General features: G+C 64.3%; 161 protein-coding genes and 3 pseudogenes (1 of these 164 running past the window's edge). 91 read left to right on the forward strand and 73 right to left on the reverse strand.

Annotated elements, in window-relative coordinates; translation table 11 throughout:
* The 5 genes in view from BFD71_RS18940 to araH are tightly spaced (at most 56 nt apart) and all read left to right on the forward strand, a layout consistent with a single transcriptional unit that may run on beyond the window.
* Positions 1-845: the 3' portion of a dihydrodipicolinate synthase family protein gene (locus BFD71_RS18940; RefSeq protein ID WP_069265830.1), read on the forward strand. It extends 85 nt beyond the left edge of the window; 845 of the gene's 930 nt are visible here — the last part of the coding sequence; the start codon falls outside the window, past its left edge; the stop codon is at positions 843-845.
* 56 nt (positions 846-901) lie between these two features.
* Positions 902-1,831 carry a Gfo/Idh/MocA family protein gene (locus tag BFD71_RS18945; RefSeq protein WP_069265831.1) on the forward strand — a complete coding sequence of 310 codons (930 nt, stop codon included), beginning with the start codon at positions 902-904 and terminating at the stop codon, positions 1,829-1,831.
* A gap of 56 nt (positions 1,832-1,887) precedes the next feature.
* Complete coding sequence (locus BFD71_RS18950; RefSeq protein ID WP_069265832.1) at positions 1,888-2,892, forward strand: arabinose ABC transporter substrate-binding protein; 1,005 nt, start codon at positions 1,888-1,890, stop codon at positions 2,890-2,892.
* A 55-nt stretch (positions 2,893-2,947) separates the two neighbouring features.
* Positions 2,948-4,486, forward strand: a complete 1,539-nt coding sequence (gene araG, locus BFD71_RS18955; RefSeq protein WP_141710724.1) for an L-arabinose ABC transporter ATP-binding protein AraG — start codon at positions 2,948-2,950, stop codon at positions 4,484-4,486.
* Between the two features lie 27 nt (positions 4,487-4,513).
* Positions 4,514-5,524 (forward strand): L-arabinose ABC transporter permease AraH, encoded by a 1,011-nt coding sequence (araH, locus tag BFD71_RS18960; RefSeq protein WP_069265834.1) that lies wholly within the window; start codon positions 4,514-4,516, stop codon positions 5,522-5,524.
* A 65-nt stretch (positions 5,525-5,589) separates the two neighbouring features.
* On the opposite strand, the gene BFD71_RS18965 is transcribed toward araH, so the two are convergent.
* The 8 genes from BFD71_RS18965 to BFD71_RS19000 all read right to left on the reverse strand — a co-directional run bounded on the left by BFD71_RS18965 (position 5,590) and on the right by BFD71_RS19000 (position 14,333).
* The gene (locus tag BFD71_RS18965) at positions 5,590-6,315 is read right to left on the reverse strand and encodes a FadR/GntR family transcriptional regulator (RefSeq protein ID WP_069265835.1); all 726 of its coding nucleotides are present in this window, start codon (positions 6,313-6,315) and stop codon (positions 5,590-5,592) included.
* Positions 6,316-6,370: 55 nt separating this feature from the next.
* Positions 6,371-7,180, reverse strand: a complete 810-nt coding sequence (locus tag BFD71_RS18970; RefSeq protein WP_069265836.1) for an ATP-binding cassette domain-containing protein — start codon at positions 7,178-7,180, stop codon at positions 6,371-6,373.
* A complete protein-coding gene (locus tag BFD71_RS18975) occupies positions 7,180-8,193 on the reverse strand; it encodes an ABC transporter permease (protein WP_069265837.1) in 1,014 nt (337 codons plus the stop codon). Before BFD71_RS18975 ends, BFD71_RS18970 begins: the two co-directional genes overlap by 1 nt.
* Before the next feature lie 27 nt (positions 8,194-8,220).
* On the reverse strand, positions 8,221-9,324 hold the full coding sequence (locus BFD71_RS18980; RefSeq protein ID WP_069265838.1) for a sugar ABC transporter substrate-binding protein: 1,104 nt from the start codon (positions 9,322-9,324) through the stop codon (positions 8,221-8,223).
* A gap of 233 nt (positions 9,325-9,557) precedes the next feature.
* Positions 9,558-10,697, reverse strand: a complete 1,140-nt coding sequence (yjfF, locus tag BFD71_RS18985; protein WP_083245333.1) for a galactofuranose ABC transporter, permease protein YjfF — start codon at positions 10,695-10,697, stop codon at positions 9,558-9,560.
* Between the two features lie 32 nt (positions 10,698-10,729).
* Positions 10,730-11,767, reverse strand: coding sequence for an ABC transporter permease (locus BFD71_RS18990; RefSeq protein ID WP_069265839.1), 1,038 nt, complete (start codon positions 11,765-11,767; stop codon positions 10,730-10,732).
* The gene (locus BFD71_RS18995) at positions 11,764-13,287 is read right to left on the reverse strand and encodes a sugar ABC transporter ATP-binding protein (RefSeq protein ID WP_069265840.1); all 1,524 of its coding nucleotides are present in this window, start codon (positions 13,285-13,287) and stop codon (positions 11,764-11,766) included. Before BFD71_RS18995 ends, BFD71_RS18990 begins: the two co-directional genes overlap by 4 nt.
* Before the next feature lie 95 nt (positions 13,288-13,382).
* A complete protein-coding gene (locus tag BFD71_RS19000; RefSeq protein ID WP_370684291.1) occupies positions 13,383-14,333 on the reverse strand; it encodes an ABC transporter substrate-binding protein in 951 nt (316 codons plus the stop codon).
* Positions 14,334-14,619: 286 nt separating this feature from the next.
* Here BFD71_RS19000 and BFD71_RS19005 point away from each other — a divergent pair, with 286 nt between their 5' ends.
* Positions 14,620-16,362, forward strand: coding sequence for an IlvD/Edd family dehydratase (locus BFD71_RS19005; protein WP_069265842.1), 1,743 nt, complete (start codon positions 14,620-14,622; stop codon positions 16,360-16,362).
* A gap of 46 nt (positions 16,363-16,408) precedes the next feature.
* On the opposite strand, the gene BFD71_RS19010 is transcribed toward BFD71_RS19005, so the two are convergent.
* The gene (locus tag BFD71_RS19010) at positions 16,409-17,416 is read right to left on the reverse strand and encodes an NAD-dependent epimerase/dehydratase family protein (RefSeq protein ID WP_069265843.1); all 1,008 of its coding nucleotides are present in this window, start codon (positions 17,414-17,416) and stop codon (positions 16,409-16,411) included.
* A 130-nt stretch (positions 17,417-17,546) separates the two neighbouring features.
* Between BFD71_RS19010 and BFD71_RS19015 the strand changes: the two genes are divergently transcribed.
* Entirely contained in the window at positions 17,547-18,443 is an 897-nt protein-coding gene (locus BFD71_RS19015) for a LysR family transcriptional regulator (RefSeq protein WP_069265844.1), read from the forward strand.
* 8 nt (positions 18,444-18,451) lie between these two features.
* Here the strand turns inward: BFD71_RS19015 and BFD71_RS19020 are convergent, their stop codons facing one another.
* Positions 18,452-19,375: a LysR family transcriptional regulator gene (locus tag BFD71_RS19020; RefSeq protein ID WP_069265985.1), complete on the reverse strand. Its 924-nt coding sequence runs from the start codon at positions 19,373-19,375 to the stop codon at positions 18,452-18,454.
* 121 nt (positions 19,376-19,496) lie between these two features.
* On the opposite strand from BFD71_RS19020, the gene BFD71_RS19025 reads away from it, so the two are divergent.
* Positions 19,497-20,267 (forward strand): transporter substrate-binding domain-containing protein, encoded by a 771-nt coding sequence (locus BFD71_RS19025; protein ID WP_069265845.1) that lies wholly within the window; start codon positions 19,497-19,499, stop codon positions 20,265-20,267.
* Between the two features lie 58 nt (positions 20,268-20,325).
* Complete coding sequence (locus tag BFD71_RS19030) at positions 20,326-21,444, forward strand: succinylglutamate desuccinylase/aspartoacylase family protein (RefSeq protein ID WP_069265846.1); 1,119 nt, start codon at positions 20,326-20,328, stop codon at positions 21,442-21,444.
* 15 nt (positions 21,445-21,459) lie between these two features.
* Here the strand turns inward: BFD71_RS19030 and BFD71_RS19035 are convergent, their stop codons facing one another.
* The 6 genes from BFD71_RS19035 to BFD71_RS19060 all read right to left on the reverse strand — a co-directional run bounded on the left by BFD71_RS19035 (position 21,460) and on the right by BFD71_RS19060 (position 26,640).
* Entirely contained in the window at positions 21,460-22,701 is a 1,242-nt protein-coding gene (locus BFD71_RS19035) for a sensor histidine kinase (RefSeq protein WP_141710725.1), read from the reverse strand.
* A 323-nt stretch (positions 22,702-23,024) separates the two neighbouring features.
* Complete coding sequence (locus BFD71_RS19040; protein WP_069265848.1) at positions 23,025-24,359, reverse strand: epoxide hydrolase family protein; 1,335 nt, start codon at positions 24,357-24,359, stop codon at positions 23,025-23,027.
* Between the two features lie 145 nt (positions 24,360-24,504).
* Positions 24,505-24,972 (reverse strand): MarR family winged helix-turn-helix transcriptional regulator, encoded by a 468-nt coding sequence (locus BFD71_RS19045; RefSeq protein WP_028202370.1) that lies wholly within the window; start codon positions 24,970-24,972, stop codon positions 24,505-24,507.
* Between the two features lie 140 nt (positions 24,973-25,112).
* Entirely contained in the window at positions 25,113-25,382 is a 270-nt protein-coding gene (locus tag BFD71_RS19050; protein ID WP_069265849.1) for a hypothetical protein, read from the reverse strand.
* A gap of 68 nt (positions 25,383-25,450) precedes the next feature.
* A complete protein-coding gene (locus BFD71_RS19055; RefSeq protein WP_069265850.1) occupies positions 25,451-25,897 on the reverse strand; it encodes an Ohr family peroxiredoxin in 447 nt (148 codons plus the stop codon).
* Between the two features lie 269 nt (positions 25,898-26,166).
* Positions 26,167-26,640, reverse strand: a complete 474-nt coding sequence (locus BFD71_RS19060; RefSeq protein WP_069265851.1) for an OsmC family protein — start codon at positions 26,638-26,640, stop codon at positions 26,167-26,169.
* 119 nt (positions 26,641-26,759) lie between these two features.
* On the opposite strand from BFD71_RS19060, the gene BFD71_RS19065 reads away from it, so the two are divergent.
* Entirely contained in the window at positions 26,760-27,413 is a 654-nt protein-coding gene (locus BFD71_RS19065; protein WP_176732910.1) for a GntR family transcriptional regulator, read from the forward strand.
* 111 nt (positions 27,414-27,524) lie between these two features.
* Positions 27,525-28,166 (forward strand): GNAT family N-acetyltransferase, encoded by a 642-nt coding sequence (locus BFD71_RS19070; RefSeq protein WP_069265853.1) that lies wholly within the window; start codon positions 27,525-27,527, stop codon positions 28,164-28,166.
* Between the two features lie 13 nt (positions 28,167-28,179).
* Here the strand turns inward: BFD71_RS19070 and BFD71_RS19075 are convergent, their stop codons facing one another.
* The 3 genes from BFD71_RS19075 to BFD71_RS19085 form a co-directional block, all read right to left on the reverse strand.
* Complete coding sequence (locus tag BFD71_RS19075; RefSeq protein ID WP_083245335.1) at positions 28,180-29,751, reverse strand: EAL domain-containing protein; 1,572 nt, start codon at positions 29,749-29,751, stop codon at positions 28,180-28,182.
* Positions 29,752-29,944: 193 nt separating this feature from the next.
* On the reverse strand, positions 29,945-31,675 hold the full coding sequence (locus BFD71_RS19080; protein ID WP_176732911.1) for a diguanylate cyclase: 1,731 nt from the start codon (positions 31,673-31,675) through the stop codon (positions 29,945-29,947).
* A 202-nt stretch (positions 31,676-31,877) separates the two neighbouring features.
* Positions 31,878-32,519, reverse strand: a complete 642-nt coding sequence (locus tag BFD71_RS19085) for an HD domain-containing protein (protein ID WP_069265856.1) — start codon at positions 32,517-32,519, stop codon at positions 31,878-31,880.
* A gap of 337 nt (positions 32,520-32,856) precedes the next feature.
* On the opposite strand from BFD71_RS19085, the gene BFD71_RS19090 reads away from it, so the two are divergent.
* On the forward strand, positions 32,857-34,344 hold the full coding sequence (locus BFD71_RS19090; RefSeq protein ID WP_069265857.1) for a sensor histidine kinase: 1,488 nt from the start codon (positions 32,857-32,859) through the stop codon (positions 34,342-34,344).
* Between the two features lie 24 nt (positions 34,345-34,368).
* Here the strand turns inward: BFD71_RS19090 and BFD71_RS19095 are convergent, their stop codons facing one another.
* On the reverse strand, positions 34,369-34,866 hold the full coding sequence (locus BFD71_RS19095) for an acyl-CoA thioesterase (protein ID WP_069265858.1): 498 nt from the start codon (positions 34,864-34,866) through the stop codon (positions 34,369-34,371).
* A gap of 296 nt (positions 34,867-35,162) precedes the next feature.
* On the opposite strand from BFD71_RS19095, the gene BFD71_RS19100 reads away from it, so the two are divergent.
* Entirely contained in the window at positions 35,163-36,146 is a 984-nt protein-coding gene (locus BFD71_RS19100) for a response regulator (protein WP_069265859.1), read from the forward strand.
* Positions 36,147-36,164: 18 nt separating this feature from the next.
* Here BFD71_RS19100 and BFD71_RS19105 read toward each other — a convergent pair whose 3' ends face one another.
* Entirely contained in the window at positions 36,165-37,931 is a 1,767-nt protein-coding gene (locus BFD71_RS19105; RefSeq protein ID WP_256094803.1) for a methyl-accepting chemotaxis protein, read from the reverse strand.
* Between the two features lie 165 nt (positions 37,932-38,096).
* Positions 38,097-39,128, reverse strand: coding sequence for a LacI family DNA-binding transcriptional regulator (locus BFD71_RS19110; protein ID WP_069265861.1), 1,032 nt, complete (start codon positions 39,126-39,128; stop codon positions 38,097-38,099).
* A gap of 202 nt (positions 39,129-39,330) precedes the next feature.
* Between BFD71_RS19110 and BFD71_RS19115 the strand changes: the two genes are divergently transcribed.
* The 7 genes from BFD71_RS19115 (at position 39,331) to BFD71_RS19145 (ending at position 47,304) form a co-directional block, all read left to right on the forward strand.
* A complete protein-coding gene (locus BFD71_RS19115; RefSeq protein WP_069265862.1) occupies positions 39,331-40,503 on the forward strand; it encodes an ABC transporter ATP-binding protein in 1,173 nt (390 codons plus the stop codon).
* A gap of 23 nt (positions 40,504-40,526) precedes the next feature.
* Complete coding sequence (locus BFD71_RS19120) at positions 40,527-42,527, forward strand: beta-galactosidase (RefSeq protein ID WP_069265863.1); 2,001 nt, start codon at positions 40,527-40,529, stop codon at positions 42,525-42,527.
* Positions 42,528-42,598: 71 nt separating this feature from the next.
* Positions 42,599-43,861: an ABC transporter substrate-binding protein gene (locus BFD71_RS19125; protein WP_069265864.1), complete on the forward strand. Its 1,263-nt coding sequence runs from the start codon at positions 42,599-42,601 to the stop codon at positions 43,859-43,861.
* An 80-nt stretch (positions 43,862-43,941) separates the two neighbouring features.
* Positions 43,942-44,904 (forward strand): carbohydrate ABC transporter permease, encoded by a 963-nt coding sequence (locus BFD71_RS19130; RefSeq protein WP_069265865.1) that lies wholly within the window; start codon positions 43,942-43,944, stop codon positions 44,902-44,904.
* Between the two features lie 20 nt (positions 44,905-44,924).
* Entirely contained in the window at positions 44,925-45,776 is an 852-nt protein-coding gene (locus BFD71_RS19135; RefSeq protein ID WP_069265866.1) for a carbohydrate ABC transporter permease, read from the forward strand.
* Between the two features lie 95 nt (positions 45,777-45,871).
* A complete protein-coding gene (locus tag BFD71_RS19140; protein ID WP_218108662.1) occupies positions 45,872-46,375 on the forward strand; it encodes a pyridoxamine 5'-phosphate oxidase family protein in 504 nt (167 codons plus the stop codon).
* Between the two features lie 125 nt (positions 46,376-46,500).
* The gene (locus tag BFD71_RS19145; protein WP_069265867.1) at positions 46,501-47,304 is read left to right on the forward strand and encodes an FRG domain-containing protein; all 804 of its coding nucleotides are present in this window, start codon (positions 46,501-46,503) and stop codon (positions 47,302-47,304) included.
* 27 nt (positions 47,305-47,331) lie between these two features.
* Here the strand turns inward: BFD71_RS19145 and BFD71_RS19150 are convergent, their stop codons facing one another.
* Positions 47,332-47,628 (reverse strand): YciI family protein, encoded by a 297-nt coding sequence (locus BFD71_RS19150; RefSeq protein ID WP_069265868.1) that lies wholly within the window; start codon positions 47,626-47,628, stop codon positions 47,332-47,334.
* Positions 47,629-47,662: 34 nt separating this feature from the next.
* The gene (locus tag BFD71_RS19155; protein WP_069265987.1) at positions 47,663-48,250 is read right to left on the reverse strand and encodes an NUDIX domain-containing protein; all 588 of its coding nucleotides are present in this window, start codon (positions 48,248-48,250) and stop codon (positions 47,663-47,665) included.
* Positions 48,251-48,353: 103 nt separating this feature from the next.
* On the opposite strand from BFD71_RS19155, the gene BFD71_RS19160 reads away from it, so the two are divergent.
* A complete protein-coding gene (locus BFD71_RS19160; RefSeq protein WP_069265869.1) occupies positions 48,354-49,109 on the forward strand; it encodes a DeoR/GlpR family DNA-binding transcription regulator in 756 nt (251 codons plus the stop codon).
* Between the two features lie 471 nt (positions 49,110-49,580).
* Here the strand turns inward: BFD71_RS19160 and BFD71_RS19165 are convergent, their stop codons facing one another.
* The 7 genes from BFD71_RS19165 to BFD71_RS19195 form a co-directional block, all read right to left on the reverse strand.
* Complete coding sequence (locus BFD71_RS19165) at positions 49,581-50,447, reverse strand: MBL fold metallo-hydrolase (RefSeq protein ID WP_069265870.1); 867 nt, start codon at positions 50,445-50,447, stop codon at positions 49,581-49,583.
* A gap of 24 nt (positions 50,448-50,471) precedes the next feature.
* Positions 50,472-51,161: a class I SAM-dependent methyltransferase gene (locus BFD71_RS19170; RefSeq protein WP_141710726.1), complete on the reverse strand. Its 690-nt coding sequence runs from the start codon at positions 51,159-51,161 to the stop codon at positions 50,472-50,474.
* The gene (mctP, locus tag BFD71_RS19175) at positions 51,145-52,668 is read right to left on the reverse strand and encodes a monocarboxylate uptake permease MctP (protein WP_069265871.1); all 1,524 of its coding nucleotides are present in this window, start codon (positions 52,666-52,668) and stop codon (positions 51,145-51,147) included. The genes BFD71_RS19170 and mctP overlap by 17 nt, the downstream gene beginning before the upstream one ends.
* Positions 52,665-52,889: a DUF3311 domain-containing protein gene (locus BFD71_RS19180; RefSeq protein WP_069265872.1), complete on the reverse strand. Its 225-nt coding sequence runs from the start codon at positions 52,887-52,889 to the stop codon at positions 52,665-52,667. The genes mctP and BFD71_RS19180 overlap by 4 nt, the downstream gene beginning before the upstream one ends.
* Positions 52,886-54,118 (reverse strand): aminotransferase-like domain-containing protein, encoded by a 1,233-nt coding sequence (locus BFD71_RS19185; protein WP_069265873.1) that lies wholly within the window; start codon positions 54,116-54,118, stop codon positions 52,886-52,888. The genes BFD71_RS19180 and BFD71_RS19185 overlap by 4 nt, the downstream gene beginning before the upstream one ends.
* Before the next feature lie 164 nt (positions 54,119-54,282).
* Positions 54,283-55,185: a LysR substrate-binding domain-containing protein gene (locus tag BFD71_RS19190; RefSeq protein ID WP_069265874.1), complete on the reverse strand. Its 903-nt coding sequence runs from the start codon at positions 55,183-55,185 to the stop codon at positions 54,283-54,285.
* 118 nt (positions 55,186-55,303) lie between these two features.
* The gene (locus BFD71_RS19195; protein WP_218108663.1) at positions 55,304-56,098 is read right to left on the reverse strand and encodes an SDR family oxidoreductase; all 795 of its coding nucleotides are present in this window, start codon (positions 56,096-56,098) and stop codon (positions 55,304-55,306) included.
* 128 nt (positions 56,099-56,226) lie between these two features.
* Here BFD71_RS19195 and BFD71_RS19200 point away from each other — a divergent pair, with 128 nt between their 5' ends.
* Entirely contained in the window at positions 56,227-57,144 is a 918-nt protein-coding gene (locus tag BFD71_RS19200; RefSeq protein WP_069265875.1) for a LysR family transcriptional regulator, read from the forward strand.
* Here the strand turns inward: BFD71_RS19200 and BFD71_RS19205 are convergent.
* Positions 57,121-58,101 (reverse strand): LysR family transcriptional regulator, encoded by a 981-nt coding sequence (locus BFD71_RS19205; protein WP_069265876.1) that lies wholly within the window; start codon positions 58,099-58,101, stop codon positions 57,121-57,123. The genes BFD71_RS19200 and BFD71_RS19205 overlap by 24 nt on opposite strands.
* A gap of 294 nt (positions 58,102-58,395) precedes the next feature.
* Between BFD71_RS19205 and BFD71_RS19210 the strand changes: the two genes are divergently transcribed.
* Entirely contained in the window at positions 58,396-59,496 is a 1,101-nt protein-coding gene (locus BFD71_RS19210; RefSeq protein WP_083245336.1) for a YeiH family protein, read from the forward strand.
* A gap of 70 nt (positions 59,497-59,566) precedes the next feature.
* Here the strand turns inward: BFD71_RS19210 and BFD71_RS19215 are convergent, their stop codons facing one another.
* Together BFD71_RS19215 and BFD71_RS19220 are read right to left on the reverse strand one after the other, a co-directional pair.
* Positions 59,567-59,938 carry a DoxX family protein gene (locus BFD71_RS19215; RefSeq protein WP_069265877.1) on the reverse strand — a complete coding sequence of 124 codons (372 nt, stop codon included), beginning with the start codon at positions 59,936-59,938 and terminating at the stop codon, positions 59,567-59,569.
* 79 nt (positions 59,939-60,017) lie between these two features.
* Positions 60,018-60,890: an NmrA family NAD(P)-binding protein gene (locus BFD71_RS19220; RefSeq protein WP_069265878.1), complete on the reverse strand. Its 873-nt coding sequence runs from the start codon at positions 60,888-60,890 to the stop codon at positions 60,018-60,020.
* A 276-nt stretch (positions 60,891-61,166) separates the two neighbouring features.
* On the opposite strand from BFD71_RS19220, the gene BFD71_RS19225 reads away from it, so the two are divergent.
* The 6 genes and pseudogenes from BFD71_RS19225 to BFD71_RS19250 all read left to right on the forward strand — a co-directional run bounded on the left by BFD71_RS19225 (position 61,167) and on the right by BFD71_RS19250 (position 65,461).
* Complete coding sequence (locus BFD71_RS19225) at positions 61,167-61,586, forward strand: winged helix-turn-helix transcriptional regulator (protein ID WP_069265879.1); 420 nt, start codon at positions 61,167-61,169, stop codon at positions 61,584-61,586.
* Between the two features lie 96 nt (positions 61,587-61,682).
* Positions 61,683-62,291, forward strand: coding sequence for a TetR/AcrR family transcriptional regulator (locus BFD71_RS19230; RefSeq protein ID WP_069265991.1), 609 nt, complete (start codon positions 61,683-61,685; stop codon positions 62,289-62,291).
* An 80-nt stretch (positions 62,292-62,371) separates the two neighbouring features.
* Positions 62,372-62,575: pseudogene (locus BFD71_RS42200) on the forward strand (oxidoreductase); the annotation flags it as partial.
* A 43-nt stretch (positions 62,576-62,618) separates the two neighbouring features.
* Positions 62,619-63,620 carry an NADP-dependent oxidoreductase gene (locus BFD71_RS19240; RefSeq protein ID WP_069265992.1) on the forward strand — a complete coding sequence of 334 codons (1,002 nt, stop codon included), beginning with the start codon at positions 62,619-62,621 and terminating at the stop codon, positions 63,618-63,620.
* Positions 63,621-63,972: 352 nt separating this feature from the next.
* Positions 63,973-65,001, forward strand: coding sequence for a helix-turn-helix domain-containing protein (locus BFD71_RS19245; RefSeq protein ID WP_069265881.1), 1,029 nt, complete (start codon positions 63,973-63,975; stop codon positions 64,999-65,001).
* 160 nt (positions 65,002-65,161) lie between these two features.
* A complete protein-coding gene (locus tag BFD71_RS19250) occupies positions 65,162-65,461 on the forward strand; it encodes a hypothetical protein (protein WP_069265882.1) in 300 nt (99 codons plus the stop codon).
* A gap of 12 nt (positions 65,462-65,473) precedes the next feature.
* Here BFD71_RS19250 and BFD71_RS19255 read toward each other — a convergent pair whose 3' ends face one another.
* The 3 genes from BFD71_RS19255 to BFD71_RS19265 form a co-directional block, all read right to left on the reverse strand.
* The gene (locus BFD71_RS19255; protein ID WP_069265883.1) at positions 65,474-67,021 is read right to left on the reverse strand and encodes a methyl-accepting chemotaxis protein; all 1,548 of its coding nucleotides are present in this window, start codon (positions 67,019-67,021) and stop codon (positions 65,474-65,476) included.
* Positions 67,022-67,228: 207 nt separating this feature from the next.
* On the reverse strand, positions 67,229-67,498 hold the full coding sequence (locus BFD71_RS19260; protein ID WP_069265884.1) for a hypothetical protein: 270 nt from the start codon (positions 67,496-67,498) through the stop codon (positions 67,229-67,231).
* A 330-nt stretch (positions 67,499-67,828) separates the two neighbouring features.
* A complete protein-coding gene (locus tag BFD71_RS19265) occupies positions 67,829-68,680 on the reverse strand; it encodes an intradiol ring-cleavage dioxygenase (protein ID WP_069265885.1) in 852 nt (283 codons plus the stop codon).
* Positions 68,681-68,846: 166 nt separating this feature from the next.
* Here BFD71_RS19265 and BFD71_RS19270 point away from each other — a divergent pair, with 166 nt between their 5' ends.
* The gene (locus tag BFD71_RS19270) at positions 68,847-69,203 is read left to right on the forward strand and encodes a hypothetical protein (RefSeq protein ID WP_141710727.1); all 357 of its coding nucleotides are present in this window, start codon (positions 68,847-68,849) and stop codon (positions 69,201-69,203) included.
* Between the two features lie 77 nt (positions 69,204-69,280).
* Here BFD71_RS19270 and BFD71_RS19275 read toward each other — a convergent pair whose 3' ends face one another.
* The 5 genes from BFD71_RS19275 to BFD71_RS40625 all read right to left on the reverse strand — a co-directional run bounded on the left by BFD71_RS19275 (position 69,281) and on the right by BFD71_RS40625 (position 74,183).
* Positions 69,281-69,739 carry a PRC-barrel domain-containing protein gene (locus BFD71_RS19275; RefSeq protein ID WP_256094804.1) on the reverse strand — a complete coding sequence of 153 codons (459 nt, stop codon included), beginning with the start codon at positions 69,737-69,739 and terminating at the stop codon, positions 69,281-69,283.
* Between the two features lie 222 nt (positions 69,740-69,961).
* Positions 69,962-70,900 (reverse strand): flagellar motor protein MotB, encoded by a 939-nt coding sequence (motB, locus tag BFD71_RS19280; protein ID WP_069265887.1) that lies wholly within the window; start codon positions 70,898-70,900, stop codon positions 69,962-69,964.
* A 10-nt stretch (positions 70,901-70,910) separates the two neighbouring features.
* A complete protein-coding gene (gene motA / locus BFD71_RS19285) occupies positions 70,911-71,780 on the reverse strand; it encodes a flagellar motor stator protein MotA (RefSeq protein WP_069265888.1) in 870 nt (289 codons plus the stop codon).
* Positions 71,781-71,823: 43 nt separating this feature from the next.
* Positions 71,824-73,776, reverse strand: a complete 1,953-nt coding sequence (locus BFD71_RS19290) for a putative bifunctional diguanylate cyclase/phosphodiesterase (RefSeq protein ID WP_069265889.1) — start codon at positions 73,774-73,776, stop codon at positions 71,824-71,826.
* Positions 73,777-73,796: 20 nt separating this feature from the next.
* The gene (locus BFD71_RS40625) at positions 73,797-74,183 is read right to left on the reverse strand and encodes a hypothetical protein (RefSeq protein WP_141710728.1); all 387 of its coding nucleotides are present in this window, start codon (positions 74,181-74,183) and stop codon (positions 73,797-73,799) included.
* Positions 74,184-74,468: 285 nt separating this feature from the next.
* Here BFD71_RS40625 and BFD71_RS19300 point away from each other — a divergent pair, with 285 nt between their 5' ends.
* The 9 genes from BFD71_RS19300 to BFD71_RS19340 all read left to right on the forward strand — a co-directional run bounded on the left by BFD71_RS19300 (position 74,469) and on the right by BFD71_RS19340 (position 86,029).
* The gene (locus tag BFD71_RS19300; protein ID WP_069265891.1) at positions 74,469-76,376 is read left to right on the forward strand and encodes a PAS domain S-box protein; all 1,908 of its coding nucleotides are present in this window, start codon (positions 74,469-74,471) and stop codon (positions 76,374-76,376) included.
* 342 nt (positions 76,377-76,718) lie between these two features.
* Positions 76,719-77,660, forward strand: coding sequence for a MurR/RpiR family transcriptional regulator (locus BFD71_RS19305; RefSeq protein ID WP_069265892.1), 942 nt, complete (start codon positions 76,719-76,721; stop codon positions 77,658-77,660).
* Complete coding sequence (locus BFD71_RS19310) at positions 77,657-78,652, forward strand: isoaspartyl peptidase/L-asparaginase family protein (protein ID WP_069265893.1); 996 nt, start codon at positions 77,657-77,659, stop codon at positions 78,650-78,652. Before BFD71_RS19305 ends, BFD71_RS19310 begins: the two co-directional genes overlap by 4 nt.
* Before the next feature lie 49 nt (positions 78,653-78,701).
* Positions 78,702-80,603 carry a dipeptide ABC transporter ATP-binding protein gene (locus BFD71_RS19315; RefSeq protein WP_069265894.1) on the forward strand — a complete coding sequence of 634 codons (1,902 nt, stop codon included), beginning with the start codon at positions 78,702-78,704 and terminating at the stop codon, positions 80,601-80,603.
* A gap of 108 nt (positions 80,604-80,711) precedes the next feature.
* The gene (gene gsiB, locus BFD71_RS19320) at positions 80,712-82,235 is read left to right on the forward strand and encodes a glutathione ABC transporter substrate-binding protein GsiB (protein WP_370684292.1); all 1,524 of its coding nucleotides are present in this window, start codon (positions 80,712-80,714) and stop codon (positions 82,233-82,235) included.
* Positions 82,236-82,304: 69 nt separating this feature from the next.
* Positions 82,305-83,225, forward strand: coding sequence for a glutathione ABC transporter permease GsiC (gene gsiC, locus BFD71_RS19325; protein WP_069265896.1), 921 nt, complete (start codon positions 82,305-82,307; stop codon positions 83,223-83,225).
* A gap of 7 nt (positions 83,226-83,232) precedes the next feature.
* Positions 83,233-84,126 carry a glutathione ABC transporter permease GsiD gene (gsiD, locus tag BFD71_RS19330; RefSeq protein ID WP_069265897.1) on the forward strand — a complete coding sequence of 298 codons (894 nt, stop codon included), beginning with the start codon at positions 83,233-83,235 and terminating at the stop codon, positions 84,124-84,126.
* Complete coding sequence (locus tag BFD71_RS19335; protein WP_069265898.1) at positions 84,123-85,199, forward strand: P1 family peptidase; 1,077 nt, start codon at positions 84,123-84,125, stop codon at positions 85,197-85,199. The genes gsiD and BFD71_RS19335 overlap by 4 nt, the downstream gene beginning before the upstream one ends.
* Positions 85,196-86,029, forward strand: a complete 834-nt coding sequence (locus tag BFD71_RS19340; RefSeq protein ID WP_069265899.1) for a M55 family metallopeptidase — start codon at positions 85,196-85,198, stop codon at positions 86,027-86,029. Before BFD71_RS19335 ends, BFD71_RS19340 begins: the two co-directional genes overlap by 4 nt.
* A 101-nt stretch (positions 86,030-86,130) precedes the next feature.
* Here BFD71_RS19340 and glgX read toward each other — a convergent pair whose 3' ends face one another.
* The 6 genes from glgX to BFD71_RS19370 all read right to left on the reverse strand — a co-directional run bounded on the left by glgX (position 86,131) and on the right by BFD71_RS19370 (position 92,635).
* Positions 86,131-88,308: a glycogen debranching protein GlgX gene (gene glgX / locus BFD71_RS19345; protein WP_069265900.1), complete on the reverse strand. Its 2,178-nt coding sequence runs from the start codon at positions 88,306-88,308 to the stop codon at positions 86,131-86,133.
* 227 nt (positions 88,309-88,535) lie between these two features.
* Positions 88,536-88,859: an antibiotic biosynthesis monooxygenase family protein gene (locus BFD71_RS19350; RefSeq protein WP_069265901.1), complete on the reverse strand. Its 324-nt coding sequence runs from the start codon at positions 88,857-88,859 to the stop codon at positions 88,536-88,538.
* Positions 88,860-89,163: 304 nt separating this feature from the next.
* Entirely contained in the window at positions 89,164-90,333 is a 1,170-nt protein-coding gene (locus tag BFD71_RS19355; protein WP_069265902.1) for an osmoprotectant ABC transporter ATP-binding protein OsmV, read from the reverse strand.
* The gene (locus tag BFD71_RS19360) at positions 90,330-90,983 is read right to left on the reverse strand and encodes an ABC transporter permease (protein WP_069265903.1); all 654 of its coding nucleotides are present in this window, start codon (positions 90,981-90,983) and stop codon (positions 90,330-90,332) included. The genes BFD71_RS19355 and BFD71_RS19360 overlap by 4 nt, the downstream gene beginning before the upstream one ends.
* Positions 90,984-90,998: 15 nt before the next feature.
* Positions 90,999-91,919, reverse strand: coding sequence for a glycine betaine ABC transporter substrate-binding protein (locus BFD71_RS19365; protein WP_083245350.1), 921 nt, complete (start codon positions 91,917-91,919; stop codon positions 90,999-91,001).
* A complete protein-coding gene (locus BFD71_RS19370) occupies positions 91,919-92,635 on the reverse strand; it encodes an ABC transporter permease (protein WP_069265904.1) in 717 nt (238 codons plus the stop codon). The genes BFD71_RS19365 and BFD71_RS19370 overlap by 1 nt, the downstream gene beginning before the upstream one ends.
* On the opposite strand from BFD71_RS19370, the gene BFD71_RS42205 reads away from it, so the two are divergent.
* The 7 genes and pseudogenes from BFD71_RS42205 (at position 92,634) to BFD71_RS19400 (ending at position 100,255) form a co-directional block, all read left to right on the forward strand.
* Positions 92,634-92,762: a hypothetical protein gene (locus BFD71_RS42205; RefSeq protein WP_256094806.1), complete on the forward strand. Its 129-nt coding sequence runs from the start codon at positions 92,634-92,636 to the stop codon at positions 92,760-92,762. The genes BFD71_RS19370 and BFD71_RS42205 overlap by 2 nt on opposite strands.
* A 662-nt stretch (positions 92,763-93,424) precedes the next feature.
* On the forward strand, positions 93,425-94,504 hold the full coding sequence (locus tag BFD71_RS19375) for a M23 family metallopeptidase (RefSeq protein WP_083245339.1): 1,080 nt from the start codon (positions 93,425-93,427) through the stop codon (positions 94,502-94,504).
* Positions 94,505-94,673: 169 nt separating this feature from the next.
* Complete coding sequence (gene eat, locus BFD71_RS19380) at positions 94,674-96,107, forward strand: ethanolamine permease (protein WP_069265906.1); 1,434 nt, start codon at positions 94,674-94,676, stop codon at positions 96,105-96,107.
* A gap of 20 nt (positions 96,108-96,127) precedes the next feature.
* Positions 96,128-97,529 (forward strand): annotated as a pseudogene (locus tag BFD71_RS19385) (ethanolamine ammonia-lyase subunit EutB).
* Positions 97,526-98,326: an ethanolamine ammonia-lyase subunit EutC gene (gene eutC / locus BFD71_RS19390; protein WP_069265907.1), complete on the forward strand. Its 801-nt coding sequence runs from the start codon at positions 97,526-97,528 to the stop codon at positions 98,324-98,326. Before BFD71_RS19385 ends, eutC begins: the two are co-directional and overlap by 4 nt.
* Positions 98,327-98,543: 217 nt before the next feature.
* Entirely contained in the window at positions 98,544-99,455 is a 912-nt protein-coding gene (locus tag BFD71_RS19395; RefSeq protein ID WP_069265908.1) for a helix-turn-helix domain-containing protein, read from the forward strand.
* Between the two features lie 17 nt (positions 99,456-99,472).
* Complete coding sequence (locus tag BFD71_RS19400; RefSeq protein ID WP_083245340.1) at positions 99,473-100,255, forward strand: alpha/beta fold hydrolase; 783 nt, start codon at positions 99,473-99,475, stop codon at positions 100,253-100,255.
* Between the two features lie 15 nt (positions 100,256-100,270).
* Here the strand turns inward: BFD71_RS19400 and BFD71_RS19405 are convergent, their stop codons facing one another.
* Positions 100,271-100,807: a GNAT family N-acetyltransferase gene (locus tag BFD71_RS19405; protein WP_069265910.1), complete on the reverse strand. Its 537-nt coding sequence runs from the start codon at positions 100,805-100,807 to the stop codon at positions 100,271-100,273.
* Between the two features lie 16 nt (positions 100,808-100,823).
* Positions 100,824-101,396 (reverse strand): helix-turn-helix domain-containing protein, encoded by a 573-nt coding sequence (locus BFD71_RS19410; RefSeq protein ID WP_069265911.1) that lies wholly within the window; start codon positions 101,394-101,396, stop codon positions 100,824-100,826.
* A gap of 251 nt (positions 101,397-101,647) precedes the next feature.
* Here BFD71_RS19410 and BFD71_RS19415 point away from each other — a divergent pair, with 251 nt between their 5' ends.
* From BFD71_RS19415 to BFD71_RS19425, 3 genes are read left to right on the forward strand one after another with little or no spacing between them, the layout of a single operon-like run.
* A complete protein-coding gene (locus BFD71_RS19415; protein WP_069265912.1) occupies positions 101,648-104,191 on the forward strand; it encodes an EAL domain-containing protein in 2,544 nt (847 codons plus the stop codon).
* 46 nt (positions 104,192-104,237) lie between these two features.
* Entirely contained in the window at positions 104,238-104,546 is a 309-nt protein-coding gene (locus BFD71_RS19420; protein WP_141710729.1) for a hypothetical protein, read from the forward strand.
* 15 nt (positions 104,547-104,561) lie between these two features.
* Complete coding sequence (locus BFD71_RS19425) at positions 104,562-106,196, forward strand: methyl-accepting chemotaxis protein (protein ID WP_069265914.1); 1,635 nt, start codon at positions 104,562-104,564, stop codon at positions 106,194-106,196.
* Positions 106,197-106,200: 4 nt separating this feature from the next.
* On the opposite strand, the gene BFD71_RS19430 is transcribed toward BFD71_RS19425, so the two are convergent.
* Entirely contained in the window at positions 106,201-106,944 is a 744-nt protein-coding gene (locus BFD71_RS19430; protein WP_069265915.1) for a FadR/GntR family transcriptional regulator, read from the reverse strand.
* 389 nt (positions 106,945-107,333) lie between these two features.
* Here BFD71_RS19430 and BFD71_RS19435 point away from each other — a divergent pair, with 389 nt between their 5' ends.
* The 4 genes from BFD71_RS19435 to BFD71_RS19450 are packed head-to-tail and all read left to right on the forward strand — an operon-like array spanning position 107,334 to position 112,027.
* On the forward strand, positions 107,334-108,461 hold the full coding sequence (locus BFD71_RS19435) for a sugar ABC transporter substrate-binding protein (RefSeq protein WP_069265916.1): 1,128 nt from the start codon (positions 107,334-107,336) through the stop codon (positions 108,459-108,461).
* A 37-nt stretch (positions 108,462-108,498) separates the two neighbouring features.
* Positions 108,499-110,067: a sugar ABC transporter ATP-binding protein gene (locus BFD71_RS19440; RefSeq protein ID WP_069265917.1), complete on the forward strand. Its 1,569-nt coding sequence runs from the start codon at positions 108,499-108,501 to the stop codon at positions 110,065-110,067.
* Positions 110,064-111,044 carry an ABC transporter permease gene (locus BFD71_RS19445; RefSeq protein WP_069265918.1) on the forward strand — a complete coding sequence of 327 codons (981 nt, stop codon included), beginning with the start codon at positions 110,064-110,066 and terminating at the stop codon, positions 111,042-111,044. The genes BFD71_RS19440 and BFD71_RS19445 overlap by 4 nt, the downstream gene beginning before the upstream one ends.
* Positions 111,041-112,027 (forward strand): ABC transporter permease, encoded by a 987-nt coding sequence (locus BFD71_RS19450; protein WP_069265919.1) that lies wholly within the window; start codon positions 111,041-111,043, stop codon positions 112,025-112,027. Before BFD71_RS19445 ends, BFD71_RS19450 begins: the two co-directional genes overlap by 4 nt.
* 54 nt (positions 112,028-112,081) lie before the next feature.
* Here BFD71_RS19450 and BFD71_RS19455 read toward each other — a convergent pair whose 3' ends face one another.
* Positions 112,082-112,885, reverse strand: a complete 804-nt coding sequence (locus tag BFD71_RS19455; protein ID WP_069265920.1) for an SDR family NAD(P)-dependent oxidoreductase — start codon at positions 112,883-112,885, stop codon at positions 112,082-112,084.
* Positions 112,886-113,027: 142 nt separating this feature from the next.
* Between BFD71_RS19455 and BFD71_RS19460 the strand changes: the two genes are divergently transcribed.
* Positions 113,028-113,981: a GlxA family transcriptional regulator gene (locus BFD71_RS19460; RefSeq protein WP_069265994.1), complete on the forward strand. Its 954-nt coding sequence runs from the start codon at positions 113,028-113,030 to the stop codon at positions 113,979-113,981.
* Between the two features lie 14 nt (positions 113,982-113,995).
* Here the strand turns inward: BFD71_RS19460 and BFD71_RS19465 are convergent, their stop codons facing one another.
* Positions 113,996-114,991 carry a GlxA family transcriptional regulator gene (locus BFD71_RS19465; protein ID WP_069265921.1) on the reverse strand — a complete coding sequence of 332 codons (996 nt, stop codon included), beginning with the start codon at positions 114,989-114,991 and terminating at the stop codon, positions 113,996-113,998.
* A gap of 39 nt (positions 114,992-115,030) precedes the next feature.
* Complete coding sequence (locus BFD71_RS19470) at positions 115,031-116,428, reverse strand: MFS transporter (protein WP_069265922.1); 1,398 nt, start codon at positions 116,426-116,428, stop codon at positions 115,031-115,033.
* Positions 116,429-116,590: 162 nt separating this feature from the next.
* On the opposite strand from BFD71_RS19470, the gene BFD71_RS19475 reads away from it, so the two are divergent.
* A complete protein-coding gene (locus BFD71_RS19475) occupies positions 116,591-116,878 on the forward strand; it encodes a hypothetical protein (protein ID WP_069265923.1) in 288 nt (95 codons plus the stop codon).
* Positions 116,879-116,898: 20 nt separating this feature from the next.
* Here BFD71_RS19475 and BFD71_RS19480 read toward each other — a convergent pair whose 3' ends face one another.
* Genes BFD71_RS19480 through BFD71_RS19490 form a run of 3 tightly spaced genes read right to left on the reverse strand, consistent with a single transcriptional unit; the run spans position 116,899 to position 120,952 of the window.
* Positions 116,899-119,193 (reverse strand): xanthine dehydrogenase family protein molybdopterin-binding subunit, encoded by a 2,295-nt coding sequence (locus BFD71_RS19480; protein ID WP_069265924.1) that lies wholly within the window; start codon positions 119,191-119,193, stop codon positions 116,899-116,901.
* A complete protein-coding gene (locus tag BFD71_RS19485) occupies positions 119,190-119,651 on the reverse strand; it encodes a (2Fe-2S)-binding protein (RefSeq protein WP_069265925.1) in 462 nt (153 codons plus the stop codon). Before BFD71_RS19485 ends, BFD71_RS19480 begins: the two co-directional genes overlap by 4 nt.
* A complete protein-coding gene (locus tag BFD71_RS19490) occupies positions 119,648-120,952 on the reverse strand; it encodes a cytochrome c (protein WP_069265995.1) in 1,305 nt (434 codons plus the stop codon). Before BFD71_RS19490 ends, BFD71_RS19485 begins: the two co-directional genes overlap by 4 nt.
* A gap of 138 nt (positions 120,953-121,090) precedes the next feature.
* Here BFD71_RS19490 and BFD71_RS19495 point away from each other — a divergent pair, with 138 nt between their 5' ends.
* The 7 genes from BFD71_RS19495 (at position 121,091) to BFD71_RS41470 (ending at position 127,845) form a co-directional block, all read left to right on the forward strand.
* Entirely contained in the window at positions 121,091-121,990 is a 900-nt protein-coding gene (locus BFD71_RS19495) for a LysR family transcriptional regulator (RefSeq protein ID WP_069265926.1), read from the forward strand.
* A 169-nt stretch (positions 121,991-122,159) separates the two neighbouring features.
* Entirely contained in the window at positions 122,160-123,488 is a 1,329-nt protein-coding gene (locus tag BFD71_RS19500; RefSeq protein ID WP_069265927.1) for an MFS transporter, read from the forward strand.
* Positions 123,489-123,522: 34 nt separating this feature from the next.
* Positions 123,523-124,563 carry an amidohydrolase family protein gene (locus BFD71_RS19505; protein WP_069265928.1) on the forward strand — a complete coding sequence of 347 codons (1,041 nt, stop codon included), beginning with the start codon at positions 123,523-123,525 and terminating at the stop codon, positions 124,561-124,563.
* Positions 124,560-125,231 (forward strand): RraA family protein, encoded by a 672-nt coding sequence (locus BFD71_RS19510; RefSeq protein WP_069265929.1) that lies wholly within the window; start codon positions 124,560-124,562, stop codon positions 125,229-125,231. The genes BFD71_RS19505 and BFD71_RS19510 overlap by 4 nt, the downstream gene beginning before the upstream one ends.
* A gap of 79 nt (positions 125,232-125,310) precedes the next feature.
* Positions 125,311-125,703, forward strand: a complete 393-nt coding sequence (locus BFD71_RS19515; protein WP_069265930.1) for a hypothetical protein — start codon at positions 125,311-125,313, stop codon at positions 125,701-125,703.
* A gap of 627 nt (positions 125,704-126,330) precedes the next feature.
* The gene (locus BFD71_RS19520; RefSeq protein WP_069265931.1) at positions 126,331-127,476 is read left to right on the forward strand and encodes a YncE family protein; all 1,146 of its coding nucleotides are present in this window, start codon (positions 126,331-126,333) and stop codon (positions 127,474-127,476) included.
* Positions 127,477-127,701: 225 nt separating this feature from the next.
* Positions 127,702-127,845 (forward strand): hypothetical protein, encoded by a 144-nt coding sequence (locus BFD71_RS41470; RefSeq protein ID WP_176732912.1) that lies wholly within the window; start codon positions 127,702-127,704, stop codon positions 127,843-127,845.
* 119 nt (positions 127,846-127,964) lie between these two features.
* Here BFD71_RS41470 and BFD71_RS19525 read toward each other — a convergent pair whose 3' ends face one another.
* Both BFD71_RS19525 and BFD71_RS19530 read right to left on the reverse strand, forming a co-directional pair.
* On the reverse strand, positions 127,965-128,231 hold the full coding sequence (locus BFD71_RS19525) for a DUF4148 domain-containing protein (protein ID WP_069265932.1): 267 nt from the start codon (positions 128,229-128,231) through the stop codon (positions 127,965-127,967).
* Positions 128,232-128,422: 191 nt separating this feature from the next.
* Positions 128,423-129,460: a GGDEF domain-containing protein gene (locus tag BFD71_RS19530; RefSeq protein ID WP_256094807.1), complete on the reverse strand. Its 1,038-nt coding sequence runs from the start codon at positions 129,458-129,460 to the stop codon at positions 128,423-128,425.
* Positions 129,461-129,711: 251 nt separating this feature from the next.
* Between BFD71_RS19530 and BFD71_RS19535 the strand changes: the two genes are divergently transcribed.
* Positions 129,712-130,965, forward strand: a complete 1,254-nt coding sequence (locus BFD71_RS19535) for a serine hydrolase domain-containing protein (protein WP_069265996.1) — start codon at positions 129,712-129,714, stop codon at positions 130,963-130,965.
* A gap of 219 nt (positions 130,966-131,184) precedes the next feature.
* Here BFD71_RS19535 and BFD71_RS19540 read toward each other — a convergent pair whose 3' ends face one another.
* The 3 genes from BFD71_RS19540 to BFD71_RS19550 all read right to left on the reverse strand — a co-directional run bounded on the left by BFD71_RS19540 (position 131,185) and on the right by BFD71_RS19550 (position 132,901).
* Positions 131,185-131,418 carry a tautomerase family protein gene (locus BFD71_RS19540; protein ID WP_069265934.1) on the reverse strand — a complete coding sequence of 78 codons (234 nt, stop codon included), beginning with the start codon at positions 131,416-131,418 and terminating at the stop codon, positions 131,185-131,187.
* A 90-nt stretch (positions 131,419-131,508) separates the two neighbouring features.
* Positions 131,509-132,219, reverse strand: a complete 711-nt coding sequence (locus BFD71_RS19545; RefSeq protein WP_069265935.1) for an SDR family NAD(P)-dependent oxidoreductase — start codon at positions 132,217-132,219, stop codon at positions 131,509-131,511.
* A 259-nt stretch (positions 132,220-132,478) separates the two neighbouring features.
* Positions 132,479-132,901, reverse strand: a complete 423-nt coding sequence (locus BFD71_RS19550) for a VOC family protein (RefSeq protein WP_069265936.1) — start codon at positions 132,899-132,901, stop codon at positions 132,479-132,481.
* Positions 132,902-133,159: 258 nt separating this feature from the next.
* Here BFD71_RS19550 and BFD71_RS41475 point away from each other — a divergent pair, with 258 nt between their 5' ends.
* The 5 genes from BFD71_RS41475 (at position 133,160) to BFD71_RS19575 (ending at position 138,701) form a co-directional block, all read left to right on the forward strand.
* Entirely contained in the window at positions 133,160-133,597 is a 438-nt protein-coding gene (locus BFD71_RS41475; protein WP_069265937.1) for a MarR family winged helix-turn-helix transcriptional regulator, read from the forward strand.
* Positions 133,598-133,685: 88 nt separating this feature from the next.
* Positions 133,686-135,248 carry a DHA2 family efflux MFS transporter permease subunit gene (locus BFD71_RS19560; protein WP_069265938.1) on the forward strand — a complete coding sequence of 521 codons (1,563 nt, stop codon included), beginning with the start codon at positions 133,686-133,688 and terminating at the stop codon, positions 135,246-135,248.
* A gap of 105 nt (positions 135,249-135,353) precedes the next feature.
* Complete coding sequence (locus BFD71_RS19565; RefSeq protein WP_069265997.1) at positions 135,354-135,791, forward strand: MarR family winged helix-turn-helix transcriptional regulator; 438 nt, start codon at positions 135,354-135,356, stop codon at positions 135,789-135,791.
* A gap of 56 nt (positions 135,792-135,847) precedes the next feature.
* A complete protein-coding gene (locus BFD71_RS19570) occupies positions 135,848-137,371 on the forward strand; it encodes an efflux transporter outer membrane subunit (RefSeq protein WP_069265998.1) in 1,524 nt (507 codons plus the stop codon).
* A 34-nt stretch (positions 137,372-137,405) separates the two neighbouring features.
* On the forward strand, positions 137,406-138,701 hold the full coding sequence (locus BFD71_RS19575) for an HlyD family efflux transporter periplasmic adaptor subunit (protein ID WP_069265939.1): 1,296 nt from the start codon (positions 137,406-137,408) through the stop codon (positions 138,699-138,701).
* 95 nt (positions 138,702-138,796) lie between these two features.
* Here BFD71_RS19575 and BFD71_RS19580 read toward each other — a convergent pair whose 3' ends face one another.
* Genes BFD71_RS19580 through BFD71_RS19590 form a run of 3 tightly spaced genes read right to left on the reverse strand, consistent with a single transcriptional unit; the run spans position 138,797 to position 142,529 of the window.
* Positions 138,797-139,096: an ArsR/SmtB family transcription factor gene (locus BFD71_RS19580; RefSeq protein ID WP_069265940.1), complete on the reverse strand. Its 300-nt coding sequence runs from the start codon at positions 139,094-139,096 to the stop codon at positions 138,797-138,799.
* Between the two features lie 25 nt (positions 139,097-139,121).
* Positions 139,122-139,688, reverse strand: a complete 567-nt coding sequence (locus tag BFD71_RS19585) for a DJ-1/PfpI family protein (RefSeq protein ID WP_256094808.1) — start codon at positions 139,686-139,688, stop codon at positions 139,122-139,124.
* Between the two features lie 18 nt (positions 139,689-139,706).
* On the reverse strand, positions 139,707-142,529 hold the full coding sequence (locus tag BFD71_RS19590; protein ID WP_069265942.1) for a 2-oxoglutarate dehydrogenase E1 component: 2,823 nt from the start codon (positions 142,527-142,529) through the stop codon (positions 139,707-139,709).
* Positions 142,530-142,840: 311 nt separating this feature from the next.
* Between BFD71_RS19590 and BFD71_RS19595 the strand changes: the two genes are divergently transcribed.
* Together BFD71_RS19595 and mug are read left to right on the forward strand one after the other, a co-directional pair.
* Entirely contained in the window at positions 142,841-143,806 is a 966-nt protein-coding gene (locus BFD71_RS19595; RefSeq protein WP_069265943.1) for a GlxA family transcriptional regulator, read from the forward strand.
* Positions 143,799-144,365, forward strand: coding sequence for a G/U mismatch-specific DNA glycosylase (gene mug / locus BFD71_RS19600; protein WP_069265944.1), 567 nt, complete (start codon positions 143,799-143,801; stop codon positions 144,363-144,365). The genes BFD71_RS19595 and mug overlap by 8 nt, the downstream gene beginning before the upstream one ends.
* Here mug and BFD71_RS19605 read toward each other — a convergent pair.
* Positions 144,351-145,373, reverse strand: a complete 1,023-nt coding sequence (locus tag BFD71_RS19605; protein ID WP_083245342.1) for a LysR family transcriptional regulator — start codon at positions 145,371-145,373, stop codon at positions 144,351-144,353. The genes mug and BFD71_RS19605 overlap by 15 nt on opposite strands.
* A gap of 503 nt (positions 145,374-145,876) precedes the next feature.
* Between BFD71_RS19605 and BFD71_RS19610 the strand changes: the two genes are divergently transcribed.
* From BFD71_RS19610 to BFD71_RS19630, 6 genes are all read left to right on the forward strand, one after another.
* Positions 145,877-147,502 carry an MFS transporter gene (locus tag BFD71_RS19610; RefSeq protein WP_069265999.1) on the forward strand — a complete coding sequence of 542 codons (1,626 nt, stop codon included), beginning with the start codon at positions 145,877-145,879 and terminating at the stop codon, positions 147,500-147,502.
* Positions 147,503-147,514: 12 nt separating this feature from the next.
* Positions 147,515-148,603 (forward strand): HlyD family secretion protein, encoded by a 1,089-nt coding sequence (locus BFD71_RS19615; RefSeq protein ID WP_069265945.1) that lies wholly within the window; start codon positions 147,515-147,517, stop codon positions 148,601-148,603.
* Complete coding sequence (locus BFD71_RS19620) at positions 148,600-150,123, forward strand: efflux transporter outer membrane subunit (protein WP_069265946.1); 1,524 nt, start codon at positions 148,600-148,602, stop codon at positions 150,121-150,123. Before BFD71_RS19615 ends, BFD71_RS19620 begins: the two co-directional genes overlap by 4 nt.
* Positions 150,124-150,187: 64 nt before the next feature.
* On the forward strand, positions 150,188-150,505 hold the full coding sequence (locus tag BFD71_RS42845) for a helix-turn-helix domain-containing protein (protein WP_141710731.1): 318 nt from the start codon (positions 150,188-150,190) through the stop codon (positions 150,503-150,505).
* On the forward strand, positions 150,397-150,702 hold the full coding sequence (locus BFD71_RS19625) for an ATP-binding protein (protein ID WP_176732908.1): 306 nt from the start codon (positions 150,397-150,399) through the stop codon (positions 150,700-150,702). Before BFD71_RS42845 ends, BFD71_RS19625 begins: the two co-directional genes overlap by 109 nt.
* Before the next feature lie 269 nt (positions 150,703-150,971).
* Positions 150,972-152,489, forward strand: coding sequence for a CoA-acylating methylmalonate-semialdehyde dehydrogenase (locus BFD71_RS19630; RefSeq protein WP_069265948.1), 1,518 nt, complete (start codon positions 150,972-150,974; stop codon positions 152,487-152,489).
* Between the two features lie 105 nt (positions 152,490-152,594).
* On the opposite strand, the gene BFD71_RS19635 is transcribed toward BFD71_RS19630, so the two are convergent.
* The 4 genes from BFD71_RS19635 to BFD71_RS19650 form a co-directional block, all read right to left on the reverse strand.
* Positions 152,595-152,984 carry a nuclear transport factor 2 family protein gene (locus BFD71_RS19635; protein WP_069265949.1) on the reverse strand — a complete coding sequence of 130 codons (390 nt, stop codon included), beginning with the start codon at positions 152,982-152,984 and terminating at the stop codon, positions 152,595-152,597.
* A complete protein-coding gene (locus BFD71_RS19640; protein ID WP_069265950.1) occupies positions 152,962-153,996 on the reverse strand; it encodes an LLM class oxidoreductase in 1,035 nt (344 codons plus the stop codon). The genes BFD71_RS19635 and BFD71_RS19640 overlap by 23 nt, the downstream gene beginning before the upstream one ends.
* A gap of 114 nt (positions 153,997-154,110) precedes the next feature.
* On the reverse strand, positions 154,111-155,010 hold the full coding sequence (locus BFD71_RS19645; protein WP_069265951.1) for a LysR family transcriptional regulator: 900 nt from the start codon (positions 155,008-155,010) through the stop codon (positions 154,111-154,113).
* A 92-nt stretch (positions 155,011-155,102) separates the two neighbouring features.
* Complete coding sequence (locus tag BFD71_RS19650; protein ID WP_069265952.1) at positions 155,103-156,023, reverse strand: LysR family transcriptional regulator; 921 nt, start codon at positions 156,021-156,023, stop codon at positions 155,103-155,105.
* Between the two features lie 142 nt (positions 156,024-156,165).
* Between BFD71_RS19650 and BFD71_RS19655 the strand changes: the two genes are divergently transcribed.
* From BFD71_RS19655 to BFD71_RS19695, 9 genes are all read left to right on the forward strand, one after another.
* Entirely contained in the window at positions 156,166-157,395 is a 1,230-nt protein-coding gene (locus BFD71_RS19655) for an MFS transporter (RefSeq protein WP_069265953.1), read from the forward strand.
* Between the two features lie 75 nt (positions 157,396-157,470).
* Positions 157,471-160,659: an efflux RND transporter permease subunit gene (locus BFD71_RS19660; RefSeq protein ID WP_069265954.1), complete on the forward strand. Its 3,189-nt coding sequence runs from the start codon at positions 157,471-157,473 to the stop codon at positions 160,657-160,659.
* Positions 160,649-161,827: an efflux RND transporter periplasmic adaptor subunit gene (locus BFD71_RS19665; RefSeq protein ID WP_069265955.1), complete on the forward strand. Its 1,179-nt coding sequence runs from the start codon at positions 160,649-160,651 to the stop codon at positions 161,825-161,827. The genes BFD71_RS19660 and BFD71_RS19665 overlap by 11 nt, the downstream gene beginning before the upstream one ends.
* A complete protein-coding gene (locus BFD71_RS19670) occupies positions 161,820-163,286 on the forward strand; it encodes an efflux transporter outer membrane subunit (RefSeq protein WP_069265956.1) in 1,467 nt (488 codons plus the stop codon). The genes BFD71_RS19665 and BFD71_RS19670 overlap by 8 nt, the downstream gene beginning before the upstream one ends.
* A complete protein-coding gene (dxs, locus tag BFD71_RS19675; protein WP_069265957.1) occupies positions 163,273-165,066 on the forward strand; it encodes a 1-deoxy-D-xylulose-5-phosphate synthase in 1,794 nt (597 codons plus the stop codon). The genes BFD71_RS19670 and dxs overlap by 14 nt, the downstream gene beginning before the upstream one ends.
* Positions 165,067-165,189: 123 nt before the next feature.
* Positions 165,190-165,390 (forward strand): hypothetical protein, encoded by a 201-nt coding sequence (locus BFD71_RS19680; RefSeq protein WP_069265958.1) that lies wholly within the window; start codon positions 165,190-165,192, stop codon positions 165,388-165,390.
* Between the two features lie 296 nt (positions 165,391-165,686).
* Complete coding sequence (ilvB, locus tag BFD71_RS19685) at positions 165,687-167,552, forward strand: biosynthetic-type acetolactate synthase large subunit (protein ID WP_083245344.1); 1,866 nt, start codon at positions 165,687-165,689, stop codon at positions 167,550-167,552.
* A 129-nt stretch (positions 167,553-167,681) separates the two neighbouring features.
* Positions 167,682-168,380: a DsbA family protein gene (locus BFD71_RS19690; protein ID WP_370684289.1), complete on the forward strand. Its 699-nt coding sequence runs from the start codon at positions 167,682-167,684 to the stop codon at positions 168,378-168,380.
* A 101-nt stretch (positions 168,381-168,481) separates the two neighbouring features.
* Positions 168,482-168,844, forward strand: coding sequence for a nuclear transport factor 2 family protein (locus BFD71_RS19695; protein ID WP_069265961.1), 363 nt, complete (start codon positions 168,482-168,484; stop codon positions 168,842-168,844).
* 65 nt (positions 168,845-168,909) lie between these two features.
* On the opposite strand, the gene BFD71_RS19700 is transcribed toward BFD71_RS19695, so the two are convergent.
* Together BFD71_RS19700 and BFD71_RS19705 are read right to left on the reverse strand one after the other, a co-directional pair.
* On the reverse strand, positions 168,910-169,617 hold the full coding sequence (locus tag BFD71_RS19700) for an SDR family NAD(P)-dependent oxidoreductase (protein ID WP_069265962.1): 708 nt from the start codon (positions 169,615-169,617) through the stop codon (positions 168,910-168,912).
* Positions 169,618-169,791: 174 nt separating this feature from the next.
* Positions 169,792-170,754: a GlxA family transcriptional regulator gene (locus BFD71_RS19705; RefSeq protein ID WP_069265963.1), complete on the reverse strand. Its 963-nt coding sequence runs from the start codon at positions 170,752-170,754 to the stop codon at positions 169,792-169,794.
* Between the two features lie 329 nt (positions 170,755-171,083).
* Here BFD71_RS19705 and BFD71_RS19710 point away from each other — a divergent pair, with 329 nt between their 5' ends.
* The 5 genes and pseudogenes from BFD71_RS19710 to BFD71_RS19725 all read left to right on the forward strand — a co-directional run bounded on the left by BFD71_RS19710 (position 171,084) and on the right by BFD71_RS19725 (position 174,036).
* Positions 171,084-171,743 (forward strand): response regulator transcription factor, encoded by a 660-nt coding sequence (locus tag BFD71_RS19710; protein WP_069265964.1) that lies wholly within the window; start codon positions 171,084-171,086, stop codon positions 171,741-171,743.
* Between the two features lie 206 nt (positions 171,744-171,949).
* Positions 171,950-172,294 carry a response regulator gene (locus tag BFD71_RS19715; protein WP_176732913.1) on the forward strand — a complete coding sequence of 115 codons (345 nt, stop codon included), beginning with the start codon at positions 171,950-171,952 and terminating at the stop codon, positions 172,292-172,294.
* A gap of 216 nt (positions 172,295-172,510) precedes the next feature.
* Positions 172,511-172,624 (forward strand): annotated as a pseudogene (locus BFD71_RS42850) (LysR family transcriptional regulator); the annotation flags it as partial.
* A gap of 177 nt (positions 172,625-172,801) precedes the next feature.
* The gene (locus tag BFD71_RS19720) at positions 172,802-173,470 is read left to right on the forward strand and encodes a substrate binding domain-containing protein (protein ID WP_370684293.1); all 669 of its coding nucleotides are present in this window, start codon (positions 172,802-172,804) and stop codon (positions 173,468-173,470) included.
* Between the two features lie 338 nt (positions 173,471-173,808).
* Positions 173,809-174,036, forward strand: a complete 228-nt coding sequence (locus BFD71_RS19725) for a hypothetical protein (protein WP_069265966.1) — start codon at positions 173,809-173,811, stop codon at positions 174,034-174,036.
* 5 nt (positions 174,037-174,041) lie between these two features.
* On the opposite strand, the gene BFD71_RS19730 is transcribed toward BFD71_RS19725, so the two are convergent.
* Complete coding sequence (locus BFD71_RS19730; protein ID WP_069266000.1) at positions 174,042-175,493, reverse strand: aminotransferase-like domain-containing protein; 1,452 nt, start codon at positions 175,491-175,493, stop codon at positions 174,042-174,044.
* Positions 175,494-175,981: 488 nt separating this feature from the next.
* On the opposite strand from BFD71_RS19730, the gene ltrA reads away from it, so the two are divergent.
* Entirely contained in the window at positions 175,982-177,220 is a 1,239-nt protein-coding gene (ltrA, locus tag BFD71_RS39200) for a group II intron reverse transcriptase/maturase (RefSeq protein ID WP_083245346.1), read from the forward strand.
* The last annotated feature ends 84 nt before the right edge of the window (positions 177,221-177,304 follow it).

A 177,304-nucleotide genomic window follows, 5' to 3' on the forward strand; every position in this document is an offset into this window, starting at 1 on the left:
CAAGCCAGAAGCGCGCCGTCGATTTCATGATCGACGCGGGCTCGGACGGCCTGTGCATTCTCGCGAACTTCTCGGAGCAGTTCTCGCTCTCCGACGACGAGCGCGAAGTCATCACGCGTACCGTACTCGAGCACGTGGCAGGCCGCGTGCCCGTGATCGTGACGACCACGCACTACGGCACGCCGGTTGCCGCCGCACGCAGCAAGCGCGCGCAGGAGCAGGGCGCGGCGATGGTGATGCTCATGCCGCCGTACCACGGCGCGACATTCCGCGTGCCCGAGCAGCAGATTTACGACTTCTACGCGCGCGTGTCCGATGCGATCGACATTCCGATCATGATCCAGGACGCGCCTGCGAGCGGCACGGTGCTCTCCGCCCCGTTCCTCGCGCGCATGGCCCGCGAGATCGAGCAGGTCTCGTACTTCAAGATCGAAACGCCGGGCGCGGCAAACAAGCTGCGCGAGCTGATCAAGCTGGCGGGCGAGGCCGTCGAAGGCCCGTGGGACGGCGAAGAAGCCATTACGTTGCTCGCGGACCTGAACGCCGGCGCGACCGGCTCGATGACGGGCGGCGGCTTCCCGGACGGTATTCGCCCGATTATCGTAGCCCACCGCGAAGGCCGCACCGACGACGCATTCGCGCTCTACCAGAAGTGGCTGCCGCTCATCAATCACGAAAACCGCCAGGCGGGCATGCTCGCCTGCAAGTCGCTGATGAAGGAAGGCGGCGTAATCGAGTGCGAACTGCCGCGCCACCCGCTGCCCGCGATGCATCCCGCGACGCGCGCCGAACTGATCGACATTGCGCGCCGCCTCGATCCGCTCGTGTTGCGCTGGGGTAAATAAATCATTCGTCATGCAGAATAAAAAATCTCCCTGAAAAGAAGGGGCGGAGATACGTCATGAAAGCGTCCTATACGTTGGGTATCGTCGGCGTGGGCAAGATTGCGCGCGACCAGCATCTGCCCGCCATCGCGGGCAATCCCGGCTTCGAACTCGTCGCGAGCGCGAGCCGCAACGCGCAGGTCGAGAACGTGCGCAACTACAAGGACATCGGTGCGCTGCTGGCCGCCGAGTCCGATCTCGACGCGGTGTCGCTGTGCGCGCCGCCGCAGGTGCGCTACGCGCAGGCGCGCGCCGCGCTCGAAGCGGGCAAGCACGTCATGCTCGAAAAGCCGCCTGGCGCGAGCGTGAGCGAAGTCGAGGCGCTGCGCGAACTCGCGCAAAAGCGCGGCCGCACGCTGTTCACCACGTGGCATTCGCGCTGCGCGAGCGCCGTCGAACCCGCGCGCGCGTGGCTCGCCGAGCGCACCATTCGCGCCGTGCACGTGCGCTGGAAGGAAGACGTGCGCCGCTGGCATCCGGGTCAGCAGTGGATCTGGGAACCGGGCGGCCTCGGCGTGTTCGATCCGGGCATCAACGCGCTTTCCATCGTCACGCGCATCCTGCCGCGCGAAGTGCTGCTGCAGGGCGCGACGCTGCATGTGCCGAGCGATTGCTCGACGCCGATCGCAGCCGAACTCGATTGCATCGACACCGATGGCGTGCCCGTGCGCGCCGAGTTCGACTGGCGCCACGGTCCGGTCGAGCAATGGGAAATCGATGTGGAGACCACGGACGGCCTGCTCTCGATCGCGCAAGGCGGCAAGCGCCTCGCGATTGCGGGCGAGCCGGTCGCGCTCGACGCGGAACGGGAATATGCGGCGCTCTATGAGCGTTTTCACTGGTTGATCGCCCACGGCACCGACGACGTGGACGTGCGCCCGCTGCGCCTCGTGGCGGACGCGTTCCTGCTCGGCAGGCACGTCGAAGTCGAGGCCTTCGGGCATTAAAGACGCTTCTTTCAAGCATTACACACGCAGCACACCACACCTGAGGAGACAGGAGCATGACCAGCAAGATCCGCCGTTTGACCCTTCGTGCCGCATTCGCGGCGATGTGCATCGCCCCGCTCGGCATGAACGTGGCGGCGCACGCCGACTCGCCCGTGAAGATCGGCTTCCTCGTGAAGATGCCGGAGCAGGCATGGTTCATCAACGAGCAGAAGGCCGCTACGGCACTCGGCCAGAAAGAGAACTTCTCGGTGGTGAACATCGGCACGCCGGACGGCGAGAAGGTGCTCGCCGCCATCGACAACCTCGGCGCGCAAGGCGCACAAGGCTTCGTGATCTGCGCGCCGGACGTGCGTCTCGGACCGGCCATCCAGGCGCGCGCCAAGCGCTACAACATGAAGTTCGTGACGGTGGACGACCAGCTCGTCGACTCGTCGGGCAAGCCGATCGCCAGCGTGCCGCACCTCGGTATGTCGGCGCTCAAGATCGGCAATCAGGTCGGCCAGGCGATCACCGACGAAATGAAGCGCCGCGGCTGGAAGCCGGAAGAAGTGGGCGCACTGCGTATCACCGACTATGAACTGCCCACGGCGAAGCTGCGCACGGACGGCGCGACGCAATCGCTGCTGGCCGGCGGCTTCAAGAAGGAAAACATCTTCGACGCCCCGCAAAAGACCACCGACGACGAAGGCGGCTTCAATGCGGCGTCGCCGGTGCTCGCCCAGCATCCGAACATCAAGAAGTGGGTGGTGTTCGCGCTCAACGAGGAAAGCGTGCTGGGCGCCGTGCGCGCGACCGAACAGCTGCACATTCCGTCGGCTGACGTGATCGGCGTGGGCATCAACGGCGCGGGCGAAGCGTTCGCCGAGTTCCAGAAGAAGCAGCCTACGGGCTTCTACGGCACGATCGCCGTGAGCTCGACGAACCACGGCAAGGAAAGCGCCGAGAACCTCGTCGAGTGGATCCGCGACGGCAAGCAGCCGGCCGCCGACACGCAGACCACCGGCAAGCTGATGACGCGCGACAACTGGACGGCCGTGCGCAGCGAGCTGGGTATCTAAGGACTGCGTAGAAGACTGAGGCGAAGCAAAGGGCAGGGATGCAATGACTGAAACGATGACTGATGCGAACGCGCAAGCGAACGCGGTGAAGGGCGCTCAACAGGGGAATCGCGCGTACCTGGAGCTCGACGGCATTACCGTGAGCTTCCCGGGCGTGCGCGCGCTCGACCGCGTGGCGCTGGAAGTGCGTGCCGGCGAAGTGCACGGCTTGATGGGCGAGAACGGCGCGGGCAAATCCACGCTGCTCAAGGTGCTCTCGGGCGTGAACCAGCCGCAGGAAGGCACGCTCGAGCTGAATGGCGTGGAGCACCGCTTCACGACCACGAAGGCGGCGCTCGAAGCGGGTATCGCGATCATCTATCAGGAACTGCATCTCGTGCCCGAGCTGACGGTGGCGGAAAACCTGATGCTCGGGCAGTTGCCCAATCGCCTCGGCGTGCTCGACGAAGGCACGCTCGTCAAGCGCGCGATGGATGAACTCAAGCGGCTTGGCGAGCGCATCGATCCGCGCACGCCGGTGAAGAATCTCTCCATCGGCCAGCGCCAGATGATCGAGATCGGCAAGGCGCTCATGCGCGACGCGCGCGTGATCGCCTTCGACGAACCGACCAGCTCGCTCTCGGCGCGCGAGACGGAGAACCTCTTTCGCATCATCAACGCGCTGCGCGCGGATGGCCGCGCGATCATCTACGTCACGCACCGCATGGACGAAGTCTATGAGCTCTGCGACCGCGTGACGGTGTTCCGCGACGGCAAGCGCATCGAGACGTTCGATTCGGTAGCCGATCTCGACCGCAATCGCCTGATCGCGGCGATGGTGGGCCGCTCGATCGAGGACGTGTACGGCTATCGTCCGCGCCAGGCGGGAGACGTGCTGATCGAAGCGAAGGGCCTGCTGGGTCCCGGCCTGGCCGAGCCGGTATCGTTTACGGCGCGGCGCGGCGAGATCGTCGGCTTCTTCGGGCTCGTGGGCGCCGGGCGCTCGGAACTCATGAAGCTGATCTACGGCGCGACGCGCGCCAGCGCGGGGCATGTCGAACTCGACGGCAAGCGCGTCAATTTCGCGAGCCCCCGCGACGCCGTGCGCGCGGGCCTCGCACTATGCCCCGAGGACCGCAAGCAGGAAGGCATCGTCGCGATCGCCTCGGTGGCCGACAACCTCAACATCAGCGCGCGCCGCCACTTCAGCCCCGCGCGCTTCCTCCTCGACGCGCGGCGCGAGCGCGATCTCGCGCAGGACTACATCAAGAAGCTCGCGATCAAGACGCGCAACGGCGACACGGCCATCGGCACGCTCTCGGGCGGCAACCAGCAGAAGGTGATTCTGTCGCGCTGGCTCGCCGAGCGCATCGAGGTGTTCCTGATGGACGAGCCCACGCGCGGCATCGACGTGGGCGCGCGCGCCGAGATCTACAACCTGCTGTACGAGCTCGCCGAAGCGGGCAAGACCGTGATCATGGTGTCGAGCGACCTGGCCGAAGTGATCGGCGTGTCGGACCGCATCATCGTCATGCGCGAAGGCCGGATTGCCGGCAGCCTGCCGAAGGCCGAAGCTTCGCCCGACGAACTGATCAAGATGGCGCTGCCGCGCTGAAATCCTTTTTGTAACGATGAACCAGAAATGAGTGAAGCCATGCAGCCACAGGGCACGCCTACCGTCAACGAAGCCGCCGCGCCGATTACCCCCCAGCGCGCGCGGGCGTGGGACATGATCAACAAATCGGGCATCGTGGTGGTGTTCGTGGTGCTGTTCGCGGTGCTATCCGCCACGGTGCCCGACTTCCTCACGACCCGCAACATTCAGGGCCTGCTGCTCTCCGTCACGCTGATCGGCTCGATTGCCGTCACGATGATGTTCGTGCTCGCGCTGGGCGAGGTCGATCTTTCGGTCGCCTCGATCGTGGCGTTCGCGGGCGTGGTGGCCTCCACGGTCATCACGCAGTCGCATAGCGTGCTGCTCGGCATTACGGCCGGCGTGCTCGCGGGCGGCGCGGTCGGGCTCGTGAACGGCGTGCTGATCGCGCGCTTCAAGATCAACTCGCTGATCGCCACGCTCGCGATGATGGAAGCGGTGCGCGGCCTCGCCTTCCTCACCTCGAACGGCGACGCCGTGATGATCTCCGAAGAGCGCTTCTTCGATCTGGGCGGCGGCTCGTTCCTGGGCATCTCGTACCCGATCTGGAGCAACATCATCGGTTTCGTGGTGTTCGGTTTCCTGCTCAAGAAAACCGTGTTCGGCAAGAACGTGCTCGCGGTGGGCGGCAATAGCGAAGCGGCGCGCCTGGCCGGCCTGCCGGTCACGCGCATCAAGATCACGGTGTTCGTGCTGCAAGGGCTCATTACGGGCTTCGCGGGCGTGATGCTGGCCTCGCGCATGAGCCTCGGCGACCCGAAGACTTCGGTGGGCCTCGAACTCGGCGTGATCTCGGCCTGCGTGCTGGGCGGCGTGTCGCTCACGGGCGGCGTGGCGACGATCTCGGGCGTCCTGGTGGGCGTGCTCATCATGGGCGCGGTGCAGGACGCCATGAGCCTCATGAACGTGCCGACGTTCTATCAGTACCTGATTCGCGGCGGCATCCTGCTGCTCGCGGTGCTGTTCGACCAGTTCCGTCGCAGCAAGCGGGCGGTGTGAGGCAAGCGCACGTCAATGGGCCGCGCAATGCGGCCCAGGTGCGGCGGCGCTTCAGTCTGCAAGCCTCAGGTTTCCAGCCCCGCCCCGCCCAGAATCGACTTGGCGTCGGCGCGCGCATTGTCGAGTTGCACGACGCTCGCCTGCCGCGCCGCAAGCGCGTCGCCGTGCTCGATGGCCGTGAGAATCGCCTTGTGGCGCGGCAACGAAAGGGCGTGTGTGTTGGGATGGCGGCTCGTGAGCTTGATCGACTCGGAAAGCGCGAGCGAGAGCATGTTGCCGATGTACGCCAGCATGTTGTTATGCGTGGCGGCCATGATCGCGCGGTGGAATTCCAGATCGGGTTCGAGCAGGTCGGCGGCAGTCTCCGCCTGCTCCATGCGGGCGTAGGCCGCGGTGATGCGGGCGCGGTCTTCGTCGTTTGCTGAAATCGCGGCAAGTGCCGCGGCGGCGGGTTCGATGATCTGCCGCACGGTCATGAGCGAGCGGAAGAACTCGCCTTCGGGAATGCTGTTGACGGTCCAGTACAGCACGTCGGGGTCGAGCATGTGCCATTCTTCGCGCGGGCGAACGACACTGCCCACGCGCGGCTTCGACACCACGAGACCCTTGGCGACCAGCACGCGCGTGGCCTCGCGCAGCACGGGCCGGCTCACGCCGTAGGTTTCGCACAGCGTGGGTTCGGGCGGCAGGCGCTGCCCGGGGGCGAGCGTGCCGCCTACGATCTGCATGCCGAGCTCCTGCACGATGCGCGCGTGCATGCTCTTGCGTTTCTCTAGATTGCGGTAATCCATGATTGTCCGGCCGGGGGCTACCCGATCGGAGCGTCCCCCCTGTATGTGGGAACCATTACGCGCTGGTGGTGCGCATGGCCCGATATTCCCGCCGCACGATATCCATCAGTTCAGCCACCGATGTATTGGCGCTGTGCTGCTCGTATGTCACGCGGCCTCGCTGCATCAACATGATGCGATCCGCAATATCGAGCGTCTGCGCATAGTTGTGCATGATCATGATAATCGATAGGCCGCCTTTTTCCTTCAAACGCATGATGAGATCGATGATCAGACCCGCTTCGCGCGCTCCCATCGCGGCGAGCGGCTCATCGAGCAACAGGATTTTTGCGTTCGAATGCACGGCGCGCGCCACCGCGATCGCCTGGCGCTGACCACCCGAAAGCCGCTCCACAGGCAGGTCCACGGAGGGTACGTGCACGCCGATGTCGTCGAGCAGTTGCGCCGCGCGCTGGCGCATCTGCTTGTGATCGAGCAATTTGAAGGGCCCGCGCCGCACAATCTCGCGGTTCAGGAACATGTTGTGGTAAATGCTCAGCGAATTCGCCAGCGCGAGGTCCTGATAAACACATTCGATGCCGAGCGAGCGCGCATGGTCCACCGAGCGCAGCAGCGTCTCGCTGCCGTCGATCTGCAGTGTGCCGCTCGTTTGCTGATGAAAACCCGTGAGGATTTTCACGAGCGTGGACTTGCCCGCGCCGTTGTCGCCGAGAATGCCGAGGATTTCGCCGCGGCCGAGCGTGAGCGAAACGCCGTCGAGCGCCGTGACCGCGCCGAAGCGCTTGACGATGTTCTCGCCGCGCACCGCGAGCGGGGCGTTGGCCGTGGCGGTTGCGCCGCCGGGGGAGGCTTGCGATTCGTCCATCATCGGCTCCCTTTGCGGCGCAGGCGCCCAACGTGGATGTTGAAGACCATGGCGGCGAGAATCGCGGCGCCGAGGATGATGTTGAAGGTGAACGCGTTGATGCCGATGAGCGTGAAGCCGTCGTTGAGAATGCCGAGCACCGCTGCGCCGATCAGGCCGCCCACGATCGTGCCCGAGCCGCCCGTGAGCGGCGTGCCGCCGATCACGGCCGAAGCCACGGCGAGGAACATGATCTGGTTGCCGCCCGCCTGCGGGTCGATCGAGGTGATGCGAAAGCCTTCCAGAATGCCGGTGAAGCCCGCGAGCACGGCGGCAATGATGAAATTGCCGAGGCGCAGCCGGTTCACGTGAATACCAGCCTCGCTCGCGCCCAGCGGATTCGCGCCGGCCGCCTGCGTATGCAGGCCCCAGCGCGTGTGGCGCAGCAGCACGTGCATGGCAAACGCGATGACGATAGTCCAGAGGATCTCGCTATAGCCCCACGCGCCCATGAAGGCCGCGAATTCGGGCGAACCCGGCGTCTGCACCGGGGTGCCGCGCGAAACGGTGAGCGTGATGCCGTTGATGAGGAAGAGCGTGCCGAGCGTCGTGACGAACGAGGGCAGACGCAGCCACACGGTCACGGCCCCGTTCACGAAGCCGACGATGCCCGCGGCCACGAGCCCCGCGATCACGGCGAGCCACATGGGCGCGCCCGCGTCGTTGGCGAACACCATCATGAACGGCGCGAAGGCGAACACCATGCCGGCTGAAAGATCGATGTCGCCGCCGATCATCAGCATGATTTCGCCGAACGCGATGATCGCCACCGGCGCGATGAACTGCGAGAGGTTGACGAGACTCGCGTTGGTGAGCAGGAAATCCCGGTTGGAAAACTCGAAGTATGCCGCGAGGATCATCGCCACGAGCAGAATACGCAGCTCGGGCGCCCACGCGGAGAGCCATTGCCCGCGCGGGCGGGCAACAGCCCGCGCGGAGACTTCAGCCTTGCCGGTTTCGTTCACAGAGTTCATCACTCGTAGTTCATTGCACTGGGTTCATTACGACTTGATCGCACCGCTCATCGGCACGATTTGCGGCTTGGTGGTCTTGCCTTCGAAACGCGTCGAGGTATTGAGGTACGGCTCGACGGTTTCCTTCGTCACGAACTTCAGACCCGTGTTCGTGTCGGCCGGCCCGACCAGACCGCCCGAGGCGAGCGTCACGAACGCCTGCATCACCGTATAGAAGCCCTGCACGTACGGCTGCTGGTCGATCGTGAAGTCGAGATAGCCTTCGTGGATGAGCTGGACCGTGGTCGGCAGCAGGTCGAAGCCGCCGCCGTGCACGCCCTTCGAGGGCAGGTTGTTTTCCTTCATCACCTGCGCGACGCCCTGCGTGCTGCCCGCATCGACAGCGAACATGCCCTTCAGGTCCTGGTGGCCCAGGTAGAACGACTTGATCTTCGAGAGCTCCTCGTTGACGGTCGCGCCCGTGGCCACGGTCTGGATGTCGATCTTCTTGCCGGACTTCTTGATGGCGTCGCTCGCTCCGTCCAGACGCGGCTGGATATTGAGCTGGCCAGGCGTGGCGATGAAGAGGCCGACGAGGCCGCTGTCGATCAGGCTCACGATACGCTCGCCCATCTGGTAGCCCGAGAGATACAGGTCCTGGCCGATATAGGCAAGCCGCGGGTTCTTCTTGCCGCGCGGCGCGTCGGCGTTATAGGCGAAGACCGGAATGCCCGCGTCGAGCGCCGCCTGAATGGGCTTGTCGAAAGCGGTGGGGTCGACGATCGGCACCGCGATCGCGTCGGCCTTTGCGGCGATGGCCGAATTCACGGCACGCACCATTTCGCCCGCGTCGGACGTGGCCGAGCCGGTCCACTGGTAGTCCATGTTGAGCAGCGAGCACGCGTCCTGAATGCCGTATTGCGTCGGCACGAAGAACGGATTCGTGGTGACGTGATTGACGAACACGATCTTCCACTTCTTGTGCGAAGGGAAGCCCGATTCGGCGGCCTGCGCCGTGGAAATGAATCCGCCGCCGCCAACCGCACCGAGCAGCGATAGCGCCGCGCCCAGTCCCGCACCCTGCATCAGGCCGCGCCGGCCCGTGTCGATCAAGCCCTTACCGTCTTTTGCGTCATCCCGATCCTGCGCCATGTTTTCCTCCGGTCTTGTCATCGTGGTCGATGTAGGCGACTTTTCGTCGAAAAGCGTGCAGATACTGGCCAGTACCGGGGGAACGCGCTAGACATCCGCAGCGAACATGGGTTCGCCAGGCGCCGACGGTACCGCAAAAATCTTAGTGCAGCGTGATGAGGCCTCCTAATCCATGTATACCCGTAACTACTCCATACGCGCTGCCATGGCGACGATCGTCCATGACAAGCGGCTTACGCACCGCCCTTCGCCTCCTGCATGTGCGGCGGCGGGCTGGCGAGCTTGGCCTGGTCCATCGGCGCGGCGGCTTGCGGCCGCGTGGTGCGCGGGGCGCCGCGTCCTGTGCCGGTGGACTTGCGGCGCGCGGCGTGGCGCTCGGTTGCGCGCTGCATGAGGCAGAACGCGCAGAGCAGCGCGCCGATCACGATGCGCGTCCACCATGAACTGAGCGTGCCGTCGAAGGTAATGAGCGTCTGGATCGTGCCCAGAATGCCCACGCCGAACACCGAGCCGATCACATAGCCCACGCCGCCCGTGAGCAGCGTGCCGCCGATCACGGTCGCGGCGATGGCGTCGAGTTCCATGCCTTGCGCCTGCAGCCCGTAGCCCGACAGCACGTAGAGCGTAAACACCACGCCGCCGAGCGCCGAGCAAAAGCCCGAGAGCGCGTACACGCCGATCTTGGTGCGCGCCACCGGCAGGCCCATGAGCAGCGCGGAGCGCTCGTTGCCGCCGATCGCGTAGACGTTGCGCCCAAAGCGCGTGAAGTGCGCGATGACGATGCCCGCAACGAGCATGGCGATGGCCGTGAGCGAACCGGTGGTGAGCGAGCCGCTGCCCACCGGAATGTTGAATTCGGAGAGCGCGTGAAAACCGGGGTCGTTGATCTGGATGGATTCGGTGGTGATGAGAAAGCAGGTGCCGCGCGCGAGGAACATGCCCGCGAGCGTGATGATGAAGGGCTGCAGCCGGAAGAAGTGGATCAGCGCGCCCATTGCCGCGCCGTACAGCGCGCCGCAGAGCAATACGAGCGGCACGACCACGAGCACGGGCCAGTGCAGTTTTTCGGTGCCCACGGCGCAGAGAATCGTCGTGAGCGCGACCACGGCGCCCACCGAGAGATCGATGCCGCCCGAGATGATCACGAATGTCATGCCGATGGCGACGATCAGCAGGAACGCGTTGTCGACCAGCAGCCCGAAGGCCACCTGAAGCGAGAAGAAACCGGTGTACATGACCGAGCCGAAGCCGAACAGCACGGCAAACAGCACGACGGTCACGACGATGGGCAGCACGCGCGGATCGACGAAGCGGGTGGCGCCGCGCCGGCACGCTGCGAGCGTGTTCGAAAAGGACAGGGCAGGGCGGTTCATGCTCGGCTTCCCCCGAATGGGTGCGCTCGTGCTCAGGCGCGCGCGCGGCGCGCGAGAGCGATGCGTTTGAGTTGTTGAAAAGCGAAGGTGCGCGCGGCGGGCGACTGGATCAGGCACACGAGCAGCACGACCACGGCCTTCACGACGAGCGTGGCCTCGGGCGGCACGCCGATCGAATAGGTGGTGTAGGTGAGCGTCTGGATAATGAGCGCGCCGAGCACCGTGCCCGCGAGACTGAAGCGCCCGCCCAGCAGCGACGTGCCGCCGAGCGTTACGGCGAGAATGGCGTCGAGTTCGAGCAGAAGGCCCGCGTTGTTGCCGTCCGCGCTGCGCACGTTCGAACTGATGAGAATGCCGGCGATCGCGGCGGTCACGCCGCAGAACGCGTACGCGCCGAACACCACGGCTTGCGACGACAGGCCCGCAAGTCGCGCGGCCACCGGATTCACGCCGATCGAGCGGATGAACAGGCCGAGCGCCGTGCGGTTGACGATCAGCGCGGTGAGCGCGGTCACGGCAATCGCGATCCACACGGCGCACGGGATCAGCGCGAAATAGCCGCCGCCCGCGACGAGATAACCGGGCGCGCCGATGGGGATGATCTGGCCGCCCGTGAGCAGCTGCGCCACCCCGCGGCCCGCCACCATCAGGATGAGCGTGGCGATGATCGGCTGCATGCCGACGAACGCGACGAGCAGCCCGTTCCAGATGCCGGCGAGCAGGCCCACCGCGAGCGCCGCGCCGAACGCGAGGCCCACGCGCGAAGGATCGGCGGCGAGCACCGTGGCGGCCGCCGCACCCGCGATCGCCACGACTGCGCCCACGGAAATGTCGATGCCGCGCGTGGCGATCACGAGCGTCATGCCGAGCGACACCACGACGAGCGGCGCGGCGCGCATGAGGATGTCGATGGGCGCGCCGAACAGGTGGCCGCCCAGCATCGTGATCGAGAGGAAGTTGCCGCGATGCACGACGTCGACGACGAAAAGCGCGATGAGCGTTACCGCGGGCCACACCAGCGGATGCCGGATGACGAGCGAAAGCCAGACGGGGAGGGCGGGGCGCGTCATCGACGGTCTCCGGCAATGAGGTCGTAGACTTCGTGCTCCGAGCGCGCCGCGCCCGAAAGCTCGGCCACCTTGCGCCGGTCGCGCAGCACGGCGATGCGGTCGGAGACACGCACCACCTCGCTGATCTCCGACGAAATGAACAGGATGCCGAGGCCCTTTGCGCAAAGCGCGCGCACGCGGTCCATGATTTCGAACTTGGCGGCCACGTCGATGCCGCGTGTGGGTTCGTCGAGTATCAGCAACCGCGGTTTGGTCGCGAGCCAGCGCGCGAGCAGCACCTTCTGCTGGTTGCCGCCCGAAAGCAGGCCAATGGGCTGTTCGGCGTCGCGCGCCTTGATGCCGAGTTGCTCGATATATTCGTTGGCCAGTTCGCGCTGGCGCGAGCGCCGTATCATGCGCCACCAGCCGAGTTGCGCCTGCAGCGCAAGCACGATGTTTTCGCGGATCGACAGATCGGCGACGATGCCTTCCTTCTTGCGGTCTTCGGGACAGTAGGCCATGCCGTGGCGCACGGCGTCTCGCGGCGAAGAAAGCTTCACCGCTTTGCCGTTGATATGCAGCGTTCCCGCATCGGCTTTGTCCGCGCCGAACAGCAGGCGGGCGGTTTCCGTGCGGCCCGAGCCGAGCAGGCCAGCGAGGCCGAGAATCTGGCCCGGCTGCACTTCCAGATCGAGCGGATTGAGCACGCCGCGGCGCGCCACGCCTTGCGCCGCAAGATACGGTTCGGCGTTCGTTGCCGCCGTCTCGCCGTGCACCGTTTCGGCTTGCGTGAGCCGCTCGCCCGCGTTCTGCAGGCCCACCATTTTCGCGACCAGCGTTTGCACCGGCAGGTCGGCGGCGAGATATTCGCCTTCGCGCTCGCCGTTGCGCATCACCGTGATGCGATCGGAGATCGCATAGGTCTGCTCGAGAAAATGCGTGACGAACAGGATCGCAATGCCCGACGCTTTCAGCTTGCGCAGCACGTCGAACAGGCGCGCGACTTCGCCTTCGTCGAGGCTCGAAGTCGGTTCGTCGAGAATCAGAATGCGCGCATCGACGGACACCGCGCGCGCAATCGCCACCATCTGCTGCATCGCAATGGGGTAGGTGTCGAGCGACTGCGTGACGTCGAGAGAGAGATTCAGTTGCGCGAGCGCTTCTTCTGCGCGGCGATGAATCGTTTTCCAGTCGATCAGGCCGAGGCCACGCTTGCGCGGCTGGCGGCCCGCGAAAATGTTCTCCGCAACCGAGAGGTTCGGGCAGAGATTGACCTCCTGGTAGAGCGTCTGGATGCCGGCGGCTTCCGCCATCTGCGGCGTCGGGAAGTGCACCGCCTCGCCCGCGAGGCGTATCTCGCCCGCCTCGGGCTGGTGCACGCCGGTCAGCACGTTGATGAGCGTGGACTTGCCGGCGCCGTTCTGCCCCATCAGCGTATGGATTTCGCCGGGGTACAGACGAAAATCGACCCGGTCGAGCGCACGCACGCCGGGGAAGGTTCGGGTAAGACCGACGGTTTCGAGTATCGGGGCAACGCTCATAAGCAACCGTGAAAGAGGCCAGAGCGCGCGGTATGCTGAGTCAACTCCTTAAATACTAAGGGCAACGAAGCACGCCGCGCCGCTTGCAGCGAAGTTTAGTACTTGCGCGACGGGAGCACCTGTGCCGCCACGTCCTCCGGGAACACCGTTTCGTTCGTCACGATGCGCTTGGGCAACTGCTTGCCCGCCACGACGTCCTTCACGGCGCTCATGAGCTGCGGCCCGAGCAGCGGGCTGCACTCCACGTCGACATTCATCTTGCCGGCGATCATCGCCTGGAAGCCGCCCTTGGTGGCGTCGAACGACACGACGCTGATGTCCTTGCCCGGCTTCATGCCGGCTTCTTCCATGGCCTGGATCGCGCCGAGCGCCATGTCGTCGTTATGCGCGTAGACCACGTTGATCTTGTTTCCATACGTCTTCGCGAATGCTTCCATGACCTGCTTGCCGCCGGCCAGCGTGAAGTCGCCGCTTTGCGACGCGATGATCTTGAACTTCGGATCGTTCTTGATCACTTCCATGAGGCCCGAATGACGGTCGTTGGCCGGTGCGGAACCCACGGTGCCTTGCAGTTCGACGATATTGATCGGGCCGGGGTTGTCCTTGTAGTGATCTTCAAGCCACTTGCCCGCGCGGCGGCCTTCTTCCATGAAGTCCGAGCCGATCATCGTCACGTAGAGCGACTGATCCTTCACGTCGATGTTGCGGTCCGTGAGGATCACGGGAATCTTGGCGCGCCTGGCCTCCTGCAGCACCGGCTCCCAGCCCGATTCGACCACGGGCGAGAACGCGATCACGTCCACCTTCTGGGCGATATACGAGCGGATCGCCTTGATCTGGTTTTCCTGCTTCTGCTGGGCGTCCGAGAACTTGAGGTTGATACCGGCGTCTTTGGCGGCCTGTTTGACCGACACCGTGTTTGCCGTGCGCCAGGCGCTTTCCGCGCCGACCTGCGCAAAACCCAGCGTAATCTGCTTGTCTTCGGCGTGTGCGACACCCGCCGCCAACGAGAAAGCGGCCGCCGCAGCGACCAACCCGCTTACCATGCGTGTTGCCAGTTTCATGCGTGTCTCCGATGTAGCTCTGTGCGTTGTATTTCTTTAATTCATGGCGCTACACCCGCGTCCATCACGGCCGGACAGTATCACGAGAAGTATCGCGCCATCCCTGGCCTTCGGTTATATCCTCTCGGTATACCGTTGGCCGCCCCTGCTGACCACAATAGACAAACTATATGCAACGACCAGAACGGTTTCGATTAGCGTTTTCCCGATAATCGCAGTCCATATAGTCATGCTATTTATAGGACTTTCTCACTAAGTGGGCAAAGCCATGAACACCCGTAAGCCCAAGCTTCGCTCGGCCGCGTGGTTCGGCACCACGGATAAAAACGGCTTCATGTACCGGAGCTGGATGAAGAATCAAGGAATACCGGATCATGAGTTCGCCGGCAAGCCGATTATCGGCATTTGCAATACGTGGTCGGAACTCACGCCGTGTAACGCGCACTTTCGCAAGCTCGCAGAGCACGTCAAGCGCGGCGTCTATGAAGCCGGTGGATTTCCGGTCGAGTTTCCCGTGTTCTCGAACGGTGAGTCGAACCTGCGGCCCACGGCCATGTTCACACGCAACCTCGCTTCGATGGATGTTGAGGAATCCATACGAGGCAATCCAGTCGATGCCGTCGTGCTGCTGGTCGGCTGCGACAAGACCACGCCCGCATTGCTGATGGGCGCGGCCAGTTGCGACGTCCCTGCGATTGCCGTGACCGGCGGCCCGATGCTCAACGGCAAGCACGAAGGGCGCGATATCGGTTCGGGCACGGTGGTGTGGCAACTGAGCGAGCAGGTGAAGGCGGGCAAGATTTCGATCCACGAGTTCATGTCGGCGGAGTCGGGCATGTCGCGCTCGGCGGGCACCTGCAACACCATGGGTACGGCTTCGACGATGGCGTGCATGGCCGAAGCGCTGGGCGTCACGCTGCCGCACAACGCGGCGATTCCGGCCGTGGACGCGCGCCGCTACGTGCTCGCGCACATGTCGGGCATGCGTATCGTGGAGATGGCGCTCGAAGACCTGCGCCTCTCGAAGCTGCTCACGCGCGCGGCGTTCGAAAACGCCATTCGCACGAACGCGGCGATCGGCGGCTCGACCAATGCGGCGATCCACCTGAAAGCGATCGCGGGACGCATCGGCGTGCCGCTCGAACTCGACGACTGGACGCGCATCGGGCAAGGTACGCCGACCCTCGTCGACCTGCAGCCTTCGGGCCGCTTTCTGATGGAGGAGTTCTATTACGCGGGCGGCTTGCCCGCCGTGCTGCGGCGCCTCGGCGAAGCGAATCTGCTGCCGCATCCCGATGCGCTCACGGCGAACGGCAAAACGCTGTGGGAAAACGTGCGCGAAGCGCCCATTCACAATGCCGAAGTGATTCGCCCGCTCGACAATCCGCTCGTCAAAGACGGCGCGCTGTGCGTGCTGCGCGGCAATCTCGCACCGAACGGCGCGGTGTTGAAGCCGTCGGCGGCCACGCAGAAGCTGTTGAAACATCGCGGGCCCGCCGTGGTGTTCGAGAACTTCGACGACTACAAGGCGCGCATCGGCGACCCCGATCTCGACGTCACGGCCGATTCCGTGCTCGTCTTGAAGAACTGCGGGCCCAAGGGTTATCCGGGCATGGCTGAGGTGGGCAACATGGGCCTGCCGCCCAAGCTGCTTGCGCAGGGCGTGACCGACATGGTGCGCGTGTCGGACGCGCGCATGAGTGGCACGGCGTACGGCACGGTGGTGCTGCACGTGGCCCCTGAAGCGCGTGCGGGCGGCCCGCTCGCGATCGTGCGGGACGGCGACTGGATCGAGCTGGACTGCGAGGAGGGCGTATTGCGCGTGGATATCAGCGACGAGGCGATCGTCGCGCGGCTCGACGAGTGGGCTGCGAACCAGCGGCCCATCCCCGCCGATCGCAGCGGTTATCGCAAGCTTTATGTCGAGCACGTGTTGCAGGCCGACGAGGGCTGCGATTTCGACTTCCTGGTGGGTTGCCGCGGCTCGGACGTGCCGAGCCACTCGCATTGACATTCGGAATCCGTATCAAATCGCGCAGCGCCTGAAGGCGTAACCATCAAGCCGCCTTCGGCGCGCGCTCGTCGGCGCCGAGGCAATTCAGACCCATGAGCGTCGCCTCGACGGCTTCGTCGAGCGGCGTATGCGGCTCGCGCCCGAGTTCGCGGACGAGGCGGGCGTTGTCGAGCTGCAACGGCTCGCTCCACAAATAGCGCATCTCCATCAGTTCGCGCAGCGTCGTCACGAAGGGCGAGATGGCGCGCATGAAGGCCCAGGCGAAGGGCTTGCTCTGCGGCTTCAGTCCGTGACGCCGGGCGACGCGGCAGATCGCTTCGACGAACTGCGAGCCATCGGCGTCCCAGTGGCCGGCCATGTGGAACACTGCGAACGCGGGCAGCGTGTCGCGCCGCTCGATCAGTTCGAGCATCGTACGCGCGACATCGGGCACGTACGACCACGCGTGGCCCACGCCGCGCGTCCCCGGCTGGCGTACGACCTGCACCGGCTCGTCACGCTTCACGATCCCTTGCGCAAACCAGCTGTTGCCCACGTGCGGCCCGAAAAAGTCGCCCGCACGCACGACGATCGAGCGCACGCCATGCTCGCTCGCGGCCCGCATGCGCCGCTCCAGTTCCACGCGAATCGCGCCCTTGCGCGTGAGCGGCTGCTGGGGCGAATCTTCACGCAGTACCGGGAAGGTGTCGGGCCCGAAGTTGTAGATGGTGCCCGGCAGCACGACGGTCGCGCCCACGGCGGCCGCGGCGGCGAGCGTGTTGTCGATCATCGGCAGCACGACTTCCGCCCAGCGCCGGTATCCGGGCGGGTTCACGGCGTGCACGATCACCGCGCAACCCTGCGCGGCGCGTACCACCGCTTCGTGCGAGAGCGCGTCGCCGTCGACCCAGTCGATGGCGCCGGCGGCAGCCGTGCCCGGCGCACCGCCGCGCCGCAGCGCGCGGACTTGCCAGCCGGCGTCGAGCAACTGGCGCGCGACTTCGCTGCCGATTCCGCCGCTGGCGCCGAGTACGAGTGCGCGGTTCTGTCGATTGATGGGGGTGGCGTTCATGCGGGTTCTCCTGACGGGTGAGCGGTGATGAGGGGCATTCTGCGCCGCTTGCCGTCAATAGAAAATTGGCGAAAATAGACCATAATCTATACATTTATGTATAGCCTGCGATCTGAATTGGGGACGAAGTATGGCCGACAAGGAACCGAACTGGGAGTGGTACCGGAGCTTTCTGCAGGTCCTGGAAAGCGGCTCGCTCTCGGCGGCCGCCCGCACGTTGGGCATCACGCAGCCGACCGTCGGCCGCCACATCGAAAGTCTGGAGGCGGCGCTTGGACTCACGCTGTTTACGCGCTCGTCCGATGGGTTCTCGCCAACCGAGGCGGCCAATGAACTGCGGCCGTACGCGGTCGGCCTTGCGATGACGACGGCCGCCTTGCGCCGCGCGGCGAGCGGTCACGGCTCGGGCGTGCGCGGGACCGTGCGGCTGACGGCGAGCGAAGTCATCGGCGTCGAGGTCTTGCCGCCGATCCTGGCGGCGCTGCGCCACCAATATCCCGAGCTGAGGATCGAACTCGTGCTGTCAAACAGGGCGGACGACCTCCTGCGTCGTGAAGCGGACATTGCGATACGCATGTTCCGGCCAGTGCAGGAGGCGCTGATCGCCAAACGTGTTGGCGCGATCGACGTCGGGCTGCATGCCCACGAACGATATCTGGCGCTTCATGGCGTGCCGAAGTCGATGAAAGAGCTGACACGCCATTCGGTCATCGGCTTCGATCACGAGAACGCGTTCATTCGTTCGGTTCAGCCCAGGTTCGCAGCCTACAGCCGTCATAACTTTGCATTTCGCGCCGACAGCGATCTTGCCCAGTTGGCCGCGATACGCGCTGGTTTCGGCATCGGCGGGTGCCAGTCGCCGTTGGCGGCAAGAGACCCGAAGCTGGTGCGCGTTCTGCGCGACGAGTTCTCGCTGAGCCTGGATACGTGGGTCGCCATGCATGAGGATCTGCGCACGAGCGCGCGTTGCACGGTAACTTTTGCGGCGCTGGCGTCGGGGCTTAGTGCTTACATAGAAGGCGCGTAACGATCGCCTCAGCGCGGCGCGCGGCCTGCCCGCGCATACGAAGCGAGCATGGTCGCGAGTTCCTGTGCGGCAGGCGTGAGCGGCACGGCCGCGCGCTGCAGCAAACAGACCTGCTGCGCCGCGGGCCGTTCGGCGATCCTGATGCGCGCGAGCCGTTTGGCAAACGGGCCGCGCGTGGCGACCACCGACGACTCCAGCGCGAGGCAATCCGTTTCGCTGACCCAATGCAGCGTTTCGAAGAGCCCCTCCACCGTCGCGACGATGCGCGGCGGCGGCAACCCGTGGTCGGTGAAGAACGTCGTGAGCCGGCTCGAAGCGAAGGCGTCCGCGATATTGGGCGAGCGCGTCGCGAGCCAGTCGCAGTGCGTGAGCGAGCGCAGCGTGCGCGCCCCCGCCTTCGGGTGGTCGCGGCGGCAGACGATCACCGGGTCCGACGGGTAAAGCTCCGTCACCGAGAGATCGGTCGTATCGGTCTGGTCGGAAACGAGTGCGAGCGCGAAATCGAGTGTGCCTTCGCGTATCCACGAGATCATCATGCGCGACGTGCCCGTGCGCAGACGCAGCGCCACGCGTGGAAACCGCGTGTTGTACTGCCCGAGCACGGGCACGAGCGCGTCCATGAGCGGTTCGGTCGTCAGGCCGAACGCCACTTCGCCCGCGTAATCGCCGCGCAGTTGCTGCGCCTCTTCGCTCGCGCGCTCGCACTCGCCGAGAATCGACGCCGCTCGTACCAGCATGCGCTGGCCGAGCACCGTGAGCGTCACGCCGCGATTCGTGCGTGTGAGCAGCGGGCCTCCCAGTTCGACTTCGAGATTCTGCAACTGCTGCGTCACGCCGCTTTGCGCCACGCCGAGCGCGCGCGACGCCGCCCGCACACTGCCACGCTGGGCGACGGCGACGAAGACGCGCAACTGGGAGAGCGTGAGACTCATGGGCGACGACTGGCTGTGATCGGTATGTGTGATCATGATAGACGAATTCGAGCTTTTCCCGAACGCAGCGTCGTCCTACCATCGGTCGGCAGGAGACCCCCACGTTCACTGATCGCTCATCATGAAAAAAATCCCGTCGATCCTTCTTTCGCTCGCGCTGGCCCTGAGCAGCAATGCCTTCGCGCGCGAGGGCGACATCGTGCGCCTCGGCATCGATCCGACCTATCCGCCCATGGACGCCAAGGCACCCGACGGCTCGCTCAAAGGCTTCGACGTCGATCTCGGCAACGAGATCTGCCGCCGGATTCACGCGCATTGCCAGTGGGTCGAGCTGGAGTTCTCGGGCATGATCCCGGCGCTGCAGGCGCGCAAGATCGACGCGATCATGTCGTCGATGGCGATCACCGCGAAGCGCGAGCAGCAAATTCTCTTCACATCGAAGCTGTTCCAGTTCAAGTCGCGGCTCGTCGCACGCAAGGGCGCCCCGTTCGGCGCCACCGTGCCGTCGCTGGCCGGCAAGTCGGTCGGGGTGCAGGCGGGCACGCAGTTCGAGACCTATGCGCTCGCGAACTGGGCGCCGGCGGGCGTGCACGTCGTCACCTACAAGAGCCAGGACGAAGTGTTCGCCGACCTCGTCAACGGGCGGCTCGATGCCGCGCTGCTGGGCTACGTCGAAGCGGATTACGGCTTCCTGCGCACGCCGCAGGGCAACGGTTTCGCGTTTGCCGGCGGCCCGATTTCGATGGGCGACCGCGGCACGGGCATCGGCATGCGCAAGGACGAAACGGTGCTGCAGGCGCAGATGAACGACGCGATCGCGTCCATGCTCAAGGACGGCACCTACGCGCAGATCGCGCATCGCTATTTCGACTTCGATCCGTACGGAAACTGAGCGGGAAACTGAGCGGCAACTGAGCCGCTGCACACATTTTTGAAACCGCATTGACTTCATGAACCAGCAAACGATTCCGCTCCTGAGGGCCACGCCGGGCACGCACCGCGAACTGACCAGCTTCCATTTCGGCCCCGCCGACGCGCCCCAGAAGGTCTATATCCAGGCGTCGCTGCACGCCGACGAAACGCCCGCCATGCTGACGGCCGTGCTGTTGCGCACGCAACTGGCGGAACTCGAGGCGCAAGGCGCGCTCGCCGCGCAGGTAGTGCTCGTGCCGCTCGCCAATCCCGTGGGCCTGAACCAGCACGTGCTCGGCCAGTTCATCGGCCGGTTCGATCTCGCGAGCGGCAAGAACTTCAACCGCCATTTCCACGCGTTTCCCAAGCTGCTCGCGCGCGCGAAAGAGACGCTCGGCGCGGACAGCGACCGCAACCGCGAACTGATCCGGCAACTGATGCGCGAAGCACTGGACGCGCAAGAGCCGCTCACGGAATTCGATTCGCTCCAGTTGGCGCTGCTGCGGCTCTCGCACGACGCCGATCTCATCATCGACCTGCATTGCTCGCTCGAGGCGGTCATGCACGTGTACACGAGCGAGGCCGGCTGGCCCGATGTCGAGCCGCTGGCCCGCTACCTCGGCTCGCGCGCGCAACTGCTCGCCACCGACTCGGGCGCGCAGGCGTTCGACGAGGCGCATAGCCTGCTGTGGTGGCAACTGCGCCAACAGATGCCGGCCACGCAGCCCGTGCCCGCCGGACCCACCGCGGTGACGATCGAGTGCCGCGGTCAGCGCGATGTGTCGTGGGAAACCGCGCAGCAGGACGCCGACGCGCTGATCGACTATCTGCGCTGGCGCGGTGCGCTCACCGGCGGCGACGTGAAGCCGCTGCCGGAGCTGCTGATGCCGGCCACGCCGCTCGCCGGCAGCGCGCAATGCTATGCGCCGTGCAGCGGTATTCTCGTGCACCGCGCGAAAATCGGCGACTGGATCCGCGAAAACGACCCGCTCTTCGATATCGTCGATCCGATGACGGGGGCAACGACGACGGTGAAGAGCACCGCGGAAGGCGTTTTCTATATGCGCAGGGCGATTCGCTTCGTCACGGCCGGCGCGCCGCTCGGTCGCGTGACGGGCACGCGTCCGATACGCAGCGGCGTGCTGCTGGGGGCTTGAGGGAAGGGTGTCGCGTCAGGCGTGCCGCGCTTTGTCCATCGGCACGATCACGCGCACCCAGAGCCCGCCCTCGGGATGATTGCCGATCTTGAGCTTCGCGTTGCACAGGCGCGCGAGGCGCCGGACGATCGACAGGCCCATGCCCCAATGCGAGTCGAGGCGAAGGCTCGCCGCGCGCGAGGCGGGCAACGGCGACGCCGGCGCGCCGCCCTCGGGCAGACTCGCCGCTACGCCTTCGCCGTGGTCCCGCACGCTCAAGGTCCACGAGCGCGGCCCGCGCGCCGTGCAGATCTCGATGGGCGGTTTGCCGTGCGCGTGCGCGTTGCCCACGAGATTGTCGACGAGGCGCACGAGCGCGGAGCGCGGCAGCGCAAACGCCTCGCCGGCGTCCAGTCGCAGCACGATGCTCGCGTCCGCGTTCGCGCCATAGACGAAGCGGTCCTTCAGATACGCGTCCACGTTCACGGGCGCATGATTCACGCCGCCCTGGCCGGCCGTGCCGACGAACTGCCGCGCGAGATCCTGGAAGAGATCGATGTCCTCGACGAGGGCCACGCGCAAGTTCCAGCGCGTGACGTTCATCGCATAGGCGCGCAACCGCGCCACCCGCGATTCAGTCTGCCGCAGGAAAGCGGCGAAGGTAGCCGACTGGTCTTCGACTGCGCCGGTGCGGCGGCACAACAGATCGCCGATCGCGCGGGCAAGCCCATGCAGCTTGCGCGGGCAGTCCACGAGCGCGAGCGCGGGTGCCGGGCCGCTTGCGCTCGTCGCGGCGCGCAGGGTGGCGATCATGGCGAGCAGATCGTGGCGCACCGTCCGCAGCCACCAGGCGCGCAGCGCGAACAGCAACACCCCGAGCGCCAGCATGAGCGCCGCGAATCGCGCATCGAACCAGCGGGCGGCCATCTTCAGGCGCGTGAAGCCAGACGAACAGGCTTCGCGCAGATAGGAGGCGTTCGACGCCGTCCCGGCATGCGGCGCCCAGATGGCATCGCGCAGATGAGGCGTTACCTCGGCGCCGAGATTGACGATGTCCGGTTTGATCGACACTAGCGGCGCGATCCCACGGACGCTCGCACCTTGTGCGGCCAGTTCCAGTTCCAGTTCGGCGTCCTGCTGCTGGGCGACCTGCGTCGCGGAAGCCGGTTCGAATGCCGTGTCGCCGAAATCGAGCAGCGACTCTGCATCGAGATATCGAAAACCGACTTGCACCAGCATCAGCGACGCCATCCACAGCAGGAATATCCGGGCAAACACAACAATCACCTTTCTTTTTTTGACATCGAAGTTTGACTTGCGCCGGTCGGCGCACGTTTGAAATAGCCGCAAATCGGGCTATGACCGGCATTGTCCGCGAGGTGCGCGATCTTCTATTCGTGGAAAAGCACTGGAATTTGCGCCGTTTTTCCGCTTGAGCGATCCTGGTAGCCATGCAGTGCAGTATTTGGGAAGGAGGCGCACCCGTTGTTGCAGTCCATCGGACGGCGCACGGGGCCGTTTGTAGTTGGGGGTGGACGTGAGCCTTCGGAGTCCTTGATAAAATCGTCGGACACCCGAAAGCTCACGTATGCAGCATTTCGTCAGGCCGGGTGACGCAGCGTCCTGAAGGTCGCGCGAACTTCATCCGTGAACGCAGCGGGCTGCTCCCATGCTGCGAAATGACCGCCTTTCGGAAGGCGATTATAGTGAACCAGCCTGGGGTAGGCGTGTTCCGTCCAGCTCTTTGGCGCGGCGTAAATTTCATCCGGGAAGACACTCACGCCAACCGGCAGCTCCACATGTTTGGGCTCGAAAAAGTTGAGCTTGTTTTCCCAATACAGGCGCGCGGAGGAAACCGCGGTCTTCGTCAGCCAATAGAGCGTCACATTGTCGAGCACGTCATCTTTCGTCAGGCCTTCGGGCTGGCCTGCGAACACGCGCGCGATCATCGCCTGCCCGCTCGCGTCGTGGTCGAGCATCCATGCGGCGAGGCCGACTGGCGAATCCTGGATCGCGTAGAGCGTCTGTGGGCGGTTCGCCATTTCGAGGGCGTAGCCCAGACCATGCTTGTAAAAGTAATCGAGCTGGTCGTACGCGTGCTGCTCTTCCGGCGAGAGCCTGGCCGGGGGCGGCGTGCCGTCCTTGAGCGATTTGGCGACAGCGTCGGGCACGGTCGCTGGCATGTTGGTGTGAATGCCCACGAGTCCTGCCGGCTTGAGCAGCGCCAACTGCTCCGTCACGGCATTGCCCCAGTCGCCCCCTTGCGCGGCGTAGCGCTTGTAGCCGAGCCGATCCATCAGCACGACCCAGGCGCGAGCGACACGCTGGGGGTCCCAACCGGTTTTCGTCGGCTTACCCGAGAAACCGTAACCCGGAAGAGAAGGAATGACGACATGGAACGCATCGGATGCGCTCCCGCCATGCGCCGTTGGATTGGTCAACGGTTCGATGATTTTCAGCTGCTCGATGATCGAACCGGGCCAGCCGTGCGTGACGACGATCGGCAGCGCGTTCTCGTGCTTCGAGCGCACATGGATGAAGTGAATATCGAGCCCGTCGATTTCCGTGACGTATTGCGGCAGCGAGTTGAGCCGCGCTTCCACCTTGCGCCAGTCGTAGTCGTTGGCCCAGTAGCTGGCGAGCCGTTGCATGGTCGCGAGCTGCACGCCTTGCGAGGCGTCGTCGACCGTTTCGCGCTCGGGCCACTGCGTCGCGACGATGCGGCGCCGCAGGTCGGTCAGCGCCGCTTCCGGCGCATGCACGCGCAGCGGACGAATCGCAGACGGATCGCCGGCGGCAATCTGCGTGAGTCCGCCGGCCGACGGCTTCGATTCAGCGAAGGCGAAACGGCTCATTGCGGCGCCGGCAAGCGTGACGGCAGCGGCGCCGATGAAACGCCGGCGCGAAAGCGGGGTGGGACGAAGATCGTTTGACATATCAATTCCTGATGGTGACGTTGGATAATGGCGCGCAGGAAGCATTGGACGTGCGCATGCCTTTCCCCAACCGCGATATGGGTTGTAGTCCTAACTATTACTTATCGAAGCCGGCGCGCGGAAACTGTGCACGTCGCTGCGACGGCTATTCGGTGTCGAGTGAACGAATCAGATTGGCACGCAGGTTCACGATCGCCCTTTGCAGTTTCATGAATTCGTCGTGGCCCAGCCCCGTCGCGTCGGTGAGATCCGCGATTTTCAGGCTCTTTTCGCGCAGCTTCCGGCCGCTCGCGGTCAGGCTGACTCGCACCTGACGCTCATCTTCCGGATCGCGCCGCCGCTGCACATACCCCATCGCTTCGAGCTTTTTCAGCATCGGTGTCAGCGTGTTCGATTCGAGAAAGAGCTTCTCGCCCAGGCCGCTCACCGTCTGGTTGTCCTGCTCCCAGAGCGCGATGATCGCGATGTACTGCGGATAGGTCAGCCCGAGTTCGTCCAGGATCGGCTTGTATGCCTTGCCGAATGCCAGATTGGTCGAGTAGACCGCGAAGCAAAGGTAGTCTGCGAGCGGCGCGGGCGTGGCGCCCTGCGCCGGGTGGTCCGTCGATTTCATGGTCATCCTCTTCGGGCAAAGGGCCTCAATGGCTCGCAAACTTGAATAAATCGCTTGCGATTATATCGTAGGCCGAAACCGGTTCCGCCGCACATCGCCATTGCGATGCCCGGCGAAACAGCCACGACGCCGTGGCGCAATCAATGGTGGGCGAAGAGGCTGTTTCGCTCCATCGAGACGCGGCTGCCCGCACCCGAGGTGGCGTCGGCCATGCCGCCGTAAGCCGTCGCTGCGGTGCCGCTTTCGGCGCGCTCGGCCGCGAGCGTTTGCACGCTCTGGCCGCGTTGCGATGCCGGTGCGCCGACTTCGGGCCGATAGGACGGGGCCGGGCCGTAGCCGCTGGCGAATGCGGGGGCGGCTGCGCCGACAGAAAGGGCGATGAGGAGCTTGGCGATGAATTGGGTCTTCATGATGGGATCTCGCTAGGTAAATGTGAATTGCAGTGAATTTGGGTGAAAGCGTGAATTGCGGTTGCCGGTTATGCGGTGACGACAGTGAGGCTCACGTCGATGTTGCCGTGCACGGCCTTCGAGTACGGGCAGATCTGATGGGCGCTGCGCGCGATGGCCTCGGCCACGTTTTGCTCGACGCCCGGCAGCGTGACCGTGAAGTGCGCGCCCAGGAACCAGGCGGCGCCGGTCTGGCCGATATCGACCCGAATGTCCACCGAGGCGTCCGCCGGCAGGGCGACTTTCTTCAGCGAGGCCGCGATGGCGAGCGCGGAGATGTAGCAGGCGGACCATGCGCCGGCGAACAGCTGCTCGGCGCGCGGGTGCGGTTCGCTCGCGACGATGTCGAGGGTTTCGCCGCTCGAAGACGACAGGTGGAGGTCGACCACGCCGAATTCGCCGCGTTGGGCCGCGGGGTCGTGATTGAAGGTGGTGTGGGTGTTGCCCGAGAACAGCACTTTGTCGATCGTTGCCATGTTGCGCTCCTTGATGGAATTCAGGGGTTGGTCATATGCGTCGCGTAAGATCGAATCGCATGCGATGCATAATGGACAAGAAATTTCCCCGTGTCAAGCGCATAAGATTAAATCGCATACGATTTATATGGGGCTGTTTCGGAGGGAGCAGTCAGTCGTGACGACGTTCACGAACGTTGCAGCGGGAATTTGGGATCGAGCCCTTTTGTTTCCGGCACTCGCGGGAGTGCCGGGACGTCGGCCCGAGCCGCCTGGGGCGTTCGCGAGCGTTACGCAGCCAATTCGATGGCCGGCTCGCACACGATGGGGAAGTTCACAGAATTGGCGATATAGCACTGCTCGTGCGCTGCGTGATGCAGCCGCTCGGCGAGGCTGCGGTTGTCGCTCGCGCGGATCGTGACGCGCGGGCGCAGCACGATCTTCGTGAAGGCGCCGCGCTGCGGCGTATCGGCCATCATGCCTTCGGCCTCGTCTTCATAGGCGAGCACGGCGATGCCCGCCTCGGCACACAGGTGCAGATACCAGAGCTTGTGGCACGCGCAAGCCGAGGCCACCAGCAGATCTTCCGGATTCCAGCGCGAAGCGTCGCCGCGAAAGGCCGGATCCGACGAGCCCGGAATGTCCGGCTTGCCGTTCGCGCGGATCACGTGATCGCGGTCGTAGTCGCGATAACCCGAGGTGCCGCTGCCGCGATTGCCCGTCCATTGCACCGAAACTCGGTAGGTGTGTTCGCCATGCGTCATGCTGACTCTCCGTTCGATCGAAAAGGGGATACGCCATTATGACCGCATTCGGCATTTTGGTATACCATTATGCCGAACTGGCCTGAAAGCGAACCGGGCACTAACCGGGCATGACACGCATGGAAACAAAATTCGACTCCACGGCGGACGCGGTTGCGTCCGGGTTGCGCGACCTGATCGTCAGCGGTGAACTGGGCAGCGGCGAGCGCCTTGTCGAGCGCGATCTCGCGGAGCGTTTCGAGGTGAGCCGCATTCCGTTGCGCGAAGCGATCCAGCGGCTCGCGCGCGAGGGGCTCGTCGAGATTTTCCGCAATCGCGGCGCGGTCGTGCGCATGCTCACGGTGCAGGACGTGGAGGAGATCTACGGCCTGCGCGCGCTGCTCGAAGGCGACGCGGTCTTTCGCGGGGTCAAGCGCATCGACGACGAAACGCTTGCACGCGCGGAACTCGTTCACCGGCTGCTGGGCGAAGCAGTCACCACGCAGAAGCAGGGCGAACTCAACCGTGAATTTCACGAACTGATTTACGGCGCCTGCGGCAACGCCAGGCAACTGGCGGCGATACGCGAACTGCGCGCTCAGGTGGAGCGCTATGAGCGGCTGCAAAATACGCTCCTTGCCGATACACCCTCGTTTCAGCACGAACACGAGGCCATCCTGGAAGCGTGCCTCGCGCGCAACGCACGCGGCGCGCGCGCCTTGACCGTGGCGCATATCGACTCGGCACGACGCATCGTGCTCGCCGTGGTGGAGCGTATGGCCGAGCAAGGCTAGCGCGCATACACCACTGCATTCACAACCATCGCGCCGGTTTTTACGAGATTTTTTCTTGTGGCCCTTACCGGGCAACCCTAGACTGGAGGCATCGAAACGACTGGAGACGCCATGTCGATCTCGCGTGCAACCCAGCGCCCGCAAGAGCAGATCAGCTCCGTGCAGCCCGGCCTCGGCCGGCTCGTGCTGAGGCGCTTCGATCCACGCCACGACTCATGGGAAGCGCTGACGGGTCTGCTGCATCGCGCGTTTTCGCGGCTCGCGTCGCTTGGATTGCACTGCTCATGTGCCGATCAGGCGGCGAGCCTCACGCGTGAACGCGCGCTGGCTGGAGATTGTTTCGTCGCTGTCTGCAATGGCAGGATCATCGGCACGCTCACGGTGGAAGGTCACGATAGCCATTCGCAGTGCGAACATTATCGCCAGCGCAGTGTGGCTTCGGTCCATCAGTTCGGCATCGAGCCAAAATGGCAAAGCCGCGGTATCGGCCGCGCGCTGCTTGCTTTCGCGGGGCGTTGGGCGGCTGCGCGCGGCTACACGCAGCTCGCGCTCGACACGCCGTTTCCCGCCGACCACCTCATCGCGTTCTATCGCGCACAAGGCTTCAGTCTCGTCGATGTCGTGCGTTTTGCCGGCCGTGGCTACGACAGCGCCGTGCTCAGCAAGGCGGCTGCGGCACGGTGCGGCGGCGTGGCAGTCCCGCACTCGCCTGGCGGGTTGCCGCACGCCGCGTCGCCGGGTCCGTTCGCCTGAGCGTGCGCCACGCTCACGTCTCGCGCGTGCGCGCCGCTTCACGCTCCAGGTAGCGCAGGAATTCGTCAGCGGGCATGGCCTTCGCATAGAGCCAGCCCTGAGCGAACTGCACGCCGCGCTCGCGCAGATATTGCGCTTGCGCCTCGGTTTCCACCCCCTCGGCGACCATCAGCAGGTCGAGGCTGCGCGCCATTTCGATGATGTGCGGCACGATCTTGTTCATTTCCTCGCCGCTCGCCAGCGAGAGGAGGAACGAGCGGTCGATCTTGATGCCATCCACGGGCAATGCCTGCAGATACGAGAGACTCGAATATCCCGTGCCGAAATCGTCGATGAAGATGCGGTGGCCGGCTGCGCGAAACGCTTCGAGAACGGGTGCGGAGCTGGCCGTATCCATGAGCGTGCGCTCAATCGCTTCGAACCAGATTTGTTCGGGGCGCACGCCATATTTCGCGAGGCTCGCCTTGAGGGTTTGGAGCACGCGTGTGTCGGCGAGATCCTTGCCGGCAAGATTGAGCGAGACGTGCAGATCGCGGCGACGCGCGAGCATCGCGCCTACGCCCTCGAACACGGACCGTATGACCTGATCGGTGATGGGCTCGATGAGATCGAGCGACTCCGCCATCGGAATGAACGTGTCGGGCGCGACAAGGGTGCCGTCTTCGAGCTTCCAGCGCACGAGCGCTTCGGCGCCGACGCAGCGCCCGCTCTCCAGCGAGACGAGCGGCTGCAGCCACGCCACGAACTGGCGCCGACGGATGCCCTGCAGCATCGCGTTGCGCGGCGTGCGCAGCGTGCGGCGCCAGCGCAGGACGAGCCACGTGCCGATGGCGCTCAGGACGAGCGCGGGCGGTAGCAGCGTTCTGAGCTGCGCCGGCACGTCGCGGCGCATGCGGTCCTCGGGCTCGTATGCGACCACCGCAATGGGATAACGGCTCGAGCGCTCGACGACGTAATAGCGGCCTTCGAAATACGGGCTGCCGGTGCGCTGGAGCGCGGCGCGTACGAGGGCGTCGTCCGTGTGCGGCCAGCTTGAAATCACGGCGCCGTGCTGCGTTTCGAGCACGGTGAGCTTGATGGTGTCGTCGAGCGGCACGATGTCGAGGTAGAAGCGCGGATCGATCACCACGACGTGGTTGCCCAGGCGCACGTTGAGCATCTGCCGCTCGTTGCCGCGCTTGCCGACTTCGGTATGCCAGGCGGTGAAGCCGCCTGCATAGGTCCATTCGGGCGGCGGCAACGCGATGTCGACAGCGCCGTGCAGCGAACTGCAGCGCAGCCGCATGTCATGGGTCGAGGCGACTTCGCGAATGTATCGAAACTGCTCCTCGACCTGCCGCAGGCGCTGCATGTGGTCGTTCGTGCACGGCGTGTCGGGGTACGACATGAGCTGGCGCAGCGCGGAGTCGGCTTCGGAGGTGACCAGTTCGGCGCGCAGCAGCGCGCGATTCGAAAAGACGTCCACCTGTTGGCGCTGCTGGCGTTCGTTGACGGCGTCCGACGCATACACTGCCGCCGTGAGCGTTGCCAGGACGGCGAACGCCACGACACAATAGGTCGTCAGGGCGGTGAGTCGGCTGCTCATGGCGTACGGTCGGGCTCCGGCGTCGCGGACGAAGGCGACGCGCGGCCTTCGTCGATCGCCGCTGCCGATGGTAGCGTCTTTCCGCTGGCGGCGACGCGCTGCTGTCCGGCGCGCAAGCGCAATCGCAGTGGCCGACGGGGTTCCGGCTCATGCGTGGCGCATGAATGCGGCCACCGGGATCGGCAAACCCACGTCAGGCACGCGCTGGATCGATCGATCGGGAATCCTCTGCAACGACGCGATTGCGGCCGCCTGTCTTCGCGGTATAGAGCCGCCGGTCGGCGACCTGCATGAGCGCTTCATAGTGGGCGGGGCAGTCGGCGGGACTGGCCGCCACCCCAATCGAGACGGTGAATGCAATCGCATCCGGGTTCACGGCTTCGCCCGGCACACTGGCGCCATGCGCCGAGTCTGCCGCGTGCGCTTCGACCGCCCGGCGGATGCGCTCGGCAACGCTCGCGGCCGTCGTGAGATCGGCGCCGGGAAGCAGCGCCGCGAATTCCTCGCCGCCCACGCGCGCAGGCATTTCCGCGCTGCGCAGGTTGTTGCGCAGGATGTCCGCGAAGATCACCAGCACGCGGTCGCCGGCCGCGTGGCCGAAGCGGTCGTTCACGCGCTTGAAGTAGTCGATATCGAGCATCAGCATCGCCACGGCGGGCGCCGCCGTTTCAGCGCCCTCGCGGGCGGCGCGTTCCAGTGTTTCGTCGAATACTTCCTGGAAGCGCCGGCGGTTCGCGAGGCCGGTGAGCGGATCGCTGCGCGCGAGCGTTTCAAGCCGCGTACTCGCTTCGACGTACTGGCCGAATATGTGCTTGACGATGCGCAGCGTGCCGACGAGCAGCACCGCGATCGCCAGCCAGGCGACGATCAGCGGGCTGTTGAACACGCGGCGCGCTGCTGCGAGCGTGAGTTCTGAGTCGTCCGTGTCCGTGAGCAGGATCCAGTGCGTATCGCCCACGTGCTGGAACAGCAGATACCGGCCCGAGTGCACGGCGTAGCCCTTGCCGCGCTTTAACCAGGCCGCCGCCGACGCTCGCGCGACGTCGAGCAGATACGGATCGAAGCGCGCGGGACGCTGCGCCGTGATCTCGCCATTGACGAAGTAGACAAGGTCGCCGTTACTGTTCAGCAGGCCGAACTCGGCAGGCGCCTCGTCGTCGGTCAGGTTCGAGGTGGCGAGCTGAAGCGCGAGCAGGCGCGAGGGTGCGACGTCCATCACCACGGCGCCGCGAAACTGTCCGTTCGTGTAGACGGGCGCGCTGAGCGTGGCGATCGCCTCGCTCTTTTTCGATTCCGTATAGATCGGAGTCCAGACGATATCGCGTCCCCGATTCTGGCCGGTGGCATGCAGGCGGTAGTAGGGCATGGTGCTGAAGCGCCGCAACAGGTCGGGCGCGTGCGCGTCCGGGCGCTCGGGCGAGAGCACGTACAGGCCGTTGGCCGAGATATACGCGACCGTGCTTTGCACCGCGTCGGCGTGCTGGCTGATCGCGAGGAGCGGGCTGATCGAGCGCGCGAGCACGATGTCGGCGGGCAGTGCGGCGGCGTCGCGGTCAAACCCCTCGATTCCCGCGAGCCCTTGCGCATTGGTGCCGAAAACGCGCGGTCCATCCATCGCGCCGGGAGCCTCCCATTGCGGCCGGCCGCTGTCGCGCAGCGCGGCCTGCACCTTCGGATTCTGCAAGCCGGCGCGCTGCTGGCCCGGCGAAGCGAGCAGATGTTCCGCATAGTCGCGCAGGAACAGCAGGCGCCGGCGCTCTGCGGAAATCAGCGCGTCCACGCCTACGGCGCGCACCTCCAGGTCGCGCTGGCGGCTATGGAGGTCGTAGCGCGTCATCTGGTAGAGCTGGCGCAGGCCGACGCCGCTCACCAGCGCCATGGCCGCAAGAAAGCACACCGTCACCACGAGATGCGGGCGTTTCATGACTATGCTGGAGAAGCCGTGCGGCCGCGTGCGGCCTGGCGTGTGCTGCATGAAGCCCTCGGGGGACTGTGACTGGACGCGCGCGCATCGCATTGCAGCGTGGCCCGGCAGCGCGTTTGCGGACATCGCGATGAGCATAGCATCGCCTGTCAGAACCGCGCCGCATGCCGCCTCAGACGTCCCGGATCGCTCCGGGTGTCACTCAACCGCGCCAGGCCGAATGGCGGATCACGCTGCAGAAGTTGCCGGCATGGAAGTGCGGGTCCTTGTCGGCGAGCACGTCGGCCTTGACGTTGCCGAACGTCGTGGCGGGCTTGTGCTTGATGCCGTCATAGAAGGTCTGGATGATGTCCTCCTTGAAGTGCTCGCTGCGCGGGTGCGCGTGCACCACGGCCTCGCGTTCGGTGTCGCTGAAGCGGTCGTAGGCAATGCCGAGCACGTCCATCTCGACGCCGGCCGTCACGAGCGCGATCACCGGATGCATGTGCTGCGGGATGCCCGGCGTCGTATGCAGCGCGATGGCGGTCCACACGAGGTCGATGTCCTGCTGCGAGATGCCATGGCCGCGCAGGAAGTCGCGCGCGGCATTCGCGCCGTCTACTTCGAAGCGCTCGTGCTCGCTGCTGTGCGCGTGCGTGAGGCCCATGTCATGAAACATTGCGCCGGCGTACAGCAGTTCGCGATCGAACTTCAGGCCGAGCCGGCGGCCGGCCAGCGCGCCGAAGTAATAGACGCGGCTCGAATGATGGAACAGCAGCGGCGATTCGGTGTCGCGCACGAGTTCGGTGATTTCGCGGGCGAGCTTGCTGTCGGGGATGGCGACATCGGCGAGGGTCGGGGTCATCTGGATGCTCCGTCGGGGTGGGTGATGAGCTCTATTCTGGGCGGCGCCAGGGTTGTCCTCAATCGACGGATGCCGTGGTTTTCTGCCAATTCGACCGAAATTGGGCCATCGCGGATTCGCGGCGCATAGCGGCGGTGCCGATAGCGGCAAAATTTCGCCGCAATCCGGGATTAGCGGCGATAATCGGCAAAATCGATTCGATCGGCGCGCATTTCATGCGCCTTGCATCGGGCGGCGAGATCCGGCCCGCGAATCGCACATTGGGCGCACGGGGAACGCTGCAGGGAACGCGCCGCGCCAACCAGGTCGGTAAGAACAAGAACCCACGCGACAGACTATGTACTCGATCCTGCCAGCGTTCGTGTCCGCGTTATTTCTCGGATTCGGCGTCTACGTGCTCCTGACCGAGGGCTTCACGCGCCTCTCGGTGCCGTTCGCCCTGATGTGCGCGACCACGTTCTTCTGGCAGGGCACCTGGGCCTTTCTGTTCCAGACGTCCGCCCCCGAACTGTCCGGCGTGCTCGTGAAGGTCGGATACTTTTTCATCCTCTTTCTGCCTACCACGTTCTATCACTTCGTGACGGAAGTGAGCGCCCGGCGCGGCGAACGCCCGCTCCTCATCGCCTCGTATCTGCTCAGCGTGCTGCTCGCGGCGCTGCTGCTGTTGAGCGATTCCGTCGTGGACGGCTACGGCACGTTCTTCTTCGGCAAGTATCCGAAGGCGGGCATGCTGCATCCCGTGCACGTGGCGCAGACCGTGCTGCTCGCGTGCCGCAGCGCTTGGCTGCTGTACGCCGCGCGCGGTCAGACGCACGCGCACGATCGCCGCAAGCTGCTCGACCTGTGCTTCGTGAGTCTCGGCCTGTACACACTCGCCGCCACCGATTACGCCGTCAATTACGGGCTCGCGTTCTATCCCGTGGGCGCGGTGTTCATCGCGATCAGCCTTGGCATTCTCGCGGTCACGATTGTGCGTTTCGGCCTCATGCGCCCGTACCTCATCGCGGCTACGGTGGCGCACGAAGTCGCCACGCCGCTCGCGGCCATCGGCATGCATGCGGAGGAAATCGGCAACGTGTTGCCCGAACTCATGCGCGGTTATCAGCTGGCCGTGCAGCACCAGTTGTGCGTGGACGGACTCTATCCCGGTCAGTCGGAGCGCCTTTCCTCGCTCGCCACCTCGATACGCCGCCAGGTGGACAGCACGAGCACCGTGGTCGAAATGTCGCTGGCTTCGTTCACGCTCGACCGGCTCGACCGCCGCAGCTTCGAGACCTACCCGGTGCGCTCCTGCGTGAATGCCGCGCTCGAGCGCTTTCCATTCCGCACTGGCGAGCGCGACATGGTCGAGGTGGCACCCATCGACGCACAACTGAGTTTCTCGGGCTCGGATTCGCTCGTCGTGTTCGTGCTGTTCAATCTGCTCAAGAACGCGCTCTTCGCGATTCACGCGGAAATGGCCGAACGAAGCGACAGGGTGAGCGATTACGTGGGCCGCGTGGAGATCAGTGCAACGAGCGAAGCGGGCTTTTGCGTGCTGCGCTTTACCGACAACGGTTGCGGCATTCCCGCCGATATCCTGCCGCGCGTGTTCGATCCGTTTTATTCGACCAAGGCGCACGGGCGCGGGGCCGGCATGGGCCTCACATTCTGCCGCCGCGTGGCGGAGGCGCTGGGCGGCACGATCGCCTGCGAGTCCGAGCCGCACGTGTACACCACCTTCACGATCCGCCTGCCCGAGCCCGGCACGAGCGCCGACCGCGCGCTGCACGATGCGCCGGCGAAACCCCGCCGCTTTCCGGCGGGGCAGGATTTCGCGGGCTAGTTCAGGTAGCCGGGTTCAATCCGCTCAGTTCGAACCCGAAGGCAGGACCAGCTCGTATTCCTTCACGCGCTCGATGATGCCGGGCGGAAAGCGGCGAATGCGCTTATCGGTGCCGGCAAAGAGGATCTGCTGATAGCCGAGCGAAACGGGCCGCCCGTCCACGCAAAAGCGGAACACGAGATACGCGGAGCACTGACGCACCTGGAAGGTGTTGAGGTAGCAATCCACGCGCTGGAACGGAAAGGTTTCCTGCACGTATTCCTGGTGTGCGCGCTTGGTGACGAACACGCCCCCCGAGGCGAGCAGATTGTTGTGAATGCACTCGTGAAACCAGCGTTCGCGGCAAATGCCCTGCCATTCGAAATAACGGGCGAAATAGGTGTTCATGAATGCGTTCGAGTCCTTCAGGTAGATGTCGATGACGTGATGAAACGTTTTGGTCGGCGTAGCTTCCATGATTTCGTCGGAGAATCCGGCGGTGCCACGGGACAGGACGGCGGGAATGGATTCGCGTGCGTACATCAGAGTGACTCCAGATAGGGACTGCAGGCGGCAGCCGCGCGTGCCTCCGGAGAAACGGAGGCATGCACCATTCTCTTCGCGTTCCTCTTCATCCAATACCGTGCTCCCCACATACGCAAACCGCTTCATGCTCGCTGGGTGCGATAACGTTTGCGCGCGTTCGATTGAGCGCGCACCTGCGGCTTCGGGTTGCTGTGTCCAGGCGAGACGCCGCATAATCGACATGTTTTCCGCGCGGTGCCGCTCCAGGTGTCGGGCGCGCCGCATGAGGCGCAGCGCGCTTACCGAGATCCAGCATGAGTTCCATCGTCAGACAGCCGGTTTACCATCCCGTCTCCGTCGTTTTCCTCGACGACAGCCCCGACTTCCTCTACGCGCTGCGCGGGCTCTTTCCGGGCGCGGGCACGGATCGCTACTTCACGAGCGCAAGAGAAGCGCTGGCCTTCGTCGCTTCGCACGAGGCGCGGCAGAGTGCGCGCAACCCCGCTGCGGGCGCGGCATGGTCGGAGTTCGAGAAGCGCGGCGGCAACGCGCTCGGTGAGGACGTAATGACCGACGCGGCGCGCTTCGGCGATATCGCGGCGCTCGTCGTGGACTACGAAATGCCGGAGATGACCGGCGTCGACTTCCTGGCCGCCGCGAAGGACGTGGCGTGCACGCGCATCCTGCTCACGGCCACGGCCGACGAATCACACGCGGTGGAGGCGTTCAACGCGGGGCTGATCGACTTTTACGTGAAGAAGTCCGATCCGGCGATGACCCGCAAGCTGCGCGGCGCGATAGAAGACGCCAAGCGCAAGTTCTGCGCACGGCGCGGCCATATCGGCGTGCACGGCGTGGGCGCGATCTACGCGAACCGGCGCGTCGCCGACGTGCTGCACGAAGTCGCGCAGCGCGAGCGCATCGTCGAGTACTACTGGCGCCCCGAGCAGAACGCCGTGCTCACGTTCGACGCCGAAGGCAACGCCGGCGTGTTTCTCGCGTGGGACAGTCACGACTGGGCGGCACAATGCGATGTCGTGACCGACGAAGGCGGTCCCGAAGCGTTGCGCGAGGAAATGGCGGCGCGCCGCGTCATGCCGGTGTACTGGCCGAACGAGGCGTATCGGCCCGGCATGTCGCGCGTGGAGTTCGCCACGCCGCAGCCGGTGGCGGGACTCGACGACACGCATACGAGCTGGACCCGTATCGGCGATCCTGGACTTGCGCCCGGGTTGATCACGTTTGCCGCATGGCGGGCGGCGCAAGGCGCGCCCGGTGAGGGCGGGCGCCTTGCGTGATCACCTCGCGACCGACGATTAGAACGTTTCCCAGTCTGCCGCTTCGTGAGCGGCGGTGGCCACGGGGCTGGCCGATGCCGCCTTTGCTGTGACCGCGGGCGCTGCGTTGGCGGCCTTGCGGGCCGGCGTGGTTGCCGTGGCCTTCGCGGGCGCGGGGGCAGGGCGCTTGAGCGGTGCGGCGGGGCGCACGGCACGCGCGCGTTGAGCCGGAGCTGCAACCGTCGACGCAAGCGCAGACTCGGCCTGCGCCCCAACGCGGAATACCGTCACGACGTCGCGCAACCCGTTCGACTGCGCTGCCATCGACTGCGCCGCCGCCGATGCCTCTTCCACGAGCGCCGCGTTCTGCTGCGTCACTTCGTCCATCTGCGCGACGGCGCGGTTCACCTGCTCGATGCCGGTGTGCTGCTCTTCGGACGCCGCCGCGATTTCGCCCATCAGGTCGGCCACGCGGCGCGCCGAAATCACCACCTCGTCGATGGTCTTACCGGCTTCGTCGACGAGCTTCGTGCCTTCCGACACCTGCGCCACCGACTGTCCGATCAGGTCCTTGATCTCCTTGGCCGCCGTCGCGCTGCGCTGGGCGAGGCTGCGCACTTCGCCCGCCACGACGGCGAAGCCACGGCCCTGGTCGCCGGCGCGCGCCGCTTCCACCGCCGCGTTGAGCGCGAGGATGTTGGTCTGGAAGGCGATGCCGTCGATCACGCCGATGATCTGCTCCACGCGCTGCGAGCTGCTCGAAATCTCGTTCATCGTTTCGACCACGCGGCGCACGACTTCGCCGCCGCGCGCGGCGACTTCCGAGGCATTGACCGCGAGCGTGTTGCCCTGGCGCGCGTTGTCGGTGTTGTGCTTGACCGTGGTCGTGAGCTCTTCGATGCTGGCGGCCGTTTCCTCGAGCGACGCGGCTTGCTCTTCGGTACGCGAGGAAAGATCCAGGTTGCCCGCCGCGATTTCCTTGGCGCCCGTCGTGATCGATTCGGCCGAGGTCTGGATGCGCTGCACGGTGTCGACCAGTTGGCGCTGCATCTGCTGCATCGAATGAAGCAGGCTGTGCTGGTCGCCGGGCGCGAGATTCACGTGGGCCGTGAGATCGCCTTCGGCGATGCGCTGGCAGATCTGCGAGGCGTAGTCCGGCTCACCGCCAAGGCTGCGGCGAATCGTGCGGATGAGCCACATGAGGCCGAGCGTCACGGCCGCGCCGATCACCGTCACGAGCAAAAGGTTGCTGATCAGCGCGCTGCGGAAGGCGTCGTCGATGTCGTCGGTATAGATGCCGGTGAAGATGTGCCAGTCCCAGCCCGGTACGAGGGCGGAGTACGTGATCTTTTCGACCGGCGCGCTCTTGCCGGGCTTCGGCCACCAGTAGCTGCTGTAGCCGTCGCCGCCCGTGGACGAGCTTTTGACGATCTCGAGCGCCACATGCGTGCCGCGCGGGTCCGTCATGTTCGCCTGGCTCTTGCCTTCCATCTCCGGCTTGGGCGGCACGAGCAGCGCCACGGCGTTGCTGTCGTAAATGCCGAAGTAGCCGCTCTGGTCGTCGCCGTAGCGCGTGCCGCGCAGCGTGGCGATGGCGAGGCGCTTCGCGTCGTCGGCGCTCATGTGGCCCGCGGCCGCTTCTTTCTGATAGTACGAGACCACACCCAGTGCGGTTTGCGTCTCCTGCTCGACGAGGGCCTTGCGGTCCGTCACCATGCCCGAGCGCGTCATGAAGGCGTTGGCCACCACCAGCACGACGAGCGAGATCCATAGCAGCCCGACGATGCCCCAGGCTTTCTGATTCAACGTTGTTCGCTTCACGTTCGTTTTTCTCCAGCCGTCTTCGATTTGTATTCTCGCGGCAGTGCACACGTGCAGCGCCAACGTGTTTAACGGATGGTTTGGAGGGAACCTTAACGTTTGCGTATGGGATCTTTGCGCTGGGTGGGACTTGTCATGCTAATTCTTTCGTTAGGCTTTCGTTCCCGGCGCCGCCGTCGAAGCTCGCACGACCAGCCGCGGCGCCGGGACCACGCACACGCGCGCCACCGCGCCGGCGGCCGAATCGGGCGCTTCGACCAGTTCCGTCAGCAACTCGACGGCCAGTTCCGCCGCCTCGGTCGTTGCGACCGCAACGGTCGTGAGCGGCGGCCGCGACTCGCGCGCCAGCTGAATATCGGTAATGCCGACCACGGAAAGCTCGCGCGGCACGTCGAGCCCGAGATCGGCGGCGGCCTGCATGGCGCCGAGCGCGGGCAGGTCGTTGGTCGCGAAGATCGCGGTGAGGTCGGGATGCCGCGCGAGCAACTCGCTCGTGGCCGCATAACCGCCTTGCGTGGTGTCCGGCGCATAGCGTACGGGCGCGCCCGCACCGTCGAGGCCGGCGGCCTGCATGGCCGCGACGAAGCCGTCATAGCGTGCCGCGTGAATGCCGGAAACCTTGCTGCCGACGATCGCCCCAATGCGCCGATGCCCGAGCGTCAGCAAATGCTGCGCGGCAAGCTCCCCCGCGCGCCGGAAGTCCACGGCCACGCACGGCAGGCCCGGCGGGTCGAGCGGCCGCTCCCACATGCACAGCACGACCGGCGCGCCGCGCCGCACGGTGGCGCGCAGGTCGGCGAAGTCGAGATTGGCGTTCATCACGAGCACGCCCGCCGAGAGCGTGCCCGCAATCTGTTCGAGGTAGGCGCGGCCCGTTTGCGGGTCGCCATCCGTATTGCAGATGATGAGAAAGCGCCCGCTGCGCCGCAGCGCATTCTCCACGGCGAGCGCGAACTCCGGATAGAACGGATTCGCGATGCTCGACACCATCAGCGCAATGGTGGGCGGCCGCCCTTCGGCGAGCGCGCGGGCCGACAAATGCGGGCGATAGCCGAGCGCCTCGACCGCTTCGAGCACGCGTTGGCGCGTGGCTTCGCCCACGCGCCCGCGCTCGCGCAAGACGTTCGAGACGGTGGCCGGCGTGACGCCGGCGCGCCGCGCGACTTCGTTCAGGGTCGGCATGGGATCTCACATGTCCATCTCAAAATATGGGAAGGCGATTCAACATTTGCATGATTGTGACGGGCACTGCAACATTGGCCCGACAATCAAAGCGAATATCGGAGACAAGGCAGCCAGATCGCAGAAGCGATCGCTTTTTTATGGGCTGCTGATTAAGCGCTTAATCTCCGTGTCGCGCTGATTAGAACATGGAGACGGGACGATGGCGAGCATTTCGTTGCGCGGCGTTCAGAAGGCATACGGCGAGAATGCGCCGGTGATTCGCAACGTCGATCTGGAGATCGGCAGGAACGAGTTCTGTGTATTCCTCGGCCCTTCGGGCTGCGGCAAGTCCACGCTGCTGCGCATGATCGCGGGCCTGGAAGACGTCACCGACGGCGATATTTCGATCGGCGGCAAGCTCGTGAACGACGTGAGCGCCGCGCAGCGCGGCGTGGCCATGGTGTTCCAGAGCTACGCGCTGTTCCCGCACATGACCGTGTACGAGAACATGGCGTTCGGCCTCAAGCTCGCGAAAACGCCGAGGGCCGAGATCGATCGCAAGGTGCGCGAAGCCGCACGCATTCTTCAGCTCGAAGCGTTGCTCGAGCGTCACCCCAAGGCGCTTTCGGGCGGCCAGCGGCAGCGCGTGGCGATTGGCCGGGCGATCGTACGCGAGCCCGGCGTGTTCCTGTTCGACGAACCGCTTTCCAATCTCGATGCCACGTTGCGCGGCCAGACGCGTATCGAGATCGCGCGCCTGCATCGCCAGTTCGAGCAGGCGAGCGTGGTGTACGTGACGCACGACCAGATCGAGGCGATGACGCTCGCCGACAAGATCGTCCTGCTGCATAGCGGTAAGGATACCGAACGATACGGCAGCATCGCGCAAGTTGGCGCGCCGCTCGAGCTTTATCACCGGCCCGCGAGCCGCTTCGTGGCGGGCTTCATCGGCTCGCCGCGCATGAATTTTCTGCCGGCGCGCGTGGCGGCCATCGAGACGAACGGCGTGAGCGTCACGCTCGACGAAAGCGGCGAAACGGTGCGGCTGCCGGTGCAGGGTGCGCGGCTCGCCGTGGGCGCGCCGGTCACGTTCGGCGTGCGTCCTGAGCATCTCGAACTGGTGGTGGAGGGCGTGGCATCGCGCACCTCGCGCGATGCTCAGGATGCCTTGACGATTGCGCGTGCCATCACGCTGATCGAGGAGCTTGGCGAACACAGCTATGTGCACCTCGATCAGCCGGGTGAGGCGGTGCTCGTCGCCAAGGCGCCCGGCGATGCCCGGCTCAGTAGCGGCGACACCGCCCAGTTCCGTGCGAGCGCGAGCGCCTGCCATCTGTTCGCGGAAGACGGCTTCGCCGTTGCACCGCTCGCCACCGCCGATCAACCCGCATGAAAACAACAACCGAGGACACAGGGATGCGTCTTGGAGTCTGCTATTACCCTGAGCACTGGCCGGAGGCCATGTGGAAAGACGACGCCGCGCGCATGAAGGCGCTGGGCATCGCGCAGGTGCGTATCGCCGAATTCGCGTGGAGCCGCATCGAGCCCTCGCCGGGCGAATTCGACTGGGGCTGGCTCGATCGCGCGATCGACACGCTCGGTGCCGCCGGCCTGCAAGTGGTGATGTGCACGCCCACCGCCACGCCGCCCAAGTGGCTGATCGACCAGCATCCCGACATCCTGCCCGTGGGCGCCGATGGCCGCGTGCGCGGGTTCGGCTCGCGGCGGCACTACGATTTTTCGTCGCCGGCGTATTACGAGGCTTCGCGGCGCATCTGCGAGGCGGTCGCCGCGCGTTATGGCCAGCATCCCGCCGTCGCGTACTGGCAGACCGATAACGAGTACGGCTGCCATCAAACGGTGGTCAGCTACTCGACGGCGGCGGTGCAGCGCTTTCGCGAATGGCTCAAGGCGCGTTACGGCAGCATCGACGCGCTCAACACCGCCTGGGGCACCGTGTTCTGGAGCATGGAGTACCGCAGCTTCGACGAAATCGAGGCGCCCGTTGGCACCGTGACCGAGGCGCATCCGTCGCACCGGCTCGACTACCAGCGCTTCGCCTCCGATGAAGTGCAGCGCTACAACCGCATGCAGGTCGATATCCTGCGCGCGCATTCGCCGGGGCGGCCCATTGCACACAACTTCATGCAGCTCTTCATGGAGTTCGATCACTACAAGGTTGCAGCCGATCTCGACGTCGCGACGTGGGACAGCTATCCGCTCGGCGCGCTCGACCAGCAGTGGTACGCACCCGACGTGAAGGCGCGCTATCTGCGCACCGGGCACCCGGACTTCGCCTCGTTCAATCACGACGTGTATCGCGGCATGTCGAAGCTGCCGTTCTGGGTCATGGAGCAGCAGCCCGGCCCCGTGAACTGGGCCCACTGGAACCCCGCGCCGCTGCCCGGCATGGTGCGCCTCTGGAGCTGGGAAGCGTTCGCGCACGGCGCGGGCTGCGTGTCGTATTTCCGCTGGCGCCAGGCGCCGTTCGCGCAGGAGCAGATGCACGCGGGCCTGAATACGCCCGACAACCGCCCCGACCTCGCCAGTGCGGAAGCGGCGCGCGTGGCCGAGGAAATCGAGGCCGTGCTCGCGGTGACCAAGGGCGGCCGCGACTTCGACGTGAAAACGCCGGTTGCGCTCGTGCTCGATTACGAGGCGAAGTGGCTCTTCGAGATTCATCCGCAGGGCGCGGATTTCCACTATCCGCGCTTCGCTGTGGAGTACTACTCGGCGCTGCGCGCGCTCGGCTTCGACGTGGATATCGTTTCGGTGCACGCGCCGCTCGACGGCTACCGCCTCGTGGTCGTGCCGCCGCTGCCCGTCGTGCCCGACGACTTCGCGCAGCGCCTCGCCAGTTCGGGCGCGCAAGTGGTGATCGGGCCGCGCACGGGCTCGAAAACCGCGGATCTGCAAATTCCCGCCAACCTGCCGCCGGGGCCGCTCGCGGCGCTGCTGCCGCTGCGGGTGTGGCGCGTGGAGTCGCTGCGGCCCAACATCAGCGAGCCGGTGCGCTTCGACATGGATGGCGCGCACGAAGGCCACGCGCGCCACTGGCGCGATCTGATCGAACTCGGCGCCGATACCGGCGAAAACGAATGGGCCGTGCCGGAAGTGCGCGCGACGTTCAGCGACGGCCATCCCGCGTACGTGAGGAGCGGCGCGGTCCACTACCTCGCGAGCCTGTTCGACGAGGCGAGCACGCAGGCGCTCTTTGCGCGCGTGGCGCGCGAAGCGGGCCTCACGCCGCAGCCGCTTGGTGACGCGATCCGCGTGAGCCGGCGCGGCGGCTTCACCTGGGTGTTCAACTACGGGCCGGGCACGCACACCCTTTCTGCGGATATTCCCGACGATGCATACGTGATCGGCTCGCGTACGATAGAGCCGCAGGGCGTGAGCGCCTACCGTTCGCAATAGACGCAAATAGACGTATTGCGCAGTTCCTGACGATGCAGCACCGACAACGACGTATAACCAAGGAGACACGCATGATCGGCAAGACCTTCAGACCACGCACCCTGCTCGTTGCTGCGACGCTGGCGGCGGGCGCGCTTGCAGGCGCGTTCGCGAGCGCGGCGCAGGCCGGCACGCTCGAAATGAACATTGCCTACAAGGGCGCAAGCCAGCGCGCCGTGTGGGAACAGGTGATCGAACAGTTCAAGAAGACGCACCCCGGCACCGACGTAAAGGTGTCGTTCGTCGACGAGGAAGCCTACAAGGTCCAGTTGCCGAACTGGCTCACGACCGCGCCGCCCGACATCGTGAACTGGCACGACGGCGAGCGCATGGGCTACTACGCGAAGCGCGGCCTTTTCGCGGATCTTTCGGACGACTGGAAAAAGAACAACTGGGACAGCATGTACGCCTCGACGAAGGAAGCTTCGTCGTACCAGGGCAAGCAGTACGCCGCGCCCACGGTGTATTACTCGTGGGGCATGTTCTATCGCAAGGACCTGTTCGACAAGGTAGGCATCAAGAGCGAGCCGAAAACATGGAATGAATTCCTCGATGCCTGCAAGAAGCTCAAGGCAGCGGGCATCGCGCCGATTGCCGTGGCCGGGCGCGACGCGTGGACACTGGCGGGCTGGTTCGACTATCTGGATCTGCGCCTGAACGGCAACGCGTTCCACCAGAAGCTGATGGCAGGCGAGGTGCCGTACACCGACCCGCGTGTGAAGAAGGTCTACGTGACGTGGAAACAGTTGCTCGACGACGGCGACTTCATTCCCAATTCGCTCTCGTACGATCTCGATGCGGCGCAGCCGTTCCTGTTCCAGGGTAAGGCCGCGATGATGCTGATGGGTACCTTCATCACGGGCGGTTTCAGCCCGACGGTCAAGCAGCAGATGGGCTACTTCCAGTTCCCGATCATCGACCCGAACGTGCCGACCGCCGAAGACGGTCCGGTCGAATCGCTGCACATTCCGGGCAAGGCGAAGAACAAGGCCGATGCGCATGCGTTCCTCGCGTTCGCCGAGACGCCGGATGTTGGCGCGCAGCTTGCCAAGGGGCTGGGTTCGCTTTCGGCCAACAGCAAGTCGCCGGAGCCCGAGGACCCGATTTCGAAGATCGGCTTTCAGATCCTCTCGAACACGAAGGGCGGCATTGCGCAGTTCTATGATCGCGACATGACGAAGGAAATGGCTGACGAAGGCATGAAGGGCATGCAGCAGTTCGTGTCCGATCCGACGAAGCTCGACTCGATTCTCGCGCAGCTCGAGCAGACGCGTCAGCGGATCTACAAGAAGTAAGGTGTTCGAAGCGAAGGCGGGCAGTGCGTCGGCGCTGCCCGCCGGGTAATCAAGCGGAGGTTTTTGCCGTGAGACAGGCAGTGAGTCATACCGTTGCGCATCGCGTGGACGGCGCCGCGCCGGCAGGCGGCGAGAACGGCGGCATGCAGCACGCAAGCGGGCGAGGCATTCAGCCGCGCCGCCGCGCGTCGCCCACCGCGCGGCGCCAGCGCCGTGCCGCGTGCCTCTTTCTCGCGCCCGCGGTCATCATGTTCGCGGTCTACGTGATCTGGCCGATTCTCTCCACGCTGCGTCTCTCGCTCTACAACTGGGACGGCATGACCGAAGCGAGCTTCGTGGGTTTCGCGAACTATATCGAGCTGTTCCACTCGCCCACGTTCTACACGGCGCTCAAGAACAACGTGATCTGGCTGGTGCTGTTCCTGCTCGCACCGCCCATGGGTCTTGCGATCGCGCTGTACCTCAACCAGGCCGTGGGCGGCATCCGCATCGTCAAGTCGCTGTTCTTCGCGCCGTTCGTGCTTTCTGGCGTGGTGGTGGGCCTCATCTACTCGTGGTTCTACGACCCCACGTTCGGCCTGCTCGCGCTCATGCTGGGCCGCGGCATTCCCGTGCTCGGCGACCCGAACTACGCCACGCCGGGCATCATCTTCGCCGCGCTCTGGCCGCAAACCGCGTACTGCATGATCCTCTATCTCACGGGCCTCACCACGCTCAACAGCGAGCAGATCGAGGCCGCGCGCATGGAAGGCGCGAAGGGCTGGACCATGCTCTGGCACGTGATCCTGCCGCAACTGCGGCCCGTCACGTTCATGGCCGTGGTGGTCACGGTCATCGGCGCGCTGCGCAGCTTCGACCTCATCTCCGTGATGACGGGCGGCGGACCGTTCGAAAGCTCGACCGTGCTCGCGTACTACATGTACGACCAGGCGATCAAATACTACCGGCTCGGCTATTCGGCCGCGATTGCCGTCGTGCTGTTCGCGATCATGCTGCTCTACATCGTCTATCACCTGCGCCGCCTGCTGCGCAGCGAGCACTGAATCCGCTACGAGGAGCCCCCATGTTTCCGATTCCGGTCGACAAGTGGAAGCCCACGTCGCGCCGCCTGTACAAGCTCTCGCTGCCCGTGGCGCTCGTCATCTGGCTGCTGCCGCTGATTGCCGTGCTGGTCACCTCGGTGCGCTCCACCGAGGAACTGAGCGAAGGCAACTACTGGGGCTGGCCGAGACACTTCGCGATGATCGAGAACTATCGCGACGCACTCACGACTTCGCCCATGCTCCATTACTTCTGGAACAGCGTGCAGATCACGCTGCCCGCCGTGGCCGGGGCGATTGCGCTCGCAGCGCTGGCGGGCTATGCGCTCGCCATCTATCGCTTTCCGGGCAATGCGGCGCTGTTCGCGACCTTCGTTGCGGGCAACTTCGTGCCGATCCAGGTGCTGATGATTCCGGTGCGCGACCTCACGCTCAGGCTGGGTCTCTACAACACCGTCGGCGGCCTGATCCTGTTCCATCTGTCGTTTCAGACCGGTTTTTGCGCGCTCTTCCTGCGTAATTTCATTAAGCAGCTGCCATTCGAACTCGTGGAGGCCGCGCGCATCGAGGGCGCGAACGAATGGACCGTGTTCGTGCGCATCGTGCTGCCGCTCATCCGCCCGGCGCTCGCAGCACTCGCCATTCTCGTCTTCACGTTCGTCTGGAACGACTACTTCTGGGCCTTGTGCCTGACCCAGGGCGACGACGCCGCGCCGATCACGGTGGGCGTCGCGGCCCTCAAGGGGCAATGGACGACGGCGTGGAACCTCGTTTCCGCAGGCTCGGTCCTTGCTGCGCTGCCTTCGGTGATGATGTTCTTTGCGATGCAGAAGCACTTCGTAGCAGGGCTCACGTTCGGCGCGACCAAGGGCTGAACGGCTGCTGAAGGGCGGGGCGATTTGACTTCGGCGCGGCGCTACGGTCCAATTTCAAACGACCCGACGCACGCGATACCCGCAAGGAACGCCCCATGGAGCAAAACGAACCGGCCCCACAGGCGATGCAGCCCGCATCGCCCACGCAACTGCCCGCAGCGCTCGTTCGAGAATTCGACGGCGAGCACCTCGAAGCGCGTCTTGCCGATGCGGTTCGCCTTTCGACCGTCAGCGAGGACGGCTGGCCGCACGGTGCGCAACTGAGCGCGGGCGAGATCCTGGCCGTGAACGCCACCACGCTGCTCATCGCGCTCTGGCCGCAGTCCAGCACCACCGCGAACCTTATGCGCGACGGCCGCCTCACGCTCTCGCTCGTGCATGACGGCGCGCTGCTGGAGATCCGCGCACGCGCACACGCCGTGGCGCAGCGGCAAACGGCACTCGAACTGAGCGTATTTCGCGTGGAAATCGAATCCATAACCGGGCATCGCGCGAAGTATGCCGAGGTGCTGAGCGGCGTGACGTTTCGGCTCTACGAGCCCACCCGGGTGCTCTCGCGTTGGCGCGAGCAGATCGCGATGCTGCGTACATTCGCCTGAGTGTGCACACAGTGCGTGGCGAAACCTTCGTGATGTTGTCATTGTCGATGTGCTAGCGTGTCCAGCGGGGCGCGCGCTTCGCGCGACCCCGGCGCGACGCAAAAACGAACGCTACCGGAACCACGATGCAGACCACGGTACTCACAGACTGGCAGCAATTCATGGCGCTGACGACGCAGCTCGACGGCTGGGCGTTTCGCGGACAGCAGAACGCGCAGTGGCACCTCGAAAGCTCGCTCACGCGCTACATGCGCGACTACGTAGGCGACCGGCTGCAATGGCGCCAGCGCGAGGAGCGCGCGATTCGCGTGTTTCGCCGCAAGGCGCACAACTTTCTCGCGCATCCGGACCTGCTCAAGGACGATCTGCGCTGTCTCGCGCTCATGCAGCACCACGGCGCACCCACGCGGCTGCTCGATTTCACCAAGAGCCCGTTCGTCGCGGCCTTTTTCGCGCTCGAACGCGCCACCGGCGACGCCGCCGTCTACGCACTGAACACGCCGGCGCTCTGGAACAGCCGCGCGCTGCCCAAGGTCAATCCCACGCTCACGCGCGACGTGATCGACCCGCGCGCGCACGACAACTTCGAGCGCTACTTCTTTAGCAACACAAACGAAATTCTCTGGTCGGGCGAGCCCACCGAGATGGACGACCGGCTCGTCGCGCAGTCGGGCACGTTCGTCGTGCCGGGCGTGATCGACAAGCCGTTGCAGGCCATTCTGGAAGGCTACGAGAGCCACGAGGAGCTGCTGCACAAGATCGTGCTGCCCGAGCGCATCCGCATGGACGCAATGAAGTGGCTCTACCGCATGAACATCACGAATGCGTCGCTGTTTCCGGGGCTCGACGGGCTCGCGCGATCCATTGCGGTGGAGCTGGAAATCGTATGGTCGGGCATGGTGGTGCCAGTTGCGGGCTCGCCGAACTGAACCGGCGCCAGCCCGCCGCGCCAACACTCAAGGCGTTTCGGGCCGCGGCAGATTGAGGCCGGGCGCGAGGCGCGTGGCCTTGAATTCCGTCACTTCGTAGTGGGCGACGCCTTGCTGCGCGAAGGGATCGGCGGCGAGCAGCGCATCGAGCCGCTCGCGCGGCATGTGCGAGGCGATGATCACGCCGCCGTCGCGCGGCATTTTTGGTCCTGCGGCAATGAAATTGCCGGCTTCGAACTGCGCGTCGAGGTACGCACGATGCGCGGGCAGGGCGTCGTCGATGCGTTCGAGCGAAGCGGTATAGAACAGCGAAACGATGTACATGGGCAATCGATAAAAAACGAGCGAAGTGTGTATGTTAGCGCGCGAGACCGCGCAACGCCGCGTGTTGTAACAGCATGATCGTCTTGCCGTCCACGATCTCGCCGCGCTCGATCATGCTTAGCGCCTCGCCAAGCGGCACTTCGACCACTTCCAGATCCTCGCCTTCCTCTTCGACTCCGCCGCCCGCGCCGGGCCGCTCGGCGGGGTCGTATTCGCCCAGGTAGAAGTAAAGCTTCTCGGTCACGGAGCCCGGGCTCATGTACGCCTCGAACACCTTGCGCAGGTTGCGCACGCGGTAGCCCGTTTCTTCCTCGACTTCGGCGCGAATGCGCTCGTCGGGCGCGGCGTCGTCGAGCAGGCCGCCCGGGGCTTCGATCATCATGCCGTCGTGCCCGTTGACGAACGTCGGCATGCGAAATTGCCGCGTGAGCACGACGTTGCCGCTGCGCGGATCGTGCAGCAGGATGGTCGCGCCGTTGCCGCGATCGTAGGTCTCGCGGCTCTGGCGCTGCCACGCGCCGTTGCTGCGCAGGAAGTCGAAGGTCACCTTGCGGAGCACATACCAGTCGTCGGACAGCACGGTGGTTTCGATCATTCGCACGCGGTCTTTCGTTGCAGTCATCTCGTTCCCCTTGGTCGGCATTCGCCATTCATGGTATCGTGCAGTTTCGTGCAAAATCAAGAAAATTCGTGCAATCCCGTGTAACCCGGTGTGCGCCATTCCCATGCTCACAGATCAACGAAAGAAAGCGATACTCGCGGCGCTCAAGCGCGATGGCCAGGTGCTCGCCGGCGAACTGAGCGCGCAATTCGGCGTTTCCGAGGACACCGTGCGGCGCGACCTGCGCGAGCTGGCCGCCGAGGGCCTGTTGCAGCGCGTGTACGGCGGCGCGCTCCCGGCTTCGCCGGCGGTGGCGCCTATCGCAGAGCGGCGCGGCATGGAGGTGGCAGCGAAGCGGCGCATCGCGCAGAAGGCCGCGGACATGATCGCGCCGGGGCAGGTGGCGATCGTCGATGGCGGGACGACCTCGGCGCTTCTGGTCGAGTGCCTGCCGCGCGATCTGCAGGCAACCATCGTCACGCATAGCCCCGGCGTCGCGGTGGCGCTCGCGGAGCATCCCGCCATCGAAGTCGTGCTGATCGGCGGGAAGCTCTACAAGCATTCGGTGGTCACCGTGGGCGCGGCGGCCGTGGAGGCGATCGCGCACATTCACGCAGACCTGTACTTCATGGGCGTGACGGGCGTGCACGTGCAAGCCGGGCTGAGCACGGGCGATTTCGAGGAATCCTATGTAAAACGCGCGCTGGCTGCGCGCGCGGCTGAAACGGTCGTCCTGGCGTCGGCCGCGAAGCTCAACGCGGCGTCGCCGTATTGCATCGGTCCAATCGGTATGGCGCAGACCATCGTCGTCGAGCGTTCGGCGGACGCGAAGCTGATCGAGCCGATCGAAGCGGCCGGCGTGACGGTGGTGCGCGCCTGAGTGCGTGATCACAGCTATCCCACGATGCCAAGAACAAACGCATTCAAGCCCAAAAGCAATAGCAACAGGATCGCAGGCAAATGGCGTATGACAAACGAGCCAGCATCGCGCTTGCTCAAACTGGGAGTCGCGTTGAATCTTGCACGTTTTCTCATTTCGAAGAATTCCCAAAGCGTCGCGCGCGACGACGATGTACCCATCGCAGCGAGGTGGTGGAGTCTCGCGTCACGGCGCTGAAGTTTCCAGGCAACGAACAGCGATGCTGTGTTCAGTAGGCAGCAGCCATCGAAAGCAGCAGGTAGCGCATGAGTTCGATTTCGTAGTCGACCGGCGCGGTCGGGGCGGCGCTGTCGTCCATTGATGGCGGAGGCGCATCTGCGTCGATGCACGCGCCGGTCGGAGCTTCCGTAGCGGCGCAAAACGCATTGCCACGGCCTGGACCCGCGCGCCGAAGCGACCTTAGCGCGCTGATCATGAGGGATCCGCCACGAAACAGGACTCGTCGATCGGAATCCGCATATAGCGACGGCCGTTGTCATCGGAAGCGGGCAGACGTCCGCCGCGCAAATTCACCTGCATCGCGGGGAACAGCAGCGCGGGCACCTTCAGCGTGAGATCGCGCGCAGTTCGCATCGCAACGAATTCGCTTTCGCTGATGCCGTCGCGCACATGGATATTGTGTTGCCGCTGCTCGGCAATCGTCGTTTCGAAGCGTACGTCACGCCCCGCAGGCGGGTAGTCGTGACAGACGAATACGCGGGTCGATTCGGGCAGTGCCAGGAGCCGCCGCACCGACGCATAGAGCGTTTTCGCATCGCCACCCGGGAAATCGCAGCGTGCCGTGCCGAGGTCGGGCATAAACAGCGTATCGCCGACGAACAGCGCATCGCCAATCAAATAGGCCGTGTCTGCGGGCGTGTGTCCGGGTGTCGGAATCGCACGCGCCGTCATGGTGCCGATCGTGAATGCTTCCTCGGGTCCGAATAGACAATCAAAGCCGTGCTCGTCGGCGAGATCGAACGTCGTCGAGAACAGCGAGCGCACGTCGGCGATACGCGCGCTCGTAGCGATGGTGCCGCCCCTGCGCCGTTTCAGTTCGACGGCGCCCGATAGATGATCCGCATGCGCATGCGTTTCGAGAATCCATCCGACGACCAGATGCTGCTCCCCGATAAACGCGAGGATGCGATCGAGTGACGCGGTCGACGGGCGCCCGGACGCCGTGTCGTAGTCCAGTACCGGGTCGATCACCGCGCAAGTCGAACCCTCGCCCGCATGAACGACGTGACTGACAGTGCCCGTCACTGCATCATGAAACGATTGAACATGAGGAAACATAAAACACTCCTGAAGCGTGATCCACTACATGCACGAAGCGCGCACGAGAAAGAACGTGCGTTGCGCGGCGGGCGCGGGCGCCGCAGACCCGTGATCGACATAGCGTTCGATCTGCACGTGATCGAAGCCGGCTTCGAAGCAGGCTTCGCGAAAAGCGGTCGGTCCATGAACGCGAAAACCGTGGCGGCTGAACGGCATCGACAGCGCCGCTTCGGGTGTCATCGCCGCGATCACCAGTTGTCCTTCGTCGCGCAGCACACGGCGGATTTCCCGAAGGGCTGCCAGGAGGTCCGGCCAGAAGTAGACGCTGTTGATCGCGATGGCCTTGTCGAATGAGGCGTTTGCGTAGGGAATGCTGGCGACGTCCGCCGTCGTCAGCGCGACGCGTCCGCGCGCCAGCAACATGGCGTTGCGTTCGCGAGCCGCAGACGTCATCGTCGGCGATATGTCGATGCCCACGAGCGTCAGCCGTGGCGCACGCGTCAGCACGGACAGGATATGGCCGCCGTTGCCTGGCCCGATCTCGACGATGCGTTCGTCCGCCTGCGGATCGAGTCTGGTGAACGCTGCATCGATCAACGCGGCGTTGACGCGCTCCATCATGTCGCCGACCGCGAGGCCGGTCTCGGCCGTGGGGCACGCGAGGTGCGACATCAAGGTATCGATGTCGATGCCCGCGAGCGCAGCGTTGGTGCTATCAGTTCTGGAGGTCACCTTCGACTCCTTCTTCCTGCGGTTTCGTGAAAAGGACCGACGACGCGAGGACGATGACAAGGTTGGCAAGCAACGCGATCACAGCGGCATAGACCGGCATCGCGAACGCGCCGACATGAATCGTGTAAGTAGCGGTCTTGAAGCCATTCACGGCCACCATCCACGTGCCGGTGCCCAGACCGGATATCCAGCCCGCCATCAGACTGCGCGCGCGCACGGCGGGCACGAAGAGACCCAGCACGACGGCAGGCAAGGTCTGCGTGATCCAGACGCCGCCGAGCAACTGCAACTGAATGGCAAACTGAACGGGCATGAACAGCACGAAACCCAGCGCCCCGAACTTGACGAACAGCGAGACCTGCTTTGCTACCCGGGTCTCGCGCGCCGCGCTGCAATACGGCGCGAAATACGGCCGCCACACGTTGCGCGTGAACAGATTGGCCGCGGCAATCGACATGATCGCGGCGGGCACCAGCGCGCCAATGCCGATCGCCGCGAACGCGACGCCGACGAACCACGAAGGGAAGTAGTGCAGGAAAAGTGCGAACACTGCGAAGTTCGGGCCGTATTGCCGGAACTGATCCGCGTACTCGGGCATCGCGCCGACACCCGCCGAGAGCGCCATCACACCAAGCAGTGCGACGAAGGCGAGCAGCAGCGAATACGCAGGCAGCAAGGCCATGTTGCGTCGGATCACGCGATCGGATGATGCGGAGAGTGTTGCCGTCATCGAATGCGGATAGAGCAGCAACGCAAGTGCCGAGCCGAGCGCGAGTGTTGCATACGACGAGTACGCGTTGAGGCTCGTGGCGTCCGGCGCTTTCAGCAGCAGCTTCGCTGGCGGCAACGCCGCGAACATGTGACCGAAGCCGCCAAGCCGCGCCGGGATCACGATCAGTGCCCCGATGATCGTCGCGTAGATCAGCAAGTCCTTGACGACAGCGATCATTGCCGGCGCGCGTAATCCGCTCGACCACGTATAGACCGCGAGTACGCCGAACGCGACGAAAAGCGGCGTTTCGCCGAGCCAGCCATGCGTCGGAAGGCCGAGCGCGCCGAGCGTGACCCGAATGCCCACCAGTTGCAACGCAATATACGGCATGGTCGCGAGAATGCCTGTCAACGCGATCGCGAGCGCAAGGGGGCGGCTGCCAAAGCGCTGTTCGATGTAGTCGGCGAGGGTCACGTGGCCATGCTTGCGCGCAACGCGCCACAGGCGCGGCAAGACGAGAAAGCCGAGAGGAAACGTGATGATGGTGTACGGCACCGCGAAGAACCCCGTCGCGCCCGCAGCGAAGACAAGCGCCGGCACGGCGACGAAGGTGTACGCGGTGTAAAGGTCGCCGCCGATCAGGAACCAGCTCATGACGGTGCCGAAGCGCCGACCGGCGAGTCCCCATTCGTGAATGGCGCTGAGATCGCTGCGCCGCCATCGCGCCGCCGCCATCCCCAGCACGCTCACCAGTGCAAAAAGTGCGATGAAGATACCTATCGACATTACGTTCATGCGGCACCTTCTTGCGATCGCGCTGCGGACTTGCGCACGGCGCTCGCGTCGAGCAGGTAAGCTGCACCCGTCAGCAGCGCGCCCGCGAGAACGCAGCCCGTTTGCCACCAGTAGAAGAATGGCCAGCCGTCGAGCGTGGGCGTCATGCGGTTGTAGAACGGCACGCTAAGCGCGGCAACAATGGGCGAGGCAAGCAACAGCAGAGTCAGCCGGGATGTCATCGGTCGAGTTCCAGGTCGAAAACGGGGGTGAACGCACGCGAGTGCGCGTTGATGAGCGCCGCCAGCCGTTCGATGCCGCGGTCGATCTGCTGCGGCGATACGGTCGCGAAGGACAGGCGCAGAAAGTGGTGGAGCGGATCGCGTGCAAAGAACGGCGCGCCGGGGACGAATGCGACATTGACGGCAAGCGCGTCTTCGAGCAGTGCCGCGCTGTCGATGTCGGGCGGCAGCGCGAGCCAGAGGAACATGCCGCCTTCGGGCACGTTCCAGCGCACGCCTTCGGGCATATGCCTGTCGAGTGCGGATAGCATTGCTTCGCATTGCTGATGATAGAAACTGGCAAGTCGCGGTACGTGAGATTCGAGCAATCCGTCGCGCACGGTCTCGTAGACGATGTGCTGCGAAAGCGTCGAGCTATGCAGATCGGCCGCCTGCTTGACCTGGACGAACTTTTGCTGCAGCGCGCCCGGCACGATCATGTAGCCGACCCGCAATCCGGGTGCGAGGGCCTTTGAAAACGAACCCAGGTAAATGACGTTGTCGGGCGCCATCGAATGGATGGACGGCAACTGACCGCCGTCGAACGCAAGCGCGGCATAGGGATCGTCCTCGACGACGATGAGCCCGGTGCGGCGGGCGATTTCCGCGATCTTCCTGCGACGCTGGAACGGCAGACGCGTCCCCGTGGGATTCTGGAAGTTCGGCTGCAGATACAACAGCGCGGCGCGCTCGGGTTCGATGTATTCGAGCGCTTTCGACACGATGCCGTGGTCGTCCGTCTGCACGCTCACGAATTCGGGTTCGTATAGCGAGAGCGACTGCAACGCGCCGAGATACGTCGGCCGCTCCACGAGCACCGCGCTTTGCGGATCGACGAGCACCTTGCCGATGAGATCGAACGCCTGCTGGGAGCCGCTCGTGATCAGCACGTTGGACGGCGTGACGGGATGCTGGCTGGTCGAGTGCGCGCGCGCGATCCATTCGCGCAATGGCGCGTAACCTTCCGTCGCGCTGTACTGGAAGATGTCGGCACTGGAAGCATGCGTCGCCCGAGCGGATGCATCGCGTAGTGCGGCGAGCGGAAACGAGGCGGGCGACGGAACGCCGCCCGCGAACGAGATCATGTCGGGTCGTTCGGTGAGCTTGAGAATTTCGCGAATCGCCGAACTGTTCAGCGATCGTGCGCGTTGAGCGATTCGCCGCTCGGCACGGGACAACGTATTTGCCATCTGATTGCTCCTCCTTGAAGAGCGTCATCGTAGACAGCAGGGAAACAATGAAAAAGACGGCTGGAGGAGTAAAACTGTTTCCGCGTGGAAACGATGGGGACGGGGACGAAATCGGGCCTGGGCCCTTTTTCATGCGCTCGAATGAAGGCTGTTTGCGAAGGGAGTCAGTCGTTCATCAAGGCGGGCAACGCTTCGGCGAGATAGTCGACGGTCGCGCGCATCGCTTGCGTCATGCCGCGTTGCGACGGAAAGACGATACTTAACGTGCCGCGTGGGATGTGCCAGTCCGGGAGGACGCGCACGAGCCGACCGTCTGCGAGTTCGGCCTTGCACATCGGCGAGGGTAGGGCGACGACGCCTAGCCCCGCCTGGGCCGCGAACTTCGCGAACGGCGCGTCGTTGCAGCGAATCCTCGGGTGGTAGGAAACGGTCGCGGTGCGCCCATCCGAGGCATGCAGCAACCAGGTACAGCCGGTATCGCGACGCGCCAGCTGCATGCCGTCCGCGCCGTTCAGCTCAGCCGGCTCGGAGGGCGGTCCATTCGCAAAGAGCGTGGGGCTCGCGACGAGCACTACGCGCGTTTGCCCAACGGGCCGCGCGATCAGCGACGAACTTTGCAGCGGCTCCGTATGGCTGCGCAGCGCAATGTCATACCCTTCTTCAACGATGTCGACATAGCGGCTGGAGGTCTGCAGATCGATGTCGATTTTCGGATGCACGGCGAGAAACGGCGGCAGCACTCTATCGAGCGCCATCCGGACGATGCCGGCCGCACACGTGATGCGCACGCGTCCAACCGGCTCCGTCAGGCGCGCCTGTGCGGCCTGCTCGGCATCGCGTACCTCGTTCATTACGCGCAGGCAGTGCGCGTGGAAGTCCACGCCCGCCTCGGTGAGCGAGAACTTGCGCGTCGTGCGGTTCGCAAGGCGCAGTCCCAGCGCCTGCTCCAATGCCTGCAGGCGTTTGCTAAGGGTGCCCTTGGGTATCCCGATTGCATCGGCCGCAGCGGAAAAGCCACGTTTCTCGACCACGACCGAAAAGTAATACAGATCATTGAGGTCGATCATGGCGATCGTTTCCGTACTGAGACAATGAATCCATTCTAGACCGCTTTCAGTGCGGTTCTCATCTGACGAAATGGTGAACGAAGCGGCGCCGCGAGCCGAAGCGCGCCGGCCTCGCGAATCACAGAATGCCGCTGCCTAGGCCACCGTCGACCTGGATCGTTGCGCCGTTGATATAGCTCGCACGGGGAGAGGCCAGAAACGCGACCAGCGCGCCGAGTTCCTCCGGACGACCGAGGCGCCGCAAGGGGACTTCCGCGGCCAGTTCCGCGAGGCCCTGTTGTTCGCTTCTGCCGTCCGCGAGTTTCTGCTTGAGCGACGACTCGCGGATGCGGTCGGTCAGTATCAGTCCCGGTGCCACGTTGTTGACGGTGATGCCATTGCCGTTCGCCTCGCGTGACAGCAGCTTGGCGAGGCCGACTACGCCCAGGCGCATGCTCGTCGACAGAATCGATCCCTGCATTGCGTGCCGCACCGAAAAGCTGACGATATTGATCACGCGGCCCTCGCCGGAGCGGCGCAGATGCGGCAGCGCCAGGCGTGTGAAGCGCGCGATGCTCAAGAAGCTGAGCTCGAACGCCTCTTGCCACGCGGCGTCGTCAAACGTGTCGAACGAGCCGAAGGGTGGACCTCCGGCGTTGTTGACGAGAATATCGAGCGAGCCAAATTGGGCGACGGTATCGGCGAGCGCATGCGATGCGTCGTCTGGACGCCTTACGTCCACTGTGATCGCATGTGCGTTCGTCACGCCCGCTTCGCGTAGCTGCGCCAGTGCGTGTGCATGATGGCCGCCGTTCGACGAAGCGATCATCACGTTCGCCCCCTCGCGTCCCAGTTCGATTGCGCTCGCCAGTCCGAGCCCGCGTGACGCGCCGAGCAGGAGCGCCGTTTTTCCCGACAGTTTCAGATCCATCATCTCCCTCTTCGTTACGAGAACACGGTCAGTCTAGTTTCCGGCGATACTTGCATAAACGGTCGATTCGGTAATGCTGGATTCCATTCTTGAAACGACCGGTCGACGTGTTCGTCTGATGAAATGAACCTATGGACTGGAACAGATTGCGGTTTTTCATTGCCGTCTATCGGCATCGGACGCTTGCCGGCGCTTCGCGCGAATTGAACAGCAATCCGCCTACGGTCAGCCGTCAACTGGCCGCGCTGGAGCATGAACTGAAGGCCAGGCTGTTTCTGCGCACGCCCCGCGGCTATTTGCCGACAGACACGGCCGAAGCACTGGTCGACGTCGCGACGCAGATGGAGCGCAGTGCGCTGGAACTCGAGCGGCGCGCGGGTGGTGCAGATATGTCGCCGCGCGGTGTGGTCCGTGTTGGCACGTCGGATGTGCTGGGCACCGGGTATGTCATACCGGCCATTGCATCGGTGCGTCGCAAGTACCCGGAGATTCGCATCGAGGTGGATATCGCTTCAGCGTTTTCCCGGCTCGCACAACGCGAGAACGATATCGTCGCGCGCAACGTACGACCGCAGCAGGCGTCAGCTATCGTGCGTCGTCTTCCCGGTCTGACGACCGCGCTGTACGCGAGTCCGGCGTACCTTGCGAACTTCCCGACGCCGCGTGATATTGGCGATCTCGTTGCGCACGAGTTCGTCGCGCTTGTCGCGGGCGACGGGATCCGCTGGTTCCCGCCGCTGCAAGCGTTGAGAACCAGCCTGCGGGTGCCGGGCGTACAGGTGAACTCGATTCTCGCGCTCGTCGCCTCCTTGCAAGGCGCGCTGGGCATCGGAGAATTGCCGACCTATATTGGTGATGCCATTCCCGATCTTGTGCGCGTGCTGCCCGATGTGGAAAGTGCCTACGATGTCTGGCTCGGCATGCATGCCGATTTTCACCGGACGGCACGCGTGCGTGTCGTCGTCGATATGATCGTTCAACAGTTTCAAATCGGGGAGGGCGGTCGAGTCGCACGCATAGCCAAGTCAGGGATGGCCGCGGGGGGCTAGCCGGGCTTGGTCGCTTTGCATTGCCGGAGCGTCGCAAACGTGACCCCCAGCGATGGGAAAAGGACCGCCCGCATGCGCGGTATGCTCAAGGGCTAGTTCGAAGAAGGCCCGAGCGCATGGTGAAAGCGAACGCCTCTTGAGCCAGACCAGATTCAGCGCGCGTTCTATTCGCATGTCAGCCACCTCCAGGGTGCGGATTTCGCCACGGGCGATTTCCGTCTCGATACTGAGGGAGGACAGGTAGGCCATGCTCGGTTGCGAAACAAGCATGCGCTTGATGGCCTCCGTATCGCTCACCGACATGGAAGGTACCATCTCGAACCCGGCGCGCTGATACGCGGACTCGACTACCGCGCGCGTACCCGAACCCGGTTCGCGCAGGATCACTCTCCGTTCTGCAAGATTGCGCGCCAACAGTAGTTGCCCGTTGCTTTGACGCAACCCCGGCGCGGCTGCGAGTACGATTTCGTCGGAGCCAACATATTGCGCGTGCAGGCGTGCTTCGTCGTATGGACCCTCGATGAAACCGAGCGTGTAGTTGCCGTTACCGAGGCCGCGCACGACCTCCTGTGTATTGGTCACAGTGAGTTCGATGCTGATCTTTGGATAGCGCGTCGTGAACGTGGCGATCATCTTCGGCACGAGGTAGACACCTAGTGTTGCGCTCGCGCCTATTTGAAGGTGCCCTGAGTCAAGACCTGCGATTTCCTTCAATTCGGATCGGGCCGCCTCGGCGAGGGTGAATATCCGTTCCGCGTAGTCGAATAGCAGTTTTCCCGCATAGGTGAGCGCCACGCCTCGGGGCAGCCTGTCGAACAGTAGGACACCCAGGCGATCTTCCAGTTCCTTGACTTCGCGGCTAACGGCGGGCTGGCTTATCCGCAGACGCAAGGCGCCACCGCTCAAGCTGCCGGCGCGCGCAACTTCATAGAAAGCAAACAGATGAGTGAAATTCATTGGCAAGGCCCGCGAGAATCGCCGTGGCCGATTCATGGTCCGAAATCCGGGCACCCACGATTTCCCACGAGACGGCCACGATGGTAGCGCCGTTTCATCCGCCATTAAAGGATGCCGCAAGTGCAACACCGTTTCCTGTGGGAAACGATCGCCGTGATCAGCCTGCAGGGGGCTGCCAGAACCTGGAAATGAGGTGGCATAACTCAAAGTCAGGCAACAGCTGCCTATTTTGTATTTTTCACGACACCGAACGACGCATAGCCTAGTCACTCCGTTTAACCGACTGGTGTCGAAATGTCGTCTCTTTCGCCGAATCGCCGAACATCCCGTAGCAAGTATGCGGTTGGGCCCTGTTACCTTATTGGACTGATTCCCGGTGTTGCGCTCTGTGCCGGCGTATGCCTGATCGCATGGCTGCTGCAAACGCTGCAAGCGCGTCTATTTGATCATGTGTGGCTTGAATCGCTCGTGCTCGCGATCCTCGTTGGCGCGCTGGTCCGTATGATATGGACGCCGGGTGAGCGTTGGACAAGCGGGATTACGTTTAGCGCCAAAGCCTTGCTGGAAATCTCCGTCGTGCTGCTCGGCGTATCATTTAGCGCCGCCGCATTGCAGGCGACCGGCCTCAAGCTGCTGTCGGGCATCGTTGTGATCGTCATCGCGGCCATCCTGGCGAGTTACGGAACAGGACGCGCACTGAAGTTGCCACGGCGCATGGCGGTCCTGATCGCGTGCGGAAATTCGATCTGCGGAAATTCAGCCATCGCAGCGGTTGCGCCCGTGATCGGCGCCAGCCGCGACGATGTCACTGCATCGATCGCCTTCACCGCGGTGCTTGGCGTTGCGGTAGTGCTTGGCTTGCCGCTGCTATCTGCGGCTCTTCATCTGAACGCCGTGCAGTATGGGACATTGGCAGGTATGACCGTCTATGCGGTGCCACAGGTGCTTGCAGCGACCATACCTGTTTCACCCGTCAGTGTGCATATTGGCACGCTGGTTAAACTGGTGCGTGTGCTCATGCTCGGACCGGTGATGCTGCTCCTGTCCACGCTTCTGCCTGTACGTGCTGCGAACCCAGGTACGCCGGAGCCGGGCGACCGTACGACGATGCTGCCCGGCAAGGTTCGTCTGACGAAGCTGGTGCCATGGTTTATCGTCGGCTTCGTTCTCCTGTGCGCGGCTCGAGCGACGGGGATGATTCCCATGCCGCTTTTGCAGCCGGCGAGCGAGCTAGGCAGCGCGCTCACGGTTGTTTCAATGGCTGCTTTGGGTGTAGGTACCGATCTGCGTACCGTCGCAAAGGCAGGTCCGCGCGTCACGTCGGCGGTGATTCTTTCGATACTGGTGTTGGCGGCGATGAGTCTGGTTCTGATCCACCTAATGCGCATTGAGTGATGTTGCCGTTAAACGCCTCAGATAGACGTCATGTGGGAAGCTTCGAGCGAATCCTCCTGCTCCTGCTGGTTTAGGCCCGAGCCAAAGAACCGGTAGTGAGCCGCTCGCGCCAGGCAATCCAGCCCACAACAATCGATAGTGTCGCCGCGACAAGCGGCGCCACCCCGTGTCCGTATTCGCCGTGCACTGCGACGGTTGCCAGCGCGGCCAACATTACGGTGCAGCCGAGCGCCGAGCCCCACAGCCGCGTCCGTGGTCGCGCGAGCAGAAGGGCAGTCATGAGTTCCAGCGAACCGGTTACGAAATGGAACCAGTGCGGATATCCCCACTTCAGGTACTCCTCAAAGATGGATCGCGGGGCGACGATGTTGCTGAGCGATCCGACGACGAAAAAAGCGGCAAGAACCAAAGGTAATACCTGGCGCCAGGAAATCTTGGACATTCGTTCTACCTTCTCTGTTGGGTGCACAGCCGAGGACTAGTGCGGCCGCCCGTTCGACGAGACGGCCGGTCTCCGTTGTTCATGCCGTATTGGCCTTGTAGGCCGCCGCAAAGACATCGCGAGGAGACGTCGTGCCCGCGATATGTTCCGTACCCGCGACGCCGAGATCCATCCAGCCCGCGTTGACGGCATCGAACATCGCTTCGGCGGGCCCGGTCTGTCCCCTCGGGACGCCGAACTGTTCGAACGCTGCTGGCCAGCCGGCACGCGGGATGGAAAGGGCCTTGACGTCGCGCTGCAAGATTTCGCCCAGTTGGGCCGCGACTTCGTCCGCGCTGACCATCGAGCCAAGCTCGACGACGCGATGCCCGGACCACGGCTGCCCGGTCAGCAGCGCCGCCACTTCGGCGCCGATATCGTCGGTCGCGACCATGGTCGACTTCCGACTCGTCGGGTTGTAGTAGACAGGTAGCGTGCCGCTCTGGGCGACGTGCAGGCCGTAAAGGAAGTTTTCGAAAAACCCGCCGGCTCGCACATAGGCGATCGGCAACGTCAGATCGCGTAGTCCTTGCTCGAGAAGCGACAGGGCCGTGATCATTCCCAGCCCGCTGGTTCTGTTCGCCCCCATCGACGAGAGCACGACCACCCGCGGCGGCGCTCCTCTGGTCAGCGCCTCGACATAGTTCGCGATCACGCCCTTTGCTTCCCTGAAATCAGGCGAGGGTGCCCAGACAGCCGGCAACATGACAAATGCGCCGTCGACTCCATCGAGCGCCCTCTCCACGGTGGCCGCATCATTCCAGTCGCCGTCGACGAGTTCCACGCCTCGATCCGCCCAATTCGCCGCCTTCTCGCGATTGCGGACCAGCGCCCGTACTTGCCGGCCTTGCGCCAATAGATGTTGGGCCGTTGCGCCACCTACGCGTCCGGTAATGCCCATTACCAAAATCATGTAGTTCTCCTGAAGTTAAAATTGCCCTTAAATGCCAACACTTCTGCGGCTACTGCTGGATGCGGTAATGGTGGAATCTTCGGCTTCCGCCTTCGACTCAACGCGCCGGCCCAGATGCCCGCCGGAGTCAGCTACGGAAGGCGGCCGGGAACAGGGTTCGACATTCGAGCTCCCTGTGGAGCAGTCTTTGTTTGAGGGTAGGTCTATCATAGAGACCAATGCCTCGCGCCGGAAGGAGGCAGTTTTTTGTTACCAGAGGAGTTTAGGGGAACCCGAATGAGCACTGTCCAGAAGGCGATCGAGAGATTCAGCCGTTATCAACGTGAACTGGGCGCCGCCCAGCCTGCACACTGCGCGATTCGCGACGTGCTCGACCGCATCGGCGACAAATGGAGCATGCTCATGATCATGGAGCTCGCGACGCGATCGCGGCGCTTCAGTGAGCTTCACCGGGCCATCCCTGACATTTCCAAGCGCATGCTTACCCAGACACTGCGCGATCTGGAGCGCGACGGACTCATCACCCGCCATGTTTTTCCCACCAGCCCACCAAGCGTGGAATATCGTCTGGCTCCGCTAGGCCAGTCCCTGTTGGACCCGATGGCGGCCCTCATCGATTGGGCCGATCGTCGTTATCCGGACATCCATGCCGCGCGCGTGCGCTTTGACGGCGCATCCGGTGACGTCCCGCGCTAGATGCTCGAGCCGATGCGAGGTCGTCGGTGCCAGAACGAACGTTCGGGTGATCCCAACCGAGATTGCTTCGTGCAGCAAATTGCGCTGAAGTGGTATATGATGACCATCATGCAGAAACCATCATCCAATCGAAAACCGGCCAGCCGCAAGGAAATCACGCACGAGCGCATCGTCGAGGTTGCCGCCCGCGCGATTCGACGCAGTGGCTACGACGGGACGGGAGTGGCCGACATCATGAAAGAGGCTGGCCTGACACATGGCGGCTTCTACGCGCACTTTCCATCGCGGGAAGTGCTGCTTGCGGAAGCGGCCGACCGCGCCGGTGCCGAGGCCGTGGCATTGTCGGAGCAAATCGCCGCCTCCGTGCCGCAGGAGCAGGCATTGCCGTCGATGGTGCGCGCCTATCTGTCGAAGGAGCACCGTGACGCCATAGAAACGGGCTGCCCGGTCTCTGCCCTTGGCTCGGAGATGCCGCGTCAGGCGCCAGTCGTGCGTCGCGCGGCCACCCGCCGCATCAAGGAGATGATCGATGTCGTCGCGCGCCAATTGCCCGACTGGGGGCAGCCGGGCGCGCATGAGCAGGCACTTCTGACTGTTGCTACCATGGTCGGCACCATGGTGCTGGCGCGCGCCGTCGACGACCCCAAACTGTCGGATAGTCTTCTCGAAGCCGCAGTGAATAAATTCGCACCCGCTGATGAGTAATCCGTGTGCCCGGTATCGGCTTTCGTTGGATCATAAATATGATGTCTATCATATTTTTGATCCAACGATCAGGCGCGCACGATCGGCGAGTGAAGGAGGTAGTCGAAAGCGCTGACGGTCCTGAGGTTGTGGCCGAAACCGTATTGCGGGCCGCTCTCGCGGCGCGCCCGAAACTCCGCTATGCGGCGGGCGGACTCGCCGGCCGTCTCCGATTGCTACGCAGATTTGCCCCTGTGGGCCTGGTGGACGCCGGCATTCGCAAGGACCTGCGGCTCACAGCGTAGATGATTCACGCAACAAGAAACTGGCAAGGAACAACGAACCATGATGAAGGCATTCGTCGTCGATCGATATGGACGCGAGAATGGCATACGAGCCGGCGAAAGGCCGGATCCGGAACTGCGTGAGGACGACGTACTCATCCAGATTCACGCCGCTGGCGTGAACCCGCTTGATTCGAAGATCAGGGACGGAGAGTTCAAGCTTATTTTGCCCTACCGCTTGCCGCTGATTCTGGGCAACGACCTCGCTGGGACCATTGTCCGCGTCGGATCACACGTGAGGCGATTGAAACCGGGCGATGAGGTGTATGCGCGACCGCCCAAAGACCGGATCGGCACTTTCGCGGAATTCATCGCGATCACGGAAGACGCCGTGGCGCTCAAGCCCAAAGCGCTGAGTATGGAAGAAGCGGCTTCTATCCCGTTGGTGGGCCTGACTGCGTGGCAGGCGCTGGTCGAACGAGCACAACTGAAGAAAGGGCAGAAGGTGCTCATACACGCTGGCTCGGGCGGTGTCGGCACCTTCGCCATTCAGCTGGCGAAGCATCTGGGCGCAACCGTCGCGACGACAGCGAGCGCCGCGAATGCGGGATTGATGAAGCAGCTCGGTGCGGACATCGTTATCGATTACAGGAAGGACGACTTTGCCGCTGTATTGAAAGACTATGACGTAGTGCTGGATACGCAGGGCGGAAAGACCCTCGAAAAATCATTGCAAGTGCTCAAGTCGGGTGGCAAGCTGATCGGAATCGCCGGTCCGCCCGATCCTGAATTTGCCAGGCAGATGGGTGCCGCCTGGTTCCTGAGAGCGGCGATGCACCTTCTAAGCTATCGCATCCGAAAGGCGGCAAGACGTCGGAATGTCGACTATTCATTCCTCTTTATGCGTGCCGACGGAGATCAGCTAACCCAGATAGCCGGGCTCTTCGACTCTGCTGCGATAAAGCCTGTGATCGATCGTATATTCCCGTTCGAGTCAACGCGAGAGGCTTTGGCTTATGTTGAAACCGGACGTGCTAAGGGTAAGGTCGTTATCAAGATTCGATAAAAGGAGGGATCTGTGTTGGCTTCCTGGCAGAGGCAACGGCCCTTGCTGGGGCGGTATTCACTTCGTGAACTTGAATACACCTTGTAACAGTCCGCAGCAGCACGGGTAGCCGATGCAATGAAGCGGGCTCATCGGACCTTCCTCCTCTTTGTCGAAGACGGCGCCGCGCGTTGTGCATTTCAGCCTTTCCGGGGCATCGAATGGCCGCCCGTCCAGCGCGCAGCAAGGCGGATTCCCCTTACTCGTTTTTCCTTGCGCCGCCTGCTCTAAAGAATTTGCGCGCGCAACCGATAGCCCAGTAGTCGAGTGGAGGTTGCCCATCCCGTAGTCATTACGCATACCAAGGTGGCCTATGAGCCCAACGCCGAATTCCCTGCCTCATTCCACGTTCGATACCAGCGTGCTGCCTCGCGACCAGCAGTTTTCCGCGTGGCGCGAGGCAGTGAGCGTGATTTTCGACACGCAGACCGCAGAATCGCGCGACGCGGGATTCGGCACCAGCGTGAGCGGCTATCTGGTCGGCGACGTGGTGCTGGGCTCGATACGCACGGGCGCGCAGCGCTACGACCGCTCGAACGCGAAGATCGGCCGTGACGGTCACGATCAATATGTTCTGCAGTTCTATCTAGGTGGCCACTGCCGGGCGCGCGACGGCGGCCCGGAAGCGTGTACGCAGCCGGGCGACATGTTCATCGTGGACGCGGCCCAACCGCTCGCGACCGACACCACGCAGAGCGAATTCCTTAACCTGGCGGTGCCGCGGCGCTTGCTCGCCCCTTTGCTGACTGCTCCCGACCAGCAGAGCATGCGTGTGATTCGCGGCACCGATCCCACGGTCGCGCTGCTGCGCGAGCATCTGGGTGCGCTTTACCGACATGCCCCGCAGTTGACGCTCACCCACGCCCAGGCCGTCATGCCCGCCACGCTTCAACTTGCGGCCAGCGCGCTCAACGCGAGCGTGAGCCCGGAACACTGGCCGGCTGTTCAGGAATGTGTGTTCGTATCGATCTGCCGCTATGTGGAGAAGCGCCTGACCGATCCGCAACTGAACGCGGAATTCGTAACGCGTGCATTCGACATGTCGCGCGCCACGCTTTACCGGCTATTCGAACAGGAGGGCGGTTTCGCGACTTATGTGCGCGAGCGCCGCTTGCGGCGCTGCCGCGAGATGCTCGCCGACCCGGCGCGACGCGGCATGTCGATTGCCGACATTGCCGCCGCACACGGATTCACCGACGCCGCGAATTTCACGCGCGCGTTTCGCCGTTCGATTGGTCTCTCGCCGCGCGCGGTACGCATGCTGGCGCTCAATGGCGAGACCGAACTGGCGAAAGAGTCCGGGGCGGACGACTGGCGCTACTGGATGGCCTTGATGCGTTGAGCATGAAACACGTGGGTCGTGCAAGCCGCATGTGAGACAAAACAACAAGTATTTGAGACATAGCGACAGATTTGGCCCCAGGCACTGCCGATTCATTGCCGCGTCATGCGCCGCCTGCAAAGATGCAGGCGCCTGCCAGATACGGGCAAACGGGGGAAACATGAAAAAGGCCCACAAAAAGCCGCGTCAAGGCGGCCTGTACTACTACGAAGCGGCATATTCGCTCGAACTCGCGCGTGGCGCGTCGCATATTTCCAGCATGCTGTCGACGGCGACACAGGAAGGTGCCGTGCAGGAAGTGATGCGCGAATTCATTGCGACGCACGGCAGGACCGCGCTGGACGTGTTTAGCTGGCTGCTGGCCGAGCGGCTGGACAAGCGTGGCTGCGCTGCGGCTGCCATGAAGGCCCGGGACTTCGACGCGTCCCGCCGGATGCCCGCGTTGGCCTGCGCAAGCTGAGCCGCAAACGGCTCAGTGCGCGAGCCTGAACGCCCCAACGGCGTCGCGCAGCGAGTCGGCCTGCTCGCTGAGCGCCATCGCGGCCGCGGCCGCTTCTTCCACGAGCGCCGCGTTCTGCTGTGAGACCTGGTCCATCTGCGAGACCGCGAGATTCACTTGCTCGATGCCGTCGCGCTGCTCTTCGGACGCGTTCGCGATCTCGTGCATGATGGTCGTCACGCGGCCAATGGACTCGCCGATCTCGTTCATCGTCTCGCCGGCCGAGCGCACATATTCCGAACCCGACGACACGTGCTCGACCGATTCGGCGATCAGCGTCTTGATCTCTTTGGCGGCCGCCGCCGAACGCTGTGCAAGCGAGCGCACCTCGCTCGCGACCACGGCGAAGCCGCGGCCCTGTTCGCCCGCGCGCGCGGCTTCCACCGCCGCGTTGAGCGCGAGGATATTGGTCTGGAAAGCAATGCCTTCGATGATGCCGGTGATATCGGCAATCTTCTGCGAGCTGCCGTCGATGCGCTCCATCGTCTGCACAGCGTTGCTCACGACTTGCGAGCCGCGATCGGCGACTTCCTGCGCGCTGTTGGCGAGCGTCTGCGCGGTGCGCGCGTTTTCGGCGTTCTGCTTGACCGTGGCGGTGAGCTGCTCCATGCTCGCGGCCGTTTCCTGCAGCGAGGCCGCCTGTTCTTCGGTGCGCTGCGAGAGGTCGTCGTTGCCGGCGGCGATCTGCCGCGTCGCCGTGGAAATGGACTCGGAGCTGTGGCTGACCTTGCGCACCGTGTGCGCGAGCGCGTCCTGCATGGCCTTGAGGCTCGCCACGAGGCGGCCCATTTCGTCGCTGGAACGCGTTTCGAGGTTGGCGGTCAGGTCGCCGTCCGCGATGCGCTGGAGCGCGCCCTGCACGTTCTCGAGCGGCGCGGCGATCGCACGGTGCAGTCCCGCGGCGCATACGCCCGCCACCGCGAGTCCGAGCACGATCAGCGCGATGCTGCCGGCCCGCAGCCATGAATAGCGGTCCTGCGCGCGGTCGAACGCCTGCTCGCCGTGCGCCTTCTGCCATGCCTCGAGCGCGGTCGAGGCCTTGGTGAGCGCGACCGAGAGCGGCGGAATCTGCTTCATCGCGATGTCATCCTGAGCCTGGCGGTCGCCTTGCTTGATCGCGGCCATGAGCGGCTGGATGCCTTGCTCCAGCATGCCGGTGAGGGCGGCTTGAACGCCGTCGGCGAGTGCCTGCTCTTCGGGAGCGTGCGGCAGCGAGCGGTAGACCTCCCAGGCCTTGTTCGAGGTGTCGACATAGTTCTGCGCCTTGTCGAGCAACGGCTGAATGTCGGGCGCGTCGGGGTGCAGGAGGATGCGGTCGAGCGTCGTGCGCGCGATCGTCAGATTCAGGTTGGCCTTGCCGATGTTGATGGCGGCGACCAACTGGTTCGAATAGGCATAGCCGAGCGCCGTATTGGTGCGCGACATGCCCGCAAGGCCGGAAACGCCGGCTGCCACGATCAGCAAGGCCAGCACTCCGACCGCGATGCGCAGACGGACAGAGATAGAGAGTCGTGCAAACACGAAGAGGGCTCCAGAACGCGAGGGGCTACGTAGCAGAAAAACGATCGTGCTTTGCGCGTGAGACGGCAAAGCACTGAACATGTTTACGGCGCTGGGCGAGGGAACTGAAGGTCGGCGCGGGAGCCCGCTGGACCTCTTGCGCAATGGTGGTTTTCCCCAGTCAATCGGGGAAAATTGCAAGCCAGTGAGGCGCCTGGGCACGGCATTTTAGCTGCGCCCCGAATGCCTCAGGCGCTTGAGCACGAGCACGCAGAGCGCCGGCAAATGCACGACGCCCATGCCACACGCAATCACCGCCCACGGCGGCGCGATCGTGCCGGACATCATCGCGCCGACCACGCCGAAGCACAGGCCGGCCAGCAACAGCGTGGCGTGGGCGATGAGGCGCTTCGGGCCGCGCTCGGTGAAGCGCGGAATGTTCGCGTGGACATACACGACGATCAGCAGGGCGGCGGTGGCAACGGTGGGGAACAGCATATTCGAATCCTCTCCAGCAGTGATGACGGTAAAGTCTTCGACTGTAGTAGAGGAATGCCGTTGCGTCGATGGCTAGAGGGTTGCGGAAGGGGTTAGCACCACACCACGCTGTCGTACGCCACGGTACGGCGATACACGTTTTTACCGCGCCAGCTGGAAAACTCCATATACGCGCATTCCAGCACCAGAATCCAGTTCGTGACCCGCATCGCCGCCCCCAAAGGTGTTCCCGGTTGTTCGTTCGACTGCGAGACCAGTCTATGACCCGGGAGCGGCGGACAATGCGGCGAGCAAGGCGCGATATCGCGTCCAGTTCGCCGCATTGCCGGATCAGGCGGGCGCCGCGAGCGGCATGAGCACGAAGTCGAACGTGGAGCGCCAGGGCGTGGCGCTGTCTGCCACCCGCTCGTACGGCGCGACGAGCGATGCTTTCACGCCGAACACAGCGTCCGACTGCAGGTAGGGATCGTCGCCCACGAAGGTATGCGTGACGACCTTCTGGAAGCCCGGCGCGGTGATGAGGAAATGCATGTGCGCGGGACGGTACGGGTGGCGGCCGAGGTTTGCGAGCATCTTGCCCACCGGGCCGTCGTGCGGGATCGGGTACGAGACCGGCTTGATGCCGACGAAGCGATAGGCGCCGTCCGCGCCGGTCGTGAAGATGCCGCGGTTGTTCCACCTGGGCTGCACGCCGGGCTGCTGCACGTCGTAGTAGCCGTCGGCGTTGTCGGACCACACGTCGATGCGCGCGCCCTCCACCGGACGGCCTTCGAGATCGAGCACTCGGCCTTCGAACAGGCAGCGCTCGCCCTTGCCGTCGGCGGTGATGCACGCGCCCATCTCGTGCTCCGGCGCGCCGGCCACGTGGAACGGGCCGAACACGGTGTTTTCGGTGGCTGCGTCCGGGCGGCGGTTGTTGATGGCGTCCACGAGCATGGAAAACCCTAGTGTGTCCGAGAGCAGGATGAACTCCTGGCGCTCGGCGCTGCAGAGCTGGCCCGCCGTAGTGAGGAAGTCGATGGCGGTTTCCCATTCCGGCTGCGTGAGCTGCACTTCTTTCGCGAATGCGTGCAGATGGCGCACGAGCGCGCTCATCACCTCGCGCAGACGCTCGTCGGCGTTTTCGCCGATACGCGCATTGACGGCCTCGGCGGAGGCGGCTTCGCTGAAGAACTGGGTCATGGTTCGGGGTTACCTGTAGGGTTGCCAGGCGTTACCTGGTGTTGCCTCGTGTTCTCTGATCGCAGTGACATCGACGTCGTGCTGTAACAGCGCGTATTGTGCGCCTGTCGCCATCGGGAACCAAAATCTGGCCCAATGAGCCGATTCGATCAGCCGTGCCCCCTTCATGATGGGCCGCAGTTTCCTGTGCAATCCGCTGTTCGATGGACGCTTTCGCGCTCGCAATCTGCGCATTTTCGAGGAGGACCATGCCGTGCTGCGGCGCATCCGGCCGGTTCGCGTCCCGGCGACTTGGCAGAACGAGGTGTCGGTGAAGTCGGATGCCTTGCAGATCGCGTTCAGGCAGCGCGCGCGGGCGCTGGCGGAGGACGGCTGGAGCGTGCCGGAGGCGTCGCAGGCGAGCCGCGTGGCCACGGTGATTGCCTGCCCGATGCGGCGCACGGTGAACACGTGGGCGCTGGAGGCGGCCGAGCCCCGCGAGGCACCGCCAATCGCCGCGAACACCGGGACCACGCCGCGCTGAACGCCGGCGCGCTCGATGCGATGCGCGGCTCCGAACGCCAGCTTACCCGCTCGGAGCCGTGTGCTGGACGACTACGCTCAGTGACGCGGCGTCACCGGCTCGACCGCGGCCCAGTAAGGCTCGGCGCCGTAGTACGCGTGCAGCGTGCTGCCCCAGCTCGCGTCGGCCATGGAGGGCCAGCTGTCCCGGTCGAAGCCCGGCGCTTCCTTCACGCGCTCGGACGAGACGTTGAGCAGGAAGCACTTGCGGCTCGTGTCGAGCATGAGCGCGCTCCAGGGGATGGCGAGCAGCTTGTCGCCGATGCCGAGAAAGCCGCCGCTCGACATCACCACGTAGGCTACGCGGCCGCTCTGCACGTCGAGCATGATCTCCTTGATCTTGCCGACTTCCTGGCCGTCCGAGCTCAGCACGCGGTCGCTGTCGAGCGTGCTGGCGGCCATCACGTCGGGGCCCGGCCCCGCGGCGCTCACGCGGCCCTTGCCGACGATGCGCACGCCATTGCCGGTTGGCATGGGCGGAGGAATGAAGGTGGGCATGCTGGTCTCCAGATATGAAGGGAACAATGTTGAGTCCGGCCAGACTCCCGACGATTCCCGTATCAGGCGGCAGGCGATGCCGCGGCGGTTCTGGCCGCCTGTCGCGAGATACAGCAAGCGGCGTACCGCGGTCCCGCCCCTCGATTCGATGCGCCGGCGCGAGGCGCATCGGGGGCGTTCCTGCCTGTCTGGAGACCCACTGCGGGACGCGCCGTCGATGCCTTACGAAGCCGGCGTGGCCGCCTTTTGCGGGGTGTCCACGTCGTAGCGTTTGGCCTGCTCGAAGAACGCGCGTTCGGCGGCCTTGTTCATCACCAGAATGCTGATGCGCCGGTTCAGCGGGCTGTCCGCCGTGTCGTGGTCGAGCGGCAGGACGTCCGCGAGGCCGCGTACCTGGAGCAGTTTCTCCTCGCTCAGGTGGCCGGCCACCAGCGCGCGGCGCGCGGCGTTGGCGCGCTCGCTCGAAAGCTCCCAGTTCGAGTAGCCGGCGAGGCCGCCCGAGTAGGGCACCGAGTCGGTGTGCCCCGCGATCGACACGCCGCTGTCCACGTCGTTCAGCGCGCCGCCGATCTGCACGAGGATCTCGTACGCGTAGTCCTCGAGCCTGGCGCTGCCGGTCGCGAACATGGGGCGTTTGAGCGAATCGACCAGCTCGATGCGCAGGCCTTCGTCCGTGATCGACATGCGGATCTGGTCGCGGTACGCGCGCAGATCCGGCCTGCGCTCGATGAGCGCCGAGAGTTTTTCCTTGAGCTGCGAAAGGCGCGACCTGTCGACCGCTTCCACGGGTACGGCGTGCGACAGCGTGGGCTGCGCGTTCGAGCCGCCCACGGCCGGCGTCTTGCTCGACAGGTCACGGCCGCCGCCTTGCACCACGCTCGGGTTGGGGTTCGCGGCGTCGGGCTTGCTGCCGAGCATGGCCGAAAGCGGCGTGTTGAAATACTTCTCGATGCCGTCGCGGTCGTACTGCGACGTCGAGCCAAGCAGCCACATCAAGAGGAAAAACGCCATCATCGCGGTCACGAAGTCGGCATAGGCGATCTTCCATGCGCCGCCATGGTGACCCTCGTGGCCGCCTTTCTTCACGCGGCGCACCACCAGCGTGGTCTTGCTGCTCTCGGTGTCGCGCGCGGCGCGCGAGCCTGGAGTACGTTCGGCCATCTCTGGACTCCTAAGCGGCCTTCGGCGTCCTGGTGGCGCGCACCGCTTCGTCGAGCTCCTGGAAGCTCGGGCGGTCGGCGGTGAACAGCACCTTGCGGCCGAATTCCACGGCCACGGGCGGCGCGTAGCCGGCGAGCGACGCGAGCAGCACGGCCTTCACGCACTGAAACGGCTTGCTGGCGGCGCGGCCCTTGGCGTTGAGCAGGTCGGCGATCGGACCGACGAAGCCATAGGCGAGCAGAATGCCGAGGAACGTGCCCACGAGCGCGCCCGCGATCATCTCGCCGAGCACGGCCGGCGGCTTGCCGACCGAGCCCATCGTATGCACCACGCCCATCACGGCGGCCACGATGCCGAAGGCGGGCAGGCCGTCGGCCATCTTCTGGATCGCGTTGGGCGCAATCGACACCTCCGAGTGATGCGTGTCGAGTTCTTCGTCCATGAGGTCCTGCATTTCCATGGGATTGACGTTGCCGCTCGACATCATGCGCAGATAGTCGACGATGAAGTCGAGCAGATGATGGTCGTCGAGCACGCGTGCGTACTTCTGGAAAATCGGGCTGTTCTCGGGCGCTTCGATGTCGGCTTCGAGCGCCATCATGCCTTCCTTGCGCGCCTTTTGCAGCAGCTCGTAGAGGAGGGCGATCAGCTCCAGGTATTGCGCCTTCGTGTAGCCGCCGCCCTTGAAGCAGGTGGGTAGCGCCTTGAGCGTCTTGCCGAGCGTGGCGGTGGGGTTGCTCACCACGAACGCGCCCAGCGCCGCGCCGAAAATGCACAGGAGTTCGAACGGTTGAACGAGCGCGGGCAGGTGTCCCCCCACGCCCACGAAGCTCCCGATCACGGATCCGAGCACGACGATCCAGCCAATTGCTACAAACATGATGTCTACCTTCTCTTTCTCAAAGTACTACGGGTCAATCTGGTCAGGCCGGCTCGACGAGACGCTTGGGCCGCGCCTCGTTCGCCGCACGATCCACGTTGAGCAAAGCGTCGATTTCACGCGCCGCCATCGCCTTGCCGAAGAAATAGCCCTGCGCGTAGTCGCAGCCCTTCGCCGCCAGCGTGCGCGCGAGTTCCGCAGTCTCCACGCCCTCGGCCACGGTGCTCATGCCCAGGTTCGAGGAGAGCGCGATGATCGCGTCGACGATCTTGACGCTCTCGTTGCACGAGGACATCGAGAGCACGAAGGAGCGGTCGATCTTCAGCTTGTCCACCTTCAGCTCGCGCAGGTGCTGCAGGCTCGAATAGCCGGTGCCGAAGTCGTCGAGCGACATGCGCAGCCCCGCGTTGCGGAAGTCCGCGAGCACGGCGCGCGCCGCGTCGAAGTCGTACATCAGCGCCGATTCGGTGATCTCGATCTCCATGCGCTCGGGCGGCATGCCCTCGTCGGCGAGGATCCTGAGCAGCAGCGCCGCGAGTTGCGTGTCCTTGAACTGCGCGGGCGAGAGATTGAGCGCGAGGTGGTAGCGCGAGGGCCAGCCCAGCGCGTCGCGGCACGCGCGCCGCAGGATCGAAGCCGTGAACGCGGGCGAAATGCCCATCTGCTCGATGAGCGGCACGAACACCTCGGGCGAGATCCAGCCGCGCTGCTCGTGATGCCAGCGCGCGAGAATCTCGAAGCCGGTGGTCTGCCCGTCGGCGAGGCGCACGAGCGGCTGGTAGAACGGCCGAATCTCGCCGCCCGCGAGCGCGCGGCGCAGGTCCGATTCGAGCGAGGCCTGCAGGCGCAGCTCGTCGTCCATCTTCTGCTCGAAGAAGCGGTACGTGCCCTTGCCTTCGCATTTGGCGCGGTACATGGCGATATCGGCGGCGCGCAGCAGCGCGTCCGGGTCGCCGCCGTCGCGCGGGCAGCATGCGATGCCGATGCTCGCGTCCACGTTGATGCGCAGCTTGCCGATGTCGATGGGCGCGCGTGTGGCGGCAAGCAGGCGCTGCGCCAGCTCGCTCGCGGCCTCGATGTGGTCGTCGCGGTGCACGCGGGCGAGCACGGCGAACTCGTCGCCGCCCAGGCGCGCAACGGTGTCGCCGTCGCGCACCACGCGACGCAGGCGCGCGGCAATCTCGCACAGTACCGTGTCGCCCGCGGCGTGACCGTGGAAGTCATTCACGGGCTTGAAGCGGTCGAGGTCGATCACGAACACGAGGTAATCGGGCGAGCGGTGCTGCGTGCGCTCCAGCGCCGCGCTCATCTCCGCTGCGAGCAGACGCCGGTTGGGCAGGCCCGTGAGCGGGTCGTGGCGCGCCAGCGCCTGGGCATGGGCCTCGGCGGCGCGCGTGGCTTCGTGGGCGAGATGCAGCTCGCGGGACTTTTCGCACAACGTATCGAAGGCATGCGCCATCGCGCCGATCTCGTCGGTGCGGTTCATGTCGGGCAATGCGCGCATGTCTTCGCCGTGCGCGAGGCGCACGAGCGAATCGGTCAAGGTATGCAGCGGACGCAGCAGCGTACGCTCGAGGTAGTGCAGCAGCACGAGGCCAAAGGCGAGCGTGGCGAGCGCGATCGCAAAGGCGGCTTCGAGCGTGTGACGCACGCGCAGGATGCCGCGCTGGACCTGGTTGTGCAGCTTCTCGACCGCGAGTTCGCGCGGCGCGGCGGAGACGGCTTGCCTCGGCGGTGCGTCGGTTTCCTGCCCGGCGCTTTCATCGTGCCAGCTCGTATCCACGCGTTCGAAGGCGTGGCCAAACGCGATCAACTGGCTCGCAAGCAGTGTGGTTTGCGTGGCGAACAATGCAAAGAACAGGCCGATGAAAAACTTCGTGCGTGCGCGGATCGAGGCGCGCAACGTTGCGCGCGCACGCACTAACCAGGGAAGCGCCGCTGAGGGATTCAAGGCAGCGGCGGGATCGGGCATGGCCGCCACGGTTTCCTGTCTCATGTCTCGATGTCCGTGTGGCATTAGATTCTGCGTGTGCGCACCTGCGCCGCGAGGCGGCGCACGGCGTAGTGACACGACGTGCCGGTCTGCTCATGAGCGCTGCGTGACGGCGCGCGGCGCGCACGCGGCGCGGCGCTCATGCGCGCGCCGGCGCCGCGGCCGGCGGCAATACGCGCTGCGGTGGCGATGCGGGTAGTCTGTTTCAGTCGCAGGGTTTGCGCGAGGGTTCTCATGGTGACACCGGAAGGGTGGAGCTTTGCCCTTTTTACGGCCTTGAAAAAGCGTTGCTGAAGTCGCCAGACAAGTTTTTTTTGAGGGCTTGATCGATTTCGCAACGCGTTAGCCAGCCGGTTAAAAACCGCCTTTATTTCGGATATCGAAGTAATTAGACCGCTGTGACATTTCATGCAGAAAGTGCGCAACGCCCGTTGGGCCGGGCTACGCGAGCAGCGCGGGTGTGACGGCCGTGGCGCTCGATGATTGCGCGACCCACACGTATACCGAACGTTCGTGCGCTTATATTGCGATTCCTGCATAAGGGAAATGCCTGGCGCGCAAGGCTGGCGCGATAGGCGCGGTGCGGGCATTCCCACGCTTCAGTTTTCGCTTGATCTGGCCGTAAACCCAGGTGAGGCGCGCCGGTGCGGAAAGCGCCACGCAAACCGTATCCGTCCTGCCGGGCCCCCCACACGATGATCACTGCTCCGCTTCCTCTGGATGAGGACGTCCGCCTTCGGGCGCTGCGGCAACTCGACATACTCGACACCGATCCCGAAGAGGCGTTCGATCGCATCTCGCGGCTCGCCGCCTTCGCGTTCGACATGCCGATCGTGCTGATCTCGCTCGTGGACGAAGACCGCCAATGGTTCAAGTCGCACCATGGGCTGGCCGCGTGCGAAACGCCGCGCAGCGTGTCGTTCTGCGCGCACGCCGTGCTGAGCAAGTGCATGCTCGTGGTGGAAGACGCGCTCGACGACGAGCGCTTTCTCGACAATCCGCTCGTCACGGGCGCGCCGAACATCCGCTTCTATGCAGGTTCGCCGCTGTGCCTCGCCGACGGCCAGGTGGTCGGCACACTGTGCCTGATCGACGAAAAGCCGCGCACGTTCGACGCGGCCCAGGCCGCCATGCTCGCGGATTTCGCGCATCTCGTCGAGCGCGAGCTGGAATTGCGCCGGCAGTTGAACCGCTCGCGCACGGCGCACGAGCGCGACCGCCGTTCGCTCGCCATCAGCGAGGCGCGCTTTCGGACCGTGTTCCAGCAAACGCCGATCGGCAAGGCCGTGGTCGATCTCGACGGCCGTTTTCTCGACGTGAACCAGAAGTTCTCGGAGATCATCGGCTACGAGGAGAGCGAACTGCGCCGCCGCACGTTCGCCTCGGTCACGCACCCGGCCGACATTGCCGCCGATCTCGCGCAAGTGGCCGAGCTGCTCGCGGGCCGCCAGGCCACGTATGCGATCGAAAAGCGCTATCTGCGGCGCGACGGCCAGGCTGTGTGGGTCAATCTCGCGGTGTCGCTCGTGCGCGACGTGTCGGGCACGCCGCTGCATTTCATCGCGGCGGTGCAGGACATTACGAGCCGCAAGAAGAGCGAAGAGGCATTGCGCAACTATCACGTCGAGCTCGAAGAGCGCGTGCGCGAACGCACGGGAGAACTGCGGCGCAGCCGCGACGCGCTGCAGACCATCACCGACAACGTGCCGGCGCTCATCGCCGTGGTCGATCGCGATCTGTGCTACCAGTTCAACAACGAGACGTTCAAGCGCGTATTCGGCGCGGAGCCGGCGGCGCTGCGCGGACGCAGCCTGAGCGAGACGCTGCGCCCCGAAGTGTTCGAGCAGTTGCAGCCGCTCTTTGCGCGCGCGCTGGCCGGTGAACGCGTGACCTGCGACGAGGTGCGGTATCGGGCCGATGCCGACCGCGTGTGGTCGGCCACCTACATTCCGGCCAAGCGCGAAGGCAAGGTGACGGGCTTCTACGTGATGGCGCACGACGTGACCGAGCAGCGCCGTACCGAGCAACGCCTGCGCGAGGGCGCGCTGATCGACCCGCTCACGGGGCTCGCGAACCGGCGCGCGCTGCAGGAGACGCTGCGCGAACTGCGCACGAGCGGTGAGCCCTTCGCACTCTTCTTCATGGACATGGACGGCTTCAAGTCCATCAACGACCGTTACGGCCACGACGTGGGCGACGCTTTGCTCAGGGAGGTCGCGCGCAGGCTCGTCGCCACCGTGCGCACGGGCGACGTGGTGAGCCGCCTGGGCGGTGACGAATTCGCGGTGGCGAGCCGCGGCGTGAGCGACGCGCGCACCGGCGAGCGCATCGCAGCGGCCATTTGCCGTGAAGTGTCGAAGGCGTTCATCGTCGCGGGCCGCGTGATCGAGACGAGCGCGAGCGTGGGCGTCGTGCTGACGGGCGTGACAGGCGCGGCCGGTGTGGTGGACGCAACGAGCGCGATGCTCTCGACCGAAGCCGGGAACAGGGCGCTGGCCGACGATGCGCTGTGTCTCGCCGATGCGGCCATGTACGAAGCGAAGCGCGCGGGGCGCAACACGTGGCGGTTGGCGCCGTGCGCTGAAGCGATGGTGGCGTCGTGAAGCTGCACGCTCCGTTCTCATGTGACTGATTCGATTGCCGCTAGCGTCTGGTTGTCGGCAAGTGCGGCGCCACTCTCCACGCGTAGCCGCGCCTTATCTCGCCTGCGGGCGAAATGCTTTCCGGCATCCGCCCCTGCCGGCTTCTCGTTCCAGGTTCCAGCAACGTGTTCGACGCGCGCAGCTTCGCTCCTCGTTGCGCCCGATCAAGCCAATTTCTCCCGCGCTTTGCTCGAATAGGGTAAACCCCGGGCGCGATGAAAATTAATTTTCACTAAGATCCGCCCATGTAATTTCATTTACGGCACGTGCCGTTCCCCTCAGCGTCCCGACTCCCGTTCACGTATGCCAACCCGACCGTCGACTCCCGACACGCCCGAAGCCGAGATCGTCGCGCGCATCACTGCCGCGATGCCCGTCCTCACACCGGGCCACCGGCGCATGGCCGAGTATGTGCTCGCAAACCTGTTCCATGCCGCGACCATGCGCATCGACGAACTGGCGGACGCGGTGGGCGCTTCGGTGGCCACGGCCAACCGCTTTGCGCGCTCGCTCGGGTTCGACGGCTATCCGCAGTTTCGCGAGGCGCTCGTGCGCGGCTTCGAGGCCACGCTCGCGCCGGTCGAGCGGCTGCGCAGCGCGCAGGAATCGCCGACCAGCGGCGCCGAGCTATTCGGCGCCTCGCTGGAGCAGGCCGAGTCGAACCTGCGTTTGTCGCGCCAGTCGATCGACAGCGCAGCGGCTGCCGCAGCCGTGGACGCGATTCTCTCTGCGCGCCGCGTCTACATAATCGGCTCGGGCACGAGCGCGTTTCTCGCCGGACTCATGGAGAACGCCCTGCTGCCGTATCTCGACAACGTGCAGGCGCTCGCCTCGGTCGGCGGCCCCACGCATTCGGCGCGCAGGCTGCTCGGCGCGAACAGGGACGATCTGGTGATCGGCATCGCGTTTCCGCGCTACGTGGACGACACGATCAAGCTCTCGCGCCACGCCGCGAAGCTGGGCGCGCGCGTGCTCGCGCTCACCGACAGCATCGACTCGCCGCTCGCGCGCTTCGCCGATCTCACGCTGCCGATCCGTTCCGAACGTCGCCTTGCGGCGAACTCGGAGGCCGCGGTGCTGGCCGTCATCGAAGCGCTTTGCGACGCCGTGGCGTTGCGCGCGAAGGATTCCGTCGTCGCTGCGGCGGCCATCACCGAATCGGTGCTGCCGTGGCTCACTTCGGCCCCGGCGCAGGCGTCTGTCGCGCCAGCCGCTCCGTCTTCCCCAACGAAAAAGAAGTCATGAAATCGAACGCAGTCATTGCCATTCACGGCGGCGCCGGCACGATCCTGCGCGCATCGATGGCGCCCGAAGTCGAAACCCAGTATCTCGACGCGCTGAGCGGCATTCTCGCGGCTGGCCAGCGCATCCTCTCGGAAGGCGGCAGCGCGCTCGACGCCGTCGAAGAAGCGGTGCGCCTGCTCGAAGACTGTCCGCTATTCAACGCGGGCCACGGCGCGGTGTTCACGTCCGCAGGCACACATGAACTCGACGCCTCGATCATGGACGGCCGTACGCTCGAAGCGGGCGCCGTGTGCTGCGTGACGCGCGTGCGCAATCCGGTGCTGGCGGCGCGCCGCGTGCTGGAGCAGAGCGAACACGTGCTGTTCACGGGCGAAGGCGCGGAAGCGTTTGCAGCGGCCCAGGGCCTCGAATTTGTCGATTCCTCCTACTTCCACACCGATGCGCGCTACCGCCAGTGGCAGCTCGCCCGCGGTGAAGCGCGCGCGATGCTCGATCACGACGGGGCAACGCTCGAAGCAAAGGCAGCTGCAAACGCATCGGCGGACAGCCTGCCGCACGAGCCGATCGACCCGAACCGCAAGTTCGGCACGGTGGGCGCGGTGGCGCTCGACGCGCACGGCCACGTCGCGGCGGCGACTTCGACGGGCGGCATTACGAACAAGCAGGTGGGCCGCGTGGGCGACGCGCCGCTGATCGGTGCGGGCTGCTATGCCGACGACGCCACCTGTGCGGTGTCCACCACGGGATCGGGCGAAATGTTCATGCGCATGGTCGCGGCCTACGACGTGGCGGCGCAAATGAAATATCGCGGTGTTTCGCTATCCGAAGCAGCCACGAACGTCGTGATGGAGCAGTTGCCGCGCATCGACGGCCGCGGCGGCCTGATCGCCGTGGATGCACAAGGCAACGTGGTCCTGCCGTTCAATACCGAAGGTATGTACCGTGGCTACGCGCGCGTGGGCGAAGCGCCCGTTGCGTCGATCTACGCTTAAGCGGCGCATCCTTTTTTGCGCACCAAACGAAGGAATCCTCATCGTGCAGATGTCATCGAACCGTCCTGATATCGCGCCGGCCAGCGGAAAGGCCGCGCTGCCGCCGAATCGCGTGATCGACGTCCGTAACCTTTCCGTGTCGTTCAGGCGCGGCGCGGGCGCGTTCGAAGCCGTGCGCAATCTGTCGTTCCACGTCGACCGGGGCGAGACGCTCGCCATCGTCGGCGAATCGGGTTCGGGCAAGTCGGTCACATCGCTTTCGCTGATGCGGCTCGCCGAGCACGGCGGCGGCCGCATTACGGGCGGCAGCATCGACCTGCGCCGTCGCAACGGCAGCGTGCTCGATCTCACGCGTGCGAGTAGCTCGACCATGCGCTCGGTGCGCGGCGCGGATATCGCGATGATCTTCCAGGAGCCGATGACTTCGCTGAACCCGGTGTTCACGGTGGGCAACCAGATCAGCGAGGCGATCGCGTTGCATCAACAGATGAACGCCGCGCAGGCGCGCGCCGAAACGCTGCGCCTGCTCGACCTCGTGCGCATTCCCGAGGCGCGCCGCGTGATGGACCGCTTCCCGCATCAGCTTTCGGGCGGCATGCGCCAGCGCGTGATGATTGCGATGGCGCTCTCGTGCAAGCCCGCGCTCCTGATTGCCGACGAACCGACCACGGCACTCGACGTGACGATCCAGGCGCAGATCCTGCAACTCATTCGCGGCCTGCAGGACGAGATGGATATGGGCGTGGTCTTCATCACGCACGACATGGGCGTGGTCGCCGAAGTGGCGGACCGCATTCTCGTGATGTATCGCGGGGAAAAGGTGGAAGAGGGCGCATCCGATGCGCTGTTCGCCGCGCCTTCGCACCGTTACACGCAGGCGTTGCTCGCCGCGGTGCCGAGGCTTGGCGCAATGCAGGGCACGGACTTGCCGGAGAAGTTCCCGCTGCTGTCGATGAGCGAAGCGGCGCGCCCGGTCGCCACGTCGAACCCTCCGGCGAACGCGCCAGAAACGAACGCGCCGCCGGTCCTGCGCGTGCGCGACCTCGTCACGCGCTTTCCCGTGCGCAGCGGATTGTTCGGCAAGGTCACAGGCCGCGTGCATGCGGTCGAAAAAGTCAGCTTCGATCTTCACGCCGGCGAAACGCTCGCGCTGGTGGGCGAGTCCGGTTGCGGTAAATCGACCACGGGCCGCTCGCTGCTGCGGCTCGTCGAGAGCCAGAGCGGCACGATCGAATTCGGCGGCCGGAATATCAGCACCCTCACGGGCCCCGCGCTACAGACGTTGCGCCGCGATATCCAGTTCATTTTTCAGGACCCGTTCGCCTCGCTCAACCCGCGCCTCACGGTGGGCTTCTCGATCATGGAGCCATTGCTCGTGCACGGCATCGCGAAGGGCGCAGAGGCGCAGGCCCGCGTGGAATGGCTGCTCGATCGCGTGGGCTTGCCGAAGTCGGCGGCGGGCCGCTATCCGCACGAATTCTCGGGCGGCCAGCGTCAGCGCATTGCCATCGCACGAGCGCTGTCGATGAACCCGAAAGTCGTGATCGCCGACGAATCGGTGTCGGCGCTCGACGTTTCCGTGCAGGCGCAGATCGTCAACCTGATGCTCGACCTGCAGCAGGAGCTTGGTGTGGCGTATCTCTTCATCTCGCACGATATGGCCGTGGTGGAACGCGTGAGCCATCGCGTCGCGGTGATGTACCTGGGGCAGATCGTCGAGATCGGCCCGCGCCGCGCCGTGTTCGAGAACCCGCAGCACGCCTATACAAGGAAGCTCATGGGCGCGGTGCCGATCGCCGATCCGGCGCGCCGCCACGCGAAGCGCGTGCTCGCCGCCGACGAACTGCCGAGCCCGATTCGCGCACCCGGCGACGAGCCGCAGGTCCTGCCGCTTGTGTCGGTCGGCCCCGGCCACTTCGTTGCAAAGCATCGGGTGGGCGGCGCGTACTGAACACGCCCGCATGCCACGCAATCGTTCACTGTTTAGCTGGAATATTTCGCCGAGTCGTCAAGATTCATTGCTATGGAGACCTGATTGATGAAAGAAGTCAAAACATGGATGAAGGGCAGCGCGCTCGCACTCGCGCTGATCGCCGGCGCGACTGCCGTACATGCCGCCGAACAGCGCGCGGTGATGGCCGTCGATTCGACCTTCTCGACGCTCGACCCGTACGACGCCAACGATACGCTTTCGCAGGCGGTTTCGAAGTCGTTCTACCAGGGCCTGTTCGGTTTCGACAAGGACCTCAAGCTCACCAATGTGCTCGCCACGAGCTATGAAGTGAGCGGCGACGGTCTCGTCTACACCTTCAAGCTGCGCGAAGGCGTCAAGTTCCAGGACGGCACCGACTTCAACGCGGCGGCTGTGAAGGCGAACTTCGACCGTGTGACGGACCCGGCGAATCACCTGAAGCGCTACAACATGTTCCGCCGCATCGCGAAGACCGAAGCGGTCGATCCGTACACGGTAAAGGTCACGCTGAACGCGCCGTTCTCGGCGTTCGTGAACGTGCTCGCGCACCCGTCGGCGGTGATGATTTCGCCGGCGGCCATGAAGAAGTGGGGCAAGGACATCGGCCTGCATCCGGTGGGCACGGGCCCGTTCGCGTTCGTGAAGTGGGACCCGGCCGGCGACCTCGTCGTGCACAAGTTCGACGGCTACTGGAAGAAGGGCTACCCGAAGATCGACGAGATCGACTGGAAGCCGGTGGCCGACAACAACACGCGCGCGGCGCTCATGCGTACCGGCGAAGCGGACTTTGCCTTCCGCATTCCGTTCGAGCAGGCGAGCGCGTTCCAGTCGAACCCGAAGGTGGACCTGATCGCCACCCCCTCGATCATCCAGCGCTACATCAGCCTGAACACCGCGAAGAAACCGTTCGACAACCCGCTCGTGCGCCAGGCGCTGAACTACGCGATCAACAAGGACGCGCTGGCGAAGGTGGCATTCGGGGGCTACGCGCTGCCTTCGGACGGCGTACTGCCGCAAGGTGTGGACTACTCGATCAAGCTCGGCCCCTGGCCGTACGATCCGGCCAAGGCGCGCGAACTGCTCAAGCAGGCCGGTTACCCGAACGGCTTCGAAACGACGCTGTGGTCGGCGTATAACAACTCAACCGCGCAAAAGGCGATTCAGTTCGTGCAGCAACAGCTCGCGCAGGTGGGCGTGAAGGCGAACGTCGAAGCGCTTGAAACGGGCACGGCGGTCGCGCGCGTGGAAAGCGCGCAGGACCCGGCAACGGCCGGCGTGCGCATGTATTACATCGGCTGGTCGTCGTCCACGGGTGAGGCGGACTGGGGCATCTCGCCGCTGCTCGCTTCGGCATCGTGGCCGCCCAAGCTCATGAACACGGCGTACTACAAGAACCCGGCGGTCGATGAGGACCTCGCGAAGGCGCTCGAAACGACGGACCGCGCGCAAAAGACGGCGCTCTACACCGACGCGCAAAAGCGCATCTGGGCCGACGCCCCGTGGGTATTCCTCGTGAAGGAGAAGGTCGTGTACGCCCGCAGCAAGCGCCTGGCCGGCGCGTATGTGGCGCCGGACGGCTCGTTCAACTTCGACGAGATCTCGATTCGCTAATGCGTTGCGCGCCGCGCCGGATCGCTAGTGTCCGGCGCGGCGCGCACGCCCCGATGCAGTAACGCGCTCATGCTGAATTTCATTGTCAAACGCTCGCTGGGTCTGCTGCCGACGCTCCTGATCGTCGCGGTCCTCGTGTTCCTGTTCGTGCACCTGCTGCCGGGCGACCCGGCGCGCCTCGCAGCGGGTCCCGAAGCGGACGACGCCACGGTTGCGCTCGTGCGCGCCGATCTCGGCCTTGACCAGCCGCTGCCGCAGCAGTTCCTCCACTTCTTCGTGCGCATCGCTCACGGCGATTTCGGTGTTTCGATGCGCAGCAAGCGCCCCGTCGTCACCGAAATCGGCGAGCGTTTCATGCCCACGCTGCTGCTCACGCTCACCAGCATGGTCTGGGCCGTGGTGTTCGGCATGGCGATCGGCATCGTCTCGGCCGTGTGGCGCAATCGCTGGCCCGATCGCATCGGCATGGCGCTCGCGGTGTCGGGCATTTCGTTTCCGGCTTTCGCGCTCGGCATGGCGCTCATGGAGCTGTTCTCGGTGCACCTGGGCTGGCTGCCCGTGGTGAGCGACGGTTCGTGGCGCAGCTACGTGCTGCCGTCGGTCACGCTCGGCGCGGCCGTGGCGGCGGTGATGGCGCGCTTCACGCGGGCTTCTTTCGTCGAGGTGCTCAACGAGGACTTCGTTCGCACGGCGCGCGCGAAGGGCGTCGCCGAACAATGGGTGGTGATCAGGCATTGCCTGCGCAACGCGATGATTCCCGTGGTCACGATGATGGGCCTGCAGTTCGGCTTCCTGCTGGGCGGCTCGATCGTCGTGGAGGTGGTGTTCAACTGGCCGGGCCTTGGGCGGCTGCTCGTCGATTCCGTTGCGATGCGCGATTACCCCGTGATTCAGGCCGAAGTGCTGTTGTTCTCGCTCGAGTTCATCGTCATCAATCTGATCGTGGACGTGTTGTACGCGGTCATCAATCCGACCATTCGATTCAGGTGAGCCCGCCATGAGCACGACCCTAAACGAAGCCGTACGCGCAGAGGACGAAGCGATCCGCACGCCGTGGCGCGAATTCTGGCGCAAGTTCCGCAAGCAGCACGTCGCGCTCGGCGCGGGCGCGTTCGTGCTGCTGCTGGTGGTGATCGCGGTGTTCGCACCGCATCTCGTGCCTTACGACCCGGAAAATTACTTCGATTACGACTCGCTCAACGCGGGTCCCTCGGCGGCCCACTGGTTCGGCGTGGACGCGCTGGGCCGCGATATTTTCAGCCGCATTCTCGCGGGCACGCGCATTTCGCTCGCGGCGGGTTTTCTTTCGGTGGCGCTGGGCGCTATAGTCGGCACGTTCTTCGGCTTGCTCGCGGGTTACTATGAAGGCTGGTGGGATCGCATCACCATGCGTGTAGCCGACGTGCTGTTCGCATTCCCAGGCATTCTGCTCGCCATCGGCGTGGTGGCGATCCTCGGCAACGGCATGATCAACGTGGTGTGCGCGGTGGCGGTGTTCAGCATTCCGGCGTTCGCGCGGCTCGTGCGCGGCAATACGCTCATGCTCAAGCATCTCACGTATGTGGAGGCCGCGCGCAGCATTGGCGCGTCGGACTGGACGATCATCATGCGGCATATCCTGCCGGGCACCGTGTCGTCCGTGATCGTGTATCTGACCATGCGTATCGGCACGTCGATCATCACGGCCGCGAGCCTGTCGTTCATCGGCCTCGGCGCGCAGCCGCCCACGCCGGAGTGGGGCGCCATGCTCAACGAGGCGCGCGCCGATATGGTGACGGCGCCGCATATCGCGCTGTTCCCGAGCCTCGCCATCTTCCTCACCGTGCTCGCGTTCAATCTGCTGGGTGACGGCTTGCGCGACGCACTCGACCCGAAGCTGGACCGCGCATGAGCATCGATCGTGGAGATACTGCGCCGCATATCGGCACACTGGCGAGCGGCGCAACGGGAACGATTGCCGACGTCAGCGGTGTGCGCGTCGGGCACTGCACGCTCGACGCGGGCGACGTGCAAACGGGCGTGACCGTGCTGCTGCCGCATGCAGGCGACCTCTTTCGCGAGAAGGTGCCGGCGAGCGCTTGTGTGATCAACGGATTCGGCAAGAGCATCGGGCTCATGCAGCTCGAAGCGTTGGGCGTGCTCGAAACGCCGGTTGCGCTGAGCAACACGTTTGCGGTGGGCACGCTCGCACAGGCGCAGGTTCGCGCGGCGGTCGCGGCGAATCCGCAAATCGGGCGCGGCCTGCCGACCGTCAATCCGCTCGTGTTCGAGTGCAACGACGGTTACCTGAACGACATTCAGGCGCTGGCCGTTCATGAGGAACACTATCTCGCGGCCTGCGCCGCCGCGAGCGCCGACTTCGCACGCGGCAGCGTAGGCGCGGGGCGCGGCATGTCGAGCTTTGATCTGAAAGGCGGCATCGGCACGGCGTCGCGCGTCGTGCAGGCGGCGGGCGTGCAGTACACCGTGGGCGCGCTCGTGCTGGCGAACTTCGGCCGCTTGCCGATGCTGACGATCAGCGGCGTGCCCGTGGGGCGCGTGCTTGCTGCGCGCGCGGCGTCGAACCGCGCGACGCAGGAGCCCGAGAAGGGCTCGATCATCATGCTGATCGCCACGGACGCGCCGCTCGACGCGCGGCAGCTTCGACGCGTTGCGCTGCGCGCGGCAGCAGGTCTTGCGCGCACGGGGTCCGTCTATGGACACGGCAGCGGCGATATCGCCATGGCGTTCAGCACCGCGTACACATTGGCGCACGACGCATCGACCCACGCGTTGCCGCCCTTGCTCGCCGACTCGCAACTCGATCCGCTGTTTCAGGCAGGCGCCGATTGCGTCGAGCAGGCGATTCTCGACGCCTTGTGGAGCGCACGCACTGTGCAGGGCCGCGATGGCCACGTGCGTCTCGCGCTGCGCGAAGCGGCGCCCGATCTCGCCGATCTTCGTTCAGGCGGAGTGCACGCGTGAAGGTACTCATTTCGGTCGATATCGAAGGCATAGGCGGCGTCTTCAACGTTCAGCAAACGCGCGCGGGAAACGCCGAGTACGAACAGGCCCGCCGCTGGATGACGCTCGAGGCGAACGCGGCCGTGGAAGGCGCATTCTCGGGCGGCGCGAGCGAAGTGTGGGTCAACGACTCGCATGGCGGTTTCAACAACCTGCTGCTCGACGAGATCGACGCGCGCGCACGCGTGATACTCGGCAAGCCGCGCACGCTTGGCATGATGGCGGGGCTCGAGCACCGGCCCGCGCTTGTTTTCATGATCGGCTATCACGCCATGGCGCAAAGCCGCGGCATGCTTGCGCACACCATCAACAGCTTTGCGTTCGCGCGCGTGCTCGTGGACGGCGTGGCGACGGGCGAGGCGGGGCTGTATGGCGCGCTCGCGCAGGAATACGGCGCACGCGTGGCGCTGCTCAGCGGTGACGATGTATTCGAAGACGAAACGCGGCCCGCTTTTCCCGATGCGAAGTTCGTCGTGGTGAAGCGCGCCCGCGGCCACGCGAGCGGCGATCTGCTGACGCCCGCCGCGAGCCGCGAACGGGTTCGCGACGCGGCGCGCGAAGCCGCCGGGCAGGTCGCACGCGACGGCGAATGGTGGGACCGCGCGTGTGCGGCGCCGCGTATGCGCACGTGCGAACTGCACACGCAGACGACTGCGCTGGCGGATCTCTTTGCGCAGTGGCCGGGTGTCGAGCGCGCGGCGGGCTGCGTGATCCGGTTTGGGGCGCCAACCGCCGAGTTTCTCGTGCGCACGCTCAATAGCTTGTCGGCGATGTCGGCGGTGCTGCGATGAGGCGGCCGCTGGTCTCGGCATTGTGCAACTAACAGTCAGCCCCGTCACGCCCAACAAAACGGACTGGCGGCCTCGCCGCCAATCCGCCAAAAGCCTGCCGTTCAACCCGTCAGGTCTTCCTCCAGCCGGTCGAACACCCGCTGTGTCGCGCCACGCGCATGCAGCGCGAACAGCAGCAGCGAACGGCCCGTCACCTGGTAGATATCGCCCGCTTCGAATTCGGGCAGTTCGTCGCGCACGGGCATGTTCGTGTCGATGAGGCAGTTCCACTGGTCGTTGCCCGGCACCGAAGGAAGCGTGAAATCCACCACGTCGTGATAGGCGTTGAACACGATGAGCATGGTCGCATCCGAGGCGAGGCGCATGATGCCACTCGTTTGCGATCGTCCATCGATCAGCATGCCGAAGCAACGCATGGCCGCATCGTCCCACTGCTCCTGAGCGAGCGGTACGCCTGCGGGCGAGAGCCATTCGACGTCGGTGACGTCGAGCGTCGCGTTGTGCTCGCCGATGAGAAACCGGTTGCGTCGCAGCACCGGCAGCGCATGGCGCAGCGCGGTAAGCTTGCGCACGAAGTCGGCGAGCGCGCGGCCCGTGTCGTCGATGCCGTCCCAGTCCACCCAGCTCACGTCGTTGTCCTGGCAGTACGCGTTGTTGTTGCCTCGCTGCGTGCGACCGAACTCGTCGCCCGCGAGCAGCATCGGCGTGCCCTGCGAGAGCAGCAGCGTGGCGAGGAAGTTGCGCTTCTGGCGCTCGCGCAGCGCGCGGATCTCGGGGTCATCGGTCGGGCCTTCCGCGCCGCAGTTCCACGAGAGATTGTCGCCGTGGCCGTCGCGGTTCTCTTCGCCGTTGGCTTCGTTGTGACGGTCGTTGTACGAAACGAGATCGTTCAGCGTGAAGCCGTCGTGCGCAGTGACGAAGTTCACGCTCGACCATGGCCGCCGTCCGCGCCGGTTGAAGCTGTCGCCCGAAGCGCACAGGCGCGTGGCGAGTTCGGGCGCCTTGCCCTCGTCGCCTTTCCACCAGGCGCGCGCGGTGTCGCGAAAGCGGTCGTTCCATTCCATCCAGCCGGGCGGGAAGCCGCCCACCTGGTAGCCGCCCGGCCCGCAGTCCCACGGCTCGGCAATCAGCTTCACGCTCGCGAGAATCGGGTCCTGGCGGCAGCTGTCGAGAAAGCCGCCGCCTTCGTCGAAGCCATAGGGCTCGCGCCCGAGGATCGTCGCGAGGTCGAAGCGAAAACCGTCCACGCCCATTTCGAGCACCCAGTAGCGCAGGCTGTCCGTGACCATCTGCAGCACGCGCGGGTGCGAGAGGTTGAGCGTATTGCCCGTGCCTGTGTCGTTGATGTAGTAGCGCCGGTCTTCGGGTAGCCGGTAGTACGAAGCATTGTCGATGCCGCGAAACGAGAGCGTCGGACCGAGTTCGCTGCCTTCAGCGGTGTGGTTATAGACCACGTCGAGTATCACTTCGAGACCCGCCTGGTGCAGGCGGTCCACCATGTTCTTGAACTCGTCGATCGAGCCGTGCGCGCCCACCGAGTAGCGCGGGTCCGGCGCGAAGAAGCCGATGGTGTTGTAGCCCCAGTAGTTCGTGAGACCGCGTTCGAGCAGGTGCGAGTCATTCACGAAGGTGTGGATGGGCAGCAACTCCACGGATGTCACGCCGAGCCCGCGGATATATTCGAGCACCGGCGTCTGCGCGAGCCCCGCGAAGGTGCCGCGCTCTTCGTGCGGCACGTCGGGGTGGCGGATCGTGAAGCCGCGCACATGCGTTTCGTAGATGATCGTGCGCTCGCGCGGCACACGTTCGCGCATCGGGTGGTGCCATGTGAAGCCCTGATCGACCACGCGGCAGCGCGGCACATAACGCGCGCTGTCTCGCGTGTCGAACGAGAGATCGCCGTCGGGGCTCCCGATCGTGTAGCCGAACACGGCGGGATGCCAGCGCAGCGCGCCCACGTGCGCCTTCGCGTAGGGATCGAGCAGCAGCTTGTGCGGATTGAAGCGATGGCCCGCCTGCGGCTCGTAGGGCCCGTGCACGCGATAGCCGTAGATGGCGCCCGGTGCGAGGTCGGGCAGATAGACGTGCCACACCTCGTCGGTGTATTCGGGCAACTCGATGCGTTCGAGTTCGCGCAGGCCGCTCTTGTCGAAGAGACACAACTCGACCTTGGCAGCGTTCGCGGAGAAGAGCGCGAAGTTCACGCCGCGGCCGTTCCAGGTGGCGCCGAGCGGGAACGGCTGTCCTTCTACGATACGGGTGGCGGTTTTTTTCTTCATGGGCTCGTCGGTTGGGGACGCGATGGCGCGCGCCACCAATGCCGTTGCGCGCGAGGGCGGGCTTGTGTCAAGCAAGGTTTGGGCCCAGGGCCCGCAGCGCAGCGGATAGACGAGAAGAGAGGGGCCGGATACACGGGGCACCGCGGTGGTGCGCGCTGCGCGCGTGTAGCTTTGGCGCAGCGCGTGCCCAGATTTACCGATGTCGACCCAGACTTCGCGTGCAGCGCCTACTTCACGGTTTGCACGACTTCGAAGCCTTCGAACTCGGGATGGCTCAAATAGACCGGACGGTTTGCCCCTCCCGCATTGCCCGCGTTTCGATGCGCCGCGCGAAAGGCGTCGGAACGCGTCCAGTCTTCGAAGTGCGCGTGGCTCGCCCAGATCGTGTGGCTCGCGTAGAGCACGTGGTCTTCGCGCTGCGGGCCTTTGAGCAGATGAAATTCGATGAAGCCGGGCACTTGCTTCAAGTGCGTGTCGCGCGTGGCCCAGACTTCCTCGAATGCGGCCTCGGAGCCCGGCGCGACCTTGAAGCGATTCATGGCGATGTACATTGCGGCGTTCCTCTTCGCGTACGAAAAATCGATAGGCAAGGCGGCGGGTGACTGCGCCCGCCGCCGCTTCGAGATCCGATTATAAGAGGCCGCGAAGGCGCTCGCGCCGCGTCGGTCCGTCGGCCTCAGCCAACACGGAACACTTGTACGGTGCCAGCGCCGCCGCGTTGAGCGCGAGGATATTGGTTTGAAACGCGATGCCTTCGATGATGGCGCTTCGGCTTCCCCATAACGTATCTTCGCGTTGTCGTAGAGGTGCTTCTTGACTAGCCGCCGGGATTTAGGGCTGAGCCTGACCCGCCGCTCACGCGATCGCGGCCGCCGGACGCACCGCCGCGCTCGGCGGCTGTCCGGTCTGCTGCCGCGAGCGGCCCGAGCTGAGATAGTCGGCGATCGAATCCTGTGTGATCTCGCCCACGTAGGCGCCGTCGGCGTCGAGCACCGGCATCCACGAGGCGCGGAACTGGTACATCTTGGAGAGCACGATGCGCAGGTTGTCGTCGACAGAAACCGTAGCCGGGAAGGGCGTGATGCGATCGCCGCAGACGCCTTCGACCCCGCGCGCGGCGCGGCGCGCCACGAAGCCGAGCGCGTGCTGCGCGTCGTCGAGCACGGTGAGATAGCGAGAATCGCTTTCGTCCATCGCGGCGAACGCGTGCGAGAGCGGCGTTTCGGCGCGCGCCGTTTCGGGTTGCGTGGCGGCGTCGCCGGCCTTCACGAGCAACAGGCGCTTGAGTGTGCTGTCCTGACCCACGAACTGCGCGACGAAGTCGTCATGCGGGCGCGCGAGCAGCGTATCGGGGTGGTCGTATTGCACGAGCCTGCCGCGCCGGAAGACCGCGATGCGGTCGCCCAGCTTGATCGCCTCGTCGATATCGTGGCTCACCATGATGACGGTCTTCTTCAGTTGCCGCTGCATCTGGAAGAACTCGTTCTGGATGGCCTCGCGATTGATCGGATCGACCGCGCCGAACGGCTCGTCCATGAGCAGCACGGGCGGATCGGCAGCGAGCGCGCGAATCACGCCGATACGCTGCTGCTGACCGCCCGAAAGCTCGCGCGGATAACGCTTCAAATACAGCTTCGGGTCGAGCGCGACCATCGACATCAGCTCTGCCGCGCGTTCGGCGCAGCGCTTCTTGTCCCAGCCGAGCAGCCGCGGCACGACCGTGATGTTCTCCGCGATCGTCATGTTCGGGAAGAGGCCGATCTGCTGGATCACATAGCCGATGCGGCGGCGCAGATCCACTTCGTTCAGGCCCGTCGTGTCTTCGCCGTTGATGAGCACGCGGCCCGAGGTCGGCTCGATCAGCCGGTTGATCATCTTCAGCGTGGTGGTCTTGCCGCAGCCCGAGGGGCCGAGGAACACGCAGATCTCGCCTTCGGCCACCGAAAGGCTCACCGAATCGACGGCGCGCACGGCCTGGCCGTCTTTCTGCGTGAAGGTCTTCGTCAGTTGGTCGAGTTCGATCATGTCTTCTGTACTCCTTTCGGTGTCAAAGCGCGCTGCAGCATCTGCAACAACAGGTCGGCGACGATCGCGAGCACGCTCACGAGCACGGCGCCCACGAGCAGCTTCATCATGCTGCTCTGGCCAATGGCGCGAATGATCAACGTGCCGAGGCCGCCCGCGCCGATCACGGCGGCAATGGTCATCACGCCGATGTTCATCACGACCGCCGTGCGCACGCCCGCAAGAATCACGGGCACGGCCAGCGGCAGATCGACGAGACGCAGCCGCTGCCACGACGTCATGCCGATGCCGGTGCCGGCTTCCTTGATGCCCGCATCCACGTTGCGTAGCGCGAGGTAGGTGTTGCGCATGATCGGCAGCAGCGAGTAGAGAAACACAGCCGTAATGGCGGGCACCGCGCCAATGCCCTGACCGAAGCGCGAGAATACCGGGATCATCAGGCCGAATAGCGCGATGGAGGGCAGCGTGAGGATGATGGTCGCCAGTCCCAGCAGCGGTGCGGCGAGCCAGTCATGGCGGCTGATGAGCACGCCGAGCGGCACGCCCGCGATGATCGCGCAGCCCACGGCGATGCCCACGAGGTAGAGGTGCTGGAGCGTGAGTTGCAGCAGCTCGGGCCAGCTCGAAGCGAGATAGTCGAATACGTTCATAGGGCCTGGCCTCCTTCAGGGGAGCGTATGCGTGCGCAGGAACTCCGCCGCGACTTGCTGGGCGGACTTGCCGTCGAGATCGACGGCCTTGTTCATGTCTTGCATCGCGTCGTTGTTGAGGGCGGCGGACAGCGCGTTGAGCTGCGCGGCCAGTTTGGGATCGCGCTCCAGCACTTCCTTGCGTACCACGGGCGTGGCGTTGTACGGCGGGAAGAAGTGCTTGTCGTCTTCGAGCGGCACGATGCCGAAGCCCTTCACGCGGCCATCGGTCGTGTAGACGAGGCCGATCTTCAACTGGTTGTTATGCAGCGCCGTGTAGACGAGGCCGGGGTCCATCTGCTTCATCTGCGAGCGGTCAAAGCTCATGTCGTAGGTGGCGAGCAGGGGCTTGAGACCATCCGGACGATTCGCGAACTCGGCGTCCATGCCGAACACGTAGCGCTTCGCGTCGGGGTCCGTCTTCAACTTTTGCGCAAGCTGCGAGACCGTGGTGATGCCGGTTTCCTCGGCGAATTTGCTTGGCAGGCCTAATGCATACGTGTCGTTGAGCGGCGAGGCATTGAGCCAGACGAGACCGCGCGGCGCATCGAGCGCCTTCACGCGCTCGTACATCGCTTCGGGCGAAAGCTTCTCCGTCAGCTTGTCGTAGACGAGTGCCGCCGTGCCCGTGTAGTCCCAAACGAGGTCGAACTGGCCGTTCTCCAGCGCACTGCGCATGAGCGTGCTGCCAAGGCCGGAGCGCACCTCAACGGAATAGCCGCGCGAGCGCAGGTATTGCGCTGTGACTTCGGCTAGCACGTATTGCTCGGTGAAGTTCTTCGCGCCCAGTACGAGCTTGGGCTGTGCGAATGCGGGTGTGGCGGCGGCGACGAGCGCCGTGCCGATCAGGCAGGCCTGAACGAAGCGGCGCAGAGATTTGAACGGTGACGCGAGCATCATGCGAGCCCTCCGTGACGCGCGAGCCACTGATGGCTGCCGGCGGCAACCACGCCGTCGAGCACGAGCGCGAGCGCGGCCGTGAACGCGGCGCCGAGCAGCAGCAAGGGCTGATCGTTCAGATAGATGCCGGGGAAAATGAGCGAGCCGAGGCTGTCGGCGCCGATCAGATAGGCGAGCGGCGCCGTGCCCACGTTGATGGCGAGCGCGGTGCGCACACCGCCCACGATGATGGGCAGCGCGCCCGGCAATTCCACGCGCGTGAGCGACTGCCAGCCCGTCATGCCGATGCCGCGCGCGGCTTCGCGCAGCGCGGCCGGCACGTTCTTCACGCCTTCATACGTATTGCGCGTGATGGGCAGCAGCGACGCGAGAAAGAGCGCGACGATCGCGGGAACGTCGCCGATGCCGAACACGCCGAGTGCAATGGCGAGCACCGCGAGCGAGGGGATCGTGTTGCCCACGTTGAAGATTTGCATGAAGCGTTCGGCCTGTCGCACGAAGCGCGGCCGGCTCAGCAGCACACCGGCGGGTACGCCGACCACGATGGCGAGCGCCATCGAATAGCCGACGAGCAGCAGGTGCCGCCCAGTGTAGTAGGCGAGGTCGCCTGCGTGGCTTTGCCACGTATCGGCGCCGATGGCGCGTGAGAGTGCCCACGCGATGACGGCAAGGGCGATCAGGCTGCCCGCGAGCAGGGCAGAGCGTCGAGTCATGAAGGTACGCCTCCTTGTTTTTGTGCCGCGCGGCGCAACGCTGCGCAGCGGGGACGCCGATGAGGATGCTCAAGGCGCCGCGAAGGAAGTTCGTGATCCCGGCATGGCCGCGATTGGAACCGACTAAAACTACGGACCAGAAAACGAACGAAAACCAGTCCGCCCGCGCACGTTAGCTACGTGGCGGCAGTGATATGAACGCGCTTCTCGCGTTCTTCTGGTTGTCATGTTCAGCTCAACGGCACCGAGCAGATCGATGCGCGCTGGAGCAGGAAACCGCCTTTTGGCGGCTTGGATGCGGCGGCTTTGGGCCGCTACGCGAGGGCCGGAGGCCCGCTTGAATGGCGCTTGCGACGCAGTGGACCTTTAGCGTGGACCCTGTATCTCAATGCGCACGAGAACGACTTCGTGGTGATCGAAACGAGATGAGTATAGATCATTCGATTAGGTGCGTCTACCGTGGGGAACGATCGCGAGTTGACGGGCAATCGCATTGCTTTATTCGGTATGTCATTTCCGGGAATTAATCAGGTATCCGATTAAAATATTTCGGTAGTATTTCCCGTTTAAAAAGTGACAGAAAATAGTCACTGCGGCAGAATGCTCCGCTCATTGGGCGCTCATTGGATTTCTTAAGTTTCGTTTAAGAAACGCCATTTATTTTGAACCCCTTCGCATCATCGATGCTCGCCGATTCAGCGATGCGGCCATCGATCTCACTTCCGAATTCACCTCGAGAAGCGCGGCGCGCGTTCGCATTTCTCTGCTCTGCAATCCGTCATTCGATTCATGGCATTTCGTGCAATAGCGGCCTCCCCCGGCCTCGCGGGCAAACTCATCGTTGTGTCCGCAATCGGTTTGACGAGCGCCGCGTGGCTCGCCCATCGGCACGCGAACATTGCCACCGACGATCCGCTTGCCGACGCGGCGACGGCGACGTCCGCAGCGCCGGCGCAAGATGCGGCGTCGCAGGCGGCCAGCGCGACGCCTGCGGGCGAAAGCGAGCCCGCGTTTCGCGTGGAGACCGCTGTGGTCGAACACAGCTTTTCCGAAGCCGCCCAGCGTCTCGGCGTGGATGCAGCGACGACGGCGAGGCTTGCGCGCGCATTCTCGGGCCGGCTCGATTTCCGGCGCGATCTGCAGCGTGGCAGCGAGATCCGCTTCGTGTTTCGCAATGACACAAACGGCGCGGATGGCGCGAATGGCGCGAGCGACGCAAGAGATACAGACGATGTGAGCCCTGCGAACGCCGGCGCGTCACAAAACGCATCGTCTTCGGACGACACGCCTGTCGCGATCCGCATTTCGAACGGCAACGTCTCGCACGATCTCTTTCTCTACCGGAACCTTGCGGGCAAGGCGTTCTACTATTGCGCAGACGGTCACGCCGCCGCGCCGTCGTTCTTGCGCTATCCCGTGAAGTTTACGCGCGTGTCTTCGTATTTCTCGCTGCGACGGCTCGATCCGGTCACGCATCGCGTGCAGCCGCACGAAGGTGTCGATCTCGCGGCGCCCGTCGGCACGCCCGTTCACGCGACCGCGCGCGGCACCGTGACGTTCGCCGGCTGGCAGGCGGGCTACGGCAAGGTCGTGAAGCTCGACAACTTCGGCCCGTACTCCACGACCTTCGCCCACCTTTCGCGCTTTGCGAAGCATTTGAAGGTCGGGCAGACGGTAAGCAAGGGACAGGTGATCGGATACGTGGGCGCGACGGGTTGGGCGACCGGCCCGCATCTGCACTATGAGGTGCACGTGGATCAGGTCGCGCAGGATCCGCTCACCGTCGACCTGCCGCATCGCGATCCCTTGCTGGGCGAAGACAAGCAACGCTTCGCCCAGCAGGTCGCGCTGATCGACCCGCTGCTCTAGGCGCAACGCGCGAAAGGCTGCCGCAAGGAAGCGGGCAAAAGGCCTGTGCTGCGCCGCAGCCACGATTTGCCGATTTTCGATAACACGTCGATTAATGACTCAATAGCATGGTTCCACTCAACCGTGGCGGCCAGGGCCGGCCGCCCGGGCCACCCAGAGGGAGAAAACCATGCAAGGCGAGTCGAACGCACGCCCCGCTGCAATTGGCGTGACAGTCGGTACATCATCGGGCAAGCCAGGTGTGCCGGCGCTCAATCAAACGCTCGGCACGTGGCAGTTGTGGGGCATCGCAGTCGGCCTCGTGATATCGGGCGAGTACTTCGGCTGGAGCTACGGCTGGGCCAGCGCCGGCACGCTCGGCTTCGTCGTCACGGCACTGTTCGTCGCGGCGATGTACACCACGTTCATCTTCAGCTTTACCGAACTCACCACCTCCATTCCGCATGCGGGCGGTCCTTTCGCCTACGCCCGCCGCGCGTTCGGGCCGACCGGCGGGTATCTGGCGGGTGCGGCCACGCTCGTGGAATTCGTGTTCGCGCCGCCCGCCATCGCGCTCGCCATCGGCGCGTACCTGCATGTGCAGTTCCCCGGCCTCGAGCCCAAACACGCTGCCATGGGCGCGTATCTCGTGTTCATGGCGCTCAATATCGTGGGCGTGCAGATCGCCGCGACTTTCGAGCTGATTGTCACGCTGCTCGCCATCTTCGAACTGCTCGTGTTTATGGGCGTGGTGTCGCCGGGCTTCGCATGGACCCACTTCATGAAGGGCGGCTGGTCGGGCAACGATCACTTTTCGCTGGGTTCGTTTCATGGCATGTTCGCCGCGATCCCGTTCGCGATCTGGTTTTTCCTCGCGATCGAAGGCGTGGCCATGGCCGCCGAGGAAGCGAAGAACCCGCGCCGCTCGATTCCCATCGCCTACGTGGCCGGCATTCTCACGCTCGTCGCGCTTGCCGTGGGCGTGATGGTGTTCGCGGGCGGCGCGGGAGACTGGACCAAACTCGCGAATATCAACGACCCGCTGCCGCAAGCCATGAAGTTCATCGTCGGCGAGCACAGCGGCTGGATGCACATGCTCGTCTGGCTCGGGCTGTTCGGTCTCGTGGCCTCGTTTCACGGCATCATCCTCGGCTATTCGCGGCAGATCTTCGCGCTGGCCCGCGAAGGCTATCTGCCCGCGTGGCTCGCGAAAATCCATCCGCGCTTCAAGACGCCGTATCGCGCGATCCTTGCGGGTGGCGTGGTCGGTATCGCCGCGATTTATAGCGACGAGCTGATCCAGTTCGGCGGGCAGACGCTCACGGCCAACATCGTCACGATGTCGGTGTTCGGCGCGATCGTGATGTACATTGTCAGCATGGCGGCGCTCTTCAGGCTGCGCCGCGTGCAGCCGGCCATGGACCGGCCGTTTCGCGCGCCGGTGTACCCGTTTTTCCCGGCGTTCGCGCTCGTGGCCGCGCTCGTTTGCCTCGGCACGATGGTGTATTTCAATGCGCTGGTCGCGGGGGTGTTCGTGGTGTTTCTCGCGCTCGGCTACGCATATTTCCTTGCCACGCGCACGCAGCGCGAGGTGGTGCCCGCCGACGGGCTGCTCGAGGAGTGAGCTTTGCAGGAGTCCAACGCATGAACTATACGGAGTCGATCGGCGCGCGCACCTACCGCTTCGCGGACCTCAAGACGCTGCTCGCCAAAGCCAGCCCGCTGCGCTCGGGTGACCAGCTCGCGGGCGTGGCGGCGGGCGGCGAGCGAAGAGGAACGCGTGGCCGCGAAAATGGCGCTCGCCGCGGTGCCGCTCAAGGTGTTTCTCTCCGAAGCGCTCGTGCCGTATGAAGACGACGAGGTCACGCGCCTCATCGTCGACGATCACGACGCAGCCGCGTTCGCAGCCGTTGCCCACCTCACCGTGGGCGACTTTCGCGACTGGCTGCTTTCCGGCGCGGCAACGACCGAGGCGCTTGAATGCCTGGCGCCGGGCCTCACGCCCGAGATGGTCGCGGCGGTGTCGAAGCTCATGCGCAATCAGGACCTGATCGCCGTGGCGAAAAAGCGCCCCGTGGTCACGCGCTTTCGCAACACCGTGGGGCTGCCGGGCCGCATGTCGGTGCGCCTGCAGCCTAACCACCCCACCGACGACGTGAAGGGCATCGCAGCCTCGATGCTCGACGGCCTGATGTACGGGTGCGGCGACGCGATGATCGGCATCAATCCCGCCTCGGACAGCCTGGCGGCCATCGTGAAGCTGCTCGCGATGATCGACGGATTTCGCGAGCGCTATCGCGTGCCCACGCAGTCCTGCGTGCTCACGCACGTGACCAACACGATCGCGGCGATCGAAAAGGGCGCCCCTGTCGATCTCGTGTTCCAGTCGATCGCGGGCACGGAAAAGGCGAACGCGAGCTTCGGCATTTCGCTGGCGCTTTTAAAAGAGGCGCGCGAGGCGGCGCTCTCGCTCAAGCGCGGCACGGTCGGCAACAACCTCATGTACTTCGAGACGGGGCAGGGCAGCGCGCTGTCGGCAAATGCGCACTACGGCGTGGACCAGCAAACCTGCGAGGTGCGTGCCTATGCGGTCGCGCGCAAGTTCGAGCCGTTTCTCGTCAATACGGTGGTCGGTTTCATCGGCCCCGAATATTTGTACGATGGAAAGCAGATCATTCGCGCGGGTCTCGAAGATCACTTCTGCGGCAAGCTGCTAGGCGTGCCGATGGGTTGCGACATTTGCTATACGAACCACGCCGAAGCCGACCAGGACGATATGGACACGCTGCTCACGCTGCTGGGCGCGGCCGGCGTCAACTTCATCATGGGCATTCCGGGCGCTGACGACGTGATGCTCAACTACCAGAGCACCTCATTTCACGACGCGCTCTATGTGCGCGATCTGCTCGGCCTGCGCCGCGCGCCGGAGTTCGAGGAGTGGCTGGAGACCATGGAGATCGTCGACGCGAAAGGCGCGCTCCTGCCAGGCTCCGCGCGCGTGCCGCTGCTCGCGGGCGCGCACGAATGGATGGGGATCGACGCATGAGCGACGCCGTCGAAAAGAACCCATGGGGCGGGCTCAAGGCGTTCACGAACGCGCGCATCGCGCTCGGGCGCGCGGGCAGCGGCTTGCCCACGGCGCCGCTGCTCGCGTTCAATCTCTCGCACGCGCAGGCGCGCGACGCCGTGCATCACCCGCTCGACGCCGAAGCATTGCGGCGCACCCTCGAAGCCGAAGGGTTCGCCACGCTCGGCGTGGAAAGCGCGGCGCCGGACCGGCAGCATTATTTACGCAGGCCGGACCTCGGGCGGCGCTTGTCGGAGGCGAGCCGGGCAGCGTTGGTCGAAGCGGCGGGTTCGGCCATCGCAGCGCATGAGGAGCCGCCTGAAGTCGTATTCGTGATTGGCGACGGCCTTTCGGCGATCGCTGCCGCGAAACAGGCCGCGCCGCTGCTCCTCGCGGTTCGCGCGCGCCTTGCGGACTGGCGGATCGGCCCAGTGGTGGTCGCGCGCCAGGCACGCGTGGCGCTCGGCGACGAGATCGGCGAGCTGCTGGGCGCGAAGCTCGTGGCCATGCTGATCGGCGAGCGGCCTGGGCTGAGTTCGCCAGACAGCCTCGGTGTCTATCTCACCTACGCGCCGAAGGTGGGCTGTCATGACGCGCAGCGCAACTGCATCTCGAACGTGCGTCCCGAGGGGCTGCCGTATGAGGCGGCCGCGCACAAGCTCCATTACCTCCTCACGCACGCGCGGCGGCTCGGGCTGACCGGCGTCGGGCTGAAGGACGATAGCGACGCGACGCTGCCGGGCATCGGTGCGCGTGGGCAGATCACGTCTGCGTGACGGGCCACACGCGGCTGCATCGGCTGCAACCATCGAAGCCGGCGACGCACCCGGCGGTGCTGCCGCCTGTGCAGGGATTGAGCACTCCGCTAACCGCCATTGCGCCGCCGTGGAGCAGCGCGGCCCCCGGCATGGCCATTGCGCATACCGTTGTCGCTGGCCCGACTCTTGCATCACTCGACGATCGATCGAAGCAAGTGCGTGCTGGGAGGCAATCATGAACGAAACGGCGGAGCGAACCGAAGCGACGGCAGGCCAAGCGCAATGCAGCGCGCATGGCGCCCGCACCGTCGTTAGCGTCGCGCACGACGCCGACGAGCAGGCGCGCAACCTCGTGGGATGGCGGCAGACCTACGACCAGCTCGCGGCGGGCCGCTTCGTCGGCACGCTCACGGAGCTGCCGCTCGACACCATGAAGGTGTTTCGCGAGACCACGAGCCATACGCTGCGCCAGGCGTGCGAAGTGCGCGGCGACGCCTGGTGGTTCGGCATACCGGTTGCGCGCGAAGGCGAGGCGCGTATCGACGCGCAGGCCTTTGGCGCGCAGGCGTTTGCGCTGCGTCCGGGCAACGTCGAGTTCGAGCTTCTCACACCGGCGCAATTTTCGATCTACGGCGTGGTCGTGCGCGGCGACGTGCTGCGCCACTACGCAGCCACGGTCGAGCGTACGGCGCTCGAGGAACGTCTCACGGGTGCGCCTGTCGTGCAGGCGGCCGCTGCGTGCATCGAGCGCCTTTGTGCACGGCTCGCGAGGTGTCTCGACGATGGCGGCCAGGCGCATGAGAACGTGCCGGTCTCACCGCTTTCGAACGTCGAGCGCAATGCATTGCAGGCGGAAGTGCTCGCCGCGCTATTCGACGCCTGCGCGGGGCTTTGCGAGCAGTTGCATGTGAGCCGGCGCACGCTCCAGTACTGCTTTCAGGACGTGCTTGGCATGGCGCCCGCAACGTACCTGCGCGCGCTGCGTCTGAACGGCGCTCGCCGCGACCTGTGCGGGCGCGCGGCCGGTTCGGTGCAGGACGTTGCGGCGGCCTGGGGCTTCTGGCATCTGAGCCAGTTCGCCACCGATTACCGGCGCATGTTCGGCATGCGGCCTTCGGAGGCATTGCGCGCGGTGGCAATGCCCTGAATTTCCTGGACGAGACTATGAATTCATTCGCCATCGATGACAGGGAGAACGTCCTTCGCTACGTGGATTTATATTCCGCCACGAACTCGTCCGAGCCGCTTCTCTTCGTTCATGGTTTGGGTTGTGCGTCCAGCAGCGATTACCCACTGGTAGTGGGTTCACATTCGTACTCGAAACGCCGACCGCTCCTCATCGATCTCATCGGAGCGGGGTTCAGCGACAAGCCAGAGGACGGAACCTATACTTCGGATGCCCAGGCGAATGTCATCTCAAACCTCGTCACGAGCGAGCATTTCACGCGGGCGAATATCTTCGGTCATAGCGCTGGGGCGTTCATCGCACTGAAGCTCGCAAAGCGCCTGGCGGTCCCCGTGGGTAGCGTGATTTTATGTGCGCCCGGTCTGAACGAGTACGGCAAAGCGATGTTGTCGGAAATCACGTCGATGACCGAAGCGCAATTCGTCGCGGAAGGGTTTTCGCAGCTTCTGGCGCAGTTAAAAGCGGCGGGCGGCAACGGCGCCTGGCTGGGGCCGTTTGCCGTCGCATCGCCTCATGCCATTTACCAATGGGCAAAATCCGCGCTGGACGATAACGCGGAAAACTGGCTCGAAGATTTTGCGAGGCTGAGTTCGAATAAAGGGGTGATTCTTCCGGATACGGCTGCGAGTGAGGAAATTGCCCAGTTCGAGCAAGCCGGCTGCGCCGTCGAACTCGTTGCCAATACCGAGCACATGATGGCATACGACAATCCGGATGGCCTCGCGCGCGCCATCAGCAATAGGCTCGAACGAGGCGCGTGAGGAACCGGCGGTGTCTCACCGACTCAGCAGTTGCTTGTGATAGAACGTGGTGCCGCAGAATGCCCCGTCCGGCATTAGCGCGTAATTCGGCACGGCGCCCACCCGCTCCCACCCCGCACGCACATAAAGCCGTTCGGCCGCGCCGCCCGTCACGGTGTCGAGCACCAGCACCGATTTTCCGGCCTGCCTTGCCGCCTCGTCGATCGCGAGCATGAGGCGCAGTCCCACACCTTGTCCGCGCGCGGTGCGGTGCACCAGCACCTTGGCGACATCGGCGCGATGCGGCTGGTTTTCCGGCTGCGCCGTCACGAGCTGCGCCGTGCCCACGATGCGCTGCTGCGCGTCTTCGGCCGCGAGCAGAATGCGTTCGCCGCGCGCCACGTTTTGCGCCACGCCGAGCCAGAACGCGAGCGCCGTCTCGCGCGCAATCGGCAGCATGAAGCTCACCGAGGCGCCCCCTTCGACGCAGTCGATGAGTACGTCTGCAAGCGCGCTCGCGCAGGTTTGCGCCTGTTCGGCGGTGAGGCGGCGTACCTTGATGGCTTCGCTCATATGAATGTGAACCGGCTTAATTAGTGATCCTGCAGAGCGCGACGACATAACGCGCCGGCTCGCTCGTGGGATTGCGATAAACGACAGGGCAATCCAGGCGCATCGCGAGGCAGTCGCCGGTTTCGAGCCGCCACAGGCGCTCGCCCACCGTCATCTCCATCACGCCTTCCATCACCCAAACCTGTTGATGAATCTCCGCGTCGCGCAGGCTCGTGTCGTAGGCCACGCGCTGGCCGGGCGGAAAGTGCACTTCCACGAGCTGGATGGGCGACCATGCGGGCGGCGAGAGATTGCGCCGCACATAGCCCGACTCGGGATCGGTCCAGAACGCTTGATCGTGGGCCGCGGCATGCGGGGAAGGGGCCTGCCGCACTTCGTCGCCCGGCGCCTCGAAGAGCGACGCGAGCGAGACGCCGAGTGCCGTAGCGAGCTTGTCGAGCACGACGGCCGTGGGGCTGCTTTGACCTCGTTCGATGAGCGAGATGTTCGAGCGGCTCACCGAACTGCGTTCGGCCAGCGCTTCGAGCGACCAGCCTTTGGCGTCGCGCAGTTCGCGCAGGCGGCGGGCGATGTTCGTGTGAATATCCATCTTGTCCAGTTTAATGGATTCATTCGTCCAGTAAACTAGATTTTGCGATTGCACATATAAAAGTTTATGCGCATCAAGTTTGTCGCAGGCGTGCGACAGATGATGCCGCCCTGATATTTCCAATAGTCGATGCGCAAACGTTTGCGTCATCCTCGGCGGCCAAAACCTTGATTTTCGTCAATTGACGGCCTCCAGCCCGCTGTTAGCTTCCCGCTATCTCAAAAGACATCGCAGTGCGGTTCGGGGCGCAAATGCAACACCACACGCTGGACCTGGAAATCGGGCAGCTACTTTCAGGGCCGCCGCTTGCCTGCGGGCCAGACCTGCCGATTCGCGAAGCGGCGCGCATGATGAGCGAGCGGCGCTATAGCGCCATCGTGATTACCGAAATGGGGCGGCCCGTCGGCATCTGGACCGAGCACGACGCGCTCGCGTTGGGCGAAGACGCCGCCGCGCTCGCGCTACCCATCCGCCATGCCATGAGCCATCCAGTGCGCGCGCTGCCTGCGAGCACGCGCCTGCGCGACGCCGCCTTGCGCTTCAAGCGCGAGGGCATCCGCCATTGTCTCGTCGTGGACCAGGCAGGCCGCTCGCTCGGCATCGTCACGCAAACCGATCTGGTCATGAACCAGGGGCTCGAGTGCTTTCTGCGGCTGAAGACGGTCGGCTCGGTCAACGCGGCGATGCCGCTCGTGGTCGACGCGCGCATGTCCATGCACGAAGCCATGCAGCGCATGCGTGCGCGGCGTCTGAGCGCGCTCGTCGTGAGCTATGCCGAAGGCGACTTCGGCATCGTGACCGAGCGCGACGTGGTGCGCCTCGCTGCGGCCGGCGCGCTCGACGGCGCGGTCGGGGCGCGCGCGAGCCGGCCGCTGCGCTCGCTTGCGCACTCGCAAAGCCTCTATGCGGCGCGTCAGTATCTCGTCGAACACCGCATGCGCCACGTGGGCGTGATCGGCGAAGACGGGCGTCTCGCGGGCCTGCTCGACCTCTCGCATATCCTGCACGACATCGAAGACGGCTTCGTGCGCGAGCTGCAGCTGGCGCTGCGCGAGCGCGACGACGCGCTGCTCGCCTCGCGCGCGAACCTGCGCCTCGCCGACCAGGTGGTGGAATCGACGCTCGATGGTGTGATGATCACCGACCTCGACGGCACCATCGAGCGCGTGAATCCCGCTTTTACACGGCTCACGGGCTATACGGAGCACGAGGCGCTAGGGCGCAACGCGAGCCTGCTCAACTCGGGCCGCCAGGGCGCGGCGTTCTACAGCGCGCTCTGGCGCAGCCTGCAGCAGAACGGCCACTGGAAGGGCGAAATCTGGAACCGCCGCAAGGACGGTGCGCTTTACCTGGAATACCTGACGATTTCCAGCATCTGCGACCCGAGCGGCCGCTGCACACATTACGCCGCGATCTTCGCGGATATCACGCAGCGCCGCGAGACCGAGGAGCGCCTGAGCTACCTCGCGACGCACGACGCCTTGACGGGCCTGCCCAATCGTACGCTCTTCACGGAGCGCCTCACGCTCTCGCTCGCTCGCGCACGCCGCTCGGGCAAGCGCGTCGCCGTGATGTTCCTCGACCTCGACCGCTTCAAGCTCATCAACGACACGATGGGCCACGGCGTGGGCGACGAGGCACTCACCGTGATCGCCACGCGCCTGCGTGAAGCGGTACGCGAGACCGATACGGTGGCGCGCCTCGGCGGCGACGAGTTCACGCTGCTGATCGAGGATATCGAAGACGTTCGCCATGTCGGGCAGATCGCCCAAGGGCTGCTCGCCCGCGTGGGCGCCGCGATGCACATCGGCGAGCAACTGCTGTTCGTCACGCCGAGCATCGGCATCAGCATGTATCCGGACGACGCGCACGATCCTCGGCAACTGCTCATGCAGGCCGACCGCGCGATGTACGAGGCCAAGGACGCGGGCAAGAACAACTTCCGCTTCTTCGCCGCGCCGATGACGTCTTCGGCAATGGAGCGCATCGTGCTCGAAAGCGAGTTGCACCACGCGCTGGAAGCTGGCGAACTCGTGCTCCACTATCAGCCTGAATTCGATGTGGCGAGCGGGGCGCTCGTCAACATCGAGGCGCTCGTGCGCTGGCAGCACCCGCGCCGCGGGCTCGTGCCGCCCGACCAGTTCATACCGATTGCCGAGGAATCCTCATTGATCGTGCCGCTCGGCGCGTGGGTGCTGCGCGAGGCCTGCCGGCAGGCGCGCGACTGGCTGGACGAGGGCTTCGACTTCGGCCGTATCAGCGTGAATCTTTCGGCGCGGCAATGCCTGCACGACGGCTTTCTGCATCAGCTCACGACCCTACTCAGCGAAACGGGCCTGCCGGCCACGCGCCTGCAGCTCGAACTCGTGGAGAGCATGGCGATGACGTCGGGCCGCGGCGGTATCGAAGCGTTGCTGCAAGAACTCGCGGCGCGCGGCATCAGCCTCGCGATTGACGACTTCGGCACCGGCTATTCGTCGTTCAAGTATCTGCAGTCCTTGCCGGTCGACACGCTCAAGGTGGACCGGTCGTTCCTCGCGGACATGGCCGAACCGGGGCCGGGGATGTCGCTGCGTGTGAAGAAAAGCGCCGCGCGAGACCGCTCGATCGTGCGCGCGATCGTCGCGATGGCGCGCACGCTCGGTGTCACGGTGGTAGCCGAGGGCGTCGAGACGCCACGGCAACTCGAGTTCCTGCGCGAGATCGGCTGCGACCGCGCACAAGGTTTCCTGCTTGCGCGTCCCGCGCCGGCTGAATTGATGCCGCGCGCGCTCGAAGCGTGCGTGGCTGGCTGAAGGCCGCCTTTTCTTTTCCCTTTAGCCGAAGTATCTGGAGAGTTCCGTGAGCACCAGTGACGAGATGTTGTTGAACTCGATGACCGCGCTAGTGAGCGCGCATGGCAAGGCCATCTCGCGCTTCGGCGCGAGTGTGGTGGTGATGACAAAGTTCGTTGAAGCGGTGCTGCCGCAACTGTCCACGGCGCAGATCGACCGCACCCTCCTCGCGTTTCGCGCGCAGCTTGCCGAAGCGATGGCCGTGGCCGACGACGTGCTGTTGCCCAGCGAATACCGCGCCACGCTGATCGAACAGGCGAACATGCTGCTGGCCCGGCTGGGCAGCGATGCAGTGCCAACCATGTTGAGGCCCTGACGCGGGAATAAGGTAATGCGAAATCTGACGATTCGAAAAGGGCTGCTGCTCGTGCTCTGCACCTTTGCGGCGATGCTTGTGGTGGGTGCAGCGGTAGGTGTCCTCATGATCGGCCGCGCCGACGATTCGGCGCGCTTCATCCACGAAGTTGCGCGCCAGGACTCGCTCGCGCTCGCCTTGCGCGAGGACGCGGCGCTTGCGCAAACGGCGCTGGCGCGTGCTTATCAGGCCGAGAAGGAGAAAGGCGCCGCCGAAGCACAACAGCACGCGCAGCAGGAAGCACGCGATCTCCTCGATCAAGCCTCGACGCGCAGCAATGCGCTGCGCGAGAGCGCACCGTTCGACGCTCATGCGGCCCAGCAGCGCGACACCTTGCTCGGCGCGTGGAGCGCACTCGCGCAGTCGCTGCAGCGCGCGGCCACGGTGCTCGAATCCGGCGACACGACAACCTATGCCACGCTGGCCGCCGGGGATGTCGCCAATGCGAACACGCAGTTTTCGGCGAGCGTGGCCGCATTGCGCGCGAACGCCGATGCTGCCACGCGCGCGACGCTCGACCAGTCCGTGCGCGAGCACAACTGGGTGATGGCGATGGTGGCGGTGGGCCTGCTGGGCGCGCTGGCGCTCGTCGTTGCGACCCACATGGCGCTGCGCCGCCTCGTGACGGCACCGCTCAAAGAGGCGGTGGAAGTGCTGAACCAGATTGCCGCGAACGATCTCTCGGTCCACATCGAAGGTGGCGGGCGCAACGAAATCGGCCAGTTGCTCGGCGCGATGCGGCGCATGCAGGGAGGCCTGAGCCACACGGTGCGCAGCGTGCGTTCGAGCTGCGATGCGATCAACACGGGCGCACGCGAAATCGCCGCGGGCAATCTCGATCTGTCGAGCCGCACGGAACAGCAGTCTGCGTCGCTCGAGCAGACGGCGTCGAGCATGGAGCAGCTCACGTCGAGCGTGCGCCAGAACGCGCAGCATGCGAACGCCGCGAGCGCACTCGCCACGGGGGCCGCGGATGTCGCGCAGCGCGGCGGACGCGTGGTCGAGCAGGTGATCGACACGATGGAGGAGATCAGCCGCAGCTCGGGCAAGATCGCGGACATCACGGGCATCATCGACGGCATTGCGTTTCAGACCAATATTCTCGCGCTCAACGCTTCGGTCGAGGCCGCGCGCGCGGGCGAGCAGGGGCGTGGCTTCGCCGTCGTCGCGGGCGAGGTGCGCATGCTCGCGCAGCGCAGTGCCTCCGCGGCGCGCGAGATCAAGTCGCTGATCGACGCCTCGGTGCACGACGTGCGCAATGGCCGCTCGCTCGTCGGCGAGGCGGGCGCGACGATGGCGGAGATCGTCGCATCGGTGGACAAGGTGTCGGGCCTCATGAAGGAGATCGCCTCGGCCACCGTCGAGCAGAGCGCCGGCATCGAGCAGGTCGAGACCGCGGTGAGTCAGATGGATCAGGTCACGCAGCAGAACGCGGCGCTCGTGGAACAGGCGGCGGCGGCCGCCGAGTCGCTCGAGCAGCAGGCGAGCCAGATGGCCGAGGCCGTGGCGACGTTCCGCGTGAGCGAGACGGCGGACACACTGCCCGTGACGCCGCCCGTGACACCGTTGGCGGTTGCGCACGAGGAAAGCGCGCTGCCTGCGGCGGCATAAGCGGCTAACGCCAGGCCTGCGTGAACTCGCCGATCACGCGTGCGAGATGCGCCTGCATCGCCGCACGCGCGGCCTCTGCGTCGCGCGCCATGATGGCCGAAAAAATGCGCTGATGATCTTCCTGCGACGCCGCGCGTAACGCGGGCGTATGGAAGTGCTCCTCGATCTTTTTCCACAACGGGTCGGCGCGCGAGTTGTCCCACATCGCGCTCACCACGTGCCGCAGCATGTCGTTGCCGGTCGCGCCCGCAATCGCCAGATGGAATTCGCGGTCGGCGGCCTCGTACGCGGCCTTGTCGTCCATGGTTTCGCGCATCGCGCGCAACGCGGCGAACAGGCGGTCGAGGTCCGAATCCTTGCGTTCGGTCGCGGCGAGCGCCGCGATCCCGCTCTCGATCACTTCGCGCGCGCGCAGCGTCTCGATCGGTCCCGGCCCGCGCGGCAGTTCGAACGCGACGGCGCGCGCCTCCTGCGCGTCGGCCACATAGATGCCCGACCCCACGCGCACCTCGACCACGCCCTGCACTTCGAGCGCGATGATCGCCTCTCTCACCTGTGTGCGGCTCACGCCGAAACGCTCGGCGAGCGTGCGCTCCGAGGGCAGGCGGGCGCGAGGCGCGCCCGGCGCGCGCCCGACGTCGCCTGCCGCGATCAGGTCGTAGATCTGTTTCGCGAGGCCGACGTAGGAGCGGTCGGTTGCGTCCGCATCGGCGGCACGACCGGTTGGCGTGTGCGAAAGATCGGCCATCCAGGATTCTCGAAAGCGTCGAAGCCGCCGGGCGGCGATTGAAGTTCGCAGAATGGTACACCAGTTGCCGCGCCGTCAAGCTTAGGGATGGCGGGGGTTTCCGCCCGATTGCCGGCCAATCGGGCCTGCGCCGGGTCCAGTGGTAAACCACTATCGCGCGCGGATTGGTATGCCAGTACTGTCAGACGGGGAGGCGTTCACGCATGCCCGTCGTTTTGCTTCGAGGGGACGCCTTTGAAGAGGTCATTCCGCTGGTCCGGCGCGTCCGGTCCAGTCCCGCTGCAGCACATCCAGCAAGATTCCCTGCGTCACGCACACGGTGTCGGCCATTCCCGACGAACCCGGTGTGCCGGCAATCAGTAAGTTCTATCCGACAAAAAGGAGACAACATGCTTTCAGGAATCCAGGTGCTTCGAGCGGCGGCGACCGCGGCAATGGCGCTGTGCGCAGGCGCGGCTTTCGCGCAGGCATCGATCGTTTCCGGCCCGTCCAGCGACCCAACGTGCATGGTCCCCTGGAAGACCGACACCAAATTCATCAAGTATCCGAAGAAGAGCGGGCCGTATCGCGTCGCGCTCGTGAACGGCTACATCGCCAATACCTGGCGCATCCAGATGATCAAGACGGCCAAGGCCTATACGGCGGAACCGGCCGTCGCCGCCAAGCTCAAGGAGTTCAAGGTCGTCTCGACGGGTGAGGACGTGCCCGCGCAGATCTCGGCCGTCAACAACTTCATCGACGCCGGCTACGACGCGATCATCGTCGACGCGCAGAATCCCGCCTCGTTCGGACCCGCGATCCGCCGCGCGAAGAAAGCCGGCGTCGTGCTGGTCGCGTTCGACAATACGCTCGACAGCGAAGACGCGATCAACGTGGACGTCGACCAGTACGGGCTCGGCGTGCTGTGGGCCAAGTGGCTCGCGACTCATGTGCCAAACGGCGGCAAGGTGCTGGAAGTCCGCGGCGTGGCTGGCACCTCGGTCGACACCGATCGGCACAACGGCTTCACGAAGACGCTCGACGAGACCGGCAAGAAGTGGAACGTCGTGCAGGTCTACGGCAAGTGGGACGACGCGGTCGCGCAGAAGGCCACCGCCGACGCCATCGCCGTGCAGGGCCATTTCGACGGTATTTCGGCGCAGGGCGGCGACACGGGGGTGGTGCGCGCGATGATCGATGCGAAACATCCGTTCGTGCCGTTCGGCGGCGAGACGGAGAACGGCTTTCGCAAGTTCTGCGCGCAGTACGGCGCCCAGGGTCTGAAGTGCACGTCGGCGGGCACCGGTCCCGCGCAGGTGGCCGTGGCGATCAAGACGGCGCTCGCGGCGCTCGATGGGCAGACCATTCCCGTGGCGATCAAGCTGCCGCTGGACGTCACCGACGATTCGATGCTGAAGGCGGGCACCAACTATTTCCCGAACGAGTCGGACAACTTCTTCGTGGGCAACTCGTTTCCCACTTGCGGCATCAACTTCTCCGCCCAGGCAATCATGAAGCAGAGCCAGGGCAACCAGTGACCGCGTGATTGCCACGTGACGTGACGGGAGGCGAAGCATGCAGCAGGATGCAGGGCAGCCGTTCTTTCAGATGTCTGGCGTGTCGAAAAGCTATGGCGGCGCGGTGGCGCTGGATCATGCGGACCTCGCGGTGCGCCGGGGCCGCATTCACGCGATCCTCGGCGAGAACGGCGCGGGCAAGTCGACGCTGCTGAAGGTGATGTCCGGCGTGGTGCAGCCGGACGAGGGCGTGATGCACCTCGAAGGCCGTGAAGTCGCGTTCGCCTCGCCCGCCGAGGCGAACGCGGCGGGCATCGTCTGCGTGTATCAGGAGCTGTCGCTGATCCCCGACCTGAGCGTGGCCGACAACATCTTCGCGTCGAACCCGCCGCGCCGCTTCGGCATGATCGACCGCCGGGCCCAGCGCCGCCAGGCCGAGGAAGCGCTGGCCCGCGCGGGCGCGGCCGACATCAACCCGCTCGCGAAAGTGCGCGACCTGCCGCTGTCGCGCCAGCAGATGGTCGAGCTGGCCAAGGGGCTCGCGCACGAACCGCGCATCCTGATTCTCGACGAGGCCACCTCGGCGCTGACCGCCGCCGACGTGGCGCGCGTGATCGAGGTGCTCAAGCGGCTGCGCGAAGAGGGGCTCGCGCTGCTCTTCATTTCGCACCGCATGCACGAGGTGAAGGCGCTCGCGGACGAATGCACGGTGTATCGCAATGGCCGTCACGTGATGAGTTTCGAGGCGGGCACGCGCTCGGATAATGAGGTCATCGAAATGATGATCGGGCGGAAGTACCAGCATGTCTTCCCCGACAAACCCGCGGAAAAGGCCGAGCGCCCGCCGGTGCTCGCCTGTCACGATCTCGCGTGGAGCGACACGCTGCAGGGCATCAGCTTTTCGCTGCAGCCCGGTGAAATTCTCGGGCTGGGCGGTCTCGACGGGCAAGGGCAGCGCGAACTGTTGCTCGCGCTGTTCGGCGTGCTGCGCGGCTGCGCGGGCAAGATCGAGATCGACGGCAAGGCCGTGTCGATCGGCAGCCCCGTTGCCGCGCGCGCAAAGGGAATCGGCATGGCGCTGATACCGGAGGACCGCAAGACCGAAGGCCTGATGCTGCCGATGTCGGTGCGCGAGAACCTCTCGTTTGCCGCGCTCGATCGCATGTCGACCGCAGGCGTCATCGATCGCACCCGCCAGCAGTCCTTCGTCGACCGGATGATGGAGCTTCTCGCGATCAAATCGCACGGCGTCGACGCGCCCGTGGGCTCTTTATCGGGCGGCAATCAGCAGAAAGTGGTCATCGCGAAGTGGCTGATCCGCAAGCCCAGAATCCTGCTCCTCAGCGACCCGACGCGCGGCATCGACGTGGGCACCAAGCAGGAGCTTTATCAGCTGCTCAGGCGCCTCGCCGACGAAGGCGCCGCGATCCTGTTCTATTCGACCGACTACGACGAACTGATCGGCTGCTGCGACCGCGTGCTCGTGCTGTACGAAGGCAGGATCAAGAAGGAACTCGTCGGGCCGGCGATCACCGAACAGAACCTGATCGCGAGCGCACTGGACCTGCCGGTTGGACAAGTCGGACAGGTTGCGCAGGGTTCGTCTTCCACGGGAGTCGCGCCATGAGCGGGCTGCGTTACTGGTATGCGGAAAATCGCGGAACGGTGTTCGCGTTCGGCCTGTTCGTGCTGATGTTCGCGATTTACCTCGTCAACTATCCGTCGAGCTTATCGGCGAACGTGTTTCAGACCGCGGCGAACAAGGCCGTGCTGCTCGCGCTGGTGTCGATGGGGCAGGCGCTCGTCGTGCTCACGGCCGGCATCGACCTCTCGATCGGCATGATGCTCGTGCTGACGAATTGCATCGCCTCGTGGATCGTCACGGGCGACGCGCTGCACAGCGCGCTCGGTATCGTCGGCGTGCTCGCGGCGGGCGCGCTGTGCGGCGCGCTCAACGGCGTGATCATCATTTTCGGCCGCCTGCAGCCGATCGTGACGACGATCGCGACCGGCGCCGTGTTTTACGGGCTGGCGCTGCTGCTGCGCCCCGTGCCCGGCGGCACGATCAACGAAGATCTCGCCGACGCCCTGACAGGCAAGGTCGCGGGCGCCGTGCCGGCGAGTCTGCTGATCCTGATCGCGACCGTGGTGATCGTCTGGATTCCTTTCAAACGCTCGGCGGTGGGCCGCGCGGCGTATGCGACAGGCTCCTCCGAACCCGCGGCCTTCCTCTCCGGCATGCCGATCCGTCGCGCCAAGTTCGCGAGCTATACGCTGGCGGGCCTGCTCGCCGCAATCGGCGGCCTGTTTCTGACCTTCTTCACCGACACCGGCGAAGCGAGCCTTGGCAGCGCGAACTCGTACACGCTCTTTTCTATTGCCGCCGTGGTGATCGGCGGCGTGTCGCTGCTCGGCGGAAAGGGCAGCGCGATAGGCGCGATCTTCGGCGCGTTCGCGTTCCGCTCCATCGGCGACCTGCTGTTCGTCTTCAACGTCGACGCGCTCTGGCAGCCGCTATTCCAGGGCGTGATTCTGCTGCTTGCCGTCGCGATCGGCGCGTGCGGGTTGTTCAGCGTGCGCAACCGTCTGGAGTGGTTCCAATGAGCGGCGTTTCTGCAAGCACCCGCACCACCTTCGTGTCGAGGCTCACGCGCAGGATCGACAAGCCGATCCTGATCTCGTTCGGGTGCATCGTTGCGCTGCTGCTCGTCGGCGGGATGTATTCGCGCAACTTCACGTCGCCGGAATACATCCTGCTGCAGCTGAAGGTCGGCGCGTTTCTCGGCATCATCGCGACCGGCTTGATGATGGTGATTCTGCTCGGCCACATCGACCTCTCGTTGCCGTGGACGATCACGGTGGGCGCAATGATGGCCTGTGCCGTCGCCGGACATGGCGAACTCGGGCAGATTCTCGCGATTCCGGTCGGCATTGGCTGCGGCGTGCTGATCGGCATCGTCAACGGCATTCTCGTCGCGCTCCTGCGTATTCCTTCGATGATCGCGACGCTCGCGACCAACGCGGTCGCGCAGGGCATCATGATCGTCTATACGGGCGGATCGTCGCCGCAGGATTCCGCGCCGCTCGTCATGCGCTGGCTCGCCGCGGGCTGGCTCTTGCCGGGCGTGCCGAATGCCGTGGCGCTGTGGGTGGTGATCGGGGCCGCGACGATGTTCCTGCTCTCGCGCACGACCTTCGGGCGCACGCTGTACGCGATCGGCAACACCGAGCGCGCGGCGTATCTTTCCGGCATCGATACCCGGCTCGTGACCGTGGCCGCGTTCGCCGTGTGCAGCGCCTTCGCCGCGTTCGGCGGCGTGCTGCTCGCGGGCTATGCGTCGAAGGCCGCGCAGTCGATGGGCGACGCCTACCTGCTGCCCGCGATCGCGGCGGTGGTGCTGGGCGGCACCTCCATTCTGGGCGGCCGCGGGTCGTACCTCGGCACTGTCGCCGGCGCGATCCTCATCACGCTGCTGCAGTCCATTCTCTCGGTCGCGCAGATGCCGGAGGCGGGGCGGCAGATCATCTACGGCGTGGTGATCGCGGCCATGCTGCTGCTGTACGGGCGCAGCAGGCGCGAAGTCTAGGGCGCGGGGGCGAGCCCCCGCTACATGCTCAATCCATCTGAACGAACCGGAACGTCACTGCGCGACGCGATAGCGCGGCGCGGGCGTGTTGCTGGACAGCTGCGTGGACATCGCGCGGCGAGCCGTCTCGAACGCGTTCCATTGCTCCACGTCGTGCAGCGACGGAATCGTCACGGTTTCACCGCGCTCGAAGCCGGTGAGGGCGGCGCGCACCATGTCCTGCGCCGACATCACGATCGCGCTGTCGAGATGTTCGAGCGGCAGGCCGCCCGTCTCCCAGAACTCCGTAGCCGTGGCGCCGGGCAGCACCGCCTGCACGCGGATGCCCTTGCTCGCCAGTTCGTGATGCAGCGACTGGCTGAACGCGAGCACGAAGGCCTTGGTGCCGCCATACACGCCGTTGAGAATCTCGGGCGCGATGCTCACGATGGAAGCGATGTTGATGATCGCCCCCTGGCCGCGCGCCACGAAACCCGGCACGGCCGCATACGTGAGCCGCGTGAGCGCGGTGACGTTCAACTCGATCATGCGCGTCATGTAATCGACGTCGCTCTCCACGAGCGGCGTGTGCGTGCCGATGCCCGCGTTGTTCACGAGCAGCGTGAGGCTGGCGTCTTCGCGCAGATGCGCTTCCACGGCGGCGAGATCGTCACGGTCGTTGAGATCGGCGGCGAGCACTTCCACGTCGCGCCGGGTTTCGCTCGTGATGCGCTCAGCGAGCGCGGCGAGCCGCTCGCGATTGCGCGCGACGAGCACGAGGTCGTAGCCCTGGCGCGCGAGTTCCGCGGCGTACACGGCGCCGATGCCGGACGATGCGCCGGTGACGAGCGCGGTGCCGCGATGGGTTGGCTGGTTCATGATCAAGCTCCTTGGCGTAGCGGCGCGGGTGGTTAGGTAACGTGCAAGTGGCGCTGCTGTGAATACATTCTGGCCGCGATTGACCGTGGCGCAAATGACGTATAAGGTCGTGATTCAGGACATGCAGCGACAGGAACAGGACATGCACCGCATCGGCTACCTTTTGAGCGACGAATTCCAGGTGATGGCGCTCGCAACCCAAAGCGTTTTCGAATACGCGAACATGATGGCCGACTCGCCGTTCTACGCGATCGAGAACTATTCGGTGGAGGGTGGCGCGGTGCGTTCGTCGCTCGGCATGAGCGTGGAGACGCTGCGCACCCCCGCGCCCGCGCGCAGCCGCGTGGACACCTGGATCGTGGCGGGCGTGAACGACCCGCGTACCGTGGACGCGGAGCCCGCGGTGCTGGCGTTCCTGCGCCGCGCGAGCGGCCGCGCGCGACGGGTGGCGGGTATCTGCACGGGCGGTTTCGTGCTGGCCGAGGCGGGCCTGCTCGACGGTCGCCGCGCCACCACGCACTGGTACTACGCGCGCGATCTGCAGCAGCGCTTTCCCGAAGTGCGCGTGGAAGACGACCGCATCTATATCGTCGACGGGCCGGTCTGGACTTCGGCGGGCATGACGGCGGGGCTCGATCTCGCGCTTGCCATGGTCGAACGCGACCTCGGCGCTGAGACGGCGCGCTCGGTGGCGCACAAGCTAGTCATGCATCAGCGGCGCTCGGGCGGCCAGTCGCAGCATTCCGAAATGCTCGCGCTCGCGCCGAAATCGGACCGCATTCAGAACGCGCTCGACTACGCGCGCCGCAACCTGAGCAGCGCGCTCACGGTGGAGCAGCTTGCAGAGGCCGTGCACCTGAGCCCGCGCCAGTTCAGCCGCGTGTTCACAGCGGAAACGGGGCAGTCGCCGGCGCGCGCCGTGGAAGGCCTGCGTCTCGAGGCGGCGCGCCTCATGATCGAACAGAGCACGCATCCGCTCGATGTCATCGCACGCGAGACCGGCTTTCGCGACCGGCGGCACATGCGCGAAGCGTTCGTGCGTGGGTTCGGCGTGCCGCCGCAGGCGGTGCGGCGCGAGGTGCGGGCGGGGCCGTAGGCGCAACGAGGCTGCTAGGTATCGGCCTTTGCGGTGCGTTTGGCTTTTGCTGTGACAGCGCCGAAGTGCGCGCGATATTGCTGCGGCGTGGTGCCCAGCTTGCGCTTGAATGCCACGCGCAATTGGTCGGCGTCGCGCATGCCGCATCGAAAGGCCACCGTCTTCAACGGCGCCGTGCTGTTTTCCAGCATCACGCGCGCGGCGTCGATGCGTGCGCTCTCGACAAATTCGGCGGGCGTCACATTGGTGTCGCGCACAAAAATTCTCGCGAAGTTTCGCTTGCTCATCTGCGCGACGCCGGCGAGCACCTCAACGCCAAGATCTTCATTCAGATGCCCGAGCACGTACTGCTGCACCTGGGCGATGGGCGACGTCGCTTCCGCGTAGGGCGTGAGATACGGGCTGAATTGCGACTGGCCGCCCGCGCGCTGCACGAACACCACGAGCCGTCGCGCCACCTGCAGCGCGATTTCCGGGCCATGATCCTGAGCGAGCAGGTACAGCGAGAGATCGATGCCCGCCGTCACGCCCGCCGAGGTATAGAGATTGCCGTCCTGTATGAAGATGCGGTCGAATTCGACGTTCGCGGTCGGGCACATCGCGGCGAGCGCGGCTGCGTCGTTCCAGTGCGTCGTCACGCTGCGGCCGTCGAGCAAGCCCGCGCGCCCCAGCGTCAGCGCGCCGTTGCAGATGGAGCCGAAGCGCCAGGCGCGCGTGCTAGCTTCGCGCAGCCACGCGTGCGCCGTATCGGCAAGCGGCTGCTCAACGAGCGATGGGCCGCCCGCAACGAGCAGCAAATCGTAATGGCCGCCTGCTTCGTCGAAGTACCGGTCCGCGCCGATCCGCACACCGCTGGAACAGCGTACGGTGTCGCGTTCCGTTGCGATCAGCTCGAGCTGGTATTGCGCCTCGGGCGGCAGCAGGCGATTGGCCTCCGAGAAGACGTCGGTGGGCCCGAACACATCGAGGGCCTGGACGCCTGGAAAGACGAATAGCGCAACGGTCAGCATCGTGTTGAACGAAGAACGGAATCAGGGATCGGAGGTTCGCTAGCGTCGCGCGAGAATATGCGCGCCCGCGCTGCGCGGCAGCAGCACGCTGTCGACCACGCCAAGCGCCGCGAGCGCCGTGATGAACCAGAACGCGAGATGGAAGTCGGCTGCGCCCGCCGTGCCCGCATGGGTGCCGCGCAGCGCCTCGGCAACCGAAAGCGCCAGCGCACCCACGGCGATCCCCATGCCGGCGTTCATCTGCTGCAGCACGGAGAAGAGCGTCGTCGCGTCGCGCATCTGCGCCTGGGGCACGTCGGCGAAACCAATGGTGTTCAGGGCGGTGAACTGCATCGAGCGCACGAGGCCGCTGAAGAACAGCAACGCGGCCACGACGACACGCGGCGTATCGGCCCCGAGCAGCGTGAAGCCCGCAAAGCCGAGCGCGACCAGCGTGCCGTTGCCGATCAAGACGGTGCGAAAGCCGAAGCGGTTCATGACCCACGTGGTGCCCGGCTTCATGCATAGATTGCCGGCGAACAGCCACAGCAGCAGTGCGCCCGATGCCACGGCGCTCCACCCGAACGCCACCTGGAACATGAGCGGCAGCAGAAACGGCGCGGTGCCGATGGCCGTGTGAAACAGCGAGCCGCCGAACACGGTCACGCGAAAGGTGTTGATCTTCACGGGCGCGAGATCGAACAGCGGATGCGGCACGCGCCGCACATGCACGACGGCCGCCGCCAACAGTGCAATGCCCGCCACGCAGGTGCCGATCGACACGGGCGCGGTGACGTCGGAGCGGCTCGCCATCTCGATGCCGCTCATGACGAACGCGAAGCCGAGGCCGCTCAACAAGAAGCCGAAGGTATCGAAGCGCCGCGGTTGCGTATGCTCGTCGCGCAGGAGCAGCAGAGCGGCCACGAGCGCGGCCACGCCCAGCGGCAGGTTGAGCAGGAAGATCCAGTGCCAGCTCCAGTGCGTGCTGATCCAGCCGCCGAGCGGCGGTCCGAGAATCGGCGCGACCAGCGCGGGCCAGGTGAGGATCGCAATGGCGCGCACGATCTCGTGCTTCGGCGTGTCGCGCAGCACGACGAGCCGGCCCACCGGCACCATCATCGCGCCGCCCAGCCCCTGCAGCACGCGCGCGGCGGTGAAGGCGAACAGGCCCGAACTCAGCGCGCACAGCAGCGAGGCCACGCTGAACACGGTGATGGCCGTGGCGAACACGCGCCGCGCGCCGAAGCGCTCGGCGAACCAGCCGCTCACGGGGATGAACATCGTCAGCGCGACGAGGTACGCGGAGACGCCGATCGAGAGATACGCGGGCGCCGTGTGAAAGTCGCGCGCGATGATGGGCAGCGAGGTGGTGATGACGGTGGCGTCGAGGTTCTCCATGAAGAACGTTGCGGCCACAAGGAATGCGACGGCGGTGCGGCGATCGAGGGCGTGCGGCATCAGGGCGTGTTCCAGGATTTTCCGGGCGTGATTCTTCGTCGGCCGCCGGATTCGGCGCTCAGTGTCCCTCATTCTACTGAAGTTGGCCCCGCTGCCACTGGCACGGTCCCTGCATGATCTGGCGGGACCATGCGATATCCATCGCGAAGGGAGGTCGATACGATGAGCAACCAGTCCGACGAGTCCGAACATCCCGAACAGCCCGACGATGCACCGGAACCGCGCGGCACGGATCTGCCCAAGCCAATTGGGGACGCTGTGCCTGCACCCACCGAGCCGGGTCTCGATCAGCCGCTGCCACCCAAGACTTTGCCAACGGAGGAGGCGGGCAAGGACCCAGGCGAGAAAGATCGGGCGCCGCACAACGACATTTCCAGGCCGCTGGGCGATGCGGTGCCCACGCCGGTCGAGCCCGGCCTCGATCAGCCTCTGCCGCCTAAACAGCACTAGCGAAACACGCGGCGGCTTCGCTACGCCTTGAGCGCGTTCCGCGACTTCGGCCCGAGCAGCGGCAAGTCGCGGATTCTCACACCGGTCGCGTCGGCAATCGCGTTGGCGAGCGCTGCCGCGGCCGGTCCTTGCGCCGCTTCGCCCACACCGAGAAACGGCAGGCCGGGGCGATCGATCAGCACAACCTCCACGCGCCCGGGCACCGACGCGAAGCGCATGATCGGGTAAGTGCTCCAGTCGAAGCTCGTAATACCTTCGCGGTCGAAATGCGTTTCCTCGAAGAGCGTCCAGCTCGCGGACTGCAAAATGCCGCCTTCGACCTGGTTGCGCACGCCATCCGGATTGACGATCTGACCGCAGTCGATGGCGGAGACCACGCGCTCGATACGCACCTCGCCGGTATCGCGCATGACGGTCACGTCCATGGCAATGGCGAGGTAGGCCATCAGGTTCTTGTATTGGGCGAATGCAAAGCCGGAGCCGGACGCGCGCACGTCCGGGTGCGTCGCACGCGCGGCATGTGCACGCCAGCCGAATCGATCGGCCACGGCATGAATGACGGCTTGCGCGCGTGGGTCGTCGAGATGCTTGAGCCGGAACGCGACAGGGTCTGCTTGCGCGGCACTCGCAAGCTCGTCGATCAAGCTCTCGATGGCGAACACGTTCATATGCGCGCCGAGCGAGCGCATGGCCGAGACGCGTATCGGCATATCGGGCAGGAAGTGATGCTGCACGTGCAGCATCGGCACGCGGTAGAGCGGAATGCTGTTGCGGTCGCCGCCGCCTTCCGGCATGGGAATCGGCTTGGGCGGCGCGGGCGTGAAGGGTTGCGCGAGCAGCTGCGCCGGCAAGAGCCGGCCCGCGTTCTCGATGCGATTGTTATGGGTATTGCTCCATAGTTCGTATTGCCAGGCGACGATCGATCCGCCGGCGTCGAGCGACGCGCTCGCCTCCACGGTCATCGCGGGGCCGAACGGCTCCCACAGGTGTTCCTGCTCGCGCATGAACTGCACGCGCACCGGCCGGCCGGGCAGCTCGCGGGCGATGAGCGCGGCGTCACCGGAGGCGTCGTCCGCGCCGTTGTGTCCGTAGCAGCCCGAACCTTCCACGTGCACGCAGCGCACTTTCTCGCCCGGCATGCCGAGCATCTCGGCTATGCCGGCGCGCAGCGGGTAGACGCCTTGCGTGTGCGTCCAGACCGTCATGACGCCGTTGTCGAGTTGCGCGAGCGCGCACGAAGGCCCGATCGATCCGTGCGTCAAATAGGGCTTCGAATAGCGGGCTTTCAACGTCACCGCCGACTGGCGTGCGGGCGCGCCCTGATCCGCCACGACGATTTCCTGTGCGGGCAGGTTCATTAGAAACGCGTGAACTCCGGCGGGGTCGGGCAGCGGAGGGCCCGGCTGCCACTGCGCCGCGAGCGCGAGTTCGCGCATGGCGACGATGGCGCGCCATTCGTCGTCGGCGACCACGGCGAGGTAGTCGCCGTTGCGCACGACCTTGACGACGCCAGGCAGCGCCGCCACGCGCGCGCTATCGACAGCAACGAGCCGCGCGCCATAGGAGGGCGGCCTCACGACGCGCGCGTGCAGCATGCCGGCGAGCCGTAGGTCCTGAACATAGCTCGGGCCGCCCGTGACCTTGCCCGGAATATCAACGCGCGGCAGCGTGTGCCCGATCACGGCGTAGTGCGCGGGCGGCTTTGTCGCGGCGTTGGGCTGCGCGTCCTGGTGCAGGTTCGCGTGCTGCACCGCTTCGCTGTAGGTCACGCGCCTTCCGTCGGCAGCGAGGATCGCGCCGTCGCGCGTGGTGAGCGCGTTGGCATCGACGCCCAACTGCGCCGCTGCGCTTTCGACGAGCAGCGTGCGCACCTGGGCCGCCGCGTTGAGGATGGCCGTGCCGCTGTCCGCCATCGTGTGGCTGCCCGCCGTGTAGCCCTCATTCGGCGTGGCGGCCGTATCGGCCGTGATCAGTTCGATCGCGTGAGGCGCGAGGTCGAGTTCTTCGGCGGCGAGTTGCAGGAGCGCCGTGCGAACGCCGGTGCCCAATTCCACCTTGCCCGTGAACACGCTCACGTGACCGTCCGGTGCGACCTTGATCCACGCGTCGAGCGATGGCGTGGTCTTGAGGCTGCCGGGCAGCTTCGGGGCGCTCGCGTGGAAAGTGCCCGCTTCGGTGGTGGTTTGGGCGAGGGCGGCCATGCCCGGCACGATGGCGAAGCTCACCATGAGCGAGCCGCCCACGAGGAAGCGACGGCGCGTGGCGTCGTCGGGGCCGCCAGGGGCGAGCGAAGAGGATGGGCGAGTGCGGCTCATGACTGCGTGGCCGCCGCTACTTGCCGGATCGCCGCGAGGATGCGCATATGCGTGCCACAGCGGCACAGATTCGGCTGCATATAACGGCGAATCTCGTCGTCCGTGGCGTGCGGCGTGCGCTCCAGAAGCGTTTGCGCGCGCATGATCATGCCCGCGATGCAGTAGCCGCACTGCGCGGCCTGCTGATCGATAAAGGCCTGTTGCAGCGGCCCAGGATGATCTGCGCTGCCGAGTCCTTCGACGGTGCGCACGGGCCGCTCGGCCACGGCCACGACCGGCAGCAGGCACGAGAACACCGGCTCGCCGCCCACGCTCACCGTGCACGCGCCGCATTGCCCGAGCCCGCAGCCGAACTTTGCGCCATTGAGCCGCAACTGGTTGCGCAGCACATAGAGCAGCGGCGTGGACGGATCGGCATCGACGGTATGGCTGACGCCGTTGACGTTGAGCGTAATCATCGTGATGGGCTTTCCTTGCGAAGACGCGCCACGGCCTGGGCGTCGAGCGCGGACCAGGGGCCAAGCGCGGTGAAGCGCACGCGCGTGTAGTTGGCAAGCTCCGCGATCTGCGTGTCCGTGAAGGTGCCGGCAAATGGCGGCATGAAAGACCCGGCTTCGCTCTCGTGCCAGGCAATGCCGTCGAGCATGATGCGCACCATGTTGCGCGGGCTATCGGCGTTGACGGCGGTGGAGAGCGACAGCGACGGACGATGGCCGTCGATCGACATCGCCGCGCCTTCGCCGTGGCACGACGCGCAGGCCGCGGCAAACAGGGTGGCGCCGTTGGCGGGCGCAGTCGAGACATGGACGCTGGCGGCGGCGGGCGGCGCGGCGGCATTCGGATTGGACTGCAGTGTCATCAGATACGCGGCGATCGCCTCGACGTCTTCGGCAGACGCGTCGCCGAGCGAGCGCGTCACCGTACGCATCGGGCCCGCCGCCGCGCCGTGCTCGCTGGCGTAGCCCGTACGCAGATAGTTCGTCAGTTGTGCTTGCGTCCAGGGTCTTGGGCGCGCTGTGAGGTCGGTCAGCGCGGGCGCGTCCCAGCCCTCGAGGGTGCCGCCCTGCAACGCATGGTCGCGGCGCTCGGCGCCGAGACGGTTGAGCGGCGTGTGGCACGCGCCGCAATGACCGAGGCTCTCGACGAGATAGCGGCCGCGCGCGACCTCGGGCGCTTGTGTGTCTGTCGAGGTGGCAGACGGAGCAGAAGACGTAGGCGGCAGATAGAGCTTATTCCACACTGCCATGAGCGGCCGGAACCCCAACGGAAAAATCAGCGCATTGTGCGGCGCCGGCGCGTTGACGCTCGCGCGGCTCATCAGCCACGCATAGAGCGCGGCGATATCGGCGTCGCTCATCTGCGCGAAGTGCGGGTACGGGAACGCGGGATAGAGCAGATGCCCGTCGCGCGAAACGCCGCGCCGCATCGCGCGCGTGAACGCGTCGAGCGACCAGTCGCCGATGCCGGTGTCCTTGTCCGGGGTGATGTTGGTCGAGTAGATCACGCCGAAGGGCGTTTGCAACGGCAGACCGCCCGCGAGCGGCTGACCTTGAGTCGCGGTATGGCACGTCATGCAGTTGCCGACGGCCGCGAGCTTCGCGCCGCGCGCGATGGCCGCGGCGTCGCCCGCAGGCGGCGAGGGCGCGGCCACCGGCGCGAGCCCTCGCTCCCACGCACGCGCAACGTGGCCGCCATAGGCGGCAGCGAGAGCAAGAAGGACGACGGCCATGCCCGCCATCCGTACCCGCGTGCCTTTCATCGAGCCTCCAGAGCCGAGAGGGCCATCGCTCAACATGGCGATCGGCATGCGCCGTTCGATCGCGCGCAAATGACGTGCCCGGTTCGCAGGTGGTTCACTGTATTACGATGCTGGGCAAATCGATACGGAGATGACGAGATGAACGAGCTTCGGGGCCTGCAGTGTTTCGTGACACTCGCCGAGGAACTGAACTTCAGCCGCGCCGCGGAGCGTCTGCACATCGCGCAGCCGGCCTTGAGCCAGCAGATCCGCTCCCTCGAGGACCGGGTGGGCACGCAACTGATCGATCGCACGCGCCGCCCGCTGCGCCTGACGGAAGCGGGCCAGTACCTGGCCACCGAAGCGCGGCAGATTCTCGGCTCGCTCGCCGAGGTGACGCACGGCGCGCTGGAGATCGGCGTGGGCCGGCGCGGCTGGCTCAGTGTCGGCTTCACGCGCTCGTCGATGTACAGCGTGCTGCCGCCCGCGCTCAAGGCGTTTCATCAGGCGTATCCGCAGGTCGAGCTCAAGCTGTTCGAAATGCTGACCGACGAGCAGACCGACGCGTTGCGCGACATGCGCATCCATATCGGCATTGGGCGGCAGCCGCTCGCCGTGCCCGGCTACACGACCTTGCCGCTGCTGCGCGAGCGGCTCGTGGTGTTGATGGCGTCGGATCACCCGCTCGCCAAACGACAGAAGGTGCGCATCGATGAGCTCGCCGATACGCCATTGATCCTCTACCCGAAGCATCAGAACGCGCAGTTCAAGCGCACGGTTCAGGCGCTCTACCGCGACGCGGGCGTGACGCCCTTCGTCGCGCACCAGGCCTATGAGATCCAGACCGCCATTGCGCTCGTGGCGGCGGGGCTCGGCGTGACCGTGGTGGGCGAGTCGGTGGCGCGTCATGGCCGCGCCGACGTCGTGGCGCGCCACCTCGCGGGCCCTGGCGCCGCACAGCGCACCGTGCTGGCCGCGACGTTCCGCAGCGACGACGCCTCGCCGCATCTGCGCGCGTTTCTCGAATGCCTGCCGCCGCCGCTCGCCAGCACACTATAAGCGCACGCTTATAGAAGCATAAGTATCGCGTCTTGGACTCGACGCCCCCCGCTTCTTATTATCGAAACTCAGGCGCCCTGTCTCGAGGGGTGCCGCCGGCAACGCTCACCGCTGCCGGCCGATAACTATGCAGCGACGGCACCGCCCGTCGCCATGAAGCGGAGACAGCATGAGTCACTTCGATGAAGCAGCAACCATGCGAAAGGTTTACAAGCGGCTCGTGCCGCTCCTTTTCTGCATGATGTTTTTCAATTATCTGGACCGCATCAATATCGGGTTCGCCGCACTCGACATGAACTCGGACATGGGCTTCGACCCTGCCGTGTTCGGCTTCGCGGGCAGCATTTTCTTTGTCGGCTACATGCTGCTGGAAGTGCCCAGCAATCTGTTGTTGCACCGCGTGGGCGCGCGCCGCTGGATCGCGCGCATTCTGCTCACGTGGGGTGCCGTTGCGGCCGCAACGGCCTTCGTGTTCAACGCGTCGAGCTTCTACGTGCTGCGCTTTTTGCTCGGCGTGATGGAAGCGGGCTTTCTGCCGGGTATCGCCGTGTATCTGACCTACTGGTTTCCGGAGCGCTATCGCGCCCGCGCCGTGGGCGGGTACATCATCGCGGGGTCGTTCTCGGCCGTGCTGGGCGGCCCGCTCTCGACCACCGTCATGACTTACGCGAATGGCGTGCTCGGCATGCACGGCTGGCAGTGGATGTTCATTATCGAAGGCGTGCCCGCCATGCTGCTCGGCCTCGTCACGCTGCGCATCATGACCGAGCGCCCCGCCGACGCCGACTGGCTTTCCACGGAAGAGAAGCACTGGCTCGAAGCCACACTCGCCACGGAGCGCGAGGCGCTGGGAGGCCATCGGCATTTTCCGCTGCTGAAGGTCGCGAGTGACATTCGCGTCTGGAGTCTCGCGTGTCTGTTCGGCTGCGCGCTGGTCGGCATTTATGGCCTGTTCCTGTGGCTGCCGCAGATCGTGAAGAGCCTGGGCCACCTCAACAACATCGAAGTGGGTTTCCTCTCCGCCGCGCCGCCGCTGCTGGGCGTGCTGGGCACGTTCCTCGTGAGCCGCAGCTCGGACCGCACCGGCGACCGCAAGTACCACCTCGCATTCGTCTACGGCATGAGCGCGCTGGCGATTGCGGGCAGCGCGTATGCGCCGAATCCGCTGCTCGCGTATGCGCTGCTTTGCGTGACGGGCCTCTTCATCTACGCGGGCAACCCGCTGTTCTGGAGCCTTGCCGCTTCGTTCAGAACCGGTGCCGCAGGTGCGGCGACGATCGCGCTCATCAACACGATCGCCCAGTTCGGCGGCGTGGTGGGGCCGTGGACCATCGGTCTCGTGCGTCACGCCACCGGCAACTTCAAGCTCGCGCTGCTCACCATCGCCGCTTTTCTCGTGGTCGCCACGCTCATCGCCATCGTGATGCGCGTGAAGCCTGCCGAGCGCGGCGCCTCGAACCCGGCGCTCGTCGGCCATGACGAAGCGACGGAAAGCTGACTTGATTCATCCGTACACCTGATGGAATTGCTACATGATCATTGATTGCCACGGTCACTACACGACCTCGCCGCCCCAGCACGAAGCCTGGCGCGCCAAACAGATCGCCGCGCTCAAGGACGGCACGCCGATGCCGCCGCGCCCGTCGATCAGCGACGACGAGATTCGCGAAAGCATCGAAAACGGCCAGCGCCGCATTCAGCGCGAGCGCGGCACGGACCTGACGATCTTTTCCCCGCGCGCTGCGGGCATGGGCCACCATCAGGCGGGCGCAGAGGCAAATGCGCTTTGGTCCAGCGAATGCAACGATCTCGTGCATCGCGTGTGCGCGCTTTTCCCGCAGCATTTCGTGGGTGTTTGCCAGTTGCCTCAAGCGCCGGGCGTGACGCCGGAAAACTGCATTCCCGAGCTGCGCCGCTGCGTGGAGGAACTGGGGTTCGTCGGCTGCAACCTCAACCCGGACCCCTCGGGCGGGCACTGGTCGGGGCCGCCGGTCACGGATCGCTCGTGGTATCCGCTTTACGAGGCCATGGTGGAGCTCGACGTGCCCGCGATGATCCACGTTTCGTCGTCGTGCAATCCCAACTTTCATGCGACGGGCGCACATTACATCAACGGCGACACCTCGGTGTTCATGCAGTTGCTGCAGGGCGATCTGTTTGCCGACTTCCCGGCCTTGCGCTTCATCATTCCACACGGCGGCGGTGCGGTTCCGTATCACTGGGGACGCTATCGCGGCCTGGCGCAGGACATGAAGCGCCCGCTCCTGAAGGACTACCTGCTCAAGAACGTGTTCTTCGATACCTGCGTTTATCACCAGCCGGGCTCCGATCTGCTCGCCAAGGTGATACCGGTTGAGAACATTTTGTTCGCCTCGGAGACGATCGGCGCGGTGCAGGGCATCGACCCGGAAACCGGCCACTACTACGACGACACGCGCCGCTATATCGACGCGATCGAATGGCTCAGCGACGCCGACCGGCAACGCATTTACGAAGGCAACGCGCGCGCGGTGTACAGCCGGCTTTCCGCGCAGATCGAACGACAAACCGCACTGGAAGGGATCACAAAATGAACCAGATTGGCTGGCGCGAACACGAGTCTGCCCCGCAGGCCAGCGCAGCGACGCTCGCCGCGTTGCGCGAACTGCAGGTGTCGCTCCTGAGCGACAACATGGCGCGCTCGAGCGGCATTCTCGGCCTGCAGCCGTTCCACAAGCCGAGGCCGATGGCGGGCACGGCGGTGACGGTGCGCACGCGTCCCGGCGACAATCTCGCCATCCATCGCGCGTTCGACTTCTGCCGGCCGGGCGACGTGCTCGTGATCGATGGGGCGGGCGAGGTGACCCAGGCCCTGATGGGCGACATCATGTCGAGCTACGCGGAAAGCCTCGGTGTGCAGGGGCTCGTGATCGACGGCGCGATCCGCGACGTCGGCGCGATTCGTCAGCGCGACTTTCCGGTGTATGCGCGCGGCGTGACACACCGCGGGCCCTACAAGAACGGACCGGGCGAAATCAACGTGCCGGTGACCATCGGCAGGATGGTCGTCAATCCCGGCGACATCATCGTGGGGGACGAGGACGGCTTGCTCGCCATCGCGCCCGCAGATGTGGAGGCCGTCATTGCGGGCGCGCGCCGGCAGGCCGAAAAGGAGGCCGCCGCATTGCAGGCGATCTCCGAAGGGCGCTTCGACCGCGCATGGGTGATGCCCCACATCGAGCGCATGAGAAGCGGCGCCTGATGAGCCCAGGCGGCTCCAGGCGTTAAGATGCGCGCTGGAGCTTGTGCTCCCTCGCTCAATCGCAGACCCCTCTTGTTCCATGACCCGATATCTTGACGCTGCCGCGCTGCGCGAACTCGCCGAACGCGCGGAGCAAACCGACCCGCCGCCGTGTACCTGCACGAAAACGCCGCTGGATGGCTGGCAATCGCAGCCGCTCTCGCTCGACGAGCGGCAACTGGAACAGATCGGCACGCTCGTTAGTGCGGACGAGGCCGAACCGACCTTCGCCGAACATCTGCCTGGAGAGACGGGCTACTGGTCGGAGAATGCGCCGATCGCGCCCCGGTACTTTCCGTATAACCGTTGCGGCGTGTGGAAATGCACGCTGTGCGGACGGCTTTACCTTCGTTATACGGAAGGTGGCGGCTATTTCGTCGATCAGCGTATCCGTGCGTTGAAAGCGCGTTTGATCGAGGATGTGCCGCTTTGAACTTCTGATTCCCGCGCGCTTATATTCGTGGTGAATCAAACGGAGGTCAGGCTTTTCCCTGGCCTCTAATTCATTTCTGGCGGCTTGATCTTCGAATGACCGCCAATGTCGCTTTCGACTTCACAACCGAACCTTACATGCGTGTCCCGTTTGCGCGCGGCTCAATCGACGCCGCGCCAAACGCCGCATATCGATGTGCCCCCGCATCAAAACCTCCCAAGACAAGCTAAAGCTCGCTCTTCAAGGCCCTCGCGGCATTGCAGTGCAGGAAATGGCGCGGCACAGCACGTCTGGATTCTTTTGCCGATCTGATCAATTCTGAGTTTCATTCCAGAAAAAAAGATGTGAACCGAAACTTACTGAGCGCGATGCTTCTAGTCCTCGATAAGTTTCTACAGCCATACATTCATAGGCGCTTTTAAATAGAAACGATCAATTTCTTTTGCTGTGCATTATTACCGCTCCTTGCGCATCCTTACGTCCATATCGAAGCCCGCCATTGCGCCGCTTCAAGAAAATGGATGACGTGAGCCGCGGCGCGATGAGGATTCATCGAGGCGCTCCCGCAGATTCCGAGAGGCATTCGCGTGTTGATCCACTTGTTCTGTTGCTCAAAGGAGCCGACTGATGAATAAACCCTTATTGGCCTTTCTACTCGCGGCGACGGTGGCCGTTGCCGGTTGCGGAGGCTCGGACTCCTCGAGTTCCAACCCGGCGTCGGCCGCGGCCACACCGTCTGCGCCCAAACTGCTCTCGAACATTGTCGTGCCCAATACGACGAGCCCGGCGTTCAGCTTCGATATCGGCTATGTCGAAGCGGGCCGGTACTATCTGGCCGATCGCAACAACAAGTCCGTCGATGTCGTCGATACCAAAACGAAAGCGCTGCTCGCGCAGATTCCGGGCAACTTCACCGGTGCGGGCGCGAGCACCGATGCGTCCGGGCCTGACGGCATCGTGGGCGTGACAGGAACGAATACGCTGTACGTAGGGGACGTCGATAGCGTGAAGATCGTCGACACGTCCGCGATGCAAACGGTCAAGACGATCCCCATCAGCACGTCGGGCTCGCGCGTCGATGAAGGCTGCTACGATCCCGACGACCATCTCGTCATCTTTGCGAGCCCCGGCGACACGCCGCCCTACGTGACCTTCATTTCGACCACGACGCAAGCTGTCGTCAACAAACTGGTATTCAACGGCTCTTCAGGCCTGGAAGCCTGCGTGTACGATCCGGTCTCGAAGAACTTTCTCATCAACAACGACGGAACCGCCGCCAACCCCGACGGCGAACTCGACGTGATCACCGCCAGTTCGGTCACGTCGGGCGCGCCTGCGGTGAGCAAGGCGTTTGCGCTCGGCAAATGCGGCCCCTCCGGCATTGCGCTCGGTCCCAACAGCGACGTGCTGATTGGTTGCGATCCTTCTGCGGGCGATCCGCTCATTACGCTGATCCTCGATCGCAATGCGGGTACGCAACTCGCGTCGGTGCCGTTCGGCGGCGTGGACCAGGTGGCTTATGATCCCGCGTCGAATCGCTACTTCCTGCCTGCGCGCCACTACGTCACGAGCGGGACCGCGGCGTCTTCGGGCTATACGCCGACCATGGGTGTGATCGACGGCGCGACGCGCAAGCTCATTTATACCGTGGCGGTGGGGACAGGCGCGCACTCGGTGGGCATCGACAGCAGCCTTGGTGAGGTCTTCGTGCCGTACCAGCCCGGGTCGACGGCATTCCCGAATGGCGGGATATCGGTGTTCTCGACGCAGTAGCCGCAAAGTTTCAGGCCTTGGCACACAGCCGGCGGACGTGAAAATCGTCCGCTGGCTTTTTTGTTTCTTCCGCCACTTCGGCCCAGCGCTCCCTTACGGTGATGACGTTTCGCACGGTGCGGGCTCCCGGACCTGTTCCAACATCATTGAACCGGCGCATGGGTGTTCGGGAACTCGCCAATGTAGTGAAGCTGTCCGTTTCGGCCGTGTCGCGCGCCTGACGGCGTGAACGAATCGTTGCCGCTCACCCTGCGGCAATGGCCCGAACTGCGCGATGCCGGCGAGCTGAAGGCGCAAGCGGCTGAGCCGGGCGTGCAGGTGCAGTTGCCGTCGGGCGGCGGAGAGGTCGTGTTGCGCATTCGGGCTTAACAACGCGCAACGCGAAGCGTTGCAAACGCCAGAAATACAACTGGCCCGCCATCGCAACACACTGCGATGGCGGGCCAGAAGGCAACGACTACAAAAGCGCGGCTATTCAGCCTGGCAACTTACTGCGCTGCCTGACCGGCTTGCGACGAACCGTTGTTCACGCCGCCCACTGCGCTGTTTTGCGCAGCGACGCGAGCTTCGGCGGCTTGAACGTTCGCCGGATATTCATTGGGGTTCGAACGTGCCGGATTGAAGCCGGCCTTTTCGACCTGGACCATGTCTGCACGGACTTGCGCGCGCGTCACGGGCTGGTTCGACTGGGCGAACACGGCAACGGGAGCGGCGAGGGCGGCAGCGATAACGACGGCTTGGACGAGCGATTTCATGACTAACCTCCAGATTTACTTTCTTCTTGAACTGCCTACAGGGTTGTAAGCAGCGGTGAAGTCAGTGTAGGAGGGCCGGGCACTAGGGTAAATACCTAATAGCCGAATTCACTGTTTCCGCCAGGAGAACAATCCGGGCACGACGGTGGCACGAGCCAGCAATTCCCCGAACGCGGCGGGAGCGAATGGGGTCAGACTATGCCGGGCGCGACACCGACCGTATCGACGAACTCGGTCTTGCCCATGCCGCGCGACTTGGCCCGATACATGGCGCTGTCCACGGCGCGCATCAAGGTTCGCGCATCGAGCGAGCGGCTGCCGCTGCCTTCCGTGAGCAGGCACACACCGATGCTGCACGACACGGTCACCGGATAGCCGCCCACGGTGCGCATGTTGGCGAGAATCGCGTGGATGCTGTTGGCGACGGTCAGCGCGTCGTTCTTGTCGTAGACGTGACGCGCCAGCACCACGAACTCGTCGCCGCCCAATCGTGCGAGCGTGTCGCCGCGCCGCATGCGGCGCACCAGTGCCGCGGCGAAGCTGCGCAGCAGTTCGTCGCCTACCGCGTGCCCGAAGGAGTCGTTCACTTCCTTGAAGCCGTCGAGATCGACGAGCAGCATGGCCGTGCGATCGACTTCGGCGGTGCGCGTAAAGAGCGTGCGCCCAATGGCCTGCTCGAGACGCACGCGGTTGTAGAGTCCGGTGAGCGGATCGGTCGAGGCCTGGCGTTCCAGCCGGTGGACGAGTACCGCCAGATAGATGGACGTCGCAACGATGCTGAGCGCAATGCCGAGCGCGGCCGTGATATTGGCGCCCCACCACGGTTGCCAATGCATCAGGCCCATGATGCCGACGAGCGCCACGAAGCAGGAAAGGCCCAGCATGCGCTGGCCATAGCGGCAGCCCGCGCCGACCAGAAACCAGAAGGCCACCCACAAGAGCGGCAGCGCGGCCGTTCCGCCTACGGCCAGCGCGCCGGTGACGATGGCCTGATCGGCGAACGTGGCGAGCGTGAGGCGTACGAGCGAGCGCGCTGGCGCGACGGTGACTGCCACATACGATATGACGCCGAACGCCACATAAGCGGTGACCGCCAGAAGCGTTGCGTAGACGTGGGTCGAGCGATAGATCGAGCAGGCAACGAGGTAGGCAAGAAGGACGACAGAACCGAGCGTGATGCGCAGTACGGCCTGCTCCTTCTCTGGGTCCTTCGGAAATGCACGAAACAACGCTTTCCCGGGCCAGGAATATGTTTCCGTCTCGCCCATCGCAGCCCCCCGCTGTAATTCTGTATTTTGTCGCCCGGTAGTGTACCCCACACATACTGCGAGTCGAGGCGCTAAAAAAACGAAATTTCAGCTCGCAGGATGGCGGCGCGTGTGGCAATGCGACTTCGCGCCGAATGACCGATACTGTGACGCGCATCGCGTGCAATCCATCGGTTCCGAATACGCTCGGTCAATGCATTCAAGGAGGCGTCATGGGTAGGGAAGGTCTGGAAAAGCAGGGCATGTCGTGTGAGCGGCTCGCGCGGATCGAACGTTTTCTCGAAGAGAACTACGTCGCGACCGGTACGCTCGCGGGCACCGTCACGCAGGTATGGCGGCGCGGCGAACTCGCGCTGAACTCGGTGCTGGGTCTCGCCGACCGCGAACGGCGCACGCCGATGGCCGAGGACTCCATCTTCCGCATCTACTCGATGACCAAACCCGTTACGTCGGTGGCGATCATGATGCTGGTCGAGGAGTGCAGGATTGCGCTCGACGACCCCGTCAGCAAGTACATCCCGTCGTGGGAAAAACTTGCCGTGTACGCGGGCGGTTTCATGGAGAGCTTCCAGACCCGCGCGAGCGCGCGCCCGATGCGCGTGGTCGACCTGTTGCGGCATACCTCGGGGCTGACCTACGGCTTTCAGCAGAACACCAATGTCGATGCGGCCTATCGCAAGCTGAAAGTGGGCGAGCTTGCGACCGCGGGCACGCTCGACGAAATGATCGAGAAACTGGCCACGCTGCCGCTGGAATTCTCTCCGGGCGACGCGTGGAATTATTCGGTTTCCACGGACGTGCTCGGCTATCTCGTCGGCAAGGTCAGCGGCATGGCCTTCGAGGACTTTCTGAAAACGCGGATCTTCGATCCGCTCGGCATGGTCGACACGGCCTTTTATGTGCCGCCGGAGAAGGTGTCGCGCTTCTGCGCCTGCTATGCCATCGGCGCGCTCGGCTCGAAGGTCGTTTCCGAAAAGGGTCCGGAGCTGCAGGACGATCCTCACACGAGCCCATATCGCGAGCCGCCCTCGTTCGTTTCGGGCGGTGGCGGCCTCGTTTCCACGGCGGCGGATTACATGCGGTTTGCGCGCATGCTGCTGCAGGGCGGCGAGCTGGACGGCGTGCGGCTCCTGGGGCCGAAGACCATCGAGCTGATGACCGCCAACCATCTGCCGGGCGGTGTCGACCTGCCGCGCCTCTCGCGCTCGATGTTCACCGAAGCGGCTTATGAAGGCGTTGGCTTCGGGCTCGGCTTCGCCACGACGATTGCGCCCGCATCCACGCTGATTCCGGGCAGCGCGGGCGACTTCTTCTGGGGCGGCGCGGCCAGCACCTTCTTCTGGGCCGATCCGCGCGAGGACATGATCGTGCTGTTTCTCACCCAACTCCTGCCTTCGACTGCGTACCCGATTCGCCGGCAGTTGCGCACGCTCGTTTACAGCGCGATTACGGAGTGCGAACGCTGAGCGGCGCGCCTGGCGTTCGCGCGTGGCAATGACATTGTAAGAGGCTTGCTGGCGGGACTGCTGGCGGCCTCTTTTACGTTCCGCAATACCTTCCCGTTAATTGGAAGATAGGTTCCTGATATCAACGGATTCTCTCGCGATTCAGAGTGCGTAGCATCTGCCGCGATGCAAGCGGTGCATTGGCGCGCGAAAGCCCGCTATCGAGCGGGCCGCGCGCGTTTACTTGATGAGTCCCTTCTGTCGTCGATAGACGTCGGTCGGCAGGCCGCCCCATCCCCAGTTTTCCGTTGGTACCTCTTCGATGACGACGAAAGTCGCCTCCAGTGGCTTGTTCAGCACGTCGAGCATGAGCTGGCTCGCGCCCTTGATGAGCAGCGCCTTTTCTTCCGCCGTGACGGAATCCGTGCCGGGCCGTGTGCCCTCGCGCGTAACCTGAATTGTGACGATCGGCATTTCGCTTTCCTTAATGGTGATCGTTGGAAGGAGCGCCGGCGACCGGCGCTCCTCTTCGGCCCGGTGGGGCCCTGTGGAGCGCAGTGCTCTTTAGTGGCCGGCGACCTGGCCGCCGTCAACGTGGAGGATTTCGCCCGTCACGAAGGGCGCCGAGTCGAGATAGAGGATGGCGTTCACGATGTCGCTCATCTCGCCCATATGCCCCATCGGATGCAGCGCGCCGAGCGCAGCGTGGGTTTCAGGCGCGTGCATCGGCGACTTGATGATGCCAGGCGAAACCGCATTGGCGCGAATGCCGCGCTTCGCGTACTCGATCGCCAGCGAGCGCGTTGCGGCAGCAAGACCGCCCTTGCTCAGCGAGGCCAGCACCGACGGGACGCCGTCGATTGCGTGATCGACGAGCGTCGTCGTGATCGTGAGGACGTGGCCGCTCTCGTGCTTTTCCATCTCTGCAATGGCGAGCTGCGTGATATGGAAGAAACCGTCGAGGTTGGTGCCCTTGATCGCCGCGTAGTCTTCCGCGGTGTATTGCGTGAACGGCTTCGCGATGAAAATGCCCGCGTTGTTGATCAGCGTATCGACGCGGCCAAAACGCGAGACGGCCGTTTCGATGACGCGGCGAGCCGTGGCCGGGTCGGCGATATCGCCGGCCACTGCGACGAGATCGCTATCGTCAGTCTGTTTGATGTTGCGCGACGTCGCGACCACCTTGTGGCCGAGTGCGCGGAATGCCCTGGCGGCTTCGGCGCCGATGCCTTGCGATGCGCCAGTGATCACGATGACTTTGGGGGATTGACTCATATGAACCTCGAAGTACGTTGGACTCAGTTTCTGATCGGGCTTGCTGCTCCGATGACGACCAATTTACGCATCCGCGCTCCCCGTTTGAATACAGGACGCGGACAAACAGTTGTGAGTCGCAGGAACAAATGAGAGCGGGCAGGGGGCGACGGCGTGCGGCGGAAAAGGTCATGCGAATGACGCTTGCGTCGATTTGGATAACTGATTGATTGGGGAAGACCTTGCCGCGCCAATCCTCACACGCGGTTGTCTGCGAAGCTCAGGAGGCGTGCGTGCGCGGACCGTGGTCGAATTCGAGCCTGATCCCGCCCGGTTCGTACACCATGGTATGGCGTTTCGGCCCCGGACCGAGGTTTTCCGGCGCAAATTCGATGTTCACGCCGGGCCAGTCGGACACGCGCGAAAAGATATCGTCGAGCGCTTCTTCGCTGCCTACGCGCAAGGCAAGATGATGCAGGCCCACATGGGTCTTGCGGTCGAACTCGACCAGGCGGCTTGGGTCGGTGACTTGCCAGAGGGTCAACATGACGTGACCGTCCGAAACGAACGCCGCTGGATAACTGGGTCTTTCGCCAACCTGTTTCCAACCCAGGCAATTCACGAAGAAGTCACGCGTGAGATTCAGGTCGCGCACAGTCAGTCCGACGTGATCGATGCCCAGCGTAAGCGGTTTGTCAGTCATGTTTCGATTCTCCTGAATAAAGAGTGCGCCGATCTCGCGTTCCGCACTTCACGGATCAAAACTCTGCCGAAACAATATAGCTGTGAAGTTCGGCGTCGATTATCGCTTGCCGGTCACATCACTTTTTACACCGTGTATCGCGTCGCGCAGAGGGCGGTTGGGCGAGGCGCCGGCCCGTCTCATGCGGCTTCGGAAACTTTCTTGCACACATCTGCAATGTCAGATATAGTCCGGATCAGATATCCAGGAGGGCAATCGATGAACGATCCCGTCAATGAAGATTTCGAGCGCACGCAGAAGCTGGCGTTTGTGCTCGGTCAGGCGCACCACTTGATGGCCACCGAACTCAGGGCAGGGCTGAAGGACGCCGGGCTGAACCTGCAGGAGCGCGGCATTCTGCTGACGCTGGCCGGTGGGAGCGCGAAGACGCCGGCGGCGCTGGCAAAGCTGCTTGGCGTCCACCCCGCCCGGATGACCCGCGTGCTGGACAAGCTCGAAACCAGCGGGCTCGTGGAGCGCGCGCGCAACGGCACGGATCGGCGCCTCGTGGACGTTTCGTTGACGCGGGAGGGCAGCGTGGTCGCGGCGCGAAATACAGACGTCGCGCCTGGCGCCTGGAGCGAGCGGCTCTCGCACTTCTCGAAGTCCGACTTCGACGCGTTGAGCACGCTGCTGTTCAGATTGCTTCATGGCTAGGACGGCATTTTTTTTGCCCAATTATCAGACATGTCAGATAACGGCCCGTGGTTGACGGGACATTCGCATCCAGACGAGAGAACCTAACATGAATTCTTCGACCAACCCAGGCGGGCCGCCCCAGCTGACTGGCGCGAAGTTCGCACTGGGCACCTTCGCCGTGGCGCTCGCCACCTTCATGAACGTGCTGGATTCGTCGATCGCCAACGTTGCGATTCCCACGCTCTCCGGTAACCTCGGTGTGTCGATCGACGAAGGGACATGGGTCATCACGCTGTTCGCCGCGGCCAATGCGGTGTCCATTCCGTTGACCGGGTGGCTGACGCAGCGCGTGGGCCAGGTCAAGCTGTTCGTCTGGGCGATCCTGCTGTTCGTGCTTTCGTCGGCAGCGTGCGGCATGGCCCCGAACCTGCTGACACTGCTGGTCGCCCGTATCGTTCAGGGCGCCGTGGCGGGGCCACTTGTGCCATTGTCGCAAGCCTTGCTGCTCGCTTCCTTCCCCAAGGAAAAGAGTTCGAACGCGCTGGCGCTGTGGGCGATGACCGCAACCGTTGGACCCATCGCGGGCCCGGCGCTCGGCGGCTGGATTACCGACAGCTACAGCTGGTCGTGGATCTTCTATATCAACGTACCGGTCGGCCTCTTTGCCGCCGGCGTGGTATGGGCAATCTATCGCGACCGCGAGACGCCGGCACGCAAACTGCCCATCGACAAGGTCGGGCTGATCTCGCTTATCGCGTGGGTCGCGCCGCTGCAGATCATGCTCGACAAGGGCAAGGACCTCGACTGGTTCAGCTCGCCGGTCATCTGGGTGCTCACGATCGTCGCCGCGGTCGGCTTCGTGTTCTTCCTGATCTGGGAATTGACAGAGGAAAAACCGATCGTCAACCTGCGGCTGTTCGCCAAACGCAACTTCCTCGGCGGCACGATTGCGATTTCGGTCGCGTATGCGATCTTCTTTGCAAACCTCGTGATCCTGCCGCAGTGGATTCAGGGCTTTCTCGGCTACCGCGCGGTGGATGCGGGGCTCGTTACCGCGCCGCTGGGGATTTTCGCGGTGATTCTGGCCCCCGTGATGGGCAAGGTCATGCCGCGCTCCGATTTGCGGGTGCTAGCCACCCTGGCGTTCGTGGGCTTCGCCGCCGTGTTCTTCATGCGCTCGAACTACACGACCGGCGTGGATGCGTGGACGCTGATTCTGCCGACGCTGCAGCAAGGCGTTCCCACGGCGCTGTTCTTCACGCCGCTCACCGGCATCATCCTCTCGGGTCTGCGGCCCGACGAGATTCCGGCGGCCGCGGGTCTGTCCAACTTCGCGCGCATTTTCGCCGGCGCCGTGGGTACGTCGCTGATGAGCAACGCCTGGAACGACCGCACGATCCTCCACCACGCCCGGCTCGCCGAGCAGACGAGCGTCGAGAATCCCGCGTTCACCGGCGCGATTGCGCACCTGCAGGCGACGCTGGGCGGCGGCGTTCCCAAGGCCACGGCCTTCTACGAAAGCTCGCTCAACGCGCAAGCCACCATGCTGGGGTTGAACGACATCTTCTGGATATCGGCGGTGATCTTCGTCGTCATCATCCCGCTGATCTGGGTGACGAGGCCGGTCAAGGGCGGTGGCGCGGGCGCGGCAGCCGCTGGCGGACACTGAATTCTGCAGTTGAACCCGGTCCGGAGGGCCGACGAGTCTCGCGTGTTTTTCTTGACAGTATCTGATAATGCAGATATTGTGCCGTTCAACACGGAGGATGTCGCGATGGACCACTACACGACGAGAAATTTCATGCTTACGGAAAGTGTCGGTTTCAGGATCGTCAAGGCGCGCAATCTGATCGTCGCTGAGATGGATTCCGCGCTCAAGGACCTCGACATCACGGGCCAGCAAATGGGCATTCTGCTTTCGCTGAAGCAGGGTATGGCGACCACGCCGTTCGAACTGTCGAAGCTGCTCGGCATCGATACGGGCCTCATGACGCGGATGCTGGACAAGCTGGAAACCAAGGGATTGCTGGAGCGTTCGCGCGACGCAGACGACCGTCGTGTGGTCAATCTGAACCTCACGCCAAAGGGACTGGAAACGGCAGCGCAGATTCCGGAAGTCGCGCCGCAAGTGTTGAACGCACGCCTGCGCAAATTCACCAAGGCGGAGTTCGCCGAACTGAACCGCCTGCTTCGCAAGTTCACAGACGACTGAACGGTGCGGCCGTGGCGCCGCGCTTTTTTTCGACCATTAATCTGATATGTCAGAAAATGAAATCTCAGACTTCTAAAGCAAGCATCGGTACCCATACGCTGAAGCTGGGCGTATCGGCGATCGCAATGGCCACGCTGGCGGCTTGCGCCAACTACGCGGGCATCCACAGCGACAAGCAGATGCCCCAGCCGCAACAGTTCGAGACGGCGCAGAGCCTGCCGCAGGAGCAGGGGCACTGGCCGTCCGCCGATTGGGTCGACCAGTTCGGCGACGCGCAGCTCAAGGCGCTGATTGCCGAAGCGCTGCAGGGTAGCCCGAGCGTCGAGCAGGCCAAGGCACGGGTGGCCCAGGCACAGGCCTATAGCGAAACCGCGAAAGCGGGCACGCTGCCGCGCGTGGACGCCAGCTACACGCTCACGCGTCAGCAGTACAGCAGCACGGCGCTGATTCCGCCGCCGTATGCCGGCTCGTGGCAGACCGAAAACAAGGGGCTGCTTACCGCATCCTACGATCTCGATCTGTGGGGCAAGAACCGCGAGGCACTGCGCGCAGCCGTTTCGGAGACGGCCGCGAGCGAGGCCGACGAGGAAGTGGTCAAGCTGACGCTGGATACCTCGATCGCACGCACCTACAACCAGCTGGCGCGGCTCTACGCGCTGCGCGACATCGCGCAGGAAGAAGTCACGCGCCGCGAGCAGATCGACCGCATCACGGCGGGCCGCATTGCCACGGGTCTCGACACGCAGGTGGAACGCAAGACCGCGCAGGCGAACCTGGCGACGAGCCGTTCTCGCGTGAGCGCGCTCGACGGCAGCATTCTCACGACGCGCTACCAGCTGGCCGCGCTGCTGGGCAAGGGCCCCGACCGCGGACTCGCGATCACGCGGCCGACGCTCGGCGTGGGCGACGAGGTGCGTTTGCCGGACAACCTGCCCGCCGACCTCGTGAGCCGGCGCCCGGACATCGTCGCGGCCCGCTGGCGCGTGGACGCGATCACGCACGAGGTCAAGGAGGCGAAGGCCGAGTTCTATCCGGACATCAACCTGAGCGCCGCGCTCGGTCTGGACGCCTTCGGCTTCGGCCGCTTCCTGACCGCCGCGAGCCGCACGGCGTCGGTTGGCCCCGCGGTCCATCTGCCGATCTTCGACGGCGGCGAACTGCGTGCGCAGTTGAAGGGCCGCTACGCCGAGTTCGACTACGCCGTGGCCGCTTACGACCAGACGCTCATTGGCGCGCTCAGCGGCGTGGCCACGCAGCTCGCGCAGATCCATTCGAGCGACGCACAGCTCGTCGATGCCGAAACCGCGCAGCAGGCGGCACGCGACGCCGATCAGCTCGCGCTTACGCAATACAAGGGCGGCTTGACCAATCAGCTCACGGTGCTCAACGCCGACGTCACGGCACTGAACGCCGACGAAGCCATCGCCAACCTGAAGATGGATCGCCGCGACGAGCAGATTGCGCTGGCTTCGGATTTGGGCGGCGGCTATGTCGACACTTCGGCCGATGCCGGTCACCACGCCGACCTTGCCGCCCAACCGAACCCTCAAACCAATTCCATCATTGCCGCCGCGCGTTGAACGGCATGTTTGCATACCCGTCAGGAGAACTGAAATGAGCGAAACGATCACGACCGACCGCGAGCCGGTGGATCAACTCGACGAGAGCAAAGGCGGCGCGCAAGCGACCCCGGCCAAGGACGACCAGCAGGCCACGCCCCCGGGCCGCCGCAAGCGTCTGATCGCGCTGCTCGGCGCCGTGACGTTGATTGCGGGCGCGGCGTACGGCGCGTACTACTTCACGGAAGGCCGCTTTTACGAATCGACCGACGATGCCTATGTGAGCGGCAATCTCGTGCAGCTCACGCCGCAGGTCACGGGTACGGTGGTGGCCGTCGACACCGACGACACGCAGATCGTGAAGCAGGGCGACCCGGTCGTGACGCTCGATCCGGCCGACGCAAGAATCGCGCTGGCCGATGCCGAAGCGTCGCTCGGCCAAACCGTGCGACGCGTAAGCGGCCTCTATGTCAACAACGACTTTTATGCAGCGAATGTGGCGCAACGCGAATCGGACCTGGCCCGCGCCAACGACGATCTGCGCCGTCGCACGGCCGTCGCGGACTCGGGCGCTGTGTCCGCAGAAGACATCGCCCACGCGCGCGACGCTGTGCAGGCCGCCCAGGCCGCGCTCGACGCCGCACGCCAGCAAGGGGCGGCGAATCACGCGCTGACCGATCGTACATCGGTCGAACAGCATCCGGATGTGCAGGCGGCCGCCTCGAAAGTGCGTGCGGCCTGGCTCGCGTATGCGCGCGATACCTTGCCCGCGCCCGTGACGGGTTATGTGGCGCAGCGCCAGGTGCAGGTGGGCGAGCGCGTGTCGCCCGGCACGCCGCTCATGGCAATCGTGCCGCTCGACGGCGTGTGGGTGGACGCGAACTTCAAGGAAGTGCAGCTCAAGCACATGCGCATTGGCCAGCCGGTGACGCTCATTGCGGATGTCTATGGCTCGAGCGTGAAGTATCACGGTCGTATCGAAGGCTTTTCGGCGGGCACGGGCAGCGCCTTCGCGACGCTGCCGGCGCAGAACGCCACGGGCAACTGGATCAAGATCGTCCAGCGCCTGCCGGTGCGCATCGCGCTCGATCCTCGCGAACTCGCGGCGCGTCCGCTGCGCATCGGCCTTTCGATGACGGTGGATGCCGATACGCGCGACGAATCGGGCTCGCAGCTCGGCGCGGCGCAAAACACGCGCTATCGCACCGACGTCTTTGCACAGTACGACGCGCAAGCCGACGGCGAGATCGAAAAAATCATCAAGCAAAACGAAATGGCTGCACCGGCGACTGCGTCACAACCCTCGTCGCAACGTGTCGCTGCGCGCGATCACAAGGGCAACGCGGGCTAAGGAAGGCTGGCTGCCCGGCCAGGCGCTTGCGCATCCGCTGCAAGCGCTTTGGGCACCGCCTCGCGCAGGTAGTCCATGAACGTCTTGATCCCGGCCTACAAATGCAGGCGAATCTGCTCGGCAAAGGTCCGTATCACTTCTTCGTTACGTGAAAGAAACATCCATTGTCCGATTCGCGTCGAAACGAGCAGTCCCGCTTCTACCAGTACGGCAAGATGCGCGGATACGGTGGACTGCGAGAGCCCGCTGCGCGCCTGGATGGCGTGCGCGGGCACGCCGTGGCCCAGATCGACGTGGCCCTCTGGGAAGGCGTCGGCGGGGACCTTCAGCCACGCGAGGATGTCGCGCCGCAGTGGATTGGCGAGGGCCTTGTGAATCCGGTTCGCGTCTATCATGGCGTTCCTTGCGCTCTCGCGTGCTTCAATGCGGCTGCATCAACAACGTTCTGGCGATGGTTCCCGCCGCGCTTTCCCCAAGGTCTTCCCGCACGATCGACAGCGCCAGATGAATGCCGGCGCTTGCGCCGCCCGACGAATAGAGGTTGCCATCTTTCAGGCAGCCGGGATTGGACATGACGTGCACGCGTGGATGTTCCGCCGCGAGGCGGCGAGCGTCGCGCCAATGCGTGGTCAGCCAGCGACGGTCGGCAACGCCGGCGCGCGCCAGCAGGAACGCGCCATTGGAAATGCAGGCCAGCCTGCGCGTGGCGGGGCCGGCGTCGCCGAGCCACGTCACGAGCTCGCGATGCTCACTCGACGAACTCACCACGGGAGATCCGGGCACCACGACGACGTCGAACGGCGCGCGCGTTTCGAACAGGCATTCCGTGGTGCTCACCGCCGTGCCGTTGGAAGACAGTACCGGCCCAGGCGAGGTCCCGACGAGGTGTGGTTCATAGAACGCGCTGCCATACAGGCGATTCGCTGCATGAAACACATCCATCGGGCCGCTCGCTTCGAGCAGTTGAAAACCTGCGTAAAGCATCATCGCGACACGCATGCGCCGTTACCCCGTGAACGCCTGCTCGACCAGCGCGGATTGCCGCGCGACGTGCGCCGAATGGTAGCCCGGCGCGGTCGATGCACCGGCATCAGGACCGGCGTAGGCGAGCTTCGCGCCCGTTGGCAGGAGCCCGCGCAACTGCGGCTCAATGAAACTCCATGCGCCCTGGTTGCGCGACTCCTCCTGACACCAGACGACCTTCTTCAGGTTGGGATAGCGCGCGAGTTCGGCGGCCAACTGTTGTGCGGGAAACGGATACAGCTGTTCGACGCGGATGATCGGCGTGTCGGTCGCGTCCGCCCGGCGATGCTCGAGCAATTCGTAGTACACCTTGCCCGTGGCCACGATGACGCGCTCGACGCTGGATGCCCGCGACGCCTCGACCTGCGTATCTGGCAGAACTTCGCGGAAATCGCCCTCGCTCAACGCTTCGAACGTGCTGACCGCTTCAGGGTGCCGCAACAGCGACTTGGGTGTCATGACGACAAGCGGGCGACGATCGGCGGCGAGTGCCTGCCTGCGCAGCAAATGGAACAGCTGCGCGGGCGTGGTCGGCTGGGCGACGCGCATGTTGTCCTGCGCGCTCAACTGCAGATAGCGTTCGAGCCTCGCCGATGCATGCTCGGGGCCCGCGCCTTCCTGCCCGTGAGGAAGGAAGAGCGTCAGGCCGCTGCGTTGCCCCCACTTGGCGGCGGCCGCTGCGATGAACTGGTCGATTACCACCTGCGCGCCGTTTGCGAAGTCACCGAATTGCGCTTCCCAGATCACCAGCGCATCGCGGTTCACCGTCGTGTAACCGTATTCGAACGCGAGCACCGCTGCTTCGGAGAGGATGGAGTTCGTCACGCTGAAGCGGCCAGCTGCGTTGCCACTCGCATCAGCGAGATGATCGAGCGGAATATAAACGCCATCCGGCCGGGTCATGCGCGTTTGATCGTGCAGCACGGCGTGACGATGATTGAACGTCCCGCGCGCGCTATCCTGCCCGCTCAGTCGAACGCTGATCCCATCGGCGAGCAGCGAAGCGAAGGCCAGATGCTCGCCCATGCCCCAGTCGAGTGGCCGTTTCCCCGAGGCCATTTCCTGGCGGCCGGTGATCATCTTCTTGACGAGCGGGTGCAGCGCCAGGCCTTCGGGAACGGTCGAAATCTGCTGCGCGAGACTGCGCAGCGCTTTCGTCGACGGGGCGGGGTGGGCCGGGCTGGGCGCTTCCTCCCGTGAAGAGACGGCCTCCGAGCTGTCGGTTTCATTCGCACGCTTGAGCAGTTCACGCCGCTTGCCGACGTAGCCCTCTGCTTCTTCGGCTGTCAACACGCCTTGTTGAACCAGCTTCTGTGCGTAGCGCGTTCTCACGCCGGGATGACTTGCGATCGCGCGATACATTAGCGGCTGGGTGATGCCCGGCGTGTCCTGTTCCTGGTGCCCGAATTTGCGGAAGCACACGAGATCGATGACCACGCTGCGCTTGAACGCGGTGCGAAAGTCGAGGGCAAGGCGCACCGCCATCGCGACGGCTTCGGGGTCGTCGCCGTTCACGTGCAGGATAGGCGCCTCGATCATCTTCGCTACGTCCGTGGTGTAGAACGACGAACGCGTGTCGCGCGGATCGGAGGTCGTGAAGCCGATCTGATTGTTGACGACGATATGAACCGTGCCGCCCGTGCCGTGGCCGCGCGTATAAGAGAGGCTCAAGGTTTCCATCACGACACCCTGGCCGGACATCGCCGCGTCGCCGTGAATCTCGACCGGCAGAACCTCCACGCCGTCGGCGCTACCGAGGAGCTCGCCCTTGGCGCGCGCCATGCCTTGCACGACCGGGTTGACGATTTCCAGATGCGACGGATTGAACGCGAGCATCACTTCGACCGGCCCGTCAGGCGTATCGACCGTACTCGTAAAGCCCTTGTGATACTTCACGTCGCCCGCGGTAAGTCGTTCGGGATCCTTGCCATCGAACTCGTCGAACAGCGCGCGCAACGGCTTGCCGACGATATTCACCAGAACATTCAGGCGTCCGCGGTGCGCCATGCCCATCACCACCGCGCGCAGCTTTTTCGAAGCGCCGTAGCGGACGACTTCGTCGAGCATCGGAATCAGCGACTCCGCGCCCTCGAGCGAGAAGCGCGTTTGTCCGACGTAGCGTGCGTGCAGGTATTTCTCGAGGCCTTCCGCCGCGCTCAGTCGTTCCAGCAGTCGACGCTTTTCCGGGGCCTGCAGCGACGGTCTCGCTCGCGTGGATTCGAGTTGCATCTGCCACCAGCGCCGCTGCTCCGCGTCGGTCAGATGCATGAACTCGGCGCCGAGCGTTCCCGTGTAGGTTTGCTTCAGCGCCGCGACGAGTTCCTTCAGCGTGGCGTCGTCGTCGAACAGGAACGTGTCGGCAGTGCTGAAGGTCGTCGCCATGTCCGCGGCCGTCAGGCCGTAGTAAGCCGGGGTCAACTCGGCGTAGGCGCGTGGCGGCGTCCACATCAGCGGATCGAGATCGGCCGTGCGCGTGCCGATCATGCGGAACGCGGCGATCAGCGACTGTACCGCGACCTGCTTGCGTGCGAGGCCGAGACCGGCGTCATTCGCGAGGGTAGTGTCGGCATGAGCGATCGCGCGCGGCGGCCGCTTCGCCAGCTCGACAAAGCTGGAAATGACGGGGGCGTGCGGTTCGTCATCGCGATCGCTGCCGTCGATAGCGGGCGTTTCGCGCAGTGCATCGAACCACGCCCGCCATTCACCGGTGACCGCATCCGGGTCGGCCAGGTAAGTTTCATATTGCTCTTCGACGTAAGGGGCGTTGCCCCCGAAGAGGAAAGAGCTCTGACGTTCTTTCAACATGATCAATCTGCCTTTGGTCGGTGTGCGGTCCAACGTCGGGCGCAACACGTGGAATGATGGCGACAACGCCTTCCGGTCCGCCCGGGTTGTTTGCCCAGCCGCAGTCGTGAACACAGTCTAGTTATGCGGGGCAACGGGCGAAATACGCGCGTGGTGCCGCCGCCTGCCAACTAGTGGACGTTTTGGGCCACACGGCCGATTTGTTACACCGACGCAAAATACTTTTTCCGGGGGCAGACTGCATGCGCTAACGACGATGCGTTAAGCTGCGCCACGGTCCTGGTTGGGACACCACCTCTGAAGGTCACGGCATGAAAGTCGCCATTGTTGTATTCGATGGTGTGCAGGCGCTGGATGTTGCAGGCCCACTCGATGTATTCGCCGAGGCGAACACATTCCTTTCCGAGCATCAGCGCTACGAGGTGACGCTCGTCGGGCGCGAGGCGGGCGCCGTAACCTGTTCGAACGGCATGCAACTGGCGGTCTCGCGCGGCTATGCGGACAGCGACACGCAATGGGACCTGCTGCTCGTGGCCGGCGGCCCTCAGTTGCCCGACGTGCATCCGTCGAATGAGTTTCTGGCCTGGCTGCAAGGTCAGGCGCGCAGCGCGAGCCGTTTCGGTTCGGTGTGCAACGGCGCATTCGTGCTGGCGCATGCGGGGCTTCTCGATGGCAAGGAAGTGACGACCCACTGGTCGGATGCCGGGCGCCTGTCCAACGAATTCCCGCACGCCAACGTGCAGCCGGACCGCATTTTCGTGCGCGACGGGCGGCTGTTCACGTCGGCGGGCGTGACCGCGGGCATCGATCTGTGCCTCGCGCTGGTGGCGGAAGACTGGGGACACGAACTGGCGGTGCGGGTGGCGAAGCGGCTGGTGGTGTATATCCAGCGCGAAGGCGGTCAGTCTCAGTACAGCCCGTATATCGGCGCCGGCAAGGACGAGGACCCCATACTCAGCAAGGCGTATCGCTACGTGAGCGAACATATCACCGATACGCTTTCGATCGAGGCGCTGGCGAGTGCGGCTGCCGTGAGCCGGCGCACCTTGTCGCGCATCTTCGCCAAAAATGCCAAGGTCACGCCCTCCGTATTCGTCGAGCAGGTTCGCGTCGACACGGCGAGAAAGCTTCTGGAAGATACGGATGCGCCGCTCAAGACGGTCGCATTCAAATGCGGCTTTCATAGCGCCACCCATATGCGCACGACGTTTTCGCGGCGCCTGAACGTTACGCCAAAACAATATCGCCTGCGATTCCGCGGGGAGGCGAGTGCATAGCGACGATTCCCTGGCGGAGCTGGCAAACGCCAATGCCGCGCCATTCCTTCCCGATATCATCGAACCCGGTTTGTCGATCTTGTTTTGCGGAATCAATCCAGGCATGCGTGCGGCGGCCACCGGGCGCCACTTCGATGGCCGAGGGAACCGTTTCTGGCGAGTGCTCCATCGCGCCGGCTTTACGCCCGAAGAATTTCGTCCCGAGAACGACTGTGAGTTGCTGCGGCATGGCTTTGGTCTGACTACGGCGGTCTCGCGCGCAACGGCGCGCGCGGACGAGTTGTCGAGAGCGGAGATACAGGCTGCCGCGGCGCAATTCGAGTTGAAGGTTCAACACTACGCACCGCGATTTATCGCCTTTCTCGGCAAGATGGCGCTTGCCGAAATGTCCGGCAAGCGCGATATCCAGTGGGGTTTGCAATCCGGTAGCTTCGGCGGCGCGCGCGTGTGGGTTCTGCCGAACCCGAGCGGCTTGAATCGCGCATTCAGCCTCGACGCGCTCGTGGGCGCGTACCGCGAACTGCGTATTGCGGCTCAATTGTCATCAGTTGCCGAGTGAATGAACAAGCGGTTGTAGATATGGGGCATGCGCTTCGGAATGCCTCGTGGCGAGTTCGCGATTGCCTTGACATGGAACGCATTCGCCTTCGCTCGTCAATCCGCTCGCACATTGAAGATACGTGTTGTTGCGCAGCGTTTCGGTGACGAACTCCACGAAGGAGCGGATCTTTCCACTCGTCCCGCGCCGTTCGACATGAAGCAGGCTGACCGGCGTCGATTCGGGCTCGTAGGCCCGCAAAATCGGCACCAGATTTCCGGACGCGACTTCGCTTGCGGCCTGATAAGACAGCAACTGCGTGATACCCACGCCGTCTTCCGCGGCCGAAATGGCGGCGGGCGCCAGATTCACGATCAGGCGCGGCTGCAGCCGCACAGGAATCTTTGCGTTATTTTCGTAAAACGTCCACTCGAGCGGTTGGGAGACGCCGGTAAAGGAAACGCAATGGTGGCCGACCAGGTCTCGCGGATACATGGGCTCTCCATGCGCGGCGAGATAAGCGGGGGACGCAAAGGTCTGCCGCCGCACGGACCCCAGGCGCACCGCGAATGTCGACGAGTCTTCGAGATGACCAATCCGTATGGCGATATCCACGCCTTCTTCGAGCAGGCGCGTGGGACGATCGAGGTAAACAGCGTTCACGCTGACGTCGGGATAGCGCAGCGTGTAGGCGTTGACGAGCGGCGCGATGAAGCGCTGGCCGAGTTGCACCGGGGCTGTAATCGTGAGCGTGCCCACCGGGTTGGCGAGATCCGTGGCGATATGCGACTCAGCATCGCTGATGCCATCCAGCAGCTTGCGGCAGGCTTCAACGTAAGCGACACCCGCGTCCGTGGGCCGGACCGAGCGTGTCGTACGCGCGAGCAGCTGGGCGCCCAGGCGCGTTTCGAGCGAGTTGACCGCCCGCGAGACCGCCGCGCGCGATAAGCCGAATTTATCGGATGCGGCGCTGAAGCTGCCGCGTTCGACGATGGCTACAAACACCTCCATCTCACGCAATCTGTCCATCTTGACTTCCCAATCTGAATCTCTTGCAAACGGAAAACAACAGTAAAAACCGTTTGGCGTCTACCGTTGCCGGTTCGTTTTCAAACCTTCGTAAATCGTGTCTATCGCGATCAACGCGCGGCCTGAATGCCTACGCCGCGATTCTAAGCATCGTGTGCCGTCTGGTATCGCCGTACGACCTCAATTGGCCCAAAAGCGTGCAGAAATGACCCGCGCGTAATCAGACAGGTTTGCGTTGACGCAGCGCATACGCGCCGGGCAGATCACGACCGGACAGCCTGGCAAAATTCTCGTACTAGATGGCCCAAAATCAGACCAGGCGAGACTTTAAGAAATTGGGTTCATCTCTGACAATAAAGCCGTCAGTGAACAGCAACAATGCGCGGCGAAACCGGAGGTGTGGTCATCGCCTGGCGTGAGGATGCAGGACGCTGAATAGCCTCACAGTGAACTAGCCACATCAAACAGTACAGCTAACGAAACCCGGGAAGTTGCTGATCGCCATGACAACTGCGAACCCTTTGACGACTGGAACGGAAGCGGCAACGGCCCCACAGGCGCTGGAACCACGCGCTGTGCGCGAAGCCGCGGCGCCGGCGCAGCCCGCCCCCGCGCAGGTGGCGTTCACGGGGCGCATCGTGGTGGGCCTGCTCGGCATGTTGTTCGCTTCGTTGCTGGCCATCCTCAACGAACAGGTGACCGCTGCGGCGATGGCCGATATCCAGGGCGCGTTCCTTATCGGGCATGACGACGGGACGTGGCTCACCTCGCTCTTCGAAGCCGCCAACGTCGCGACGATGGTGTTCGCCCCCTGGTTCGGCATCACCTTTACGCTCAAGCGCTTCACGATCGGCGCCGTGCTCGCCACGATGTTCTTCGGATTGTTGTGCCCGTTCGCGCCGAATCTGGCGACGCTTTACGTCTTGCGTATCTTCCAGGGAATCGCGGGCGGCTGTCTGCCCCCCATGCTGATCATCGTGGCGCTGCGTTATCTGCCGCCTAAATTCAAGCTGTATGGGCTCGCCGGCTATGCGCTCACTGCGACCTTCGGGCCGGCGCTCGGCACACCGCTCGCCGCGTTGTGGACGGAGTTCACAAGCTGGCGCATGGCGTTCTGGCAAATCATTCCGCTCGGCGTGCTGTGCTGTATCGCGATACAGCAGGGGCTGCCCGCCGATCCGGTCAAGCTCGAGCGCTTTCGTGCCTTCAACTGGATAGGTTTGGTGACGGGCTTCCCCGCGTTTGCCATGCTCGTGACGGGGCTTTTGCAAGGCGACCGGCTCGACTGGTTCGAATCGGACTTTATCCGCGTGATGTTGGGCGGCGGCGCTCTGCTGCTCGCGGTCTTCCTCGTCAACGAGTGGTTTCAGCCCGTGCCCTTTTTCAAGCTCCAGTTACTCGAGCGCAGGAATTTCACGCACGGCCTCTCGACCTTGGTCGGCACCGTGATCCTGCTAGTGGGCGTCGCCGCTATACCCGGGCAGTTTCTCGCCAAAGTTCATGCGTACCGGCCGCTGCAGACGGCGCCGCTCTCGCTGTTGCTCGCCATTCCGCTGCTGATTACGCTCCCCCTGACGGCGGCTCTGTTGAATACGCGGCGCGCCGATCACCGCTGGGTGATCGCAATCGGTCTGTCGCTGATGTTCACGACCTGCGCACTCGGCAGCTTCATGACGTCCGAGTGGATTCGCGACAACTTCTACGTGCTGCAGGCGCTGCAGATCATCGCGCAGCCCATGGTGATCATGTCGATCCTCATGGGCGTCACGACGGGGTTGCCGCCAACGGAGGGCCCGTTCGCTTCGGCCATGTTCAATACGGTGAAGACGTTCGCCGCCGCCATCGCGACGGGGCTGATTGAGGGCGTAGGCACCGCGCGCGAACATTTCCATTCGAGCATGCTCGTCGACCAGCTGGGCAACCGCGCGCTGGTGACGGGCCCCGGCCTCGACACGTCTTACGCGCTGGGGCAACTCGCGCACCGTATTCACGAGCAGGCCGTCGTGCTGACTTCCGCCGATCTCTACCGGGTGATGGCGTGTGTTGCGCTCGTTTTGCTTCTTCTTGTTCCAGTGCTGCCGGTGCGGATTTATCCGCCGTGGAGCACTACGCCGCCCGCTTCGAAATGAGGTCCGCTTTCCATGTCATCGACTCAACCCACCCCCGCACCGTCCAGGTTGAAATGGCTTCGTATTGCAGCAGTCGTCGCCGTTGTCGGCGTCGCTGGCTGGGCCGGCGCGAAGCTCCTGTCTCACTCCAGCTCGGAATCCACGAACGACGCCTATGTCACCGCGGATTTCACGCTCGTCGCGCCGCGAGTCGCGGGGCAAATCATGGACGTACTGGTGAACGATAACGAGGACGTGAAGGCGGGGCAGCTGCTGGTGCGTATCGACGACCGCGACTATCGCGCCGCGCTGATGAGCGCCGAGGCCGAGGTGGCGGGCGCGAAGGCGTCGGTGGCGAACTTCGACGCGCAGATCGCGCGCCAGCCCTCGCTCGTCGATCAGGCGCGTGCCACGCTGCGCTCCGACGACGCGTCGATTGGCTTCGCGCGGGCCAACGCGGCGCGCTACCAGAATCTTTCGACGGCGGGGGCAGGGACCGCGCAGGAGCAGCAACAGGCTTCGAGCACGCTGGCCGAGCAGCTTGCGCAGCAGTCGCACGACCAGGCGGTGCTGACGGCCACCCAGCAGAATCTGGACGTCCTGCGCACCGAACGCGACAAGGCCGCTGGCGCGCTTCGACACGCCGAAGCGGTGCTCGAACAGGCGAAGCTCAACCTCTCCTATACGGAGGTCCGCGCGCCCGTTGACGGCAAGGTAGGACGCCGCTCGGCGCGGGTCGGCGCCTTCGTGACGCCCGGCGCCCCCGTGCTCGCAATCGTGCCGCTTTCGGATGCGTATGTCGTCGCCAACTTCCAGGAGAGCCAGATCACCAATATGCGGCCCGGCGAAAGCGTGCGCGTGACGGTCGACAGCGTTCCCGGCGTCGTGATCCATGGCCGCATCGACAGCCTGGCACCGGCGACTGGCGTGAGCTTCGCGCCGATCGCACCCGACAACGCCACGGGCAACTTTACGAAGGTGGTGCAGCGCGTGCCCGTGAAGATCACGATCGATCGCGGGCAGCCTGCTGCAGCGGCATTGAGCGTTGGACTCTCGGTGGAAGCCGAAGTGGCCGTTGGCCGGGGCGCAGAAGCGACGGCCGAGGGAGCGGAAAGGAAATGAACACGAGCCAATATTCTGTTCGCGCGATCCTTCTCCCGGTTCTCGCGTGTCTCGCAATGGCGGCTTGCACCGTCGGTCCCAACTTCGAACCGCCAAAGTCGCCAACGCCTGAGGTCTTCAACCGCACGCAGACGGCGCAGGCGCCGAGCAAAGCCGTGGAAGGCCAGTTCGGTCCGGAATGGTGGACGCTGTTCAACGATCCCGTATTGAACGGCCTGGAAAAGCAGCTCGCCGACGCAAACCTGGACGTGGCAGCCGCCTCCGCGCGCCTGCTGCAAAGCCGGGCCGAGCGCCGCGTAGCGGGCGCAGCCGAATATCCGACACTCGACGGCGCCGCATCGTACAACCGCGAACGCGGCAGTGAAAACGGCATTCTCTCGCTGCTTGGCGTGACGCCCACGCAGAGTCAGCCGCAGTCGGCCTCCGGCAGCGCGCCTCTTGGCGTGGCGGCCATGCCGGGCTCGAAGGGTTCGCCCGCCTATAACCTGTATCAGGTCGGCTTCGACGCGTCATGGGAGATCGATATCTGGGGCCGCGTGCGACGCAGCGTGGAAGCGGCGACGGCGCTTTCGGAAGCCTCTTATGAGGACCGGAACTCGGTCTTGCTGAGCGCACGCGCGGAGCTTGCGCGAGACTATATCGAACTGCGCGACACGCAGGAACTCCTGCAGATCGCGCATCAAAACCTGGACATCGCCAACGACGCGCTGAAGCTCACGCAGGTACGCGCGCATGAAGGCGTGACCACGGACCTCGATGTCTCGAACGCTTCGGCGCAGGTGGAGAATATCGAAAGCCTGATTCCCACGCTCGAATCGCACTCCGAAACGACGATCAATGCCATCGGCCTGCTGCTCGGCGAGGAACCGGGCGCGCTGCGTCAGACGCTCGCCGCAACGCAGGAGGTGCCCGTACTGCCGGCGCAGGTGCCGATCGGCTTTCCTTCCGAACTCGTGCAGCGCCGTCCGGATATCCGCAAGGCGGAAGCCGAACTGCACGCGGCGACGGCGTCGATTGGCGTGGCGAAGGCCGATTTTTATCCGCGCATCATGCTCAATGGCAGTGCGGGCTTTCAGAGTCTTCAGCTCTCGAGTCTGGCCAGTTGGGCGTCAGGGCAGTTCGTCGTTGGCCCTTCCATTACGTTTCCTATCTTCGAAGGCGGTCGCCTGAAAGGAACGCTCCAGTTGCGCGAGGCGCAACAGCAGGAGGCGGCGATTGCCTACAAGGCGACGGTGCTGCGCGCGTGGCAGGAGGTGGACGACGCGCTCGTCACCTACGACGCCGAACAGCGCCGCCGCGACCGGCTGGCCCAGGCCGTGACGATGAACGAGCGCGCGCTCTCGGTTGCGCGGGAGCGGTACAAGGCCGGGGCGCTCGACTATCTCGACGTCTTGAACGTGCAGAAGCAACTGCTCGAAGCACAAAGCAATCTCGAACAAAGCAGAGCCACGGCGGCCACGAATCTCATTACGCTTTGTAAAGCGCTGGGAGGGGGATGGGAATCGACATATGGCGGGTAAGCCATAGCCCGGATGCGCGCTTGTCATCCGGAACGCGCGCCGTTTAACGATAACAATGATTCGTATGTCCGGACACGACGACGTATGGGAATCGACAGCACGACGCCGGCCGGGGATTGCGCGCAAATTTTCCAGCGTGATCGGCTTCATCAACGTCGCGCTCACGGGCAGTCTTGCCGAGGCTTCACGCCAGCTGGGTGTTTCCTCGCCTTCGTTGAGCAAGAGCATTGCGCGGCTTGAGTCCCCAGTTGAATGTACGCTTGCTGGTGCTTCGTGGCGCGCCGTCTTTGCGAGTCGGGGCTCGTGGTCTGCGCCGCGCTGGCCTGTCTTGCGCAACACGGCGCGCCGCTTGCCATCGACGATCTGCTGCGGCACAGGCTGATCTTGCAGAGAAACGCAGATTCGGGCCGGACTGCTACCACCAAGCCCGACGGTCTCGGCATGGGGCTGCCCATCTGCCGCTCGATCGTGCAAAGCCACGGCGGGTGCCTGTGGGTGACGCCGAACGCCCCCGTTGGCGTCAGCTTCCATTTCACGCTTCCTGCACAAGGTAACGCTTCGCCCCCAGCGCGCATTTAGCGCCGCCTCGCGAAACCATTCGACCCTTCGGATCGCCGCGATTTCCGCCTTGTCGCGATGGCCGGAAACGCGCCGGGAATGTCCCCAAACCGTCGCAGCTAGTCCCTCGGCCGGGAGCCGTAAAACGTAGACTGTTCTCGTCGGCGGTCAATGACTGCCGGTCCTGGCGGGGAGTCATGGAGATGCCCGGCCACTCGACTTGACGCGCGCTGCGATGCGGACTCTCTTCGGTCCGCGCGCAGTGCCCAGATTCCCTAAAGGAAGGACGTATGAGCGAAGCAAACCAGGGCGCGGTGCGCCAACTGAAACATTTCATCGACGGTCAATACACCGCTGGCGTGAGCGGGCGATTCAACGACGTCTACGATCCCGCGCAGGGCCGCATTTCGGCGCGCGTGCCGGTTGCGAATACCAGTGAGGTTGCCGCCGCCGTCGCGGCCGCCAAAAGCGCGTTTGCGGCGTGGAGCGAAACCCCGCCGCTCAAGCGCGCGCGCCTGATGTTCAAGTTCAAGGAACTGCTAGAGGCGCATCTCGACGAAATCGCCGAACTCATTACGCGCGACCACGGCAAGCTGTTTTCGGACGCGAGGGGCGAAGTCATGCGCGGCATCGAAATCGTCGAATTCGCGTGCGGCATTCCGAACCTGCTCAAGACCGGTTTCACCGATCAAAGCAGCAGCGGCGTCGACAGCTGGAATTTGCGTCAGCCCGTGGGCGTGATTGCGGGCGTCACCCCGTTCAATTTCCCGGTGGTGGTGCCGTGCTGGATGTTCGTCATGGCCGCCGCGACCGGCAACACGTTCATCCTCAAGCCCTCGGAGCGCACGCCGTCGTCGTCGATCCGGCTGGCGGAACTCTTCATCGAGGCGGGCTTCCCCAAAGGCGTGTTCAACGTGGTGAACGGCGACAAGGGCACCGTCGACGCGCTGATCCAGCATCCCGATGTGGCCGCGATGTCCGTCGTCGCCTCCACGCCGGTGGCCGAATATATCTACGCAGAGGGCGCCAAACGCGGCAAGCGCGTGCAGGCGCTGGGCAGTGCAAAGAATCATCTCGTCGTCATGCCAGACGCGAATCTCGATCAGGCCGTCGATGCGCTGATCAACTCCGCATACGGCTCGGCGGGCGAGCGCTGCATGGCGACCTCGGTCGCGGTGGCGATAGGCAGCATCGGCGACGAACTGATCGAGCGTCTCGCGCCGCGCGTGCGCGCGCTGCGCATCGGCGCGGGCATGGAGCCCGATCTGGACATGGGGCCGCTCATCAGCGCCGCGCATCGCACCAAGGTGCTGGGTTACATCGATGCGGGCGTCGAGGCTGGCGCGAAGCTCGTCGTGGACGGGCGTGGCCATACCGTGGCGGGACACGAAGAGGGCTTCTTCCTGGGCGGCTCGCTTTTCGACGACGTGAAGCCGGATATGAAGATCTATCGCGAAGAGATTTTCGGGCCGGTGCTTTCGGTGGTTCGCGTGCCGGATCTGGCCAGTGCTATCGAGCTTGTCAACGCACACGAACTCGGCAATTGCGTCACGCTGTTCACGGCCGATGGCGCCGCGGCACGCACGTTTACGCGGCAGATTCAGATCGGCATGGTGGGCATCAACGTGCCGAGTCCGGTGCCGTCGGCGTGGCATTCGTTCGGGGGCTGGAAGCGCTCGCTGTTCGGCGATCATCACGCCTACGGCGAGGAAGCCGTGCGCTTCTACACGCGCTACAAGAGCGTGACGCAGCGCTGGCCCGGCAGCATCGACAAGGGCGCGGAGTTCGCCATGCCCGCTTCGAAGTAAGTCGGGCGCGGCGTGAAAACGCCGCGCGCGCTTGAAGATGGCCGGCGCGGTCATGGCCGGCTATCTCGCTTTGCAATTTGCGTAATCGATTTTTCGAAGCGAACGTTAGCTGGCCGTGATCTTCTGAACCCATTGGCTGCGCCAGGCGGGCGCTTCAAAGGGATCCGAAAAATATTGGGTCTCGTGAACGACCTTGCCGTCATGGAATTCCATGATGCTCACGGTGAAAGCGGATCGCCCCTGGTAAGCGATGATGTATTCGGTCACCCACAGATTGCCTTCGCCCTGCATTCGTCTGACTTCGAAACCGGACGGCTTGCCGGGATGATGGCCGCGCAGGGCCTGCAAATTCCTGCGCCCGAGAATGCGTTCGCCGGATTGAGGGTAGTCGCAGATGGCGTCGTCGGCGTAGATGTCGTGTTCGGCTTCGAGATCGCCGGCCGCCGACGCCTGCCAGTGCGCATTGAGCGCTTCACTTATGTTCGTGTGTCGCATGAAACACCTCCGGGACAAAGTACGGCAACACTTCGCTGTGCAACTCGTCGAGTACGTCGGCGTAAGGGCGCGGCGTGACTTTCGGATTCAGCGCGACGTGGCTCACGCCCGCTTCGCGTGCCGCTTCGAGAAAATGTCTGAGCGAACGGCTGCCGATAGCGAAGCCGCCCTTGATGGCGCGGAACGGGTAATCGGGCCGCGGATGCAGATAGAGGTACCCGCCAAAGGCAACCGGTTTGAAGGCTTCGCGGCCCATCGACCGGGCGACCTGGTCTTTCCAGCTGCGCACGAACGCGTCGAGCGCGGCGGGGCCGGGCACGAAGCCGAGGTAGCCGTCCATATGTGCCGCGATCCATTCGAGGCTCTGCTGTGCCCGGCCGACGGCAATGGCCGGGGTGCGTCCGTAAGGCGGCTTGGGCAACATGTCGAGCGTGCCGCCCGATTTACCGAAGCGTGGCGAGGAAAACACGGGAAAGGGCTGCTCGCTCACTGTTCGATACGTCTCGAACGCGTCGCGAAACCGCTCGCCACGCGTATCGAAGTCGATGCCGAAAACGGGATACTCGGAAGGTCTGTCTCCCGAGGACATCCCTAACAGAAGCCTTCCATTCGTCAACTGGTCGAGTGAATTCACCTGCTTGGCCAGCAAAAGCGGTTCGCGCATCGGCAAGACGATGCCTGTCGTGCCGAGCGCGATTTCCTTCGTCACTGCCGCGAGGCTGGCGATATACACCAGCGGCTCGAAGATCTGGCCCGCATCGCCATACGCAGGATCGTAGAACGGAATGTCGCGCATCCACAGCGCGGCCACGCCCATTGCTTTGGCGCGCTGAGCCATGGCGATGTGATCGCGCATGGTCGGAACCGGCGAGTCCGGATGCGTTTCGAGCGGCAGGATCAGTCCGACCGTGAGCGCGTCCTCGCGAAACACGCGGCGCCACGCGGGCTGCGCTGAAAGCGCATGCTCGGCGGGCGTGGAAGCCTTCATTGCGGTGATTGCTGACATATCCATTGCGTTTCGCCTTGCGCTTTCCCATTTGCGAACCAAGGTTACGCACGAACGGCGCTGATAAAAACCACCGGCGATGAACAACAGTTGATACTCGCGCTCAATAACGCGGGGAATTCAAACAGCGGACATGCGCGCCTTGAGGCGCGGCGACATGAAGTCGAGAAACGCGCGCAGCTTGAGCGGCAGCGGCGTTTGGCCGGCATGGACGAGATGGATCGGCATGGGCGCCAGCCCGAAGGTTTCCAGAACGAGCTGCAAGCGGCCTTCCTGCACGGCGTTCGCGACCTGATAAGAGAGAACCCGCGTCAAACCGGTCCCGAGCGTCGCGGCATCGATGGCCGATTCCGCCGTGTTTGTCACGAGCCGCGCGTGGATCGGCACGTTCTGCTCCGACTTTTCGCCGGCAAACGTCCACGTGCGCGACGCATTGATTCCCTCGAAACCGATGCACGCATGATCGGCGAGATCAGCCGGGTTTTGCGGCGTGCCGCGCTCGGCGAGATACGCGGGGCTCGCGCACACCACAGGGCGCGTTTCGCCGAGGCGTATCGCCACGAGACTGCTGTCCGGCAGCTGGCCGATGCGTACCGCAACGTCCACGTGGTCTTCGAGAAAATTGACGTTGCGATCGGTCAGCACGAGGCGGGCGTCGATCTCTGGATATTGCGCGAGAAAGGCCGCCATCACAGGGACCACATGCAGCCGCCCGAAGACCACGGGCGCCGTGGCCACGAGCGAGCCCTTCGGCGCCGCGTATTCGCCGGTCACGGCGCGTTCGATTTCGCCGATGTCCTCGAGAATGCGCCGGCACGACGCGACATAAGCCTCGCCGGCCTCGGTGAGCGAGAGGTGCCGTGTGGTGCGATGGAGCAGGCGGGTCTTCAGGTGCGCTTCGAGATCGCCGACCTTGCGGCTGACTGTCGCCAGCGGCTGGCCGAGTTGCCGGGCCGCGGCTGACAAACTGCCTGCATCGACGACTGCGACCAGGATGGACATCCCTTCGAGACGGTCCATGGTCTTCTCGATCACTGGAAGGGAGATCCCGATGTTAGCGGATTCTCTTCCGGCGCGAGCGCGCAGCGCCTTTGCGCGCGCGGCTCAGGCCGTCATGCGCTCTCGGCGTTGACGAGTTCGCCCGCAGTGCGCTCGCGCAGGCGCGGCGATGCGAAGTCGAGGAACGCGCGCAGCTTCAGCGGCAGGGGTGCTTGCCCCGCATGCACGAGATTGACGGGCAGCGGCGCGGCTTCAAATGTGTCGAGCACGACGCGAAGCTCGTTGGCCCGAACGGCGCGTGCAACCTGGTAGGACAGCACGCGTATCAAACCCACGCCGAGGACCGCGGCTTCGATGGCGGCGTCCGCCGTATTCACGGCAAGCCGCGAATGAACGGGCACGGACTGCTCTGACTTGCCGGAGCCGAAAGACCACGCCCGCAGCGACGCGAGCGCCTCGAAGGTAATGCATTGATGGCCTGCCAGGTCCGCGGGTTCGGCTGGCACGCCGTGCTTCGCGAGATAGGCGGGGCTGGCGCAAATGACGCGGCGCACCGTGCCCACGCGCGTTGCGATCAACGTGCTATCGGGCAACTCGCCAATGCGGACCGCGACGTCCGCGTGTTCATCCATCAGATGAACGACACGATCGGTCAGCAGGAGATTGATGTCGATCTCCGGATACTGCGCGAGGAATTCCGCCACCACCGGCACCACGTGCAAGCGGCCAAACGCAACGGGCGCGGTAACCACGAGTTCGCCTTTGGGCGCGGCGTATTCGCCCGTGGCTGCACGCTCGGCTTCGCCGATGTCTTCGAGAATGCGCCGGCAGGCGGCCACGTATGCGGCGCCGGCTTCCGTCAACGAAAGCTTGCGCGTCGTGCGGTGAAAGAGACGCGTCTTCAGGTGTGCTTCCAGTTCCCCAACCTTGCGGCTGACCGTGGCGAGCGGCATGTCGAGATGCCGCGCGGCAGCCGAGAGACTGCCCGCATCAGCGACCGAAACGAGGATGGCCATGGCTTCGAGGCGATTCATGGACCCTATCAAATAGTGGAAGGATGAATCTTGATCGTGAGGGATTCTCTTCGTAAATGCAAGCGCGTAACGTTCGACCTCAATCTGGATCGCGGCAATCCGCTGCAAAGACCGGAGAAATTCAACGAATAAGGAGGTTGTCGTGAGCGGCTTATCCAGCACCCCAGAAAGTGCAGCAACGCCCGCCGTCGCATCGCGCGGCAAGATCGTCATGATGGCGGTCGTCGCAGGCGCAGTGATCACAAACATCTACTGCACGCAGCCGATCCTGCCGCTGATCGCAGCGGGTCTGCGGGTCAACATCACAACGGTGGATCTCGTCGCAGCGGCGGCGCTGCTCGGCTTCTCGACCGGTCTCGCGTTGCTGCTGCCGCTTGGCGACCGCTTCGACCGGCGCAAGCTCGTGCTCACTCAAATCGCGCTCGCACTCGTTTTCGCGGCGACAGCGGCGGTGGCGCCCGGTATCTGGGCACTGATCGCGGCTTCGTTTGCGCTTGGCATCGTGAGTTGCGTGCCACAGCAGCTCGTGCCCTTCGCCGCCGTCATGTCGTTGCCGAGCGAGCGGGGGCGTAACGTCGGCACTGTCGTGAGCGGCATCATGGTCGGCATCCTCGTCGGCCGCACGATCGCGGGCGCAATTGGCGCGGCGTGGGGCTGGCGCGCGGTGTACGGCGTGGAAGCCGCGTTCATGGTGCCGGTCTTTATCGCCGCCGCTGCGTTGCTGCCGAAGGGCGTGCCCTCCACGAATCTTTCGTATGGACGTCTGCTTGCTTCGCTGTGGCCGCTCGTTCGCGACAATCGCCCGATTCGCGAATCGATGATCATCCAGGCGCTGCTGTGGGCCTGTTTCAACGCCTTCTGGGTCAATCTCGCGGCGCTGCTCAAGAGCGGGCCGTGGCACCTCGGCAGCGCGTGGGCGGGCGGCTTCGGCATCATCGGCGCGGCCGGCGCGTTCGCCGCATCGCTGGGTGGCAATGCCACCGACCGCGTGGGCTTTCGCAAGGTCATCGGCGCGAGCATCGTCATCGCGACGCTCGCCTACGTGCTTCTTTCCGGCGCGGCCACGTCGCTCACGCTGCTGATCGTGGGCGTGATCGTGCTCGATATCGGCGTGCAGTCCGGTCTCGTTTCTAACCAGACACGCGCTTTCTCAGTCGATCCGAAAGCACAAGGCCGAATCAACAGCCTCTATATGACGGCCACGTTTTTCGGCGGCGCAGTCGGTGCGACGGTCAGCGGCTGGCTCATGAGCCGCTTTGGCTGGTCGGGCATCGTCGCCTTCGGCGTTGTGCTCGGAATTGTGGCTTCCGCTATCCACTGGATCGGTGCGCCTCGCGGGTCCGCGGGCCGGATCCCATCAAACGCAGATTGATTCAAGGCATCGAGAATCTGCTTGCTGGAATCCGCCGCGGTTAGGGGCGATGCCAGCTTCAATACTGGAATTATCATGATTGGCATCGTGCGCGTCGCGCTGAAACGGCCTTATACATTTGTCGTTCTGGCCGTGTTTATCCTGATCGTCGGCGTTTTGTCGGCGTTTCGTACCCCTACGGATATTTTTCCTCCGATCAATATCCCGGTGATTAGCGTGGTATGGCAGTACACGGGGCTTTCGCCCGACCAGATGGAAGGTCGCGTGATGGCTCCGTATGAGCGGGTGTTGACGACCACCGTGAATGGCGTTCAGCACATCGAAGGCACGTCGCTTACCGGCTACGGCATCGTCAAAATCTTCTTTCAGCCTGGCACCAACATTGGTACCGCGAATGCGCAGGTGACCGCCATTTCGCAGGAGATTTTGAAGCAGCTGCCGCCCTCGGCGACGCCGCCGTTCATTATCAATTACAACGCTTCGACCGTTCCGATTATCCAGCTCGCGCTTTCGGGCAAAGGCCTCTCGGAACAGAATCTGGCGGACCTCGGAAAGAACCAGTTGCGGCCGATTCTCGCGACCGTGAACGGCGCTGCGATCCCGTTTCCGTTTGGCGGCAAGGACCGCCAGGTTCAGATCAACATCAAGCCGTCCGAACTCGAAGCGCGCTCCTTGTCGGCCGAGGACGTGCTCAATGCGTTGACGGCGCAGAACCTCGTGACGCCGGTCGGCACCGAAAAGATCGGCAACTACGAGTACACGCTGCAGCTGAACGACGCGCCGGAGACGATCGCGGCCATTGCGAACCTGCCGATCAAGTCCGCCAATGGCACCGTGGTGCACATGCACGATGTGGCTGACGTGACCGACGGCAGCCCGCCGCAGCCCAATATCGTTCACGTGGAAGGCAAGCGTTCGGTGCTGCTCACCGTGTTCAAGAACGGTTCGGCATCCACATTGTCGATCATCGGCGGCATTCGTCAGAAGGTTGCCGACGCGAAGGCCTCCTTGCCGGACGCGCTCCAGATCGACGCAATTGGCGACCAGTCGATCTTCGTGCGGTCTGCAATCAAGGGCGTGGCGCGCGAGGGCTTGATTGCCGCCTTGCTCACGAGCGTGATGATCCTGCTGTTCCTGGGTAGCTGGCGCTCGACGATCATTATCGCGACCTCGATTCCGCTCGCGATTCTCGGGTCGATTTCGGTGCTCTCGGTGCTCGGCGAAACGCTCAATATCATGACGCTCGGCGGGCTCGCGTTAGCGGTGGGGATTCTCGTGGACGACGCCACCGTGACCATCGAGAACATCAACTGGCACCTGGAGCAAGGCAAGGACGTCGAAAGCGCGATTCTCGACGGCGCGGCACAAATCGTGACACCCGCGTTCGTCTCGCTGCTTTGCATCTGCATCGTGTTCGTGCCGATGTTCTTCCTGAATGGCGTGGCGAGGTTCCTGTTCGTGCCGATGGCCGAGTCGGTGATCTTCGCGATGATTTCCTCGTTCATTCTCTCGCGCACGCTCGTGCCGACGATGGCGAAGTACCTGCCGAAGTCCCATGCGAATGAGCAGGGACATCACGAGTCTGCCGGCGTGTGGGCGCGCTTTCACCGCGGATTCGAGCAGCGCTTCGAACGCGTGCGTGCGAACTATGCCGCGATGCTCGAACGGGTGCTGGAACGTCGCCGCACGTTCGTGATTGGCTTCTTTGCATTCGTCGTGGCGTCGTTCGCGTTGATGCCGCTGCTCGGGCGCAACTTCTTCCCGGACGTCGATGCGGGCCAGATCCTGCTGCACGTGCGTGCGCCCGTGGGTAAGCGTGTGGAGCGAACCGCCGAGATCTTCGCCGAGGTGCAAGCGCAGGTGCGCGCGACGATCCCGCCGTCCGAACTGGGCACCGTGGTGGACAACATTGGACTTTCCACCAGCTCCATCAATACGGCCTACAACAACACGGGCACTATCGGCCCGCAGGACGGCGACATCCAGATCTCGCTGAAAGAAGGCCATGGGCCGACGGCCGCTTATGTGCGCAAGCTGCGCGAATCGCTGCCGCGCGCGTTCCCCGGCGTGACGTTCTCGTTCCCGCCCGCGGACATCGTGAGCCAGATCCTGAACTTCGGTTCGCCCGCACCGATCGACCTGCAGATTCGCGGCAACAATCTGCCGGCCGACTTCGCCTACGCGAACTCGTTACTGCGTCAGATCCGCCACGTGCCCGGCGTCGTCGATGCGCGCATCGAGCAATCGCAGGCCAATCCGCAATTCAACATCGATGTTGATCGCGACCGCGCATCGCTTCAGGGCCTCACCGAACGCGATGTGACCAACAGCCTCGTGGTGCACATGGCGGGTTCGAGCCAGATCGCCCCGACCTACTGGCTCAACGCGGCCAATGGCGTGGAGTATTCGATCGTGCTGCAGACGCCGCAATACAGCGTGGATTCGCTCTCGTCGCTCGTGAATCTGCCGGTGAGCGGCGGGGCCGAGGCCAACGATGGGCAAATTCTCGGCGGGGTCGCGAGCATTCACCGCACGGCCAGCAACGAAGTGGTGAGCAACTACAACGTGCAGCCGATGGTCGAGGTGTTCGCCACGACCCAGGGCCGCGATCTCGGCGCCGTCGCCGCCGACATTCGCCACATCGTCTCGGCCAATGCCAAGGAAGCACCCAAGGGGGCGAAGGTCGTTCTGCTTGGCCAGGCTCAGACGATGAACAACGCCTTCGGCGGGTTGTCGTTCGGGATTCTGGGCGCGGTTGTGCTGATTTACCTGCTCATCGTCGTCAATTTCCAGTCGTGGTCCGATCCGCTCGTGATCGTGGCGGCATTGCCTGGTGCGTTGGCCGGCATCGTCTGGATGTTGTTTGCGACGGATACCACGCTCTCGGTGCCCGCACTGACCGGCGCAATCATGTGCATGGGCGTGGCTACGGCCAATTCGATTCTGGTGGTGAGTTTCTGCCGCGAACGTCTGACCGAGCACGGCGACGCGTTCAAGGCTGCATTGGAAGCCGGTACGACCCGGTTTCGGCCGGTCCTCATGACGGCACTCTCGATGATCATCGGCATGGCGCCGATGGCATTAAGTCTTGGCGAGGGCGGAGAGCAAAACGCGCCGTTGGGCCGAGCGGTGATTGGCGGACTGCTGTTTGCCACTGCTGCAACGCTTTTTCTCGTGCCCGCTATTTTTTGCATGATCCACTCGCGTCGGGGTCGCACATCGACGGCCGCGCAGTTTACCGGAGATTCGATCCATGTCCTCTGAACCCACAACACGCGCCGCACTCGCGCAGCGTCAGCTTTCTTTAACAGGCATTGTCGGCGGTGCGCTCGCCGTCCTCATCGTGGCTGGTGGCGTCTCGCTTCGCATGAAGCATGAGCATCAACTCAAAGACTGGACCGAGGCGCAAGCCGTGCCGTCCGTGAATGTCGTCGTGCCCGCGCCGGAGGCGCCGGGCGGCGCGCTGGACCTGCCCGGCAGACTGGAGGCCTTCGAAAGCGCGTCCATCTATGCACGAGTGAGCGGATACCTGAAATCGTGGAGCGTCGACATCGGCACACCGGTGAAGGCAGGCCAGACGCTCGCCGAGATCGAAACGCCCGAACTCGATCAGCAGTTGATCCAGGCGAAGGCCGACCTCGCGAGCGCGCAAGCCGATGCCGCGCTCGCGAAAACGACCGCGGCACGCTGGCAAAGTCTTCTGGACTCCGATTCAGTATCGCGCCAGGAGGTCGATGACCGCACGCAGGACTACGTGGCGAAGCAGGCCCGCGTGGCGGCAGCGCAGGCCAATCTGGACCGGCTGGTCGCGACCAAGAGCTTCGCGCGGATCGTCGCCCCGTTCGACGGCGTGATCACTGCACGCAACACCGACGTTGGCGCATTGATCAATGCGGGCGGCGGTACGGGGCCGCAACTCTTCTCTGTATCGAGCGTGGACAAGCTGCGCGTGTACGTACGCGTGCCGCAGGAATACGTGCCGGCGGTCAAGCCCGGTGGAACTGGCACCTTCACCGTACCGGAGTATCCGGGCAAGACATTCACCGCCACGGTGGTGGGTCAGGCCGACTCGGTGAACGCCGCATCGGGCACGTCGCTCGTCCAGCTGATGGTCGATAACCCCGGTCATTTGCTGTTGCCGGGCGACTTCGTGAATCTGCATTTTTCGCTGCCGGCGCGCGCCAACGCACTGCGGGTGCCGGCGAGCGCGCTGATATTCGACAACCGGGGGCTGCGGCTGGCCACTGTCGATCGCAGCGACACCGTTCACTTCAAACCCGTTTCGATCGTGCAGGACCTCGGCAACGCGGTCGATATCGGCTCGGGGCTGGCGCAGAGCGACCGCGTGGTCGACGCGCCGCCCGATGGTCTTGTCGAAGGCGACCATGTTCAGGTGATCGCGCCCACGGCCAAAGGTGACAAGCATGACTAGGTATCTGAAACTCGCCACGCTGGTGAGTGCCGTGGTGCTCGCCGCGTGCTCGCTCGCGCCGCACTACGAGGTTCCGGAAACACCCGTGGCGGCGCAGTACCAGACCCAGGGACCATGGACCGTGGCCAGCCCCGCTGACCAGCTCGATCGCGCGGGATGGTGGAAGCTGTACAAGGAGCCGGAACTCGACGACCTCGAGCAACGGCTGATCGCGAATAACCCCGACCTGAGCGCGGCGCTGTTTCACTATGAGCAGTCGCAGGCGTACATCAGGCAGGTCAAGTCGCAGATGTACCCGCAGGTTTCCGCTGTGGGCAATGTCCAGCGCGACCGTGAGTCGGACTCGCGGCCGTTGCGCAGCCCGACTGGGCCGACCGATTACAACTCAGCCACGCTGGGTGTCGAAGTCGACTACGAAGTGGACCTTTGGGGACGCGTGCGCGATTCCGTCGCAGCAAGCAAGGACGAAGGGCAGGCGTCGAAGGCGGATCTCGCCTCGACGCAGTTGAGCCTCGAAATCGAGCTGGCCCGAAGCTATATCGACCTGCGGGGTCTCGATCAGCAGATTCAGCTGATCGAGGGGACCCAGGAGGCGTACCAGAAGGCGCTCGACCTGACCCGCAACCGGCATGGCGCGGGCATCGTGTCGGGTCTCGACGTGGCGCGCGCCAGCAACCAGTTGTCATCGGTCCAGTCCGAACTCACCCAGATCAAGGCAAGGCGCGCATTGCTCGAACACGCGGTGGCGGTGCTGGTCGGCGCTTCGCCTTCTGAGTTCCAGCTCGCACCGAGTACCGATTCGATCGCGTTGCCCGTGATTCCGGTCGGGGTGCCGTCGACGTTGTTGCAAAGGCGGCCTGACGTCGCCGCAGCCGAGCGGCGCATCGCGGCGGCCAATTCAAAAATTGGCGTGGCGCGCGCGGCGTATTTCCCGACGCTCACGCTCAGCGCGCAGGGCGGCGTGCAAAGCTCGGTGCTCGGCAATCTGCTCAGTCTTTCCAGTTCGTATTGGGCGATCGGACCGTCGCTGGCGGTGTATCTGCTGGACGGCGGCAAGCGCCACGCGCAGCTGGATTCGGCGAAGGAGGCCACGGCGGAGGCAGGGGCACGCTATCGCAGCGTGGTGCTGGCGTCGTTCCGGCAGGTGGAAGACAACCTCACGTTGCTCGACGATCTGGGCACCGCGACGAATCAGCAGCAGGACGCCGCCAATGCCGCCCAAACCGCGCTCAACCTGGCGCTCGCGCGCTATCAGCGCGGCGCGGTGAGCTACCTGGATGTGGTCGAGGCTCAATCGGCCGAGCTGGAATCGCAACGCAGTGTCATCGCGCTTCGCACGCGGCAACTGGATGCGAATGTCGACCTCATTCACGCGCTCGGCGGCGGCTGGACCACGGACGACCTGAAGGACCGGTTGAATTTCATACAACAAGGACAGCAACGTCATGAACCTGCTTGACATGATCGATTTCCCGAGCAATCTGCGCGATCTGGATGAGCGTGAGCTTCAGCGCCTCGTGGACGAGGTTCGGGAATTCGTGATCGAAAGTGTGTCGAGTACCGGCGGCCACCTGGCATCGAACCTCGGTGTGGTGGAGTTGTCGGTTGCCCTTCACTATGTATTCGACACGCCGCAAGATCGCCTGGTGTGGGACGTGGGGCACCAATGCTACCCGCACAAGATCCTGACGGGCCGAAAAGCGGCCATGGCAAGCGTGCGGAAAGTGGGCGGGATGGCCGGTTTCCCCGCGCGCGAAGAGTCGCCTTACGACGCGTTCGGTGTCGGGCACGCCGGCACGTCGATTTCGGCGGCGGTCGGCATGGCCCTGGGCCTGCGCGGTCGGGACGCCCGCGTCGTTGCGGTGATCGGCGATGGCTCATTGTCCGCGGGGATGGCGTATGAAGCGCTGAATCACGCAGGGTCCTGCGAAACGCTGCCGCTGACGATCGTTCTGAATGACAACCGCATGTCGATTTCACCGGCGGTCGGCGGACTGAATGATCATCTCGAGGCGCTGGTTACGCGCTGGCGCGACGAAGCGAACGTCCCCATATCCACGCTATTCGAAACGCTAGGTCTGGACTACGTCGGTCCCATCGATGGCCACGATATGGCGAATCTACTCGCCACGCTGCGGGACGCGAAGACACGCAACCGGCCGCACGTCATCCACGTGGTGACGAAGAAAGGAAAAGGTTATCGACCTGCGGAACTGGAGCCCGTTGCGTACCACGGGCCGAGCCCGTTCAAACCCGATACCGGGTTGGTGCGCAAGAAGGGCGGCAAGCTGACCTATAGCCAGGTATTCGGTCAATGGTTGTGCGACGCGGCGGCAACGGATGAGCGCATCTTCGGCATCACGCCCGCGATGAGCGAAGGATCCTGCCTGACCGGATTCGAGCGTCGTTATCCGGATCGCTACATCGACGTGGGTATCGCAGAACAGCACGCCGTCACGCTGGCGGCCGGCCTCGCCGTTGAGGGAATGAGGCCCGTCGTCGCCATCTACTCGACGTTTCTTCAGCGCGGCTATGACCAGCTGATTCACGACGTCGCCCTGCAGAATCTGCCGGTTCTGTTCGCGCTCGACCGCGCGGGGATTGCCGGGGGCGACGGCGCCACGCATCTGGGTGCGTTCGACATCGCGGCCCTGCGTTGCGTGCCGAATATGGTGGTGATGACCCCGTCCGACGAAAAGGAATGCTATCGCATGCTGAACACCGGCCTTGCGTGGCCTGGACCGTGCGCCGTGCGATACCCGCGGGAGACAACGGGATCTGAAGTCATTGAGCAGACGAAAGAAACACTGCCGCTCGGAAGAGGCGTGGTTTGCCGCGTCTCCGGCAAGCGGGACAGCGCGCGGGTGGCGTTTCTCGCGTTCGGGCCCTTGCTCTCGGTCGCGATGGAAGTCGCAAGGGAGATCGATGCGACCGTGGTCGATATGCGCTTCGTCAAACCGCTCGATGAAGACTTGTTGCTGACGGTTGCCAACGAGCACGAGGTGATCGTGACGATCGAAGAAGGCACCGTGCTCGGCGGAGCGGGCGCCGCATGCGCCGAGCGGATCGCGGCGGAAGGGTGGGCCGTACGTATGCTGCGGCTCGGACTTCCCGACGCCTTTGTCCCGCACGGCGACCGTGCCGAACTGCTCCGTTTGAATGGTCTGGGAGTCGCAGGCGTGCGGGAAGCCGTCCTGGCGTTCACCGAAGCGGTAGACCTGCTCGACCCGGTTGAATGACTGCCCTGTGCCTCCGGTTTGGGTTACGCGATGTAAAGAGTGAATTGAGGCTGGCCTGGTTGGTGGCATGGGGCGTTGATCCTATAGTTATCGAGACTGGATATCCAGACAGAGAGGTGAAAAATGAAGTTCGCGATGAAAACTGAAATCCGCCCGGACGATCTTTCGACGATCGTCCATGCGATGAAGTCGGTGGACGCCGACGCGAAGGTCGATGTCGATGTTGGCGCGCAAACCGTGAGCGTCGATTCGTGGTTGATGCCCGAAGAGTTTCTGGTTGCGTTCTACGACGAGGACATGGATGTCGGCATTGCCGAGTGGTAGGAAACAGTCAGCCGTCAGCCACGGTGGCCCGGATGCGACGCATCCTGGCCCATAAACAGCCGTATTGCTGACGCGCGCCGCTTCAATCGTTGTCAGAATTCTTGGAACCCTTTCTCACAGTATTTCCAGGCGCACGTCAAAAGAGTGCCGGGTGGACTGTGCTTCATGCGGAGAACCCGCTGACGCTGTCGTCCACGAGCTGGTAGGGGACATACGCTGTTCTTGAGTCGGAAGGGAAATGATCCGTTGTGTTTGGCCGCTGACCGCATCAGCGCCCGTTTCCGTGCGAGCCTCGTATGTCCCAGAACCCGAATATTGCTCCAGAAAGCTCCCAGAAAGCGCCACTTCCCGGCGAACCGATGTCGGGCGCCGACATCATCTTGCGCGTACTTAGCGAACAGGGTGTCGATACCGTGTTCGGCTATAGCGGCGGCGCGATCCTGCCGACCTACGACGCCGTGTTCCGTTTCAACGAACTGCACGCCGACAAGCCCGAGCGTCAGATCAACCTCGTCGTACCCGCCAACGAACAGACCGCCGGCTTCATGGCCGCGGGATACGCGCGCGCGAGCGGAAAGGTCGGTGTGTTCATGGTGACGTCCGGTCCCGGCGCGATCAATGCGGTGACACCGATTGCCGATTGCAATGGCGACTCGGTCCCGGTGGTTCTCATCTGCGGGCAGGTGCCGCGTGCCGCGATTGGCAGCGACGCTTTCCAGGAAGCGCCGGTGTTCAACATCATGTCGGCGTGCGCCAAGCAGGTGTTTCTCGTTACCGACCCGGACAAGCTCGAACAAACGCTGCGCACGGCGTTCGAAGTCGCGCGCACCGGCCGTCCCGGGCCGGTTGTGGTGGATGTGCCCAAAGACATCCAGAACTGGACCGGCACCTGGCAGGGGCACGGCACGCTGGCGTTTCGCGGCTACTCCGACCGCCTTCGCAAGGTGGCGAAGGGAGCACGTCTCGAAGCGGGCAAGCGCGACGAATTCTTCGATCTGCTGGCGCAAAGCAAGCGCCCGCTGCTGTATGTGGGCGGGGGCGTCATTACCGCTGGCGCCACCGCGGAATTGCGCCTGTTCGCCGAGCGCTACCGCATTCCCGTGGTCAACACGTTGATGGGGCTCGGCACGATATCCGTGAAGCACGAATTGGGGCTCGGCATGCTGGGCATGCACGGCGCGGCTTGTGCGAACTACGCGGTGGAAGATTGCGACTTCCTGATTGCCGTGGGCGCGCGATTCGATGATCGGGTCGCGGGTGGCCGCCCCCATGCATTTGCACCGCGAGCACGGTATGTCGCGCACGTCGATATCGACGAAGCCGAAATCAACAAGGTGAAGCGCGCGCACTGGACTCATGTGGGCGACGCGAAAGACGCGTTGCTTTCGCTGATGCAACACGAAGCGCACGTGCAAGCGCCTTTGGCGTGGCTCGACCATATCAAGGAGCTGAAGCAGCGCTACGGCATGAATTATGACCGCGCGAGCCCGCTCGTTCAGCCGCAGTTCGTGGTGGAAAAGCTGAGCGAGATTACCGGCGGCCGGGCTATCGTCACCACGGGCGTGGGCCAGCACCAGATGTGGGCTGCGCAGTTTTTCGATTTCGTCGAGCCGCGCAGCTTTCTCACGTCGGGCAGCATGGGGACAATGGGCTTTGGCCTGCCCGCTGCAATCGGCGCCCAGATGGGACGCCCGGATGCCCTCGTGATCGACATCGACGGTGACGGCAGCATGCGCATGAATATCGGCGATCTGGAGACCGCGACCACGTATGGCGTGCCGGTCAAAGTGCTGCTGTTCAACAATGTCGGTGACGGGATGATCCGGCAGTGGCAACGTCTTTTCTACGACGGGCGCCTGTGCGTGAGCGACAAGTCGCTTCATCGAAAGGACTTTGTCATGGCCGCGCGTGCCGACGGGTTCGAATTCGCGCAGCGCGTCGAGGTCCTGAGCGAAGTCGAGGAAGCACTCCGGGCTTTCGTGGCGTTCGACGGTCCGGCTTTCCTCGAAGTCATGATCGATCAGGATGCCGATGTGTTTCCGATGGTTGGGCCCGGCATGAGCTATTCGGAGATGATCACCGGCCCGTTCATCCCGTCGAGGGATGGCGAGGAGTCGGGGGGCGCGCGTGCAGGTCATCAAGCGGCTTCTGACATGTTCTAGGCCAGCATGGCAACGCCACTCTGCTTGTGAAGAGCCTTTCGTCTTTCCGCCATGTAACAAAAGAAGTTCTGGCTACGGCGTTTATCGAGTGAGGCCAGAAACCTATAGTCACTCTGATGGCTGGGAGCGATGCGGGGCATGGGGTCCTGCGGGCCCCGCGTTGTCTCTTCACTTGAGCGAGCAAGAATGAAATTGATCTATGTTGGCGATCCGATGTGTTCGTGGTGCTATGGCTTTGGCAAAGAGCTGTCGGCGCTCGTCGCGCGCGTGCCGGACCTGAAACTGGAAATCGTGGTCGGCGGTATTCGCGCCGGGGCGACCGATGTTCTCGATGCGACCGGCAAGCGTTTCCGGTTGCAGCACTGGCAGCGCGTCGAAGCACTGAGCGGCTTGCCGTTCAACCGCGAAGCGTTCATGGCGCGTGAGGGGTTCGTCTACGATACCGAGCCGATTTGCCGTGCCGTTGTAGCGGCGCGCCGCTTCGCCAGTGGCGACGCCTTGCTTTCGGTGTTCCGTGCGCTTCAGAACGGCTTCTACGTGCAAGGGCTGGATACGACCGACGGTCGCGTGCTGAGCGATATCGCCGTGACCGCGCTGGATGCTGTAGGCGTTCAGGTAAGTGCCGACGCGTTCTACCAGGCGTGGGAAGCAGCGGAAACGCAGGAAGAAACGCAGCGCGATTTCGCCCGTGCGCGAGCGCTTGGCGTCGCGTCGTTCCCGACCTTGATGCTTGAAGAACAAGGCCGGACGTACGCCGTGCATTCGGGCTATGCGAGCGTCAACGTACTCGAAGAAAGGCTCAATGAGATCGAGGGGCCGCTTGCCTGATCGTTTTGATCCGGGTTGTTCGAAGCGAGGCTGCGCAAGCGATTGCGCAGCCCGCTTCGAATTGACGGACCGAGTCGGGAATCAATAAGGAGTGTGATGCAATGAACGACAGCAACGAAATCGTCGAACTCGTGCAGCGCTATTTCGATGCCACCTGGCGCGGCGATGTGGAACAGCTGAGAAAGGTGTTCGACGCGCGCGCGATCGTGGCGGGGGAGGTGAATGGCCAGCCCTACTACAAGACGATCGACGAGTATCTTGCGGGTGTGGCAATCAGGAAATCGCCGGCCGAATTGGGCGAACGGGTCGAAACAGAACTGCTGATGCTCGATGTCCAGCAGAACATCGCGACGGCGAAACTGCATGCGCGCATGCTGGGTTTCAATTACTACAATTATTTTTCGATCATGCGCCAGCGCGACAGATGGCTCGTCATCACGAAGACGCTGACTAACGTGCAATAAGCGGCCGCCACGCGCCCGCGCCCCGGCGAGCCATCGAGGCCGGGGCGCGGGCAATGCTCAACCGCTTAGTGACCTGCGCTCTGGCCGCCGTCCACGTGCAGGATCTCGCCGGTCACGAACGGTGCCGAGTCGAGATAGAGGATGGCGTTGACGATGTCGCTCATTTCGCCCATGTGACCGACCGGATGCATCGCGCCGAGCGCGGCGTGCGTTTCGGGAGCATGCATCGGCGACTTGATGATCCCAGGCGAAACCGCGTTGGCACGAATGCCCGCGCGCGCATATTCGATTGCGAGCGAGCGCGTCGCAGCGTTCAAACCACCCTTGGTGAGCGAGGCAAGAACGGACGGGACTTTGCTGTTCGCCTTGTCGGCAAGCGTGGTGGTGACGTTCACCACGTGGCCGCTGCCGTGCTTCTGCATCGCTTCAATCGCATATTGCGTGATGTGGAAGAAGCCGTTCAGGTTGACGTTCAGGATTGCGGCGTAGTCGTCGGCGGTGTACTGCGTGAAGGGCTTCGCAATGAAAATGCCCGCGTTGTTAACGAGCGTATCGACACGGCCGAAGTGCTCGATGGCGGCGTCCACCACGCGGCGAGCCGTGGCGGCGTCGCCGATGTCGCCGGCCACGGCGACATAGTCGGCCTCAGCGGCCGGCGTGATGGAGCGGGCCGTGGCGACCACGCGATGGCCCTGCGCGCGGAAGGCCTTGACGGTTTCGGCGCCGATGCCTTGCGATGCTCCGGTGACGATGACGACCCTGGAAGTGCTCATTGTGTGTCTCATAGTATGGGTAAGTCGGCCGGGTGGCCGTTCGAATCGATGGATCCGATGGAGAACCACTGTAGGCGTATCCGTTGCGAGTGCGAACACACACCATGGACAAAGAGTCTTGCGCCACGAGAACAAATCGCGGCGGGATGGCGGGGCTGCGCTCGTGGCGATCACTCAGGCAGCTGCCTCGGTCGTGTGGGACTGTTGGCGGTATTGCCGGGGAGTGAGCTTGAGGCGCCGCTGAAACACCATGCGCATGTGCGCGGCGTTATGAAAGCCACAGTCGAACGCGACGGTTTTCATCGGAACGTTGCGCTCCTCCAATAGCCGCTTTGCGGCACCCACACGAACCTGGTCCACGAATGCGGAAGGGGTCGTGTGGAGATACTTCGCGAAGATTCTCGACAGCGTGCGCCGGCTCACGTAGACCGCCTCGGCGAGCTGCTCTATCGAAAGCACATCGGAAAGATGGTCGTCGATATGGCGATGTACTTTTCCGATAATCGAACTTTCATCGCCTGGAGGCGCAACGTAAGGATGACGTTGGTAGGGCTCGCTTTGCAGCTTGGCGCCGAGACGTCTTGCCACCTGTTCGGCGAGCTTCTGGCCCCAGTCTTGCGCGACGAGCGCGAGGCCCAGATCGAGTCCGGCGGTCGTGCCGGCAGACGAAATCAGGCGTCCATCGCGAATCAGGTTCTTGTCAGGACGTATGCGGGCACGCGGGAATTCGCCGGCCATACGGCTCGCGTCGGTCCAGCGCGTGGCAATCTCCCTGCCATCGAGCAGACCGGCGCGCCCGAGCAGCCATGCGCCGTTGCAGACGCAGCCGTATCGCTTCGACTCGAGTGCGCGGCGCCGCAGCCAGTCCAGGAAATCCGGTCTCGGCCCGTCGTGCGTGGCGTGTGCGGAGCCTGTCACCAGCAGCACGTCGATGTTCGCGCGAAAGTCCCCATAGACCCACGGCACGCAAAGCTGCATCGCGTTCGAGCAGGCGACCGCGCCTGCGTGCTCGCCAACGAGGGGCACCTGATACTGGCGCGTCTCGCCGAGCAAACGGTTCGCTTCGCAGAACACGTCGAGCAGGCCTGCGATATCCATGGCCTGTACACCGTCAAGCACCACAATAGCGACTTTCATTTTGCACACCCAACCTGAGCAGTGATCCCGATAGCGCGATGGCCCACTGGAAAAAGGTTAGGCGTGCAGCGCCAGGCTGACCATTCTCCGAATGGCTGAAGCTGCATCTTGCCGGCATGTGGTCCCTCATACGCAGGGATGAGCCGCGTAGGTCCCAGGCGTGGTACGCGAAAAAGAGCGAGGCTGAAAAGTATGATTTATGTGGGTGCCTGCTTCAAAGGAAGTCATCGCCCACGGTGTGCAAGCGGTGGCGATAAGTCTTGCTATTGCTTACCATATGGCGAGCATCGGCACTTTTTCGCCATCACGAACTTTTCGAAGATCGAGCGATGAAACACGATAGCGTTGGGACGCGAAGTGAACAACTACCGGACTCGCTCGTGTACGTGATCGACGACGACGAGTCCATTCGTGGTGCGCTGACCAGTCTGCTCATGTCAGTGGGCATCGAGGTGCGGGCGTTCGAATCGGCTGACGAATTTCTCGCCGTGCAAATGCCGGACGTGCCGAGCTGCCTCATTCTCGACATCCGGTTACGCGGCGAGAGCGGCCTCACGCTTCAGCAGGAAGCCTTCAAGGAGAGCATTCGATTTCCCATCGTCTTCCTGACGGGACATGGCGATATCGGCATGACCGTCAAGGCGATGAAAGCGGGCGCTTTCGATTTCATGACGAAGCCATTCAAGGACCAGGATCTGCTCGACACGATCGCCGCCGCGCTCAAACGCGATGGCGAATTGCGGCGCCAGGCGAGGCTCGTCGCGGGTATTCGTCAAGCATACGATTCGCTCACGGCGCGCGAGCGCGAAGTCATCGGTCTGGTCTCGGAAGGTCTGTTGAACAAGCAGATCGCGGACCTGCTGTGCCTGAGCGAGGTCACGGTCAAGATCCATCGGGCCCAGGCCATGCACAAACTCAATGCGCGCTCCGTGGCCGAACTCATCAAGAAGTTGCAGCAGGTGCAGCCGGCTCCGCAGAGCGCCAGATAGGCATTTTGCATTCGCTGCGCCATGGCTGCCTGCGTCGGCGCACGGATCTCGCCCCGCTAATACGCACTGTCACAAGAATCATCCGATAGTGTGATTGCTGCCCCCTCGGCGCGCCTGTACTTTGCAGAAAGATTCTACCTTTCTGCCTCATTTCGATGGCCACCGGACCCCAGATAAAACCAGCGCGGCCGCCTGCGACGATCGGCATGGTGGACGACGATGAATCCGTCCGGATGGCGCTGTCCAGTTCGCTGCGTTCGGCAAGCTGGAACGTGATCGACTACGCATCCGCACACCATCTTCTGGACGATACGCGCCGCTCGACACTGAAACTCGTCGTCGCCGATATCCAGATGCCGGGCATGGACGGCTTTGCGCTGCTCGAGTCGATCAAGCGATGGAAGCGTCCCATCCCCGTCATTTTCGTGACGGCGTATGTGACCGAGGACGTGCGCGAGCGCGCAAAAAATAACGGCGCCGCCGGTTTTTTTTCGAAGCCCGTGGATGACGCAGGACTTCTCGCACGGATTAGTGAATTGCTGAAAAAGTGATGCGGCCGAACGCCTGAAATTCGGGCGCTGCCGGGCCTGGCGAAACGGCGGCTATGCCGGCCGCCCATGCAGGCCATCCGGATGTATTAGACGCGCACGCGGCTGCATAGGACATCACACCACATCGGACGATACCGTCGCGCGGCTTGCGCGCCTACGCTTTGAATCGTCGGGCAGGGCAAAACACTTGTGAGGTGCGAGATGGATCAGCTTTACATGTTGCGTGCATTCGTCGCCGCTGCGCGGTATCAGAGTTTCAGCAAGGCCGCCGAGTCATTGAATGTGACGACTGGGTCCGTGTCGAAAGCGATCGCAAAGCTCGAAGAATGCGTCCAGACGCGAGTCTTGCTCAGGACTACGCGGTCCGTTTCCTTGACGGACGCCGCGCAATCGTACTACCTGATTTGCTGCCGTCTGCTCGAAGAACTGGACGAAGCGAATCGGCGCATTGCGATGGAGCACGAGGTCAATGGCGGAAAGTTGCGGCTCGTCGTGCACCCCACACTGGTGAACGGCGCGTTTTCGCGGTTGATGCGGCGCTATCGCGCCATCGCTCCTCATGTGAGTCTGGTGGTTTCCGTTGAGGACCACGTCACGAATCTGTTCGACGGCCGTTTCGATATCGCCATTCTTCCGCCTCAGCTCGTCGAGCAGTCCACCGTGATTCGCCGCACGCTATTGCGCTCGCCACGCATTCTCGTAGCCGCGCCCGCGTATCTCGAGCAATACGGTGTGCCGGAATCCACTGCGGAGCTCCCCAACCATTTTCTGCTCGTCGATCCGGAAACGAGAAAGAAGAGTGCGGACTTCATCGAACTTCATGAGGGCGGCCGGAAAGTGAGTATTTCGCCCAATTCGTCGATGGAAGGCAACGACGTGCTGCTGCGCGCGGCAGCGCTCGACGGCACCGGCATTGCCACGCTGCCTGAAACCATGATTCGCGAAGATATCGATATGGGACATCTCGTGCACGTCCTGCCGGAATGTACGGCATCCGATAGCCGCGTTGAACTATGCCTTTTTTATGCTCACCGTGAACTGATCCCGGCACGGCTCAGAATGTTCGTCGACTTTTGCATCGAGTTCTTTCGGGCGCCTGCGAAGGCGGGTACCGATGACGTCATACGCATACCGCAATCGATGAAGCGAAGTGAAGCTCTCGCGATGATGTCGTGACGGCTTGCCGCGAGAGGCAAACGAATTCGTTCTACGCCGAAGAGGTAGCGATGTCTTACGTATTGCACAACTGGATATTCGTTGGCAGTACTGCTTATGACGAATACACCTTCGTTCCCTGGCTCAACAGGAATGTCTATCGCCGCACGGTGGATTTGAGCCGTGTTTGTCTGCTGTGAGCGTCCGCATGTTGTGCGCGAGCCGGATTCTCGATACTCCCATGGAATGGAAGGATCATTCCCGCGGTTGCAGGATTCTCTTGAGTAGTGAAAGTGATTAATCTGGCCAGGCTGTTTCCCCGGAGGCGTCGCCTCCATCACCTTGCTAGAGAGATTGAAATGAAATTGCTTACTGCTGTCCTCTTCGCCTGTTCGCTGTCGGCCAGCTTCGCTGTCCATGCCGAATCCGTCGCTCCCGCGCAGACGGATGCTCAACAAACGGCCCAGACCAATACGTCCCGGGCGAATACGTATCAGGCGCCGCAGCGTCCGGCCAAGACGCAGGCACGGGACGCCAAGACCTGTGTGGGCCCGGCGAGTTTCTGCAACCTGTTCTTTGGCAGTTAAGGTCGCTATGGGTTGGTGCCGCGCGCATCGATCGAGCGCGATTGTGCACACACATCGGGATGAACGAGCAGTTCGCCCAGTGTGCGGATCGCTTCATCGATGCGCGCCGACCAGGGATGCCCGTAATTGAGCCGTATGCAGTTTTCGAATGCGCGTGACGCGGAAAAGAGCGGGCCGGGCGCGACACTGATCCCGCGTTCGATCGCGAGACGATGGAGCGCCATGGCGTCGATGCGCTCGCGAAACGTGAGCCACAGAAAATAGCCGCCCTCGGGCCGCGTGTACTGTGTGCCTTCAGGCAGCCACCGGCGAATCGCCTCGATCATCGCATCGCGCTGCGTCTGCATGGCCAGCCGGATCTTCTTCAAATGACGCTCGTAGCCGCCATGCTCGAGGTAGTCGGCAATGCCGGCCTGGGCGGGAATGCTGGCCGAGATCGTCGTCATGAGCTTCAGGCGCTGCACGCGTTCCGCGAAGCGCCCAGCGCTCGCCCAGCCTACGCGATAACCCGGCGCCAGGTTCTTCGAGAACGAGCCGCAGTGCATGACGAGGCCACGCCGGTCGAACGCGATGGCCGGCGGCGGATAGTTCGGCGCGTAGTGCAACTCGCCGTACACATCGTCTTCGATGAGCGGGACTTCGTGCTTCGCGAGCAGCTCGACTAACGCTTCTTTCTTCGCCGCCGACAACGTGACGCCCGTGGGGTTCTGGAAATTCGTCATGAACCAGCAGGCACGGATGGGGTGCTTGTCCAGCGCTTGCGCCAGCGCGTCGAGGTCGAGCCCGGTGGCGGTATCCACGGGAATTTCGACTGCCCGCAGGCCGAGCCGTTCGATCGCCTGAAGCGCCGCGTAAAAGCCCGGTGATTCCACGGCGACGATATCGCCGGGCTGCGTGACCGCCATCAGGCAAAGATTGAGCGCTTCCAGCGCGCCGTTGGTGATGATGATGTCCTCGGCCGGCTGCGAGATGCCAACCCGCATGTAGCGCAGCGCAATTTGCCGCCGCAGGTTCTCGTTGCCGGGCGGCAGATCGACCACCGTGCTCCACGGGCTCACGCTGCGCGCGGCCTGGCCGAGCGATTTCGCCAACCGCGACAGCGGAAACAGCAATGGGGAAGGGAAGGCGGAGCCGAGCGGCACGATACCGGGGCGCTTGGCGGCGTCGAGCACCGAGAACACCAGCTCGCTGATATCGACGGTGGCGGACTCGCCTGTCGTTGCTCGCGAGTCCGTCTTGCTGGGCTTGGAGAGCGGCGCGACGTAGTAGCCCGAACGTTCTTCAGCGCGCACGAGGCCCCACTGCTCGAGCACGTAGTAGGCACGCGCGGCCGTGGACTGACTGACACCGTGCTGCGCAATGATTTGCCGCAGCGACGGCATGCGCGAGCCCGGCTTCAGGTTGCCGGAGCGAATCTCGGCGGCCATGCTTTGCGCGAGGCGTTCGTAGCGTGTCATGCGTGCCGGTTCTTCCAAAGAGGTCATGGGTGGACTCGTGCTTCGAGCGATTTTCTCATGGTGCGCACGACCGCGAATCCGATCTGCTACGGTCAATTATGCGTCGACTGCTTCTATACGCGCTTGCTGGGAGGGCGGATCATTGCGGCCAGTGCGCATCGCAGTCCGGGTCTGTTCTCCCGGGATGCGCCGGGATAACTGCGCGAGTGCCTGGATCATCACCTAAACCCGCAGAGCTTGCGGCTCTTTTTGCCTGTAGCGTGGCAAGCCTTTCGCCCCGGTGCGCGAGTACCGGGGCGTTTCTTTGGTGTGCCGAGCATGCACAACAGCTTGGGGGTGAAAGTCCCCTGTCCAGCCTGATGGGGCGAAGGACCAGTGAAACGCAAGGGCGTCGTCGCGAGGCGGGGTCTGAAGGAAGCGTGTAGCAAAGTCACGACCTGACGAACAGAAACCTGATATGAGGCCTACCCGGTCGGACGAGCGAGCCAATGATCGCGAAGTCCTCCACCATCAAAGGCTGGGGTGGTAAATCAGGCGGGTGTGTGGTGAAGGCGGTTGTGCTTACCTCGGGAGGCCTGCCCGGTGTCCTGGAATCAGGACTGCGAGAGCATTGGCCGACGATACGGGCCTCACTGCTCGAAGGCACCTACCAACCCCAGCCTGTGAGACGGGTCGAGATACCCAAGCCGGACGGAGGAGGCGTGCGCAAGCTCGGCATTCCTTCTGCGCTCGACCGGCTCGTTCAGCAGGCGGTGTTGCAGGTGCTGCAAAGGCAGTGGGACCCGACGTTCTCGGACTCCAGTTACGGATTTCGTCCGGGACGCTCGGCACATCAGGCCGTGGCGCGCGCGCAGGGCTACATCCAGGCGGGACACCGCTGGGTGGTCGACCTGGATTTGGCGCAGTTCTTTGACCGCGTGAACCACGATATCCTGATGAGCCGGGTGGCAAAGCGGGTGAGCGACAGGCGCGTCCTGAAGCTGATCCGCTCGTTCCTGACGGCAGGAGTGATGGAGCACGGGCTGGTTGGTGCAACGGACGAAGGCACGCCACAAGGCGGTCCCCTGTCGCCGCTGTTATCCAATCTGATGCTCGACGATCTTGACAAGCTGCTTGAGCAACGCGGACTGCGGTTCGTGAGGTACGCCGACGATTGTAACGTCTACGTACGCAGCGAACGCGCTGGCCAGCGCGTGATGATGGGCCTCAAAGCCTTCCTCACTGGCAAGCTCAAGCTGACGGTCAACGAAGCGAAAAGCGCGGTCGCGCCACCACACACGCGGAAGTTTCTGGGTTTTACCTTCTCGAACCGGGAACAGGCTAAACGGCGCATTGCACCCAAAGCACTGGCTCGCTTCAAGGAGAGGATCAGGGAACTGACACAGCGCACCCGAGGCGTCAGCGTCGACCAGATGATTGGTACGCTGAAGCGGTATCTCACGGGCTGGCGTGGCTACTTTGGTTTCTGCGAAACCCCAAGCGTGTTGAAGCGCCTCGATGAATGGATTCGTCGCCGAATCCGCTGCTTCTTCTGGAAGCAGTGGAAGCGTGGCCGGACCCGTTTCAAGGAACTGACTGCCCGCGGGGTTAGCCGTGATCTAGCCGCTCAGACCGTTGGATCGCCGCACAATGCGTGGCGGCTTAGTTGCAGCCCCGCGCTGAGTCTCGCACTGCCAAACCGGTATCTACGCTCTCTTGGACTTCCCTCCGTCGGTCCAGTCGGCTAACTGATCCGAGCCGCCGTGTACGGACCCGTACGCACGGTGGCGTGGGAGGGGTCGGGCCGCGAGGCCTGCCCCTATCCCGATTCG

It is taken from the genome of Paraburkholderia nodosa (assembly GCF_001718195.1).
GTDB classification, from domain to species: Bacteria; Pseudomonadota; Gammaproteobacteria; order Burkholderiales; family Burkholderiaceae; genus Paraburkholderia; species Paraburkholderia nodosa_A.

Bases quoted from the DNA above. Each gene is read 5' to 3' on its own strand.
- BFD71_RS42845 (WP_141710731.1), top strand. From the start codon at position 150,188: ATGTCCGGACACGACGACGTATGGGAATCGACAGCACGACGCCGGCCG.
- BFD71_RS19010 (WP_069265843.1), bottom strand. From the start codon at position 17,416: ATGAACGCCACCCCCATCAATCGACAGAACCGCGCACTCGTACTCGGC.
- BFD71_RS19620 (WP_069265946.1), top strand. From the start codon at position 148,600: ATGAACACGAGCCAATATTCTGTTCGCGCGATCCTTCTCCCGGTTCTC.
- BFD71_RS19425 (WP_069265914.1), top strand. From the start codon at position 104,562: ATGCGAAATCTGACGATTCGAAAAGGGCTGCTGCTCGTGCTCTGCACC.
- ilvB (WP_083245344.1), top strand. From the start codon at position 165,687: ATGTCCCAGAACCCGAATATTGCTCCAGAAAGCTCCCAGAAAGCGCCA.
- gsiD (WP_069265897.1), top strand. From the start codon at position 83,233: ATGAGCACGACCCTAAACGAAGCCGTACGCGCAGAGGACGAAGCGATC.
- BFD71_RS19455 (WP_069265920.1), bottom strand. From the start codon at position 112,885: ATGAACCAGCCAACCCATCGCGGCACCGCGCTCGTCACCGGCGCATCG.
- BFD71_RS19705 (WP_069265963.1), bottom strand. From the start codon at position 170,754: ATGAAAGTCGCTATTGTGGTGCTTGACGGTGTACAGGCCATGGATATC.
- BFD71_RS19490 (WP_069265995.1), bottom strand. From the start codon at position 120,952: ATGAAAGGCACGCGGGTACGGATGGCGGGCATGGCCGTCGTCCTTCTT.
- BFD71_RS19205 (WP_069265876.1), bottom strand. From the start codon at position 58,101: ATGAATTTCACTCATCTGTTTGCTTTCTATGAAGTTGCGCGCGCCGGC.
- BFD71_RS19615 (WP_069265945.1), top strand. From the start codon at position 147,515: ATGTCATCGACTCAACCCACCCCCGCACCGTCCAGGTTGAAATGGCTT.
- BFD71_RS19275 (WP_256094804.1), bottom strand. From the start codon at position 69,739: ATGCCCACCTTCATTCCTCCGCCCATGCCAACCGGCAATGGCGTGCGC.
- BFD71_RS19505 (WP_069265928.1), top strand. From the start codon at position 123,523: ATGATCATTGATTGCCACGGTCACTACACGACCTCGCCGCCCCAGCAC.
- BFD71_RS19060 (WP_069265851.1), bottom strand. From the start codon at position 26,640: ATGACGCATGGCGAACACACCTACCGAGTTTCGGTGCAATGGACGGGC.
- BFD71_RS19040 (WP_069265848.1), bottom strand. From the start codon at position 24,359: ATGTCAAACGATCTTCGTCCCACCCCGCTTTCGCGCCGGCGTTTCATC.
- BFD71_RS19370 (WP_069265904.1), bottom strand. From the start codon at position 92,635: ATGACTCGACGCTCTGCCCTGCTCGCGGGCAGCCTGATCGCCCTTGCC.
- BFD71_RS18945 (WP_069265831.1), top strand. From the start codon at position 902: ATGAAAGCGTCCTATACGTTGGGTATCGTCGGCGTGGGCAAGATTGCG.
- BFD71_RS19090 (WP_069265857.1), top strand. From the start codon at position 32,857: ATGTACTCGATCCTGCCAGCGTTCGTGTCCGCGTTATTTCTCGGATTC.
- BFD71_RS19095 (WP_069265858.1), bottom strand. From the start codon at position 34,866: ATGTACGCACGCGAATCCATTCCCGCCGTCCTGTCCCGTGGCACCGCC.
- BFD71_RS19355 (WP_069265902.1), bottom strand. From the start codon at position 90,333: ATGATCGAACTCGACCAACTGACGAAGACCTTCACGCAGAAAGACGGC.
- BFD71_RS19045 (WP_028202370.1), bottom strand. From the start codon at position 24,972: ATGAAATCGACGGACCACCCGGCGCAGGGCGCCACGCCCGCGCCGCTC.
- BFD71_RS41475 (WP_069265937.1), top strand. From the start codon at position 133,160: ATGAACGATCCCGTCAATGAAGATTTCGAGCGCACGCAGAAGCTGGCG.
- BFD71_RS19310 (WP_069265893.1), top strand. From the start codon at position 77,657: ATGAAATCGAACGCAGTCATTGCCATTCACGGCGGCGCCGGCACGATC.
- BFD71_RS19440 (WP_069265917.1), top strand. From the start codon at position 108,499: ATGCAGCAGGATGCAGGGCAGCCGTTCTTTCAGATGTCTGGCGTGTCG.
- dxs (WP_069265957.1), top strand. From the start codon at position 163,273: ATGAACCTGCTTGACATGATCGATTTCCCGAGCAATCTGCGCGATCTG.
- mctP (WP_069265871.1), bottom strand. From the start codon at position 52,668: ATGAACGTAATGTCGATAGGTATCTTCATCGCACTTTTTGCACTGGTG.
- BFD71_RS19245 (WP_069265881.1), top strand. From the start codon at position 63,973: ATGAGCCCAACGCCGAATTCCCTGCCTCATTCCACGTTCGATACCAGC.
- BFD71_RS19230 (WP_069265991.1), top strand. From the start codon at position 61,683: ATGATGACCATCATGCAGAAACCATCATCCAATCGAAAACCGGCCAGC.
- BFD71_RS19075 (WP_083245335.1), bottom strand. From the start codon at position 29,751: ATGAGCAGCCGACTCACCGCCCTGACGACCTATTGTGTCGTGGCGTTC.
- BFD71_RS19465 (WP_069265921.1), bottom strand. From the start codon at position 114,991: ATGCTGACCGTTGCGCTATTCGTCTTTCCAGGCGTCCAGGCCCTCGAT.
- BFD71_RS19080 (WP_176732911.1), bottom strand. From the start codon at position 31,675: ATGAAACGCCCGCATCTCGTGGTGACGGTGTGCTTTCTTGCGGCCATG.
- BFD71_RS19640 (WP_069265950.1), bottom strand. From the start codon at position 153,996: ATGGATATGTCAGCAATCACCGCAATGAAGGCTTCCACGCCCGCCGAG.
- BFD71_RS19630 (WP_069265948.1), top strand. From the start codon at position 150,972: ATGAGCGAAGCAAACCAGGGCGCGGTGCGCCAACTGAAACATTTCATC.
- BFD71_RS19400 (WP_083245340.1), top strand. From the start codon at position 99,473: ATGAATTCATTCGCCATCGATGACAGGGAGAACGTCCTTCGCTACGTG.
- BFD71_RS19650 (WP_069265952.1), bottom strand. From the start codon at position 156,023: ATGAATCGCCTCGAAGCCATGGCCATCCTCGTTTCGGTCGCTGATGCG.
- BFD71_RS19005 (WP_069265842.1), top strand. From the start codon at position 14,620: ATGAACACCCGTAAGCCCAAGCTTCGCTCGGCCGCGTGGTTCGGCACC.
- BFD71_RS19540 (WP_069265934.1), bottom strand. From the start codon at position 131,418: ATGCCGATCGTCACAATTCAGGTTACGCGCGAGGGCACACGGCCCGGC.
- BFD71_RS19550 (WP_069265936.1), bottom strand. From the start codon at position 132,901: ATGACTGACAAACCGCTTACGCTGGGCATCGATCACGTCGGACTGACT.
- BFD71_RS19025 (WP_069265845.1), top strand. From the start codon at position 19,497: ATGAAAAAAATCCCGTCGATCCTTCTTTCGCTCGCGCTGGCCCTGAGC.
- BFD71_RS19100 (WP_069265859.1), top strand. From the start codon at position 35,163: ATGAGTTCCATCGTCAGACAGCCGGTTTACCATCCCGTCTCCGTCGTT.
- BFD71_RS19480 (WP_069265924.1), bottom strand. From the start codon at position 119,193: ATGAGCCGCACTCGCCCATCCTCTTCGCTCGCCCCTGGCGGCCCCGAC.
- BFD71_RS19730 (WP_069266000.1), bottom strand. From the start codon at position 175,493: ATGACACGCTACGAACGCCTCGCGCAAAGCATGGCCGCCGAGATTCGC.
- BFD71_RS19360 (WP_069265903.1), bottom strand. From the start codon at position 90,983: ATGAACGTATTCGACTATCTCGCTTCGAGCTGGCCCGAGCTGCTGCAA.
- motB (WP_069265887.1), bottom strand. From the start codon at position 70,900: ATGGCCGAACGTACTCCAGGCTCGCGCGCCGCGCGCGACACCGAGAGC.
- BFD71_RS19160 (WP_069265869.1), top strand. From the start codon at position 48,354: ATGCTCACAGATCAACGAAAGAAAGCGATACTCGCGGCGCTCAAGCGC.
- BFD71_RS19250 (WP_069265882.1), top strand. From the start codon at position 65,162: ATGAAAAAGGCCCACAAAAAGCCGCGTCAAGGCGGCCTGTACTACTAC.
- BFD71_RS19580 (WP_069265940.1), bottom strand. From the start codon at position 139,096: ATGATAGACGCGAACCGGATTCACAAGGCCCTCGCCAATCCACTGCGG.
- BFD71_RS19070 (WP_069265853.1), top strand. From the start codon at position 27,525: ATGTCGATCTCGCGTGCAACCCAGCGCCCGCAAGAGCAGATCAGCTCC.
- BFD71_RS19725 (WP_069265966.1), top strand. From the start codon at position 173,809: ATGAAATTGCTTACTGCTGTCCTCTTCGCCTGTTCGCTGTCGGCCAGC.
- BFD71_RS19000 (WP_370684291.1), bottom strand. From the start codon at position 14,333: ATGGTAAGCGGGTTGGTCGCTGCGGCGGCCGCTTTCTCGTTGGCGGCG.
- BFD71_RS19350 (WP_069265901.1), bottom strand. From the start codon at position 88,859: ATGTACATCGCCATGAATCGCTTCAAGGTCGCGCCGGGCTCCGAGGCC.
- BFD71_RS19155 (WP_069265987.1), bottom strand. From the start codon at position 48,250: ATGACTGCAACGAAAGACCGCGTGCGAATGATCGAAACCACCGTGCTG.
- BFD71_RS19145 (WP_069265867.1), top strand. From the start codon at position 46,501: ATGCAGACCACGGTACTCACAGACTGGCAGCAATTCATGGCGCTGACG.
- BFD71_RS19575 (WP_069265939.1), top strand. From the start codon at position 137,406: ATGAGCGAAACGATCACGACCGACCGCGAGCCGGTGGATCAACTCGAC.
- BFD71_RS19520 (WP_069265931.1), top strand. From the start codon at position 126,331: ATGAATAAACCCTTATTGGCCTTTCTACTCGCGGCGACGGTGGCCGTT.
- BFD71_RS19115 (WP_069265862.1), top strand. From the start codon at position 39,331: ATGGCGAGCATTTCGTTGCGCGGCGTTCAGAAGGCATACGGCGAGAAT.
- BFD71_RS19495 (WP_069265926.1), top strand. From the start codon at position 121,091: ATGAACGAGCTTCGGGGCCTGCAGTGTTTCGTGACACTCGCCGAGGAA.
- BFD71_RS19015 (WP_069265844.1), top strand. From the start codon at position 17,547: ATGGCCGACAAGGAACCGAACTGGGAGTGGTACCGGAGCTTTCTGCAG.
- BFD71_RS19270 (WP_141710727.1), top strand. From the start codon at position 68,847: ATGATGGGCCGCAGTTTCCTGTGCAATCCGCTGTTCGATGGACGCTTT.
- BFD71_RS18980 (WP_069265838.1), bottom strand. From the start codon at position 9,324: ATGGCGCAGGATCGGGATGACGCAAAAGACGGTAAGGGCTTGATCGAC.
- ltrA (WP_083245346.1), top strand. From the start codon at position 175,982: ATGATCGCGAAGTCCTCCACCATCAAAGGCTGGGGTGGTAAATCAGGC.
- BFD71_RS19410 (WP_069265911.1), bottom strand. From the start codon at position 101,396: ATGGATATTCACACGAACATCGCCCGCCGCCTGCGCGAACTGCGCGAC.
- BFD71_RS19030 (WP_069265846.1), top strand. From the start codon at position 20,326: ATGAACCAGCAAACGATTCCGCTCCTGAGGGCCACGCCGGGCACGCAC.
- BFD71_RS19430 (WP_069265915.1), bottom strand. From the start codon at position 106,944: ATGGCCGATCTTTCGCACACGCCAACCGGTCGTGCCGCCGATGCGGAC.
- BFD71_RS19180 (WP_069265872.1), bottom strand. From the start codon at position 52,889: ATGACATCCCGGCTGACTCTGCTGTTGCTTGCCTCGCCCATTGTTGCC.
- BFD71_RS19660 (WP_069265954.1), top strand. From the start codon at position 157,471: ATGATTGGCATCGTGCGCGTCGCGCTGAAACGGCCTTATACATTTGTC.
- BFD71_RS19395 (WP_069265908.1), top strand. From the start codon at position 98,544: ATGAACGAAACGGCGGAGCGAACCGAAGCGACGGCAGGCCAAGCGCAA.
- BFD71_RS19415 (WP_069265912.1), top strand. From the start codon at position 101,648: ATGCAACACCACACGCTGGACCTGGAAATCGGGCAGCTACTTTCAGGG.
- BFD71_RS19085 (WP_069265856.1), bottom strand. From the start codon at position 32,519: ATGACCCCGACCCTCGCCGATGTCGCCATCCCCGACAGCAAGCTCGCC.
- BFD71_RS19190 (WP_069265874.1), bottom strand. From the start codon at position 55,185: ATGATCGACCTCAATGATCTGTATTACTTTTCGGTCGTGGTCGAGAAA.
- BFD71_RS19635 (WP_069265949.1), bottom strand. From the start codon at position 152,984: ATGCGACACACGAACATAAGTGAAGCGCTCAATGCGCACTGGCAGGCG.
- yjfF (WP_083245333.1), bottom strand. From the start codon at position 10,697: ATGAACCGCCCTGCCCTGTCCTTTTCGAACACGCTCGCAGCGTGCCGG.
- BFD71_RS19305 (WP_069265892.1), top strand. From the start codon at position 76,719: ATGCCAACCCGACCGTCGACTCCCGACACGCCCGAAGCCGAGATCGTC.
- BFD71_RS18950 (WP_069265832.1), top strand. From the start codon at position 1,888: ATGACCAGCAAGATCCGCCGTTTGACCCTTCGTGCCGCATTCGCGGCG.
- BFD71_RS19055 (WP_069265850.1), bottom strand. From the start codon at position 25,897: ATGGCAACGATCGACAAAGTGCTGTTCTCGGGCAACACCCACACCACC.
- BFD71_RS19460 (WP_069265994.1), top strand. From the start codon at position 113,028: ATGCACCGCATCGGCTACCTTTTGAGCGACGAATTCCAGGTGATGGCG.
- BFD71_RS19050 (WP_069265849.1), bottom strand. From the start codon at position 25,382: ATGAAGACCCAATTCATCGCCAAGCTCCTCATCGCCCTTTCTGTCGGC.
- BFD71_RS18990 (WP_069265839.1), bottom strand. From the start codon at position 11,767: ATGACGCGCCCCGCCCTCCCCGTCTGGCTTTCGCTCGTCATCCGGCAT.
- BFD71_RS19165 (WP_069265870.1), bottom strand. From the start codon at position 50,447: ATGTTTCCTCATGTTCAATCGTTTCATGATGCAGTGACGGGCACTGTC.
- BFD71_RS19300 (WP_069265891.1), top strand. From the start codon at position 74,469: ATGATCACTGCTCCGCTTCCTCTGGATGAGGACGTCCGCCTTCGGGCG.
- BFD71_RS19135 (WP_069265866.1), top strand. From the start codon at position 44,925: ATGTTTCCGATTCCGGTCGACAAGTGGAAGCCCACGTCGCGCCGCCTG.
- BFD71_RS19405 (WP_069265910.1), bottom strand. From the start codon at position 100,807: ATGAGCGAAGCCATCAAGGTACGCCGCCTCACCGCCGAACAGGCGCAA.
- BFD71_RS19125 (WP_069265864.1), top strand. From the start codon at position 42,599: ATGATCGGCAAGACCTTCAGACCACGCACCCTGCTCGTTGCTGCGACG.
- BFD71_RS19680 (WP_069265958.1), top strand. From the start codon at position 165,190: ATGAAGTTCGCGATGAAAACTGAAATCCGCCCGGACGATCTTTCGACG.
- BFD71_RS19470 (WP_069265922.1), bottom strand. From the start codon at position 116,428: ATGCCGCACGCCCTCGATCGCCGCACCGCCGTCGCATTCCTTGTGGCC.
- eutC (WP_069265907.1), top strand. From the start codon at position 97,526: ATGAGCGACGCCGTCGAAAAGAACCCATGGGGCGGGCTCAAGGCGTTC.
- glgX (WP_069265900.1), bottom strand. From the start codon at position 88,308: ATGAAGAAAAAAACCGCCACCCGTATCGTAGAAGGACAGCCGTTCCCG.
- BFD71_RS18965 (WP_069265835.1), bottom strand. From the start codon at position 6,315: ATGGATTACCGCAATCTAGAGAAACGCAAGAGCATGCACGCGCGCATC.
- BFD71_RS19695 (WP_069265961.1), top strand. From the start codon at position 168,482: ATGAACGACAGCAACGAAATCGTCGAACTCGTGCAGCGCTATTTCGAT.
- BFD71_RS19445 (WP_069265918.1), top strand. From the start codon at position 110,064: ATGAGCGGGCTGCGTTACTGGTATGCGGAAAATCGCGGAACGGTGTTC.
- BFD71_RS19715 (WP_176732913.1), top strand. From the start codon at position 171,950: ATGGTGGACGACGATGAATCCGTCCGGATGGCGCTGTCCAGTTCGCTG.
- BFD71_RS19565 (WP_069265997.1), top strand. From the start codon at position 135,354: ATGGACCACTACACGACGAGAAATTTCATGCTTACGGAAAGTGTCGGT.
- BFD71_RS19375 (WP_083245339.1), top strand. From the start codon at position 93,425: ATGGCATTTCGTGCAATAGCGGCCTCCCCCGGCCTCGCGGGCAAACTC.
- BFD71_RS19240 (WP_069265992.1), top strand. From the start codon at position 62,619: ATGAAGGCATTCGTCGTCGATCGATATGGACGCGAGAATGGCATACGA.
- BFD71_RS19215 (WP_069265877.1), bottom strand. From the start codon at position 59,938: ATGTCCAAGATTTCCTGGCGCCAGGTATTACCTTTGGTTCTTGCCGCT.
- BFD71_RS19545 (WP_069265935.1), bottom strand. From the start codon at position 132,219: ATGAGTCAATCCCCCAAAGTCATCGTGATCACTGGCGCATCGCAAGGC.
- BFD71_RS19500 (WP_069265927.1), top strand. From the start codon at position 122,160: ATGAGTCACTTCGATGAAGCAGCAACCATGCGAAAGGTTTACAAGCGG.
- BFD71_RS19210 (WP_083245336.1), top strand. From the start codon at position 58,396: ATGTCGTCTCTTTCGCCGAATCGCCGAACATCCCGTAGCAAGTATGCG.
- BFD71_RS18975 (WP_069265837.1), bottom strand. From the start codon at position 8,193: ATGAACTCTGTGAACGAAACCGGCAAGGCTGAAGTCTCCGCGCGGGCT.
- BFD71_RS18970 (WP_069265836.1), bottom strand. From the start codon at position 7,180: ATGGACGAATCGCAAGCCTCCCCCGGCGGCGCAACCGCCACGGCCAAC.
- gsiB (WP_370684292.1), top strand. From the start codon at position 80,712: ATGAAGGGCAGCGCGCTCGCACTCGCGCTGATCGCCGGCGCGACTGCC.
- BFD71_RS19065 (WP_176732910.1), top strand. From the start codon at position 26,760: ATGGAAACAAAATTCGACTCCACGGCGGACGCGGTTGCGTCCGGGTTG.
- BFD71_RS19645 (WP_069265951.1), bottom strand. From the start codon at position 155,010: ATGGACCGTCTCGAAGGGATGTCCATCCTGGTCGCAGTCGTCGATGCA.
- BFD71_RS19690 (WP_370684289.1), top strand. From the start codon at position 167,682: ATGCGGGGCATGGGGTCCTGCGGGCCCCGCGTTGTCTCTTCACTTGAG.
- BFD71_RS19365 (WP_083245350.1), bottom strand. From the start codon at position 91,919: ATGCTCGCGTCACCGTTCAAATCTCTGCGCCGCTTCGTTCAGGCCTGC.
- BFD71_RS19560 (WP_069265938.1), top strand. From the start codon at position 133,686: ATGAATTCTTCGACCAACCCAGGCGGGCCGCCCCAGCTGACTGGCGCG.
- BFD71_RS19700 (WP_069265962.1), bottom strand. From the start codon at position 169,617: ATGAGCACTTCCAGGGTCGTCATCGTCACCGGAGCATCGCAAGGCATC.
- BFD71_RS19315 (WP_069265894.1), top strand. From the start codon at position 78,702: ATGTCATCGAACCGTCCTGATATCGCGCCGGCCAGCGGAAAGGCCGCG.
- BFD71_RS19450 (WP_069265919.1), top strand. From the start codon at position 111,041: ATGAGCGGCGTTTCTGCAAGCACCCGCACCACCTTCGTGTCGAGGCTC.
- araG (WP_141710724.1), top strand. From the start codon at position 2,948: ATGACTGATGCGAACGCGCAAGCGAACGCGGTGAAGGGCGCTCAACAG.
- BFD71_RS19140 (WP_218108662.1), top strand. From the start codon at position 45,872: ATGGAGCAAAACGAACCGGCCCCACAGGCGATGCAGCCCGCATCGCCC.
- motA (WP_069265888.1), bottom strand. From the start codon at position 71,780: ATGTTTGTAGCAATTGGCTGGATCGTCGTGCTCGGATCCGTGATCGGG.
- BFD71_RS19710 (WP_069265964.1), top strand. From the start codon at position 171,084: ATGAAACACGATAGCGTTGGGACGCGAAGTGAACAACTACCGGACTCG.
- BFD71_RS19150 (WP_069265868.1), bottom strand. From the start codon at position 47,628: ATGTACATCGTTTCGCTGTTCTATACCGCTTCGCTCGAACGCATCGAC.
- BFD71_RS19590 (WP_069265942.1), bottom strand. From the start codon at position 142,529: ATGTTGAAAGAACGTCAGAGCTCTTTCCTCTTCGGGGGCAACGCCCCT.
- BFD71_RS19610 (WP_069265999.1), top strand. From the start codon at position 145,877: ATGACAACTGCGAACCCTTTGACGACTGGAACGGAAGCGGCAACGGCC.
- BFD71_RS42205 (WP_256094806.1), top strand. From the start codon at position 92,634: ATGAAGGTACGCCTCCTTGTTTTTGTGCCGCGCGGCGCAACGCTGCGC.
- BFD71_RS19185 (WP_069265873.1), bottom strand. From the start codon at position 54,118: ATGGCAAATACGTTGTCCCGTGCCGAGCGGCGAATCGCTCAACGCGCA.
- BFD71_RS40625 (WP_141710728.1), bottom strand. From the start codon at position 74,183: ATGAAATGTCACAGCGGTCTAATTACTTCGATATCCGAAATAAAGGCG.
- BFD71_RS19435 (WP_069265916.1), top strand. From the start codon at position 107,334: ATGCTTTCAGGAATCCAGGTGCTTCGAGCGGCGGCGACCGCGGCAATG.
- BFD71_RS19110 (WP_069265861.1), bottom strand. From the start codon at position 39,128: ATGCCGACCCTGAACGAAGTCGCGCGGCGCGCCGGCGTCACGCCGGCC.
- BFD71_RS19220 (WP_069265878.1), bottom strand. From the start codon at position 60,890: ATGATTTTGGTAATGGGCATTACCGGACGCGTAGGTGGCGCAACGGCC.
- BFD71_RS19335 (WP_069265898.1), top strand. From the start codon at position 84,123: ATGAGCATCGATCGTGGAGATACTGCGCCGCATATCGGCACACTGGCG.
- araH (WP_069265834.1), top strand. From the start codon at position 4,514: ATGAGTGAAGCCATGCAGCCACAGGGCACGCCTACCGTCAACGAAGCC.
- BFD71_RS19670 (WP_069265956.1), top strand. From the start codon at position 161,820: ATGACTAGGTATCTGAAACTCGCCACGCTGGTGAGTGCCGTGGTGCTC.
- BFD71_RS19200 (WP_069265875.1), top strand. From the start codon at position 56,227: ATGGACTGGAACAGATTGCGGTTTTTCATTGCCGTCTATCGGCATCGG.
- eat (WP_069265906.1), top strand. From the start codon at position 94,674: ATGCAAGGCGAGTCGAACGCACGCCCCGCTGCAATTGGCGTGACAGTC.
- BFD71_RS19515 (WP_069265930.1), top strand. From the start codon at position 125,311: ATGACCCGATATCTTGACGCTGCCGCGCTGCGCGAACTCGCCGAACGC.
- BFD71_RS19585 (WP_256094808.1), bottom strand. From the start codon at position 139,688: ATGATGCTTTACGCAGGTTTTCAACTGCTCGAAGCGAGCGGCCCGATG.
- BFD71_RS19020 (WP_069265985.1), bottom strand. From the start codon at position 19,375: ATGAGTCTCACGCTCTCCCAGTTGCGCGTCTTCGTCGCCGTCGCCCAG.
- BFD71_RS19510 (WP_069265929.1), top strand. From the start codon at position 124,560: ATGAACCAGATTGGCTGGCGCGAACACGAGTCTGCCCCGCAGGCCAGC.
- BFD71_RS19120 (WP_069265863.1), top strand. From the start codon at position 40,527: ATGCGTCTTGGAGTCTGCTATTACCCTGAGCACTGGCCGGAGGCCATG.
- BFD71_RS19665 (WP_069265955.1), top strand. From the start codon at position 160,649: ATGTCCTCTGAACCCACAACACGCGCCGCACTCGCGCAGCGTCAGCTT.
- BFD71_RS19265 (WP_069265885.1), bottom strand. From the start codon at position 68,680: ATGACCCAGTTCTTCAGCGAAGCCGCCTCCGCCGAGGCCGTCAATGCG.
- BFD71_RS19260 (WP_069265884.1), bottom strand. From the start codon at position 67,498: ATGCTGTTCCCCACCGTTGCCACCGCCGCCCTGCTGATCGTCGTGTAT.
- BFD71_RS19475 (WP_069265923.1), top strand. From the start codon at position 116,591: ATGAGCAACCAGTCCGACGAGTCCGAACATCCCGAACAGCCCGACGAT.
- gsiC (WP_069265896.1), top strand. From the start codon at position 82,305: ATGCTGAATTTCATTGTCAAACGCTCGCTGGGTCTGCTGCCGACGCTC.
- BFD71_RS19595 (WP_069265943.1), top strand. From the start codon at position 142,841: ATGAAAGTCGCCATTGTTGTATTCGATGGTGTGCAGGCGCTGGATGTT.
- BFD71_RS19605 (WP_083245342.1), bottom strand. From the start codon at position 145,373: ATGGACAGATTGCGTGAGATGGAGGTGTTTGTAGCCATCGTCGAACGC.
- BFD71_RS18995 (WP_069265840.1), bottom strand. From the start codon at position 13,287: ATGAGCGTTGCCCCGATACTCGAAACCGTCGGTCTTACCCGAACCTTC.
- BFD71_RS19570 (WP_069265998.1), top strand. From the start codon at position 135,848: ATGAAATCTCAGACTTCTAAAGCAAGCATCGGTACCCATACGCTGAAG.
- BFD71_RS19225 (WP_069265879.1), top strand. From the start codon at position 61,167: ATGAGCACTGTCCAGAAGGCGATCGAGAGATTCAGCCGTTATCAACGT.
- BFD71_RS19525 (WP_069265932.1), bottom strand. From the start codon at position 128,231: ATGAAATCGCTCGTCCAAGCCGTCGTTATCGCTGCCGCCCTCGCCGCT.
- BFD71_RS19290 (WP_069265889.1), bottom strand. From the start codon at position 73,776: ATGAGACAGGAAACCGTGGCGGCCATGCCCGATCCCGCCGCTGCCTTG.
- BFD71_RS19485 (WP_069265925.1), bottom strand. From the start codon at position 119,651: ATGATTACGCTCAACGTCAACGGCGTCAGCCATACCGTCGATGCCGAT.
- BFD71_RS19195 (WP_218108663.1), bottom strand. From the start codon at position 56,098: ATGATGGATCTGAAACTGTCGGGAAAAACGGCGCTCCTGCTCGGCGCG.
- BFD71_RS19535 (WP_069265996.1), top strand. From the start codon at position 129,712: ATGGGTAGGGAAGGTCTGGAAAAGCAGGGCATGTCGTGTGAGCGGCTC.